The 217,921-nt window shown below is 60.8% G+C and carries 242 protein-coding genes, 4 tRNA genes and 2 pseudogenes (1 of these 248 running past the window's edge); 146 read left to right on the forward strand and 102 right to left on the reverse strand.

Annotation, left to right across the window (positions count from 1 at the left end):
- The 6 genes from DEJ54_RS11395 to recO all read left to right on the forward strand — a co-directional run.
- A protein-coding gene (locus DEJ54_RS11395; protein ID WP_113154667.1) for a DUF2062 domain-containing protein crosses the window boundary here: on the forward strand, positions 1 to 560 show its 3' portion. Its footprint begins 37 nt before the window's first position; 560 of the gene's 597 nt are visible here — the last part of the coding sequence; its start codon lies beyond the left edge, outside the window; the stop codon is at positions 558 to 560.
- The gene (acpS, locus tag DEJ54_RS11400; protein ID WP_113154668.1) at positions 557 to 964 is read left to right on the forward strand and encodes a holo-ACP synthase; all 408 of its coding nucleotides are present in this window, start codon (positions 557 to 559) and stop codon (positions 962 to 964) included. The genes DEJ54_RS11395 and acpS overlap by 4 nt, the downstream gene beginning before the upstream one ends.
- A gap of 90 nt (positions 965 to 1,054) precedes the next feature.
- On the forward strand, positions 1,055 to 1,804 hold the full coding sequence (gene lepB, locus DEJ54_RS11405; RefSeq protein ID WP_113154669.1) for a signal peptidase I: 750 nt from the start codon (positions 1,055 to 1,057) through the stop codon (positions 1,802 to 1,804).
- 15 nt (positions 1,805 to 1,819) lie between these two features.
- Positions 1,820 to 2,539: a ribonuclease III gene (rnc, locus tag DEJ54_RS11410; protein ID WP_113154670.1), complete on the forward strand. Its 720-nt coding sequence runs from the start codon at positions 1,820 to 1,822 to the stop codon at positions 2,537 to 2,539.
- The gene (gene era, locus DEJ54_RS11415) at positions 2,536 to 3,462 is read left to right on the forward strand and encodes a GTPase Era (RefSeq protein WP_113154671.1); all 927 of its coding nucleotides are present in this window, start codon (positions 2,536 to 2,538) and stop codon (positions 3,460 to 3,462) included. Before rnc ends, era begins: the two co-directional genes overlap by 4 nt.
- Before the next feature lie 18 nt (positions 3,463 to 3,480).
- Entirely contained in the window at positions 3,481 to 4,221 is a 741-nt protein-coding gene (gene recO, locus DEJ54_RS11420) for a DNA repair protein RecO (RefSeq protein ID WP_113154672.1), read from the forward strand.
- A 7-nt stretch (positions 4,222 to 4,228) separates the two neighbouring features.
- Here recO and DEJ54_RS11425 read toward each other — a convergent pair whose 3' ends face one another.
- On the reverse strand, positions 4,229 to 5,470 hold the full coding sequence (locus DEJ54_RS11425; protein WP_113154673.1) for an MFS transporter: 1,242 nt from the start codon (positions 5,468 to 5,470) through the stop codon (positions 4,229 to 4,231).
- A 203-nt stretch (positions 5,471 to 5,673) separates the two neighbouring features.
- On the opposite strand from DEJ54_RS11425, the gene DEJ54_RS11430 reads away from it, so the two are divergent.
- Both DEJ54_RS11430 and DEJ54_RS11435 read left to right on the forward strand, forming a co-directional pair.
- A complete protein-coding gene (locus DEJ54_RS11430) occupies positions 5,674 to 6,189 on the forward strand; it encodes a sigma-70 family RNA polymerase sigma factor (protein ID WP_113154674.1) in 516 nt (171 codons plus the stop codon).
- Positions 6,186 to 6,974 (forward strand): anti-sigma factor, encoded by a 789-nt coding sequence (locus DEJ54_RS11435; RefSeq protein WP_245447514.1) that lies wholly within the window; start codon positions 6,186 to 6,188, stop codon positions 6,972 to 6,974. Before DEJ54_RS11430 ends, DEJ54_RS11435 begins: the two co-directional genes overlap by 4 nt.
- A 66-nt stretch (positions 6,975 to 7,040) precedes the next feature.
- Here the strand turns inward: DEJ54_RS11435 and DEJ54_RS11440 are convergent, their stop codons facing one another.
- The 7 genes from DEJ54_RS11440 to DEJ54_RS11470 form a co-directional block, all read right to left on the reverse strand.
- Positions 7,041 to 7,934: a mechanosensitive ion channel family protein gene (locus DEJ54_RS11440; RefSeq protein ID WP_113154675.1), complete on the reverse strand. Its 894-nt coding sequence runs from the start codon at positions 7,932 to 7,934 to the stop codon at positions 7,041 to 7,043.
- A 199-nt stretch (positions 7,935 to 8,133) separates the two neighbouring features.
- On the reverse strand, positions 8,134 to 8,748 hold the full coding sequence (locus DEJ54_RS11445) for a YfbR-like 5'-deoxynucleotidase (protein ID WP_113154676.1): 615 nt from the start codon (positions 8,746 to 8,748) through the stop codon (positions 8,134 to 8,136).
- The gene (locus DEJ54_RS11450) at positions 8,748 to 9,605 is read right to left on the reverse strand and encodes a folate-binding protein YgfZ (RefSeq protein ID WP_113154677.1); all 858 of its coding nucleotides are present in this window, start codon (positions 9,603 to 9,605) and stop codon (positions 8,748 to 8,750) included. The genes DEJ54_RS11445 and DEJ54_RS11450 overlap by 1 nt, the downstream gene beginning before the upstream one ends.
- A gap of 107 nt (positions 9,606 to 9,712) precedes the next feature.
- Entirely contained in the window at positions 9,713 to 10,135 is a 423-nt protein-coding gene (locus DEJ54_RS11455) for a hypothetical protein (protein ID WP_113154678.1), read from the reverse strand.
- A gap of 74 nt (positions 10,136 to 10,209) precedes the next feature.
- On the reverse strand, positions 10,210 to 11,001 hold the full coding sequence (locus DEJ54_RS11460) for a hypothetical protein (RefSeq protein WP_113154679.1): 792 nt from the start codon (positions 10,999 to 11,001) through the stop codon (positions 10,210 to 10,212).
- Positions 11,002 to 11,010: 9 nt separating this feature from the next.
- A complete protein-coding gene (locus DEJ54_RS11465) occupies positions 11,011 to 11,382 on the reverse strand; it encodes a TIGR02301 family protein (protein ID WP_113154680.1) in 372 nt (123 codons plus the stop codon).
- A 110-nt stretch (positions 11,383 to 11,492) separates the two neighbouring features.
- Positions 11,493 to 11,903: an NUDIX hydrolase gene (locus tag DEJ54_RS11470; RefSeq protein WP_245447516.1), complete on the reverse strand. Its 411-nt coding sequence runs from the start codon at positions 11,901 to 11,903 to the stop codon at positions 11,493 to 11,495.
- Positions 11,904 to 11,980: 77 nt separating this feature from the next.
- On the opposite strand from DEJ54_RS11470, the gene DEJ54_RS11475 reads away from it, so the two are divergent.
- Positions 11,981 to 12,550: a DUF2799 domain-containing protein gene (locus DEJ54_RS11475; RefSeq protein WP_245447518.1), complete on the forward strand. Its 570-nt coding sequence runs from the start codon at positions 11,981 to 11,983 to the stop codon at positions 12,548 to 12,550.
- Between the two features lie 18 nt (positions 12,551 to 12,568).
- Entirely contained in the window at positions 12,569 to 13,324 is a 756-nt protein-coding gene (locus DEJ54_RS11480; protein ID WP_113154682.1) for an SOS response-associated peptidase, read from the forward strand.
- A gap of 103 nt (positions 13,325 to 13,427) precedes the next feature.
- Here DEJ54_RS11480 and DEJ54_RS11485 read toward each other — a convergent pair whose 3' ends face one another.
- Complete coding sequence (locus DEJ54_RS11485; protein WP_113154683.1) at positions 13,428 to 14,711, reverse strand: FAD-binding oxidoreductase; 1,284 nt, start codon at positions 14,709 to 14,711, stop codon at positions 13,428 to 13,430.
- A gap of 206 nt (positions 14,712 to 14,917) precedes the next feature.
- The gene (locus tag DEJ54_RS11490; RefSeq protein WP_162742263.1) at positions 14,918 to 15,076 is read right to left on the reverse strand and encodes a transcriptional regulator; all 159 of its coding nucleotides are present in this window, start codon (positions 15,074 to 15,076) and stop codon (positions 14,918 to 14,920) included.
- A gap of 447 nt (positions 15,077 to 15,523) precedes the next feature.
- On the opposite strand from DEJ54_RS11490, the gene cysS reads away from it, so the two are divergent.
- The 6 genes from cysS to rarD all read left to right on the forward strand — a co-directional run bounded on the left by cysS (position 15,524) and on the right by rarD (position 21,516).
- Complete coding sequence (gene cysS, locus DEJ54_RS11495) at positions 15,524 to 16,999, forward strand: cysteine--tRNA ligase (protein WP_113154685.1); 1,476 nt, start codon at positions 15,524 to 15,526, stop codon at positions 16,997 to 16,999.
- Positions 16,996 to 17,379: a VOC family protein gene (locus DEJ54_RS11500; RefSeq protein WP_113154686.1), complete on the forward strand. Its 384-nt coding sequence runs from the start codon at positions 16,996 to 16,998 to the stop codon at positions 17,377 to 17,379. The genes cysS and DEJ54_RS11500 overlap by 4 nt, the downstream gene beginning before the upstream one ends.
- A gap of 24 nt (positions 17,380 to 17,403) precedes the next feature.
- On the forward strand, positions 17,404 to 17,916 hold the full coding sequence (locus DEJ54_RS11505) for a GFA family protein (RefSeq protein WP_113154687.1): 513 nt from the start codon (positions 17,404 to 17,406) through the stop codon (positions 17,914 to 17,916).
- A complete protein-coding gene (gene pip / locus DEJ54_RS11510; RefSeq protein WP_113154688.1) occupies positions 17,909 to 18,862 on the forward strand; it encodes a prolyl aminopeptidase in 954 nt (317 codons plus the stop codon). The genes DEJ54_RS11505 and pip overlap by 8 nt, the downstream gene beginning before the upstream one ends.
- Positions 18,859 to 20,490: a citramalate synthase gene (gene cimA, locus DEJ54_RS11515; protein WP_113154689.1), complete on the forward strand. Its 1,632-nt coding sequence runs from the start codon at positions 18,859 to 18,861 to the stop codon at positions 20,488 to 20,490. Before pip ends, cimA begins: the two co-directional genes overlap by 4 nt.
- A gap of 105 nt (positions 20,491 to 20,595) precedes the next feature.
- Positions 20,596 to 21,516: an EamA family transporter RarD gene (gene rarD, locus DEJ54_RS11520; protein ID WP_113154690.1), complete on the forward strand. Its 921-nt coding sequence runs from the start codon at positions 20,596 to 20,598 to the stop codon at positions 21,514 to 21,516.
- 353 nt (positions 21,517 to 21,869) lie between these two features.
- Here rarD and DEJ54_RS11525 read toward each other — a convergent pair whose 3' ends face one another.
- Positions 21,870 to 22,481, reverse strand: coding sequence for a TIGR00730 family Rossman fold protein (locus DEJ54_RS11525; protein WP_113156238.1), 612 nt, complete (start codon positions 22,479 to 22,481; stop codon positions 21,870 to 21,872).
- Positions 22,482 to 22,591: 110 nt separating this feature from the next.
- Here DEJ54_RS11525 and DEJ54_RS11530 point away from each other — a divergent pair, with 110 nt between their 5' ends.
- The 5 genes from DEJ54_RS11530 to DEJ54_RS11550 all read left to right on the forward strand — a co-directional run bounded on the left by DEJ54_RS11530 (position 22,592) and on the right by DEJ54_RS11550 (position 28,314).
- Positions 22,592 to 24,151: a LysM peptidoglycan-binding domain-containing protein gene (locus DEJ54_RS11530; RefSeq protein WP_113154691.1), complete on the forward strand. Its 1,560-nt coding sequence runs from the start codon at positions 22,592 to 22,594 to the stop codon at positions 24,149 to 24,151.
- Positions 24,152 to 24,230: 79 nt separating this feature from the next.
- Entirely contained in the window at positions 24,231 to 24,590 is a 360-nt protein-coding gene (locus tag DEJ54_RS11535; RefSeq protein WP_113154692.1) for a helix-turn-helix transcriptional regulator, read from the forward strand.
- The gene (locus DEJ54_RS11540) at positions 24,580 to 26,457 is read left to right on the forward strand and encodes an ABC transporter ATP-binding protein/permease (protein ID WP_113154693.1); all 1,878 of its coding nucleotides are present in this window, start codon (positions 24,580 to 24,582) and stop codon (positions 26,455 to 26,457) included. Before DEJ54_RS11535 ends, DEJ54_RS11540 begins: the two co-directional genes overlap by 11 nt.
- 325 nt (positions 26,458 to 26,782) lie before the next feature.
- Entirely contained in the window at positions 26,783 to 27,481 is a 699-nt protein-coding gene (locus DEJ54_RS11545) for a phosphatidylserine decarboxylase (protein WP_113154694.1), read from the forward strand.
- On the forward strand, positions 27,481 to 28,314 hold the full coding sequence (locus DEJ54_RS11550; protein WP_113154695.1) for a phosphatidylcholine/phosphatidylserine synthase: 834 nt from the start codon (positions 27,481 to 27,483) through the stop codon (positions 28,312 to 28,314). The genes DEJ54_RS11545 and DEJ54_RS11550 overlap by 1 nt, the downstream gene beginning before the upstream one ends.
- 234 nt (positions 28,315 to 28,548) lie before the next feature.
- Here DEJ54_RS11550 and DEJ54_RS11555 read toward each other — a convergent pair whose 3' ends face one another.
- The 12 genes from DEJ54_RS11555 to DEJ54_RS11610 form a co-directional block, all read right to left on the reverse strand.
- Positions 28,549 to 29,220, reverse strand: coding sequence for a 1-acyl-sn-glycerol-3-phosphate acyltransferase (locus tag DEJ54_RS11555; RefSeq protein ID WP_113154696.1), 672 nt, complete (start codon positions 29,218 to 29,220; stop codon positions 28,549 to 28,551).
- Positions 29,221 to 29,427: 207 nt separating this feature from the next.
- The gene (locus DEJ54_RS11560) at positions 29,428 to 30,177 is read right to left on the reverse strand and encodes an SDR family NAD(P)-dependent oxidoreductase (RefSeq protein ID WP_113154697.1); all 750 of its coding nucleotides are present in this window, start codon (positions 30,175 to 30,177) and stop codon (positions 29,428 to 29,430) included.
- A complete protein-coding gene (gene purF, locus DEJ54_RS11565) occupies positions 30,174 to 31,649 on the reverse strand; it encodes an amidophosphoribosyltransferase (protein WP_113154698.1) in 1,476 nt (491 codons plus the stop codon). Before purF ends, DEJ54_RS11560 begins: the two co-directional genes overlap by 4 nt.
- A 42-nt stretch (positions 31,650 to 31,691) precedes the next feature.
- Positions 31,692 to 32,231 (reverse strand): CvpA family protein, encoded by a 540-nt coding sequence (locus DEJ54_RS11570; protein WP_113154699.1) that lies wholly within the window; start codon positions 32,229 to 32,231, stop codon positions 31,692 to 31,694.
- Positions 32,232 to 32,330: 99 nt separating this feature from the next.
- The gene (radA, locus tag DEJ54_RS11575) at positions 32,331 to 33,719 is read right to left on the reverse strand and encodes a DNA repair protein RadA (protein WP_113154700.1); all 1,389 of its coding nucleotides are present in this window, start codon (positions 33,717 to 33,719) and stop codon (positions 32,331 to 32,333) included.
- Positions 33,719 to 34,894: an alanine racemase gene (gene alr / locus DEJ54_RS11580; protein ID WP_113154701.1), complete on the reverse strand. Its 1,176-nt coding sequence runs from the start codon at positions 34,892 to 34,894 to the stop codon at positions 33,719 to 33,721. The genes radA and alr overlap by 1 nt, the downstream gene beginning before the upstream one ends.
- Before the next feature lie 7 nt (positions 34,895 to 34,901).
- Entirely contained in the window at positions 34,902 to 36,392 is a 1,491-nt protein-coding gene (locus DEJ54_RS11585; RefSeq protein WP_113154702.1) for a replicative DNA helicase, read from the reverse strand.
- Between the two features lie 249 nt (positions 36,393 to 36,641).
- The gene (locus DEJ54_RS11590; RefSeq protein WP_113154703.1) at positions 36,642 to 37,901 is read right to left on the reverse strand and encodes a cyclopropane-fatty-acyl-phospholipid synthase family protein; all 1,260 of its coding nucleotides are present in this window, start codon (positions 37,899 to 37,901) and stop codon (positions 36,642 to 36,644) included.
- Positions 37,902 to 38,168: 267 nt separating this feature from the next.
- A complete protein-coding gene (gene rplI, locus DEJ54_RS11595) occupies positions 38,169 to 38,792 on the reverse strand; it encodes a 50S ribosomal protein L9 (RefSeq protein WP_113154704.1) in 624 nt (207 codons plus the stop codon).
- Between the two features lie 203 nt (positions 38,793 to 38,995).
- Entirely contained in the window at positions 38,996 to 39,244 is a 249-nt protein-coding gene (rpsR, locus tag DEJ54_RS11600) for a 30S ribosomal protein S18 (RefSeq protein ID WP_002963610.1), read from the reverse strand.
- A complete protein-coding gene (gene rpsF, locus DEJ54_RS11605) occupies positions 39,244 to 39,675 on the reverse strand; it encodes a 30S ribosomal protein S6 (RefSeq protein ID WP_113154705.1) in 432 nt (143 codons plus the stop codon). Before rpsF ends, rpsR begins: the two co-directional genes overlap by 1 nt.
- Before the next feature lie 247 nt (positions 39,676 to 39,922).
- Positions 39,923 to 40,561 (reverse strand): hypothetical protein, encoded by a 639-nt coding sequence (locus DEJ54_RS11610; RefSeq protein ID WP_113154706.1) that lies wholly within the window; start codon positions 40,559 to 40,561, stop codon positions 39,923 to 39,925.
- Between the two features lie 109 nt (positions 40,562 to 40,670).
- Between DEJ54_RS11610 and DEJ54_RS11615 the strand changes: the two genes are divergently transcribed.
- Complete coding sequence (locus DEJ54_RS11615) at positions 40,671 to 41,339, forward strand: YafY family protein (protein WP_113154707.1); 669 nt, start codon at positions 40,671 to 40,673, stop codon at positions 41,337 to 41,339.
- 3 nt (positions 41,340 to 41,342) lie between these two features.
- Here the strand turns inward: DEJ54_RS11615 and DEJ54_RS11620 are convergent, their stop codons facing one another.
- The 3 genes from DEJ54_RS11620 to DEJ54_RS11630 all read right to left on the reverse strand — a co-directional run bounded on the left by DEJ54_RS11620 (position 41,343) and on the right by DEJ54_RS11630 (position 43,449).
- Positions 41,343 to 42,104, reverse strand: a complete 762-nt coding sequence (locus DEJ54_RS11620; protein WP_113154708.1) for an ABC transporter permease — start codon at positions 42,102 to 42,104, stop codon at positions 41,343 to 41,345.
- Positions 42,101 to 43,030, reverse strand: a complete 930-nt coding sequence (locus DEJ54_RS11625; protein ID WP_113154709.1) for an ABC transporter ATP-binding protein — start codon at positions 43,028 to 43,030, stop codon at positions 42,101 to 42,103. The genes DEJ54_RS11620 and DEJ54_RS11625 overlap by 4 nt, the downstream gene beginning before the upstream one ends.
- A gap of 146 nt (positions 43,031 to 43,176) precedes the next feature.
- The gene (locus DEJ54_RS11630) at positions 43,177 to 43,449 is read right to left on the reverse strand and encodes a hypothetical protein (RefSeq protein ID WP_113154710.1); all 273 of its coding nucleotides are present in this window, start codon (positions 43,447 to 43,449) and stop codon (positions 43,177 to 43,179) included.
- Between the two features lie 180 nt (positions 43,450 to 43,629).
- On the opposite strand from DEJ54_RS11630, the gene fabD reads away from it, so the two are divergent.
- The 8 genes from fabD to gmk all read left to right on the forward strand — a co-directional run bounded on the left by fabD (position 43,630) and on the right by gmk (position 50,667).
- Positions 43,630 to 44,571 (forward strand): ACP S-malonyltransferase, encoded by a 942-nt coding sequence (gene fabD / locus DEJ54_RS11635; RefSeq protein WP_113154711.1) that lies wholly within the window; start codon positions 43,630 to 43,632, stop codon positions 44,569 to 44,571.
- A 65-nt stretch (positions 44,572 to 44,636) separates the two neighbouring features.
- Positions 44,637 to 45,374: a 3-oxoacyl-[acyl-carrier-protein] reductase gene (gene fabG / locus DEJ54_RS11640; protein WP_113156239.1), complete on the forward strand. Its 738-nt coding sequence runs from the start codon at positions 44,637 to 44,639 to the stop codon at positions 45,372 to 45,374.
- A 22-nt stretch (positions 45,375 to 45,396) separates the two neighbouring features.
- Complete coding sequence (locus tag DEJ54_RS11645) at positions 45,397 to 45,987, forward strand: GNAT family N-acetyltransferase (RefSeq protein WP_113154712.1); 591 nt, start codon at positions 45,397 to 45,399, stop codon at positions 45,985 to 45,987.
- Between the two features lie 197 nt (positions 45,988 to 46,184).
- Positions 46,185 to 46,421: an acyl carrier protein gene (locus tag DEJ54_RS11650; protein ID WP_113154713.1), complete on the forward strand. Its 237-nt coding sequence runs from the start codon at positions 46,185 to 46,187 to the stop codon at positions 46,419 to 46,421.
- 51 nt (positions 46,422 to 46,472) lie between these two features.
- Entirely contained in the window at positions 46,473 to 47,729 is a 1,257-nt protein-coding gene (gene fabF, locus DEJ54_RS11655) for a beta-ketoacyl-ACP synthase II (RefSeq protein WP_113154714.1), read from the forward strand.
- A gap of 191 nt (positions 47,730 to 47,920) precedes the next feature.
- A complete protein-coding gene (gene mltG, locus DEJ54_RS11660) occupies positions 47,921 to 49,078 on the forward strand; it encodes an endolytic transglycosylase MltG (protein WP_113154715.1) in 1,158 nt (385 codons plus the stop codon).
- Between the two features lie 29 nt (positions 49,079 to 49,107).
- On the forward strand, positions 49,108 to 49,998 hold the full coding sequence (locus tag DEJ54_RS11665) for a YicC/YloC family endoribonuclease (RefSeq protein ID WP_113154716.1): 891 nt from the start codon (positions 49,108 to 49,110) through the stop codon (positions 49,996 to 49,998).
- Positions 49,999 to 50,001: 3 nt separating this feature from the next.
- A complete protein-coding gene (gene gmk, locus DEJ54_RS11670) occupies positions 50,002 to 50,667 on the forward strand; it encodes a guanylate kinase (RefSeq protein WP_113154717.1) in 666 nt (221 codons plus the stop codon).
- Positions 50,668 to 50,721: 54 nt separating this feature from the next.
- On the opposite strand, the gene rsmA is transcribed toward gmk, so the two are convergent.
- The 6 genes from rsmA to lptF all read right to left on the reverse strand — a co-directional run bounded on the left by rsmA (position 50,722) and on the right by lptF (position 58,444).
- On the reverse strand, positions 50,722 to 51,567 hold the full coding sequence (gene rsmA / locus DEJ54_RS11675) for a 16S rRNA (adenine(1518)-N(6)/adenine(1519)-N(6))-dimethyltransferase RsmA (RefSeq protein WP_113154718.1): 846 nt from the start codon (positions 51,565 to 51,567) through the stop codon (positions 50,722 to 50,724).
- Positions 51,564 to 52,574, reverse strand: coding sequence for a 4-hydroxythreonine-4-phosphate dehydrogenase PdxA (gene pdxA, locus DEJ54_RS11680; RefSeq protein WP_113154719.1), 1,011 nt, complete (start codon positions 52,572 to 52,574; stop codon positions 51,564 to 51,566). Before pdxA ends, rsmA begins: the two co-directional genes overlap by 4 nt.
- 67 nt (positions 52,575 to 52,641) lie before the next feature.
- Positions 52,642 to 53,577, reverse strand: a complete 936-nt coding sequence (locus tag DEJ54_RS11685) for a SurA N-terminal domain-containing protein (RefSeq protein ID WP_113154720.1) — start codon at positions 53,575 to 53,577, stop codon at positions 52,642 to 52,644.
- 183 nt (positions 53,578 to 53,760) lie between these two features.
- A complete protein-coding gene (locus tag DEJ54_RS11690) occupies positions 53,761 to 56,130 on the reverse strand; it encodes an LPS-assembly protein LptD (protein WP_245447520.1) in 2,370 nt (789 codons plus the stop codon).
- A 26-nt stretch (positions 56,131 to 56,156) separates the two neighbouring features.
- Entirely contained in the window at positions 56,157 to 57,242 is a 1,086-nt protein-coding gene (gene lptG / locus DEJ54_RS11695; RefSeq protein WP_113154722.1) for an LPS export ABC transporter permease LptG, read from the reverse strand.
- On the reverse strand, positions 57,239 to 58,444 hold the full coding sequence (gene lptF / locus DEJ54_RS11700) for an LPS export ABC transporter permease LptF (RefSeq protein ID WP_113154723.1): 1,206 nt from the start codon (positions 58,442 to 58,444) through the stop codon (positions 57,239 to 57,241). The genes lptG and lptF overlap by 4 nt, the downstream gene beginning before the upstream one ends.
- A gap of 330 nt (positions 58,445 to 58,774) precedes the next feature.
- Between lptF and DEJ54_RS11705 the strand changes: the two genes are divergently transcribed.
- Both DEJ54_RS11705 and DEJ54_RS11710 read left to right on the forward strand, forming a co-directional pair.
- The gene (locus DEJ54_RS11705; RefSeq protein WP_113154724.1) at positions 58,775 to 60,265 is read left to right on the forward strand and encodes a leucyl aminopeptidase; all 1,491 of its coding nucleotides are present in this window, start codon (positions 58,775 to 58,777) and stop codon (positions 60,263 to 60,265) included.
- Between the two features lie 4 nt (positions 60,266 to 60,269).
- On the forward strand, positions 60,270 to 60,716 hold the full coding sequence (locus DEJ54_RS11710; RefSeq protein ID WP_113154725.1) for a DNA polymerase III subunit chi: 447 nt from the start codon (positions 60,270 to 60,272) through the stop codon (positions 60,714 to 60,716).
- Positions 60,717 to 60,798: 82 nt separating this feature from the next.
- Here DEJ54_RS11710 and DEJ54_RS11715 read toward each other — a convergent pair whose 3' ends face one another.
- From DEJ54_RS11715 to DEJ54_RS11730, 4 genes are all read right to left on the reverse strand, one after another.
- Complete coding sequence (locus DEJ54_RS11715) at positions 60,799 to 61,497, reverse strand: HAD family hydrolase (protein WP_204360799.1); 699 nt, start codon at positions 61,495 to 61,497, stop codon at positions 60,799 to 60,801.
- Positions 61,494 to 63,371: an ABC-F family ATP-binding cassette domain-containing protein gene (locus DEJ54_RS11720; protein WP_113154726.1), complete on the reverse strand. Its 1,878-nt coding sequence runs from the start codon at positions 63,369 to 63,371 to the stop codon at positions 61,494 to 61,496. The genes DEJ54_RS11715 and DEJ54_RS11720 overlap by 4 nt, the downstream gene beginning before the upstream one ends.
- Positions 63,372 to 63,538: 167 nt before the next feature.
- Entirely contained in the window at positions 63,539 to 64,174 is a 636-nt protein-coding gene (locus tag DEJ54_RS11725) for a hypothetical protein (protein WP_113154727.1), read from the reverse strand.
- Between the two features lie 160 nt (positions 64,175 to 64,334).
- Positions 64,335 to 64,847, reverse strand: a complete 513-nt coding sequence (locus DEJ54_RS11730) for a DinB family protein (protein ID WP_113154728.1) — start codon at positions 64,845 to 64,847, stop codon at positions 64,335 to 64,337.
- Positions 64,848 to 64,961: 114 nt separating this feature from the next.
- Here DEJ54_RS11730 and DEJ54_RS11735 point away from each other — a divergent pair, with 114 nt between their 5' ends.
- Both DEJ54_RS11735 and ndk read left to right on the forward strand, forming a co-directional pair.
- Positions 64,962 to 65,651: a glutathione S-transferase family protein gene (locus DEJ54_RS11735; protein ID WP_113154729.1), complete on the forward strand. Its 690-nt coding sequence runs from the start codon at positions 64,962 to 64,964 to the stop codon at positions 65,649 to 65,651.
- A 181-nt stretch (positions 65,652 to 65,832) separates the two neighbouring features.
- Positions 65,833 to 66,255, forward strand: a complete 423-nt coding sequence (ndk, locus tag DEJ54_RS11740; protein WP_113154730.1) for a nucleoside-diphosphate kinase — start codon at positions 65,833 to 65,835, stop codon at positions 66,253 to 66,255.
- Positions 66,256 to 66,415: 160 nt separating this feature from the next.
- On the opposite strand, the gene DEJ54_RS11745 is transcribed toward ndk, so the two are convergent.
- The 6 genes from DEJ54_RS11745 to DEJ54_RS11770 all read right to left on the reverse strand — a co-directional run bounded on the left by DEJ54_RS11745 (position 66,416) and on the right by DEJ54_RS11770 (position 73,072).
- Positions 66,416 to 68,668, reverse strand: coding sequence for a bifunctional diguanylate cyclase/phosphodiesterase (locus DEJ54_RS11745; RefSeq protein WP_113154731.1), 2,253 nt, complete (start codon positions 68,666 to 68,668; stop codon positions 66,416 to 66,418).
- A 117-nt stretch (positions 68,669 to 68,785) separates the two neighbouring features.
- The gene (locus tag DEJ54_RS11750; RefSeq protein WP_113154732.1) at positions 68,786 to 69,256 is read right to left on the reverse strand and encodes a molybdenum cofactor biosynthesis protein MoaE; all 471 of its coding nucleotides are present in this window, start codon (positions 69,254 to 69,256) and stop codon (positions 68,786 to 68,788) included.
- 2 nt (positions 69,257 to 69,258) lie between these two features.
- Positions 69,259 to 69,516: a molybdopterin converting factor subunit 1 gene (gene moaD, locus DEJ54_RS11755; protein ID WP_113154733.1), complete on the reverse strand. Its 258-nt coding sequence runs from the start codon at positions 69,514 to 69,516 to the stop codon at positions 69,259 to 69,261.
- A complete protein-coding gene (gene pgsA, locus DEJ54_RS11760; RefSeq protein WP_113154734.1) occupies positions 69,513 to 70,112 on the reverse strand; it encodes a CDP-diacylglycerol--glycerol-3-phosphate 3-phosphatidyltransferase in 600 nt (199 codons plus the stop codon). Before pgsA ends, moaD begins: the two co-directional genes overlap by 4 nt.
- Before the next feature lie 207 nt (positions 70,113 to 70,319).
- On the reverse strand, positions 70,320 to 72,311 hold the full coding sequence (gene uvrC / locus DEJ54_RS11765) for an excinuclease ABC subunit UvrC (protein ID WP_113154735.1): 1,992 nt from the start codon (positions 72,309 to 72,311) through the stop codon (positions 70,320 to 70,322).
- Entirely contained in the window at positions 72,308 to 73,072 is a 765-nt protein-coding gene (locus DEJ54_RS11770; protein ID WP_113156241.1) for an SDR family oxidoreductase, read from the reverse strand. The genes uvrC and DEJ54_RS11770 overlap by 4 nt, the downstream gene beginning before the upstream one ends.
- Positions 73,073 to 73,396: 324 nt before the next feature.
- Here DEJ54_RS11770 and DEJ54_RS11775 point away from each other — a divergent pair, with 324 nt between their 5' ends.
- Positions 73,397 to 74,050, forward strand: a complete 654-nt coding sequence (locus DEJ54_RS11775; RefSeq protein ID WP_113154736.1) for an outer membrane protein — start codon at positions 73,397 to 73,399, stop codon at positions 74,048 to 74,050.
- A gap of 138 nt (positions 74,051 to 74,188) precedes the next feature.
- Here the strand turns inward: DEJ54_RS11775 and DEJ54_RS11780 are convergent, their stop codons facing one another.
- A complete protein-coding gene (locus tag DEJ54_RS11780; protein ID WP_113156242.1) occupies positions 74,189 to 75,130 on the reverse strand; it encodes a calcium/sodium antiporter in 942 nt (313 codons plus the stop codon).
- A 302-nt stretch (positions 75,131 to 75,432) separates the two neighbouring features.
- Here DEJ54_RS11780 and DEJ54_RS11785 point away from each other — a divergent pair, with 302 nt between their 5' ends.
- Positions 75,433 to 76,104 (forward strand): outer membrane protein, encoded by a 672-nt coding sequence (locus tag DEJ54_RS11785; protein WP_113154737.1) that lies wholly within the window; start codon positions 75,433 to 75,435, stop codon positions 76,102 to 76,104.
- 66 nt (positions 76,105 to 76,170) lie between these two features.
- On the opposite strand, the gene DEJ54_RS11790 is transcribed toward DEJ54_RS11785, so the two are convergent.
- From DEJ54_RS11790 to DEJ54_RS11800, 3 genes are all read right to left on the reverse strand, one after another.
- The gene (locus DEJ54_RS11790; RefSeq protein WP_113154738.1) at positions 76,171 to 76,842 is read right to left on the reverse strand and encodes a ribonuclease; all 672 of its coding nucleotides are present in this window, start codon (positions 76,840 to 76,842) and stop codon (positions 76,171 to 76,173) included.
- Between the two features lie 23 nt (positions 76,843 to 76,865).
- Positions 76,866 to 77,303, reverse strand: a complete 438-nt coding sequence (locus DEJ54_RS11795; protein WP_113154739.1) for a hypothetical protein — start codon at positions 77,301 to 77,303, stop codon at positions 76,866 to 76,868.
- A gap of 81 nt (positions 77,304 to 77,384) precedes the next feature.
- Positions 77,385 to 78,233 carry a 23S rRNA (adenine(2030)-N(6))-methyltransferase RlmJ gene (locus DEJ54_RS11800; protein WP_113154740.1) on the reverse strand — a complete coding sequence of 283 codons (849 nt, stop codon included), beginning with the start codon at positions 78,231 to 78,233 and terminating at the stop codon, positions 77,385 to 77,387.
- An 84-nt stretch (positions 78,234 to 78,317) separates the two neighbouring features.
- Between DEJ54_RS11800 and DEJ54_RS11805 the strand changes: the two genes are divergently transcribed.
- Positions 78,318 to 80,420, forward strand: coding sequence for a molybdopterin-dependent oxidoreductase (locus tag DEJ54_RS11805; RefSeq protein WP_113154741.1), 2,103 nt, complete (start codon positions 78,318 to 78,320; stop codon positions 80,418 to 80,420).
- A gap of 314 nt (positions 80,421 to 80,734) precedes the next feature.
- Here DEJ54_RS11805 and DEJ54_RS11810 read toward each other — a convergent pair whose 3' ends face one another.
- From DEJ54_RS11810 to purM, 3 genes are read right to left on the reverse strand one after another with little or no spacing between them, the layout of a single operon-like run.
- Positions 80,735 to 81,157 carry a DUF1801 domain-containing protein gene (locus DEJ54_RS11810; RefSeq protein ID WP_113154742.1) on the reverse strand — a complete coding sequence of 141 codons (423 nt, stop codon included), beginning with the start codon at positions 81,155 to 81,157 and terminating at the stop codon, positions 80,735 to 80,737.
- Between the two features lie 10 nt (positions 81,158 to 81,167).
- Entirely contained in the window at positions 81,168 to 81,842 is a 675-nt protein-coding gene (purN, locus tag DEJ54_RS11815) for a phosphoribosylglycinamide formyltransferase (protein ID WP_113154743.1), read from the reverse strand.
- On the reverse strand, positions 81,839 to 82,906 hold the full coding sequence (purM, locus tag DEJ54_RS11820; protein ID WP_113154744.1) for a phosphoribosylformylglycinamidine cyclo-ligase: 1,068 nt from the start codon (positions 82,904 to 82,906) through the stop codon (positions 81,839 to 81,841). The genes purN and purM overlap by 4 nt, the downstream gene beginning before the upstream one ends.
- A gap of 205 nt (positions 82,907 to 83,111) precedes the next feature.
- Between purM and DEJ54_RS11825 the strand changes: the two genes are divergently transcribed.
- The 4 genes from DEJ54_RS11825 (at position 83,112) to DEJ54_RS11840 (ending at position 85,853) form a co-directional block, all read left to right on the forward strand.
- Positions 83,112 to 83,669: a CDP-alcohol phosphatidyltransferase family protein gene (locus DEJ54_RS11825; protein WP_113154745.1), complete on the forward strand. Its 558-nt coding sequence runs from the start codon at positions 83,112 to 83,114 to the stop codon at positions 83,667 to 83,669.
- A complete protein-coding gene (locus DEJ54_RS11830; RefSeq protein ID WP_328850064.1) occupies positions 83,635 to 84,795 on the forward strand; it encodes an AI-2E family transporter in 1,161 nt (386 codons plus the stop codon). Before DEJ54_RS11825 ends, DEJ54_RS11830 begins: the two co-directional genes overlap by 35 nt.
- 11 nt (positions 84,796 to 84,806) lie before the next feature.
- Positions 84,807 to 85,484, forward strand: coding sequence for a DnaA regulatory inactivator HdaA (gene hdaA / locus DEJ54_RS11835; RefSeq protein WP_113154747.1), 678 nt, complete (start codon positions 84,807 to 84,809; stop codon positions 85,482 to 85,484).
- A gap of 153 nt (positions 85,485 to 85,637) precedes the next feature.
- The gene (locus DEJ54_RS11840) at positions 85,638 to 85,853 is read left to right on the forward strand and encodes a hypothetical protein (RefSeq protein ID WP_113154748.1); all 216 of its coding nucleotides are present in this window, start codon (positions 85,638 to 85,640) and stop codon (positions 85,851 to 85,853) included.
- A gap of 58 nt (positions 85,854 to 85,911) precedes the next feature.
- Here DEJ54_RS11840 and DEJ54_RS11845 read toward each other — a convergent pair whose 3' ends face one another.
- The 11 genes and pseudogenes from DEJ54_RS11845 to DEJ54_RS11895 all read right to left on the reverse strand — a co-directional run bounded on the left by DEJ54_RS11845 (position 85,912) and on the right by DEJ54_RS11895 (position 91,587).
- Positions 85,912 to 86,325, reverse strand: coding sequence for a universal stress protein (locus DEJ54_RS11845; protein ID WP_113154749.1), 414 nt, complete (start codon positions 86,323 to 86,325; stop codon positions 85,912 to 85,914).
- Positions 86,326 to 86,561: 236 nt separating this feature from the next.
- Positions 86,562 to 87,713, reverse strand: a complete 1,152-nt coding sequence (locus DEJ54_RS11850; protein WP_113154750.1) for a site-specific integrase — start codon at positions 87,711 to 87,713, stop codon at positions 86,562 to 86,564.
- A 23-nt stretch (positions 87,714 to 87,736) separates the two neighbouring features.
- Positions 87,737 to 87,892, reverse strand: a pseudogene (locus tag DEJ54_RS23490) (helix-turn-helix domain-containing protein); the annotation flags it as partial.
- Positions 87,893 to 87,935: 43 nt separating this feature from the next.
- Positions 87,936 to 88,223, reverse strand: a complete 288-nt coding sequence (locus DEJ54_RS11860) for a hypothetical protein (RefSeq protein WP_113154752.1) — start codon at positions 88,221 to 88,223, stop codon at positions 87,936 to 87,938.
- The gene (locus DEJ54_RS11865; RefSeq protein WP_113154753.1) at positions 88,220 to 89,263 is read right to left on the reverse strand and encodes a DUF5131 family protein; all 1,044 of its coding nucleotides are present in this window, start codon (positions 89,261 to 89,263) and stop codon (positions 88,220 to 88,222) included. The genes DEJ54_RS11860 and DEJ54_RS11865 overlap by 4 nt, the downstream gene beginning before the upstream one ends.
- Positions 89,256 to 89,501, reverse strand: coding sequence for a hypothetical protein (locus DEJ54_RS11870; RefSeq protein WP_113154754.1), 246 nt, complete (start codon positions 89,499 to 89,501; stop codon positions 89,256 to 89,258). The genes DEJ54_RS11865 and DEJ54_RS11870 overlap by 8 nt, the downstream gene beginning before the upstream one ends.
- A complete protein-coding gene (locus tag DEJ54_RS23610) occupies positions 89,501 to 89,632 on the reverse strand; it encodes a hypothetical protein (protein ID WP_256370526.1) in 132 nt (43 codons plus the stop codon). The genes DEJ54_RS11870 and DEJ54_RS23610 overlap by 1 nt, the downstream gene beginning before the upstream one ends.
- A 120-nt stretch (positions 89,633 to 89,752) precedes the next feature.
- The gene (locus DEJ54_RS11875) at positions 89,753 to 89,977 is read right to left on the reverse strand and encodes a hypothetical protein (protein ID WP_113154755.1); all 225 of its coding nucleotides are present in this window, start codon (positions 89,975 to 89,977) and stop codon (positions 89,753 to 89,755) included.
- Positions 89,978 to 90,176: 199 nt separating this feature from the next.
- Positions 90,177 to 90,461, reverse strand: coding sequence for a hypothetical protein (locus DEJ54_RS11880; RefSeq protein ID WP_113154756.1), 285 nt, complete (start codon positions 90,459 to 90,461; stop codon positions 90,177 to 90,179).
- A complete protein-coding gene (locus DEJ54_RS11885) occupies positions 90,458 to 90,748 on the reverse strand; it encodes a hypothetical protein (RefSeq protein ID WP_113154757.1) in 291 nt (96 codons plus the stop codon). The genes DEJ54_RS11880 and DEJ54_RS11885 overlap by 4 nt, the downstream gene beginning before the upstream one ends.
- Positions 90,749 to 90,951: 203 nt before the next feature.
- On the reverse strand, positions 90,952 to 91,587 hold the full coding sequence (locus DEJ54_RS11895) for an XRE family transcriptional regulator (RefSeq protein ID WP_162742376.1): 636 nt from the start codon (positions 91,585 to 91,587) through the stop codon (positions 90,952 to 90,954).
- 101 nt (positions 91,588 to 91,688) lie between these two features.
- Here DEJ54_RS11895 and DEJ54_RS23730 point away from each other — a divergent pair, with 101 nt between their 5' ends.
- From DEJ54_RS23730 to DEJ54_RS11960, 14 genes are all read left to right on the forward strand, one after another.
- A complete protein-coding gene (locus DEJ54_RS23730; RefSeq protein WP_113154760.1) occupies positions 91,689 to 91,919 on the forward strand; it encodes a helix-turn-helix transcriptional regulator in 231 nt (76 codons plus the stop codon).
- 297 nt (positions 91,920 to 92,216) lie between these two features.
- Positions 92,217 to 92,291, forward strand: a tRNA-Met gene (locus DEJ54_RS11905).
- Positions 92,292 to 92,486: 195 nt separating this feature from the next.
- Positions 92,487 to 92,981 (forward strand): phage regulatory CII family protein, encoded by a 495-nt coding sequence (locus tag DEJ54_RS11910; RefSeq protein WP_113154761.1) that lies wholly within the window; start codon positions 92,487 to 92,489, stop codon positions 92,979 to 92,981.
- On the forward strand, positions 92,978 to 93,238 hold the full coding sequence (locus tag DEJ54_RS11915; RefSeq protein ID WP_113154762.1) for a hypothetical protein: 261 nt from the start codon (positions 92,978 to 92,980) through the stop codon (positions 93,236 to 93,238). The genes DEJ54_RS11910 and DEJ54_RS11915 overlap by 4 nt, the downstream gene beginning before the upstream one ends.
- 94 nt (positions 93,239 to 93,332) lie before the next feature.
- Positions 93,333 to 93,521: a hypothetical protein gene (locus DEJ54_RS23180; RefSeq protein ID WP_162742265.1), complete on the forward strand. Its 189-nt coding sequence runs from the start codon at positions 93,333 to 93,335 to the stop codon at positions 93,519 to 93,521.
- Positions 93,511 to 94,644: a DNA polymerase III subunit beta gene (locus tag DEJ54_RS11920; RefSeq protein ID WP_162742266.1), complete on the forward strand. Its 1,134-nt coding sequence runs from the start codon at positions 93,511 to 93,513 to the stop codon at positions 94,642 to 94,644. The genes DEJ54_RS23180 and DEJ54_RS11920 overlap by 11 nt, the downstream gene beginning before the upstream one ends.
- 56 nt (positions 94,645 to 94,700) lie before the next feature.
- A complete protein-coding gene (locus DEJ54_RS11925) occupies positions 94,701 to 94,967 on the forward strand; it encodes a DUF2312 domain-containing protein (RefSeq protein ID WP_113156243.1) in 267 nt (88 codons plus the stop codon).
- Entirely contained in the window at positions 94,967 to 96,106 is a 1,140-nt protein-coding gene (locus tag DEJ54_RS11930; RefSeq protein WP_113154764.1) for an MT-A70 family methyltransferase, read from the forward strand. Before DEJ54_RS11925 ends, DEJ54_RS11930 begins: the two co-directional genes overlap by 1 nt.
- A complete protein-coding gene (locus DEJ54_RS11935; RefSeq protein WP_113154765.1) occupies positions 96,103 to 96,396 on the forward strand; it encodes a hypothetical protein in 294 nt (97 codons plus the stop codon). Before DEJ54_RS11930 ends, DEJ54_RS11935 begins: the two co-directional genes overlap by 4 nt.
- The gene (locus DEJ54_RS11940; protein WP_113154766.1) at positions 96,393 to 96,680 is read left to right on the forward strand and encodes a hypothetical protein; all 288 of its coding nucleotides are present in this window, start codon (positions 96,393 to 96,395) and stop codon (positions 96,678 to 96,680) included. The genes DEJ54_RS11935 and DEJ54_RS11940 overlap by 4 nt, the downstream gene beginning before the upstream one ends.
- Positions 96,677 to 97,204 (forward strand): hypothetical protein, encoded by a 528-nt coding sequence (locus tag DEJ54_RS11945; protein WP_245447524.1) that lies wholly within the window; start codon positions 96,677 to 96,679, stop codon positions 97,202 to 97,204. The genes DEJ54_RS11940 and DEJ54_RS11945 overlap by 4 nt, the downstream gene beginning before the upstream one ends.
- Positions 97,201 to 99,048 (forward strand): DNA cytosine methyltransferase, encoded by a 1,848-nt coding sequence (locus tag DEJ54_RS11950; protein ID WP_113154768.1) that lies wholly within the window; start codon positions 97,201 to 97,203, stop codon positions 99,046 to 99,048. Before DEJ54_RS11945 ends, DEJ54_RS11950 begins: the two co-directional genes overlap by 4 nt.
- Positions 99,045 to 100,283 (forward strand): helix-turn-helix domain-containing protein, encoded by a 1,239-nt coding sequence (locus DEJ54_RS11955; RefSeq protein WP_245447526.1) that lies wholly within the window; start codon positions 99,045 to 99,047, stop codon positions 100,281 to 100,283. The genes DEJ54_RS11950 and DEJ54_RS11955 overlap by 4 nt, the downstream gene beginning before the upstream one ends.
- Entirely contained in the window at positions 100,252 to 100,917 is a 666-nt protein-coding gene (locus DEJ54_RS11960; protein WP_113154769.1) for a transcription termination/antitermination protein NusG, read from the forward strand. Before DEJ54_RS11955 ends, DEJ54_RS11960 begins: the two co-directional genes overlap by 32 nt.
- Positions 100,918 to 101,077: 160 nt before the next feature.
- On the opposite strand, the gene DEJ54_RS11965 is transcribed toward DEJ54_RS11960, so the two are convergent.
- On the reverse strand, positions 101,078 to 101,296 hold the full coding sequence (locus tag DEJ54_RS11965) for a hypothetical protein (protein WP_113154770.1): 219 nt from the start codon (positions 101,294 to 101,296) through the stop codon (positions 101,078 to 101,080).
- A gap of 98 nt (positions 101,297 to 101,394) precedes the next feature.
- On the opposite strand from DEJ54_RS11965, the gene DEJ54_RS11970 reads away from it, so the two are divergent.
- The 33 genes from DEJ54_RS11970 (at position 101,395) to DEJ54_RS12140 (ending at position 125,379) form a co-directional block, all read left to right on the forward strand.
- Positions 101,395 to 102,159: a hypothetical protein gene (locus DEJ54_RS11970; protein WP_113156245.1), complete on the forward strand. Its 765-nt coding sequence runs from the start codon at positions 101,395 to 101,397 to the stop codon at positions 102,157 to 102,159.
- 148 nt (positions 102,160 to 102,307) lie between these two features.
- Entirely contained in the window at positions 102,308 to 102,928 is a 621-nt protein-coding gene (locus DEJ54_RS11975) for a hypothetical protein (protein WP_113154771.1), read from the forward strand.
- Complete coding sequence (locus DEJ54_RS11980; RefSeq protein ID WP_113154772.1) at positions 102,925 to 104,964, forward strand: phage terminase large subunit family protein; 2,040 nt, start codon at positions 102,925 to 102,927, stop codon at positions 104,962 to 104,964. Before DEJ54_RS11975 ends, DEJ54_RS11980 begins: the two co-directional genes overlap by 4 nt.
- 7 nt (positions 104,965 to 104,971) lie before the next feature.
- Positions 104,972 to 105,205, forward strand: coding sequence for a gpW family head-tail joining protein (gene gpW, locus DEJ54_RS11985; RefSeq protein WP_113154773.1), 234 nt, complete (start codon positions 104,972 to 104,974; stop codon positions 105,203 to 105,205).
- Positions 105,205 to 106,944: a phage portal protein gene (locus DEJ54_RS11990; RefSeq protein WP_245447529.1), complete on the forward strand. Its 1,740-nt coding sequence runs from the start codon at positions 105,205 to 105,207 to the stop codon at positions 106,942 to 106,944. Before gpW ends, DEJ54_RS11990 begins: the two co-directional genes overlap by 1 nt.
- On the forward strand, positions 106,941 to 107,843 hold the full coding sequence (locus tag DEJ54_RS11995) for a S49 family peptidase (RefSeq protein ID WP_113154774.1): 903 nt from the start codon (positions 106,941 to 106,943) through the stop codon (positions 107,841 to 107,843). Before DEJ54_RS11990 ends, DEJ54_RS11995 begins: the two co-directional genes overlap by 4 nt.
- A gap of 23 nt (positions 107,844 to 107,866) precedes the next feature.
- Positions 107,867 to 108,409 carry a hypothetical protein gene (locus DEJ54_RS12000; RefSeq protein ID WP_113154775.1) on the forward strand — a complete coding sequence of 181 codons (543 nt, stop codon included), beginning with the start codon at positions 107,867 to 107,869 and terminating at the stop codon, positions 108,407 to 108,409.
- Positions 108,410 to 108,480: 71 nt separating this feature from the next.
- A complete protein-coding gene (locus tag DEJ54_RS12005; RefSeq protein WP_113154776.1) occupies positions 108,481 to 108,834 on the forward strand; it encodes a head decoration protein in 354 nt (117 codons plus the stop codon).
- Between the two features lie 70 nt (positions 108,835 to 108,904).
- Positions 108,905 to 109,936: a major capsid protein gene (locus DEJ54_RS12010; RefSeq protein WP_113154777.1), complete on the forward strand. Its 1,032-nt coding sequence runs from the start codon at positions 108,905 to 108,907 to the stop codon at positions 109,934 to 109,936.
- Positions 109,937 to 110,028: 92 nt separating this feature from the next.
- Positions 110,029 to 110,400 carry a hypothetical protein gene (locus DEJ54_RS12015; protein WP_113154778.1) on the forward strand — a complete coding sequence of 124 codons (372 nt, stop codon included), beginning with the start codon at positions 110,029 to 110,031 and terminating at the stop codon, positions 110,398 to 110,400.
- Entirely contained in the window at positions 110,384 to 110,578 is a 195-nt protein-coding gene (locus DEJ54_RS12020; protein ID WP_113154779.1) for a hypothetical protein, read from the forward strand. Before DEJ54_RS12015 ends, DEJ54_RS12020 begins: the two co-directional genes overlap by 17 nt.
- A 3-nt stretch (positions 110,579 to 110,581) precedes the next feature.
- Positions 110,582 to 110,911, forward strand: coding sequence for a hypothetical protein (locus DEJ54_RS12025; RefSeq protein WP_113154780.1), 330 nt, complete (start codon positions 110,582 to 110,584; stop codon positions 110,909 to 110,911).
- Complete coding sequence (locus DEJ54_RS12030) at positions 110,911 to 111,315, forward strand: hypothetical protein (protein WP_113154781.1); 405 nt, start codon at positions 110,911 to 110,913, stop codon at positions 111,313 to 111,315. The genes DEJ54_RS12025 and DEJ54_RS12030 overlap by 1 nt, the downstream gene beginning before the upstream one ends.
- A 27-nt stretch (positions 111,316 to 111,342) precedes the next feature.
- Positions 111,343 to 111,771, forward strand: coding sequence for a phage tail tube protein (locus tag DEJ54_RS12035; protein WP_113154782.1), 429 nt, complete (start codon positions 111,343 to 111,345; stop codon positions 111,769 to 111,771).
- Positions 111,771 to 112,190, forward strand: coding sequence for a hypothetical protein (locus tag DEJ54_RS12040; RefSeq protein WP_113154783.1), 420 nt, complete (start codon positions 111,771 to 111,773; stop codon positions 112,188 to 112,190). The genes DEJ54_RS12035 and DEJ54_RS12040 overlap by 1 nt, the downstream gene beginning before the upstream one ends.
- On the forward strand, positions 112,187 to 112,408 hold the full coding sequence (locus DEJ54_RS12045) for a hypothetical protein (RefSeq protein WP_113154784.1): 222 nt from the start codon (positions 112,187 to 112,189) through the stop codon (positions 112,406 to 112,408). Before DEJ54_RS12040 ends, DEJ54_RS12045 begins: the two co-directional genes overlap by 4 nt.
- A gap of 160 nt (positions 112,409 to 112,568) precedes the next feature.
- The gene (locus DEJ54_RS12050) at positions 112,569 to 114,476 is read left to right on the forward strand and encodes a phage tail tape measure protein (protein WP_245447531.1); all 1,908 of its coding nucleotides are present in this window, start codon (positions 112,569 to 112,571) and stop codon (positions 114,474 to 114,476) included.
- Positions 114,476 to 115,135 carry a hypothetical protein gene (locus DEJ54_RS12055; RefSeq protein WP_113154786.1) on the forward strand — a complete coding sequence of 220 codons (660 nt, stop codon included), beginning with the start codon at positions 114,476 to 114,478 and terminating at the stop codon, positions 115,133 to 115,135. Before DEJ54_RS12050 ends, DEJ54_RS12055 begins: the two co-directional genes overlap by 1 nt.
- Positions 115,136 to 115,150: 15 nt before the next feature.
- Positions 115,151 to 115,783, forward strand: a complete 633-nt coding sequence (locus DEJ54_RS12060) for a hypothetical protein (protein ID WP_113154787.1) — start codon at positions 115,151 to 115,153, stop codon at positions 115,781 to 115,783.
- Positions 115,780 to 116,193 carry a hypothetical protein gene (locus DEJ54_RS12065; RefSeq protein WP_113154788.1) on the forward strand — a complete coding sequence of 138 codons (414 nt, stop codon included), beginning with the start codon at positions 115,780 to 115,782 and terminating at the stop codon, positions 116,191 to 116,193. The genes DEJ54_RS12060 and DEJ54_RS12065 overlap by 4 nt, the downstream gene beginning before the upstream one ends.
- A 3-nt stretch (positions 116,194 to 116,196) precedes the next feature.
- Entirely contained in the window at positions 116,197 to 118,866 is a 2,670-nt protein-coding gene (locus DEJ54_RS12070; RefSeq protein ID WP_245447533.1) for a phage tail protein, read from the forward strand.
- Positions 118,866 to 119,282 carry a hypothetical protein gene (locus tag DEJ54_RS12075; protein WP_113154789.1) on the forward strand — a complete coding sequence of 139 codons (417 nt, stop codon included), beginning with the start codon at positions 118,866 to 118,868 and terminating at the stop codon, positions 119,280 to 119,282. The genes DEJ54_RS12070 and DEJ54_RS12075 overlap by 1 nt, the downstream gene beginning before the upstream one ends.
- The gene (locus DEJ54_RS12080) at positions 119,275 to 119,673 is read left to right on the forward strand and encodes a hypothetical protein (protein WP_113154790.1); all 399 of its coding nucleotides are present in this window, start codon (positions 119,275 to 119,277) and stop codon (positions 119,671 to 119,673) included. The genes DEJ54_RS12075 and DEJ54_RS12080 overlap by 8 nt, the downstream gene beginning before the upstream one ends.
- The gene (locus tag DEJ54_RS12085; RefSeq protein ID WP_162742268.1) at positions 119,666 to 120,130 is read left to right on the forward strand and encodes a hypothetical protein; all 465 of its coding nucleotides are present in this window, start codon (positions 119,666 to 119,668) and stop codon (positions 120,128 to 120,130) included. The genes DEJ54_RS12080 and DEJ54_RS12085 overlap by 8 nt, the downstream gene beginning before the upstream one ends.
- On the forward strand, positions 120,130 to 120,630 hold the full coding sequence (locus tag DEJ54_RS12090; protein ID WP_113154792.1) for a hypothetical protein: 501 nt from the start codon (positions 120,130 to 120,132) through the stop codon (positions 120,628 to 120,630). Before DEJ54_RS12085 ends, DEJ54_RS12090 begins: the two co-directional genes overlap by 1 nt.
- Positions 120,614 to 120,904: a hypothetical protein gene (locus DEJ54_RS12095; protein WP_162742269.1), complete on the forward strand. Its 291-nt coding sequence runs from the start codon at positions 120,614 to 120,616 to the stop codon at positions 120,902 to 120,904. Before DEJ54_RS12090 ends, DEJ54_RS12095 begins: the two co-directional genes overlap by 17 nt.
- A gap of 27 nt (positions 120,905 to 120,931) precedes the next feature.
- Positions 120,932 to 121,174 carry a hypothetical protein gene (locus DEJ54_RS12100; protein ID WP_162742270.1) on the forward strand — a complete coding sequence of 81 codons (243 nt, stop codon included), beginning with the start codon at positions 120,932 to 120,934 and terminating at the stop codon, positions 121,172 to 121,174.
- Positions 121,164 to 122,123, forward strand: a complete 960-nt coding sequence (locus DEJ54_RS12105; protein WP_113154795.1) for a hypothetical protein — start codon at positions 121,164 to 121,166, stop codon at positions 122,121 to 122,123. Before DEJ54_RS12100 ends, DEJ54_RS12105 begins: the two co-directional genes overlap by 11 nt.
- Complete coding sequence (locus tag DEJ54_RS12110) at positions 122,123 to 122,437, forward strand: hypothetical protein (RefSeq protein WP_113154796.1); 315 nt, start codon at positions 122,123 to 122,125, stop codon at positions 122,435 to 122,437. Before DEJ54_RS12105 ends, DEJ54_RS12110 begins: the two co-directional genes overlap by 1 nt.
- Entirely contained in the window at positions 122,434 to 122,853 is a 420-nt protein-coding gene (locus DEJ54_RS12115) for a DUF4376 domain-containing protein (RefSeq protein WP_113154797.1), read from the forward strand. The genes DEJ54_RS12110 and DEJ54_RS12115 overlap by 4 nt, the downstream gene beginning before the upstream one ends.
- Before the next feature lie 838 nt (positions 122,854 to 123,691).
- Entirely contained in the window at positions 123,692 to 124,615 is a 924-nt protein-coding gene (locus tag DEJ54_RS23185; protein WP_162742271.1) for a peptidoglycan-binding protein, read from the forward strand.
- The gene (locus DEJ54_RS12135) at positions 124,615 to 124,878 is read left to right on the forward strand and encodes a hypothetical protein (RefSeq protein ID WP_113154798.1); all 264 of its coding nucleotides are present in this window, start codon (positions 124,615 to 124,617) and stop codon (positions 124,876 to 124,878) included. Before DEJ54_RS23185 ends, DEJ54_RS12135 begins: the two co-directional genes overlap by 1 nt.
- A gap of 159 nt (positions 124,879 to 125,037) precedes the next feature.
- Positions 125,038 to 125,379 carry a DUF1515 family protein gene (locus DEJ54_RS12140; protein WP_113154799.1) on the forward strand — a complete coding sequence of 114 codons (342 nt, stop codon included), beginning with the start codon at positions 125,038 to 125,040 and terminating at the stop codon, positions 125,377 to 125,379.
- 136 nt (positions 125,380 to 125,515) lie between these two features.
- Here DEJ54_RS12140 and DEJ54_RS12145 read toward each other — a convergent pair whose 3' ends face one another.
- Complete coding sequence (locus DEJ54_RS12145) at positions 125,516 to 126,766, reverse strand: outer membrane protein (RefSeq protein WP_113154800.1); 1,251 nt, start codon at positions 126,764 to 126,766, stop codon at positions 125,516 to 125,518.
- A gap of 460 nt (positions 126,767 to 127,226) precedes the next feature.
- Between DEJ54_RS12145 and DEJ54_RS23190 the strand changes: the two genes are divergently transcribed.
- Complete coding sequence (locus DEJ54_RS23190; RefSeq protein ID WP_162742272.1) at positions 127,227 to 127,406, forward strand: hypothetical protein; 180 nt, start codon at positions 127,227 to 127,229, stop codon at positions 127,404 to 127,406.
- Between the two features lie 38 nt (positions 127,407 to 127,444).
- On the opposite strand, the gene DEJ54_RS12150 is transcribed toward DEJ54_RS23190, so the two are convergent.
- From DEJ54_RS12150 to DEJ54_RS12160, 3 genes are read right to left on the reverse strand one after another with little or no spacing between them, the layout of a single operon-like run.
- On the reverse strand, positions 127,445 to 128,101 hold the full coding sequence (locus tag DEJ54_RS12150) for an SOS response-associated peptidase (protein WP_113154801.1): 657 nt from the start codon (positions 128,099 to 128,101) through the stop codon (positions 127,445 to 127,447).
- A gap of 9 nt (positions 128,102 to 128,110) precedes the next feature.
- The gene (locus DEJ54_RS12155) at positions 128,111 to 128,377 is read right to left on the reverse strand and encodes a hypothetical protein (protein WP_113154802.1); all 267 of its coding nucleotides are present in this window, start codon (positions 128,375 to 128,377) and stop codon (positions 128,111 to 128,113) included.
- Between the two features lie 43 nt (positions 128,378 to 128,420).
- Complete coding sequence (locus DEJ54_RS12160; protein WP_113154803.1) at positions 128,421 to 128,618, reverse strand: hypothetical protein; 198 nt, start codon at positions 128,616 to 128,618, stop codon at positions 128,421 to 128,423.
- 580 nt (positions 128,619 to 129,198) lie between these two features.
- On the opposite strand from DEJ54_RS12160, the gene DEJ54_RS12170 reads away from it, so the two are divergent.
- Positions 129,199 to 129,663, forward strand: coding sequence for a thermonuclease family protein (locus DEJ54_RS12170; RefSeq protein ID WP_245447535.1), 465 nt, complete (start codon positions 129,199 to 129,201; stop codon positions 129,661 to 129,663).
- A 229-nt stretch (positions 129,664 to 129,892) separates the two neighbouring features.
- A complete protein-coding gene (locus DEJ54_RS12175; protein ID WP_113154805.1) occupies positions 129,893 to 131,875 on the forward strand; it encodes a mechanosensitive ion channel family protein in 1,983 nt (660 codons plus the stop codon).
- 317 nt (positions 131,876 to 132,192) lie between these two features.
- Here the strand turns inward: DEJ54_RS12175 and DEJ54_RS12180 are convergent, their stop codons facing one another.
- Complete coding sequence (locus tag DEJ54_RS12180) at positions 132,193 to 132,921, reverse strand: aspartate/glutamate racemase family protein (protein ID WP_113154806.1); 729 nt, start codon at positions 132,919 to 132,921, stop codon at positions 132,193 to 132,195.
- A 113-nt stretch (positions 132,922 to 133,034) separates the two neighbouring features.
- Here DEJ54_RS12180 and DEJ54_RS12185 point away from each other — a divergent pair, with 113 nt between their 5' ends.
- From DEJ54_RS12185 to DEJ54_RS12205, 5 genes are all read left to right on the forward strand, one after another.
- Positions 133,035 to 133,871, forward strand: a complete 837-nt coding sequence (locus DEJ54_RS12185) for an AraC family transcriptional regulator (RefSeq protein WP_113154807.1) — start codon at positions 133,035 to 133,037, stop codon at positions 133,869 to 133,871.
- Complete coding sequence (locus DEJ54_RS23735) at positions 133,852 to 134,175, forward strand: integrase core domain-containing protein (protein WP_113154808.1); 324 nt, start codon at positions 133,852 to 133,854, stop codon at positions 134,173 to 134,175. The genes DEJ54_RS12185 and DEJ54_RS23735 overlap by 20 nt, the downstream gene beginning before the upstream one ends.
- A gap of 430 nt (positions 134,176 to 134,605) precedes the next feature.
- Positions 134,606 to 134,682: transfer RNA gene (locus DEJ54_RS12195), tRNA-Pro, on the forward strand.
- 76 nt (positions 134,683 to 134,758) lie between these two features.
- Complete coding sequence (locus DEJ54_RS12200; RefSeq protein ID WP_113154809.1) at positions 134,759 to 135,064, forward strand: ETC complex I subunit; 306 nt, start codon at positions 134,759 to 134,761, stop codon at positions 135,062 to 135,064.
- 18 nt (positions 135,065 to 135,082) lie between these two features.
- A tRNA-Arg gene (locus DEJ54_RS12205) sits at positions 135,083 to 135,159 on the forward strand.
- 84 nt (positions 135,160 to 135,243) lie between these two features.
- On the opposite strand, the gene DEJ54_RS12210 is transcribed toward DEJ54_RS12205, so the two are convergent.
- Positions 135,244 to 135,879 carry an HD domain-containing protein gene (locus DEJ54_RS12210; protein WP_113154810.1) on the reverse strand — a complete coding sequence of 212 codons (636 nt, stop codon included), beginning with the start codon at positions 135,877 to 135,879 and terminating at the stop codon, positions 135,244 to 135,246.
- 91 nt (positions 135,880 to 135,970) lie between these two features.
- Here DEJ54_RS12210 and DEJ54_RS12215 point away from each other — a divergent pair, with 91 nt between their 5' ends.
- The 3 genes from DEJ54_RS12215 (at position 135,971) to DEJ54_RS12225 (ending at position 138,488) form a co-directional block, all read left to right on the forward strand.
- Positions 135,971 to 136,960 (forward strand): GlxA family transcriptional regulator, encoded by a 990-nt coding sequence (locus DEJ54_RS12215; RefSeq protein WP_204360800.1) that lies wholly within the window; start codon positions 135,971 to 135,973, stop codon positions 136,958 to 136,960.
- A gap of 287 nt (positions 136,961 to 137,247) precedes the next feature.
- Positions 137,248 to 137,706 (forward strand): hypothetical protein, encoded by a 459-nt coding sequence (locus DEJ54_RS12220; RefSeq protein ID WP_113154812.1) that lies wholly within the window; start codon positions 137,248 to 137,250, stop codon positions 137,704 to 137,706.
- Positions 137,703 to 138,488, forward strand: a complete 786-nt coding sequence (locus DEJ54_RS12225; RefSeq protein WP_113154813.1) for a relaxase/mobilization nuclease domain-containing protein — start codon at positions 137,703 to 137,705, stop codon at positions 138,486 to 138,488. Before DEJ54_RS12220 ends, DEJ54_RS12225 begins: the two co-directional genes overlap by 4 nt.
- Here DEJ54_RS12225 and DEJ54_RS12230 read toward each other — a convergent pair.
- Positions 138,432 to 139,358: a Kiwa anti-phage protein KwaB-like domain-containing protein gene (locus DEJ54_RS12230; protein ID WP_113154814.1), complete on the reverse strand. Its 927-nt coding sequence runs from the start codon at positions 139,356 to 139,358 to the stop codon at positions 138,432 to 138,434. The genes DEJ54_RS12225 and DEJ54_RS12230 overlap by 57 nt on opposite strands.
- Entirely contained in the window at positions 139,358 to 140,050 is a 693-nt protein-coding gene (locus DEJ54_RS23195; RefSeq protein WP_162742274.1) for a hypothetical protein, read from the reverse strand. The genes DEJ54_RS12230 and DEJ54_RS23195 overlap by 1 nt, the downstream gene beginning before the upstream one ends.
- 98 nt (positions 140,051 to 140,148) lie before the next feature.
- On the opposite strand from DEJ54_RS23195, the gene DEJ54_RS12240 reads away from it, so the two are divergent.
- The 4 genes from DEJ54_RS12240 (at position 140,149) to DEJ54_RS12255 (ending at position 147,479) form a co-directional block, all read left to right on the forward strand.
- Entirely contained in the window at positions 140,149 to 141,201 is a 1,053-nt protein-coding gene (locus tag DEJ54_RS12240) for a Fic family protein (RefSeq protein WP_113154816.1), read from the forward strand.
- Between the two features lie 90 nt (positions 141,202 to 141,291).
- On the forward strand, positions 141,292 to 144,792 hold the full coding sequence (locus DEJ54_RS12245; protein WP_113154817.1) for a DEAD/DEAH box helicase: 3,501 nt from the start codon (positions 141,292 to 141,294) through the stop codon (positions 144,790 to 144,792).
- Entirely contained in the window at positions 144,785 to 146,116 is a 1,332-nt protein-coding gene (locus tag DEJ54_RS12250; protein ID WP_113154818.1) for a hypothetical protein, read from the forward strand. Before DEJ54_RS12245 ends, DEJ54_RS12250 begins: the two co-directional genes overlap by 8 nt.
- A 16-nt stretch (positions 146,117 to 146,132) precedes the next feature.
- Complete coding sequence (locus DEJ54_RS12255) at positions 146,133 to 147,479, forward strand: helix-turn-helix domain-containing protein (protein ID WP_113154819.1); 1,347 nt, start codon at positions 146,133 to 146,135, stop codon at positions 147,477 to 147,479.
- A gap of 430 nt (positions 147,480 to 147,909) precedes the next feature.
- On the opposite strand, the gene DEJ54_RS12260 is transcribed toward DEJ54_RS12255, so the two are convergent.
- From DEJ54_RS12260 to DEJ54_RS12280, 4 genes are all read right to left on the reverse strand, one after another.
- A complete protein-coding gene (locus DEJ54_RS12260) occupies positions 147,910 to 149,169 on the reverse strand; it encodes a DUF5677 domain-containing protein (protein ID WP_113154820.1) in 1,260 nt (419 codons plus the stop codon).
- 113 nt (positions 149,170 to 149,282) lie between these two features.
- A complete protein-coding gene (locus DEJ54_RS12265) occupies positions 149,283 to 149,522 on the reverse strand; it encodes a hypothetical protein (RefSeq protein WP_113154821.1) in 240 nt (79 codons plus the stop codon).
- A 519-nt stretch (positions 149,523 to 150,041) separates the two neighbouring features.
- A complete protein-coding gene (locus DEJ54_RS12275) occupies positions 150,042 to 150,425 on the reverse strand; it encodes a hypothetical protein (protein WP_113154823.1) in 384 nt (127 codons plus the stop codon).
- A gap of 46 nt (positions 150,426 to 150,471) precedes the next feature.
- Positions 150,472 to 150,960, reverse strand: a complete 489-nt coding sequence (locus tag DEJ54_RS12280; RefSeq protein WP_113154824.1) for a hypothetical protein — start codon at positions 150,958 to 150,960, stop codon at positions 150,472 to 150,474.
- 334 nt (positions 150,961 to 151,294) lie between these two features.
- On the opposite strand from DEJ54_RS12280, the gene DEJ54_RS12285 reads away from it, so the two are divergent.
- Positions 151,295 to 151,885, forward strand: coding sequence for a recombinase family protein (locus DEJ54_RS12285; protein WP_204360801.1), 591 nt, complete (start codon positions 151,295 to 151,297; stop codon positions 151,883 to 151,885).
- On the opposite strand, the gene DEJ54_RS23200 is transcribed toward DEJ54_RS12285, so the two are convergent.
- Both DEJ54_RS23200 and DEJ54_RS12295 read right to left on the reverse strand, forming a co-directional pair.
- Complete coding sequence (locus DEJ54_RS23200; protein ID WP_162742275.1) at positions 151,860 to 152,237, reverse strand: ankyrin repeat domain-containing protein; 378 nt, start codon at positions 152,235 to 152,237, stop codon at positions 151,860 to 151,862. The genes DEJ54_RS12285 and DEJ54_RS23200 overlap by 26 nt on opposite strands.
- Positions 152,238 to 152,302: 65 nt before the next feature.
- Positions 152,303 to 153,304, reverse strand: a complete 1,002-nt coding sequence (locus DEJ54_RS12295) for a hypothetical protein (protein ID WP_113154826.1) — start codon at positions 153,302 to 153,304, stop codon at positions 152,303 to 152,305.
- A 677-nt stretch (positions 153,305 to 153,981) separates the two neighbouring features.
- Here DEJ54_RS12295 and DEJ54_RS12300 point away from each other — a divergent pair.
- The 4 genes from DEJ54_RS12300 to DEJ54_RS12315 all read left to right on the forward strand — a co-directional run bounded on the left by DEJ54_RS12300 (position 153,982) and on the right by DEJ54_RS12315 (position 156,203).
- Positions 153,982 to 154,191 carry a hypothetical protein gene (locus DEJ54_RS12300; protein ID WP_113154827.1) on the forward strand — a complete coding sequence of 70 codons (210 nt, stop codon included), beginning with the start codon at positions 153,982 to 153,984 and terminating at the stop codon, positions 154,189 to 154,191.
- Complete coding sequence (locus tag DEJ54_RS12305; protein WP_113154828.1) at positions 154,188 to 154,490, forward strand: hypothetical protein; 303 nt, start codon at positions 154,188 to 154,190, stop codon at positions 154,488 to 154,490. Before DEJ54_RS12300 ends, DEJ54_RS12305 begins: the two co-directional genes overlap by 4 nt.
- Before the next feature lie 286 nt (positions 154,491 to 154,776).
- Complete coding sequence (locus tag DEJ54_RS12310; RefSeq protein ID WP_162742276.1) at positions 154,777 to 155,946, forward strand: type IV secretory system conjugative DNA transfer family protein; 1,170 nt, start codon at positions 154,777 to 154,779, stop codon at positions 155,944 to 155,946.
- The gene (locus DEJ54_RS12315) at positions 155,943 to 156,203 is read left to right on the forward strand and encodes a hypothetical protein (RefSeq protein ID WP_113154830.1); all 261 of its coding nucleotides are present in this window, start codon (positions 155,943 to 155,945) and stop codon (positions 156,201 to 156,203) included. Before DEJ54_RS12310 ends, DEJ54_RS12315 begins: the two co-directional genes overlap by 4 nt.
- Here DEJ54_RS12315 and DEJ54_RS12320 read toward each other — a convergent pair.
- Entirely contained in the window at positions 156,200 to 156,412 is a 213-nt protein-coding gene (locus tag DEJ54_RS12320) for a hypothetical protein (RefSeq protein ID WP_162742277.1), read from the reverse strand. The genes DEJ54_RS12315 and DEJ54_RS12320 overlap by 4 nt on opposite strands.
- 89 nt (positions 156,413 to 156,501) lie before the next feature.
- Between DEJ54_RS12320 and DEJ54_RS12325 the strand changes: the two genes are divergently transcribed.
- The 8 genes from DEJ54_RS12325 (at position 156,502) to DEJ54_RS23205 (ending at position 161,631) form a co-directional block, all read left to right on the forward strand.
- Complete coding sequence (locus tag DEJ54_RS12325) at positions 156,502 to 157,014, forward strand: hypothetical protein (RefSeq protein WP_162742278.1); 513 nt, start codon at positions 156,502 to 156,504, stop codon at positions 157,012 to 157,014.
- A gap of 128 nt (positions 157,015 to 157,142) precedes the next feature.
- A complete protein-coding gene (locus tag DEJ54_RS12330) occupies positions 157,143 to 157,385 on the forward strand; it encodes a hypothetical protein (RefSeq protein ID WP_113154833.1) in 243 nt (80 codons plus the stop codon).
- Positions 157,386 to 157,402: 17 nt separating this feature from the next.
- On the forward strand, positions 157,403 to 157,663 hold the full coding sequence (locus tag DEJ54_RS12335) for a hypothetical protein (protein ID WP_162742279.1): 261 nt from the start codon (positions 157,403 to 157,405) through the stop codon (positions 157,661 to 157,663).
- The gene (locus tag DEJ54_RS12340) at positions 157,623 to 158,768 is read left to right on the forward strand and encodes a hypothetical protein (RefSeq protein WP_113154835.1); all 1,146 of its coding nucleotides are present in this window, start codon (positions 157,623 to 157,625) and stop codon (positions 158,766 to 158,768) included. Before DEJ54_RS12335 ends, DEJ54_RS12340 begins: the two co-directional genes overlap by 41 nt.
- A gap of 40 nt (positions 158,769 to 158,808) precedes the next feature.
- Positions 158,809 to 159,054 (forward strand): hypothetical protein, encoded by a 246-nt coding sequence (locus DEJ54_RS12345; RefSeq protein ID WP_113154836.1) that lies wholly within the window; start codon positions 158,809 to 158,811, stop codon positions 159,052 to 159,054.
- Positions 159,044 to 159,955 (forward strand): hypothetical protein, encoded by a 912-nt coding sequence (locus DEJ54_RS12350; protein WP_113154837.1) that lies wholly within the window; start codon positions 159,044 to 159,046, stop codon positions 159,953 to 159,955. Before DEJ54_RS12345 ends, DEJ54_RS12350 begins: the two co-directional genes overlap by 11 nt.
- 369 nt (positions 159,956 to 160,324) lie before the next feature.
- Positions 160,325 to 161,149, forward strand: coding sequence for a TIGR04255 family protein (locus tag DEJ54_RS12355; RefSeq protein WP_113154838.1), 825 nt, complete (start codon positions 160,325 to 160,327; stop codon positions 161,147 to 161,149).
- A complete protein-coding gene (locus DEJ54_RS23205; RefSeq protein ID WP_162742280.1) occupies positions 161,146 to 161,631 on the forward strand; it encodes a hypothetical protein in 486 nt (161 codons plus the stop codon). The genes DEJ54_RS12355 and DEJ54_RS23205 overlap by 4 nt, the downstream gene beginning before the upstream one ends.
- A gap of 800 nt (positions 161,632 to 162,431) precedes the next feature.
- On the opposite strand, the gene DEJ54_RS12365 is transcribed toward DEJ54_RS23205, so the two are convergent.
- Together DEJ54_RS12365 and DEJ54_RS12370 are read right to left on the reverse strand one after the other, a co-directional pair.
- Complete coding sequence (locus DEJ54_RS12365; RefSeq protein ID WP_113154840.1) at positions 162,432 to 163,037, reverse strand: SOS response-associated peptidase; 606 nt, start codon at positions 163,035 to 163,037, stop codon at positions 162,432 to 162,434.
- 397 nt (positions 163,038 to 163,434) lie between these two features.
- Positions 163,435 to 163,791 (reverse strand): hypothetical protein, encoded by a 357-nt coding sequence (locus tag DEJ54_RS12370; protein WP_113154841.1) that lies wholly within the window; start codon positions 163,789 to 163,791, stop codon positions 163,435 to 163,437.
- Between the two features lie 166 nt (positions 163,792 to 163,957).
- Here DEJ54_RS12370 and DEJ54_RS12375 point away from each other — a divergent pair, with 166 nt between their 5' ends.
- The 4 genes from DEJ54_RS12375 to DEJ54_RS12390 all read left to right on the forward strand — a co-directional run bounded on the left by DEJ54_RS12375 (position 163,958) and on the right by DEJ54_RS12390 (position 166,253).
- Positions 163,958 to 164,152 (forward strand): HupE/UreJ family protein, encoded by a 195-nt coding sequence (locus DEJ54_RS12375; protein ID WP_245447539.1) that lies wholly within the window; start codon positions 163,958 to 163,960, stop codon positions 164,150 to 164,152.
- 509 nt (positions 164,153 to 164,661) lie between these two features.
- Entirely contained in the window at positions 164,662 to 164,871 is a 210-nt protein-coding gene (locus DEJ54_RS12380; protein WP_113154842.1) for a cold-shock protein, read from the forward strand.
- A 117-nt stretch (positions 164,872 to 164,988) separates the two neighbouring features.
- Positions 164,989 to 165,231 carry a hypothetical protein gene (locus DEJ54_RS12385; protein ID WP_113154843.1) on the forward strand — a complete coding sequence of 81 codons (243 nt, stop codon included), beginning with the start codon at positions 164,989 to 164,991 and terminating at the stop codon, positions 165,229 to 165,231.
- Positions 165,228 to 166,253: a fatty acid desaturase gene (locus DEJ54_RS12390; protein WP_113154844.1), complete on the forward strand. Its 1,026-nt coding sequence runs from the start codon at positions 165,228 to 165,230 to the stop codon at positions 166,251 to 166,253. The genes DEJ54_RS12385 and DEJ54_RS12390 overlap by 4 nt, the downstream gene beginning before the upstream one ends.
- 44 nt (positions 166,254 to 166,297) lie before the next feature.
- On the opposite strand, the pseudogene DEJ54_RS12395 reads toward DEJ54_RS12390, so the two are convergent.
- Positions 166,298 to 166,474: pseudogene (locus DEJ54_RS12395) on the reverse strand (isocitrate lyase/phosphoenolpyruvate mutase family protein); the annotation flags it as partial.
- A gap of 342 nt (positions 166,475 to 166,816) precedes the next feature.
- Here DEJ54_RS12395 and DEJ54_RS12400 point away from each other — a divergent pair.
- The 3 genes from DEJ54_RS12400 (at position 166,817) to DEJ54_RS12410 (ending at position 167,641) form a co-directional block, all read left to right on the forward strand.
- The gene (locus tag DEJ54_RS12400; protein WP_113156250.1) at positions 166,817 to 167,080 is read left to right on the forward strand and encodes a hypothetical protein; all 264 of its coding nucleotides are present in this window, start codon (positions 166,817 to 166,819) and stop codon (positions 167,078 to 167,080) included.
- Entirely contained in the window at positions 167,077 to 167,310 is a 234-nt protein-coding gene (locus DEJ54_RS12405) for a hypothetical protein (protein WP_113154845.1), read from the forward strand. The genes DEJ54_RS12400 and DEJ54_RS12405 overlap by 4 nt, the downstream gene beginning before the upstream one ends.
- 70 nt (positions 167,311 to 167,380) lie before the next feature.
- Positions 167,381 to 167,641, forward strand: coding sequence for a DUF1488 domain-containing protein (locus DEJ54_RS12410; RefSeq protein ID WP_113154846.1), 261 nt, complete (start codon positions 167,381 to 167,383; stop codon positions 167,639 to 167,641).
- 19 nt (positions 167,642 to 167,660) lie between these two features.
- On the opposite strand, the gene DEJ54_RS23210 is transcribed toward DEJ54_RS12410, so the two are convergent.
- From DEJ54_RS23210 to DEJ54_RS12435, 5 genes are all read right to left on the reverse strand, one after another.
- Positions 167,661 to 168,002, reverse strand: a complete 342-nt coding sequence (locus DEJ54_RS23210; RefSeq protein WP_162742281.1) for a hypothetical protein — start codon at positions 168,000 to 168,002, stop codon at positions 167,661 to 167,663.
- Positions 168,003 to 168,066: 64 nt separating this feature from the next.
- Positions 168,067 to 168,342, reverse strand: a complete 276-nt coding sequence (locus DEJ54_RS12415; RefSeq protein ID WP_162742282.1) for a DUF1344 domain-containing protein — start codon at positions 168,340 to 168,342, stop codon at positions 168,067 to 168,069.
- A gap of 723 nt (positions 168,343 to 169,065) precedes the next feature.
- Complete coding sequence (locus DEJ54_RS23740) at positions 169,066 to 169,239, reverse strand: serine hydrolase (RefSeq protein WP_162742283.1); 174 nt, start codon at positions 169,237 to 169,239, stop codon at positions 169,066 to 169,068.
- A gap of 23 nt (positions 169,240 to 169,262) precedes the next feature.
- Positions 169,263 to 169,892, reverse strand: a complete 630-nt coding sequence (locus DEJ54_RS12430) for a carbonic anhydrase (RefSeq protein WP_245447542.1) — start codon at positions 169,890 to 169,892, stop codon at positions 169,263 to 169,265.
- 287 nt (positions 169,893 to 170,179) lie between these two features.
- On the reverse strand, positions 170,180 to 171,202 hold the full coding sequence (locus DEJ54_RS12435; protein ID WP_113154851.1) for a helix-turn-helix domain-containing protein: 1,023 nt from the start codon (positions 171,200 to 171,202) through the stop codon (positions 170,180 to 170,182).
- 511 nt (positions 171,203 to 171,713) lie between these two features.
- On the opposite strand from DEJ54_RS12435, the gene DEJ54_RS23370 reads away from it, so the two are divergent.
- From DEJ54_RS23370 to DEJ54_RS12450, 3 genes are all read left to right on the forward strand, one after another.
- On the forward strand, positions 171,714 to 172,175 hold the full coding sequence (locus tag DEJ54_RS23370) for a hypothetical protein (protein ID WP_204360802.1): 462 nt from the start codon (positions 171,714 to 171,716) through the stop codon (positions 172,173 to 172,175).
- A gap of 83 nt (positions 172,176 to 172,258) precedes the next feature.
- The gene (locus DEJ54_RS23375) at positions 172,259 to 172,828 is read left to right on the forward strand and encodes a hypothetical protein (protein ID WP_204360803.1); all 570 of its coding nucleotides are present in this window, start codon (positions 172,259 to 172,261) and stop codon (positions 172,826 to 172,828) included.
- Between the two features lie 622 nt (positions 172,829 to 173,450).
- Positions 173,451 to 173,714 (forward strand): hypothetical protein, encoded by a 264-nt coding sequence (locus tag DEJ54_RS12450; RefSeq protein ID WP_162742284.1) that lies wholly within the window; start codon positions 173,451 to 173,453, stop codon positions 173,712 to 173,714.
- Between the two features lie 214 nt (positions 173,715 to 173,928).
- On the opposite strand, the gene DEJ54_RS12455 is transcribed toward DEJ54_RS12450, so the two are convergent.
- Together DEJ54_RS12455 and DEJ54_RS12460 are read right to left on the reverse strand one after the other, a co-directional pair.
- A tRNA-Arg gene (locus DEJ54_RS12455) sits at positions 173,929 to 174,005 on the reverse strand.
- A gap of 303 nt (positions 174,006 to 174,308) precedes the next feature.
- Positions 174,309 to 174,986 (reverse strand): GntR family transcriptional regulator, encoded by a 678-nt coding sequence (locus DEJ54_RS12460; RefSeq protein ID WP_162742285.1) that lies wholly within the window; start codon positions 174,984 to 174,986, stop codon positions 174,309 to 174,311.
- 167 nt (positions 174,987 to 175,153) lie between these two features.
- On the opposite strand from DEJ54_RS12460, the gene dctP reads away from it, so the two are divergent.
- From dctP to DEJ54_RS12485, 5 genes are read left to right on the forward strand one after another with little or no spacing between them, the layout of a single operon-like run.
- On the forward strand, positions 175,154 to 176,143 hold the full coding sequence (gene dctP, locus DEJ54_RS12465) for a TRAP transporter substrate-binding protein DctP (protein WP_113154854.1): 990 nt from the start codon (positions 175,154 to 175,156) through the stop codon (positions 176,141 to 176,143).
- A complete protein-coding gene (locus tag DEJ54_RS12470) occupies positions 176,140 to 176,736 on the forward strand; it encodes a TRAP transporter small permease (protein WP_113154855.1) in 597 nt (198 codons plus the stop codon). Before dctP ends, DEJ54_RS12470 begins: the two co-directional genes overlap by 4 nt.
- Positions 176,736 to 178,064, forward strand: a complete 1,329-nt coding sequence (locus DEJ54_RS12475) for a TRAP transporter large permease (protein ID WP_113154856.1) — start codon at positions 176,736 to 176,738, stop codon at positions 178,062 to 178,064. Before DEJ54_RS12470 ends, DEJ54_RS12475 begins: the two co-directional genes overlap by 1 nt.
- A 2-nt stretch (positions 178,065 to 178,066) precedes the next feature.
- A complete protein-coding gene (locus DEJ54_RS12480) occupies positions 178,067 to 179,245 on the forward strand; it encodes a mandelate racemase/muconate lactonizing enzyme family protein (protein WP_113154857.1) in 1,179 nt (392 codons plus the stop codon).
- Positions 179,246 to 179,249: 4 nt separating this feature from the next.
- Positions 179,250 to 179,963, forward strand: a complete 714-nt coding sequence (locus tag DEJ54_RS12485; RefSeq protein WP_113154858.1) for an aspartate/glutamate racemase family protein — start codon at positions 179,250 to 179,252, stop codon at positions 179,961 to 179,963.
- A gap of 85 nt (positions 179,964 to 180,048) precedes the next feature.
- Here DEJ54_RS12485 and DEJ54_RS12490 read toward each other — a convergent pair whose 3' ends face one another.
- Positions 180,049 to 181,221 carry a cystathionine beta-lyase gene (locus DEJ54_RS12490; protein WP_113154859.1) on the reverse strand — a complete coding sequence of 391 codons (1,173 nt, stop codon included), beginning with the start codon at positions 181,219 to 181,221 and terminating at the stop codon, positions 180,049 to 180,051.
- A gap of 347 nt (positions 181,222 to 181,568) precedes the next feature.
- Here DEJ54_RS12490 and DEJ54_RS12495 point away from each other — a divergent pair, with 347 nt between their 5' ends.
- The 4 genes from DEJ54_RS12495 (at position 181,569) to DEJ54_RS12510 (ending at position 185,960) form a co-directional block, all read left to right on the forward strand.
- Positions 181,569 to 182,597 carry an amino acid ABC transporter substrate-binding protein gene (locus DEJ54_RS12495; protein ID WP_113154860.1) on the forward strand — a complete coding sequence of 343 codons (1,029 nt, stop codon included), beginning with the start codon at positions 181,569 to 181,571 and terminating at the stop codon, positions 182,595 to 182,597.
- 77 nt (positions 182,598 to 182,674) lie between these two features.
- Entirely contained in the window at positions 182,675 to 183,865 is a 1,191-nt protein-coding gene (locus DEJ54_RS12500) for an amino acid ABC transporter permease (protein ID WP_113154861.1), read from the forward strand.
- A gap of 1 nt (position 183,866) precedes the next feature.
- Positions 183,867 to 185,024 (forward strand): amino acid ABC transporter permease, encoded by a 1,158-nt coding sequence (locus DEJ54_RS12505; protein WP_113154862.1) that lies wholly within the window; start codon positions 183,867 to 183,869, stop codon positions 185,022 to 185,024.
- Between the two features lie 132 nt (positions 185,025 to 185,156).
- Positions 185,157 to 185,960, forward strand: coding sequence for an amino acid ABC transporter ATP-binding protein (locus DEJ54_RS12510; protein ID WP_113154863.1), 804 nt, complete (start codon positions 185,157 to 185,159; stop codon positions 185,958 to 185,960).
- 114 nt (positions 185,961 to 186,074) lie between these two features.
- Here the strand turns inward: DEJ54_RS12510 and DEJ54_RS12515 are convergent, their stop codons facing one another.
- Complete coding sequence (locus DEJ54_RS12515; RefSeq protein ID WP_113154864.1) at positions 186,075 to 187,295, reverse strand: FAD-dependent monooxygenase; 1,221 nt, start codon at positions 187,293 to 187,295, stop codon at positions 186,075 to 186,077.
- A gap of 15 nt (positions 187,296 to 187,310) precedes the next feature.
- Positions 187,311 to 187,553, reverse strand: coding sequence for a zinc-finger domain-containing protein (locus tag DEJ54_RS12520; protein ID WP_113156251.1), 243 nt, complete (start codon positions 187,551 to 187,553; stop codon positions 187,311 to 187,313).
- A 168-nt stretch (positions 187,554 to 187,721) separates the two neighbouring features.
- Between DEJ54_RS12520 and DEJ54_RS12525 the strand changes: the two genes are divergently transcribed.
- Positions 187,722 to 189,941 (forward strand): RNA degradosome polyphosphate kinase, encoded by a 2,220-nt coding sequence (locus DEJ54_RS12525; protein ID WP_113154865.1) that lies wholly within the window; start codon positions 187,722 to 187,724, stop codon positions 189,939 to 189,941.
- Positions 189,942 to 189,954: 13 nt separating this feature from the next.
- Positions 189,955 to 191,472, forward strand: a complete 1,518-nt coding sequence (ppx, locus tag DEJ54_RS12530; RefSeq protein WP_113154866.1) for an exopolyphosphatase — start codon at positions 189,955 to 189,957, stop codon at positions 191,470 to 191,472.
- 131 nt (positions 191,473 to 191,603) lie between these two features.
- Here the strand turns inward: ppx and rnd are convergent, their stop codons facing one another.
- From rnd to DEJ54_RS12555, 5 genes are all read right to left on the reverse strand, one after another.
- Positions 191,604 to 192,785 carry a ribonuclease D gene (gene rnd / locus DEJ54_RS12535; RefSeq protein ID WP_113154867.1) on the reverse strand — a complete coding sequence of 394 codons (1,182 nt, stop codon included), beginning with the start codon at positions 192,783 to 192,785 and terminating at the stop codon, positions 191,604 to 191,606.
- A gap of 56 nt (positions 192,786 to 192,841) precedes the next feature.
- The gene (locus DEJ54_RS12540; RefSeq protein ID WP_113156252.1) at positions 192,842 to 194,086 is read right to left on the reverse strand and encodes an MFS transporter; all 1,245 of its coding nucleotides are present in this window, start codon (positions 194,084 to 194,086) and stop codon (positions 192,842 to 192,844) included.
- A 150-nt stretch (positions 194,087 to 194,236) separates the two neighbouring features.
- On the reverse strand, positions 194,237 to 194,923 hold the full coding sequence (locus DEJ54_RS12545) for an ABC transporter ATP-binding protein (RefSeq protein WP_113154868.1): 687 nt from the start codon (positions 194,921 to 194,923) through the stop codon (positions 194,237 to 194,239).
- The gene (locus DEJ54_RS12550; RefSeq protein WP_113154869.1) at positions 194,920 to 196,161 is read right to left on the reverse strand and encodes an ABC transporter permease; all 1,242 of its coding nucleotides are present in this window, start codon (positions 196,159 to 196,161) and stop codon (positions 194,920 to 194,922) included. The genes DEJ54_RS12545 and DEJ54_RS12550 overlap by 4 nt, the downstream gene beginning before the upstream one ends.
- 1 nt (position 196,162) lies before the next feature.
- Positions 196,163 to 197,164 (reverse strand): efflux RND transporter periplasmic adaptor subunit, encoded by a 1,002-nt coding sequence (locus DEJ54_RS12555; RefSeq protein WP_113154870.1) that lies wholly within the window; start codon positions 197,162 to 197,164, stop codon positions 196,163 to 196,165.
- A gap of 217 nt (positions 197,165 to 197,381) precedes the next feature.
- Between DEJ54_RS12555 and DEJ54_RS12560 the strand changes: the two genes are divergently transcribed.
- Positions 197,382 to 197,963 (forward strand): TetR/AcrR family transcriptional regulator, encoded by a 582-nt coding sequence (locus DEJ54_RS12560; RefSeq protein ID WP_224924949.1) that lies wholly within the window; start codon positions 197,382 to 197,384, stop codon positions 197,961 to 197,963.
- Here the strand turns inward: DEJ54_RS12560 and DEJ54_RS12565 are convergent.
- Complete coding sequence (locus DEJ54_RS12565) at positions 197,960 to 198,286, reverse strand: hypothetical protein (protein WP_162742287.1); 327 nt, start codon at positions 198,284 to 198,286, stop codon at positions 197,960 to 197,962. The genes DEJ54_RS12560 and DEJ54_RS12565 overlap by 4 nt on opposite strands.
- A gap of 292 nt (positions 198,287 to 198,578) precedes the next feature.
- Here DEJ54_RS12565 and aspS point away from each other — a divergent pair, with 292 nt between their 5' ends.
- Complete coding sequence (gene aspS / locus DEJ54_RS12570) at positions 198,579 to 200,366, forward strand: aspartate--tRNA ligase (RefSeq protein ID WP_162742288.1); 1,788 nt, start codon at positions 198,579 to 198,581, stop codon at positions 200,364 to 200,366.
- A 169-nt stretch (positions 200,367 to 200,535) separates the two neighbouring features.
- Here the strand turns inward: aspS and DEJ54_RS12575 are convergent, their stop codons facing one another.
- On the reverse strand, positions 200,536 to 201,729 hold the full coding sequence (locus tag DEJ54_RS12575; protein ID WP_113154874.1) for a hypothetical protein: 1,194 nt from the start codon (positions 201,727 to 201,729) through the stop codon (positions 200,536 to 200,538).
- A gap of 175 nt (positions 201,730 to 201,904) precedes the next feature.
- Between DEJ54_RS12575 and DEJ54_RS12580 the strand changes: the two genes are divergently transcribed.
- The 4 genes from DEJ54_RS12580 (at position 201,905) to DEJ54_RS12595 (ending at position 209,299) form a co-directional block, all read left to right on the forward strand.
- Positions 201,905 to 202,771, forward strand: coding sequence for an alpha/beta hydrolase (locus DEJ54_RS12580; RefSeq protein ID WP_113154875.1), 867 nt, complete (start codon positions 201,905 to 201,907; stop codon positions 202,769 to 202,771).
- A 167-nt stretch (positions 202,772 to 202,938) separates the two neighbouring features.
- The gene (gene parC / locus DEJ54_RS12585) at positions 202,939 to 205,197 is read left to right on the forward strand and encodes a DNA topoisomerase IV subunit A (RefSeq protein ID WP_113154876.1); all 2,259 of its coding nucleotides are present in this window, start codon (positions 202,939 to 202,941) and stop codon (positions 205,195 to 205,197) included.
- Positions 205,198 to 205,247: 50 nt separating this feature from the next.
- A complete protein-coding gene (gene ampH / locus DEJ54_RS12590) occupies positions 205,248 to 206,402 on the forward strand; it encodes a D-alanyl-D-alanine-carboxypeptidase/endopeptidase AmpH (RefSeq protein ID WP_113154877.1) in 1,155 nt (384 codons plus the stop codon).
- 557 nt (positions 206,403 to 206,959) lie between these two features.
- Complete coding sequence (locus tag DEJ54_RS12595; protein ID WP_113154878.1) at positions 206,960 to 209,299, forward strand: Tex family protein; 2,340 nt, start codon at positions 206,960 to 206,962, stop codon at positions 209,297 to 209,299.
- Between the two features lie 63 nt (positions 209,300 to 209,362).
- Here the strand turns inward: DEJ54_RS12595 and DEJ54_RS12600 are convergent, their stop codons facing one another.
- The 6 genes from DEJ54_RS12600 to hemB all read right to left on the reverse strand — a co-directional run bounded on the left by DEJ54_RS12600 (position 209,363) and on the right by hemB (position 215,479).
- Positions 209,363 to 210,208 (reverse strand): DMT family transporter, encoded by an 846-nt coding sequence (locus DEJ54_RS12600; protein ID WP_162742377.1) that lies wholly within the window; start codon positions 210,206 to 210,208, stop codon positions 209,363 to 209,365.
- Between the two features lie 130 nt (positions 210,209 to 210,338).
- Positions 210,339 to 211,085: an arginyltransferase gene (locus DEJ54_RS12605; RefSeq protein ID WP_113154880.1), complete on the reverse strand. Its 747-nt coding sequence runs from the start codon at positions 211,083 to 211,085 to the stop codon at positions 210,339 to 210,341.
- 126 nt (positions 211,086 to 211,211) lie between these two features.
- On the reverse strand, positions 211,212 to 213,017 hold the full coding sequence (locus tag DEJ54_RS12610; protein WP_113154881.1) for an SLC13 family permease: 1,806 nt from the start codon (positions 213,015 to 213,017) through the stop codon (positions 211,212 to 211,214).
- A gap of 218 nt (positions 213,018 to 213,235) precedes the next feature.
- The gene (locus DEJ54_RS12615; protein WP_162742289.1) at positions 213,236 to 213,775 is read right to left on the reverse strand and encodes an RDD family protein; all 540 of its coding nucleotides are present in this window, start codon (positions 213,773 to 213,775) and stop codon (positions 213,236 to 213,238) included.
- A gap of 123 nt (positions 213,776 to 213,898) precedes the next feature.
- Positions 213,899 to 214,369 (reverse strand): RDD family protein, encoded by a 471-nt coding sequence (locus tag DEJ54_RS12620; protein WP_113154883.1) that lies wholly within the window; start codon positions 214,367 to 214,369, stop codon positions 213,899 to 213,901.
- A 78-nt stretch (positions 214,370 to 214,447) separates the two neighbouring features.
- Positions 214,448 to 215,479, reverse strand: a complete 1,032-nt coding sequence (gene hemB / locus DEJ54_RS12625; RefSeq protein ID WP_113154884.1) for a porphobilinogen synthase — start codon at positions 215,477 to 215,479, stop codon at positions 214,448 to 214,450.
- Between the two features lie 165 nt (positions 215,480 to 215,644).
- Here hemB and DEJ54_RS12630 point away from each other — a divergent pair, with 165 nt between their 5' ends.
- From DEJ54_RS12630 to ldtR, 3 genes are all read left to right on the forward strand, one after another.
- Positions 215,645 to 216,688: an enoyl-CoA hydratase/isomerase family protein gene (locus DEJ54_RS12630; RefSeq protein ID WP_204360804.1), complete on the forward strand. Its 1,044-nt coding sequence runs from the start codon at positions 215,645 to 215,647 to the stop codon at positions 216,686 to 216,688.
- Positions 216,685 to 217,110: a DUF6163 family protein gene (locus DEJ54_RS12635; protein WP_113154885.1), complete on the forward strand. Its 426-nt coding sequence runs from the start codon at positions 216,685 to 216,687 to the stop codon at positions 217,108 to 217,110. The genes DEJ54_RS12630 and DEJ54_RS12635 overlap by 4 nt, the downstream gene beginning before the upstream one ends.
- 225 nt (positions 217,111 to 217,335) lie before the next feature.
- Positions 217,336 to 217,851 (forward strand): transcriptional regulator LdtR, encoded by a 516-nt coding sequence (gene ldtR, locus DEJ54_RS12640; RefSeq protein ID WP_113154886.1) that lies wholly within the window; start codon positions 217,336 to 217,338, stop codon positions 217,849 to 217,851.
- The last annotated feature ends 70 nt before the right edge of the window (positions 217,852 to 217,921 follow it).

Genomic DNA, 217,921 nt, shown 5'->3' on the forward strand with positions numbered 1-217,921 from the left:
AAAAGACGCGAACACTCGTTTGGCCGCGTCGGTCTTTCTGGCGATCCGCACAATATTTCGTAAAGCGGGCCCTTCGGCTCACGGCAACGCCGCATGCCATCGCAGCCGGTGTTGCGGCAGGCGTTTTTGCGTCCTTCACGCCCTTCATGGGCTTTCACTTTTTCATCGCCGCCGGTCTGGCCTGGTGCCTGGGCGGAAACCTTGTCGCCTCGGCCATCGGCACCGCCATTGGAAATCCGCTGACATTCCCGTTCATCTGGGGCGCGACGCTCGAGACCGGGCGCATGATCCTCTACGGCGGCGATATTCCTCAGGGAGCGCCCATCCATCTGGGCAAGATGCTGAGCCATCTCGAATTCTCGCAGCTCTGGGAACCACTCCTGAAGCCCATGTCCATCGGCGCTCTGCCGCTCGGGATCTCCTTCGCTCTGGTCTTCTATTTTCTGACACGCTGGGCGGTTTTCGGGTTTCGTGAGCAGCGCCGCAAACGCCTTGCCGAGCGCGCACGCCGCAGGGCGAACCAGCAGGCCTTTGGTGCAGGGACGGCAACAAGTTCATGATTATCGGTATCGGAAGCGACCTGATCGACATTCGGCGCGTCGCAAAAACGCTCGACCGCTACGGCGAACGGTTCACGCAGCGTGTGTTCACGGAGGTGGAGCGCGCGAAGTCTGACAAGCGCCGCGAGCGTGCTGCCTCCTACGCCAAGCGCTTCGCAGCCAAGGAAGCCTGCTCCAAGGCGTTGGGCACGGGCATTTCGCGCGGCGTCTTCTGGCGCGAAATGGGCGTCGTGAACCTGCCGGGAGGAAAGCCGACCATGGAGCTTTCCGGACGCGCGCGCGAGCACGCCATGAACATGACGCCGCCTGGAATGAAAGTGCTTGTCCATTTGACCATTACCGACGACTTTCCGCTGGCTCAGGCATTCGTGATTATCGAGGCGGTTCCCGACACGGGAAACTGAGGCTGAAAACTGCGCAAGGGAGCGTTGTCGCATTGCCGCCGCCTTTCTGGCGCGATAAGACCGTGCCGAAACAGTCGAACCGAGGAAGTAATGAGCGTGGCTGACAAGACGAAGAAGAAATCGGGCGGGGCAGGCGAGACGGTGAGCGTGATCGTCCAGGCGCTTATTCTGGCGCTGGTTATCCGCACCTTCTTTTTTCAGCCATTCTCCATTCCATCGGGTTCGATGCGTCCGACCCTGCTAGAAGGCGACTATCTGTTCGTCACCAAGTGGGCTTACGGTTATTCACGCCATTCGCTGCCGTTCTCGCCGCCGCTGTTCTCCGGGCGTATCTGGGCGTCCGAGCCCGAGCGCGGCGATGTGGTGGTGTTCAAGTTCCCGCCGAACCCGTCCATCGATTACATCAAGCGTGTGGTTGGCCTGCCGGGCGACAAGATCCAGATGCGCGATGGTGTTCTCTTCATCAATGATGAGCCGGTGCAGCGCGAGAAGCTTGGCCAGATCACCGATCCCGACATCACGGAGATGGACCGCCCGGTCGATGTCTATCGCGAGACCCTGCCAAATGGCGTTTCCTATGAGACGCTGGACCTGACGGAGACCGGCTTGGGCGACAACACGCGTGAGTTCGTGGTTCCCGAAGGCCATTACTTCATGATGGGCGACAACCGCGACAACTCCGCAGACAGCCGTTTCTCGGTCGGTTTCGTGCCGGCTGAAAATCTGGTGGGTCGCGCCAATGTGATCTTCTTCTCCATCGCAGGCGGTGCAAGTCCGCTTGAGCTGTGGCGCTGGCCGTCGGAAGTGCGCCCGTCGCGCATTCTCAACTGGGTCGACTGAGCCTTGCCAAAAACCATGGCTGTCAAACGTCTGCGCGGACCCCAGCTCGTCGCTGAAGTGTCCCGGCGCACCGGTTTTGCTTACAAGGACGCCGCGCTGGTCGAGGAAGCGATGACGCATTCCAGCGCGCGCGGTCGCGCGGGCGTAGATTATCAGCGTCTCGAATTTCTCGGCGACCGGGTTCTCGGGCTGGCCGTTGCCGAACTGCTCTTCGAGAGCTTTCCCAAAGCGCCGGAAGGCGAACTCTCGGTGCGGCTCAATGCGCTGGTGAATGCCGAGACGCTGGCCGAAGTCGCCGACGAACTGGATATCAGCCCGCTGATCCATATGGGCAGCGACCTGCGTGGCGCTGCGACACGCAAACAGATCAATCTGCGCGCCGATGTGATGGAAGCGCTGATCGCGGTCGTCTTCCTGGAAGCGGGGATCGACGCGGCCCGCACATTCGTTCGCACCCATTGGGGAGCGCGCGCGCGGGCCAAGGGCGCTGACCGACGCGATCCCAAGACAGCGCTGCAGGAATGGGCGCATCAGGTTGCTGGCGTCACGCCAGCCTATAGTGTTGACGATCGGCAGGGACCGGATCACGATCCGGTCTTCTCGGTCGCCGTAAAGATCAAGGGCTATGACCCCGCATTCGGCAAGGGACGCTCCAAGCGCGAAGCCGAGCAGGCGGCGGCCACGACCATGCTGGAGCGCGAAGGCGTCTGGCATAGAAACGAGAACGTATCATGAGTGAAGACATATCGATTGACAGCCCGCAGGATGAAACCCGCTCCGGCTTCGTGGCGCTGATCGGCGCGCCGAATGCCGGCAAATCGACGCTGCTCAATCAGCTCGTGGGCGCAAAAGTGTCCATCGTCACCCATAAGGTGCAGACAACCCGCGCCATCGTGCGCGGCATCGCCACCCATGAGAATGCGCAGATCGTGTTCATCGACACGCCGGGCATCTTCAACCCGCGCCGCACGCTCGACCGCGCCATGGTCACCACCGCCTGGGGTGGGGCCAAGGACGCCGATGTGGTGGCGTTCCTCATTGATGCCGAACGCGGCATCAAGGGAGATGCGGCAGCCATTCTTGAAAAGCTCAAGGACGTCGCTCAGCCCAAGATCCTCATCCTCAACAAGGTCGACCGCGTGAAGCGCGAAACCCTTCTTGAACTGGCGGCAAAGGCCAATGAGGCGGTGGCGTTCGAGCGCACCTTCATGGTCTCGGCGCTGCAGGGCTCGGGCTGCGATGACCTGCTTTCCTATTTCGCTGAAACGCTGCCGGTCGGTCCCTGGTATTACCCGGAAGACCAGATTTCGGATCTGCCGATGCGCCAGCTCGCTGCCGAGATCACGCGCGAGAAGCTGTTTCTGCGGCTGCATCAGGAAGTGCCTTACGCCATCCATGTGGAGACGGAGAAATGGGAGGAGCGCAAGGACGGGTCCGTGCGCATCGACCAGGTCGTCTATGTGGAGCGCGACAGCCAGAAGAAAATCGTGCTCGGCCACAAGGGCTCGGCCATCCGTGCCGTCGGACAGGCCGCGCGTGAGGAAATCGCCGATATTCTCGAGCAGAAGGTTCATCTCTTCCTGTTCGTGAAGGTGCGCGAAGGCTGGGGCAATGACCCAGAGCGCTATCGCGAGATGGGGCTTGAATTCCCGTCCTGACGGGAGGACAGTGGCCGCATGGAATGGCGCGACGAAGGGATCATTCTGGGCGCCAGAAAGTATGGCGAGACGAGCGTCGTCCTTGAAACGATGACGGCGGCGCATGGCCGTCATCTGGGGTTGGTGAAGGGCGGCCGGTCACGCCGCATGCAGCCACTCCTGCAGCCGGGCAATCGTGTTGATCTCGTCTGGCGCGCCCGGCTCGAAGAGCATCTGGGCGCGTTTCAGGTCGAACCTCTCGAGCTCAACGCCGCGCGATTGCTCGCCTCGGCCGTCGCCATTCACGGCATCCAGCTTTTGGCTGCACATCTGCGGCTCATGCCCGAGCGCGACGCGCATGCCGGGCTCTATGAAACACTCAAGGTCATCACGGCGCATCTGGACGAGCCCGAGATTGCCGGGCCTCTGATGGTGCGGTTCGAGCTGGCGCTTCTGGATGAGTTGGGTTTCGGGCTCGATCTTGGAAAATGCGCGCTAACGGGAAGCCGCGAAGGGCTGGCCTATGTCTCTCCCAAATCCGGACGTGCGGTGACGCAGGAGGCCGGAACGCCGTGGCGCGACAAGCTTTTGCCATTGCCGGATTTTCTGACCACGCGGAACACGGCGGAGACGACGCGCGAAGCGCTCGATGACGCCTATCGGCTGACCGGCTTCTTCTTTCATCGCAATGTATACGAGCCGCGCGGCATGGAAGAGCCCGATGCGCGCGGTGGTTTCCTGCTGGCGCTGGCCCGTAGCGCCGAGCGCGCCACGGACTGATCTTCGCTTATTCTGCCGGGGCGAGGGACGGGCGCGTAACAGCTGCTTCCCGGATCGGCATGTGCACCACGGCAGCGAACAGGCCGAGCAGAACGCCAAGCCACCACACGGGATCGTAGCTGCCGAAAATGTCATAGAGATAGCCGCCGAGCCAGACGCCCAGGAAGGAGCCGACCTGGTGGGAGAAGAATACGATCCCGCCCAGAAGCCCCAGATGGCCCGTGCCGAACATGATCGCCACCAGACCGTTTGTCGGGGGCACGGTGGAGAGCCATAAGAGCCCCATGACGATGGCGAAGATGATGACGCTTGTCGGCGTCTGGGGCAGGAGCAGGAAGGCCGTCACCGCGATGGAGCGCGCGATATAGATCAGCGCGAGGAAGCCCGGCTTTGAATAGCGTTGACCGATATAGCCGGATGCCAGAGAGCCGATAATGTTGAAAAAGCCGATCAGCGCCAGCGCGATTACCGCATAGCGCGCATCAATGCCGATGTCGCCGATATAGGCGGGGAAGTGCGCGGTGATGAAGGCGACCTGAAAACCGCAGACGAAGAAGCCCGCAACCAGCAGAAGAAAACTGCGATGGCCGAAAGCCTCACGCAACGCTTCGCCGATGGTCTGCTTGAATATCTCGGCGCTGTTTCTGGCGGTGGCGGCATTGCCGACGAGCGGGATCGCCAGAAGCGGCACCACCAGCATGGCGATGCTCATATAGACGAGCGTGTCCGACCAGCCGAATGCATCAATCAGCCCCTGACTGATCGGCGCGAAGACGAACATGCCGGCCGAGCCGGCGGCTGTCGCCAGGCCGAAGATCAGGCTGCGCTTGTTGGCAGGCGTGCTGCGCGCGAAGGCGGCAAGAATGATTCCGAAGGAGCCGCCCGCAACGCCGAGCCCCACAAGCACGCCACCGCCGATATGCAGCATGGCTTCGCTGGTGGGCATCGACATCATCAGAAGACCGGCAGCGTAAATCACGGCCGAAAGCGCCAGAACGCGCCAGGTTCCGAACCGGTCCGCTATCGCGCCGAAGATCGGCTGACCGACGCCCCAGAGCAGGTTCTGGATCGCCATGGCGAGGCCGAATGTGGTGCGGTCCCAGCCGGTTTCGGCCAGAAGCGGGAGCTGAAAGAAACCCATCGCCGAACGCGGGCCGAAGTTCAGCGCCGCGATCAGGCATCCGCAGACAACCACCAGCCAGGGAAAAGAGGGCTGGCCGGTATCCCGGCTGGTGCTTTGCTGTGTCATGGGAGTTTTCGCCTTGCGCTTCCAGTGTGGGAGGACGTTTCGGCGTGCAACCTAGCCCAGCAGTGCAACTGTTTTAATCGACAAATTGTGCACGAAAGATCAGTTTTTCTCATAATTTAGCTGGCGTCATGGGAATAAACCGGCGGACAGAAGCGTTGATGTAAAAGAAGCATCAGGACCCGTCCGAAAGACGGGCAGGGGGCATGGACGGCAGACGAAAGGCGATTGTCGGCGAGATACCGGGGCTCCGGCGCTATGCGCGCGCGCTCATGCATGATGCCGATGCCGCCGACGATCTGGTGCAGGACTGTCTGGAGCGCGCTTTTCTGCGGCTCGACAACTGGCAGACCGGCACGTCGCCGCGTCGATGGCTCTTCACGCTGATGCACAATCTTTTCGTGGATGGCGTCCGCGCGCGCAAACGGCGTGGCGAGGTGTCCGATCAGGTGGCGTTCGATGCGCCGGATCTGTCGAGCGCGCCGGAACAGAATGGCGTTCTTGATCTGCGCGACGTGCTCGACGCCCTTCAGGACGTGGCGCCCGAGCGGCGCGCCGCCATTCTGCTGGTCGGCGTGGAGGGCATGAGCTACGCCGAGGCTGCACAGGTTCTGGACATCCCGACGGGAACGCTGATGTCGCGCGTGGCGCGCGGGCGGCAGGAACTGCGTGACGTGCTCGATCTTGCGCGGCGGCGGCGCATTCTCAAGGCGGTGGAATGATGACGCAACGCAGCTTTGATGAGAGAGACATCCACCTTGCGCTCGATGGCGAGTTGCCGGCCGAGGACATGGCTGCCTATGAAGCCTGGCTCATGGCGCGACCCGACATGCGGGCGCTCAGCGCGCGCTATGCTTCCGACCGTGCGCTTCTGCGCGAGACGCTCTCGGGGCTTACCGGTGAGGAGCCGCCGCAGCGATTATCTGATGTGGGGCTGGGAGCCGGTCGACGCAAAAGCCCGGCGCGCCGCCGCAGCATGGTTGCAGCGGCCGCCGCTCTGCTTCTGGCAGCGGGGGCGGCTGGTGGATATTGGGCGGGGCGCACGGGGTTCAATGGTGCTGAAACGCTTGCCACGCTTGAAGTCGTGGGGCAGGCGGTTGCGGCGCATCAGGTCTACGCGTCGGAAAAGCTGCATGTGGTCGAGGTTGGGGCGAGCGATCGCAACCATCTGGTCGGCTGGCTTTCAAACCGCGTGGGCACGCAGCTGGTGGCGCCTGATCTGAGGCCGGAGGGTTTCGACCTCATGGGCGGACGGCTTCTGCCTTCGGGCGACAAGACGGCCGCGCAGTTCATGTATGAAGACCCGGAAGGCGAGCGGGTTTCTCTTTATGTCGCGCACTGCCTTCAGGATGAGAAAACAGGCTTCCGCCTGTTCGAGGAGGAGGGTAGCCGCGCCTTCTACTGGCATGAAAACGGGTTTTCCTACACCGTGGCCGGTGCGATCCCGCAAGCGCAGCTGCTGGAGCTGGCGAATGCCACCTATCGCCAGCTGATCGCCGGCAGGTGATGCCGGGTTGGTTTCCCTGAAGAAAAGGCGTTCCACCCATCCTGTGAACGGGTGGAACGGTTTGGTTCAGCCTTTTGCAAGAGCCTTTGTGGCGCCGCCGGAGGCGGGCTTCTTGCTGTCGACCGGCAGGTAATGCACATCGCGCTGCGGGAAGGGAATGGAAATGCCCTTCTCGTCAAAGGCCTGCTTGGCCGCCTTCGTCATGTCGAGGCGCGTCTGCCACCAGTCGGCGGTCGAGGTCCAGTAGCGCAGCGTGACGGCCACGGCGCTGTCGCCAAGTTCGGACACGTAGGTCACCGGTTCCTGATCTTTCAGAATGCGCTCGTCGGCAGCGGCCAGATCCATCATGGTCTGCTGCGCCAGATCGATGTCGTCGCCATAGCCGATGCCAATCACCAGGTCGTTGCGGCGGCGCGAGTTGCGCGAATAATTGGTGACCGAGGTGTTCCACAGCGAGCTGTTGGGCGCGAGAATGTAGAGGCCGTCGACGGTCTTCATTTCCGTGGCGAAGAGGCCAATGGCCTGGATGGTGCCGGAAATGCCGCTGGCTTCCACGAACTCGCCGGCCCGGAAGGGTTTCAGGACCAGCAGCATGATGCCGGCGGCCACATTCTGGAGCGTGCCCTGAAGCGCAAGGCCAATGGCGATGCTGGCGGCGCCCAGCGCTGCGATGATGCTGGCGGTTTGCACGCCAAACTGGGCGAGTACCGTGACGCCGACGAGAACCAGAACCGCATAGCGGGCGACCTGGGACAGGAAACTGGTGAGCGTGGCGTCGAAGGAGCGGAAATGCTCGAGCGTGCGGCGCACCCATTTCTCGACCATGTTTGCGACGATGAAGCCAGCAATGATGAGAATGATGGCGCCGAGAATCGAGAAGGCGTAGGAAACAGCGAATGTGCTGACCTCCGCCCAGGCCGCCTGGGCAGCGGTCGTGATGGTCTCAGTTTTAAATTCCATTGTGGGGGACGTCTCCGTGCCATTGTGGTCGTTTGCGGCGTGCGAGGGCTGGAAGAAACTTGCCCTCCCTTTGTGTGCGGCGCGCCGTGAGCGGCCGACAGGCGCTCGACTGCGAAAGCCGGCGAACACCCGTGTCTAACAAGCCTTGCATCCGGCTGTAAATCCGGCGTGACAGGGAGGAGAATACAAAGCCGGCTGCTTAGCCCTGCCGGCCAAGCTCGATTTCCGCAAAGCGCGCGAGGAAGGCTTCCTGCGCCAGTCTGGGCGGCTGGGGGGCGATTGCGATGCCTTCCGGTGGCATGCCGCGCGGGCGGCCGAAAAACTTCGCCGCTTCGGGAACCTCAAAACCCGCCAGTTGCGTCGCTTCGTAGAAGGCGGCGATCTGGTCGGCGCGTTTGATGGCCTTTTTCAGCTTTTGCGAGAGGTCGGGCGGAAGCGAGAAGCGCAGATGGATGGCTGTCTGAAGCCGCTTCTCGACGGATTTGTAATCATCGCCCAGCGTTGCCTTGAAGGGCGAGATCATGTCGCCGATCACATATTCGGGAGCATCGTGCAGAAGCGCGGCGAGCGCATGGTCCGGCGTTGCGTCGCCCGAAAGCTGGCTGAAGATCTCTTCCACGAGAAGGGAATGCTGCGCGACGGAATAGGCGTGGTCACCCCTTGTCTGCCCGTTCCAGCGCGCGACACGCGCAAGCCCGTGTGCGATGTCGATGATCTCCACATCGAGAGGCGAGGGATCAAGCAGATCGAGGCGGCGGCCGGAAAGCATCCGCTGCCAGGCGCGCATTCCGGTCTTTGCCGTCGGGGCCGCCATCAGCCCGCATCTCCGTCACTGTCCGGAAAGGTGAACGTCGCCCAGGCCGGAATGGCGAGGGTCACTTCGGTTTCGCCTGCGGTGATCGGGTTGCCGGCGTCCATCGCGTCCTTCACCCGGTCGATCCGGGCGATGGCGAGCGCCTGTTTGCCGGACACGGTTCCAAGCGCGCCCAGCGGCTTGCCGCCGGCCCTGATCTCGGTTCCGGCGGCGGGCAGGTCTGCATCGGCCTGAGCGATCAGAAGCCTGCGGCGCGCGGTGCCGCGATGGTGCATGCGCGAGACGACCTCCTGACCGACATAGCAACCCTTCCTGAGGCCGACGCCGCCATTCTGGTCGAAAAGCACATCATGGGGAAAGGCGTCGCCGAGTTCGTAGTCGCTGCCGCTTTCTGCAACGGCATGGGCGATCCGCAGGCGGTCCAGATCCTCGACGCCGGCATCCTGTGCGGGCGCATCTCCATAGTGCCGATAGACCGTGATGGTCTCTGGGAAACGTCGGTCGATTACGGTTGAATCACTGTATGAAGAACCAGAATCACTTTCCCATGAAACAGAGATAACACTCTGTTCAGGCGAGGAAATCTGAGCCTTGGCGCGCAGCCTGTAGAGCGTGAGGCGCTTGACCAGATCTGCTGCAATATCGGCCCGGCATTCGATGCGGAATGCTTCGTCGCCCGCCCTTGAGATCAGGAAATCGAACAGGATCTTGCCCTGCGGCGTCAAAAGCGCCCCGGGGCGACACTCACCGGAGCCAAGCTTTGCGAGGTCCGTGGTGATCACGTTTTGCAGAAAATGTTCGGCCTCGGGGCCCTCAAGCGTGAAGAGCGCGCGATTGTCGAGATGGCAGGTCGGCATGGCTGATCCGGGGAAGATTCTAGATAGGGCCTGCCCTCTAGCTAGGATGCTTTTGCGCTGGCGACAACCCGGCTTCTTTGTCTGGGGCCGTGCCCAGGGTCCTGACCCTAGCGCCCGGTCTTTTCACGCAACCGCGCCGCCGCTTCGGCGAGCGTTCTCGCGCTTTTCGCGCTCAGCCCGCCATCCTGATAATCACGGCGGATCGCATCTTCGATTTCATCGGCGATGCTGTCGAGGGAGGGGCCTCTGTCGGTCCCTTGAGCACTTCGGTGATCGAACAGATTGATCCAGTGGTCCGTGTCGCGGCCAAAGCGCATCAAGCGATCCAGATAGATTTCCGCACTGCCATCGCGCGACAGAAGGCCAAACAGGCCCGCAGCCAGCGAGAGCGGGCTCATGACCACGTCGCGAAGACCATCGGCCATCAGCTTGACCTGAAAGAGAACCACGCGGCGCACGAGCCGCGTTCGTTGGCCCGAGCTTTTGGAAGTTGCAAAAGCACCGGCTCGAGGCTGCGCCATCCCGTTCATGCGTTCCTCCCTGAAACTCAATTGGATATGGGGGCGCAGTGCCCGATTGCAAGAAATGCGGTCTTCGCTTGCAGTCAGTCTCCGGCGACGAAGAAGGACCAGCGCCCCTCAGGCGTGATGCCCACACGATAGAAGATGTAAGCGCCGAAGCTCTTCATGTCTTCATAGTCGCCGGCCGTGACGAGCGTGAAGAGTTCCACACGTTGCTTCTTGTCGAGCGTTTCCAGCGGCAGGGCGAAGAAATAGGGCCAGACATACATTTCCTGCGGCGTGCCCTGATCGAGATGCACATAACCCGCCTGCAGAACCTCCAGCAGGATTGCGAGAATTTCCTGACCTTCCTCGTCGCCCGATAACTCCAGAAGATGCTCAAGCGGGTCGCCCTCCAGAAGGCCCAGCGAGAGGCGCGTTCCGGTTTCGCTGTTGCCGATCAACGGGCGCAGCTGTTCGAGATCGCCGCTCTTGGTCGCTTCAACGATCAGGCCATGCATGCGGCGCACGGGTTCGGGCAGCTGCTCCAGATCGTACTGAACCTGAGGGATATCCTTGCCGATCTCGGTGTCAGGACGCACCGTGTCGCGCAGGGGGGTGTCCTTCAGGGGCGTCGCACCCTCTGCGTCGCCGGGCGTATCGCTGTTTCCGGCAGGCATGCGGATGGGCGGGGGAAGCGGAACACGCTCCACGCTGCCGGTGTCTGCTTCTTCTTCCGCTGCCGGTGCCTCATGCAGTTCGCTCAGCGCCAGCGCCGGGGTGGCGGCCCCCATGGTCAGCAGCAGCGCTACCGGTCCGGCCAGAAGTCGCCATCCGGGCCCGGCCAGCGACAGCGGGGTTGCAAGGCTCTGAACGTTCAGGAGATGCCGCATCATTATCAGGTCTCAGTTTCCGTAGCGCTGCACGATTTCTTCGGACAGGCGCGAACCTTCTTCCATATACCGGTCAATGGCGGCCAGAGCCTGCGCCGTGCATTTCTCATAGGTGCCGGCGAAGGAGCGGTAGCCATGATTGAAGCTGGCGATCAGCTTTTCGCGGCGATCCGGCGTCGGCGTTTCCGTTTCGAGAAGCGCTTCCATCTTCTCGCGCCATGCTCCGGATTTCTCGCCGCACAGGTTGCGCAGATAATGGACGGAGCCGATCACCTCCGCGAGCTGCAAAAGCGGCTTCTCATAGCTGGCGTCATTGGCCTGCGCGGCAGGTGTCGCCATCACGATCACGGCCAGAAGCCCTGTTCTTACCGATCCTCTACGCATGCCGTGTTGTCACCCAGCGAGCCCCAGACTGTCAAACCCCGTGCTTTTCCAGAGTATGGCACATGGCCTTGAAGAAAGTGGCAAGATTGAGAGCATTCTCCGGGCCATGTTCAAGAGGCGGCCAGGTGTTGCAGTTCTTCAATGATTTCGCGCGTGCTGTCGGTCAGCGGCATGGCGGCGAACGCATCGGCGGAAAACCAGCCGGCTTCGCTTGCATCGTCACCGGCAACCGGTTCACCGGTCATGACCGTGGCGCAGAAGACAGTGAGCCGATAGGTCTTTGCGTCGTCCCCGTTCAGCACGATCTCGCGATAGGGGCTGGCGGTCGTCACGGTCAGTCCGGTTTCTTCCAGAAGTTCGCGGGCCAGCGCCTGTTCGGCGGTTTCGCCCGCCTCCACGCGGCCGCCCGGAAAAGCGAAGTAATCCTTCGCCGGGGCGCGTCCCCGGCGCACCAGAAGAAAGCACCCATTCTCTTGTATCGCGGCCGAGACGGCGCGTATTTCCTTTGGTTTAGTCGGCAAAAGCCTTGCATCCTCTCCGTTCATCGCCAAAAGTCCGGCGCTATATTTATGTTCTGATAAGTTGGGGGAACGCAATCATGCAGGCATTGAGGAGCGGAAAACTTGTCGCCGGTCTGGTGGCTGTGCTGTCGCTTTCGGCGTGCGCAACGCTAAACGAGACCCAGTGCGAAACGGTAAACTGGAGCGATCTGGGGCGCAGCGATGGCGCTGCCGGCCGCAGCACCTCCTACATCCAGCGGCACCGCGAGGCCTGCGTGAAGTACAATCTGCCGGTCGATGAGAACGCCTGGCGTTCGGGCTGGGAAGACGGCATTCGCCGCTACTGCACGCCTGAAAACGGTTTGAGCGTTGGGCGCGAAGGCCGCAGCTATGCCAATTCGTGCCCGGCGCGAATCGCTCCCGGTTTTGAAAACGCCTACCGGGTTGGCAAGCGCGTACACGACGCCCAGTCGGACTACGACCGGCTGAAGAGTGACCTTGAGCGGCTCTATGACGATCTGGAAGATGCGGCCAAGGGCGAGGAGCGCCGCAAGGTGCGCAACCGGATTTCGCTGAAAGAGTCGGAGCTGTTCCTCGCCGAGGGCCGCCTGCGCGATGCCCAGCGTCTTTATGATCGCTATCTCTATGAGGAAAGCGGCCGGTACTAGGTCGCCGGTGATACCGGTATGTGTGGTCGCTTTGCCCTGACATCGACGCCCGACGCGGTGCAGTCGCTTCTGGCGGTAACGGATTTCGAGCCGTTTCCGCCGCGCTACAACATTGCGCCCACACAGCCGATCCTCATGGCAATGTCGGGTCCGACGCGCGCGCCGGGCTCCAATCTCCCGGCGCGGCAGACCATGCTCGTGCGCTGGGGGCTTATCCCGTCCTGGGCGAAGAACCCTGCCGATCTTTCCCTGCTGTTCAACGCCCGCTCCGAGACGGCGGCTGAAAAGGCGTCGTTTCGCACGGCAATGCGCCATCGCCGTACGCTGGTGCCTGCCAACGGCTTCTATGAATGGCGGCGCGTCGGCAGCAAGAAGGCCGAGCCTTACTGGATCAGGCCGAAGCACGGCGGGCTGATTGCGTTTGGCGGGCTCATGGAAAGCTGGTCGGAACCGGGCGGAACCGAAATGGACACTGGCGCGATCCTGACAACCGAGGCGAATCAGGATCTGCGCGGCATCCACCACCGCATGCCGGTGGTGATCCAGCCGGAGGATTTCGAGCGCTGGCTCGACTGCCTCAATCAGGAACCGCGCCACGTGGCCGATCTCCTGAAACCGGCCCAGCCGGATTTCTTCGAGGCGGTGCCCGTTTCAGACCGGGTCAACAAGGTGGCCAATGTCGGTCCGGACCTTCAGGAGCGTGTGGAGCGCCGAGAAGAGGCGCGCTCCGCGCCCAAACCCTGCGACGATGGCGGGCAGCTCGATCTTTTTTAGAGCATCGGCCCGGAAATCGGAATCGATTTTCGGAAAGCACGATGCGCAGGTTCAATAGGTTAGAGCGTCCTTTGTGCATCCGAATGGATGGACAAAGGACTCTCTAAAACACCGTGCGCAGAAGGTGCACTGCCTCGGCGCCATAGCGATAGACGCCCTCGCGCACGCCACGGAAGGACTGCGTCGTCACATCGCTGACGGGCAGGGGCAGTTCTTCGGTGGAGAGGCGACCCAGAATCAAGTCTGCCAGAGACTTGCCGAACACGGTTCCGGGGCCGATGCCGCGACCGTTGTAACCGGAAAAGCCGATCACATTGTCGCCTAGGCGGTGGAATTTCGGCAAATGGTCGGCAGTCATGCCGATATGGCCATACCAGCAGTTTTCAAACCGCGTGCCTTTGAGTTCGGGGAAAAGCCGCGCAATGGCACGCTCGGCCCAGGCGCGGTGAATGGCCTGTCCGGTCCCTTTCAGGGCGCCGACACTGCCAAAGACCAGCCGGCCCTCGCGGTCCCAGCGGAAGGAGGTCAGGATCTGCTTCGTGTCCCACGCGCCCTGACGTTCGGGCAGGATCGTGTCGCGCACGGCCTGCGGCAGCGGCGGGGTCGCGAAGTTGAAATAGGGGAGGTGAACGATCTCCTGCCGGATCTGCGGCCAGGGCGAGTTCGTATAGGCATTGGTGGCGACGATGACATGGCGCGCCGTCAGTGCGCCAGTCGAAGTCTCCAGCCGCCAGTCGCTGCCGCTGCGCTCCGCCTTCGTGACGCGGGAACCGGTGTGAAGGCGTGCGCCGGCATTTTGGGCCGCATGGGCAAGCCCGCGCGCATAGGCAAGTGGCTGGATGGTGCCGGCGCGTTCATCGAGAAGCGCGCCGGAAAAAGTCTGGCTGCCAACCTTCGCGCGCGTTTCTTCGCGATCAAGCAGTCTGACCGGCGCACCGCGCGCCTGCCACTGCCGGGCGCGTTCGCCCAGCTGCGCGAGGCCGCTTTCGCCGACAGCGCAATGAAGCGTGCCGACAGGCATCGCCTCGCAGGCCATGCCGTGCTGCGTCGCCAGGTCGAACACCACGCGCGGCGCATCGCCCAGAAGGTCGAGCAGGCGCTCGCCATAGGTTTCGCCGAGAATGCCGGGCAGATCGTCGGGCATCACCCACATGCCGGCATTGACGAGGCCGACATTGCGTCCCGAGCCGCCGAAGCCGATTTCCTCGGCTTCCAGAAGCACCACGTCCGTGCCGGCTTCCGCCAGAAACAGCGCTGCGGACAGCCCGGTGTAACCGCCGCCGACAATGGCGACCTGCGCGCTGGCTTCGCCAGACAGCGTCTCGGTTTGCGGGGCGGGGGGCGCGGTCTTCTCCCACAGGCCGTGGGAAAGCGGGTCGTTCCTCATGATGCGGGCTCATTCAACGCTTGGATTGCCGCGACACTTCACATGCCGATCGCTGGCGATCCAAGCGAAAAATCCGCATCACTTCATGCGAACGTCGCATTGAAGTGGTCAAAACGCGCTACACACCATCCTCACCACCGTTCTCACGGTGTTCGGAGATTGCGCTGCCCCTTGCCACACGCTCCGGCTGTCGCCGGAACAAAACCTCAGTCGGTCTGCGTGTCGTAGGGGTGCTGACGGGGTGCCGGTGCAGGCTTTTCAGACTTGCACTGCAGAGCGGCATTGATCGCTGCCGGACCAACCGCATGATACTGGCTAAGCAGAAGCTTGTCCTGTTCGGCGGTATACTCTGCTGGCTTGTTCATATCGCGGGGCATAACTCTTCCTTGATTCCGCGTTGTCGTCCCTTCCGAGCAGATGGGGACCGAATCCGACAAAATCTTGACAGATCGCCCAGCCGGAAGAAGCATCTTTAAAATTGCCGCATCAGCCTTAACAATTCCTTCACAATGGCCCTGTGCTTGCAATACCTCTTTAGGGCCGCAAAGTCGGCTTTGCTTCTCATCCCCAGCCTTTTGGCTTTCAGCTTTTAGTCTTGACGCATTTGCTGCCGGCGGCGATAAGAACGCCTATGAAAACGCTGTGCGCCATTATCGGCATTTGCATTATCGGCTAGCGCCAAACCGCTGGTCCGGACGTTTTCGCCCTCCTTTCCCGACGAGAAAAACGCCCAGGCCAGACGGCCGGAGTGAGCCGTGCCCGCAGTGCAGAACCGCACCGGCGCGACGATGGGTTGAAAACGGAAGGCGAGGATGACGAACGGTTTCAAGGGCCTCAGGGTCTACAACACGCTGACGCGGGCCAAAGAGGACTTCGTCCCCATCGATGCGGACAGGGTGCGCATGTATGTGTGCGGGCCGACGGTCTATGACTATGCGCATATCGGCAATGCGCGCCCGGCCATTGTCTTCGACATCCTGTTCCGGCTCCTGCGCCATCTCTATGGCGAGGATCACGTCACCTATGTGCGCAACATCACCGACGTGGATGACAAGATCAACGCACGCGCCCGGCGCGACTATCCGGATCTGCCGCTCAATGAGGCGATCCGCGAAGTCACGCAGAAGACGGCCGACCAGTATCACGCCGATGTGGCGGCCCTTGGCTGCCTGAGGCCGACAATCGAGCCGCGGGCAACCGAGTTCGTTCTGCCGCGCGCCGACGGGCTGACGGACATGGCGAGCCTGATTCAAACTCTCATGGATCGCGGCCATGCCTATGAAGCGAATGGGGAAATCCTTTTCGACACGGCCTCCATGCCGGCCTATGGCGGGCTTTCCAAGCGCAAGCTGGAAGACCAGCAAGCCGGCGCGCGTATCGCCGTCGAGGCGCACAAGAGGAACCCGGCCGACTTTGTCCTCTGGAAGCAGTCCTCTGCGGATGAGCCGGGCTGGGACGCGCAGTTCACCATCGGTGGCGCGGCGGTGACGATCCGTGGCCGGCCCGGCTGGCACATCGAGTGCTCGGCCATGTCGGCGGCCTATCTGGGCGAGGAGTTCGACATTCACGGCGGTGGCCTCGACCTGATTTTCCCGCACCATGAAAACGAGATTGCGCAATCATGCTGCGCCCATGGCCGCGATCTCATGGCGCGCTACTGGATGCACAATGGCTTCCTCCAGGTGGAGGGGCGCAAGATGTCCAAGTCGGAAGGCAATTTCGTCACCATCAACCAGCTTCTGGAGACGGAAGTGTTCGGTGGTCGCTCATGGCCGGGCGAAGTGCTGCGGCTTGCCATGCTGATGACCCATTATCGCGAGCCGATCGATTTTTCGGTGCGCAAGCTGGAAGAGGCCGAAGCGGTGCTCGATGGCTGGTACCGCGCCATTGGCGATGTCGCGGCAGGTGATGTTGGATGCGCGGACATGGTGGCCGCGCTCAGCGATGACCTTGGCACGACAGGCGCCATCGCGGCGCTGCACGAATTGCGCAGTGAAGCGGCCAAGGGCAATGATGAGGCGCGGCAGGCGCTCAAGGCGAGCGCCGGCCTTCTCGGACTGCTGGGCCAGACGGAAAGCGAGTGGTTCGCCGCAAAGGTGTCAGACGCGTCCATCGATACGGGCGCTGTGGAGGCCGCCGTCGAGGAGCGGCTGACGCAGTTGCGCGAAAAGAACTTCGCCGAAGCCGACCGCATCCGCGACGAGCTCACGGCGCAGGGCGTGCAGCTGATGGATTACAAGGATCCTGAAAGCGGCGAGCGTCGCACGAAGTGGGAGGTGAAACGGTGATCGATCATATCGGCATACGCACGGCGGATTTTGATCGCGCGAAAGCGTTTTACGACAGGGCGATGGCGCCGCTGGGCGCATCGCTGCTCATGATGGTGCCGCCGGAACACACCGATGGCGTGAAAGTGGGCGGATATGGCCGCGACCGGCCGGTCTACTGGCTCAGCGAAGGCGCGCCGGCGAGCGAGCCAAAACACATCGCCTTCACCGCCAATACGCGCGACGAGGTGGATGCGTTTTACAGGGCGGCGCTGGAAGCCGGCGGACGTGACAATGGCGCTCCGGGCCCCAGACCGCACTACCACCCCGATTATTACGGGGCCTTCGTGTTCGATCCCGACGGCAACAATGTGGAAGCCGTCTGTCATAGGCCAGTATAGGCCGGTAAAGGGGAGGGAGCGGAAATGAGCCTCGACAACAAGCCCGTCTATTCCGGCGGTTGCCAGTGCGGTGCGGTTCGTTTCCATGTCGAAGGCGCGCTGGGCGAAGCATCGGTGTGCCACTGCCGCATGTGCCAGAAGGCCAGCGGAAACATCATGCTCCCACTGGTCTCCGTCACCGGGGCAAAACTGAGCTGGACGCGCGGTGAACCGAAGCGCTTCCAGTCTTCCTCCCATGTCCGGCGCGGCTTCTGCGCTGATTGCGGCACGCCGCTTACCTATGAAGCGCCGCACGGTGTCGCGATCACCATCGCCGCCTTCGACCAGCCCGGGGATATCGCTCCGGTCGTGCAGTGGGGCGTGGAGAACAAGCTGCCATACACGGACGGCATATCGGCGCTGCCGGCATACACATCGGACGATGACGAGGAGGCCGCAGAGCTTCTGCGGGGGCTCGTTTCCCATCAGCATCCCGACCACGACACGGAAGAATGGCCGTTGCCCGCAAACGGGCGGAAAGACAAAGAAAATGACTGAATTGCGCACGCTTTATCCCGAGATCGAGCCCTTCGACAGCGGTATGCTGGATGTGGGCGATGGCCATACGATTTACTGGGAGCGTGTGGGGACGCGGGGCGCGAAGCCGGCGGTCTTCCTGCATGGCGGACCGGGGGGCGGCTGCGGGCCGACGCATCGCCGGGCCTTCGATCCCGAAAAATACGACGTGATGCTTTTTGATCAGCGCGGTTGTGGCCGCTCCCTGCCGCATGCGGAACTCGAGGCCAACACCACCTGGCATCTCGTCTCCGACATTGAGCGGCTGCGCGCCATGATGGGCGTGGAGAAATGGCAGGTGTTTGGCGGTTCGTGGGGCTCGACGCTGGCGCTCGCCTATGCCGAGACACATCCCGAACGGGTGTCGGAACTCATCGTGCGCGGCGTCTACACGCTGACCCGCGCCGAGCTCGAATGGTACTACCAGTTCGGCGTGTCGCAGATGTTCCCCGAGAAGTGGGAGCGCTTCCTTGCGCCGATCCCACAGGCCGAGCGCGGCGACCTGATGGCCGCCTACCGCAAGCGCCTCGTCTCGGAGGATCGTGCTGTCCAGCTTGAAGCGGCCAAGGCCTGGAGCCTGTGGGAAGGGGAGACCATCACCCTTTTGCCCGATCCCTCGCTGACGGAGCAGCATGGCGATGATGATTTCGCCATCGCCTTTGCGCGGATTGAAAACCATTTCTTCGTTCATGGCGGCTGGTTCGAGGAAGGCCAGCTGCTGCGCGACGCGCACAAGCTTGCCGGCATTCCCGGTGTGATCGTTCACGGGCGTTACGACATGCCGTGCCCGGCGCACTATGCCTGGCAGCTCCACAAGGCGTGGCCCGATGCCGAGTTCCACCTGATCGAGGGCGCGGGGCACGCCTTCTCCGAACCGGGCATTCTCGACCGTCTGATCCGGGCAACCGACCAATTCGCAGGCAAATGACCATGGCAGACAAAGAACGCATCTACCTTTTCGACACCACGCTGCGCGATGGTCAGCAGACGCCGGGCGTGGATTTCTCGGTCGAAGACAAGATCGCCGTGGCCAAGCTGCTCGACGATTTCGGCTTCGATTATGTTGAGGGCGGCTATCCGGGCGCAAACCCGACCGACACGGCCTTCTTTTCCAAGAAACGCACCTCGGATGCCGCATTCGTCGCCTTCGGCATGACGAAGCGCGCCGGCGTCTCGGCGTCCAACGATCCGGGCCTTGCAGCGCTTTTGCAGTCGCAGAGCGATGCGATCTGCTTCGTCGCCAAGAGCTGGGATTACCATGTGCGCGTGGCGCTGGGCTGCACCAATGAGGAAAACCTCGAATCGATCACCGCATCGGTCGAGGCCTCCGTCGCCAAAGGCAAGGAAACGCTGCTCGACTGCGAACACTTCTTCGATGGCTACAAGGCCAATCCGGATTATGCGCTTGCCTGCGCCAAAGCCGCTTACGATGCGGGCTGTCGCTGGGTGGTGCTGTGCGACACCAATGGCGGCACGCAGCCGGCTGAGATCCGGGAGATCGTGCAGGCGGTGATCGCGGCCGGCATTCCCGGCGACCATCTGGGCATCCATGCGCATGACGATACGGGCCAGGCGGTGGCGAATTCGCTCGCCGCAGTCGAGGCCGGCGTCAGGCAGGTGCAGGGCACGCTGAACGGCATTGGCGAGCGCTGCGGCAACGCCAATCTGGTGACCATTCTGCCGACGCTTGCGCTCAAGCCTGCCTATGCCGACCGGCTCACCACCGGCATTCCGGCCGAAAAGCTCGCCGATCTTTCGCGGCTGGCGCATGGTTTCGACGAGCTTTTGAACCGCGCGCCTGAGCAACAGGCGCCCTATGTGGGCGCATCGGCCTTCACCACCAAGGCCGGCATTCATGCCTCCGCGGTGCTGAAAGAGCCGGAAACCTATGAACACGTGCCGCCGGAAAGCGTCGGCAACACGCGCCGCGTGATGGTCTCCGATCAGGGCGGGAAATCAAACTTCATCGCCGAGCTGAAGCGGCGGGGCATTGCGGTCGACAAGGCCGATCCGCGCCTCGATACGCTGATCTCGCTGGTCAAGGACCGTGAGGCGCAGGGCTATGCCTATGAGGGCGCAGATGCGAGTTTCGAGCTTCTGGCGCGGCGCACGCTCGGCCGGGTGCCGGAGTTCTTCAAGGTCGATGGTTTCCGCTGCATGGTGGAGCGCCGGTTTGACGCCAATGGCGACCTGAAAACCGTGTCGGAAGCCGTGGTGCGGGTGACCGTGGATGGTGAGACGCTGATGTCGGTTGCCGAAGGGCATGGCCCGGTCAACGCGCTCGATATCGCGCTGCGCAAGGATCTCGGAAAATATCAGAGCGAGATTTCCGATCTGGCGCTGGCCGATTACAAGGTGCGTATTCTAAACGGCGGCACGGAAGCAATCACGCGCGTTCTGATCGAATCCTTCGATGGCAGCGGCGCCCGCTGGTGGACGGTTGGCGTGTCCGACAACATCATCGACGCTTCGTTTCAGGCGCTGATGGACTCCATCATCTACAAGCTGGTCAAGAACCGGGACAGCGATGGAGAGGCGGCTGTCGACGCTGCCTGATTTCTCCTGACGCAAAGCTGGACCAATAAAATGAAATAGCGACGGGCGCGCCTGCTGTGACAGGATGCCCGTCCAGGGCTTCGGCCGTTGTTTCGTGGAACACTGATGTCTGAGATTGCCGGTAAGCCGCTCGATGAGAGCCGCAATGATGCGCTGCGCGGATTTGTTTTCGCGATGTCGGCCTACGCCATGTGGGGCTTTCTACCGCTCTACATGAAGCTGGTCGCGCATATCCCGGCAACGGAAGTGGTTGCGCACCGTGTTCTGTGGTCGCTGCCGGTGGCGGCGGTGATCCTGCTTGTTCTGGGGCGCACCAGCGATGTGCGAGAGGCGCTTCGCTCGCCGCGCACCCTCATGATGGCAGCGCTCACGGCGGCGATCATCTCGTGCAACTGGGGCATTTATGTCTGGGCCATCGCCACCGACCGCGCGGTCGAAACGGCGCTTGGCTATTACATCAATCCGCTGGTCAGCATCGCCATGGCGGCCATCTTTCTCGGCGAGCGGCTGAACCGCCTTCAGATCGCGGCGGTGTGTCTGGCGGCGGTGGCCGTGGTGGTTCTCACCACCGATGCGGGCGGGCTGCCATGGGTTTCGCTCAGCCTGGCCCTGAGCTTCGCGGCCTATGGAATCCTGCGCAAGACGCTGCCGATCGGACCCAGTCAGGGCTTTTTCCTGGAAGTGCTGATCCTCACCCTGCCGGCAATCGGCTATCTGGGGTGGCTCGCCTTTTCCGGCGAAGCGCATTTCGGCCCGGCGAGCCCCACAGACATGCTGCTTCTCATCGGCTGCGGCCCGGTGACGGCCATCCCGCTCATCCTGTTTGCCTCCGGCGCGAAGCTTCTGCGCTATTCCACCATCGGCATCATGCAGTACACGGCGCCGACCATGATTTTCCTGATTGCCGTGTTCGTGTTCAAGGAGCCGTTCGGCGGTGTGAAGGCGATTGCCTTCGCCCTCATCTGGGCAGCCCTCGCGCTCTACAGCTGGTCGATGCTGCGCGAGGCGCGGCAGGCAAAAAAATAGCCGCCCCTGAGGGCGGCAAAAAATCCGATGATGCCGGAAGGGGTGCGGCGGGCATCTTCGGCCAGAGCATCGGACCGAAAGGGGGTACCGGTTTTCGGTTGCCCCGATGCTCCATCAGGAAACCAGGCCACCCTTTGGGCGTTGGGTCGACCTGGGGACGTTTGCGCGGGACAGGACGAACCGGAGAGCGCTTTGCGGGACGACGCTCCGGCGATTGATGCCTGCATCAGCGATGCACCGCGCAGCCTCATGGAAGCAGGCTTGTGTGACAGACGCACTGCAATCCGTTGAACTTCCAGTGACAGTTCGGGCCAGTGACAGTCCGGACGAACAGCGTTGATGATTGTGGACAGTCAGAGCCTGTCGATGGTTGCCGTGTCGCCTTCGTCGCCCGCTGTGCGCGTTGCCGCAGCTTTCAGGATCGCGGGGACGATGTCCTCGGCCCTGTCCACCACAATGGGGCACACGCGATGATCCGAATGCACGAAACCTTCCTGTTTCATGTGTTCGATCAGTGTGAGAAGCGGGTTCCAGAAACCACCGATATTGGCGAAGACCATCGGCTTTTCATGCCGGGCGAGCTGCGCCCAGGTCATGATTTCGACGATCTCCTCCAGCGTGCCGATGCCGCCGGGCAGGGCCACGAAGGCGTCTGCGCGCTCGAACATGCCGTGCTTGCGCTGGTGCATGTCTTCGGTGACGATCAGCTCGTCCAGTTCCGTCAGCTCAACTTCGTTGGCTTCGCGGCGGATCAGGAATTTGGGGATGATCCCGGTGACCTTGCCGCCGGCATCCATGGTTCCACGGGCGACAGCGCCCATGATGCCCTTGGTGCCTGCGCCGTAAACCAGCCGCAGGCCGGCATCTGCCAGCCCCCGTCCCAGCGTTAGGCCTGCCTGGAAATGACTTTCATCGCGCCCATTGCTCGATCCGCAATAAACGCATACCGACTCGATTGTGTTCATGGAAACCATTGCTTGTCTGGGTTACTGTTGTGGTCAAGAGGGCAAGGGCTTTTTCTTGTAGGCGGAGTGAAAAAGCGTTACAGCCTGTCATAAACGGAAAAACGTGCATTATGGGCTTTACACCTTCCAAGGGGCTTCTCTTCGTCTCCGGCGCCGTCATTGCGGGTCTCGGAGCAGCATATGTTCTGGGCGCATTTGATAAGCCGGAGCCGTCGCCGGCTGCCGTTTCAGGGGCTCCCGATGCTGCTGCGCCAGCCACACCATCTGCAAAACCTGATGACGCGAAGGCCGCAGCCGACACCAAGGAAGCGCGTCTTGAGGAAGCTGCGAGCGCAGACAATGCGAAGGCTTCGGACGCGCTGAGCCCGGCGGAAGAGGTCTTGCCGCCGTCCTTCGACATCGTCCGTGTCGAGCCGAATGGCTCCATGGTGATTGCCGGGCGGGCTGCGCCCGATGCGCAGGTCGAGATCATCAATGGGTCTTCCGTTCTCGCCATTGCCACAACAGGCTCTTCAGGGGATTTCGCCGCGGTTCTCGACGAGCCGCTGGAGCCGGGCGACTATCAGATCGTGCTGCGCGCGACGACCGGGGACAATGTGGTCGCGACCTCGCTGGAAACGGCCATCGTGACCGTTCCCGACGACGAGACCGGTCAGGTGCTTGCCCTGGTGGACAAGCCGGGCGCGCCAAGCCGCCTCATCACCGTGCCGGAAGCAAAGGCCCCGCAGGCGGAGACTGCACAGGCGTCCGCTCCCGCAGCAGCGCCCGGGCAGGGGGAAGGCGAGCAGCTTGCCGCTTCTGATGCCGGTGCGCCGGTAGCAAATGCACCGGCACGACAGGATGCGACGCAGCCCGCAGCTGAAACTCGGGCGACGGGCGAAGAGCCGGGCGGGACAGCCAGCGCCCAGGATGCGCAGCCGGCCGCAACAGGTGAGGCTCCGGCCCAGACGCCGAAAGCGCAGAGCGCGACGTCCCTCTTCATCGAGGCGGTTGAAATCGACGGTGGCGAGGTGTTCGTCGCCGGTGCGGCGCGGGCGGGAAGCACGCTGCGCGTCTACGCAAACCAGATCCTGCTCGGCGAGACGGTCGCCACGCCCAACGGGCGCTTCCTGATCGAGGCGACGCGCGAACTGCCGGTCGGGGACTATATCGTCCGGGCCGACATGCTGTCGGATGACGGCCGCACCGTGATCGGGCGCGCAGCCGTGCCTTTCACACGCTCCGAAGGCGAGCAGATCGCAGCGGTCGCGAAGCCGGAGGGGCAGGCCCCGACGCTGAATGATGCAAGCAATGGCAAGGATGCGCGTCTGCCCGAGGGCAATGGTCAGGCGGCAGACGGTGCGGGCGAAAGCACGCCCCAGGGCCAGCAGGCCGTCGCATCTGCCGGCGACAGCGCGTCGGAGAACGGAGCCACCGCTCCGAAGCTCGCGCCTGTCGATGGCTCCGTGATCATTCGTCGTGGCGACACGCTCTGGCACATTTCGCGGCGCGTTTACGGGCAGGGCATCCGCTACACGACGCTTTATCTGGCAAATCAGGATCAGATCGAGGATCCCGACCGCATCTGGCCGGGGCAGGTTTTCGCCGTGCCCGAGACCACGCAGGAAGGCGAGCCGGCCGACATGAAGGCCATCGAAGAGCGCATGGTCACGCCGGAAAATCCGGGTTAGCCAAAAGGAAAATCCGCGTAGCCCTTGAAGAATGGCAGGCTTTCATCGTATATCGCCGATTAACGATGAAAGGTTTGCCATGGCACGCGCCCTGTCGGATGAATGTTGCCCGCACCAGAAGCTGGTGCAGGGCTTCAATGCCCTGTCTCACCCTGCGCGGATCAAGATCCTCAAACACCTGTCGGGGTTTGACGCCTGCTGCTGCAAGGAAGTGGTGCAGCATCTGGATCTCGCCCAGTCCACGGTTTCCCAGCATCTGAAGGTGCTGGTGGAGGCGGGGCTGGTGCAGGTGCGACCGGAGCGTCAGAGCTCCCGCTATGAGGTCGATACCGAAGCGCTTGCCAGCCTTTCCGAAGCTTTGTCGCTGTTGACGCAAACCTGCGTTGACGCGAAAGAAAACAAGAAGTTACGGCTGGAGGCCGAAGCGAATGAGCAATAAGACCGTATCCGCGGAAGGCTCCACCCTCGAGACATTGCGCAATCTCTGGCCCTATATGTGGCCGAGCGACCGGGCGGATCTGAAACGGCGCGTGGTGATCGCGGCCTTCTTCCTGGTGCTGGCGAAGATCATCCTGGTTTTCGTGCCCTATTTCTACAAATGGGCGACCAACACGCTGTCGGGCGAGGGCACGGCGCCGGCTTTCCTGCCGGCCATGCTGGCCGGGCCGATCATGCTGGTCGTTGCCTATAACGTGGTGCGGGTTGTCCAGCTTGGCTTCAACCAGCTGCGCGATGCGCTGTTTGCACGTGTCGGGCAGCATGCTGTCCGGCAGCTTGCCCACCGCACCTTCGTGCACATGCACAATCTCTCGCTGCGCTTTCATCTGGAGCGCCGCACGGGCGGCCTGTCGCGCATCATCGAGCGCGGCACCAAGGGCATCGACACGATTGTCCGCTTCACGATCCTGAACACGATCCCGACGCTCTTGGAATTCCTGCTGGCGGCGGGCATCTTCGCCTTCGCCTATGGCTGGATCTACGTGGCCATCGTCGCTGTCACCGTCTGGCTCTACACCTGGTTCACGGTGAAGGCGAGCGACTGGCGGATCGGCATTCGCCGGCAGATGAACGATTCCGACACGGAAGCCAACACCAAGGCAATCGACTCGCTGCTCAATTTCGAGACCGTCAAATATTTCAACAATGAGGCCATGGAGGCCCGCCGCTTCGACCGTTCCATGGAGCGTTATGAGGATGCGGCGACCCGCACCTGGACCTCGCTTGGCTGGTTGAACTTCGGGCAGGGCGTCATTCTGGGGCTCGGCATGACGGCGGCCATGGGGCTTTCTGCCTATGAGGTGATGCAGGGTACGCAGACCGTGGGCGATTTCGTCTTCATCAACGCCATGCTGATGCAGCTCTCCATCCCGCTCAACTTCATCGGCTTCGTCTATCGCGAAATCCGTCAGGGCCTGACCGACATCGAGCAGATGTTCGACCTGCTGGATGTGAGCGCGGAAGTGACCGACAAGCCGGATGCAAAGCCGCTTGAGGTCGATCAGGGCACGGTCCGTTTCCACGATGTGCGCTTTTCCTACGATCCCGAGCGTCCGATCCTCAAGGGCGTCGATTTCGAGATCCCGGCTGGCAACACCGTTGCCGTTGTCGGGCCTTCGGGCGCTGGCAAATCCACCATCTCGCGCCTTCTCTTCCGCTTCTACGATGCGCAGAGCGGCGAGATCACCATTGATGGTCAGAACGTCAAGGATGTGACGCAGAAGAGCCTGCGAGCGGCCATCGGCATGGTTCCGCAGGACACGGTCCTGTTCAACGACACGATCGCCTACAACATCCGCTATGGCCGGCCAGACGCCACGGATGAAGAGGTGCGCAAGGCCGCCGAGATGGCGCAGATCGGGGCTTTCATCGAAAGCCTGCCGGAAGGCTATGACACGATGGTCGGTGAGCGCGGGCTGAAGCTCTCGGGCGGCGAGAAGCAGCGCGTCGCGATTGCGCGCACCATCCTCAAGGCCCCGCCCATCCTGCTGCTCGATGAGGCGACCTCTGCGCTCGACACGCATACGGAGCAGGAAATTCAGGCCGCGCTCGACACGGTCAGCCGTGGGCGCACCACGCTGGTCATCGCGCACCGCCTGTCCACCGTCATCAATGCCGACGAGATCATCGTGCTCAAGGGCGGCGAAATCGCCGAACGCGGCCGCCATCTCGCACTGCTTGATGCGGGCGGTCTCTATGCCGAGATGTGGAACCGTCAGCGCGAGGCGACGGAAGCCGAAGAGGCTCTGCGCAAGGCGCGCGAAACGGACGAGATGGGCGTGGTCGTGCGCCGCGAGCCTGCCTACTGACGGACCGGTGGATTGTTTCGGGTTCGACTGGATGTCGGACCCGGAAAATCATCCGAAACAAGAACTTGTCGGCGGATATACTGGTTCCGACATTTGCCTTCATTGCCCTCGCATTGCACATGCAGGTGTTGGAAACCAACCGGTGATTAGGTCAGATCGCCGTGCGTCCGTTCGGACGCACAAAGGACGATCTAAATAATGGATGGAGCATCGGATTAACCGAAAACCGGTTTCCACTTTTCGGTCCGATGCTCTAACGCGTTGCGGGACAACCCGGATTCCGTTACGAAGGCCGCTACTTCATTCGATTTGAAAGTGGCCTTTCATGAGCCTTGTTGACACGATCCGCAAAACCTTCGTGCCGATACACCGGGAGGGGTATCCCTTTATCGCAGCCTTTGCCGGCGCCACCATCATTCTCGGCTTTATCTGGGAACCGCTGTTCTGGATCGGCCTGATCCTGACCGCCTGGTGCGTGTATTTCTATCGTGACCCCGAGCGCGTAACGCCCGTCGACGACGACCTGGTCATCGCGCCTGCCGATGGCGTCATTTCCTTTGTCGGCCCCGCCGTTCCGCCCGCCGAACTCGGCATGGGCGAAGGGGAGATGACCCGCATCTCCGTCTTCATGAATGTCTTTTCCTGCCACATCAACCGCGCGCCGGTGCGCGGCCGCATCTCGCTGATCGAGCATCGGCCGGGCCGCTTCCTCAATGCCGAGCTCGACAAGGCCAGCGCCGAGAACGAGCGCAATGGCCTCGTGATCGAAAGCCCGCATGGCCCGATCCCGGTGGTGCAGATTGCCGGTCTCGTGGCGCGGCGCATCGTGTGCTGGGCGGAAGCGCCGGGCGAGATCGCCGTGGGTGAGCGCTTCGGCCTGATCCGCTTCGGGTCACGCGTTGATGTCTATCTGCCGGCAGGCGCCGTTCCGCGCGTCGCCATCGGCCAGACTTCCGTTGGCGGCGAGACCGTTCTTGCAGCGTTCGACAGTGCGCTGAAACAGCCCATCGTGCGGGTTTCCTGATGGCCGGGCCCTTTCCACCATTTGAGCCGCACGGCGGGGGCGGGCCGAAGCTGAGTGAAATTCCCCTGCGCATGCTGGTGCCGAACGTGATTACCGTTCTGGCCATCTGCGCGGGGCTTTCGGGCATCCGGCTCGCCTTTGAGGGGCGGGTCGAGATCGCCGTTGTGATGGTCCTCATCGCCGCGTTTCTGGACGCCGTGGACGGGCGTGTTGCGCGCATGCTCAAGGCGTCGTCCAATTTCGGCGCGCAGATGGATTCGCTGGCCGACATCGTCAATTTCGGTGTTGCGCCGCCGCTGGTGCTTTATGCCTATGTGCTGGATCAGGCGGGCGCGCTGGGCTGGATTGCGGCGCTGCTCTTCGCCATCGCGTGCTGCCTGCGTCTTGCCCGCTTCAACGTGATGCTGGATGATCCGAACCGTCCTGCATGGCACACGGACTATTTCGTCGGCGTGCCGGCTCCGGCCGGGGCGGCACTGGTTCTGTTACCCGTTTATCTGGGCTTTCTCGGCATCGCGCCGGACATGACCATGGCGCTTGCAGCCTCTGCCTACACGGTGCTGATCGGCTTCCTGCTCGTCAGCCGCCTGCCGGTCTATTCGGGAAAAAGCTCCGGCAGCCGCGTCCCGCGTGAATATGTGCTGCCGCTTATTCTGGGACTTGCGCTCTATGTGCTGCTTCTGACGAGCTACACCTGGCTCACGCTGACGGTCTCCGCCGGCTGCTACCTGATCTTCCTCATCTTCAGCATGCGCGCCTATTCGCGTCGTGCCGAGCGGGAAGAGCAGAAGGCTGCGGAAGCCGCTGCCAAGGCAGAAGACAAGGAAGCGTAAGGCCGGCCGGCCTTGCGCTCACCAGACATCCGCTCAGAGTCATTCCAGGAAAAACGGGACCGGTTTGCGTCCGGGACTGCACAAAACAGAAAATTGGAGCGTTTTCGCGATTCGACGAAAAGCGGAAACGCTTCAAGTGCGGAAAGGCGAGGGGGCGAGTGGGGAAGCGTTTCTTGAAGCGCTGAAGCCGCCCCAGACCATTTCACGCTCCTCTGGAGCGTTTTGCGAGGGCGCTCAGCCTTCAGCGTCGGCGGCTGCCGCCGGTGCGCCGCGCACTTCGATCATCCGTTCAAACAGGGCTTCGGAAGCGCGCATGTTCTCGCGCGGCGAACGCGCAATCAGTTCCTCGATTGTCATCGGTTCCAGCGTGCGCACGTGGCGTGCAGGCACAAACCCGCGCCGTTCCATATAGACGGGAACCACCCGGGCCTCGGCCTTCAGCGCGATGCGGGCCACGGCGCGGAACAGCCGGAAGGTCTTGGTGTCAGGATTGACGTCGTTGGGCATGTAGACGGCGAGGCGGCCATTGCCGCGCAGACGGCGCACCAGCCGGCGGCTCACAAACACATGATGTGCGTTGAAGGCAATGGTGCGGGCAAGCGCGCGCCACGGCTCCAGAAACGGAGACTTTGCGGAAAACTCATCCAGAATGTGCAGTGTGTCGTCGGGCAGGAGAGCGAGCATGGCCGCCGGGTCGAGGCTCGACTGGTGCCACACCACATAGATCACCGGAGTATCCGCCTTGCGCGCCGTATCGACCCCGCGGTCACTGATGCGCAGAAGGAGCTTCAGCGGCGCGTGCAGGGCCGCCTGGTGGAAGCTGACGCCGCGTCGATACTGAACGATGGCTGCCATCGCCGCCCACAGGGCAACAATGAGCAGAACAAGCTCTATGATCAGAATCATGCCGCGTCTCCCAATCGCCGGGGCTCAGGCCGATTGGCGAGAGCGCGCCAGCACTATGATCTACGTTCTGGTTGCATCGCCGGTCGTCGGCGGAACCTGCCGTAGCCCCTCGTGGCGCGGCGTCTTCGTCCGCTGCCGCGTTGAAAGGTAACGAAAGGGGCTGGCAGGTCAATCGCGAAGGCCGGCTGCAGGGAACCGGCCCATGTCTCATTCCGGCATCTGGTAGCGCGTAAAGGCGTTTTTCTTTACGTCGAAGATCAGGCCGGTCTCGGTCAGCTCGGGGCTGGCGAGCGGCAGTATCTTTGCCGCGACCTCGGAAGGATGGGGCAGGGTGTCGGGATCTTCGCCCGGCATTGCCTGTGCGCGCATGGCGGTGCGGGTTGCGCCCGGATTCACCGCATTGATGCGCAGCGGCATGTTCTTGGTCTCATCCGCCCAGGAGCGCGCCATGGCCTCCACGGCGGCCTTGGAAGCCGCATAGGGGCCCCAGAACGCGCGTGCGGAGTGTGCCGCACCCGAAGACATGATGATCGCACGGCCCGCGTCAGAGGCGCGCAAAAGCGGGTCAACGGAGCGGATAAGCCGCCAGGTCGCGGTGACGTTGATGTTCATCACCTTTTCGAAGACCTTGGCCTCCACATGGCCGAGCGGGGCGATGACGCCCAGAATGCCGGCATTTGCGACCATGATGTCGAGCTTGCCCCAGCGTTCGTGGATCGCGCCGCCAATGCGGTCGATGCCGGCCATGTCCGTCAGGTCCAGAGGCACGAGCGTGGCTTCGCCGCCCTGCGCCTTGATCTCGTCATCGAGTTCTTCGAGGCCGCCCACGGTGCGGGCCACGGCAATCACATGGGCCCCGCAGGCCGCCATTTCCTTCGCGAGAAAATAGCCGATGCCGCGCGAAGCGCCGGTGACCAGCGCAAGCCGGCCGCTTAAATCAGGTTTCTTGTATGTCATTGACCGCCTGCTGCGAGGAGAGAAAGCGTGCGCACATTGTCCGTGCTGTCGTGATCGGTCAACCGCGTCGGATAGTCCTTGGTGAAGCAGGCGTCGCAATATTGCGGCTGCTCGGCGTTGCGCGCTGCCTCGCCGACGGCGCGGTAAAGCCCGTCAATGGTCAGGAAGGCGAGCGAGTCGACGCGGATGAAGTCGGCCATTTCCTCGACCGACATGCGCGAGGCGAGGAGTTTTGAGGCTTCCGGCGTGTCGACGCCATAGAAGCAGGGCGAGCGCGTGGGCGGGGAGGCGATGCGCATATGCACTTCGGCTGCGCCGGCGTCGCGCACCATCTGCACGATCTTCTGGCTGGTGGTGCCGCGCACGATGGAGTCATCCACCAGCACCACGCGCTTGCCTTCGATGCAGAGGCGGTTCGCGTTGTGCTTCAGCTTCACACCCATATGGCGGATGGAATCGGTCGGCTGGATGAAGGTGCGGCCCACATAGTGGTTGCGGATGATGCCCAGCTCGAACGGCAGATTGGCCGCCTGTGCGTAGCCAATGGCCGCCGGCGTGCCCGAATCGGGAACCGGAACAACGATGTCGGCATCCACCGGCATCTCGCGGGCAAGCTCCGCACCGATTTCCTTGCGCACCTCATAGACATTGCGTCCCTCGACGAGGGAGTCGGGCCGCGCAAAGTAGACGTATTCGAAGATGCAGAAGCGGGGCTTCTCCTTGACCTCGAAGGGGAAGTGGCTTTCCACGCCCTTCTCGGTCACGACAATCATTTCGCCGGGCTTCACGTCGCGCACGAAGCGCGCGCCGATGATGTCGAGCGCACAGGTCTCCGAGGACAGGATATAAGCCCCGTCCAGATCGCCCAGAACCAGCGGGCGGATGCCCAGCGGATCGCGGCAGCCGATCATCTTCTTGGAGGTCAGCGCGACGATGGAGAAGGCGCCCTCGATCTGCTGCACCGCATCGATGAAGCGGGCATTGATGTCCTGCTCCTTGCTGGTGGCGACGAGGTGGAGAACGGTCTCCGTGTCCGATGTGGACGAGAAGATCGAGCCTTCCTTCTGCAGTTTGCGCTGCACCGTCATGGCGTTGGTGATGTTGCCGTTATGAGCGACGGCAAGGCCGCCGTCGGAGAGCTCGGCAAAGAAGGGCTGCACGTTGCGCAGGCCCGAACCGCCGGTCGTCGCGTAACGGGTGTGCCCGATGGCGCGGCTACCATGCAGCCGGTCGATCACGGACTGTTTCGTGAACGTGTCGCCGATCAGGCCGATATGGCGTTCGACGTGGAACTGGGTGCCGTCGAAGGAGACGATGCCCGCCGCCTCCTGACCGCGATGCTGCAAGGCATGCAGGCCAAGCGTGACGATCGCGGCCGCATCACTGCGACCGAAAATGCCGAACACGCCGCATTCGTCGTGAAAATGGTCGTCCGCTTCGCCTGCGAGAGGCAAATTGTCTTCCAATGCCATTTCTGGCCGCCCTTTCATTGTGACACAGACGGCCCGTGACCGTCAGTTAGCGGTTTCACCTTCGCCGGACACACCGTTGGACAGGCGATCGAAAACCGAGTTGTCCGGATCGTCCGGAAGCAGGCTCTGAATCCACTGGCCCACACCGTCCAGCAGGGGACGGGACTTTGCTTCCGTAACCCATTCCGGCGGGTTTGCACCCATCAGCCAGTTGAGGAACAGAAGCGCCACGGCAACCACCAGGATACCGCGTGCGGCGCCATAGAGAAAGCCGAGCGTGCGATCAAGCGCGCCGATGCGCGAATCGATGATGAAGTCCGCGATCTTCATCGTGATGATCGTCACCACGATCAGCGCCACGAAAAACACCGCCGCAGCCGCAACCGCGAGCGCCAGCATCTCGTTGCTGATATAGGGCGCCACATAGGGCAAAACCAGCGGATGCAGGTAGTAAGCCGCGATGGCTGCCGCAACCCAGGAGGCGATGGACAGCACTTCGCGCGAGAAACCGCGCACCATGGCCAGCATGGCCGAAACAAGCGTGAAGCCGACAAGAATTCCGTCAAGCAACGTGATTGGCATTGTCACCCCTACTCCTTTGGCAGTTAGGATGCCCCCGCAAGGTCATGATTGTTGTCTTCCGGGCCACTGTCCGCCAATCGATCCGTTCATACCGTCCCGCTAGGCCGCCTTGGCGCCCGCGATGCGGGCAACCAGTTCGGCAAGCGCTTCGGGCCGCGCCGACCGTGCTGCGATGGCACCCGATCCGTCCTCGTTGCCCGGCGGCATGACCGCTTGGGCGAAACCGAGCTTTTCGGCTTCCTTGAGACGGCTCGCTGCATGCGCAACGGGTCTGACAGCGCCCGAAAGGCTGATTTCGCCGAAATAGACGCAATCGGCTGGCAGGGCAAGCCCGGTGAGGGAGGAGACAAGTGCCGCAGCCACCGCCAGATCGGCCGCCGGCTCCGAAATCCGGTAGCCACCGGCCACATTCAGATAGACATCATGGGTTGCAAAGCGCACCCCGCAATGCGCCTCGAGAACGGCCAAGACCATGGAAAGTCTGGCGGAATCCCATCCCACCACTGCGCGGCGCGGCGTGCCGAGCGGCGAGGGGGCGACAAGCGCCTGGATTTCCACAAGAACCGGTCGCGTGCCCTCCATCCCGGCGAAGACTGCAGCGCCCGGAGCGGCCGCGCTGCGCTCGCCCAGAAAGAGTTCGGACGGGTTGGAGACTTCCCGCAGCCCCTTGTCGCCCATCTCGAACACGCCGATTTCGTCGGTCGGGCCGAAACGGTTCTTCACCGTGCGCAGGATGCGGTAGTGATGGCCGCCTTCGCCCTCGAAATAGAGAACGCCATCCACCATGTGCTCCACCACGCGGGGGCCGGCGATCTGGCCTTCCTTGGTCACGTGCCCGACGAGCACGACAGCTGCGCCGGTGGATTTTGCATAGCGGATCATGGCCTGCGCCGAGGCGCGCACCTGTGTCACGGTGCCGGGGGCTGAATCGGCCATGTCCGTCCACAGGGTCTGGATCGAGTCCAGAATGACGAGATCGGGCCGTTTTCCGTCCTCGATGGTCGCCAGAATGTCTTCCACATTGGTCTCGGCGGCCAGTTCCACGGGCTGCTGCGCCACATGGAGACGCTGCGCACGCAGACGGATCTGCGCCACCGCTTCTTCGCCCGATACGTAGACGATGCGGTGGCCGCGCTCAGCGAGGGCGGCTGCTGCCTGTGTCAGAAGGGTGGATTTGCCGATGCCCGGATCGCCGCCGACCAGCAGCGCCGAGCCGCGCACGAAGCCGCCGCCGGTCACCCGGTCAAGCTCGCCGATGCCGGTGGTGATGCGCGGTGCATCCTCGATGTCGCCGGAAAGCGTGGTGAGCGCCACGGCGCGTCCCTTGCGGGCCTTGCGCGAGGCGGCCTGCGGGCCGGAGCCGATGCCGCTCGACGTGCCTTCCTCGACCAGCGTGTTCCACGCGCCGCATCCGTCGCATTTGCCGGCCCAGCGCGCATGCACCGTGCCGCAGTTCTGGCAGATGAACTGGACGCGTGCGCGGGCCATCAGATGCGGTCCCCGCCATGCACGTAATGCCGCTCATAGCGGCGGCCGAGCGAGGTCAGCAGCTCATAGGAGATCGTGCCGCAGGCCATTGCCACGTCGTCGACGGGCATGTTGTGGCCGATGAGCTCGATGAAGTCGCCCACCTGAAGCGCATCGGGGCCGAGATCGGTCACGTCGAACAGGGTGAGGTCCATGGTGATGCGGCCGATCACCGGCACGCGCTCGCCATCCACGAAACCGCATGCGCCTTCGGGCACCGTGTTGCGCAGCGGCACGCCCGCGCCGGAGCCGGAGCGGTGGTAGCCATCGGCATAGCCGGTTGCGGTGACCGCCAGAAGCGTGTCGCGGGTTACAGGTGTCGCACCGTAGCTGACCGTGCCGCCGGCGGGCACCTGACGCAGTTGCGCGATGCGTGCCTGAACCGTGGCCACGGGCTGCATCGGATTTTCCGTATCGTTTACGGGATTGCTACCGTAAAGCGACACGCCCGGGCGCGTTACATCGCACAGGAATTCCCCGCCCAGAAAGATGCCGGCGGAGTTCGCCAGACTTGATTCTGCATCTGGGAAAAGTGCGCAAAGCGCCTGAAATGATTCCAGTTGTTGCCGGTTCATCGGATGGGCCGGCGTGTCGGCGCAGGCCAGGTGGCTGAGGATCAGCCGCGGCGTCAGCGCGCCGGTCAGGGCGTTCTCCTGCGCCAGAATGCGGGTCCGCTCCGGCGTCAGGCCGAGCCGGTTCATGCCCGTCTCCACATGCAGCGCGCAGGGGCGTGGCGTGTCGCCATCATCCCAGCCATGGGCTTCCCAGATCGCCAGATCCGTCTGCGAGTTGAGCACCGGGATGAGACGCCCTTCGCGGTAGAAGGAGGCTGCCTCGGGGCTGAACAGGCCATTGAAGACATAGATCTCTGCATCGGGCGCGACTGCGCGCACGGCAAGACCCTCTTCGGGCAGGGCGACGAAGAACTTTCGGCAGCCCTCGGCGACCAGCGCCGCGACCACCGGACCGGCGCCCAGGCCATAGGCGTCGGCCTTCACCACGGCGGCTGCTTCCGCCGGGGTCGAGCGTTCGGCCATCTGCCGGTAATTGGCGACCAGAGCATCCAGGTCGACTGTCAGGCGGCCACCGGCAACGCGGGGGTCTGCGCCGCGCATCTGCGGATCGATTGAAGTCATGTCTTTGCTACTCAAAACGTTCTGGCATCCGATCTTCTTCGGCAAGATCGGAGAAGCGGGTGAATTCGCCGTGGAACGCGAGCTGAACCGTGCCTGTCGGACCGTGACGCTGCTTGGCGATGATGACCTCGGCCTTGCCGCGCACCTCGTTCATCTCGGCTTCCCACTGCATGTACTCTTCGGTGCCGGGCTTCGGCTCCTTGTTCTTTAGATAGTACTCGTCACGATAAACGAACAGAACCACGTCGGCGTCCTGCTCGATCGAGCCCGATTCACGAAGGTCGGCGAGCTGCGGGCGCTTGTCGTCACGCGCTTCCACCTGACGGGAGAGCTGTGACAGCGCGATGATCGGCGTCGAAAGCTCCTTGGCCAGCGCTTTCAGGCCGGTGGTGATTTCGGTGATTTCCTGCACGCGGTTCTGCGAGTTCTTGGAAGAACCCTGCATCAGCTGCACATAGTCGATGATGATGATGTCGAGGCCGCGCTGGCGCTTGAGGCGGCGCGCACGGGCAGCAAGCTGGGCGATGGAAATACCACCCGTCTGGTCGATGAAGAGCGGGATCTTCTGCATTGTCTGGGCGCAGGCCACAAGCTTCTCGAAATCGGTCTCGGTGATCTCACCGCGGCGGATCTTGGAGGAGGGGATTTCGGTCTGCTCGGAAATGATACGCGTGGCGAGCTGTTCGGACGACATTTCGAGCGAGAAGAAGCCGACCACGCCGCCATTGGCAGCCGCAAAGGAGCCATCGGCCTGCTGCTCTGGCTCATAGGCCGCAGCAATGTTGAAGGCGATGTTGGTCACAAGCGACGTCTTACCCATGGCAGGACGTCCGGCGAGGATAATAAGGTCAGAGGGCTGCAGTCCGCCCATGCGACCGTCAAGGTCGCGCAGGCCCGTCGAAATGCCCGAAAGGTGGCCGTCACGCATGAAGGCAGCGTTGGCCATGTCCACGGCGGTCTTGGTCGCATCGCCAAAGCTCTCGAAGCCGCCATCGTAGCGGCCGGTCTCGGCCAGTTCGAAGAGGCGTCGCTCGGCGTCCTCGATCTGCTTGTTGGGCGCCATGTCCACCGGCGCGTCATAGGCGATGTTGACCATGTCTTCGCCGACGGTGATCAGCGAACGCCGGACCGCCAGATCGTAGATGGCGCGGCCATAGTCGGAAGCGTTGATGATCGTCACGGCTTCGGCCGCCAGACGCGCAAGATACTGCGCCACGGTCAGTTCGCCGACTTTCTCCTCGGCAGGGAGAAACGTCTTGATGGTGACGGGGTTGGCCGTCTTGCCCATGCGGATCAGATCGCCGGCGACCTCGAAGATATTGCGGTGAAGCGGCTCATAGAAATGCTCCGCTTTCAGAAAGTCCGAGACACGGTAAAGGGCATCATTGTTGACCAGGATTGCGCCCAGCAATGCCTGCTCTGCCTCAATGTTGTTCGGTGCTTCGCGATAAAGCTTTGTTTCCGCTGTTTCGAGCTTGCGGACTGCCGCCTCTGCCATCTGAGCTCTTCCGGTGTTTCAGTGTCACTTGGCCCGGACAGACGCAATGCGAAACGTCCAGACCACCCCAATCATATGTCCTAGACGCTGCAGGCTCTGAGGATAAGACCTTGAAGGCTGTTCCAGCCTTCAAACCCCGCTATCCACCGCCAGCCGCGACATGAAAACCACAGCGTCCAGAAATGCCATCCATATTAGATGATTCGCTTGACAGCCACGCATCTATCTTTGGGACGGGAGAGGCGCTTTTTACTCCGCTGCCTGCTTGAATTTTCCGGGCCGCTTGCCATTGGGGTTCGCAAGCCGCTTCTCCGTCTCCCCGATATAGTCGCGGGTCACCGGCAGCGTTTCCCGTTTTTTGGTCAGCTGGATCTGGAACACCACCATCTCCTGCCACCGGAATGAGGCCTCCGAGCCTGCCAGGTAGAATTCCCACATGCGCGCGAAGCGCTCGTCATAAATCTCCACCGCCCTGGCGCGGTTCTTCTGAAAACGCTCCTGCCAGTGCTTCAGCGTATCCGCATAGTGGATGCGCAGGATCTCCACATCGGTCACGATCAGCCCCGACTTCTCGATCGGGGGGAGCATTTCCGACAGGGCGGGGATGTAGCCGCCCGGGAAGATGTATTTGCGGATGAAGGCATTGGTGATCGAAGGGCCGGTCGAGCGGCCAATCGTGTGCAGAAGCATCACGCCATCATCGGCCAGAAGCCGCGCACACTGGTCGAAATAGGTGCGGTAATGGTTGATGCCCACATGTTCGAACATGCCGACCGAGACAATCCGGTCGAACGGACCCGTCAGCGAGCGATAATCGACGATCTCGAACCGGGCCTTGTCTGAAAGCCCCGCTTCTTGTGCGCGCGCGCTCGAAACCCGGTGCTGTTCTTCTGAAAGCGTCACGCCAAGGAGCTGCGCGTCGAACTGGCGGGCAATGTCGAGCCCGAGACCGCCCCAGCCGGACCCGATGTCCAGAACCCTGTGGCCGGGCTGTAGCGCGAGCTTCGCCATGATGTGGCGCTTCTTGGCGCGCTGCGCCTCTTCCAGGGAAACGTCCGGCGTCTCGAAATAGGCGCAGGAATACTGCATGTCCTCGTCGAGGAAGAGGCGGTAGAGCTCTTCGGAAAGATCGTAGTGTCGCCGCACATTGCGCCGGGAGCGCGTCTGTGTGTTGAATTGATGCAGACGCCGCAACGGGTAGCGAAGCAGCTCGCCCAGCCTGAGCAGAAAAGGCTGGGTCTGCGTCTCATCCATATTGGTGTAGACTATTTGCAGAAAGGTCAGGATATCGCCTTCGACGATATCCACGTCGCCTTCCATGTATCGCTCCGGCACGGCAAGCATGGGGTCGAGCGCCATGGCGCGCTCTGCCGCCGCTGTGCGAATAACGATATGGACGGGACACCCTGTCCCGTCACCGAAGACATGCGTTTTGCCGGCCGCGTCGGTGATTGAAAGCGTGCCTTTGCGGACCAGGCGAAAAACGAATTTCTCAAGCAACCAGTTCATCGCAACACCCCCAAAAGTCTCGGGAGGGTGTGATTATGAAACAATTTTATGAGGATTGAAAAGGGCCAGACCTCATCCTGTCTTTAGCCAGATGATTATTCCTGCCGTCTGTTGACATGAAGCATTCGATTGAGACGAAGCCGACTGATCCCGCAGCATTCGCCGCGAAACAGGCGCTCTGAAACCGGCAAGCAGTCCATCACCGCTTGCAGGCAATAAAAAAGCCGGGCGTTTCCGCCCGGCTTCAGACTGACGAGACGCGTTGACTTACGCGTTCTCTTCTTCGTCGCCTTCGGCTGCTTCTGCGCCGGCTTCCGAAGCTTCATCATCGTACTCGGCTTCCGGATCGAAGAACTCGTCCGGGCGCGCGGTGTCGTTGATGTCGTCGCCGTAAATGGCTTCAGCGGAATCGAGCGTCTCGCCGCGTGCCTGGCGCTCTGCCTCGTCGCTCGAGCGAGCGATGTTCAGCGTCACGGTTGCCTCGACCTCTGCATGCAGGGCGATTGCGACGTTGACCAGGCCGATCGTCTTGATCGGGTGGTTGAGCTCAACCTGGCTGCGGCCGATCTTGAAGCCTTCTTCGGCCAGGAACTCGACGATGTCGCGGGCAGCAACAGAACCGTAAAGCTGACCGGTCTCGGCTGCGGAGCGCACGACCACGAAGGACTTGCCGTCGAGCTGCTCTGCAACGCTCTCGGCTTCCTTCTTCTGCTCGAGGTTGCGGGCTTCGAGCTCAACGCGCTGACCTTCGAACTTCTTGCGGTTGGCAGCGTTGGCGCGCAGAGCCTTGCCGCGCGGCAGCAGGAAGTTGCGTGCGTAACCGTCTTTGACCTTTACCTCGTCGCCCATCTGGCCGAGCTTGGCAATGCGTTCAAGGAGAATGACGTCCATCGTTTCTGTCCTTCTTCATCGGCTTTTGAAGCCGGCAAACAAATCAGGGCAGGTCAGAAACGGAAAATGCCGGTCTGTGCGGCATCAGGGTCGCTGTCCTGCCGGTGGCAGTTAGGGGCAAAGGCCCCAACTCGGGATTTGAAAGAACTCTTCCGCGCCCGCCGCGGAGAGTGGGCGGGCGGATAAACCGCCCGCGCCGAAACTTACTTCACCACGTAGGGGAGAAGGCCCAGGAAACGAGCGCGCTTGATGGCCTTGGCCAGCTCGCGCTGCTTCTTCTGGCTCACCGCGGTGATGCGGGAGGGGACGATCTTGCCGCGCTCGGAAATGTAGCGCTGCAGGAGCTTTACGTCCTTGTAATCGATCTTCGGAGCGTTGGCGCCGGAGAACGGGCAGGTCTTGCGACGACGATGGAACGGGCGCCGCGTCGGGATCTGGTTGATATCGACCATTATTCGGAGCCTTCCTTCTTGTTGTCGCGGTCAAACTCGCGACGGGGACCACGGTCGTCACGGCGCGGGCCGCGCGGGCCACGGTCGTCACGACGCGGGCCACGGTCATCACGGCGCTGCATCATTGCGGACGGGCCTTCCTCGTGTGCTTCGACGCGAACGGTCATGAAGCGGAGGATGTCTTCCGACAGACCCATCTGGCGCTCGACTTCCTTCACGGCTGCGGCCGGGGAATCGATGTCCATGAGCGTGAAATAAGCCTTGCGGTTCTTCTTGATCCGGTAGGCGAGGGACTTCTGTCCCCAGTTCTCGACCCGACCGACGGAGCCGCCACCAGCCTCGATGATGCCCTTGAACTGTTCTACAAGAGCGTCAACCTGCTGCGGCGAGAGATCCTGCCGGGCAAGGAACACGTGTTCGTAAAGTGCCATTGTCTTGCCTTTCTTCCTTTTGTGTCACACCGGATCCCAGCGGCTAAAGCCTCAGCGACACCTCTTTGCGGGCAAGCCCGACGAAGAAAGGCGCTTGGACGAGACGGTCGAGAGCGGAGACACGGGAGGCGGAAGGACTTGCCTTCACAACGCACGCACAGGCGCACGGCCCTCCGTTCAGCCCCCAGCTGAAACCGGCAGACCGCGCGCTTATACAGGTTCTGGGCAAAGATGCAAGGCGATTGCCTCAGGCGAGCACATACCAGAAATCGAGGTCCAGACTGGCCGGATCGCACAGGTCCAGAAGCGGCTGGCAGACCGGGTGCCCGACATAGCCATCGCACAGACGCTTTGTCTTTCCAAGTGAGCGGCCGAAGGTCACTTCGCAGAAGCGATTCTCTCCGCCGTGTCCGATGAAGTGCAGCCGTGTGTTGTCGGACCGGTCGAGATATTCGGTTTCGATCCGTTCCGAGATGGCGAGCAGATCTCTTTCGCCCGCATCCGTGCCCTGGGCAATCTCGAATGTCCCGAACTCAACGCAGGAAAAGTCGCTCGGCGGCGCGGTGACAGGCTTTAGAACGCGGTTGCGCGAAAGCCGGATTGTTCCGGGTGTCAGAAGCTCCATCAGCGCCCCGCTGCTCGGTGCATCCGCGTATGTAGCTCCCATCGCATCGAAGCTCTGGTCATCGCGGGCGAAGATGATGTCGGCAAAGCCGCCTTTCAGATTGCCCAGAAAGGCATGAAAGAGAATGCCTTCCATGGGGCGCAGAAATGTTTCCTGCCAGGTGAGCGCCCTGTCGATCAGGCGTTCGGTCTCCACGTCCTCGCGTTTCTCGTAACGGGCAAAGCCCATCACGCTCAAAGGGCCATCGGGTTTTCTCAACATGGATCGTCTTCCTTTCATACGCGCCAGCCAGCTCCGGTCGGGCTTGCCGGGCCTGTTGCGGAGACGTAGTTACGGTACTGGATTGACAATTTCTGTCAGGGGCGAGCGAATGCGCGCATCACGTCTTTTCGGGCTTCTGGAGCAGCTGCGGATGCACCGTCAGCCGGTGAGCGCCGCCGTGCTTGCCGAAACGCTGGGTGTTTCGGTGCGCACGATCTACCGCGATATCGCGACGCTTCAGTCCATGGGCGCGCCGATCCGGGGTGAGGGTGGTGTCGGTTATCAGATCGAGCGTGGCTATTTTCTGCCGCCTCTGCATTTCGATGCCGATGAGCTGGATGCGATCACGCTCGGCATGCAGCTGATTTCGGCGCGCGGTGACAGTGATATCAAGAAGGCTGCCGCGCGGGTGGCGGCGAAAGTCGACGCGATTGCGCCGGGCGGTGCGAATGGGCGGGTGCGTCAGGGCGACATGATCGCCTATTCGAAGGCGTCGGAGGCACAGCGCCATCTGGCGGCGCTGCGCAGGGCCGTGCGGGAGCGCAGGCGTCTGGAAATCGTCTATCTCGACCTCAAGGACCAGCAGAGCACCCGTCGGGTCCGCCCGCTGGGGCTGACCGCTTTCGACCAGGTCTGGCTATTGACGGCATGGTGCGACGAGCGTGACGATTTCCGCAATTTTCGCGTAGACCGGCTGGCGACCGTGACCGAAACCGGAGCGCGCTTTGCACCGCAGGCGGGCAGGGAATTCAGGGATTACCTGAAGACCCTGCGTTAGCCGTCAGGTCTTCAGGCGGTAGCCGGTTCTGAAGATCCACCAGATCGCGCCGAGGCATATGGCCAGGAAGAACGAGATCATGCCGATGCTCACGCCGATTCCCACATCCGAGGTCTCGTAGAAGCTCCAGCGGAAGCCGCTGATGAGATAGAGAACCGGGTTGGCGAGCGTCACCTTCTGCCAGAATTCCGGCAGCATCTGGATCGAGTAGAACGAGCCACCCAGAAACACGAGCGGCGTGATCACCAGCAGCGGAATGAGCTGCAGTTTCTCGAAATTGTCGGCCCAGATGCCGATGATGAAGCCGAACAGGCTGAAAGTCACCGCCGTCATCACCAGAAAGAAGAGCATCCAGAAGGGGTGCCTGATCTCGATGGGCACGAAGAGATGCGCCGTGGCCAGAATGATCAGGCCCAAAATGATCGATTTGGTGGCCGCAGCCCCCACATAGCCGAGCACGATCTCGAAGAACGAAATCGGCGCCGACAGAACCTCATAGATCGTGCCGATGAATTTGGGGAAATAGATGCCGAAGGACGCGTTGGAGATCGAGTTCTGCAACAGGGTGAGCATCATCAGGCCCGGAACGATGAACGCGCCATACTGCACGCCGTCGATCTCCTCGATGCGCGAGCCGATGGCCGCGCCGAAGACGATGAAATAGAGAGAGGTGGAGAGCACCGGCGAGATCACGCTTTGCAGAAGCGTGCGCTTCATGCGCGCCATCTCGAAGAGATAAATGGATTTGACGGCTTCGAAGTTCACTGCTTTTCCTCCACCACCAGGCTCACGAAGATGTCTTCAAGCGAGCGCTGCTGTGTATCGAGATCCTTGACGATGATGTCGGCTTCGCCCAGCGCCGAGAGAAGCGTGGCGATGCCTGTCCGGTTTGCCTGCGTGTCATAGGAATAGATGATCTGCTGGCCGTCGTCGGTCAGCTTCAGATCAAAATGGGAGAGCGTCTCGGGCAGGCTCTCGAGCGGCTTTTGCAGATCGAGCGTCAGTTGCTTCTGGCCGAGCTTGCGCATCAGTTCGGCCTTGTCCTCGACCAGAAGAAGCTCACCCTTCCGGATGACGCCCACCCGGTCGGCGATTTCTTCCGCCTCCTCGATGTAATGCGTGGTCAGAATGATGGTGACGCCCGTGTCGCGCAGGCGTTTGACCAGCCGCCACATATCCTTGCGCAGCTCCACATCGACGCCGGCAGTCGGTTCGTCCAGGAAGAGGATGCGCGGCTCATGGGCCAGAGCCTTGGCGATCATGACGCGCCGCTTCATGCCGCCCGAAAGCGCGATGATCTGGCTATCCTTCTTTTCATAGAGCGAGAGGTCGCGCAAAATCTGCTCTACCAGAGCCGGGTTCGGCTTCTTGCCGAACAGGCCGCGGCTGTAGCTCACCGTGGCCCACACCGTCTCGAAGGTTTCGGTGTGCAGTTCCTGCGGCACGAGGCCGATCAGCTTTCGCGCCTCGCGGTACTGGCTGACAATGTCACTGCCTTCCACCGTCACCGTGCCGGTCGAGGCTCTCACAAGGCCGCAGATGATGGAGATCATCGTTGTCTTACCGGCGCCATTGGGGCCGAGCAGGGCGAGGATTTCACCGCGTTCGATGTCGAGATCGACCGATTTGAGCGCGGTGACGCCGCCTTTGTAGGTCTTGGATAGATTCTTTATGGAAAGGGCTGTCGTCATGGAAGCGCGTCCGTGAGATCGGAAAAGGGGAGCCGCGCAGATATAGGCAATAAGCCGTCATCATGCCAGCGGACCGCCATGCCCGCTGACAAACCCTGACATCGTCCGGATGGAAAGGTGAGGGGCGAACGCTCCTCAGGACAGACCTAATTGTTTTCCGGGTCCGTCTCCGCCTCAAAGGCGAGCTGTCCGCAGCGCACCATTGCATAAAGCGTCGGCAGGCCGACGATCACTGCAAGCACGATTTCTCCGACCGAGTTGAGGTGGAGAAGACCGGAAAGTCCCCACACGCCCGCAGCTGATGCCACGGCCACTTCGGTGGACACAAAAAGCGTCACCGAAACAAAGCCAAGCATCTGGAGACGTGTGACCTTGCGCGCCGGCGTCTTCACCTGCGGCTGTTCAGTTTCAAAAGACATGTCTGAAAATACCCCTGCACGCCACCGGAATTGGGGCGGAGCCCGGCAACTACTCTCCTCAATTATGGAGTTTTCATGTCAGGGCAGGTGCAAGACCCGAAATGCCCAAAAAGCTTGACGCGCCAGTTGTGTTGCGTCACCAGATGCGCCCGATAACGATGTTATTTTGGAGATTTGGCGATGGGCATCGCTTTCACCTTTCCGGGACAGGGCAGCCAGGCTGTCGGCATGGGACGCGATCTGGCGGATGCGTTTCCGGAAGCACGGGATGTGTTCCACGAGGTCGACGACGCGCTGGAGCAGAAGCTTTCCAGCATCATGTGGGAAGGCCCCGAGGATGAGCTGACGCTCACGGCCAATGCACAGCCGGCGCTGATGGCGGTTTCCATTGCCGCAATGCGTGTCATGGAAAAGGGCGGTCTGTCGCTGAAGGACAAGGTGTCCTGCGTGGCCGGTCATTCGCTCGGCGAATATTCTGCGCTCTGCGCTGCCGGCATGTTCTCGCTGGCCGATACGGCGCGCCTCCTGCGCATTCGCGGCAACGCCATGCAAGCAGCCGTTCCGGTTGGCGAGGGTGCGATGGCGGCGATCATCGGCCTTGAGGCAGCAGACGTCGAAGAGATCTGCAAGGCGGCCGCCGGGAGCGGCGTATGCCAGATCGCCAATGACAATGGCGGCGGACAGCTGGTGATTTCCGGGGCAAAGGCGGCTGTTGAGCAGGCAGCGGCATTTGCCACGGAGAAGGGCGCGAAGCGCGCGATCATGCTGCCGGTGTCCGCACCGTTCCACTCCGCGCTCATGAAGCCGGCCGCAGACGCCATGCGCGAAGCACTGGCCGATGTGAAGAAAAACGCGCCGATCGTGCCTGTCGTGGCCAATGTCACGGTTTCGCCGCTGAGCGATCCCGAAGAGATTGCCGAGCGGCTGGTCGAGCAGGTGACGGGCCGCGTGCGCTGGCGCGAAACGGTTGGCTGGTTCGGCGAGAATGGCGTCGACACGCTTTACGAGATCGGTTCGGGCAAGGTCCTGTCAGGGCTGGCGCGCCGCATCAACCGCGATCTCAAGGCGGTTCCGGTCAACACGCCGGCCGATATCGAAACGGCAATGGCTGCGCTCGTCTGAGCTGCAGCGCCACGATGGGCAATCATGTCCAAACAATGAATCAGGTGACTGAAAAGGACAACGTCATGTTTGATCTGAGCGGCCGCAAGGCACTGGTGACGGGCGCCACCGGCGGCATTGGCGAGGCGATTGCGCGCATTCTGCATGCGCAGGGCGCTATTGTCGGCCTGCATGGCACGCGCGTCGAGAAGCTTGAGGCGCTCGCCGCCGATCTGGGCGACCGCGTAAAGCTTCTGCCGGCGAACCTGTCGGATCGCAGTGAAGTCAAGCAGTTGGCCGAGAAGGCGGAATCTGAACTCGAAGGCGTCGACATTCTGGTCAACAATGCGGGCATCACCCGCGACGGCCTGTTCGTGCGCATGAGCGACGACGACTGGGATTCGGTCCTCGAGATCAATCTCGGCTCGGTCTTCCGTCTGACCCGCGAGCTGACGCACCCGATGATGCGCCGCCGATTCGGCCGCATCATCAACATCACCTCCGTGGTGGGCGTCACCGGCAATCCCGGCCAGGCGAATTACTGCGCCTCCAAGGCGGGTCTGATCGGCTTTTCCAAGTCGCTGGCGCAGGAAATCGCCAGCCGCTCGATCACGGTCAACTGCGTTGCTCCGGGCTTCATCGAATCGGCCATGACCGACAAGCTCAACGACAAGCAGCGTGACGCCATCATGGGTGCTATTCCGATGAAGCGCATGGGCAATGGTGCGGAAGTCGCATCGGCTGTCGCCTATCTCGCATCCAACGAGGCTTCCTACGTGACAGGCCAGACCGTGCACGTGAATGGCGGCATGGCAATGATCTGATCGGTTCACACCGGTCGACACGATGAGCGGGCTCGAAACAAGACGCTTTGTTCTGCGGGATTTCGAGCCCGCCGATGTGGCCGCCCTTGCGGCCTATCAGGCGGATCCGCGTTTCGTTTCCACACGCCGCAAGGCCGGACAGGCCGCAGGCGATCCGGCAGAGCTTGTTGCGCTCTTTCGCCAGTGGGCAGCGGAGAATCCGCGCAAAAACCACCAGTTTGCAGTGATCTGTCGTAAAACCGGCCGCCTTGTCGGCTGTGCGGGGCTGCGCGCGGCGAATTGTCCACAGGACAGTGGCGAACTCGGAATCGAACTCTCTCCCGACCTCTGGGGACGTTATGGCAGCGCTGCCGAGATCGCAGGCGCATTGCTCGATTTCGGCTTCTCAGAGCTCGGCCTGGTGGAAATATTCGGCGACACCACTGCTGAAAATCATCAGGCGGCCCGGCTCGCCTCGTTTCTGGGCGCACAGCCGGAAACCGTCGAAGCAGCCGCAAAGCAAGGTGAGGAAAGCGGTTCGGCGCCTGTCCGATGGTGGTTCTCGCACAAGGCATGGCGGGCACGGGATGGATCGCGTCCGGGGGCTCGTCCAAAGTGGATGTCGGGTGATTAACGCTTGGCTCGCGCAGTTAAATCGTGATATGCGCCCGCCGAAAGCCGTTCCACGAGCCGCGCGTAACCCGTGTATCGAGGACGGAATAACGAAGGCTTCGCGCTGGCCATGTCAGCGGGTTAGTCGTCATTTAGCTTGATTAGCGGCAATCGTGCGGCTAACGAAGATCGGAAATTCAGAAAGTCGAGGGTTCTCTCATGAGCGATACTGCAGAACGCGTTAAGAAAATCGTTGTCGAGCATCTGGGCGTCGAAGGCGACAAGGTGAACGAAGGCGCAAGCTTCATTGATGATCTTGGCGCAGACAGCCTCGACACCGTCGAGCTGGTCATGGCCTTTGAAGAAGAGTTCGGCGTTGAAATCCCGGACGACGCTGCCGAGACGATCCTCACCGTCGGCGACGCAGTGAAGTACATCGACAAGGCGACCGCCTAACGCCTCCGGCGTTATCGCTACAAAAACGTAGTCAAGGCGGATATTCAGCATATGAGACGTGTTGTCGTCACCGGTATGGGGCTTCTTTCACCGTTCGGCCTCGGTGTTGAACATGGGTGGAAGAGCCTGCTTTCGGGCAAGAGTGCGGCCAGCCGCATCGACAGTTTTGAGGTCGATGATCTGCCGTGCAAGATCGCCAATACGATCCCGCGTGAAGGCGAAGGGGCGTTCAACCCCGACGCCTTTCTGGAACCCCGCGAGCAGCGCAAGATCGGTGAGTTCATCACCTACGGCATTGCTGCGGCAGACCAGGCGCTGGAAGATTCCGGCTGGAAGCCGGAAACCGAAGACGACAGATACGCCACCGGCGTTCTGATCGGTTCGGGTATCGGCGGCATCGAAGGCATTGCTGAAAACGCCTTGACGCTGGAGCAGCGCGGTCCGCGCCGCATCAGCCCCTTCTTCATCCCCGGCAACATCATCAACATGGTGTCCGGCCAGGTGTCCATTCGACACGGATTGAAGGGGCCGAACCATGCGGTCGTGACCGCTTGCTCCACCGGCGCGCACGCCATTGGCGATGCTGCGCGCCTCATCATGCTTGGTGACGCCGACGTCATGCTTGCGGGTGGTGCGGAAGCACCGATCACCCGTCTGTCGATCGCCGGCTTCTCCGCATGCAAGGCTCTCTCCACCAGCTTCAACGATACGCCGGAAATTGCTTCCAGGCCCTATGACCGCGACCGCGACGGTTTCGTCATGGGCGAGGGCGCAGGCGTGCTCGTGCTGGAAGAGCTGGAGCATGCAAAGGCGCGTGGCGCCAAGATTTACGCCGAAGTGGTTGGCTATGGCCTGACGGGCGACGCCTATCACATCACGGCGCCGGCGGAAGACGGTGACGGTGCCTATCGCTGCATGAAGACAGCGTTGAAGCGCGCCGGCATGACACCTGCCGATCTGGACTACATCAACGCACATGGCACTTCGACCATGGCGGACACCATCGAGCTTGGAGCCGTGGAGCGCCTTCTGGGCGACGCTGCAGGCGATGTCTCGATGTCGTCCACCAAGTCGGCCATCGGCCATCTGCTTGGTGCCGCGGGTGCAGCAGAAGCGATCTTCTCGGTTCTGGCCATTCGCGACAACATCGTGCCGCCGACCATCAATCTGGACAATCCACAGGTTGAAACGGCCATCGATCTGGTGCCCAACAAGCCGCGTGAACGTCAGGTTGACGTAGCGCTCTCCAACTCCTTTGGCTTTGGCGGCACCAACGCGTCTCTCGTATTCAAGCGTTATGAGGCCTGAACGTTTCCGATAGCGGGCTTGCAGTTTTGCCATTTTCGCAATTCATTCTGTTCTGAACGAATCGAAATGGCGCGCGGCAAGCTCCGGTGACGCAATTTTCGAAACTTGCGTAAACGTTCATAACGCGAACACAGAATAGGACAGGACCGGCGGCAATTGGCGCCGTTCTGAAAGGGAGCGGTCCAAGAAGCATGACAGGGACTTCCGGCGATAATTCCAGCGGCTATGGCCGCCAGCCAGACGAAGAGCGCGGCCGTACGTTCAAACCGGCCAGCCAGACATTACGACCGGAGGCGGGAACCCCGCCGCCGAAGCGCTCCAGGCGCGCGCGCAGCCAGTTCGTGGTGTTCTTCAACTTCGTCTTCTCTTCCATCGTCTTTCTGGTGGTTCTGGCCGGCTTTGCCTTTTATTTCGGCAAGCGCGAATTCCATCAGCCCGGCCCGTCAAGCACGGCCGAGACCGTTCTCATCAAACCGAACACCGGTGTGAACCAGATCGCCAGCCTGCTCGAGCGCGAGGGCGTGATCAGCGATGCGCGCATCTTCTCCATCGGTGTGCGCGCCTATGGCGCCGATTCCGAGCTCAAGGCAGGTGAGTACGCCATCGACGCCCGCGCTTCGATGCATGACGTCATGGAGCTTCTGAAGAGCGGCAAGAGCGTTCTTTACTCGCTCACCATCCCGGAAGGGCGGACCGTCGTCGAGGTGTTCCAGCGTATTCAGGATACCCCGGAACTCTCCGGCAAGCTGCCGGATGAGATGCCGCCGGAAGGCAGTCTTGCAGCCGACACGCTGCGCTTTACGCGCGGCATGGACCGCACGGCGGTCGTCGAGAAGCTCCTTGAGGATCAGCGCGAGCTGGTCGACAGCATCTGGGAGCGCCGCGACGAGGGACTTCCGGTCAAGGACAAGAACGAGTTCGTAACGCTGGCCTCCATCGTGGAGAAGGAAACCGGCATTGCCGACGAGCGCCCGCGCGTTGCAGCCGTCTTCATCAACCGTCTGAACAAGGGCATGCGTCTGCAGTCGGATCCGACCATCATCTATGGTCTGTTTGGCGGCCAGGGCAAACCGGCCGATCGCCCGATCTACCGGTCCGACATCGACAAGAAGACGCCTTACAACACCTATCAGATCGACGGGCTTCCGCCCACACCGATCGCCAATCCGGGCCGTGCGGCGCTTGAGGCCGTGGCAAACCCGTCGCAGACCGACGAACTTTACTTCGTCGCGGACGGTACGGGCGGCCACGCCTTTGCCAAGACGCTCAAAGAGCACAATGAGAACGTCGCACGCTGGCGCAAGCTGGAGCGCGAGCGCCAGACGGAAGACGAGGCCGGCTCCAACTGAGCCGGACCGTCGCGCGAAGAGGGGGACGCATGAGCAGGCTTCAAAGCATGACGGGCTTTGCCCGTGCTTCGCGCGACCATGATGCCGGTGGCATCGCCTGGGAGCTGAAATCGGTAAACGGGCGCAGCCTTGAAACCCGCTTTCGCCTCCCTCCCGGTTTTGAACGGATCGAGCAGGGCGCGCGTCAGCGTCTGCAGAAGCGCTTTTCGCGCGGCAATGTGCAGGCTTCGCTGAATTTTACGCAGAATGGCGCTCTGCGCCGCCCGGTTGTCGATGAAGAGTTCCTGAAAGAGGTCGCAGAACTGGCCGGTCGCCTGCACGAGCAGTTCGGCGCTGCTCCTGCAACGGCAGACGGGCTGCTGGGCCTGCGCGGTGTGCTCGACTATGCCGATCCCGTGGCGGATGAAGAGGTTCGCGCCTCGCTCGATGAAACCATTCTGTCGACCTTCGATGAGGCGCTTGTCAGCCTTGAGAATGCGCGGCGGGATGAGGGTGCGGCTCTCGAACGCATCCTGCTTGATCAGGTGGCGCGCATCGAGACGTTGACCGATCAGGTCGAAAATGATTCCTCCCGCTCGCCCGAGGCCATACGCCAGCGTCTGAGCGAGCAGGTCGCCCGCCTCATGGATGCGACCACCGGCTTCGATGAAGCCCGCCTCCACGCCGAGGCCGCCATCCTTGCAGGCAAGGCGGATATCCGTGAAGAGATCGACCGTTTGCGCGCACATATCGCATCGGCCCGGGCTCTGATCGCCTCCGGCGGCCCCATAGGTCGAAAGCTTGACTTCCTCGGTCAGGAGTTCAACCGCGAATCCAACACGCTTTGCTCAAAGTCCAACGCGACAACCGTCACGGCCATCGGCCTTGAATTAAAGGCCGTCGTCGATCAGTTCCGCGAGCAGGTCCAAAATCTGGAGTAGACCATGTCCTCGCAGACGTCTCCTGCCGTTTCGACCGAAGTCGCGCGCCGCGGCCTTATGCTCGTCCTGTCTTCACCTTCGGGTGCAGGCAAGTCGACCATCGCACGCACGCTTCTGGCCGAGGTGAAGGGGTTTGAGCTTTCGGTAAGCGTTACCACGCGCCCCCGCCGCGCCAGCGAAATTGAAGGGGTGCACTACCACTTCAAGACGCAGCGCGAATTCGAAATCATGCGCGACAATGACGAATTGCTGGAATGGGCCGAGGTTCACGGCAATTTCTACGGTACCCCCCGCGCGCCTGTCGAAAAGGCGCTGACCGAGGGCCGCGACATGCTGTTCGACATCGATTGGCAGGGCGCGGAGCAGCTGCGCGAGAAAATGCGTGGGGATGTGGTCTCCATCTTCATCCTGCCGCCCAGCATGAAGGAGCTGCTTGGCCGTCTCACGCGGCGCGCCGAGGATACGCCCGAGATCATCCAGACGCGTCTGAAGAATGCGCGGACGGAAATCGAGAAATGGCTGGATTACGATTATGTCGTGATCAATGAAGAGCTCGATCACGCCTTTTCGTCGGTGCGCTCCATCGTAGAGGCAGAGCGCCTGCGGCGCGACCGCCGCCCCGGCCTGTTCGATTTCGTTTCGGGCCTGCTCAGCGAGGACGGCAACTGAGCTTCATTTGCATTTCATGGTCGGGCTGCCTTACCCGACCATCTGCAAAATCCGTCAGGATGAACCGCTCTGGGAAGCGTTGGCCAGCGCCACGAATTCGGCCACTGAGAGCGTTTCCGCACGTCGCGTCGCATCGATCCCTGCGCGCGCCAGAAGCGCTTCACCACCCAGCGATTTGACGCTCTGGCGCAGCATCTTGCGGCGCTGGCCAAAGGCTGCTTCCGTGATCTTCGCCAGCCTTTTGGGCTCGACCGCCAGCGGCTCGGCGCGCGGCACGATATGCACCACGGACGACGTCACTTTCGGCGGGGGCGTAAAGGCCTGTGGAGGCAGGTCAAAGGCGATCTTGGAGACGGTGCGCCAGCCGGCCAGAACGCCAAGCCGACCATAGGCCTTGTCGCCGGGTTCGGCGACGATGCGCTGGGCCACCTCGCGCTGGAACATCAGCGTCATCGAGGCGTAGAAGGGCGGCCATGCGTCGGGCGTCAGCCAGCGTACGAAAAGCTCCGTTCCGATATTGTAGGGCAGGTTGGCGACAATCCGCACCTTGCCGTGCGCCTCCGGGGCGAGGGCTGCGAAGTCCGTTTCCATGGCGTCACCATTCACCACGTCGAGCCGGCCCGGATAGTGCGCAGCGATCTCCGCCAGCGCATCGAGACAGCGCTCGTCACGTTCGATGGCGATTACGCGTTCTGCGCCGGCCATCAGCAGGGCGCGCGTCAGACCGCCCGGTCCGGGGCCGACCTCAATCACCGTCGCGCCTTCAAGATCGCCCGCAGCCCGGGCGACCTTGGCCGTCAGGTTCAGATCCAGAAGAAAGTTCTGGCCGAGCGATTTCTTGGCGGCGAGGCCATGCCTGGCGATGACCTCTCTGAGTGGTGGCAGGCCATCGGCCGTCATTTTATGGTGTCCGTATTGTCTGAGAGCTGGCGCGCAAGCCTGATCGCCGCAATCAGGCTGTCGGGCCGCGCAATGCCGCGTCCGGCAATGTCGAATGCCGTGCCATGATCCGGCGATGTGCGGATGAAGGGAAGGCCGAGCGTGACGTTCACCGTCTCGTCAAAGGCAATGGTCTTCACGGGGATCAGCGCCTGATCGTGATACATGCAAAGTGCGGCGTCATAGCCAGCGCGGGCGCGGGCGTGAAACATCGTGTCGGCGGGCAGGGGACCGAATGCGTTGATCCCGTCTTCCTGAAGCGCGTGGATCGCCGGCGCGATGACGTCACGGTCTTCCGTGCCCATGGCCCCGCCTTCGCCGGCATGCGGGTTGAGCCCGGCAATGGCAAGGCGCGGTTCCGCGATGCCGAAGCGCTGACGCAGCTCCCGATGCGTGATCCGCGCGATCTCTTCCACCAGCGCCTGCGTCAGGGTTTCAGGAACCCCTGCCAGCGCCTGATGAACGGTCACCGGAACGGTCCGCAGATCGGGGCCTGCAAGCATCATGACAGGCGTGGCCGGCCTTCCGGTCAGCTCCTCCGCCAGATGGCCCAGAAACTCCGTGTGGCCCGGAAAACGAAAGCCTGCATCATAGAGTGGCTTCTTGGCGATGGGCGCGGTGACCACGGCCGCCGCACGGCTTTCCACCGTATCCGTCACGGCGCGTGATATGGCCTCGATGACACCCGCCGCATTCACCGTCTCGGGCTGGCCTGCGCTGTCGGTCAAACGGTTTTCGAGCGGTGCGACCGGCAGCCGATTGTCAAAAGCGCTCTCCGCGGCCTCGGGCTCAGCCTCGCACAGCGGTACGTCGAGCCCCAGATGGCGCGCGCGTGCGGCCAGAAGGGCAGGGTCGCCGAGAACATAGAAGGGCGACAGCTTATCCTGGTCGCGCCGAAGCCAGGCCTGAAGAATGACCTCCGGGCCGATTCCGGATGGATCGCCAATGCTGAGCGCGAGCGGGCGCAAGAGCCACCTCGTTGGATCTAGGGTCGAAGAAAGATGAGCCCGGCAAGGCCGGGCTCATGAAGAACAATCAGCGCTTGGTGATGCGCGCGTTCTTGCGCAGCTCGGCGAGATATTCCTGCGAGGCCTTTTCCATGTCCTCGCCGCCCGAGCCTTCACTCTGGAACATCATCTGAGCGACACGGTCGTCGGAAACTTCGCGCGTGCTGCAAACGCCGATGAACTCGACACCGCGCTCTGTCGTGCGCACGCCGGTGGCGTTTCCGGGAGACGTCTTCTTGATCTGGTCTTTCCAGTCGCCCGGCAGCTCCGGTTCAAGAATACGGCCAAGGTCACGCACGGTCACGTCGATCAGCCCCTTGGCGAACTCACGGGTCGAATCGCAGCCCCGGAAGCGGCCACGCAGCGCCTGTGCCTCGCGCTGGCGCTTGCCAAGTAACTTCGAGCGCTCGGCAGACGGAACGACGAAGATGACCTGCTGAAGCATGTATTCGGTCGCGCTCGGTTTGTTGCCACCCTGCTGAAGCATCTTGGCGACAACATCCTGCTCGCTCATGCCGCCGGAAGAGCTGTTGCGCGCCTGCATGACGCGGCTCCAGCCGATCTGCGAACGGATGAAATCCTTGAAGTGCGCTGCCGTCACGCCCGACTGCGCCATCACCTGGTTCAACTGGCTGGTGGTCATCCGGTTTCCGCTGGCGAAGCGCTGATAGGCCTGATCCACCATCTCTTTGGGGATGTTGATGTTGCGCCGCTGCATTTCCTGCAGCTTGAGCGTCTGCTCGATCATCTGATCGGTGGCTTTCTGGCGCAGATTGCCACCCTCGCGCTGCAGTCGCAGAAATGCGACGCGCCGGTCGATATCGTAGCTGGTCACCGGAAGATTGTTGACCACATAGCGAATTTCGGTCGCCATGGCACTGGTACCGCCGAGAATGGGCATTGCCGTCGCCACGGCCAACGTCAACACGCTCGCGCGCACAATACGCCTGCAATTGCTAAACATCGTCACATTTCTCACTTTTGCACCCCGCAATTGCGTCTGGGATAACAGCAAATGCACTGGAGCTACAGTCCCTTGGACCGTTTTATCCGCCAGCCTGGGGCAAAATCATGACTTTAGGGGAGGTCATGTCCAAATGAGGCCGGAAGCGAAGCTCCCGGCCTGCCTGTTCAAAGGCTCACAGCCTCAGAAGCTCGAACCGAAGTCGCCGCTGCTGGTGCCGAAGTCGCCGATGGTGCGCAGCGACACGCGGAAGCCGAACGAATGGTCGGTTTCCTTGGTCACGCGGTTTTCGCTGCGCGAATAGGTCATCGAATAGATGAAGCACTCATCGCCATACGAGAACCCGTAGTCGTTCTTGACGACCGTCTCGCTCTCGATGTCGTAAGTGCCCGAAGCAAAACCGCTCCAGTTCTCGTCGAACTTGATCCTCGCGACGCCCGTCACTTCCTGTCGGTCGGTTTCAAACCCGTATAGTGGCTGGGCCTCGATATAGGCGTACTGCAACGAACCGGTTACCGCGCCAACGGTGGCGGCGGTCTTCAGGTCGGTACGGCGTACGTCGAAGGTCTCCTCGTCGAACCGTGCACCGGCGGAGAATGCAAAGCCGCCCGGGCTGGCGAAACCGATCATGCCGACAAAGTCGGAGACGTCCGTCTCAAGGCCGGAATAGGCGCCGACATTGACCAGATCAGGAGCCGCATAGGGGTTCGCGCCGGCAATCTGGTAGGACTGACCGAAGAGGCCCTGAGCCGTCCAGCCATTGGCGAAACTGCCGGAGTAGCGGATGCCGACATTGGCGCGCGTACCACCCTCAATGCGGTCATAGCCGGAGAACTTGTCACGCTCGAACAGCGTTGTCGCGTCGAACACGAGCGACTGCGCGTCTTCGTTCGGAATGCCGAGCTTGTCCTGATAGGGGGCGTCGGGCCGGACGAAGATCTGCGCCACGGGTTCCAGCACGTGGCTGGCGCTCGTGGTCGAGAAAAGGATCGGCCAGCGCGCTTCCAGACCTGCCGTCGCCATGTAGCGATAGTAGGATGAGCGCATATCGCTGCCGACCGGGGTGCCATTCAGCTCGAAGCTGGTGATGCCATTGACCGTGGTGGCGTCGTAATCGGTGTAGATCGCGTCGCCACGGGCCTGCAGAAGCGGGGTCACGACGAGACCGCCCGACGTGACGAAAGAGCGCTTCCACTCGGCTTCGGCCGTCATGCGGCTGGCAAGCCCATCCACACCGTCGATACGCTCATACGCCGATGGCATCCCGGAAACAGTGCGCCCACTCAACTGATCCCGATAGATGTTCTGAACATTGATATCGAGATTGAGTTCGCCGCCACCCACCGACATGTCCGGTGTATAGGAATAGTCAAAGGTCGGCAGAACCCAGGGCTGCTGATCGTCACGCGATCTCGGTGACGAGTCCAGAACGTCTTCCTGAATGTCGAAATGGTAGGCGCGCAGGTCGAAGAAGTTCCGGTCATCAAGGCCGGTCAGATAAAGCTGGGATGTCTGAACCGTGTCCGAGAACCCGCCGATGCCATAGGTGCGCGAGAAGTTCTTGTCGGTCTGCGCAAGCACGTCCCAGCCGAAGGTCCAGCGCGGATTGACGCGGAACTGGCCTTTGGAGCCGATCATGCCGCGGCCGTCTTCGCTGCCATTGACCGTGTTCGGGCGCCAGGCCTCGGGGTCCTGCTGCTTGATGCCGGCAATCTTGACGCTGTACTGGCCGTTGTCGAAACGCTGACGCCACTCGGCTTCGCCAAGGAAGCCCTGATTCGTATAGTAGGTGCCTGTTACCGTAAGGTCATACGTAGGCGAGAGCGCAAGGTAGTAGGGAACGCTGACGCCGAAGCCGAGCTCGTCATTGTATGAAGCGCTCGGAATCAGGAAGCCCGTTTTGCGCTTCACCGTCGGGTCCGCCACCTCGAGATAGGGGAGGTAGGCAATCGGCATGCCGAAGAATTCGAATCGCGAACGCTCAAAACGAACTGTCTTGGATTCACCGTTCCAGATGATCTTCTGTGCCTTGATCTGCCAGATCGGCGGTTTGCCGGGTTTGTCGCGGCAGGGTTCGCACGCGGTGTAGACACCATTGTTGAAGGTGGTCAGCCGACCGCCTGAGCGTTCAGCGCTCTCGGCAGCGAAATAGGTCTTGTCGACAGTCTCGACGCGCAGCGCATTGACGAAGCCGTCGCGGAAGTCATCCGTGACGTCGATCTCGTCTGCATAGATCTTGTTGCCGTCTTTCTCGATGATCTGCACACGGCCGCGCGCAACAACGCGGGACGTTGCCCGGTCATAGACGACCCGGTCTGCAACGAGATTGTTTCCGGCATATTCGATCTGCACACCGCCGGCGGCAGTGATCGTGCTCTGATCGTTGTCGTAAATGAGATTGTCCGCCGTCAGCAGCATCTGTGCGTCTTGCGGAAGGTCCGATACGTCCAGCCCGCCGGTCTGCGCCAGGGCAGTGCCCTGCGGAAGCAATGCATAGGTGCACAAGGTCGCCAACGCGGTCGCGCCCATCAAATGCGCTAACCGTGCGGACATGCCGGCTCTGTTTGCCGAAACCCCCACTAACCGTCCTCCTTGTACAATAGGAAAGTCACCCCATAGAACATCGCCACGACCACAGGCGTCCAGGCAGCTACAACCGGAGGTACAACTCCGGCGCTACCGAACGCCTTGACCAGGACCGAAACCACATAAAGCAGAAAGCCGGCGAGGATTCCACCCAGAATCACCGTTGCTGACTGTCCCATTCGCGTAAATCTCATGGATACCGTAGCGGCAATCAGCGTCATGGCGACGAGCAGGAGGGGTAATACTACAAGTGAATGAAAATGCGTGGCAAAGGCGTTTGCCTTGAGCCCGAAGGAGCGCGCGACTTCGATCTTTCCAGGCAGTGCATAGATGGATGTCGCTTCAGGGCGCGCAAGCTGCTCGCCAACGAATTCTGGCTGGAGATTCGTTTCGATCTGCAGCGTTGCGATACGTTCTGCCGCAGCGGTACCGCGGCGACGTGACACGTCCTGCAATTCCCAGAAACCATCGCGCAGAAATGCGCGTTCGGCGTCGAGTCGCTCATAGATGCGTCCATCGGCATCGATTCGGAAGAAAGTCGGGCGAATCAGGGTCTGCCCGCCGCTGAGGACAGAGGTGGAACCGATGATGGTTTCCTCATTGCCCGTACGCTGTTTGAGCCACTGTTCGGCTTCGGAATTGGTTGTGCTCTTTGCCCCGCGCACCTCGGCCTCGACAAGCTGCGCCTGGGCAAAGCCGTTGGCTGCCAGCGGGTTCAGCGCAGCAACGGCGATCACGCCGAAAACGAAGGAGCCGAATGCGATGGGCGTGAGGAACTGCCAGGCTGAAACGCCCGCCGCACGCGCCACCACAAGCTCATACTTGCGGTTGAGACTGATGAGCGTGGCCATGGCCGCAATCAGACCGATGAAGGGGATTGCCTGCAGAAGGATGATCGGTGTCTGCAGCGCGGCCAGCGAAAAGGCCCATTGCGGCGTGTAGCCCGGCAATCCCGCCGAGCGGCTCGAAACCTCGGCAAAGGTCACGATGAAGATCAGAAGACCGATGCCGAAAAAGTTCCAGGCTGCAATCGAGGCGTAGCGGCGGAAGAAATAGCCGCCAAGTGTCAGGCCGATCATCCGCGACCTCCTTCGGGCGAGCGCTTGCTGGCCAGCTTGATGCGAAGGCGGGTCATTGCCTCGGTCAGTTTCTGTGTCCGTGCGTTGAGCTTCTCAACCCAGTGTGTCGGCAGTTCCATCACACGATTTGTGAAGATGAAGAACGCGCATACGCCAATCATCAAAAGCGGGGCGGCATAGAGCACGAAGGAGAAAACGCGCGAGCTTTCGGCCTCGGTGCCCGAATAGAACCCGACCCACCGCACAAGCAGCGCGATCACCATCGTGGTCACCATCGGGTGCAGCCTGGCTTCGCGGAAGGAGCGCGCATCGCCGGCCACGGCCAGTCCGATCATGGCGAAGACCAGCGGGTAGAGCCATTCGGAGAAGCGCATGTGAAGTTCCGCCCGGAAGATCTGTGGCGACTTCTTGTAGAACTGGTCGTCCGGGTCGGGATTTAGGAGGAAGGCGAGGGAACGGTCCTTGGGGTGCAGGGTGGGTTCACCGCCGCCGCTGCTGGAAAACTGCGAGAGGTCGAAGGCGTAGGAATCAAAGCGGATCGTCGAGACGTCGCCATTCGCCGACTGCCGCTGCACCATGCCGTCCTGCATGACCAGAATGGAGCCACCATCGCGTTCAACGGCAGCACCTGTGCGCGCATGATAAATGAGCTTGGTGTTCTCTTCGCGCGAATCGGCGACGAAAATTCCGCCCAGAAGACCGTTGGGAAGGCGTTCCGAGACCTGAACGAAGAGACCGTCATCCACTTTCTGGAAGCTGCCTTCCTGAAGAACCGTGGTGATCAGGTCGGCGCGGGCATTGGCAAGCAGCGTGCGAAAGGCCTGGCGGGACGCGGGCTCAACCGTGTTGTTGATCAGGAAGGATGCAACGCTGGCGCCGATGGCGATGATCAGGATCGGCCGGATGATGGTGGCGCGCGGCGCGCCCGACGCATTGATGACCACCAGTTCCGAATCGGAATTCATGGTGGCGAGCGTCTGCGCCACGGCAATACCGAGCGCAAAGGGGATCACGATGGGAATAACGGCAGGCAGGACAAGGGCGGCGACCATGAAGAACGTGCCGGCCGACTGGCCGCTATCGGTCACAAGGTCGATGCGGTTCAGGACCTGGGTGGTCCACACCAGCGCGAGCACCCACAGCAACGCGGCTGCGAACAGCGCGAAGGTACGGCGCATGATGTAAAGTTCGATTACCCGCATGGAAATCGACAATCCGTTTTGTTGGAACAGCCCTCAACCGGCGCGCGCGAACCTAACGGCCCGCTTCCACGTGCACAATGCTCAACTGCCGGCTTTGAAGGGCGGCCCACCATTTCTTGTCCCAAGGGTGACAGTGGGCGGGATTGGTTAGAAAAAGCGAAACAAACGCAGTTAACAGATTGCTTACTGCCCAATAGCCGCACCGCAATCAATGATTGCGCGCGCGAAAAAACAGAATGCGCCTCGGCACAGCCCTTGCCAATCTTCATAAAACCTCCAAGATCGCCGGCATCTCTCAAAACGAGAAATCACGCAAATCTGGGAATTATCATGACCGACAGACCGAGCGTCTCTTTCGCCAAGTTCGCAATGCCCGAAAAGGGCACCGCCATTGTCCTGGCTTCGCAGGGTGGCGGACTGGGAGACAATGCGAAGGCCTGCGATCCGGAAGGCGTTCTGGCGCGCGCCTTCGAGGTGTCCGGCTTTTCCGGGAAACTGGCAAAGAGCGTTGAGGTTCTGGCGCCGGCCGGCTCGCAGCTTGACCGGTTGACCGCGATCGGCGCAGGCAAGACGGACGAACTCGGCGAGGAAAGCTGGGTGAAGATCGGGGGTGCCGCCCTTGCCGCCGCGAAATCTGCCGATGCTGTCAGCGTTGTCGCCGATCTCGACGGGGCCGAGGTCAGCGCCGAGGATGCCGCCAATATCGCGCTCGGCATGCTGCTGCGCACCTACAGTTTTGACAAATACAAGACGAAGAGCCGCGAGAACGGCAACGACAAGCCATCGAAGAAGCTCAAGATCACCATTCAGTGCGCTGACCCGTCCGCCGCCAAGAAGGCGTTCGTGCGGGCAGAGGCCGTGGCGAACGGCGTTCTTGTCGCCCGCGATCTCGTCAATGAGCCCGCCAATGTGCTGGGACCGGTCGAGTTCGCAGCGAAGGCCAAGGAACTCGAAAAGCTCGGCGCAAAGGTCGAAATCCTTACCGAAAAAGAGATGAAAAAACTCGGCATGGGCTCGCTGCTCGGTGTTGCGCAGGGTTCGGTGCGTCCGCCGCGTCTGGCGGTCATCGAGTGGAACGGCGGCAAGTCCAAGGACAAGCCGGTCGCCTTCATCGGCAAAGGCGTCGTCTTCGATACGGGCGGCATTTCCATCAAGCCGGCAGGCGGTATGGAAGAGATGAAGGGCGACATGGGCGGTGCGGCTGCCGTTGTCGGCGTCATGCATGCGCTGGCCGCCCGCAAGGCGAAGGTCAACGCTATCGGCATGATCGGCCTCGTGGAAAACATGCCCGACGGCAATGCCCAGCGCCCCGGCGACATCGTCACCTCCATGTCCGGTCAGAGCATCGAGGTCATCAACACGGACGCGGAAGGCCGTCTCGTGCTCGCGGATGTGCTCTGGTACTGCAATGACCGCTACAAGCCGCAGTTCATGATCGATCTCGCCACGCTGACGGGCGCGATCATGGTGGCGCTCGGTCATCACCGCGCGGGTCTCTTCAGCAATGACGACACGCTGGCCGAACGTCTCTCCGCCGCCGGCGAGACGACGGGCGAGAAGGTGTGGCGCATGCCGCTCGGCGAGGAATACGACAAGCTGATCGATTCGAAGAATGCCGACATGAAGAACTCGTCCGGCCGCATGGCCGGCTCGATCACGGCCGCCCAGTTCCTCCAGCGTTTCGTCAAGGACGGCGCATGGGCGCATCTGGATATCGCCGGAACCGCCATGGGCGCGCCGCTCAGCGAGATCAACCGTTCCTGGGGCTCGGGCTACGGCGTGCGTCTGCTCGACCGCCTCGTGGCCGACAGCTACGAATAGGTCGATGGACGTTCTCTTCTATCACCTCACCGAATCGACGCTGGAGGAGGCGCTGCCTCCTCTGGTGGAGAAAAGCCTCGAGAGGGGATGGAGGGTGGCCATCCAGACCGGAAGCCGGGAGCGCTGCGAGGCGCTCGACAACTGGCTTTGGACATGGCGCGAGGAGGCCTTTCTCGCCCATGGCACGGATCGGGATGAGCATCCCGAACACCAGCCGGTGCTTCTGACCGATGTGTCGGCGAACCCAAACGATGCGCAGATCCGCTTTTTCGTGGATGGCGCGGATCCGGGCGCGGTGGATGGTTATGAACGTGCGGTTCTCATGTTCGATGGCCATGATTCCGATCAGCTCAACGCCGCGCGTCAGCACTGGAAGGCGCTGAAATCGGCAGGCCACGCGGTCACTTACTGGCAGCAGGGGCCGGATCGGCGCTGGCAGAAGAAGGCCTGAGGCCTTCCGTCTATTTGCCGAACCAATACAAAAAGGGCTGCCTCGCGCAGCCCTTTTTCTGTTTCAGTATGTTCAGCTGAAACTAAATGATCTCCGCGAGCAATTCTTCCAGTTCGCCCAGATGCGCGATCTCGCGAAAGCGCGGCGCGTCTTCCGGCGCTTCCGCATGCTCGTGCGACCAGGTGAGGTCATGCGGCACGAAAACACCCCACGAACCGGCCTCAATGGCCGGAATCACATCGGACTTCAGCGAATTGCCGATCATCATCGCGTGTTCGGGGCCATCGCCATGGGCCGCAAAAACCCGCTCATAGGTCGTGCGTGATTTGTCGCTGACGATCTCGACCGCGTCGAACCAGTCGCCGAGACCCGAAGCCGCCAGCTTGCGCTCCTGATCGAAGAGGTCGCCCTTGGTGATCAGCACCAGCCGGTGCCGACCGACAAGCCGCTCCAGCGCCTCGCGGGCATGGGGCAGGGTCTCGACCGGGTGGTCGAGCATCTCGCGCCCGGCGTCGAGAATGTTTTGAATGGTCGCCGCCGGCACGCGGCCCCCGGTCACCTCGATCGCGGTTTCGATCATCGACAGGGTGAAGCCCTTGATGCCAAAACCATACTTTCCGAGATTGCGCTTCTCGGCATCGAGAAGCCGCTCCGTCAGATGATCGGGATCGGCAAAGTCGCCAAGCAGTTCGGCGAAGCGCGCTTCGGTCATGCGGAAGAAGCGCTCATTCTGCCAGAGCGTGTCATCCGCATCAAAGCCGATGGTAAGCGCGCGCGTCACGAGGCCATTTCCTCCTCATATTCGGTGGAAAGCGTCAGCCAGCGATCTTCATGCTTTGAAAGCATGTCGGCAAGGTCCGAACGCTCCTTGGCGAGCGAAGAGACCTTTTCCGGTTCCTTGTCGTAGAGGCTTGTATCGGCAAGCCGCGCCTCAATGGCTTCGATCCGCTTGCGCGTTCGGTCGATCAGTCCCTCGGTCGCCTTGATCTCCTTGGACAAGGGCTCGAGAGCGGCACGCTTGCGCGCAGCTTCCTTGCGCTTGTCGGCCTTGGAGGCCTTGTCGCTTTCCCGCTTTTCCCGGTTCCGGCTCGCGCCTCCGGTCATCTGGCTGCGGTAATCGTCCATGTCGCCGTCAAAAGGCGAGACGGTGCCGCCGCCGACGATCCACAGCCGGTCGGCCGTGGCCTCGATCAGGTGCCGGTCATGGCTGATGAGGATCACCGCGCCCTCGAACATGTTCAGCGCCTCGACCAGCGCTTCACGGCTGTCGATGTCCAGATGGTTGGTCGGTTCGTCGAGGATGAGCAGGTGCGGGGCCTCGAATGTGGCAAGCCCCATCAGAAGCCGCGCCTTCTCGCCACCCGAAAGGTCGCGCGCCGGCGTCGACATCTTTTCCGTCGTCAGGCCGAACTGCGCGACCCGCGCCCGCACCTTCGCCTCCGGTGCATCCGGCATCAGTCGGCGCAGATGCTGATAGGCGTCTTCATCGGGACGCAGATCGTCGAGCTGGTGCTGCGCGAAGATCGAAACCTTCAGCCCCGGCGCGACGGTCTTGGTGCCCTTTTCGAGCGTGAGCCGGTCGGCGATCAGTTTGGCGAAGGTCGATTTGCCGTTGCCGTTGGAGCCGAGAAGCGCGATCCGGTCGTCATTGTCGATGCGCAGCGTGAGCCCGCGCAGAACGGGTTTGCCGGGCGTGTAGCCGACCGTTCCGCCATCGAGGGCGATGATCGGGGAGGCGACGGCCTTCTCCGGATTGGGAAAACGGAAGGGCAACACCGTCTCGTTCAGCACGGCGGCCATGGGCGACATGCGCTCCAGCGCCTTCAGGCGCGACTGCGCCTGGCGCGCTTTCGACGCCTTGTAGCGGAAGCGGTCGACAAAGGCCTGCATGTGCTTGCGCTGGGCGTCCTGCTTGACGCGCATCTTCTCCTGCAGCTCCGCCTTCTCGGCATACTGCTTGGCGAACTGGTCGTAGCCGCCGCGCCAGAAGGTGAGCTTCTTGTGTTCCAGATGCACGATGGACGAGACCGCCCGGTTGAGCAGGTCGCGATCATGGCTGATGAGGAGCACGGTATGCGGATAGCGCGAGAGATAGTTCTCGAGCCACAGCGTGCCTTCCAGATCCAGATAGTTGGTCGGTTCGTCGAGCAGCAGAAGATCGGGCTGGGTGAAGAGAACCGCAGCCAGCGCCACGCGCATGCGCCAGCCGCCGGAAAACGACGAGGCCGGGCGCTTCTGCGCTTCGGCGTCGAAACCCAGGCCGGAAAGGATCGCGGCTGCCCGCGCTTCCGCCGAGTGGGCGTCGATATCGGTCAGCCGGGTCTGGATCTCGGCGATGCGATGCGCGTCGGTTGCCGTCTGTGCCTCGGCCAGAAGTGCTTCGCGTTCGGTGTCTGCACGCAGAACGATGTCGATCAGCGGCTCTTCCGTCCCCGGCGCTTCCTGCGCAACCTGGCCGATGCGCATGCCCCTGGGCAGGCTGATCGTGCCGGACTCGGAGGCAAGGTCTCCGGTGATGGCGCGGAAAAGGGTCGTCTTGCCGGTGCCATTGCGGCCGACAATGCCCGCCTTGGTGCCAGCGGGGAGGGAGAGCGATGCCTGGTCGATCAGAAGGCGGCCGGCAATGCGCAGCGAAAGGTTTGAAATCGTCAACATGACGGCGTTTTGACGGTTCGCCGTCGGGCTGGCAAGGCGTCACTTTCAAAGCGGCTGACTTGACGCAACAGAACCGCACCAGTGTTGCCAAAAGCAGACAGGTGTGGCCCATGGAATTTGGACCGCACCCGGAGCCCCTGTTGCAGCCATATTAATGGGTTCTGACCCTAGCGGGCCGCAGCCTGACGAAGCGCCTTGCACATCTGCACCAGCGCATAATCCCAGGCGTTCGGATCACGCAGAATGCTGACGCAGCGTTTGCGATAGACGGCGATCTGCTGATTGCTCATGCCGCTCAGCGCGCGCTGGCCGATATTGTTGCCGCTGCTGAAAATGCCGGTATTGGTGCTGCCCGGTCGTCCCGCGCGGGGTGTTCCTGTGCCGGGCGTTCCCGTGCCGCCCGTGCCAACACCGACGCCAACACCAATCCCGCCACCGCCGCCGCCAATATTGGCGTCGACACCGGCATTCACGCCGCCGCTGCCGCCGAGGGAAGCCGTCGTGCCGGAATCGACCACGCCTCCACTTCCGCCCACGCTCGTGCTGCTGGAGACGCTCGCCGCGCCGCCGACGGAGGCATTGGCGTCAACGCCTGCGACACTGCCACCGCCCACTGACGCGCCCACACCGGCGCTTGTGCCGCCCTGATCCACACCGACGCTGGCGCCAAGGCCGTTATCCGTATCTACCGATGCGGAGATGCCACCGACGCTGACATCAATCGCCTGACTTGGGGTGATCGTGGCCAATGCAATGACCCCGCTGGCCACGCCTGCGAGAATTCCATTCTGCACTTTGTTCATGGTTCTCCTCCTTGATGGCGGTTTTCGTCCATTCAAGGATGGTAGGGGCAATATGAAAAAGTGAAGGGTACTATTGGATTGAGGGTTTAATTGTAGAGTCGAAGTTTGTGAAATATATAATCAAATTTATTGTTTTAAGTCTGTAATGAATGGTCGCGCATCAGGCGAATCTTGCTCCGTCTTTTGTGCGGTGAAAATATATGAGATCCAGTGACGGTGCTTCCACGCCCAGTATCGACAATGCGGCATGCGCCTGACCGCGATGATGCGTCTGGTGATTGAAGAAATGCACAAGTGCGGGCGCAAGCCGCTGTGAAACGGTGCGAACATCCGTAACGGTCACATAGGTAAAACGTCCTGAAAACGCAGCCTCGTCCAGACTATCGATCCATTCCACAATGCGTTTGTCTTCGTCGTCACGGGCAATCCGCAGGGCGGGCAGCGCGCTGTGCAAGATGGTGTCCAGCGCAGCGGGGGATGCGCCTTCGCCGGTGAAGCGCTTCATCCAGATCAGGTCGCCCACCAGAATGTGATTGAGGGTTCTGAGCAGGGATTTGAAGTAGAGGCCGATATCGCGATCAAGCGCGTCGGGGTCCAGCGTCTCGGCTGCATCGTAGATCCGGGCGTTGGCCCAGAGATTGTAGGCGGCCAACATTTGGAATTGCTGTTTCATTGCTTTGTCCGGGAGGCTGGAACAAGAGAATCTCGCCCCAGCGTATTGCATGGCGAACGGATTATGAAATCCTCTCGCATCTGACAGCGCCAATCGCAATCGAGAGGACGAGTTGTGACCATTACACTTTATGAACTTGTGGGCGTGGATGCAGCGCGTCCTTTCAGCCCGCATTGCTGGAAAGTGGCGTTTGCCCTGGCGCATAAGGGGCTCGATTTCACGACCGTACCGGTGCCCTTCACGCAAATCGGCGCAATCGAGGGCGGGGCCACGAAAACGGTTCCGCTGATCCGGGATGGCGAAACGCTGGTCGGCGATTCCTTCGCCATCGCGCTCCATCTGGAAGAAGCCTACCCGGAGCGGCCAAGCCTGTTTGGCGGAGAGGGCGGCGTGGTTCTGTCCCGTTTCATCGAGAAATGGGCCAATGCAACGCTTGTTCCGTTCGTCGGCGCGTCTCTTCTGCCGGAGATACACGCGGCTCTGGAAGAAGATGACCAGGCCTATTTCCGCCAGACCCGCGAGGCGCGCTTCGGTGGCGTGCTCGAGGATGTCGCCCGGGGGCGCGAGGAGCGGCTTGAAGCGTTTCGCAATGCACTCGTCCCGCTGCGCGCCGTGGTCAAGCGGCAACCATTCCTGGGCGGGGAGGGACCGCTCTTCGCCGATTATATCGTGGCCGGCGTCTTCCAGTGGGCGCGCGTCATATCGCCGTTCCCTTTCATCGCGGAGGACGATCCCGTCGCACACTGGTTCGAGCGGTGTCTGGAACTGCATGACGGTCTGGGCCGTCGCGTGCCGGCTGCCTGAGCGACGTCGGCGCCTTTCGATGAAGGAGAGATGACGGATCGGGTGTGAAAACCGCCGCTCAGCGGGCTGAAATCATGCAAGGCGGCGTTGGCCCTTCCCATGTGGGCTCTGGCCGGTTATAGACCGCGCCATCTTCAAACATGGGCCAAGGCCCTAAATCCAGACAATCGAAGGACAGACCATGGCGATCGAACGCACTTTCTCTATGATCAAGCCGGACGCAACGAAGCGCAACCTGACCGGCGCAATCACCAAGAAGCTCGAGGACGCCGGCCTGCGCGTCGTCGCTTCCAAGCGCGTGTGGATGAGCCGCCGTCAGGCAGAAGGCTTCTACGCCGTTCACAAAGAGCGTCCGTTCTTTGACGAACTGTGCGAGTTCATGTCTTCCGGCCCGACCGTCGTTCAGGTTCTCGAAGGCGAGAACGCAATCCTGAAGAACCGCGAAGTTATGGGCGCCACCAACCCGGCAGACGCTGACGAGGGCACCATCCGCAAGGAATTCGCCACTTCGATCGGCGAAAACTCCGTCCACGGTTCCGATGCTCCGGAAACGGCTGCTGAAGAGATCCGTTACTGGTTCTCCGATCTCGAGATCGTCGGCTAAAGCAATTCCAGGAAAAGTGGGAACCGGTTTCCCGTCCGGAATTGCGCAAGAACAATGAATGAGAGCGTTTTCGCGATCCAACGAAAAGCGGCAATGCTCTCATTCTGAAGGTTCTTCACGAACCACCAGTTTGAAAACCGGGGCTCAGGCCCCGGTTTTTTTATGCGCCCTGCCGGGTGGAGCCGGGAAAGCGCAGAATGGAGGTGGGGTTGCGGTCGAGAACGAACCTGGCAAAGTCCTCGCCCGTCATGGCGCGCCCGTAGAGCCAGCCCTGGAAGAAGGCGCAGCCGGATGCTTTCAGAAGCGCTTCCTGCCGGGCCGTCTGGACATGCTCCGCCACGGCCGAAAGGCCGAGCGTGGAGGCCATGTCGAGCATGCTCTGCACCAGTGCGCGGTTGTTTTCGCTCGCTTCGATATCGGCGATGAAGCTGCCATCCACCTTCAATTCGTCGAAGGGCAGTTTCTTCAGATAGGCGATGGAGGAATAGCCGGTTCCGAAATCGTCCAGCGACAGCCGCACGCCAAGCGCCTTCAGTTCGTTCATGCGTCGCTGGATCTGCATCTGGTCGCTGGTCAGCACACGCTCCGTCATCTCCAGTGTGAGAAGCTGCGGATTGAGCCCATGCTCTTCCAGCCGGTCATGCAGGAAGGCGACGAAATCCGGATCGCGCAGCGATTTGAGGCTGATGTTCACCGCCATGCGCAGCCCTTCCAGCCGCGGGTTCTTCTTCCATTCGGCCAGGGTGCGAACACTGGTTTCGATGACACCGCGGCCCAGAAGCTCCGAGAGACCGTGCTGTTCGGCCAGTCCCACGAAATCGCTTGGCGACAGGGCGCCGTGATCGGCGTGGTTCCAGCGCAACAGCGCCTCGGCCCCCACCACATGCCCCACCATGTTCACCTGCGGCTGGTAGTGGAGCTCCAGATTGTTCTCCACCAGCGCGCCGCGCATGTCGCTCAGGAGGCGGAAGCGCTTGCGCTCCTTCTGCAGAACGCGCGGGTCGAACAGCGCAACATTGTTCCGGCCCGAACTCTTGGCCTGATACATGGCCATGTCGGCATTCTTCATCAAAACTTCGGGACCGCGCTCGCTGCCATCGAAAACGAGCACGCCAACGCTTGCGGAGGTGCGATGGGTCATCTGCCCAAGCGTAAACTCCTGGCGGAGGGCGGCAAGCACACGGTTGGCCGCCACAATCGCGTTGCGCGTGGCGCTGGCGGCGGTGGTGTCGCTCAGAGAGAGGACGATGACGAACTCGTCGCCGCCGATACGCCCGACCGTGTCGCCCGGGGCGACGGCTGCCTGCAGGCGCGTGGCGACCTGCTTGAGGAAGATGTCGCCGACATCATGCCCCATCGTGTCATTGAGCGTCTTGAAATTGTCGAGGTCGATGAAGAGGATCGCGCCGCGATTGCCGTTCCTGCTGCATGCCTCCATCTGTTTGCCGACCGCATCGAAAAGGCAGCGGCGGTTGGGTAGTCCCGTCAGCGGATCAAAGAAGGCAAGCCGCTCTATTTCGAGCTCGTTTTTTCTGCGCGCAGACGTGTCGGAAAGGTAGCCGTGCCAGACGATGCCGTCCTCGGTGCTTTCGGGCATCGCGGCGACGCGCAGCCATTTCTCCGAACCATCGACGGCATGCAGGCGGAACTCGCACTCCCAGGCGGAGAGGTTCATGCCCGATTGGCGCAGCGTCTCCAGATACCGTGCGCGGTCTTCAGCATGCACCATGTGGAGGATCGAATTGGGGTCGCCGGGCACCGCATTATACTCATAACCGAGCAGATCACGGAAACCGCGCGAGGTGTAGAGTACGGAAAACCGGCCGCCATTGCGCCGCAGCATCTGGAACAGGCCGCCGGGAAGCTGCGATGTCAGCTTCTCGAACATGTCCTGCAGTCGCAGGCGCTTCACGGTCTCGGTGATCTCGCGCACCGATCCTTCATAATAGAGCGGTTTGCCGGTGCGGCGGTCGCGCACGAGGCGCGCCGATTCACTGATCCAGATGCGCTCGCGCGTCTTGTGGCGATAGACTTCCGAGATGAAATTCTCGACCTTGCCGTTCTTTTCAAGCTCCGCGCGAAACGCGTCGCGCCGGGCCGGGTCCACATACCATTCGCTGCCAATATCCGTGACGCCGGCCAGGAGCTCGGCTTCGCTGTCATAGCCATTGAGGCGCACGAGGGCCGGGTTGGCGCTCAGCTGGCGGCCGTTGGGCAGCGAGCGGTAGATGCCCTCGGAAAGATTGTCGATCAGCTCCTGATGGTTCACCTGCTCGTCACGCACGGCGCGATAGGTTGAGCGCATGCGAAACAGGCAATAGGCCAACGCAAGACAGCCCAGAAGGCCGCCAGCCGCGATCCACCAGGCGAGGCCCGCCTGCGTCGCCAGCATCGTCTGGATATTCTCAGACATTGCTCTCCCACCAAGATAACTCAGGGGAATGCTATAACCTGTAACGGCTTGCCCAAATGTCTAGGAACGGGAGAAAAGCCGGCTATCGTTAGTGAAGGGTAAAGGGAAGAGGTTTGATCAGCGCTGCCAGCGTTTCATGTCTTCCAGATCGCCCGCCCTGGCCTCGACCCAGTCTCCGCTGTTTTTCTCGGAAACATGCTCTTTTTTCCAGAAAGGAGCGCGGGATTTCAGGAAATCCATGAGGAAATCGGCAGATTCGAAGGCAGCCCGGCGGTGCGAGGAGGCAGCGACCACGAGCACGATGTTTTCCCCAGGGGCAATGCGGCCAAACCGGTGGATAACCGTCAGGCCGGTCAGGGGCCAGCGCTCGACCGCCTTGGCAGCGATGCGCGCGATCTCGGCCTCGGCCATGCCCGGATAGTGTTCGAGTTCGAGCGCATCAAGCCGCCCGTTCTCATCGCGGCAAAGCCCGGTGAAGCTCACCACCGCGCCAACGTCGCGGCGGCCTTCGGTCAGGCGGCGGCTTTCGGCGGCAGGGTCGAAATCCTCTGCCTGAACACGCACCAGAGGCTCGCAAGGCGCAGTCATGGTCAGCCCCCGGTCATGGGCGGAAAGAGCGCCACTTCACCGTTCCGGGGCAGGGCGGCCGTGTGCTCGGCATGCTCATGATTGATTGCGACGCGGATCACGTCGGACCGCTCAAGGGCGGTTTCGTAGTTTTCGCCACGGGTTTTCAGCCAGGCGAGCAGGTCCGTCACTGTCTTGACGTCGGCGGGCAGGTCAACGGTCTCTTCCGGCAGGCCGATGCGCTCACGAACCCAGGCGAAATAGACGAGTTTCACGGTCATTCCTCCACAATATGCTTCAGCCCGGCGCGGAAATAGTCATAACCGGTGTAAAGCGTCACGACGGCCGAGATCCAAAGAAGCACAATGCCCATCTCGGTGGTGTAGGGCAGGATCTTGTCACCGGCGGGGCCGGCCAGCAGGAAGGCGATGGCGACCATCTGGATCGTCGTCTTCCATTTGGCGAGCTGCGTCACGGGAACGCTGACCTTGAGTGCTGCGAGATATTCGCGCAGGCCAGAAACGAGAATTTCGCGGCACAGGATGATGATCGCAGCCCACAGTGACCATCCGGCGATGGTGCGGTCGGTATCGGCTGCCAGGAGGAGAAGGCAGGTGGAGACGAGGAGCTTGTCGGCGATGGGATCAAGCATCTTGCCGATATTCGAGGTCTGCTTCCAGATGCGCGCCAGGTAGCCATCGAAGTAATCGGTAATGCTGGCGAGGATGAAGAGCGCCAGCGCCGACCAGCGGGCGAAGTCGCTCGATTGCAGCCGTCCCTCCAGGAAAAAGCACAGCACAATCGCCGGCACCGCAAGAATGCGGCCATAAGTCAGGAGGTTCGGGATGTTGAATGCCGGCGTTCTGCGTCTGGCCATGAAGCGCAATCCTGCTCAGGTCTGCCCCGGAATGTGCGGACACATTCCAACCCATTGATTTTAAAATCACCGCGTCCCAAGCGCGAGGACACGACGAACACACGCCCGTCGGGCTCGACTGGCAAATACCAATCGTTACCTGTCAAATCAGAACCGGGAGCGAACGGCAAGCGCCAACCGGGGTAACCGCGACGAAAGAACGCCGCTTCAGCCGTTTTCGTGGAAATGATTGTAGATCTGGCGGGCAATTGCCTCGGAGATGCCGTCCACGGCGATCAGGTCATCAATGCCGGCGCGGCTGACAGCCTTGGCCGTGCCGAAGTGATGCAGCAATGCGCGCTTGCGGCCGGGGCCGATGCCGCTGATCTCATCAAGCGGGTTCTTCACCATCTCCTTCTTGCGGCGCGCCCTGTGCGAGCCGATGGCGAAACGGTGCGCCTCGTCGCGCAGCCGCTGGATGAAATAAAGCACGGGATCACGCACCGGCAGGGTGAACGAGCTTTTGCCGGCCATGAAGAAGCGCTCGCGTCCGGCATCGCGGTCGACGCCCTTGGCGACGCCGATGGCTGTCACCATTTCCATGATGCCGAGTTCCTCGAGGATCTGCGCGGCGGCCGCCAGCTGTCCCTGACCACCATCGATCAGAATGACATCGGGCCAGGCGGGCATGTCCGCCATCTCGGGAGCGTCGGCCTCGTCATCACCGGTCTTCTGTGCGTCCCCGGCAATCGGGAGGCCGTTCTCCTTGATGAGGCGGGAGAAGCGTCTCTGCATCACCTCGCGCATCATGCCGTAGTCATCGCCGGGGGTGATGTCGGTCGAGCGGATGTTGAACTTGCGATACTGGTTCTTGGCGAAGCCTTCCGCTCCGGCGACGATCATGCCGCCCACCGCGTTGGTGCCCATGATGTGCGAGTTGTCGTAGACCTCGATGCGGCGCGGGGCTTCTTCCAGTCCGAAGGTTTCGGCAAACCCCTCCATCAGGCGCGCCTGCGAAGAGGTTTCCGCCAGTCGCCGTCCAAGCGCCTCGCGGGCGTTTTGAAGCGCGTGGTCGGTCAGGTCCTTCTTCTCGCCACGCTGCGGGCACAGCACCTGAACCTTGCGGCCGGCGCGGGTGGAAAGCGCCTCGGTGAGAAGCTCCTGCTCGTCGACTTCATGCGACAGGAGCACCATGCGCGGGCAGGGCTTGTCGTCATAGAACTGGGCGAGAAACGCGCCGAGCACCTCATTGGCCTCAAGCGCCGGGTCCGCCTTGGGGAAATAGGCGCGGTTGCCCCAGTTCTGCCCGGTGCGGAAGAAGAAGACCTGAATGCAGTTCTGCCCGCCTTCCTGATGGATGGCGAAGACATCGGCTTCCTCAACACCCTGCGGGTTGATGCCCTGATGGCTCTGCACGTGGCTAAGGGCGGAAAGCCGGTCGCGATAGATCGCGGCGCGCTCGAAATCGAGCGCCTCGGAGGCTTCCTGCATGGATTTGGCGATCTCCGCCTTCACCCTGCTGGAGCGACCGGAGAGGAAAGCCTTCGCTTCCGAAACGAGTTCGCCGTAATCGGCTTCGCTGATTTCGCCGGTGCAGGGGCCGGAGCAACGCTTGATCTGATAGAGCAGGCAGGGGCGGGTGCGGCTTTCGAACACGGAATCCGTGCAGGTGCGCAGCAAAAAGGCGCGTTGCAGCGAATTGATGGTGCGGCTGACGGCGCCGGCGGAGGCGAAGGGGCCGAAATAATCGCCCTTCTTGGAGCGCGCGCCGCGATGCTTGAAGATGCCGGGCGCGGAATGGTCGCCGGTCAGAAGGATATAGGGAAACGATTTGTCGTCGCGCAGCAGCACGTTGAAACGCGGGCGCAGACGTTTGATCAGATTGGCTTCCAGAAGCAGCGCTTCGGTTTCCGTTCGCGTGACCACGAACTCCATCGACGCCGTTTCGCGCACCATCCGGCCAATGCGGTTGGTGTGGCCGCGCCCCTGCGCGTAGTTTGTGACGCGCTTCTTCAGGCTGCGGGCCTTGCCCACATAGAGAACATCGCCCTCGGCGTTCATCATCCGGTAGACGCCGGGTGCGTTCGGTAGCCGCTTTACCGCAGACTGGATGACCTCGATGCCGACCACGCCATCGGTGGTCTCGCCGCTGTCCCAGTCGAGGGCGAGGTTTGCCGGTTCCTTGGGGGCAGTCTCCTTGAGGACGGTTTTGGCGTTCACTCGGGCACTCCCGCCACGTCAGGCGTTTCCCAGGCCAGGTGCTGGCCGCCGTCGAGCGCGATCATCTGGCCGGTGATCGAGCGCGTCTCCCAGAGATAGCGCACCGTGCGGCCGAAATCGTCCAGATCCGGCGCGCGCCCCAGAATGAGGCCATCGGTCTGACGGTCGAAATCTTCCTGCTGCTGGCGCTGGTTGGGCAGGGTGGGGCCGGGGCCGATGGCGTTGACGCGGATGTTCGGGCCAAGCGCCTGCGCCATGGTGCGTGTCGCGGTCCAGAGCGCGGATTTGGAAAGCGTGTAGGTGAAGAAGCGCGGGTTCAGTCGCCATACGCGCTGGTCGATCATGTTGACGATCAGGGCCTGCGCATCTTCGGGCAGGGCCTTTGTCAGCGCCTGTGCGATCAGCGCAGGGGCTTTGACGTGAAGGTCGAAATGGGCGTCCCAGCCTTCGTCGGTAAAGTCGGAGACTGCATCATCCTCGAAGATCGAGGCATTGTTGATCACGACGGACGGCAGGCCCAGCGCCTCTTCTGTCTGGCCGATCAGCGCCCGTGTCGCCTTGCCATCACGCAGGTCGGCCTGCAGAACGGCGGCCCGTCCGCCTGCCTCGATGATTTCGGCGGCGAGCCGGTCGGCAGCGTCGCGCGAATGGCTGCAATGGATGGCCACGGAAAAGCCGTGACGGCCCAGATCGCGCGCGATGGCCGCGCCGATGCGTTTTGCGCCGCCGGTAATCAGTGCCGTTCCATTGGTCTGTGCCATGTCACTCCCGTCTGTGTCGGTCAGCCGCGAATCCTGTGCGTCTGAAAGCTGAATTTCCATGATGTCATTTAGGCCGAATGAGGCGCGTCTCCAACCCCGTAGCCGCGACATGCGTATTCTCCTGACAGAGAGGGCAAAGGCCAGGGATTTTGGTTTTGATGACTAAGAATTATAAGGCTGATTTTCTGTTGTTTACGTATTCGTACATGTAACTGAAATTTCCGAAGAGTGCCAAAATTCGGACAAGATTGGAAATGATGGAGGGCTGTCTTCGGGTTAAGAAGATTGTTTACGTATGTTTTGTTTTATAAACGGGAAAATTTCATGAAATCGAGTTTTATCCTTCGCTTGAGCACCATGGTTGCCGTGTTGGCAGTCGCCATGGGCATTGGTCCGGCCCTGGCTGCTGACCTTTCGGGTTCGAATGCAGCACCGGATCCCGTCATTCAGCTTCCCGGTTGGGAAGGCACCTATCTGGGCGCCACGTCCGGCGTGGTTCGCACACGTGGCGATGAGGACGGGGACGCAAAGACGAGCACTGACTATATCGGTGGCGTGTTCGCTGGCTACAATGCCCAGACAGGCAAAGTTGTTTACGGTGTCGAGGGCGAGCTCGGCTATAACGGCCTGAAGGCTTCCAGCCTGGGTGCTGACATCAAGGGCGGTGTCAATGGTGCGGTTCGCGGACGCCTTGGTTACGCGGTCAATGACCGCCTGCTGATCTACACGGCCGCCGGTCTGGCTGCCGGGCGCTACAGCGTAAAGGACGGCAGCGTGTCGGATTCCAGGATGCTCACCGGCTGGACGGCAGGTGTCGGCGCTGACGTGGCGCTGACGGACAAGGTGTTTGCCCGTGGCGAGTATCGCTACACGAATATCGGCAGCATCGGGAGCAACACCTTCGAAACGGCAGGCGGCCCCGCAAAGCTCTCTGGCGGCATGAACGAGTTTCGCATCGGCCTCGGCGTGCGCTTCTGATCACCCGATCAAAGTCAGGCCAGATGTATTGATCTGGTCCTTAAATTGAGATGAAGCCGGCGCGAGGCCGGCTTCATCATTTTCTTTTCGTCGCTGGGCATGCGCGATCCGGAAGGCCGCGATCCGGAAGACCGCGATCTAGAACACGGTGGCGATGTATCCGGCGAACGCCGCCAGCATTGCGCCGCCAACCGCCTTTCCGGCGGGAAGGCGCAGGAAACCCAGAAGCGCCAGCGCAAGGCTCGCGCCCAGCATTACCCACATGTCGACGGAAATGATGCGCGGATCGACGGCGACCGGCGTGATCAGCGCCGTCAGTCCCATGATGCATGCGATGTTGAAGATGTTCGAGCCGACAATGTTGCCCAGCGCCATCGTCGACTGACGCTTGAGCGCTGCGGCCACGCTGGTTGCGAGCTCGGGCAGCGAAGTGCCAATGGCGACAATGGTCAGGCCAATGGCGGCGTCGCTGACGCCGAAGCTCTCAGCAATCCGCACGGCGCCGGCAACAGTCAGCTGCGCGGCGATGGGGAGGCCGACGACGCCGGCAACAAGATAGATGATGACCCGTTTGCGGTCATGCGGTGCTTCCCCGATATCGTCATGGAAGTCATGGTTTTCCGGAGCCCCGCTGCTTCTCGCATCGTAAATCTGCCAGGCGATGAAAGCGCAAAGACCTGCGAAGAGTGCAGCGCCTTCAAGCCGGGTGATGACGCCCCCCGCAAGCATCCACATGAAAACTGCCGTCGTACCCAGCATGGCGACCAGATTGCGGCGCAGCCCCTTCTCATTGGAGATGACGGGGTAGATGAGCGCTGGCACGCCCAGCACCAGAAGCACATTGGCGATGTTGGAGCCAACCACGTTGCCGACGGCAAGGCCAGGCGCGCCGGAAAGCGCAGCCTGAACGGATGTGAAAAGTTCAGGTGCGGAGGTTCCGAACGCCACCACGGTCAAGCCGATGATGAGAGGGGAAATTCCGAGATTCTCGGCAAGGCCGACGGCGCCCTTCACAAAGATGTCGCCTGCGAAGAATAGAAGCGTGACGCCGACTGCCAGTATAAGCAGACTGAAAAGCATGAATGTCCCCATGTGATCCGCGATTTCTCGCGGTATATAGGTGCTCACCTGTCGGCCCCCAAGGCCCGGAAATAATTCTGTTGCCAAATTGCAACGTCAATTTTCCGCCTCATTGGCGCCCCCGAAAGACCTATTTTTGGGGCACGTTCAGCCTCATTTCACGCCCAGATAAGGGCATGCGACGTCGGGATAGCTTCCTCCCAAGGTTCCTGGCCTCGCCAGCGTGGTGCGTTTTACGGGCATGATGCTCAAGAGGGACGACCACAGCTTTGAAAATGCTAGTGGCTTAAGGAGTATGGACCATGAAAGCCCATAAGAACGTCATTCTGTCGACGGCCGCAGCCGTTGGTTTTGTCGCAGTCGCAGGCGTTGCCAATGCAGCCGATGCGGTCATCGAGCAGCCGCCGGCACCGCCCGCAGCGCCGGTGATCTCCACCCCGATCAACAATTGGGAAGGCGGCTACGCCGGTATCGCACTCGGCTACGGCTTCTCTGGCGAAACCTCCGCCAACCAGCCGGTCGTCGGCAACGACATCGGCACCGATGGCTTCGTCGGCAACGGCTTTGCCGGTTGGAACTTCCAGTCCGGTAGCTTTGTCTACGGTGTCGAAGGTGATGTCGGGTACAACGGCATGAAGGGCACCAATGCCGGTGTCGAATCCAAGGGTGGCGTCGACGGTACGCTGCGCGCACGTCTTGGTGTTGCCGCGACCGACAACATCCTGATCTACGGTACGGCCGGTGGTGCTGCAGAGCGCCTGAAGGTTTCCGATGCAGCCGGTTCCGACACCAACACCATGCTCGGCTGGACGGCCGGCGCAGGTGTCGACGCCAAGCTGACCGAGCGCGTCTTCGGTCGCGTCGAGTATCGCTACACGAAGTTCGGCAGCGAGACGTTCAACACCGGTAGCGGTGCACAGGACGTCAGCGACAGCTCCAACAAGGTCATGTTCGGCCTTGGTATGCAGTTCTAATCGAACTGAAGAGCAATCGGGAAAAGCCGGGCCATGCGCCCGGCTTTTTCTTTATTCGCCGCTTCTTTATCTGCCGCGGGCCGGGGGCAGGAGAACGCGCTTGCTGCGGCAATCCTTGCGGTCCACCGCTTCGCAGGCGCGGAATTCCATGTCCTTCGTCATGCAGATGCGCACCTCGCGCAGATAGCGCCTGTCGCAGGTGACCGCGATCGCATCCTTCTCCAGCCCCGGATTGGCGGCAAGGAAAGCCTCCTCCACGGCCTCAGGCGAGACCATCACCGGTTTTTCCAGGTTTCTGAATGCGGGCGGCGTCTCTACGCGCTCACGCGCCTTGCGGGTGAGGGCGAAATAGTCTTCCTGCGCAACGCCCGTGCACATGCCGTGCTTGCGCCACTGGTGCCCCATCAGGCCGGCGGATGGCATGATGTCGCGATAGCGGTCTACCAGCACGTTGGGCACGCGCTGCGGGCGTTTGGAGCGGCAATACTCCGGATAGCCATCTTCATATTGCGGCCACAGACCGTGGACGACGAAGGCATAGGGACGTTCGCGCCCGCATTGCTGCCGGTTCGCGTCTGCGCCTTCAGCGGCGCAGTAGCTGGGCGACCAGCTCAGAGACAAGACGTAGAAGTCGAACACCCCAGTCGGCGCGCCGCGCTCGCCGGCAAGCGCCGGCGCAGCCCCTGACAGAATCAGACAGGCGAAAGCTGCGGCCCGCAGCCGTTTGCCAATGCGCATGGATTGCCCCGGAACTGAATTGCCTATCGCAGAACGCGGCAGCCGCCGTCATAGACGTTCCAGCGGTCGAAGCCGGAAACGCAAAACTCCACATTGTTGCCGAGGCCGGCAAAGCCCTGACCGTATTCGACCAGATACCAGATGGCGCGGTCGCGTCCGTCGGAGAGGCGCGCCGTCGCACGGCAATAGCGCCGCTCAATAGGGCTGTCTGCCGAAGACGGGTTGTAGCGGGTCTGATAGGCGCCGTGGAAATCGACGATGTCGACATTCGGCAGATTCGGTACGTGGGTGACCTGGTAGCGAAAACGCTTCTGGATCGTCGACTGGACGCCTGCATCCGCGCAGACATCACCGGTCGCGCCATAGGCGCCAACCGGATCGGCCGCTTGCGCCTGCATTGGAATGAATGCGGTGGCGAAAATTGCGGCGAGGCTGGCTGCCAGAGCCTTGAAGCGCGCCATGAGACTGTCTCCTGGATGAGTGTTACCGTGTAATGCGTAGAGTTTTGCGCCAGCCCGTCTTCGGGGTCAAGCACGGGCGGGTCATTCTGCCGCCAGCCTTTCGATGCTCCAGCGTCCCTTGCCATTGTCGCCGAGTATGCGGGCAAGCGGCGGCAGGACGGTTTCCATTTCCTTCTGCAGCACGAAGGGCGGGTTGACGATGATCATTCCCGTGCCGTCGAGGCGCGGTTCGGATGAGGGCGCGCGCAGCTCCAGCCGGATGTCTATCACATCGGCGATGCCGCTGTCGGCAAGCGCCTTGCGGAAGGCGTCGACCGCCCTGTGGTCCTTGATCGGGTACCAGATGGCATAGATGCCACCCGGCCAGCGCGCATGTGCTTTCTGAAGCCTGGCCGCGATGCGTGTGAACTCGCCTTCCTGCTCGAAGGGCGGGTCGATGAGGACCAGTCCACGCTTCTCCTTCGGCGGCAGATGCGCGCCGAGCGCCAGCCAGCCGTCTAGCTCGATCACGCGTGTCTGGAAATCGCCGGCGAATTCCTCTTTCAGACGGGCGGCGTCCTGCGGGTGTAACTCGACGGCGGTCAGGCGGTCCTGTTTGCGCAGGAGGTGGCGTGTGACGCGGGGCGAGCCCGGATAGCGCTGGATGCCGCCTTCCTGATTCACTGCGTGAACGGCATCGAGCAAGGGATTCAAAAGGCTGGCGGTTTCAGCATCGAGCGAAGCCTCCATCAGCCGTCCGATGCCGCCCTGCCATTCACCCGTCTTCTGCGCCTCCTCGGAAGAAAGGTCATAGAGGCCGATGCCGGCATGGGTGTCGATGACGCGAAAGGCTTTGTCCTTGCGCTTCAGATATTCGACGATGCGCGCCAGCACTGCGTGTTTGACCACATCCGCAAAGTTTCCGGCGTGATAGACGTGACGATAGTTCATGTTTCCCGCTTCGGTGGCGTTTGCACCTGATTTTCTGAAAACTGGCTCTACGCGTGTGCAGAGAAAATCGCTAGTGTCCCCGCCATGAACACACACGCAAACATCCATATCGGACATTCGGCCTGCCCGCATGACTGCCCCTCGACCTGTGCGCTCGACGTTGAGATGAAGGACGGTCGCATCGGTCGCGTTTACGGCGCGAAGGACAATAGCTACACCGCCGGCGTGATCTGCGCCAAGGTGGCGCGCTATTCGGAGCGTATCCATCACCCGGACCGGCTTTTGAAGCCGCGGGTGCGTTCGGGTGCGAAGGGTGAGGGCAACTGGAAGGAAGCGAGCTGGGATGCCGCGCTCGATCTGGTGGCGGAAGCCTTCCTCAAGGCCGAGGAAAAGCATGGCAGCGAGGCCATCTGGCCTTACTACTATGCCGGCACGATGGGGCTCGTGCAGCGCGATTCCATCGACCGGCTGCGCCACGCCAAGCGCTATTCGGGCTTTTTCGGCACGGTCTGCACCAATGCGGCATGGACGGGTTTCGTGATGGGGGCGGGCGATCTGCGCGGTCCCGATCCGCGCGAGATGGCCAAATCCGACTGCGTGGTGATCTGGGGCACCAACGCGGTTGCCACACAGGTCAATGTGATGACGCACGCGATCCGCGCGCGCAAGGAGCGCGGCGCGAAGATCGTGGTGATCGACGTCTACGACAACGCCACGATGAAACAGGCGGATATCGGCCTCGTCCTTAAGCCGGGAACGGACGCCGCGCTGGCCTGCGCGACGATGCATGTTCTCTTCCGTGAAGGGCTGGCGGACCGGGCATTTCTCGCAAAATACACGGATGACCCCGCCGGGCTCGAGGCGCATCTTGCAACGCGCACGCCCGAATGGGCGTCCGCCATCACCGGCCTTTCGGTGGAGGAGATCGAGACCTTCGCACGGCTGGTAGGCGAGACGAAGCGCACCTTCTTCCGCCTCGGCTACGGCTTTACGCGCAATCGCAACGGCGTGGTGAACATGCACGCTGCCCTGTCTGTCGCCGCCGTCACCGGCTGCTGGCAATATGAGGGTGGTGGCGCGTTTCACTCCAATTCATCGATCTTTCGGCTGGACAAGTCACTGATCGAGGGCGAGGCGCTGCGCGATCCCGCGATCCGCTCTCTCGATCAATCGCAGATCAGTCGCATTCTCACCAATGATGAAGAGGCGCTGCGTGGTGGCCCGCCGGTCACCGCGCTTCTGATCCAGAACACCAATCCGGCCAACATCGCGCCGGAGCAACGGCTGGTGAAACAGGGCTTCCTGCGCGAAGATCTCTTCACCTGTGTGCACGAGCAATTCATGACCGACACGGCGAAGCTTGCCGATGTGGTTCTGCCGGCCACCATGTTCCTGGAGCATGACGACATCTATCGCGGCGGGGGCCACCAGCACATCGTTCTTGGGCCCAAACTGGTCGATGCGCCGGGCGAGGCGCGCGAGAACATCTTTGTCATCGAAGAACTGGCAAAACGCCTCGGCGTTGCCGATCAGCCCGGCTTCGGGCTCTCCGCGCGTGCGCATGTGGACTGGATGCTGGAACGCCGTGGCCTCGGTGACTTCGACAGTCTCAAGGAAGAGCGCTGGGCCGATGTGCAGCCGGATTTCGACACGGCGCATTTCGTCAACGGGTTCGGTCATCCGGATGGCAAGTTCCGTTTCCGCCCGGACTGGACCGGCACGCCCGCGCCCAATCGTCCACCCGCATCCATCGGGCTGCAGGGGCCGCATCAGCGTATGCCGGAATTCCCTGACCATATGGATTTCATCGAGACGGCAGATCCCGAGCATCCCTTCAGGCTCGCCACTTCGCCGGCGCGCACCTTCCTGAATTCGAGCTTTACGGAGACGCCGGGCTCGATCAAACGGGAAGGACGCCCGGAACTGATGCTGCATCCCGACGACGCTGCCGGGCTTGGGCTTTCTGTCGGAGACCGCGTTGAAATCGGCAATCAGCGCGGCGAGGTGGTGCTTCACGTCAAGCTGTTCGATGGCGTGCGGCGCGGCGTGGTGATCGCAGAGGGCATCTGGCCGAACACCGCTCATGAACGCGGTGAGGGCATCAATGTGCTGACCGGAGCCGATTCCATCGCACCTTACGGCGGCGCGGCGTTTCATGACACGAAGGTCTGGGTGCGGGCCGTCTGAAGCGTTTTTCAGACCTGTCAGAAAGGACGAAGCCTCTCAATTCACTGGCTTCGTCCGTGTTTCTGGGTGGCCCGGCGCCCATCCAGACGCCATGCGCACGACATCTCATTGCATGAACGTGGTGCGTGGTTCGACAGGCCCACCATGAGGCAAGTGGTGGCTGGGAGGCAAGTGGTGACTGGGAGGCAAGTGGTGGCTGGCGGAGAGCCTTGAACAAAGGCGTTGCGCCGGGTTTGACAAGCAACGCCCTCCCTCGTTCAACAAGCAACACACTCGCTCATTGTTAGCCTGTCGAACCACGCACAGCTTGAACGTCAGGAGCGCTTCTGGTGATAGGTCAATGCCAAGGCAAGACAATGGCTTAGGGCGTCTTCCGGAATCACTTCGTCAGGCCGGAACAGAAGTGCGCGGTTGCCTTCGAAAGTGAAGCGGTCGGGATAGTGCTCGCGGAATTGCCGGATGAGCGATGTCTGGCAGTGGACGAAAAGCGCCCAGCCATCTGACGGAGATTTGGGAATGCCCAGCCGGATCGTGCTGCCGGATTTGGTCTCCGGCGTCAGATAGGCGGGCTGGCCCCATTTCAGCGTTTCCTCGATCCGGCCAATGCCTGCGGTGCGGCGGGCCGTCTCGAAGATCAGTTCACGGACGCGAAGCAATTGCGGCCGAACGGCATCCGGAAAGGCGGAGAAGACTGCAGCGATGGCAGGCGAAGGGAAGGGCGGTTCGGTTGCGCTCAACCTGCCGCCCTTAGTCCCGGCGCTGGCCGGGTGAAACGATGGCGAGATCGCCGCGTTCTTCGTCGACGCCGGAGAATACGGCTGCGCCGCCGGACATGCGCACCTTGCCTTCAACGAGGTAGCGAAGCGCCAGCGGATAGAGACGGTGCTCCACCTTGAGCACGCGCGCGCCCAGCGTTTCCTCGGTGTCGTTGCTCAGAACCGGCACGGCTGCCTGCGCGATGATCGGTCCCTCATCCATTTCCGGCGTGACGAAATGAACGGTGCAGCCATGAACGCGCACGCCATTTGCCAGCGCGCGGGCATGGGTGTCGAGCCCGCGGAAACTGGGCAGAAGGGCCGGGTGGATGTTGATCATCCGGCCTTTCCACTTCTGAACGAATTCCGGTGTCAGAAGGCGCATGTAACCGGCAAGGCAGACGATTTCGGCCTTCAGTTCGGTCAGCGCCTCGTGGATTGCCGCGTCATGCGCTGCACGACCGTCATACTCGCGCGAAGGCACAACCCTGGTGGGGATGCTGTGGGTCTCGGCGATCTCGAGGCCGCGCGCATCGGCGCGGTTGGAGATGACACCAACGATCTCGGCTGGAAAGGCAGGGTCGATGGCAGCGGCAACCAGCGCCGCCATGTTCGAACCACGGCCTGAGATGAGGATCGCAACCCGTTTGCGCGCGCGCCTGGTCATAGGTCGAGTTCACCGCGATAGGTGACGCCGGCTGCCTGGCGCGGCACGATCTGGCCGAGCATGGTGACGCTCTCGCCCGCTTCCTGAAGCAGTGCTGCGATCTGGGCGGCCTCATCGGCAGCCACGGCAACAACCATGCCGATGCCGCAGTTGAAGGTGGAAAGCATCTCGCGCTCGGCAACGCCACCCGTCCCGGCAAGCCAAGAGAAGACCGGCGGCACGTCGATCGCATCGAGGTCGATCTCCGCTGCCAGATGATCAGGCAGAACGCGCGGCAGGTTTTCAGGGAATCCGCCACCGGTGATATGGGCAAGCGCCTTGATGCCCCAGGCGGCTTTCAGCGTCGCGAGCAGGGATTTGACGTAGATGCGCGTCGGCTCCAGCAGCGCCTCGCCGAGCGTCTGCCCGGGGGCGAAGGGGGCCTTGTCGCTCCATTCGAGCCCGGCGTCGGAAACGATGCGGCGCACAAGCGAGAAACCGTTGGAATGGACGCCGGAGGAGGCGAGGCCGAGCAGAACGTCGCCCTCGGCAATGTCGCCGGTGGGCAGAAGCCTGCCACGCTCGGCCGCACCCACGGCGAAGCCGGCGAGGTCGTAATCATCACCGTGATACATGCCGGGCATTTCCGCCGTTTCGCCGCCGATCAGCGCACAGCCGGCCTGCTTGCAGCCTTCCGCAATGCCTGAAACGATGGCCGCGCCCTGATCGGGATCGAGCTTGCCGGTGGCGAAATAGTCGAGGAAGAAGAGTGGTTCTGCGCCCTGAACGACCAGATCGTTCACGCACATGGCCACAAGGTCGATGCCGACCGTATCGTGCTTGTCCGCCTCGATGGCAATCTTGAGCTTGGTGCCGACGCCATCATTGGCAGCCACCAGCACCGGGTCGGTGAAGCCCGCCGCCTTCAGGTCGAACAGGCCGCCAAAGCCGCCGATCTCGCTGTCAGCGCCCGGACGGCGCGTCGCGCGCACCATGGGCTTGATCTTGTCCACCAGCCGGCTGCCCGCATCGATGTCGACGCCCGCATCCGCGTAGGTAAGGCCGTTCTTGGGTTCCTGAGCCATATCGTTCTCGCCGCCGCGTTTTTCTGGGCTTCTTGCATGAAGGCGGCGCTTCCGCAAGGCGCGAGATATCAACAAGCTGGCCTATTGAAAGCGCGGGGCTCTCCCACAATCTGAGAAAGCCTGCGATAAGTGTGCGCCGAAACGTGGTCTGGCCGCAATGGTCCGATAGGAGGCGCGAGACGGGCGCGAGGCTGGAGTAGGAACCATGACGATACCCAACGTCATAACATTGATGCGCTTTATTCTGGTGCCGGGTGTGGTGTTTGCGCTTCTGACCGGTGACAATGGCTGGGCGTTTGCCGGGTTCCTGATCGCCGGCATTTCCGATGGCGTGGACGGTTTCATTGCGCGCCATTTCAACCAGCGCACGGAACTGGGCGCTTATCTGGACCCGATTGCCGACAAGCTGCTGCTGGTCAGCGTCTTTGTCGTGCTGGGCTACATGATGGAACTGCCCCTGTGGCTGGTGATCGCCGTGGTGTCGCGCGATGCGCTCATCATTGGCGGCGTGCTGTTGGCCAATGTGATGGGGCATCCCGTGGCCATGAAGCCGCTGTTCGTCTCCAAGGCCAACACGCTGGCGCAGATATTGCTGGCGCTTCTCGTGCTGGCCGAACTTGCCTTTGGATATAGTTCCGGTGCCGTGCGACTGTGGCTGATCGTGGCCACCGGCCTCTTGACCGTGGCTTCCGGAGCGGCCTATCTCATCGCCTGGATCAAGCACATGAGTGGATACGCAGAAAGTGACGCCGAAGGACACTGACAGCAACGCTGGGCCTGCGGTCGCCCGCTCGCCCCAACGCCCGCCATTGATACGCAACATTGCCTTCTGGCTGTTGGCGGCGCTGGCGCTTGTGCTGTTCCTCTACGTGTTCAGCTCGATCCTGCTGCCTTTCCTCGCCGGCATGGTTCTGGCCTATTTTCTGGACCCGGTCGCCGACCGGCTGGAGCGCATGGGCCTGTCGCGCACCTCGGCCACGGTGGTGATCCTGATCGGCTTCGTGGTCGTTCTGGCGGTCGGGCTGATGATTGTGGTGCCGGTGCTTGGCAAGCAGCTTGCGGATTTCGCCAGCCGCCTGCCGGAATATCTCACACGCCTTCATGAGCTGATGATCCGGCTGGAGCCGAAATGGGTCGACAGCCTGCTGAACGGCGAGACGGAAGCGCTGCGCGAAAACCTGACCTCCATCCTGGCGCAGGGCACAAGCTTCCTGGGCACGCTGTTCAAATCCGTATGGAGTTCGGGTGTCGCCATCGTCAACGTGGCGAGCCTTTTCGTGGTCACGCCGGTGGTTGCCTTCTACATGCTGCTCGACTGGGACCGCATGGTGGAAAAGGTGGACAGCTGGGTGCCGCGCGACCATGTGGAGACGGTGCGCCAGATCGCCCGCGACATCAATGTGGCGACGGCAGGGTTCGTGCGCGGGCAGGGCACGCTGTGCCTTATCCTCGGCGTCTTCTATGCGGTCGGCCTTTCGCTGGTCGGGCTCAATTTCGGCCTGCTGATCGGTCTGTTCGCCGGCCTTATCAGTTTCATTCCCTATGTCGGCTCGCTGGTTGGCTTCGGCCTGTCCATCGGCATTGCCGTGGTGCAGTTCTGGCCGGAATGGTGGTGGGTGCTGGCGGTGGCCGCAATCTTCTTCTCCGGCCAGTTTCTCGAAGGCAACATCCTGCAGCCCAAACTGGTGGGCAAGAGCGTGGGCCTGCATCCTGTCTGGCTGATGTTCGCGCTGTTCGCCTTTGGTTATCTGTTCGGCTTTGCAGGCCTTCTGATCGCCGTTCCTGCGGCTGCGGCGGTGGCCGTGCTCGTGCGTTTTGCGATCAAGCAATATCTCGCTTCGCCGCTCTATAGCGGGCATCAGAAGCCGGGCAATACGCCCGAATCCTAGGACGACAAGAAATGCCTTCCCGCCAGCTTCCGCTAGACCTGCCTTCCGGAGAAGCGCTGACACGCGATGATCTCGTGGTGACGCCCGCCAATGCGCGCGCGGCGGCGCTGATCGAGAACTGGCCGTCCTGGCCCGCGCCGGTGGTGATCCTTGCAGGCCCCGCCGGCAGCGGAAAATCGCATCTGGCGGCCATCTGGTGCGAGGAGGCGGATGCCGCCGTCATCGCGTCCGATGGCATTGGCGCGGAGGCCATCGAGCTGGCCGGGGAGCGGCCGATCCTGATCGACAACGCCGATCGTGGCCCGGTGGACGAGAACGGTCTTTTTCACCTGATCAATGCGGCGCGCGCCGGCGGACAGCCCATGCTTCTCACTGCGCGCAGCTTTCCCGGCGCGTGGGGCGTGAAGCTGCCGGATCTTCTGTCGCGTTTGAAGGCGGCTGCGACCGTCGAGATCGACGAGCCCGACGACATGCTGCTTGCCGGCGTCATCACCAAGCTCTTCGCCGACCGGCAGGTGGATGTGGAGCCGCATGTGGTGCAGTTTCTGGTGCGCCGCATCGAGCGCTCGCTTTCGAGCGCGATCAGCGCCGTCGACGCCATCGACCGCGCCGCACTGGAGCGCAAGACGCGCATCACAAGGCCGCTGGCAGCCGAGGTGATCAACGCGCTTGAGGCAAAGGCTTCCTGAAGCCGGACCATTTGCGCCCCACGTGGAAACCGGCCTCCTGGTGACAGCGCTATCCCATCAAGGGATTTGCGCGCCGCGCAGCCAGCGTCGGAACCATTTGCGTCTCTGTCGGTTTGTTTCCCCGAAGCGAACCAACACGCGAAGGAGCGCCAGATGGACCATGAACAGAAAGAACGCACGACCGTTGTGACCACCGGAGGCGGCGGTGGCGGCGGGGCAGGCTGGTTTATCGCCGGTGGCCTGATCGTGGCGCTGATTCTGGGCGGTTTCCTCTTCTTCGGCGGCTTTATCGGCGGCGGCGGAAATGGCGGCATCAACATCGATGTGCCCGAAAAGGTGACCATCGAGACGCCCAAGCCTGCCGAATGATGAATTGTGCGCGGGCGGCGCCCGGGGCTTGCCCCGGAGCTGCCCGCTCTCCAGAGGCTCAGCGCACGATAAAGACCGAAACCGGCGTGTGGGAGGCAAGATAACCGGCGTTTGACGCGAATATGTGATCTGCAAATGTCGGCACGTGCGACGCCATCACGACAAGGTCGGCGCCAATTTCTCCCGCGGTGCGCCCCAGAACGTCATCGAGATCGCGCACGGGATCGTGGCTAACCGCTGTCTTGACCTCTATGCCAACGCCATCGTCATTGCTGCGGGCTTCTGCAAATTGGGTGAGCTTGGCCGTGAAATCCGCTTCGCCATGGGCCACCGAGCTGGGCAGCGCGGTCGTCACACCCACATAGCACAGCGACGCGCCGTAGAGTTTTGCGAGGCCGGATGCGGCATCAAGCGCTTTGTCCAGCTTGTCGGCATGTGCGAGGTCGACGGGAACCATGATTCTCTTGAACATCGATTTTCCTCCTCGTTTCAGGGCAAGACGCCCGGTTTCTCCAACACTTCGAATGTCTGAACCCTGACAGTTCGGGGGCAGGGCGCATTGACCTGAGGCAAATTATCGATTTTGCGCCGCACCCCCTTGCTTTCGATATCTGCAGACCCTAATGAAGCCGAACGTTCGGAGCGTAGCGCAGCCTGGTAGCGCATCTGGTTTGGGAGCCGAGGTTCCCGCTCTGAATTTCCCAAATATTACTTGGTCTTGGCAGTGTGCGTATGCGTACCCGTGGGATTTTCCGTGGCAGTTTTCGTCGCGCGGTCAGCATAAGCATTGCTTGATGCTTCCAGCGCGGCGCGCAGATCGTCCTTCGTGATGTGCGCGTAGCGGCTCGTCGTGGCGATCTCGGTGTGGCCGAGCAGCCGCTGGGTGGCTTTCAGGTTTCCTGTGGCGCGCATCAACCTCGTGGCGGTCGTGTGTCGCGTATCGTGGAACCGGAAATCTTCGATGCCCGACTTCTCCCGCGCGCGCCGCCAGGCCGTCTTGAAGCCTTCAATCGTGATCGGATAGCGCTGGCCCTTCTTCTGCCGCTCACGGGGGCGTTTGCAGATATAGGTGAAGACAGCCGTTTTGTGGTCGTCCTTCAGGCTCCAGAGAAGGCGATACATCTCTTCCGTCATCGGAATTGTTCGCGTGCGGTCGCCTTTGCCAAGGACAGAGAACTCACGGTTGAAGAAATCGACGCGTGACCAAGTCAAACCGACGATCTCCGCGCGCCGGCAACCGGACAGAAAAGCAAAGCGAAGGGCAGGGGTATAGTCATCGCGCATGGTCTCGAAGAGCGCTGTCTCTTCCTCCGGTGACGCTTCGCGCACGCGCTCCTGCGCCTCGGGAAGCCAGTGCTCGCTCCATTCTATGTCCTGTACGGACTGCTTCCAGATTTTCTTCGCGCGTCGAAGGATGGCGCGCATCGGCTCGCATACGGCACGGTTAACGGTGGCGCTGCTCGGCAGATGCGGCGGGCTGGTGAGCTTTCCGTCCCTGTTGCGAAACTCCACCGGCTCAGAGCGTCGGCGGGCCACTGCGCGGGCAATGGTGCTGTCGTCGATCAGGGATATGGGGGTCTTCTTACCGATCACTGCCTGAAGCCAGGCGAGATATCGCTCCTGGTCGATGTGGTCGGCTCTGAACTGGGCTTTCTCCTCCCACCAGAGCGAGCTAGCGGTGAGGAAGGTCATCGGGGCGGAGCGCTCGGCGGCTTCCGCCTTTATCTGCCTTTTGAGCCCGTCTTCGAGCTTTTCAGCTTCGCGTTTCGTCGTGCAGTCCGTCGAGCCTGAAAATCGATGCCCACGACAGCGGAAGTCGTAGCTGTAGACCTGTGAGCCGGGGCGCTTATAGACGGACATGCGGTCTTTTTCCTCGCCATGATGAATGCCGCGATATCGATCGGGTCATACCTGCGGGTGGCCCGCTCGCCGCGGCCGATGTTTACAAACGGGATTTCACCATCAGTCGTGAGATCACGCAACTGTCGGCTCGATATGCCGAGTTGCGCTGCGGCTTCGGCCGGTGTCATGAGGGCCATCGGAATGTTCCTCCCGGATCAAATTGAAAGAACAGAGCGAAGGTCACAGCAATCCTCGACAATTGTGCTCTGCTGCCTGCTGACAGTCCGGGCAGATGTGCACGAAGCCCTGTTTGGGCTTGCGGTCGGCGACCTTTGGAACAGTGCCGAAGAGCTCGGCCGTGCCTTCGCCGTTTGCCGGGTCGACCTTAGCCTTCACAATGCGCCAGCCGGCGGTTCGCGCGTCGGCGATCATCACGTCGAAATCGTCGCGGGCGTAGGTGTTGGGGTAGCTGGCCGGGCAGTGGTCGCAGGTGACCTGTGTGCGGCCATCATGGGTTTCGATGGTCATAATGCAGGCACCTCCCATGCCTGGGGCATTTCACCGTGTTCGCAGCCATCAAGCGTGCGACCGGAAGCCTTTTTGCCCATACGGATCATCTGGAAGCCGTCATCAAACACGTGGCCGATATGCTGCGAAGCAGGTGCGCCTGCGGCGGTAGTCCATTCGCCCCATTGCTTGAAGAAGAAAGCAGCGTTGGAAGCTGCGCACTGATCACGAAGCGAGCGCACCCATTCCGGATGCATGGGACGGGCGGCGCTGCCGCTTTCCCCGCCGGCAATCACCCAATCCAGTGTCGGGTGCATGTCGCCCTTGGTCGGGATGGTGTCGAGGTAATACCAGTCGAGGAAAGACTCTTCCCATTCCTCTTCGGTGTCGCGCCAGTTTTCCAGTTCCTCTGCCCATGGTGTGGGATTGAGCGCATCTATTGTTCCTTCGCCGACTTCCATCGATGTCAGGTCTAGTGGCCCGAGCAGCGGTTCGGCGGAGACGAAGCGCACTGCCGCGCGCGCTTGCAGCAGATCGGGTATGCGTTCGACGGCTCTGGTCTGATCCTCAACCGAGACACCCAGCCAGACGTTCGGCAGCGGCAAATGTGGCCAGCGCGTCAGCGCCCTTGGGAGTTTCAGAGACGCTGCGACGATCTGATGCTCGCGAATGTGAAGATACTCCCGCATGCGCCGCGCGCGCTTCGTCAGCACCTGGAATGTGTGCTCCGGGCATAGCGCCATGACGGCAAAGATCTGATCGATCCATTCGTCGGGCACGCTTTCATGAAACAGGTCGCCATGAGCGCACACGAAAACCATGCGCGGCCTTTTCCAGTGCAGCGGCTGTTCAAGCCACTCGCGGTTGAACCGAACCTGCGCATTCCAGACCGGCCCTGCCTTGCTGGGGCTGGTGAGACCTTTCCGGGAAGGAGTGTGTTTCAGGCGGGTGCCGGCGAGCTGCATGGCATAGCAGTTCGTGCAGCCGGGAGAGACGACAGAGCAACCGGTGATCGGGTTCCATGTTGCATCGGTCCATTCAATTTTCGTGCGATCAGCCATGGGCTTCCTCCCGGATCGGCCTGCGGCCTGTTCTGATGTCGTCAATGAAGGATTTCGCGCCGGCCAGATCGGTGATCGCGATGTAGCCGCGGTCGACCATTTCGCCGCCGAGCAAGAACTCGGCCAGTGCATCAGGCCGTGCAGGCGGGGTGTAGCAGTGCGCTACGCGGTTCAGCGCGCCCTGCAGAAAAAGGACGTGGCGCTGACGCCTGGTCAGCGGCGGCGGCTGCGCAGCCATCACATTCCCCAATCGTTCTTGTCTGAAAGGAAATCGTCGGCGCCGGTGTGGCGCTCGCGGCGTTTCAGGGTGATGATCAGCGCTGCGACAAGGCAAAGACCGAACGCTGCGCCGGCGAGGATGGGGGACATGACGCCGCCCTCATCACGTGGTCGCGTAGATGAGCGGCAGGCCGACGCCATAGGCGAAGGCCAGCGCCATCATGGCCGCGCGCTCGATGCGGCGGCGCGCCAGAAAGGCGAGGGCGGCTTTCATGCCGCCCGCCTCTGCGACAGGGCATTGGCGAGGTCGCGGGCCTCGACGCCGTGTTTGTCGATATCAGCTGCGGAAAAGCCCTCAAGGGAAAGGGCGTCGCGGTCAACCGTGCGCCCGCCGCCCTGAATAACCAGCATGGCGTCGGCCATGAGCTTCACGGGGTTGGTCTCGATGTGGGCGGCTTCCGTGGCCGAAATGTCGGCCTTCTGAAACTGGATCATTGCATCTCTCCGTTCGGGTGGCCCCAAGGCGGGCCGTACCGAGCGGAGGGGATCGCTCGATACGGCCTTGGGTGGGGAACGAAGAGGATAATATGCGCAAACGGATATTAATCAAACAAAAAAATGCGCAAACGGATACACTCCTTCGAATTGGCGGATAATTGCGCATAAGGTTGGCCACTCCTCTCTGGGGTGCCTCTTATTCGTCTTCCTCATCCAGGTCATCGATCTCGATCAGGCCAGCGCCTATGCCCCAATCCAGTATGATCGCGTTGACGGCTTCGTCACGGCTCATCTCGTTCGCTTTCGCGAATTCGTCAGCCAGGTCCGCTACTTCTGAAATGAGGGTGATGTCACCGGCTTTGACAAGCTTGCCTTGAAGTCGAAGAGCCGCGCGCCGCAACAATACCTGGATCTCGATAGGCGTGAAGTCGTGCAGCGTGTCGGCTGCTTTCAGCAGTTCGTCAGCGAGCTTGTCAGTCATGGCTCGTCGCCTTCATTATTCAAGTCGTCGATCTCTATGAGCCCCATACTGATTGCCCAGTCGCGGAGAGCCAGATTGGCGGCATCGTCACGCGGTATGTCATGGGTCGCTGCGAACTCATCAATCACCCGAGAAATTTCTCGCTCGAGAATGGTGGTCCCGGATGGTTGGGTGCGATTGCCTATGCGCAATGAGGCACGGCGAAGCAAAGCCTGTATTTCTGAGAGCGCTACGTTTTCGATGTTGTCGGCCGCTTCTAGGAGCTTGGCAGCGAGCTTGTCAGTCATGGGCTCCCGTCTTCCTCCCGAATGCGCTCCCACTCTTCCGGCGTCAGCGCGGCCTTAAGAACGATGTCGACCTCCGGCATGAGGCTTTCCCACATTGGCCGGCCTTCGAACTTCGTGTTCTCTGGCAAGCCACGGGACGTACACAAAGCGCGGGCAGCGCGTTCGCGCGGAGGTTTGGGCTTTCTCATGACAGTTCTGCTATTCTATGCCCTCAGTTTAAGCTGTCCCTGTATGCCGCCTTGGCGCTCAACCTTCCGCGCTGCCGACGGTGGTAGGATTGCGAAAATCTCTCCGATCCATTCGAGATGCACGTCGTACATCTCCTCGGCATTCCATGAGATCAGATTCACGCCGCCGTTGCTGCCGCGTGTGATGGTTTTGATGAACCGTTTCCCATCTGCCGTCCGTACAGCTGCCTGAAGGCCGTAAAATGCCTCGATTGGCTTCTGTTGTTCCCGGTAGACGATGATGATCGTGCCTTCGCGCATATAGGGAAGCATCGAAGTGCCTCTGACAGTAAAGGCGATCAGATCATCAGGGACATGGAACGGCACATGAACTTGGTCGATGCCTTCCGGCGGCACCTGCTCGAAGTCTGGCATTACCTCTGACCCCGCGCCGACGAAGCCCATGACTGGCACTGCCATGCCATCAGCCGAAGGTTTTGGCGCTTCCACTAAGCTGTCGAATGCTGCGTTGATGGCGTCGCGGCGATGCCCTTCGGGTTCGGATCCACTTAGCCATCTGTTCACCGTGGATTGCGACACATCGAAATGCTCTGCCACCTTCTGCTGTTTCCAGCCGGTGGCTTTCATGATTGCTCGTATCTTCTGTTCCATTGTCATGGCTCGGACGTTAGGCAACGGGGCGGATAAAGAAAAATCCGCTTGCGCATAAAAGAAGCTTGATAAATATCCGTTTGCGCATAGTATGCGCCCCTATGAACGCGATCCGGTACATCCGCAAAGAGATATTTGATGCAACCCAGGTGGAGTTTGCTGCGCTCATTGGCGTGACGCAGGCCAGCGTCTCTCGCTGGGAGAGGGATGTGTCGCCTTCGCTTGACGATATGCGAAAGATCAGGCTGGCGGCTGTCCAGAGAGGTATCGATTGGGATGACGGGTGGTTCTTCCAATCGCTGGAAAAGCCGACTCCGGAGGCCGCCGAATGACCGCGCTTCGTCAACACTGTTCCTCCCAAGACCGCGTTTCCGACCTCCTCCCCGGAAATGTGGCACTGGCCGCGCCTGCGGGTTTCGGGGCTCGTTTCCCGGAAGGCGCAGCCTCCAATTCCATTCGCGTTTCGCCGGCCATGATGATCCTGCTCCAGGCGGTTGCCGCCTATGAGAGGTTCGCCAGTGTCGACGCGTTGATTGCCGACATGGCCGCCGAGCGCGCCAGGGCTGCGGGAATTCCGCGCCTTCTGCGCGCCGTGTGCGACCTTGAGGCCGGCGCAGCAAACCAGTTTCAGCAGGGTGGGGAAGCGGTATCCCACTTGGTTCATACTCAAGAGGTCGGCAGTTCGAATCTGCCCCCTGCAACCAGCCATACCCCTGAGAGCGAGAAGGGGCCGGAGGGCGTGCCTCGGGGCGCTCTCCGGTCGCCGCCATAGGCTGATGATTTCGCGGTTGTCTGGTTTCTGTTCCATGCCCGCACCCTGACAGCACCAATCCATTCCCGCCACGGGAAACGACGCCGGGTTTTCCCGGCGCGGGAAAGCTTTTGCCCGGAGAAAACCCATGATCCCGAACGCCAATGCCCGCCACTACCGCATCAAGGCCGCGCAGCGCGACATGATTTCCGCCGCCGGCGGCATCGAACGCGTGGCCGAAATCGTCGGCTACTCGAAATCGACCGTGGGCCGCTGGAACAATGGCGACAGCCCGGACCTGATGCCGCTGGATGCGCTTATTTCGCTCGAGTCCGAAACCGGCATGCCGGTGATGACAACCGCTCTGGCGGAGCTTTCCGGGCGGCGACTCTCCGACCCGAAGGAGGTGGCGGACGCCGAGGCCGACATCATGCGCGGTTATGCGGGCCTTTGCAGCAAGGCGGGCGAGATGATGGCGATGATGGCCGAGGCCATGTCTGACGGGAAAATCACCCCGGCAGAGGCCACGGCCTATGACCGCCGCCTGAGCGAGCTGGAAGACATTCTCTCCGCATGCCGCAGGCAGGCTGCCAGCGTGCGCGGGGCAGGCGGGTTCTCTGTGGTGAGCGGGGGCGCGGGATGATCCGCTCCGTCGAAGACATGGTGCAGGCGCGCAATGCGCCGGAAGCGCCTGCTGGTGTGGCCGGCGGGCGCAGCCTTTTGGAGATCGAAGGGGCTGGCTGTCTCTTTCCCGTGCGGCGTGAGCCGGGCACCACGTTTTTCTGCGCTGCCGCTGTTGAACCCGAGAACTGGGCCGGCGGCAGGCAGCACAGCCGCTATTGCACGTTCCACCGCGACTATCTCGCCCACTGCGAAAGCGTGGCGGAGGAGGCGGCATGACGGCGGCGCGCGCATGGCGGGCAGCGGCTTTTGCCGTGCTCCTGTTCTGTCTCCTGCTGCTCTGGCTCGCCGCCATCACGCCGAGGGCCGGCTGATGCGCAGCCAGGAGAAAAGCCCAAACCTGATCCTGCCCGGAACCGCGCTGGCGAAGCGTGCGCCGGATGACGCCGCGCGCATGGACGTGGAGCGCAATCTGCCTGTGCGTGATGCGCTGCTGCGCATTCAGCGGCGTCTACGTGACACGTATCGGGCCTCAACCGATGGAGAAAGCCATGAGACTTGAGACGACCGCAGGCGCGCTCAAAGGCGCGATGGATTTGATGGCGCGTGTGGTTCCGAAACGGGCAACCACGCCTTTGCTCGAAACCGTGCGCTTTGACGGCGCGACCCTGCGCGCCTCGAATCTGGTGGACTATGCAGAGGTCGACCTGTCCTGTGTCCGGGCCGAGGGCAAGGCGGCGGTTGATTTTCGTCCGCTTGCGGCGCTCGTTCGGCATATCGCGGATGGCGACACGATCCGCCTCGATGCCGGCGCACAGGGCGCGAGCCTTTCGTTCTCCGGCGGTCGGTATGACCTGCCGACCGTCGAACATGGTGAGGTGTCGCTCAACGCAACGTGTGACCGACCTGTCAATATCCGGCCCAAGGCGTTCCTGCGCGGCCTTCATTTTTGCTCGCCGTTCATCAGCACCGAGGCAACCAGATACTACCTGAACGGCGTCTGCATCGATGGAGGCAAGATGCTCGCCACGGATGGGCATCGGCTCGCCGCGTATCAGGTTGGCGATGACGGGGCCGACCATGGCCGGCCGATCATCGGGCGCAGCACGGTAGGTTTGCTCGCTAGCCTTCCCGGATTGAGCGCCATGCTCCTGAACGATGGTGCGACGGCCGCCGAGTTTTCGTTGCCCGGCATGCGGCTGCAAAGCCGGCTGATCGACGGGTCTTTTCCTGACTGGCCGCGTGTCGTGCCCCCGATGGAGCGAACGACGCAAAAGGTCACAGTGGAGCGGAAAGCCTTCCAGCGTGTGCTGACCCGGCTTCAATCGGTGATCTTATATGGTGGTGTCCGCGCTGTGTCGCTGGCTTTCGATGCGGACCGGCTTGCGCTTTGTGGCGTCGGGTCGCCAAACGAGATCGTGGGCCGCGAGTATGTCGACGCTGCCGTAACCTCCGGCGTCTCGGGTGAGTCCGTTGTCGAGTTCAATCCGCGCTATCTGCGTGACATCGTGCGCGCGTTCGATGGCGACGAAATGCTCACGTTTCATGTTGCGGACGAAGACTCGCCCATACGGGTGACAGGTGAGGGGTCGCGTTTCGCCGTGCTGATGCCCTTGCAGCCGTGGATAAAGGAACGCGCCTTAGACGCGCTGCACTCCTGGCCTCGCGAGCAGAGGGCAGCCTGATGGAGCATGATCCGTGGAGCCCGCGCGGGCCGGCACGTGAACGGCCCGGCGCAAAGATGGTCGCTGAATCCGATGAGGCCAGCGGCCCGCAGACCGTTGCCGCTGGCCAGCTGCGTGCGTTCGTCGAGCGGATCGAGCGGGTGCAGGAAGATATCGACGCGCTGAGCGACGACAAGAAAGAGATCTTCGCCGAGGCCAAGTCGATGGGCTTCGACACCAAGGCTCTGCGCAGCATCGTGAAGATGCGGAAACAGGATCCGGCAGAGCGGCAGGAAGCCGAGGCGATGATCGATCTCTACAAGGCCGCACTGGGGATGGAGTGATGAAGTATCAGCTCCTGCCTCCGCTCTCCGACGAAGACTTTGCAGCGCTCGAAGCCTCGATCATCGAACATGGTGTGCTTGTGCCCGTCGAGTATGACGAAGAGGGCAACATTCTCGACGGGCACCATCGTGTGCAGGTCTGTGAGAAGCTGGGCCTGGCCGACTGGCCGCGCTTTGTGCGGCGCGGCCTTGATGAGCTCGAAAAACGGTCTCTGGCGCGCGAACTGAATGTCTCGCGGCGGCACCTCACCAGCGCGCAGAAGCGTGACCTGATCGAAGGACAGCTTCGCGACACGCCTTCGATTTCGTCGCGGGCTGTGGCTGCGATGCTGGGCGTCGACCACAAGACGGTTGGCAAGGTGCGCGGCAGGCTGGAGAAGGCCGGGGAAATTCCCCAGTTCGAAGAGGTCGAGGGGCGCGACGGCAAAAACAGGCCTGCGCGGCGGACGATCAAGACGGCTTTCATGCCGGAGCCGGAAAACCGGCGCGAGCTGGCCAAGGTGGCGAAGCTCTTGCGGGCCGAAGAGCAGAAGACCCGCCATTCGGTGCGCCTTGCGCATATGGAAATGATTGCCGAGCGCGGGGCCAGCACCGCGCCGGAGAAGGTATCCAGGCTGTATCCGGTGATCTACGCGGATCCTGCATGGCGGTATTCGGTTCGCTCCGAAGAGACGGGGCGCGAGAAAAGCGCGGAAAACCATTACCCGACCATGCCAACGGAAGAAATCTGCGGCCTGCTTGCGAAGCTGGGCGGCGTGGCCGCGCGGGACGCGGTGCTCTTTCTATGGGCGACCAATCCCATGTTGCTGGATGGCCTGCGGGTCATCCAGGCATGGGGCTTCACCTATGTTCACCACTGGATCTGGGACAAGGAAGTGGCGGGCACCGGCTACTGGGGCCGTGATCGGCATGAGCTGCTGCTGATCGGCAGGCGCGGTGATGCTGTCGCTCCGCTGCCCGGAACGCAGCCTGAGACCGTTCACCGCGAGCGGAAAGGGCGGCATAGCGCCAAGCCGGAATTCTTCGCTGAGACAATCGAGCGGCTTTACCCGGATATGGCGCGGATAGAGCTGTTCTGTCGGTCGCCGCGAGCGGGCTGGGACGCCTGGGGCTTTGAGGCGGGGGAGGTGGCGGAATGACCGACACCATGCTCCCGATTCTGCGCCAGATGCATGACGCCGAGGATAACCGTGCGCTCGCGCTGCTGCTGCTGGCTGCGCCGGACATGATCGTGAGCAAGTATCAGGGCGTCATCCGGAAGATCTGCCGCAAGCGGCAATTTGAGCCGGGCGAGGCCTATCTCGAACTCCGGCTCAACGCCATGCGCTCGGTGCGGGACGGGCAGGGGCGCTTGAAGCCCGCTGTTGCCGACGCGCTTGCCGAGTTCGGCGCGCAGCTTGGCGCATTTGCTAGCGGGGGTCGGACATGACGGCGCCTATCGACAAAATCGACGGCATCAAGAAGCGGCTGGCCGGTGTGGTCGGCCAAGTGCTCATGGAAGAGGTCGAGAAGCTGCGCGTTCCTGCGCCGCGCGTCGTCGTGCGCAAGGCGGATGAGGAGGTCATGAACGCCTGTCGTCAGGTTGGCAAAGCGTTCGACCGGCTGCAGCAGGCAAAGTTTTCCGGCGGGCCGGAAGTTCGCGCGCGCAGGAACCTCGAAGCGGCGGCGCGGCGGCTGAAAACCGTGATGACCAAGCACGGGAGGTTCCCGTGAGTGAGGAAATGCAACGCCTTCAGACAGCCCGCGACAGGCTTGCGCGGATCCAGCCTGCGCGCTGGCACCGCTCCATGGATGATCATGGCGAGTTTCTGGAAGCGCGGGATGAGCACGGCGAGTTTGTCGAGCTGGCGCGGTTCACGCCGCGCGCGACGTTTGACGAAATCGCCTTCATCGCCGACGCGCCGGAGATGGCCGGTTTCCTGCTCGGGCTGGTGGATCGCGCCATAGAGAAGGCGCGCAGGGGCGCGGCCAAGCGCCAGCAGGCTGAGCCGGCCCGGCAGGACGCGCCGCGCGACTTTGCCGCCGAGGCAACCATGAAATGCGATGAGCCCGCCTTCCGCCGCTTTCTGGCGGAGCAGCACGGGCTGGAACTGCCGCTGACGAAGGACCGCGCGGTGGTGAAGCTGCGCTCGATCCTCGCGATCACCTCGCGGCGCGAACTCAACGGAAATGAACAGGCGGCCGAGCGCTGGAAGGCGCTGAGGGCTGCATTCAAGGCCTGGAGGGCTGTGGGATGAGGCTATTCGATAACGAGATGGCCGGCGCCGGGGGCAGTCTGCCGCCGATGATCGTGGACAGTTTTGCCGGGGGCGGCGGTGCGTCGACCGGCATTGAAATAGCGCTGGGGCGTTCGCCGGATATCGCGATCAACCACAATGAGGCGGCGCTCGCGCTCCATGAGGCGAACCATCCCGAGACGCTGCATGTCAGCCAGAACATCTATCATGTCGATCCGCTGGACTATGTCTATGGCCGACATGTGGGGCTGGCGTGGTTTTCGCCGGACTGCAAGCACTTCTCGAAGGCCAAGGGCGGCAAGCCGGTGGAGCGCAATATCCGTGATCTCGCATGGATTGTCGTTCTGTGGGCGGAGCGGGCGCAGCCTGATGTGATCATCCTCGAAAATGTCGAGGAATTTCAGGACTGGGGGCCGCTGGTGGAGACCGAGCGCGGCCTGATGCCCTGCCCGAAACGGCGGGGCGCGACGTTTGAGAAATGGTGCCGGGCGCTCCAGCGTCAGGGCTACAAGATCCAGCATCGGCAGTTGCGCGCCTGCGATTATGGCGCGCCGACGATCCGCCGCCGGCTCTTTCTCATCGCGCGGCGCGACGGCAAGCCGATTGTGTGGCCGGAGCCGACGCATGGCGCGCCGGATGATCCCGATGTTTTGGCCGGTCGGAAACTGCCATGGCGGACTGCAGCGGATGACGTGATCGACTTTTCGAAGCCTTGCCCGTCGATCTTCGACACGTCGGATGAAATCATGGAGAAGCATGGCCTGCGCGCCGTGCGCCCGCTCAAGCCGGCGACCATGGCCCGCGTGGCGCGCGGCGTGAAACGCTATGTGCTGGAGGCGGAACGACCTTTCCTCGTGAGTGTTGCCCATGGTGACAGCGGCGGGCGGCGGGAATATCCGCTCGACGAACCGTTTGGCGTCGTGACGGCTGGCGGGATCTCGCATGCGCTTGTTGCGCCGACGATGGTCCAGACGGGCTATGGCGAACGCAAGGGGCAGGCACCGCGCGCGCTCGATATCGACGCGCCGCTCGGCACGGTCGTTGCCGGTGGGGTGAAGCATGCGCTTGTGGCGACATTTGTGGCTCATCACAACAATGACCGGCGGCGCGAGGGTGGGGTTAATCCGGGCCGTTCGGCAGCGGAGCCGATCTCTACCATCACCGCTCATCCGCAGCAGGGTGTCATCGCCGCTCACCTCATGAGCCTGAAAGGCAGCAGCCGTAGGGATCGTGGCGTTGATGCGCCGCACCCGGCCGTTCTGGCTGGCGGTGGCCACTCGGCGGTCATCGCGCCGCACATCATGACCATGCGCAATTCGGGCAAGCCCTTCAACGGGGCCGATGAGCCGACGCATACGGTGACTGCGGGCGGGGCCGGGCTGAGCATGGTCGCGCCCTTCATGCAGAAATACTACGGCACTGGGGACGGGCAGCGGGTTGATGAACCGGCGCACACGGTGACCGTGAAAGACCGGTTTGGCTATGTGGAGGCTGGCATGCATGTGCCGCCCTTCACGGAGGCGCAGGCGGAGCGGGCGCGTGAGGTGGCCGGCTTCCTGCGCGCGCATGGCTTCTGGGATGAGCGGGAATTCGTGACGCTCGAGATCGACGGGGCGGAATTCGTCATTGTTGACATCGGCATGCGCATGCTCGGGCCGCGTGAGCTGTTCAACGCGCAGGGCTTTCCCCGCGAATACCGGATCGACATCGACTTCAACGGGCGACCCTTGCCCAAGAATGCGCAGGTTTCGTGCTGCGGCAACAGCGTTTGCCCGCCGCTCGCGGCGGCGCTGGTTGGCGCGAATTGCGCGCATCTGGCCGTGGAAAGGATGGCGGCGGAATGAGTGATCTCAGATTTTCCATCATTCCGGGCTGGATCGTCACCGATCCGCGCCTCAAGGGGCGCGATCTGCAGGTGTTGTGCCTGCTGGGGCGCCATATCGACAAGGCGGGCTGGTGCTTCCGTAGTCAGGTGAAAATGGCGCGGCAGCTCGACTGCGCACGATCTACGGTGCAGTCCTCGCTGGAACGGCTCATGAAGATCGGGGTTGTGGAGCGCCGCACGGGCGACAGCTTTGACGGGCGCGACACGTCCTATCACTACCGGGTCATCTTCGACCGCGAAGTTGCGGCCGCGACGATGAATGCCTGGGAGAAATCGGACGCGGAAACAGGGTGCCGACCAGCCGGCACCCCTGCCGATATATCGGCACCCCCTGCCGACCCAGAGTCGGCACCCCCTGCCGGTCCTGGATCGGCACCCTATAAGAACGACCCCGATTTAACGTCCCCTGCAGAACAGGAGAGAGATGCGCGCGAAGGCGAGCGGGAAGAGGGGGAAAATCATCCAGCCAGTCGCAAGGCCACCGAACGGGCTTTCGAGCGGGCGTTTCAGGCTTGGCCGACCTCGGTCAGCGACAGCAGGCCGGAAGCGTGGAAGGCATGGGCGGATTTGTCGCCGGATGAGCGACAACAGGCCGCCGAGGAGGCGGGGCGCTATGAGGCGGCGGTGAAGGCTGGCGGACGGAAACACCTGTGCAGCCATGCGGTCTACCTGCGCGAAAAGCGCTGGACGCGGCTCGAGCCGCAGGCAAGCGAGGAGCGCCCGGCCGCAGTTCTGGCCAAGCCGTTCGGCAAGCTCTGGCAGGCTGCTCGGATCAAACATCTGCTGGCCGGGGTGACGGGGCCAGCTCCGGTCCTGACGCGGGTTGAGCAGCAGATGGTGGAAGCTGGTCGCTTCACGGCTGAGCAGCTGCTGGCCGACAAGCGGGTGAAGACCGGATTTCCAGCCATCAACGCGATGCACGAAAAGGCCACGCATCGGCAGGGCGTGACGGTTTCGACCGCGCTGCAGCCGCTTGCGGAGATGATGGAGGCGGTGCGGGTTGGCTCTGAGCGGTGGGAGGAATGGCGGCTGGAGCATGAGGTGCGTGGATGGCCATGGGTGCCGGATCCGGGGCGACAGGAATGGGTTTACTTCCCGGCTGGCGGGCCGGGAGGGCTGAAGGAATTCGAGGCGGCAATCAAGTCAGGCGAGGCAAAAGGCAATGATGATGGCGCGCAGCAAGCAGCTGAATGAGGCTCGACCGATTGCACCGGAGCAGCTTTCCGAGGCTGAGGTTGCTGCGCTCCTGATGAGGGCGAATCGTGAGGCAACTGTCAGCCGTCGGGCTCAAGCAATGCTGGCTGGTGCTGGTGAGGAGGTGAGTGGCAGGCGCTGGTATGTGCTGAGGACGGTTCCACGGTTCGACAAAGCTGTGGAAAAGACCTTGCGAGAGGCGAAGGTAGAGCACTGGTTGCCGACCGAAAAGAGGCCATGGAGACGACCGAACTCAAAGAAGATTTGGATACAAGAGCGGTCGGTTATGCCCGGATATGTGTTCGTTCGTGTGCTGTCTTGCGCCCTCATGTGGGCAGGTCTGGCGCGTGTTCGTGGTGCGCTTTCCGTGATTTCCGGTGCTCATGGACCGCTGCCTATTCGGGATGAAAACGTATTGAAACTCAAGGCGATGCTGGAAAATGATAAAGAAGATATCGAGGCGGTGAAAGGGTTATATCGCTCAGGCGATAGGGTCCATATTGATCATGGTCCATTCGCCAGCTTTCCTGCTGTGGTCGATGATGTTGTTGGTATCGACATGGCGCGGATACTTGTGACCATATTCGGTCGGGAAGTACGAACCACGATCCCTCTTGCTGATCTCAGCAAATAGCGTTAGCGATTCTGCCCTAGGATGATCTGGTGAGCCTGAGCGCAGCGTCAGAGGGACCATCGCAGGACTGATGGACGAGTGGGTGAAAGCCCCACGCCGAGCGCCGGCCAGACCCAGGCAAAGCGAACCGAAACGGTTTCAGCTTTGCCGCGATGGGGTTCTATTCTCTAAAATCTGTCACTTCTGAGTGGGGTTTGTTCTGCCATAGAAGGTAGGCCAGAAGCGGCGCAACAAGTGCTGCGATGAGGACCGAGCGTACTAGCGCAGCTCCCATCGAATGATGGTCATCAAAGAACATCACTGTGATCGCCCCAGCGACGTGGGCCAATGCGGCGATTACCAAACCAAGCCAGATAGCGCGCCACGTGGTCTGAATCATTCTGTTTCTCATGTGAAGCAAATGTTCGCTGACCATACTGGTTCCCAAACAAAGCAGAAGTGCCTGTCGTGCGGCATAACCACGCGAGGCCAAGGGACGTGAGAACTTCCGTTTCGTACAATCAGCGTGACTTCGAGCAGCAGCTTGCCCGCGACCTTGGCCGTGATCTGCCGTTTGCAGTCGCTCGGGCAGCGACCTGGACCGCGAAGGACATCCAGAAGAACTCGAAGAAGTGGATGCTCCGGGTCTTTGATCGGCCGACGCGATGGACGCTGAACGCGGCATTCGTGAAGCCGGCGACCAAGAGGCAGATGACCGCCGAGGTCTACTTCAAGGACTTCGCACCGAAGGGAACGCCTGCCGGTAAATACTTGCAGACACAGATCAGGGGCGGGCGGCGTCCACACACTCGGTGGGAGAAGCGTCTCATCCATGCGGGCGTCATGCGGGTGAACGAATACGCGATGCCGGGCAAGGCGCTGAAGCTGAACCGGTATGGCAACGTCCCGCGCGGCGTCTATGCGAAGATCCTTGCGCAGCTGAAGATTGGTGACAGCGGCATCGGCAACGAAAGCCGCAGGAGCAAGGCAGTCCAGAAGCGCCGGGGGGCGGCGCGATACTTCGTGTCTTACGGGAAGGACGCGCCCCGCATCGGTGGTGTGAGGCCAAGCAGTTTGCCCCGGGGTATATGGCAGCGTGATCGCCGGGGTTCGGTTTCGCCGGTCTTCATCTTCGTGGAGCGTGTGCCGGACTATGCCGACGTGTTCGACTGGAAGAACTGGGCTGACGCTACGGCGCGTGCCCGCATGCCGACCAACTTCAAGCGCTCCGCTGACCTGATCCTGCGTCGGCCTAATCGCTGACCCAGCAACCAGCAGGCCGATCCGGCCCCACCCGGCGGCCCATCTGCGCGATGGGTCCTTCCTGAGCAACCCCGACCAGCGAGTAATTCGGACCGCGGGGTTTCGGCAGTCTGAGCCAATTTTGAAAGCCTAAAGTCGAAGCCTAAAGATGAGCGAACCCGCTAAAGTCGAGACGATGGCGAAGGGCGACTTTGCACGCCTGATCGGCGTCTCGCCCGGACGCGTGTCGCAATACATCACCGAGGGCAAGATCTTCGGTGAGGCCATTGACGGCGAGGGCAGGCTTGCCCGCATCCGCCCCGACGTGGCGCGCGCGCAGCTCTACAAATCGCTGGAGCCTTCGCAGCGCCTGGGCGGCAATGGCGCGGCTGTGCGCGAACAGAGCGCCGGCGCTTCGCTCCGCACGGTTCCGGAGCCGGTGCATGATGAGCTGGCCACCGAGCGCCTGAAGCAGCAGCGCATCAAGACGGCGCGGGCCGAACGCGAGGAAGCGCTTGATGTGGGGCGATACATGCTGACGGAGGCCGCGCGGCGTGAGATGGGGCGCGCCGTTGCAGAAGCGTTCAAGGTGATGGAGCAGGGACTGCGCGACATGGCCAATGCCCTTTCTGCCGAGTTCTCGGTCCCTGAACGCGACGCACAGCAGGTGTTGCAAAAGTCGTTCCGGATGGTTCGCGCGAAGGCTGCGGAAAGCTACCGCGCGCAGGCAGAGGCAACGCCCACCATGGTCGAGGACGCCGAGGAACAGGAACTGCGGTCGGCGTCATGACGATGCTGTTCAATCCAGAGCGGCTCAAATACGAAGCGCTCGTCGAAGCCGCCACACCACCGCCGCCGGTCGACTATCTGGCATGGGCCAAGCAGAACATCGTCTTTTCGGAGCGCATCTCTGCGTTCTCGGGTGCCTATAACGAGGCGCTGTTTCCGTTCTTCTCGGAGATCCTGAAGGCGCTCTCGCCCGAAGACCCGTGCAGCATCGTCACGCTTGGCAAGTCTGCGCAGGTGGGCGGCACGGTTCTGGCGAACATTTTTACGCTCGGGACCATGGACATGGACCCGTGCGATTTCCTCTACGTCCATCCGACCGAGGAGAACGCGTCGCGCTGGTCGAAGACCAAGCTGATGCCGCTCGTTCGGGAAACGGACGCAATCCGGGCGCTGTTCTCGGAAACCAGCCGCGATGGCGGCAACTCGATCCTCTACAAGGAGCGGATCGACGGTCGCGGGGCCATCCAGGCAGCAGGCGCGAACTCGCCGGCGGGCCTGTCGATGATCTCGCCGCGCAAGCAGGTTCAGGACGATCTTGCCAAATGGTCGATGAACGAGGCGGGCGACCCGGAAACGCAGGCTGACAGCCGGTCGAAGGCATTCTTCAACCGGAAGGTCTTCAAGATCTCGACGCCGCTGGTGTCGCCCGGCTGCCGGATCACGACGAACTATCACCTGGGGACGCAGGAGAGCTATCACGTCCCGTGCCCGCACTGCGAAGAACTGCAGGAGCTGCGCTGGGAGAACATGCGGGATCACATCGATCCGGAGAAGCCAGAGGATGCGCATTTCGTCTGCATCCATTGCGGCTGCGAGATCCGCGAACACCATCGTACATGGATGGTGGCGCCGGAGAACGGTGCGCGCTGGGTGGCAAAATACCCCGACCGGGCGCGCTTCCACCGTTCGTTCCATATCTGGGTTGCCTATTCGCCGCTGGAGAGCTGGGAAGCGCTGGCGCGCGCCTGGCTGAAGGTGCAGACGGGCGGCCCCGACGACAAGGAGAAGGGCGCGGGGGCCGAGCAGGTCTTCTACAATGACTGGCTTGGGCTGCCCTTCGAGGCGGACAACAAGGCGGTCGACTGGGAAGACCTTCGGGACCGGGGAGAGGAAACCGGCTTTCAGCGGGGCCTGATCCCGTCTGAGGCGCTGGCCCTCGCCATCGGCATGGACGTTCAGGGCGACCGCGTCGAGTGGCAGCTGATCGGCTATGGCCGCAATCGCTTCCGGTGCGTGATTGACCGTGGCGTTGTCGATCACCGCGCCGGAAGCCACCTGCCGGGCTATCGCGTCCATTCCGGCCACATCAGTGAGCCGGAGGTTCGCGCCGCGCTCGACCGGCTGATCAAGCGGACCTGGGCGGACGAATGGGGAAACCAGCGCTCGGCCGACATCGTCGCCATCGACGGCAACGCCTATACCGAGGATGTCTGGGGCTGGGTGCGCAAACATCCGAAGTCGCGCGTCATCATGGTGCGTGGCGACAACCGGGACACTGCGCGGCTCCTGTCGCAGGTGCGCGAGTTTGACCGCAAGGGCAAGCCGAAGAAGCAGAAATGGACGTCGCGATTCTTCAATTTCAACGCCTCGATCATGAAGATCGGGCTCTACCGCGACATGAAGAAGGAAGACCCGGAGCAGGCCGGCTACATCCGGTTCGCGGTGGGGCTTGGTGATGACTTCTATCAGCAGGTCACATCGGAGATCCGGGTCGAGGAGCGGACGCGGTCGGGCCATGCCCGCTATGTCTGGAAACTGCCATCCGGTCAGCGCAACGAAGCGCTCGACATGATGAACCAGGCGCATGCCGGCGCGATCCGGTTGGGCGTCACCTACTGGACAGACGAAGAGTGGGACATGCTCGCCGAGCGTCTGTCGAAGATGGAAAAGCCCGCACAGGGCGACCTTGAGGACCTGATCACTCCTGTCGGGAGCGAGCAGCAGGCCTCATGCCAAAGCAAAGAGGCGGCTTCGAAGGAAGCCCTGATCGCTGCAGCCCTGCAGCGGGCCGAGCGCGCGAAGCGCCGCAACCGATAGGAACACCATGGCTTTGACCGAGGAACGGCGGGCGGCGCTTCAGGCGCAGCTCGATCAGGCCCGTGCGGCCGAGTTCAAGCTCGAGACCGGCAGCCTGCGGGCGAGCGTCTCCTATGAGGGCGAGCAGGTGACGTATTCGGCGGCGAACCGGGCCTCGCTGCGCAGCTTCATCCGCCGACTGGAAGCGCAGCTGGGCCTGCGTCGAAGCGCACGCGCGCGCAGCAGGGGAGTGACGTTCTGATGGAACCGACCGTTTCCAGCCAAGCACCGGTGCTGATGGGCGCAGACGGCGCGCCGCTTCCGGCTGCCGTGCGCAGTGCTGCCCGGGCGAAGATGACCCGCAACCGCATGATGGCGTCCACGGCCTATCAGGGCGCAGGCTATGACAACCCGTCTCTGGCCAAATGGCGTCCGCGCACATGGTCCGGTCATTCGGCGCTGCGCTGGGATCGTGGGCAGCTGGTCGACCGGCTGAACGACATTGCACGCAATGACGGCTGGGCGTCTGCCGGCGTGTCGCGGCTTGTCGACAACATCATCGGTTCGGGCTGGATCCTTTCGTCCAAGCCGAACTACGCATCGCTCAACCTCACCTATGACGAGGCCGAGGAGATCGCCGACCGGATTGAGGCGCTCTGGCGCGATTTTACGCTCGATGTCGACATGTGGTGCGATGCCGAGCGCTCGAAGAACATGACCGGCATTCTGGGGCTCGCGGCGCGTCACCGGTTTGGCGCGGACGGGGAAGCCATGGCGACCCTCATCTGGCGCGAGGACGCACCTGGGTTCCAGACGGCTGTGCAGGTCGTTGATCCGGGCCGCTGCTCAAACCCGCATGGGCGGATGGACAGCGAGACCCTGCGCGACGGTGTGGAGGTTGATGAGCACGGCGCGGCCGTCGCCTATCATTTCCGAAGGGCGCATCCGGGCGATGTGTTCTCCGGTGGCGCGAAACAGTGGCAATGGGATCGCGTCGAACGCGAAACCGAATGGGGCCGCCCCGTCGTGGTGCATGCGTTCGAGCCGTCGCGCGCAGGCATGACGCGCGGGGCTTCCAACTGGGCACCGGTAATCCGCTCCATCAAGCAGGCGACGGACTACGAGGATTTCGAGAGCCAGGCGGCGCTGCTCAATGCGGTGATGGCGGCTTTCATCGAAACGCCCTTTGATCCGGACGAACTGATGGACTCGCTCGGCGTGGACGGCAACTCTGCGGTCGGCAACATGTATGGGGCCATCGCCGAGGCACAGAACGCCTATTACAACGCCGCGCCGATTGATCTGCCGGGCGTCAGGGTAAACACGCTTCAGCCCGGCGAGACAGCGAAGTTCACCAGACCGGAACATCCGAACGTCAATTTCGAGGCGTTCGTGAATGCGGCGCTGCGCAAGGTCGCAAGCGCGGTCGGGCTCTCCTACGAGCAGCTCACCATGGACTGGTCGAAGGTCAATTATTCGTCGGCCCGCGCGGCCCTTCTGGAAGTCTGGAAGGGGCTGACCAGCCGGAAGAACAGTTTTGCCGCCCAGTTCATGGGCCGGATCTACCGCGCGTTTCTCGAAGAGATCTTTGACAAGGGGCTGGTCCAGCTCCCGGCGCATGCCGTGCCCTTTGAGGACAACCCCGCCGCATGGTGTCATGCGGAGTGGATCGGCCCCGGTCGTGGCTGGATCGACCCGCAGCGGGAGGCGGCAGCGGCAGGCCTTCGCATCGCCTCCAACCTCTCGACGCTTCAGCAGGAAGCTGCGGAGCAGGGGCGCGACTGGAAAATGAACGCGCAGCAGAAGAAGCGTGAGCGCGATTACTATCTGAAACTCGGCCTCGACCCTGATGTCGGGCAGCCCGAGACGCGCACGCAGAGCGAGACAATCACTGAAACCAAGGATCCCGACGAGGAAGTCGAGGAAGAGGTGAACGGACCGCGCAAGACGGCGCGGCGTCACCCACTTGGCATCCCCGCAATCCGCAGGAGGGCAGCATGAGCATGGCGGCGCACTATCCCGAAATCGCGGCGCGCATGTTCAACACGCCGCTCATGCTGCACGAGGGCAAGGGCAATGTGATCGCTCGTGCCTTCGGCCCGCGTGTGCTTGGCACGCCAGACATCGACGTTCAGGCGGCGGGCGTCAGCATGGGCATTGTCGGCGACGAGATGGGGCAGTGGCGCGAGTCTGGTGACCGCTGCTATGAGCCGCGTCGCCATGGGCGGATCGCCGTGATCGAGATCGAGGGGGCCTTGATCAACAAGGGCAAGTGGATCGGCAAGTCATCGGGCCAAACCACCTATGAGGGCATCATCACTCAGGTGAATGCCGTGATCGACGACAGTTCGGTGGAAGGCGTCATTCTGGAAATCGACAGCTTCGGTGGCGAGGTGACGGGCGCGTTCGATTGCGCCGAGCGTCTCTACGAACTGTCTCAGGCAAAGCCGACGATTGCGATCCTGACCGACCACGCGCTTTCAGCGGGGTATCTGCTCGCGGCGACCGCCCGCCAGATCGTCATTCCGCAGAATGGCCAGGCCGGCTCCATCGGCGTCATCTCCATGCATGTCGACGCCAGCAAATGGCTCGCCGATCAGGGCCTCTCGGTCACGATCCTGAAGGCGGGCGCGCGCAAGGCCGACTTCAACGCCTACCAGCCGCTCCCACCGGAAGTTCTCGAAGAGGCGCTCACCGACATGGAAGCGATGCGCCGGGACTTCGCGGCAACCGTCGCGCGGTTTCGGGCCGGGCGACTGAGCTTCGACGCCGCCATGGCGACGGAAGCTAAGTGCTTTCGGGGGGAGGCAGCCGTCGAGGCGGGCCTTGCCGATGCGGTTGCGCGGCCAAGCCAGGTGCTCGCCGCTTTCGAAGAAGAGCTCGGCCGCGTGGCCGGCTGAACCCAGCGACAAAGGAGACACTTATGTCGAATCTCACTGCAAGCGTTCTCGCCGCCGTGCGGGGGCGCAACAGGGCTTCGCGCCTTGAGAATGAGCCCGCCGAGGATCTCAAAGACGAGACCACGGAAACCGAGACCGGCGCTGAGGGCGACGAGGAAGAGGTGCCGGCGGCAGAGACCGAAGAAGACGACACCGATGCCGAGGGCGATGAGCGTCCCGAAGACACCGAAGAGGATGAGCCGAAACCACAGGCCTCTTCCGAGCGTGTGCGCCGCGCGGAGCAGGGGCGCATTCATGCGATCCTGACCCATCCCAGGGCCGATGCGAACCCGGGCCTCGCGTCCGAACTCGCCTTTGGCGAGCGCTTCTATTCCGCAAAGGACGCGTCCGCGCTGCTCGAAAATTCCAGTGGCGGAACCGGGAAGCTCGCAGGACGCATGGCGGGCCGTAGCCCGAAGATCGGCAGCGGTGTGTCGGCCAGTCCGGCCAGTGCGCGGCAGTCCTTCATCGCCGATGTGAAGCACACCATTCAGGCCATGCACGGGCGCAAGCCGGACAACGCCTGATCATCGCCCGGCCAAGGCCGGGCCATTCCTGAACCCGGCCCCGCTGGGGCCAGAACCCGAGGAAGACAGTCATGAACACTGCAACCTTTGCGCCCAATGACCTGCTTGTCTCCGACATTCCGGTGGTCACGCGCAACATCACCCTGACCGGCGGTGCCTATGAGCGCGGCACGGTGCTGGGCCGCATCACGGCCTCCGATAAGTATACGATCTCCGAAGCCGGGGCGGCTGACGGTTCGGAGGTGCCGGCACTTGTGCTCGCCTTCGATGCCGATGCGTCGGGCGGTGATGTCGATGCCGCCGCCTATGCCTCTGCCGGCCTTGACGCCAGCAAACTCACCTTCGGCGCCGGCCACGATGCCGACAGTGTCGAAGCGGCGTTCCGGGCCGCAGACGCTTCGCTCTTCGTGCGCAAGCTCGCCTGATCTCATCCACTCATCTGTCTGACGGTTGCGACCGGGCGGACACAGGGCTCGAACCAGAAAGGTCACCCCCATGAGCAGCATTCTTCTCAACACTGCGGAACTGGTCGCCGTTCTTCCGCCGCGCGACCGTCCCGAAGCATTCCTGCGCAGCACCATGTTCACCACCGTGGTGCTCTCCGATCTGGAGGAAATCGTCTTTGACAAGATCCTTCCGGATCGTGAGCTGGCGCCCTTCGTGCACCCCGATGTGCCGGGCAAGGATTCGGCCAATCGCGGCTTCAAGGCCACCAGCTTCACGCCGGCCTATGTGAAGCCGCAGAACACGCTGCGCCCGCGTCAGAACATGATCCGCATCCCGGGCGAACGGATTGCCGGCGATATGACGCCCGAGCAGCGTTACGCCTACAACCTCGCCATGCTGATCGATGATCAGGATCTGCGCATCACGCGCCGCGAAGAGGCGATGTGCAGTCAGGCGCTGCGCAATGGTGCCGTGATTGTCGAGGGCGAGGATTACCCGACCCAGACGGTCGACTTCGGGCGTGATCCTGCATTGACCATTGCGCTTGCCGCTGCCGCCCGCTGGGGTGAGCCCGGTGTCGATCCCTATGACGACATCGAGGCATGGGTGCAGCTTCTGGCCGATACGGACGGGTTTACCGCGCGCACCGTTCTGCTCGGACCGGGCGCGGCTGGTCTCCTGAAGAAGTCCGAGCGCTTCCTCGCTGCCCTCGACAATCGCCGGCAGGACGGCGGAAAGTTCCAGCTCGGCCCGGTCTCGACCGGTGCGGAGGGCGTCTACCACACCGTTCTCGGCACGATTGGCCAGCTCACCTTCGTTCAGTATTCACAGCCCTACACGGTGGGTGGCGTGAAGAACAATTTCTGGCCGGGCTACGGCGTCGGCATCTTCGATCCGTTCGGCTTCAACGGCCATTTCGCCTATGGCGCGATCCTCGACAACGAGGCGCTCCTGGCGATGGAGCGTTTCCCCGACATGTGGCCGGAGAAGAACCCGAGCCGCACCGTGGTGCAGACGCAGGCAGCGCCGCTGCCGATCATGCCTGAACCCAACGCATCCCTGTTCGCGCTGGTGCGCTGATCCGCGTGCCGCCTTCAATCCTTCGCCGCCGCCCATTTGGTGCGGCGGCGGAGGGCTGCGGGAGGTCCGCAACAGAGCCAAGGAGAATCCACATGTCGAAAACCCATCGCTTCAACACCACGGTCAGCCTCGGTGCAAAGACGTTTCCACCCGGTGCGGACGTGCCGCTTGGCGGCAAGAATGGCCTCTCTGCCGAGGAGGTCGCCAAACTGGAAAAGGAGTTCGGTGTCTGGAAAGGCGGCGGGAACGCTGCAAAGCCGGACGGGGAGGCGGCGACCGCGATTGCCGCCCTCGAAAAGGAGACCAAGGCGCTCTCTGACAGGGTCGCGGAGCTTGAGCAGAAGCTTGCCGAGGTCTCGGAAGAGCGGGACACCCTTGCCGAAGACAACCAGTTGCTCGCCGACCGGCTGAAGGAACTGGAAGCGCCGGCCGCCGACGGAGGCGAGAATGGCAAAGAAGGCTGAGACCGTCACCGGTCGCTGGCCCGTCGCCGTGCGTGACCACGAAGGAAAGCGTGTCGCGCCCGGTGAACCGGCCACGGTTCTCAAGGCGCGGGCCGATGAGTTCGACGCGCGCTTTGGCCGCCTGCCTGATCCGGCGCAGCCGGTTGCCAGGCGCGCGGCAGAGCCCAGCCCGGAGTAGGTCATGACGATCCCTGCGCATCCCGTCTTTGCCGAAATGCCGGACGCGTTTCTGGACACGTTCGGCGAGACCGGCGAACTGACCATCGGGGGCGTTCCCCTGCCGCAGCCGGTTCGCGCCATTGTTCGCGGGCCGTTCGGCGGTGTCGTCGATGGCGGCGGGTACGGCGAACCGGGTGTCAACGGCATGTCGCCCAGAGCCTCGTTCGCCGAGGCAGACGTTCCGGGCCTGTCCGATGATGACCGGTTCACCTTCATGGGTGTGACATGGATCATCCGTGAGCCTTCGGCGGATGGCCGGGGCATGGTGCGCTGCGAACTGGAGCGCGCCTGATGCCGCATCCGCGAAAGCTCATCCGCGACAGTGTGCTGTCGATCTTAGCAGGTGCTTCGCCCGCCGGATGGACGGTGCGCAAGGCGGACGGACGGCCGCTTCCCGATATCACGCTTTGCCCCTGCATCACGCCTGCAATCCCCAGTGAGCCGGTTCAACGCGGTGCGCAGCGCAAGCGCCGGGAGCCGCAGCTAACCGTTACCGCCTACATCGCCGCCGGATCGGGCGGGGACGATCTCTGTGACGAAGCGTCCGTGTGGATAGAGGCGGCGCTCGACGCCGATCCGTCGCTTGGCGGTGTCTGCCAGGACTGCACGCATATCGAAACCACCATCACACCGGTCCCCGGCGGGGAACAGACGGTGTGGGAACTTTCGCTCACCTACAATCTGCGGGTCTCCTGATCCCGCCCTTGCCAAGGAGCAATTGCCATGTCGACACAGCTCGGCCGCCTTCTCATCATCCGGCGTCCCACCGGGCAGCCTGCGCCGGATGACTGGGAGAATGTCTGCGGCATCAACACCACGAACTTCCGTCTGCTCAACGACATCGTCGAATCCAAGCGCGCCGTCTGCAACGACCGTGCACGGCCGCCGGTCCGCGTTCGCAAATATGGCGGCAAGGATGTGAACTTCTCCGGTTCCGGCATCTTTGACGATGATGCGTCCGGCAAGCTTCTGGCCGATGCCGCCGTCAACCAGACGGTGCTTGCAGGGTATTGCGTGTACGTGCCCGGCTATGGCGATTTCGTGGGCGACTGGCTGGTCTCGAACTTCGAGTTCTCCGGCGACCTCGACAATGACATGAACTTCTCGACCGAGGTTCAGGCCTCCGGCGAGATCGTCTACACGGCGCTCTGATGGCGGCGCAGAATGCATGGCGGGGCGAGCGGGAACTCGCCCTGCCGGGTGTCGCCCCGGTCAATCTGGCGGCGTCGCTCGATCACATCGCCCGCCTGATGGCCGAGACGAAGTCCGATACGCTGGAAGGCCTGCAGGATGCATTGCAGGCGCGCAAGCCCGAGACGCTGCGCGCGGCTCTCGCTATCCTGATCGGCGAGGAACAGGCGGCAACGCTCTGGCCGCATGTCAATGGTGCGGTGGGGCTTACGCGCGTCTATGCGGCGATCTCGGGGGCCGTGTCCGGACTGACGCCGGAAGAGGAAGACGAAGCAAAAAAAGCCCAGGCCGAAAGCGAAAGGGACCTGCAGGCAATGGCGCTCGGCCTGCTGGCGCGCGCAATCGGCCAATCGAGCGCCTCCCATTCGGAGAGTGGATGAAGTTTGCCGGCGGCGTCCTGCACTGGACGGAGGCGGAGTTCTGGCAGACCGGTTTCGCTTTCTTCCGGGCTGCCTGGGAAGGCTGGGCCATCTCCAGCGGCGTGAAGAAGAACGTGACGCAGCCACCAACACGTGAAGCCTATGAGGCCGCCAAGGAAGCCCTGGCGGCCCGTGATCGCAGACGCCTGAACCAGGGGGACGGCATTGTCCAGAGATGATCTGAGATACAGGGTGGGGGCCGATACATCGGGTATCGACTCTGCCTGGGCCAAGATCAGGCGGGATGCGCAGTCCACAGGCGCGAGCATTAACAACGCGATGGGGCGCGCACGTGCGGGGGTGGAGTCCGTCAAGGCACCGCTGCGTGCAGTACCGGCCTTGTTTGCCGCGGTCGGCGCAACGGCTGCCGTCGCAAAGATCCGCCAAGCGGCTGAGGCGGTTGCGGATATCGGCAGGCAGGCCAAGCAGGCCGGCATCGATGTCGAGTCGTTTCAGGAGCTGAAGTTCGTTGCCGAGCAGAACCGCATCGGCGTGGATATCCTGACCGATGGCATCAAGGAGCTGAACCTGCGCGCTGACGAGTTCATTGCCACGGGTGGCGGCTCGGCGTCGGAGGCCTTCGGGCGACTGGGCTTCTCGTCCGAGGAGCTGTCGCGCAAGCTCAAGAATCCGTCCGCATTGCTGACCGAGATCATCGGAAAGCTCGAACAGTTCGATCAGGCGGCGCGGATCCGCATCGCGGATGAACTGTTCGGCGGCTCTGCGGGCGAGCGGTTTGTGGAACTCATCGATGAGGGCGAGCAGGGCATTCGCGAACAGATCGCAGCGGCGCGCGATCTTGGCCTGGTGATGGATGCGGAGATGATCCGCAAGGCTGAGGATGTTGACCGCAAGTTCAACGTCATCACCTCGACCATTGGCACGTCGATGAAGCGTGCCATCATCGATGCGACCAGCGCATGGTTCACGTTCCTCGACAGCTACAACGCGTTTGAGCAGCAGCAGAGCGACACGCTTTCAATCGGTGCGCGCGAGGATGATCAGCGTCGCCTCGAGCTCGAAAACGAAATTCTGGACCTCAAGCGCCAGCAGGATGAGCTGACGGGGGCGACCGCTCAGCTGGAGCGTCGCCAGCTTCAGACGATCATTGCGGATCGGGAAGAGGAAATTGCGCGTCTGACCGAGCGCAATGAGAAGCGGGAGCGCATTCTCAGCGAGCGGTCAGGCAGTCGCCCGTCGCCTACGGCGGGAAAGACCATCGATACCTCCGTCGACTATATTCGCCAGTTCCGCGACGAACTTGCGCTCTCGAACCGCGAACGCGCCATTGCCGCCGAGACGCAGCGCATTCTGAACGATGCGTCTTCGCAGGGCGCAACGCTCACCGAAGCGCAGGCGCGCGAACTTGCCGAACTGACCATCGCGCGACGGGAGTCGGAGCGTTCTTCCTCCAGCGCTTCGAAGGCAAGCGACAAGGAAGCAGAGGCCATTAGCCGGGTTATCTCTGGGCTCGAGCATGAACTCGACCTGATGGGCAAGAGCGATGTGCAGAAGCGGATCTCGAACGAGCTGCGCAATGCCGGTGCGGATGCAGCGTCCCGCGAGGGAGAGCGCATCAGCGCGCTGGTGACGGCAATCGAAGCGCAGCGGGCAGCCGAGGAGCAGCTGAAGGCCGCGCAGGAAGCCCGCACCCAGTCCATCGAGTATTTGTTTCAGGCGGGCGAAGACGCCTTCCTTGCCATGATCGACAATTCCGGCCGGGCCGAGGATGCGGTCAAGCGCCTCGCCATCCAGCTTGCCTTCGCTGCTGCCCAGGCCGCCCTTCTGGGGACCGGTCCGCTTGCCGGCCTGTTCGGCGGTGGTGGCTTCTTTGGAGGTGGCGGTGTCGATCCTTGGTCTGGATTGCGGAGTGTCACGGGCTTCGACACGGGCGGCTGGACGGGGGATGGCGACCCGAAGAAGGTTGCCGGCCTGGTCCATAACGAAGAATTCGTCGTCCGGTCGGGGCCTGCCGGGCATTATCGCCCGATGCTTGAAGCCATGAATGCGGGCCGCAACATTGGTCTGTTCTCCATGCCCGAGCGCATGGCGTCGTCAGGGCAGGGCCGTGATGGCGTCGTGACGCTCCGGGTGATCGGAGAGGAGGGGCCGATGTTCCGGCCCACCATCCGCGCCGAGAGCGAGAATGTCGCGGTGCAGGTCAGCGAAGAATCGATTGGCCGCTTCAATGCCGGTCTCCCCGACCGGGTTCAGGAAATCAGCAATGATCCGAGGGCTAGAGGCTGATGGCGCTCACCTTTCCATTGTCGCTTGCCGCGTTTCAGGACGCGATCAATGTGGCGACCGCACCGTTTCGGCTGCAGCGCTTCGAAGAGATGTCCGGGCTTGGCAGCGGGCAGTTCCTCACCGACGAGCTGGCCCCGCCGCTGTGGTCTGCAAGCGTACGCCTGAACGCTGCCTTCCATGATGACGGGCTGGAGATCCAGGCGCTGCTCGATACGCTCGACGGTTCGCTGCATTCCTTTTTGTTCTACGATCCGCGCACCGCGTTTCCGAGGCTCGATCCGAAGGGCGCGCTGATCGCCGGCGCCGCACCGGTCGTTCTTTCGATTGAGGCGGACAACAAGTCGTTGCGGCTTGGTGATCTGCCGGCGGGGTATCCGCTTTCGCGCGGCGACATGCTGGCATTCGAATATGGGGCGAACCCCGTGCGGCGCACCCTGCACCGGCTCTCGGAGCCGGTGGTGGCCGACGCGCAGGGAGAGACTGCGCCGTTTGAGGTGAGGCCGCATTTCGGGCCGGGTGCCGCCGCCGGGGGCGCGGTCGAGCTCATCAAACCGGCCGCCTTCATGCGCATCGTTCCCGACAGCCTGTCGGTGAGCGAGGCCGATGACCTCGGCACTGTGGCGATCAGCTTCTCGGTGCTGCAGCGCCTTCACCCCTGACTTTCGGAGATTTTTATGGTGCGCGCTGTCGACGCCGCAACCGCTGCCCTGTTGCAGGAGCGGAACGGTACAATCCACCGTGATCTGGTCTGGATCACCGCCAAGAACCGGGCGACTGGAGCGCTTGAGAGCATTGGCCTGTGGACCGGTCAGGATCACGCCGACATCGCGGTTGTTTCAGGGGAAACCGGCGCGACCGTGACCCGGACCTATTACGGGCTGGGTGGTCTTCTGAATGTGCCGCCGATTCCGCTTGTCTCTGACCTGACGGTGCGCAAGGTCTCCATCAGTTTCAGCCAGCTTGATCCTGCAATTGAGCAGGCCGTGCGGGGCTTCGATCCGAGGAACGGGCCGGTGGAGATCCATAGGCTCTATCTCGACCGCGAGACGCGGCTTCCGATTGCGCCGGCCGTGTCACGCTTCCTCGGCTTCATCAATGCCGCGCCGATTACCACGCCGAAGGCGGGCGCGGAAGGCAGCATCAGGCTCGATCTGGTGTCGCACACGCGCACGCTGACCAAAAAGACGCCCTCGCGGAAATCCGACGAGTATCAGCGGCGGCGGCTCGGTGATCGCTTTTACAGATACACGGATGTCGCCGGGCAGTGGGAAGTTGCCTGGGGCGAGGAATCAGGGCCGATAGGATGAAGCGACGTTCGTTCTGGCGGCCATCGCTCGCCGATTACTTCAGCCAGGTGCAGGGCCGACCCTTTGCATGGGGTTCGTTCGACTGCGCGCTGTTTGCCGCCGGCGCGGTTGAGGCCATGACGGGTGTCGACTTCGCGAAGGGTTATCGCGGAGCATACACCACGCTTGCCGGCGGGCTGCGCCTGCTCCGGACTGAAGGCTTCGAAACCCATGCGGATTTCGCGGCCGCGCATCTTACCGAGATCCATCCCTCGAAGGCGCAGGTGGGGGACATTGCCGCCATCGCCGTTTCTGATGCCGGGCTTTTCGCGCTCGGTGTCGTGCAGGGCGCGCGCATCATCTTCCTGCGACCGGAAGGCGGGCTCGGAACCACAGACCTTCTTCAGGCCGAGCGGGCCTTTCGGGTTTAGACCATGCTTCATCTGATCTTCTGGACCGCCTGGATCATCCTGGCGTCGACGGCGCACGCCCATGCCGGAGCGCTTGCGGGGCTCGTCAGCCTGCTGACATCGACGGCCTTCGGCAAGCTGATCCTGTCGGTGGCGCTGAAAGTCGGAATGTCGCTCCTGCAGCGGCTGATGATGAAGGACGAGGAGCCGTCGCAGCCGGGGATCAAGACGCGGATCGGTCTCGGTGGCGAAAAGCCGATGTCGTTCATCGTCGGCACCTACGCGACGGCGGGGCATCTGGTCTACGCGAACACATGGGGCAAGGTTCGGAAGACCCCGAATGCCGCGCTTGCACAGGTCATCAGTGTTTCTGATCTGCCGGTCTCCGCAATATCGAACGAAGTCTGGATGCGCGGGCGCAAGATCAACCGCAATCCTGGCGTCGGCGATCAGCCCGGATCCTTCGCGTGGTTCGGTGAGGGGAGCTATCCGTTCAGCGAGTTCACCCATGATGACTACGCCGGCATCTACTGGCTCTTCGCAAAGTACAGGACCGGTGGCGCCACCACTGCCGATCCGGAACTGCTCACGATCTTCGGAGGGGCAGGCCCGCGCGCATGGGATGCCGGCATGGTCGGGCGCGGTGTCGCGCATGTGATCCTGACAGCAGAGTTCAACCGTGACCTGTTTCGCGAAAGGCCCCAAGCGATCTGGCAGGTATCCGGCCTGCCGCTTTACGATCCGCGCCGCGACGCTTCCGTCGGTGGTTCAGGAACCCATGTCTGGGGCGATCCGGCCACCTATGAGTTCACCGACAATCCGGCGGTGATCATCTACAACATCCTGCGCGGCATCTTCTTTGAAGGTGAGCTGGTCTTCGGCGGAACAATCCCGGCAAGCCGGCTGCCGCTGTCGTCATGGTTTGCCGCCATGAATGAGTGCGACATGCTGGTGGATGGCGACCGGCAGTTCCGATGCGGTTATGAGATCAAGCCGTTCGAGCAGTCGCCGCTCGCCGTCATCGAGGAGCTGCTCAAATCCTGCAATGGACGCATGGCCGAGATTGGTGGCGTCTACAAGATCCATGTCGGTGCGCCCGCACTTCCCTCCTACTTCTTCAACGACGACAGCGTCGCCATCACGCAGGATCAATCCTTTGATCCGTTCCCGGGGCTTGAACAGACCTACAATGGCGTGAGCGCCACCTATCCCGAGCCGCAGGCGGCATGGGCGATGAAGGATGCGCCACGGCGGATCTCGCAGGCGTTTGTCGATGAGGATGACGGGCGCGAACTCATCGCCTCCATCGAGTTCAACGCGGTGCCGTTCCCGATCCAGGTGCAGCGTCTGCAGAAATCTCTGATGGAGGACAACCGGCGTTTCAGGCGCCATCGCCACACGCTGCCGCCGGAGGCCTGGCTTCTCGAACCGCTCGACACGGTGTCGTGGACAAGCGCGCGCAACGGCTATGCGAACAAGCTGTTCCTGATCTCGTCGATGGATGATCTGGAAAACTCCAACCAGGCCGTGTCGATACAGGAGGTGGATCCGGGTGATTACGTCTGGACGCCGGCAACGGACGAGCTGCCCTATTCGGTCGGGCCGATGGGGCCAATCGAGCCGCAGCCGCAGGTCATGTATGACTGGACGGCTGCGCCCGCGACCGTGCCGGACAATGACGGGCAGCCGCGCCGCCCGGCCATCCTGCTCGGCTGGCATGGCGACATACAGGATACGCAGGGCGTCGAGTTCGAGGTGCGGCTCGCCACTACGGCCGAGATCGTCTATCGCGGTCGCACCGATCAGGTGCTGGTCGGGCAGCTGTTGATCTCGCAGGGGCTGCTGCCCGCCATGGACTACCAGGTGCGCGGCCGTTACCTGCCATACTCCAACCGTCCGAGCCTCTGGTCGGGCTGGCTGGCTGTCCGCACACCTGATGTGAAGTTCGACGTTTATCTCGACATCGATCTCGACGGGCTCAACGAAGCCATCGGCGAGCGCACCGAGTTCGTCGAGTTCAACACGCGCGAGACCATCGAGCGCGCGCTTGAGAATGCCACCGCCGACATGGCCGATTTCGACCAGCAATATGGTCAGATCCAGCGACTGCGGCGCGAGGCATCTGTCAGCTATGCAAACCTGACTTCATCCTACAAGGAAGCAGTCCTGGTTGTTGCTGGCGAGACTAGTGCGCTGTCGCAACGTCTGGAGATACTAGAGGTAACAGTCGATGAGGATATCGCACAGGCAGTCGATCTTCTCACGGCGGAGATCGAACTGGTTGAGGGGCAGATCACCGCCATTTCCGACGCCATTACGCAGGTGAGCACGAAGGTTGACGACGTGTCGGCAAACGGCACGTTCCGTGTTCAGGCAGGCGCGTCGCCGGGCGGTGGCTGGGCGCGAGCCGTCCTGCAGGTGAGCGCCGACGACGGTGTGACCTTTGAGCAGGCGTCGATCTTCCTCGATGCCCGCACCAGCGGTTGGCCGCGCAGCCGCTTGGTTCTTGATGCCGAGAGCGTTTATTTCGGCGATCTGAGCAGCGGCAATATCCTGAATGCGGTGATCTATTCTGCCGGCGAGTGGCGCATGAACGTGGCGAACATCGGCACGGTGAATGCGGGGCTGGTACAGGGCAATGATGGCAAGATGCGCATCGAACTGGACAACAGTCGCCTATTGGTCGCCGACTGATGACGGATCGCGTTCTCATCGGCGCGCATGACAGCACGCATGTGTTTCGTGCGTCGCGCCCCGGATTCGATGTAAAGAGCACTGCCTTGTCGCCGGAACAGCTTGCCTTCGACAGTCGCTGGCCGGAGATCGGCAACATCCTCATGCGGGGAACGTTTCAGATATCCGGAAACGGTAGCAAAGAGGTCTTTTTTGCAACGACCTACGACAGCCCCCCAATGGTGATTGTGCATATGTCGGGGCCGAATAACGACCTGTCCAGTTGGTATCTTGTCGACGGGGCTTGTTGGTACGATTTCAATGTAAGAGTTGATTTGTACAAGTACAAATTCTGGGTTGTGAAAAGAGATAGCAATAATATCGGTAGTTCGCAGCGTACATTTCGATACACCGTATTGAGGAATTTCTATGCCTGATCGTGTGTTGATTGGGGCAAGAGGCGCAGATAGCGGTCTTTTTATCTCTAAGCCCGGTTTCGATGTGACGACGGCGGCAGATGAGCAATTGGTCTTTCGGACGACTGCCGGATTTGAAACGCTTCAAGTCGTGCAGACCGCAAGGGTTTATCTGACAACAGGAAGCCCGGTGACGATAACGGTGCCAAACCTCGGATACTACCCAAAGGTTCTTATTCAGTCTGACTGGAATGCCAATGCGTTCCTCTCTGTTGGGTCGGGCTCCCATATTTTCCACTGGGTGGACTATCTCTCGCTCACGAGCATTCGATTGAACGTCGACAAAAACAACATCCACGACACCAACTATTCTCTCTATGTCGTGTTGAGGGAGGACATCGGCGTTGCCTGACAGGGTATTGATCGACGCATCAGGTGTGCGGGTCTCGAAGAGTGGTTTTGACGTAAAGACGGCCAGTGAAGCGCAACTGATGTTCAATTCGCGCTGGAGCGCGATGAAGCGGCTCGTCTTCGGTCAGTTCGATATTTGGATTCCGCCTGAGGGAGAACTTGCGAACAGCAAGACAATTCTGTTTGGCAAGACGTTCAACTACAGGCCTTTGGTTTTCTCGGCCGTCCTTCTCTACAACGATCACACTGGGCCGGATCGGGATGACCGGTCTGCGCAGCAGCATATCGGAACGGCGGCCTACTTTGTTTTCTACAATCCCAGGCCGCCCATTCGATATGTGGTGAACGTGCAGAATGACAGGTTCATTTATTCCGTAAATTCAAGCTATCGCGGCACAGACGGGGTTTGGACAAAGAACCGTGTCTATTACGCCGTCTGGGATCACGGGTTAGGCTGATGATTGTCGAATATGATCAGGCAGGGCGGATTTTTCACGTGATCAGTGATCCTGTTCCTGAAGGGCTGGCAGAGCTGATGAGAGAGAACGGACAGACCTTTCTCGATCTGCCGCCGGCGCCGCTGCCAGAGGTGCAGAAGCGCGACCCTGATACGGGCCATCTGCTGTTCGATGGCGACGGCGAACCCGTTCTGGAGTCGCCCGGATTGAGCTTTGCTGAATGCGATCTCTCGACGGACCATGTGGTCGAAGGCGAGATCGTGCGCCGACCCTCCTGCGGCTGCGGAGTGAGTGTGTCCGGGCGCGTGGTCACCCTGACCGGTCTGCCTGAAGGATCTGTGCTGTCCATTCTTCTCGATCCCGAAGACATGAGCAGCGTGGCGCAAGCGGAGGCGGCAGGCGAATTTTCTTTCGAGGTTGATGAACCCGGTCCCGTCCGCATCTGCGTCACCCCGCCCTGGCCGCTTCTGGAGGAGGTCTTCAATGTTGAAATTGAGTAGGTCGAAGCTCCACCGGGAGAAGGCTCTGGATCTTATCGACCGGCATTACGCTGCGCGCATCGATGCCGTTCTCGGCCCCATGGCGGCGCTGCACATGCTGAAGCGCATAGTGCCGGCAGGTGAGCTGGTCGCGGATCGGGAAGCCATCCTCCAGCGCGCGAAGGAACAGGATGCAGAGCTGGCGGCAATCGACCGTGAGCGCCGTGACCTGAAGGCAGCGGTGCGGGCTGCCGCTTCGAGCAATGAGATCAAGGCGCTGATCGCGCACCTCTGACACCACCCACACACCACCGGACAATCTATGACTGACCAGCCAAAGAAGCAGGTCAGCCCGATGGCTGCTGCCGTCGAGGCGACCGCGCTCAACGACTATTACCGCAATCGCTGCCTGATGCTTGCCGACGCGCTGGAGCGTGAGCGGCAGGAGAAGGACGCCATGCAGACCGAAATCGACCGGCTGACGAAGATCAACGGGAAGCTGCAGGACGGCGCGGCGCAGGATGCTGCAAAGGCCGAAAAGAAGGACGCGCAGAATGGCGGGTAACCTCTACGAGCAGGGCTACTACGAGACCGGCTCCGCATCCGTTACGCAGGGCCAGACCGTTGTCACGGGGCAGGGCACTGCATGGTCGCAGATCGTGCGGCCGGCGGATGACTTCGGCAAGCATGTCGGCATGCCTATCCCAATTGCGTCGGTGGACAGCGACACGCAGATCACGCTGGCATATCCGTGGCCGGGGCCGACGCAGGCCGCTGCGCCGTATCGGGTGACCTTCACGCCCTATCATGTCGTCTATCGGCAAATGCTGCAGCAAATCATGCAGCTGCTTTCGAGCGGCAACGTTTCGGCTCTGGCGGGAGTTAATCTCGGCGCTGGAAGCTTCCTGCGAGGCACGGGACCGGGTGCGATGGAGGCGGTGGAAGGCAAGAAGTTGGATGCATTCCGCGCGCTGGGGGGCGGTGCTGACAGACTGCCTTACTTCGATGGCGATGACACCATGGCGCAGACGGCGTTGTCAGGGTTCATGCGCACTCTGCTGGATGACACTGACGGCCCAACCGCTTACGGAACGTTGGGAGACGTGCCACACGCCCAAATTCCGGGCGACTTAACATCTGACAAAGCGTTCAGACGCGGGAATGTTCTAGGCACTGTCTCCCAATCAGGCGGCGTCCCGACGGGTGCAGTTATCGAGCGCGGGATCAATGCTAACGGTGAATACGTGCGCTTTGCTGACGGCACGCAAATTTGCACGACTACTAAATCGGTCAGTCTTGCGTCGGCTGCCTACCACGATTTTCTATACCCGGCGACATTCACAGGTGATGTGTTTGGTTCGTGGTCCGCCACCAAGACACAGGCGGGTGCAAACGTCGCGGTGCTGGGATCCTGTTTCTTGGCGACTTTGGGCGTTGAATGGTCTTTCAGGGTGAATATTTCTGGCGGCTCGACTACAGCCATTTATCTTGCCGCAATCGGGAGGTGGTTTTGATGTTCATTTCATTTTCCCCGCAGCGGCGCGATGCGTCTCTGTCTCTCTCGAGATCGGGCGATGTGCTCACCATCAACGGCGAAGCGTTCGACCTTTCCGTTGTTCCGGAAGGCGCAACCCTTCCTCGTGAAGCGATCAGCAGCGACTGGTTTGCCGGTCCCGTCGAGCGCGTTGGTGGGGAATTGCACATCTCAGCAATTCTGCCGCACGGGCCGAACCCCTCGCAGGCTGTGGCTTTCCCACAGCCGATCACCGTCAACGAAGACGGGCCGATTGCAGTGCCGTCAGACGACCTGGGGGAGACAGGCGAATGAACATTGATCTATCCAAGCTTGTCACGGCCGAGATGAAGGCAGCGCAGGGGCAGGCTGATCTAAAGGCCGGCATCGATGCTGAGCGAGACCGCCGCATCAATGGCGGCTTCATCTTCGAGGGCGTCGAATACCAGTCGCGCCCGGAGGATCGTGAGAACATCGCGGGTGCGGCCACGGCGGCGCTGGGCGTAATCATGGCAGGTGCGCAGCCGGGGGATTTGCGATGGCACGGCGGGGCGGAGGACTTCGCATGGATCGCTGCCGACAACACAATGCACACCATGGATGCGCAGACTGTCTACGCCTTCGGTCAGGCTGCCATGGCGCACAAGCAGGCTCACATCTTCGCCGCTCGGACGCTGAAAGATGCTGATCCGAACCCGGATGATTTCGCAGGCGATCAGTGGTGGCCGTGAGCGCCGAGGAGCGAGGGCGTTTTAATCCACGTCTTGAGGCTTGGGGGCCAAGGGCGAAGATCCTCGCTCGCCGGCGGCGGCAACATAGCTGCGCGGCGTTATCGCACCACTGGCGTGATCGCGTAATGCCGACGCTCAGATGTCAGAAAAACCCCCGCCGAATGCTTGTTGAGTTGGGGCTCCATTCGGCGGGGCAGAGTGGGCTGTAACGTACTGGATGCTGGCCGACTATCCGTCTGCGGGGAGCAGTGCAGGAGTAGGCCAGCGGCCGCAACGTAGGCACTGCGCTTGCTCGATTGAATGGTGCTTTAGCACACCTGCGGAAAGGCGTAAAAGGTGCTGGCAGGTGGATAGGGTATAAGCCCCCGCCTATCTCTCAGAAGAGCCCCAGATTCTTCGCCCCGCCAGCTGAACAAATCTACCGGCAAAATCTGAACGAGTGGTTGCTGTTGCTGTGGGTGGCAAAATTGCTTCGGTAAGAACATGCCAGCGCGCGGGGCTTGTTGGGTTAAGCGGGTGGGCTTTATGCCCGAACATGACGCGCGCTGGCGATGTCAGTCTCAGCTCAAATCGTTGCTGACCGGTAAACGCGCGGATGCAGAAAAACCCCCTGCAGGCTGACGTTGGGAAGCGCGTGCCTGCAGGGAGCGGCGGTGCCCCTTGGAGCCCAAGAGGGGTAGCAGTCAACACAGCTTGAGAGAAGCGCATCGAAGGCATCGCGCCTTAATGACGCGGCTCTCTTATCTGAATTCGTCAACAACAGCAAAGCGACGTGTATCGCACCCGTGCCCACCGGCGCGGCGCTTTCGCATGGGCTCATCACCAGAAAGGAAACGACATGACATGGCGTCTCGCGCGCAGCCTCGGACGGCTGCGTGAGCAAATCAACGCGGCTGCTCCGCTTCGTTCCAAGGCCAGCGATGGCACGATTGGTGATGCGGCTCATGCCTCCCGATCCTCCGATCACAATCCGTGGGTGAAGGATGGCGCCACCGGTGTGGTGACGGCGCTCGACATCACGCATGACCCGGCCGCTGGCGTCGATATTCAGAAGCTGGCCGACGCGCTGGTGGCCTCGAAGGATCGCCGTATCAAATACATCATCTGCAATGGCCGGATCGTTTCCGGGTCCGGGCAGAAGCAGCCGGCGTGGAAGTGGCGGGCCTATGGCGGCTCGAACCCACATAGCCGCCATATCCATATTTCCGTGAAGGCGAGCAAGGCGCTCTATGACGACGAACGCGATTGGCGCTTCGACACGGCGGAGATTGCCGAGCTCGCGCCGTCAGAAAGTGTGCTGCGGCACGGCTCACATGGCCCGTTCGTGAAGGAGCTTCAGGAGAACCTCTCTCGCCTTGGATATGTGATCCGGGCAGACGGCCGGTTCGGTGATGAGACCGATCGCGGCGTTCGCATGTTCCAGCGGCAGAAGGGCCTGAAGGTCGATGGTTGGGCTGGGCCGCGTACGCTGGATGCAGTCGGCCGCGCTATTGCCGAATTGGCATCGAAGCCGAAGATCGAGGCCGCGCGCGAAAACGCCAAGGAGCAGGCTGCGGAACAGGTCGAGCGGAAAACCGGATGGTGGCAGAATGTCACCGGCTTCTTCGGTGCGGGCAGCGTGGGTGGCGGGCTGCTTTGGGGCGTCGATTGGCAAACCCTTGTGGTGATCACAGGCGCGGCCATTCTCGTGATGCTGCTGATTGTGCTTTTGCGCAGGCAGATCGTGGCGGCCGTGCGCGATATTCATGAGGGGCTCGCCTGATGTTCGGCTTTGTCCTCAGCTTCCTGCTCTCGCCGCTGGGGAAGGCTCTGGCTGCGGTTCTGGCCGTCTCCGTCATCGCTGGTGGGATTTACCTTTACGGGCACCAGCGGGGCGCTGCGTCGGTTTTGCAGCGCCTTCAATCCGACCGCATCACAATCCTGAAAGATGGAAGGAAGATCGATGAGGAAGCGCTTGGCGCTGACGACACTGGCCTGTGTGCCCTTCTTGGCGGCTGCGAGCTGCCAGACGGCGGCGATCACTGAGCCCTGCGACGTGCTGGTGCCGATCAACCCGGCGCCGGCCACAAACTCTTACCTGGTGGCGAATGACCGCGTGACCGCCGTCGCCATCGCGCAGCATCGTGGCCGGTATCATAAATACCGCTGCGGGAAGTGACCACATGTAGTTGATAGGCAACGCAAATGTCAGAAGCGAGTGTTGAGCGGACCCTTGGTCAAATCCTTGGAGAGCTGAAAGGCATCGATGACCGCTTGATGCGCGCGGACGACAGCCGCGCCGTGGTGCATCGCCGGTTGGATGAAGTCAGCAACCGACTGTCGCATCTCGAAGGTGAGGCGGAGACAACAAAGGCCAAGGTCGATCAAATGCAATCTGTCACCGATGATGTCGTCAGACTGAGGTCGCAGGCTCAAGGCGCGGGCACTGCGGGGCGTTGGTTGATCCGTCTTGGCATCGGCATTGTGGGGTTCGCCGGCTGGCTGGTCGGTATCTACACCTGGCTGACTGGGCGGCCGCCGCCGTAACTAAATTTATCCTCCTCAACTTGCCCCGCTGGCTTCGGCTGGCGGGGGCTTTCTGCTTTCTAAGCCCGAAAAGAGAAAGAGCCCGAACATCAAGTCCGGGCTCTCTCGTCGGTGATATTCGGACGTAGCCGCAGACCTACATCAGCTTGAACTTGAGGCCGGCGCGCACCGCGTGGGAAGACGGATCGACTTTGAACAACCCGGCCGAACCAAAGTCCTCGGAACCAAAGTCGGAGTAGCGATACTCGAGGTTGAGTGTTGTGCGGTCCGTAACGGCCGTTTCAATGCCACCGCCAACTGAGAAGCCGTTCGCGTTCCAGTCGTACAGATTGCCAAGGCCGCTGACATTGACCTCGAAATGCTGGTGGCTATAGCCGGCGAGACCGTAGACAAGCGTACCTGCGCCAACCTTGTAGCCGAGGCGGGCGAGCACGTCGAAGCCGTAGTCGGCATCAATGGAGGCGTTGCCGCCAGGCGCGGAAAGCTCGCTGGAGATCGTGGAATAGCGCGCGTTTGCCATCACGCCTGCGACCCAGTTACCGCTGAACTCCATGTCGTAGCCGATCGAGGCTTCCGCGAAGATGCCCTCAGCGCCGATCCCGTTGAAGCCGAGGCCGAGGCCAGGCACTTTGAGATCATGAACTAGGCCACCGGCACCCACTGCCGCACCGATTGTCAGGCCATTCCAGCTATACGAAGGCGCATCGAAGCCCGCACCGCCGGAGTTCATCCCGAAGCGATAGTTCAGCCCTGCGTGGAATGTGTGCATCGACGGCGTAACCTCGATCACGCCTGCAGAACCGAAATCTTCCGAGCCGAAGTGCGAGTACCGGTACTCCGACTTGAGGGTCCAGTTGCTCGCGATTGCCGTTTCAATGCCGGCACCAACCACGAAGCCACTGCTGTCCCAGCTGTAATCAAGGCCGGCCGGGTTTGAGGAAACGTCGAAATGCTGCCAGCTGTAGCCGCCGAGAACATAGGCCAGCGTCGACGGCGTGAGCAGATAGCCGGCGCGCACGCCCACGTCGAACCCGTAGTCGGCCTTGGCGTCAATGGAGCCGGGGCCCATCGACAGCTTCGCGCCGATATTGCCGATCCGAGCGTCAGCAAACGCACCGATGAGGAAACGCGGCGACATCATGTAGTCGTAGCCGATGGTGAGTTCGCCGAACACACCCTCGCCGCCGATGCCGTTTGCCGAGGCGGCAAGCGGGTTGATGTCCACTTCGCCGACGAGCGCGCCTGCGCCGCCGCCAAAGCCAACATAGACGCCGGACCAGTTGTAGCCTGACTTTGCGTTTTCCGTGAGATCAGCCGCCGTGGCAGACTGCGTGGCAAGCGCCAGTCCGCAGCCTGCGGCAACTAATGCGATAAGACTCGTTTTCATGATTTCCCCCACTCCCTGAAGTGTACTCAGTTGGCTTAATACAGCTGCCACGGAGAGAGTCCATACGGTCGTGTTGTCAAATTGTGAAAACGGATAGGTTGTGTTTTCTATGCAACATTTGAGTTGAACCGCTTTCCTGATTGGCTCTTTTGGTCCGCATAAACCGTGGCCTCACAATGCCTTGAGGGGTCCGCTTGAACACTTGGGTAGAGTGGAGCGGACAATGAAGCTTCACGCAATTATCGAGGATTTTGTCACACGAGATTGATCCAGGTTAATTGTGTTGCGGCTAAATTACGCTAGGGAACCCCGGCTGTTTGGGTGGGGACCCGCATCAAAGAACTCCAAGGTTTCGTTTTTGAGATCTTTCTTTTTACTGCTGTTGATATCCGTTTGAGATGCTTCTGGTCGGTAGCTGGGCCTCTGCTCCTCCTTTAACCGTGTCTGCTTGGGGGGAGACATGATTGACTTTCTTCAGAATTGGAGAGGGCTCGCGGTTCCGATTGCTCTCGTTTTATGTCTGTTGGTGTTTTTAGTGCTGTTGTTTTTTCGTCCGCTCGATTTGCCGGGGCGAGCCAAAGCAAATGTTGGAGTAGATGGCGCTGGCTCGGATGGAGCCGATCCGGACGCTGAGCTTTGACGTAATTGGTCAGACGTTTCTTCGAACCGAGAAGCGTTTCAGTCGGGAACCTCCGGCGCTTCCACGATCATCAGCTTGTCGTCGGGCAGGGGGCGTTGAAGCTTCTTCGCTTCCTCCCATGGCTCTGTAAGCCATGCAGTCATTTCGTCTTCCGTGGTGAGGATGACCGGCATGGCCTTCTTGTGCACTGGCTCGACAACGCCGTTGGGCTCTGTGGTCAGGAAGCCATAGACCTCATGGTCGGCTGGTTCCTCGCGCGCCATGCGCTTGCCGTGCCACGGTGTCCAAAGGCCGGCGAAGACGAACAGGGGGCGATCCTCACTCAGTGCAAACCATGCATTCGGCGTCCGCTTGTCGCCTTCCTTCCGGCTGGTGGGATCGGGCTCGGCGAAGCTCGTGACCGGCACAAGGCAGCGGCTTTCAGGCGAGAGCCATTTGCGCCAGTGGGCGGATGATGTGTTGCGGATGTTCGTAACGCCGCTGTCGTGCTTTCCCTTGATGAACATGGGCGGCGTCGGCATGCCCCAACGGGCACGCACCTTTTCCCGCTCTCCATCCTCTCCCACGCGAATAATCGGCGCATAGCGGTTCGGATAGACCTGCAGTGACGGCTCATTGAAGGCATACTCGCGCGTTGTCTTGATGAAGTCGCGGATCGCCTGGCGCGTCGTCGTCATATTGTAGAGGTTGCACATCGGTCGGGATCACCTCGGCCATTGATTTATGACCATGATGGTATTGCCACGGGCGTTTTGGCAACTCCTGCAGCGCAGGCGCTTTTCCAGATCGATCGCTGTTGCGTCCCGGCCGTAGCGCCGCTCAAGCGCGCGGCGGTCCAGCTCGGATATGGATTTGCAGCGCCGGCATATGGCACCGAGCACATAGTAGGGCTGAATGTCCTTCAGCCGGATCTGGCCGTCGCGTGTGAAGAAAACCACCTCGGACAGGTGGAGTGGTTTGAACTGGCGCATATGGCGGCTCCGCAAAACATGTGCCGCACCGTTGTTTCCTTCATCAGCGCGCCGCCCCGGCGCGCGCAAATCCCCAGCTGACAGACCGCTCCAGCGCTTCTACCCGCCCGGCGAGATAGTCCCGCTCTCCCATGAGCGCAATGACCGCCTCACGCGGATCGCCGCCGCAGGCCTCTATGATCGCCTCGGCCGCTGGCTCATAAGGATCGGGTTCCGTCTGTGGCTTCAGTGCGTGGTCCACGCGCCATCTCCTGCTTGTACGTAGTGAGTATGGCAAATCGTACCGCAGCTGCCCTTGACGAGTCTATAGTTTGTTCCCTAAATGTTCACATTATGGGAAAGAAGTCCTATCGCCTTAGCCGCCTCGGAAACCTGATCGAAGACGGATATCAGGTGCTGATAATCTGCGATGCCCAGACCGGAGGGGAGTGGTGCCGGCACTCCGCCTATCTGGATCTTGACTATCTGAGGCGACGGTTCGGCCTGGAGTTTGAAGTCATGCACCATATGGTGGCGCCGATGCTGCGGTGCTCCAAGTGTGGTGCGAAGGGGTTACCTTGCCGCGGACCGATCAGATTGCAGTTGCGCGTGCCTGAGAAGCCTGTCTATCACAGTTCTGATCCCTGGATGCCTCCGCCGGCTTAGTGAGAAATGCTCCGGGATTTTGCGCCACTTATAGAGCCACATATTGTGCCACAAATAATGTCGGCGCGGCGAAGAAGGCAACAAAATCAGTTCCCCTATTGCGGACGTGAAGCAACCCAACAATTTCCGAATTTGTAACCTTCGTGTTCGATGGTGACTCTGCATGGGGGGTAATTATGCTTGGAAAATCACCTGTACTCACGCTCGGATTCTGTGCGGTGCTTGCTGGAGCAGCGCTCGCTGGATGGAACTTTTCCCCGGCAGAGCGTCAATTCATGACACCAGAGTCTGTCGCTGTCAGTCGGATTGTTGCAATGCCGATTTGCGGTAGTGGTAAGCGTGTGAATTGTGTTGTCGATGGCGACACGATCTGGGTGAATCGAGAGAAGATCCGGCTCGAAGGTTTCAATACTCCGGAGTTAAATGGTGTTTGCGCGCGCGAACGACGATTGGCGGTCCAGGCGCGCGATGAACTGCGGCGTGCGCTGAACGGGCGTCGGTTCTCAATTGAGCGCAACGGACAAGATCGCTATGGCCGCACCCTGGCGACGGTCCGTGTCGATGGAATTGATGTCGGCGAAAACTTGATCCGGAAGGGATTGGCGCACGAATGGCGCGGGTTTAAGGAGAACTGGTGCTAGAAAGTGCGGGGCCTGTGCGCAAATCCCCAATAAATGGAAACGCCCGTTTTATCGAGTTGCGAGTGATTACCGCATTGAACAAAGGAACCCTCCTAAGATAATTTTGGATCGTGACTTCCATTATTCGATTTGAACTTTTGTTAACTTCAGCATCTGGATTTAATGGGAAAAAAATTGAATTTCGACGTATAATTCGATCGATCTAAATAATTTTATATTCGGTGAAAATATGATTAAGTACATTGTGAGAGCGGTTAATTTATTAAATTCGATGACTCGAAATTCTTGTCGATTTAAAATTGCTTTTTATTTTTCCCTATTTTTAGGGGTGGTTTTTTTTGCGATGATTTCTGCGGCGCCGCAAGCCGCTAGGGCGCAAGCGACAGTCGATGAACTGGTCGCGGATGATTTCTGGGCCCAGATTCGTACAGATACTCCGCGCTACACGATGGCTTCCTTCCTCTTCGCTTCGAACGCCTTGGAAAAAAGCGTCTCTAAGTACATGGAAAACCCAAGCCTCGAGCTTCAAGCCGACATCGCGCTACTATCCGATGTTCTTGTGGATCTAATCGATCTGGATAGTGTTCCCGTCGCCACACGCCGTCAAACCGGTATCAGGACGTTTGAATACCTAATGGACATCTTTGGTCGCATAGGTAAGCCAGACACGCTTGCTTTTCCGGATCTGGACACCCTGGCCAGGACCGACGCTGACGGATTTCGTATCCCTCAGACACCCCTTCGGATTGAGCGGGTTAAAGAGGGACCTCGAAAAGGAGAGTTCCTTTTTGCTGATGACACAATTCGTGTCGCGCCGCGTTTCTATGCTGCAGTGAGCCATTTGCCGCTCAAAACAGCATTGGACATTGAAAGTTGGACAAACTTCGGGCCGCAGCAAACTGGACCGCTCGTCCCCCCAGAAGTCATGCAACTCGTGCCGGAAATGCTGCACGACATTTGGTTAGAGACGCCCGCATGGAAGGTTATTTTCCAGATCGTGTTGCTTGCCGCTGTGGTGATCGCGATCTTGGGAATCCATCGGCTGGTGCGCTCGCGCGTCCGCTCAGGGCGAATTTCAATCTTGTTGGCGAAAACCCTCGCGCCAGTCTTGCTGGTCTATTCGACCTCATCGTTGCTACCCTTCATCGCACTTCAGGTACATCTGTCCGGCACGTTCGCCCGATTTTACGATGTGACACTAACTGTCGTCACATATGGCGGGCTTGCGTTCATCTTCTGGCTTGCGGTCAGGGCCCTCGTGGAGGCGATAATACTCTTCCCGCACATCCCGGATGAGAGCCTGGATGCCGATTTGCTTCGTCTCGGTGGAGCAACCTTAGGGGTGTTTGGCGCAGTTTTTATCCTCGCGTTGGCTGGTCAGGCGGTAGGCCTGCCCGTTCTAAGTATGGTTGCCGGGCTAGGCATCGGCGGGCTTGCGGTCGCTTTGGCTGTGCGTCCGACATTTGAAAACCTGATTGGGGGGGTGATCCTGTTCGTCGATAGGCCTGTCCGGGTGGGTGATTTCTGCAGTGTGGGAGACCAGAAGGGGACAGTCGAGGGGATCGGTATTCGGTCGACCAAACTGCGCGGTCTGGATCGTACCGTCATATCAATCCCAAACGCGCAGTTTGCCGATATGCAGATAATCAACTGGGCTCAGTGTGACCAGATGTTGATCAAGGAAACAATTGGTTTGCGCTACGATACCACGGACGACCAACTTCGCTATTTGTTGGTTGAACTCCGGCGCATGCTTCATGCCCATCCACGGATTGATGGCGACACGGTGCGGGTGCGATTTTCAGGCTTCGGTGACAGTTCCCTAAAAGTTGACATCCGGGTCTATGCACAAACACGTGAATGGAATGATTTTTATGCTGTGCGCGAGGATATCGACCTCCGGATATTAAAGGCAGTACGCGAAGCAGGCACGGATTTCGCGTTTCCTTCACAAACTGTCTACATGGCAAAGGACAGTGGGCGTGACAAAGCGCTTAGTAATCGTGCCGAAGCGGCTGTTCGGCGCTGGCGAGAGTCGGGACAGTTACCGTTCCCGCGTCTGACGCGCGCTGAGCTCGATGGATTGGAAGGCACTCTTGACTATCCGCCTTCGGGTAGCCCCGACGCCGGAGAGGAGAAGAAAATAAATCCCGAGGTTGCGGAGCCGTTGTCAAATCCACCTGAGGAGAATTCCGCGGAGTTAAACAAGTAACTCAGGTCCGCTCGACTATGCCTATCACGAGTTCAACCGCAAACCAGCGGCGTCTCTAGGCTACGGAGGGGGGGGGCGGCGCGAGCAATTGAGCAACTCCGTCTGATCTGTATCGAGCTTCAACTTGCCCCCCCCCTGCGCTATGCTGTCCATATCGGTATGGAGCAGTATCTGGTTACAGCAAGCGGCGAGCGGCGGCTTGATGATTTTGAGTTTCTGAACGTGAGCGCTACGTCAATGATCCAGGATCTCATTTGGTGGACGCAGGCACTGATGACCGCGCGTGAAGGAACGCAAAAGGTTCGCGACCGGATAGCTTAGGACAGCGCAAACGACGCGAGGGCTCCGACATGCAGGGCGGTCGTATCGAACACTGGAAAGCCCGGCAGATCGGATTGTCCGATCAGTAGAAAGATTTCCGTGCATCCAAGAATCACGCCCTGCGCGCCCTCAGCCCGCAGGGCGGCGGCAACCCGCAGATACTCCGCTTTGGATGCGGCGCGCAGGTCGCGCCGCACCAGTTCGTCAAAGATGATCCTGTCCACCACTTTCTGATCCGCATCAGACGGTGCAAGGACTTCGATCCCAAATCGCTCTTTGAGGTGGGCGCGCAGTTCGTCAGACTGCATCGTAGCTATCGTGCCCAAGAGGCCCACACGCGTGATCCCGGCTTTCTGGATGACCTCGCCAGTCGAATCGGCGATATGAATGAAGGGTGTCGTGCGGCCCGCCATGATTGGTGCAACGACGCGATGCATTGTGTTTGAAACGCAGCCGATCACATCGGCACCAGCCCGCTCCAATCGGTCAATCTTTTCGGCAAGATAGGCCCGCGCTTCGTCCCACTGGTTCCGACGTACAAAGTATTCTATGTTTCCAAAATTCACTGAAACGATGACAATCTCGCCATTGTCCCAAGCTCCATACTCTTGGTTCAGGCGCTCATTCAACATCCGATAGTATTCGCCCGTTGCTTGATTGCTCATTCCGCCGAGAATCCCAATCACCTTCTGCGACAGGGGCCGCGTTGCACTGCTGTTTTCCATGACAAACCGATGCCTTCATTGTTGCCGATGTGTCATCCCTCACATGCAGCATGTCCGAAGGATTGGACGATCCTGCGCATTGGCGTGTTCGTGGAGAAGGAAGTAGGTAGGAAATGAAGGCGCAGCGACGCGATCGCATGAAGCTATGGCGCGACACCGGATTGCCTGACGGGCTGGAACTACTGCGTGCCTCCTGCTTTGATTATAGCTATCCCGCACATTTTCATGATGAGTTCGTCATCGCGGCTTTCAGCCGAGGCGCGCAACGGCATCGTGTCCTTCGCCGGAACGGGGTCGCAATGGCGGGAACCGTGATGATTATCCATCCGGGCGAAGTTCATGCGGCCGAGGCTGCTGCGCGCGATCATGGTTGGGATTATTGCGCCTTCTATCCATCTTCCGGCTTTCTCGAAACCATCGCGGACGATGTGCTGGGCGGTCATGGTCCGCTTGATTTCGGCAATGACGTGATACGCCATGATGTTGATGCTACGCGGCTCCTTCTTCGCGCCCACGCGGTTATTAGCAATACGCCCGACCGTATCGAAAAGGAGTGTGCCGCATACGATGCTTTCGGCTCAATCATCGCCCGCTATGGGCAACGGACGCGACAGGGACGCTCTCTGAGGCTGGTGAGAGCCGATATACGGCAGTCGATGGAGTATCTTGAAGCCCACTACTGGGAACCTGTCACCGTGGGGGACGTCGCGGCAGTCGCGGGCCTGAGCGACTATCATTTCATGCGTCTGTTCCGGGCGACCACGGGCCTGTCCGTCCACCGCTATCTGACGCAAATACGCCTCAACCAGGCGAAGTCTCTACTTTCCCGCGGCATCTGCGCGGCCGAAACCGCGGTAAGCGTCGGCCTGTTCGATCAAAGTCACCTCATCCGTCATTTTCGTCGGCACTACGGCGTGACGCCAAGTGATTATGCGAAAGCTTGTTGCTAGGTTCAGGACCAATCGATTTGACTTCATAGCTCTATTTTTCGGACGGCCGCTTAGAGGTCTGCTGAACTGTGCCAGACTTGGGCGCGGCTCGCTCCACCAGGCGCGGCGCACCTTCAAATACGAATGCGTCTATCTGCACGCTTGGGAAACTGGATCACAGGCTCGCGCTGGCGTCCGCGACTGGATGGAATTCTACAATCATCGACGCCCTCATTCCGCCCTTGGCGGTAAACCGCCTGCGGTGATCTATTGGCGGCGCATTGAACAAAACCAACCCGACCAGCAGGTGCAACGAGTAGCTTAATTTACGCCGATATCTGTCCAGCGATTGGGGAGTAGCTCATAAACGCGTTACACATCGCTACTGAGATTGGCCACAAATTTGGTGTGGCGTTTCACACAAAGGTCAGTAACTTCAACGCCAAGGCATTCCGGGCGAAAATCGAATATGCGCCCAATGAGCGCGAGTATCGCTTTGCCGGGCTCGTTTTCGAAAGCTACCATTCCGCTCTAGGCCCAAGTCGGCCATGTGATGTGCCTGCAACGAATCGAGATCGATTTGGCGGTGGTATGGGTGGCGATGCTTCTTCTGTGGCAGTGAACGCTACAGGAACAACCGTGGTAGTTTCCGTGGGACTTTTGCGCCCACCAGTGCCACGGGGCGCTGTTTGTTCTGTTTTTGGTTCATTCGCCTATTGCCAAATCAGAACGGAAACTCTAGGGAGAGCGGACTTCGGAGCGTAGCGCAGCCTGGTAGCGCATCTGGTTTGGGACCAGAGGGTCGCAGGTTCGAATCCTGCCGCTCCGACCATCTTATCGCATGCTGCCCCGTGTGGCATGTTGCTTGTTTCGGCGTTTCGACGCCTGCAGGGAACGAGGTTCAAGACGTGTCTGCGCGCATTTTCAGCCCGGCCAAGACGGCCATGCAGTCCGGCAAGGCCAAAACCGGCCGTTGGGTTCTCGAATTCGATCCGGCAGTACCGCGCAAGATCGATCCGCTGATGGGCTACACTTCTTCGTCCGACATGAAGAGCCAGGTTCGCCTGACTTTCGAGAGCCGGGAAGAGGCGGTCGCCTATGCGGAGCGTAACGGCATTCCTTTCCGTGTGGAAGAACCGCATCAGCCCAAGCGCCGTCAGGTTTCCTACTCTGACAATTTCCGCTATGACCGCAAGACCCCGTGGACGCACTGATTTCTGCTTCCACATCGTGGTCCCGTAGCTCAGTTGGATAGAGCACCGGCCTTCTAAGCCGATGGTCGCAGGTTCGAATCCTGCCGGGATCGCCATATTTCCAGTTTTTTAGTGACCCCGGCGCTGGCCCTGCAGGGTGCGGCCTGGCAGTTGAACCACCGGCCGACAGGCCCAAGAGTCTAGCCTTTCCATGGCGAGTTGCGGATGATGCTGCAGAAATTTCCGCAATGGAAGCCGGGCTCCTTGTCCGCCAGAACATCAGCCTTCACATTGCCGAATGTCGTCTCCGGTTTGTGCCTTATGCCTTCGTAAAAGGCCTGAATGATCTCTTCCTTGAAGTGTGCAGGTCGCGGGAAAGCGCCGACGATCTTTTCCCGCTCCGCATCGCTATAGGCTTCATAGCCGATGCCCAGAACATCCATCTCCACGCCGGTAGTGACCAGGGCGATGACAGGATGCATGTGTTCAGGGATGCCGGGTGTGGTGTGCAGGGCAATCGCCGTCCAGACCGTGTCCATATCGTGTTGCGAAATGCCCTGCCGTTGCAGGAAGGCGCGGGCGGCATTTGCTCCGTCGACTTCGAAACGGGCCGTGTCGCTGCGATGTGGCTCGGTCAGCCCCATGTCGTGGAACATGGCGGCGGTGTAGAGCAGCTCGGTGTCATAGGTGAGGCCGCGACGCTCGCCCGCCATTGCGCCGAACAGATAGACGCGACTTGAATGGTTGAACAGGAGCTCGCCCGCGGTGTCGCGGACGATCTCCGTAACCTCGCGCGCCATGCTGCTGTCCGGAATTTTTACTGAGCTGATAGTCATGATTGATGGATCTCCTTCAAAGACAGGGAGAGCCTAGAAAATCTTTGCTATGTCTACTATCGTCGTGAGACGACGAATATGGACAATTGACATGCCTGCAAGACGCCCGGCTCGACCTCTGACGATCGGCATCCTCGCTGTCCCGGGGGTGCAGATGCTTGATGTTGCCGGCCCGCTGGATGTCTTTGCCGAGGCCAACGCCCAGTCGGGCGCTGAGGTCTACAGAACAAGCGTGATCTCCGGCGTGTCAGGGCCGCTTTCGGCGTCTTCCGGGCTTCGAATACTGGCCGATATGGTTTTCGAAACCGAGCGCTGCAGTAGCTTTGACACATTGCTGGTCGCCGGAGCATCGCATATGGGGGAAACGGCGTCCGACTCTGCGATGGTCGACTGGATCAGGAGCAGCGCGCCTGCCTGTCGCCGGTTCGGCTCGGTGTGCAGCGGCGCGCTGCTCTTGGCCGAGACCGGGCTGCTGGAGGGCAGGCGCGTGACCACGCACTGGTCTGTCGCTGCCACGCTTGAGCGGCGATTTCCTGAAATCACAGTCGAGATTGATGCCCTACATGTGCGGGATGGCAGGGTGAGGACGGCCGCCGGCGTGACGGCGGGGCTTGATCTTGCACTGGCGCTTGTGGAGGAGGATCTTGGAAGCGAGGTCGCGAAACGCGTCGCCGCACAGCTGGTCATGTTCTTCAAGCGACCGGGTGGTCAGCTTCAGTTCAGCAGGCGAGGCGAAAGCAGCGTTTCCGGTCGCTCGGCGCTTCAGGAGGTTCAGCGCTGGGTTCTGGCGAACCCTGCACAGGATGCCAAGACCGGAACCCTGGCGTGTCGTGCGGGCCTGAGCCCCCGGCATTTTGTCCGTCTTTTCCAGCACGAGATAGGCCAAACCCCGGCGGCATGGGTCGAGGCGGTTCGTGTCGACATTGCGCGGCGCATGCTGGAAGATGGAGATCGCCCGAAGCAGGTCGCTGCAGCCTGCGGTTTCAGCAATGTGGACACTTTTCGGCGCGTGTTCCAGCGTCATGCGGGCATAAGCCCTGCGGAGTATCGACGGCGTTACGAAACGCCAGGATTTGGCTAGGCCAAGGGCGCGTTTCGGGAAGCCCGGCCGCTGCGAACTGCGAACCGCAAAAAGTATCCGACGATGCCATGAAAGATGGCGCGCCCGGACGGAAAAAGTTCAAACGCGCTTTTCGAGACTTTAGAGAACTGGGAACACATCCTCAAAACAGAAAAAATCAGCTTTCAGACTGATGCCCGCGGCACTATTTCAGAGGCTCCCACCCATCGCGAAAAACCAAGTCAGAAACCGGCTCCGCAGCGCCGGTCACGCAAGCGCTCCGGTCCTCAGTTGCGGGGGCCGTCGCGATGAACCAGGTCCCTCAGAAAATTCAGGCGAATGCACCGCGCATCCGGAATGATTTCGTTTCCGCTGCCAGTGACAATCGCGCCCGGCGGCGAAAGCGACCTTCACCGATCACATGGCGCGTGACGGAAGAAGAACGGAAGCGGCTCAAATCCCTCGCCGAGGGCATGCCGGTCAGCGCGTATATCCGCCAATGCGTTTTCGGGAAGGATGCGGCGCGGCGCAAACGCCGAAGCCATACCCCGGTGCAGGACCAGGAAGCATTGGCCAAGATTCTTGCCATGCTGGGGGCGTCACGCATCGCCAACAATCTGAACCAGCTTGCCTACCACGCGAACACGGGATCGCTGCTTCTGGACGAACACACGCTCGGCCAAATCAATGAAGCCTATGGCCACGTGTGCGCCATGCGCGAACTGCTGATCCAAACGCTTGGCCTGGTTGAAGACGGCAAACAATGATCCTCAAGGCTTCACAGCGCGGCGGCGGCATGCAGCTTGCCCGCCACCTTCTCAATTCCCGCGACAATGATCATGTCGAGGTCCACGAGCTGCGCGGGTTCGTTTCAAGTTCCCTGGAGGGCGCGTTCAAGGAAGCCTACGCGGTGTCGAGGGGCACGAAATGCACACAATTCCTGTTCTCACTGTCTCCTAGTCCGCCAGAAACGCAGCGCGTGCCCATCAATGTTTTCGAAACAGCCATCGCCGACATCGAAAAACGCATCGGCCTGAAAGGACAACCGCGCGCCATCGTCTTTCACGAGAAGGAAGGGCGGCGGCACGCCCATTGTGTATGGTCGCGCATCGATCCGGAGAAAATGAAGGCGATTAACCTGCCGCACTTCAAACTGAAACTGCGTGACATGTCTCGGGAACTTTATCTTGAACATGGCTGGCAGATGCCGCGTGGCCTGGCCACCACGCGATCCGACTACACGGGAGCCGGACCTGTTCCGGCGAATGGAGCGGGCCGGAGGATTTGGCCTATTGGGAAGGCGTTTTGTGTTGATGCAAGCTGGAAAGACAGGTTCGCTGCGCATGGAACAGGCGCAGACTTGTCAAGCGGCGGCACATATGCCGCCTCCGATCATCAATCTGTCAGGGATGGAAGCCGAATGGCCAAGGCCGCCAGCGGGCTTGGTTTACGACAGCCCGCCCGGACAGTAGTCCTGCGACGTAGCATCAGGTCAGACAGCAACCGGGGTGCTGCTGGGCACGTCATAGACCAGTCTCGAGAATGCTGATGAAAGCCGATGATCGAGAAGTGCGGTCATGATTTGAGAGCACGTTTCGGCGGTGGCAATGATCTTTCCATCACCGTTGAACTGGATTTCGAGACCGAATTCAGCCTGATTGTCCCTTAGGCGCTTCATGAAATCCGGGTCTCGGTAGTGGCCTTTCTCCCGGATGGCGGATGCTCGCCTGAGCTGTATCTTGTTTTCGCCAACATGCTCTACAAGCGGAGCAATATCGACGAACACGTCCATAAAATCCTGCTCGGCCTGAAGCGCGGCAAAATCGCCCTTGTGTGCTTCTTTGTACCTGAGCACCGACTCAAAATTTCGCTTGTTTAAACAAAGGATTTGATCGCCAATGATGATGAAGTCAAAGGTCTTGGCAATGTCGAAACGCGGCCTGTTATCAATGCCGAGCTGATCGTCAGAAAAAAGCAGCGTCTGCACGGAACGAGCCTTTTTCGTCCGCCAGTTTGAATCCGTTTTTCTCACTGCGTGCACAACCTGATCGTCATGTACAAACTTCGCCACATAAAATTTTGCGTTCCTGAGATGTCTGACCTGTGATGCCTTCTTTGTGTCGATCTCGGCAGCCGCCTCATCAACAACATATCCCGCGTGCGTCTCATTGGTCGTAATCCGCAGCGCGCTGGATTCATTGTTCTCCGCTAGTAGCCCATATTCCTGGACCTCTTCGATACGCCCCACTTCTGACTGGAACACCTCCTTTAAGACCTCATCGACGCCATCTGTCGTGTCCGCCCAGCGCCCTGTATAGTTGGGATCTTCTGAAGCTGGCCCCGTTGGTCCTTTGAATATCCATAATTGAGCGGAAGCGTCGGCTATGTTGAAATCGCGTAAATCATCTAAGGCTGGCATCAGTCTCCCCCTTTCGCTTTATCGGACTTAATTATCATCACGTCCTGTATCATTGCCTGGTTATAGCGGGTTTCTGGTTGCAGCTTTTCGGTGGAAAGGATGCGCGCGGTACGCGGGGTGGCATCGCCTGGAAACACGTATTTTACTTCGTAGAGTCGCCAGCCGAAGACGACCAGAAGCGGATTAAGGATCAGCTGTCCTGACCGGTATGTTATCGTAAACATCCATCCAAGAAATATAATTAGCCCAATGAATTTTCCCGTCTCCTGGTAATCTAAACTCATGAAGGACACGATATATGGCAGCGTATAATGCATAAGATCGGCGGGAACATAATTCGTTTCCTTAAGGTCGATTGGCGTTTTTGGCTTAATGCTCGCCAATGCAACCAATGAAATAATAAAGCATGCAACACACACGCCGAAAATGGTCAGAGAGTATCCGGCGTTCCGAAGTGGAATTTCGCACGTTGGATTATCGACTGGCCAGCAAGGAGAGGACCAAAGCAAGTCGTAACGGAAATCCTGTGCAAGCAAGATTAGGCTCAATGGTAGATATGAGCCGATGAACAGTATTAACGAAGCGAATAAGCGCGGTTGCAATCTATTCTTTTCCTTTCCAATTGCACCACCTTGCCCCAATGGGTCGCAATTGGCCAGACGTTTCAATCGAACATGGAATGGTCCTTCCATTGCCACGTCGCAGCCAAATCCGGGTATTTATGGGTATAAATTCGGGTATTTCGCCTTAATTCTTGCCTTTATGGGTATTTTTGGGTACTCTTTTGGGTATGAGCCTGATGATCGATTCCCTGGAAATCACTCCCGAAATCCTCGCCCTCATCGCAGAGATCGATGAGTTCAAGGGGGCCTGGCGAGCGCTTGGAACATTGGCGCCCGAGCGCCTTTCGGCGCTGCGCCGCGTCGCCACGATCGAAAGCATCGGATCGTCCACGCGCATCGAAGGCGCGAAGCTCTCGGACAGGGATGTCGAGCGGCTGCTCACCAACATTGAAATCCGGAAATTCGATACACGCGACGAACAGGAAGTCGCGGGCTATGCGGAAGTCATGGAAACGGTGTTCTCGCATTTCGAGGCGATCGACCTTACCGAGAACCATATCAAACAGCTGCACCGCGACCTGCTGGTCTACAGCGCCAAGGACGAGCACCATCGCGGAAACTACAAAACCAATACCAACCATGTCAGCGCGTTTGACGAGAACGGCAAAGAAATCGGCATTGTGTTCGAGACCGCCTCGCCATTCGATACACCGCGCCTCATGGAGGAACTGGTCGGATGGACCCGTGATGCGCTCAGCAATAAAGCGCTTCATCCGCTGCTTGTTATCGGCGTTTTCACGGTCGTCTTTCTTGAAATTCACCCGTTCCAGGACGGCAACGGACGGCTATCGCGCATCCTGACGACGCTGCTGTTGCTGCGTGCCGGGTATGCCTACGTCCCGTATTCCTCACTCGAAAGCATCGTCGAGAACAGCAAGGAGGGGTACTACCGCGCCTTGCGCCAGTCCCAGCGGACGATCCGCAGCGCCAAGCCAAACTGGCAACCCTGGACGGTTTATTTCCTGCGCGCCTTGCAACAACAAAAGCAGCGGCTCGAAAAGAAAATCGAGCGCGAGCGCATCGTCATGGACAAGCTGCCTGAACTGTCGCTTCAGATCATCGAAGCCATCAAAGATCGAGGTCGCATCACTATTGGCGAAATCGTCACGTTGACCGGCGCCAATCGTAATACAGTGAAGAAACATCTGGCATCATTGGTTGCAGCCAACCACATCACTCAGCACGGAACGGGTAAAGGGACGTGGTATGGCGGAAAATAAAGCAAAACTTAAGCCGAAATATTTTCAAGCAATTTATTATGTTGTTGATGAACACGTTTCTTATATATTAAATAATGAGAGCGTTTTCTCATGAAAAAAAGACATTTTTTCAATAAATCGATTGCAGCGCTGGAAGCGACATTTAAGAGCAGCCAGAACGACGCTGCAACGCTGGACCAGCTGCTTTACGAACTTGGATTTCGTTCGACACAGCGTGCATTGGCGCTGAAGGATCAGGTCGAAGCAGCAAACAAAAACAACAAGGCCGCTCCACAGAGCAAAACACCGTCAACCGCGAAAGTTGCCCGGCAGGAGCAACCGAGCCTTCCAATTGACGTCCCGGCAAGCTCTGCTGCGGCCGCTCCCTCTGCGGTCAAGAAAACTCCCAAGCCGGCGGTAACAAATGATCCGGAAAACATTCTTCGGGCGTGGACGGCGTTAGAAGTTTTGTCGCCGCAGGGTTACCGGCGCGAAACGGACCTTGTTGCCGGTGATAGGTCACGGATTGCACGTTTGGAGGACGGACCACTTCCTTGGGAAGTCGGTGAAAAATCGCGTCCCAAGAAACGGCTTTATTACGAATTGATTCTTGGGGCCATAGCGCTGGCTCCGGCTGTTGAATCCCTCTTGAAGCTTTATGCCGACTATCGCCCAGATAGGCCGAGTATGAAGGGCCATAGCCCTATCGCAAGCATCCTGCTGGATAAGGAAGGCCGTCCCCTGGAAGAAGACAACAGCTTCGCAATCTCCAGCTTTGCCTGGGGCGTACCCATTGCCCTCCAGGGCGATTTGAAGACGCTGGCCGACTGGCCTGTTCAGGAAAGATCCCTGATGGCGGACTTCAGAAAGCTGCTGATTAAACGAGATAGGAATGATGAAGTTGTCCCTTTAAATAGGAAACACATTCAGCAGCTATATGACCATCTGATCGATGCGCTAAATCTCAGCGCACAGGAAAAGAAAGCACCGTACTTCGCGCTGCGCCGATATGAGTTTTTTGCCAGCAAGACTCCACCCGAACCAGGGCTTCTAAATTCCTTCTTTCTAGAAGATCTCGCCAGTGCACGCGTTCTTGCGAAAAACGGAACACTACCTCATGCGCTTCAACATTATCTGGGTATCAAGAAACCTTCACGGCGAACCGATTTGCTGGGGGAAGATGCGGGCCTTCAAGACCTGCTGCAGCCTGCTTTAACACCGTTCGGACGATGGCCGGGTAATGGAAGGTTTCCACTTGCCTTGCTGCAACAGGCGGCAGTGAATGCAACAAGCTCGGCCCGTCTGAAAACCGGAATCCTCGCGGTGAACGGCCCGCCAGGTACAGGCAAGACAACGCTTTTACGCGACGTTGTCGCGGCTCGCATTGTCGAACGCGCCGCAGTGATGAGCGAGTATAAAAAGCCGTCCGAAGCGTTCAAGCCGACCAGTCAGACCGTTCAAAGAAGCGGCGCGAAGATCACACTTTACAAACTTGACGAGCGTCTCAAGGGGTTTGAGATGGTCGTCACGTCATCCAACAACAAGGCCGTCGAAAATGTTAGCGCGGAATTACCGGCGCTCGATGCCATTGCCAATGACGCTGCCAGCCTGCGCTATTTCAAGACAATCTCTGACAATGTTCTCGATCGCGACACGTGGGGCATAGTCGCAGCCGTACTTGGCAATTCCTCCAACCGGTTTCTCTTCTCGCAAGGTTTTTGGCGCGATGAGGAGTATGGGCTTTCCACCTATCTCAATCATGCCAGCGGCGTCCCTCAGGTCGTTTCCGAACCGCAGGGCGCTGGCCGTCCTCCGCTAAAAAGAAACCGCGAAATTGTTGACCGGGAACACCCTCCAGCGAATAGCCGCGAGGCGCTGGCACGATGGGAAAAGGCACGCACCGAATTCTTGGACAAGCTACGTGATTTCAAGAATGTTCAGACCAGATTGCAGAAGTTGCATGTTGATCTCGTGAGGTTGCCTGCAATCGCGATTGAAACGGCAGAGCTTGCATCCAGCCTGCCTGCGCTGAACAGCGCCGCACAGGAATTGGAAAGCAACCTCACGACAGCGCTGCAGGCCCTTCAAGCTGCCGAAAGCCAATTGGCTAAAGCGCGCCAGCTAGGTGCCGATCACTTCGCCGGACGGCCAGGGTTTTTCTCGCGACTGTTCAGGACGGCGCGATACCGGCTCTGGTCTGAGCAAAATCAAAATCTGTCGCGGCAGACATATCAGGCGGAACAGAACTTCCACAGCAACAAAGAAACATCCGAGGAACTGCGGTCTGCACTGACGACAAAGAAACAGCAAATCGCAGAAGCGCGGCAAAAGCTCGAAGCTTTGAACGCGGAAAAGTCGGAACTTGAAAACCGGCTGAAACAAGCCAGCGCTGGTTTGGGCGCACCGATGCCCGATGCTACATTTTTTTCGCGCGGCCATGAGGAAATTCAGAAAGCAAATGTGTGGTTTGACAATGCGGCCAACCGATCGCGCGATGACGTGTTCGAAGCGGCTATTGCACTCCACCGAGCTTTCGTTGATTGCGCAGCCGATCCGCTCAGGCAGAACCTATCTGTCTTCGTGGAAACCTTTGGAACCCGCTCTTTAGGAACGCCTCAGAAAGATGCGCTGATCGCGGACCTGTGGGCCACATTTTTTTTGGTCGTGCCGGTGGTCTCGACAACATTTGCATCCGTCAATCGGATGTTTTCAAGGCTGCCGTCAGAAGCACTCGGTTGGCTGCTGGTGGATGAAGCCGGGCAGGCTGTGCCGCAGGCCGCCGTTGGCGCCATGATAAGGACGAAGCGATCTGTCGTCGTTGGCGATCCGCTACAGATCGAACCTGTAGTGACACTGCCGAACAGCCTGACCGAAGAAATATTCGGGTTCTTCGGTGTCGATCCGCTCAAGTACAACGCACCAGAAGCATCCGTCCAAACGGTCGCCGACGCGGCGAGCATGTACTGCGCGCGTTTTCCCATCGGTAGCGGCCACCGCGACGTTGGCGCGCCTCTTCTTGTGCACAGGCGCTGTGACAGCCCCATGTTCGATATCTCCAACGAGATTGCCTATTCCAATCTCATGGTCCAGGCGAAGCAACCCACATCCGGCAATTCCGTTCTGGGCTCGTCTGTCTGGATAAACGTTGTAGGCAAACCAGGGCCGGACAAGTGGTGTGCGGATGAAGCCCGTGTGTTTATCGATATGCTGCGTAGATTGCGCGCAGGCGGCGAAGCAGCTGACCTCTACGTCGTAACGCCGTTTGTGATCGTTCAGGACAATCTCCGTCAGGAGCTGCTGAGATGCGGCGTTCTTGATGGATGGGTCAGCAATCCGAACGCATGGGTCTGGGAACATGTCGGGACGGTGCACACGGTTCAGGGACGGGAGGCCCGGACCGTTTTCTTCGTCCTCGGCGCTCAGATGTCATCGCAGAACGGGGCGCGGGCCTGGGCCGGAGGACGTCCGAATTTGGCCAATGTCGCAGTCACCCGCGCCAAGGCGTCCTTATATGTGATCGGCAACCGAAATCTCTGGAAGTCAGCTGGAGTGTTTTCGGTACTGGACCGATATCTGCCACACGGTTCTCTTGCGGGGGCAATGTATGAGTGAGTTTTGGGCATGGCTCACTGACAATTTCAATAACCGCGAACTGGCCGGTGCCGTCTGGCTAGCAGCCATCCTGATCATTTTCGCGGTCAGGAAGGATATACGGCGCGGTCTGGCAAATGTTGTAGGTGCTGCGCTAAACCACAAGCTCTTGATACTGTTTTCCAGCTTTGCTGCCAACGTGGCAATCCTGTCTTGGCTTGGTACCTTCCCGAAACTGTGGAGCCTCGGGCTGATTACCCCGACCATCGTTTGGTATTTTTTGGGTGGCCTGCCACTACTGGCACGGGCTTTCGATGCAAAGGAAGGCACACAACATTTTCGGGGCTATGCAAAGGACGCCGTAAGCGGCACAGCGCTTCTGGAATTCATCTTTGTCGCGAAAACCTTCAGCTTGCCAGTCGAACTGATCTTAACGCCTCTTATCACCGTTATCGCCATGATGGTGGTGGTTTCCGAACGAAACCCTGCGCATGCTGCCGTCAACAAGCTTCTGACCTGGGTAATATCCATCATTGCTGTGGTCATTCTCTGGAATTCCATCGCGCAGATATGGGCTGAACCCGGAGATTTCTTCACCACCAATACGTTCAGAAGCTTTATCCTGCCGGTCTATCTGACAATCGGGTCCATTCCCTTTTTCTATGCGATGCACTGCTATTCCCATATTGAGGGCGCGCGTATCCAGATCGATCAGAAAACATTCCAGTCGGACGAACTAAAGAGGTATGCGAAAAAGCGCTTTATCCTGACATTCATGGCCCGGCCGTGGCTACTGAGACGTGCGACGCGGCAATTTCACATTATGCCTGCCAGGGCATCACAGGATGTCGACAAAATCATCCACGACATTCTCGATTATGAACGGGAAGCGCAGAACCCTCCCGGTGTAGATCAAAACGAGGGATGGAGTCCCCATTCGGCCAGGGAATTTCTCGCTGATGAAGGGCTGCGAACAGGCGACTACCACGCGGGCTATGACGGCGAGGAATGGTGGTCAGGGGTCGCATCTAAGGAACTCGATAACAGTCTACTCCCAAGTCATGTCAATTATTCGTTTGCCGGCGTCAAAGGTCTCGTAAAGCGCTTGAAGCTGAAAGGCCATTTTATCGAAGAGTTTACAACCGACGACGCGCTGGCGGAATTCAGCCGGCTTGCGGTCAGGCTGGTTGAGAAAACAGTAGCTAACGACACCGATGAAATTGCTGATCGGCTGCGGAACCGTGAAGAGTTCGCAGCTTCGATAGGAGCAAACCGCATTCAGTTCAAAAACGAACGGTTTCCTAATGAACGGGGGTATGAGCTGATCCTGGAGATCGAGAGATAGTTGCGGATATGAGAAAATGACCATCGACCTTACTGATCTTGTCGACAGTCCTCGCGAGGCGCTTGATATCGAGCTAAAGAGTTGGCTGGACTTAAGCGAGGGGGTGAACAAGGCCAACTTAGCACGCCACATCGCCGCCTTGTGCAATCACGGCGGCGGCTATCTGGTCTTCGGCTTTCAGGATGATTTCTCGGTCGCTCCCGACCGTCCTGCATCGCTGGATGCGTATAACCACGATGTGTTTAATGCCATCATCAAGCGCTACCTGCTCCCCACCTTTGAATGTCATGTGCTGAAAGTCGAAAGCAGCGCTGGGCAGGAATATCCGATCATCCACATTCCCGGTCATGAGGCCACACCTGTTTGCGCAGTTCGTGACGGCCCGCAGGATGGAAACGGCAGGCCTCAAGGACTGCGTTCGGGGACGTATTACATCCGCGCGCCGGGGCCAGAGAGCACCCCGATAACGTCGCCACAGCAATGGTCCGCGCTCATTCGCCGCTGCATACTGAACGACCGGGAAACTCTGCTGCGTGAGATGTCGCATGTCCTCCAGGACAAACAGACAGGCGTTCCTGGCATCGAAGAACGTCTATCGGCCTGGGACAAGGCGAACGGAGAGCGATTTGATTCACTTCTTAACGCGGCGCAGAATTTTAGCTGGCCCGTGCCGCTTGCCGACAACCACTACCGGCTAAGCTACCTCATTCGCCATGAAGACCAGCATATCCCCATCAATCAACTGCGGGCGCTTCTCGAAGAAGTCAACAATGAGGTGCGCGATACAGTCTGGACCGGCTGGAGTATGTTCTATCCGTTCACCCGGCCCGAGATTGCTGCAACCGTCCACCCGGAAAATCCCGATGGAACCGGGGGTGATCTGCTGGAAACAAACCTGATCGGAAACGGGCAATTTGATACCAGCATGCCGGATTTCTGGCGCGTTGCTCCTGATGGCCGCGCTACCTTGGTTCGCGGGTACCGCGAAGATGCAAGGCTGGAAGACCCTGGACAATGGCTTTCGCCAGAAACCGTATTGAGGGAGACGGCGGAACTGATCCGGCATGCACGGGCTTTTGCGCGCCATTTTCCGACTGCTTCGACAGTCAGCTTTCGGTGCACATGGACGGGGCTGAACGGGAGACAGATCAGGGATATAGACCCGTCGATATACTGGTCGCCGGGCAGGATCGCCACCGCAACAAAGCGGATAACGGGCGGTGAATGGCCGGTCGTCAAACTCAACACGGACTGGCATCAAATCGTTGCCGAACTTGGCTGTCCCATTCTCACGTTGTTCGGCATAGATTTCTGCTCAAAAGAGATGGTCGCTGGGATGGCCCCCCGATTTGTCAAACTGTAGGAACAACAGGCGGATCTTTGGCCCAGCACAGGATGAGCCAGCGGCATCCAATCGGTAGCAGTTGGTACATCCGAATGCGGCTGGGTTCGAAGGGGCAGGCACGCCCCTCGCCATGGGGTGTCGGGGGCCTGGAAGCGCCCTGACTGGTGGTGCAGCGGCCAGACGTCTGCGAGTGGGTTCAGGGCGGCGCGATAGCCCCCTGATCGCATGGGTGCAGGGAGAGCGAAATCTCCCTGCGAGTGGTCAATCGGCGATACGTTTGGATGGCGGGAAGAGGCTCGATGCCGGGTCCCGCCACGGCGTGAGGGATGCAACGGGAGAGCGCCAGCGTCTCCCTTGCCAAGATGGTGTGGTATTACCGCACACATCTTGCGGTCTGCGAAATCAAACCCACTCCGGGTCAAATGAACCGAAATCGGTTGGGCCTGTATTATGCATCTTTTGAGCCCTCTGAAGATCCACGGATTAGGGCATTTTCATCGCGCTTCAGTTGCCTGCTGATTTTGATGAACGATTCGACTGCCTTCTCCTGGAGTTTAAGGAAAACCTTTATCATTATGATATCGTCAAACTTCCAGTTCGGGCCAAACAAAAGCACTGTTATCTGTACGAGAGAGATAGCCGCGTTTTGTCCCGGTTCTTCAAGACCGGCGTTGCTGGGCCCGGCAAGAACCATGTCCCGACTGTCAATCAGCCCAAGTTGATCCATGATCCCTTTCGTACCCGCATGAACGTTTTGGCTCGCAAACTTGTAGTGGGAGCGCATGTGGGAACGTTGAGCCGCCTTCTCCAGGTCAGAAAACCATTTTCCGTTGATTTTGAGATGGTGCGCGGCCCAGCCGTAGGGTTCGCAAAATGGCTTTCCGAACCGTTCCTTGACGGCATCAAATGCTCGTCTCGTGTTCGCGGCCTCGCGTTTTGAAGGTGGGCGGTAGCCAAGATCGGCGTAATTTTTCTCGTACGCATCAAGGGCGCGCTTTGCCTCGACAACCTCGTGTAGGAGATATCGTTCGGCCAGTTCGTCGTCATATTCAGAAATCAACGTCGCAACAGTGGTGATCTCGTAGAGCGTCCGCCACCGCGCCATTGCTCCATCGGCGAAACCCGCCTTCAGCAGAACAAGGATTTCTTCAGCCACACGGCAGGCACGTGCGTGCAACCGCGAAAGCGCTGCTCGCTTGTGCCTGTTTCGTTTGGCGCGAGACTTTTGGAATTTGCGGTGATATTCCTCACCCTTTTCCCGTGCGGCAGTAAGTAGCATTCGATAGTAATCAAAAGCCTGTCCCCATCGGAATTCGAGATTAATCTCGAATGGTGCCCTTTCCCCGTCTTGCCACGTTTTTTGCGCTGGCCAATTCTTCTTCAGTGTCTTGAAGATTTCATGCGCGGTTTCGCTTGCGGCGTTAGTAACCACCTCGGGCAACTGATTGCTGCAAAAGTCCTCAATCGATTCCGTCAGTTCTGCAATATCTTCGTCGCTGAATGCGATTGTGACATCAAGGTCCGGTACTTCATCATCCAGCGTGAAATGCTCTTCTCCGGCCATGATAGCATCCGCAACGCGGTCAACTCGTGCTGGCTTAGGTTCAATATTCGCCTCTTTCAATTTGTACTCGATTTTGGTCTTTAGAAACTGACGCGGCAGATCTTTTAGCATTTCGTCCAATGCTGTTTGTAGTTCTCCTTTCATCTCCTGCTCCTACCTCGAATCGATATTTAAAAATCCAATAGTAGCAAATGGACACGTCTGCATGGGCGCGCCCGCCCGATTGGGCGAGCGCAGGTTCGATGAACGATGGCGGCTCATGCGAACCCCCGATCTTCCTGTTCGACGGGAACAAGAAACAGGACGCCGTTCCGATTGACGAGATCCGTCGGGATGATGTCGAGGCTGACGATCGCACCCTTCTTGTCGCCTTTGCGTGCCCAGGCTGCGCCGATTTCCCGTGGGCGAGAGAGGATGTCCTGTCCCTTGTCATCCGTCCCGGTGATGCGGGAGAAGGTAACGCGGTAAAGTGGTCGTTCGTTTTTAGTCGTAGTCATGGTTTTTTCCTTTCGTTGTCCGACTGGACCATCCAGCCGATGCGCGGAAAAAACCGGACCGGAAAGCGTGCGTGACAATGGCCAACACGGGAGCGAAGCGAATGGATCGGGCAGCGCCATTGCACGGCGGAGCGTACACGCGCCGTGTTCGGTAAACGCGTCGTCAAGGCTGGCTGGATTGGTCAGTCGGCAGGAAAAATTCTGCCGCGAGAAACGGACTTCTCTTACTCGTTCGCACCATACCAGAGAGATTGCGGACGCGGGCGGCAGGGCGTCGGCGTCTTTGGAGGCTCGACGGCGCTCCACACGACAAAGGGACCCTCGGGGTCATTCCCTGTGCCGCCGCATTCCTCGCACGGCTTCATCGGCATCGTGCCATGAACGTCGTACTCCCCCGCTCCGTCACATACGAAGCAGGGGGTGATGCGCTTCTCATGAAGCCGTCCGTCAATGATCTTTCGCTCTGCCATGGCGTTTCAACGATGCCTGAAATGATGGCAGCAGCCAACGTTCAGCGGATCAACCACCATTGAGCGAAGGGATGGGCTGGAAGTAGCTCTTCAATGCTTTCTGGCTTTGCTCGCGCTCTTTCCCCTCCGACCACGGCAGAGCGACGAGATCACAGGCACCGCCCCTATTGGTCAAAACGGCGTCGCTCGCCGACGGGACAAACAGGACCCCAAATCCCTTTACGACATCAGGCTTGGCAGCGTAGGGCGGGCTCCATCCTTCGGTTGCGCACAGTTTATAGCCGCGCACATCCTCGCCGTTTTCGATGGCGTTCAAAATGCTCTCATGTGGCGTGAAATACCGAAACTCCGGTTCCTGTGCCCCGGCGTAAACCGGGATAAGAGAGACTGAGGCCACGAATGCGACCACGAGTGCTCGTTTCAGCGAGGACATGCTGCTTTCTCCTATGAGATTTTAGGGTGATGTGAAACCGGTGGCGCTACCTGACGAACAACAGATAGATCAGGCCGAAGAAGGCGGCAGCGAAGGTGGCAGCCATCGCAGCCTGCAGAAGCCAGTCGATGGCGTAGATGAGTCCTGCCAGCGCAACGTGACCGGCGAAAAAGCCGCCAATGGCCGCCGCCGGAAAGGCGAGCCACGCCAGCCAGCCCGCATTGAACGCGAGAATGTCAGTGGCGATCGCGGGGAAACCGATATGGACCGCCGCCATCGCGATAATCGCTCCAAGGCAGGAGAACAGGAGGATGACGCCTCCCGGCATGTTCTCGATCAGCTTTTCGGTCGTGCGAAACGGCCTGTAGCCCGAGCCAAGCGGATGGGGCTCCTCAGCCGCAGTCGCCGGTCTTTTTCGTTCTCCCTTCAGGCGCCGTTGCCTTTCGTACTCGGCGCGGCCCAGCTGCCCCAGGCCTGACGTGGCATAGGGATCGCCGTTCAGTCCCCGTAGTAAATCCAGGTGATCGTTAGACATATCCGGTGACCTCCCATTTTCTGATACGTCGAGAGCAACCGGCTTGGGAGATGCGAGAGTCTATTGTTTCTGCGTCAATCAATTCATTGGACTACAAGATAACAATAGGGGTCCCTTTTGATATATTGCCATAAGCCAAGTTTTCGTGTTGATTTTAACTCGTTTCCCTGATTCGATAGGCGAAACGACCGGTCAGGGCGGCTTTCCGCCGGATGCTCAAAAGGGACCCCTTTTGATAGCGACCAGCCGGAGCGTTTGCCATGCACCAACTATCTGAAATTACGACGTTTTATTTCCTGTTGCGGCCCGCACCCGGCCCACGCACAATCTTCCCATGAGGATTGGCTATGTGCGGGTGTCCGATGATGATCAAACCGAAGCGCTGCAAATGGATGCTTTGCAGGCCAGTGGCTGCGACCTGATTTATGGCGACCACGGCATTTCCGGCGCGTGTGTCTACCGCAAGGGTCTGGACCAGGTTCTGGACGGCTTACGGTCTGGCGATACACTGGTCGTCTGGAAACTCGATCGTCTTGGTCGGTCCACCGTGCACCTGCTTCAGCTGCTGGACGATCTGAGAGAGCGGCAGGTGGATTTCATATCCGTGACGCAGGGCATCGACACCACGACCTCTGTCGGACGGATGGTCTATGGCCAGCTTGCCGTCTTTGCGGAATTCGAGCGCGAGCAAATCCGCGAGCGGACAAAGGCGGGTATGGCTGCCGCCAGGCGGCGCGGCAAACATATCGGAAGGCCGCGTAAGCTGACAGCTGTTCAGATTGGCCTCGCGGCCAAGCGGCTGGAAAACCAGACCGATACGATTATAGGTATGGCGAGAGATTTCGGAGTAGCGCCTGTTACGCTCAGTAGGGCATTAAACGCGCGGCGAAATGCGGAGGTCAGTCGGGTACAGGACCTAACCTAGGTTCCTTCCATTTCATGTTTGGGTGCCTGGAAGACATTATGCTTCCGACGATGTTCGGGAAATGGCGACCATGTTCCATCGCCGTCTTGCCAAATCCGTCCCGAATCTCAGTGTCGATGCCCGGCTTGGAAAGCAGGTGATCGACCATTGCAGACAGACCGCCTCCCGCAGCCGCCATCAGTGCGGTAATACCAGTTCGCGGACGCTGGCTGTTAATCGCGCGCGGATTGTCGGCCAATATCTCATCGACCCCTTCGAAATCATTTTCGAGAGCGCGCGCAATAATATCGTAATCCGGTTTTACAGGTCGCAAATCTATATAAAATTTATGATTTATTTTTTGACTAGACATTTCTAGCCCTCACAAAATATATTATCACAATATCGATATATATAGGAAATAAATTCCCTATTTATTTATAAATTATCTTCGATATTAAATCTTAAAAGAGGGACATCGTGAATTATATACTTCGGAACGAATATACTTTTGAAATGAAGCTCTCTTGTATTTTTGCTGTCTAAATCGGTTGATTTTGTTCGATCTACAGGAAAGACATTCTCCCGGATAGATCTCTGGCTGTACGGTCCGAAGCCCTCCTCCCCGTAGCTCGCTGAAAGCTGAATAGAACTTGTGTAGCTTGTGTACTCGACGACATCCCGCATCATACAAGTGAGGTTTGGCTCACCTGACTTTATAGCATTCGGAAAACAGATGCCGTCATACGTAATAATTCTACTGTTGTTATATTCTGCCCAGTTTACATTTTCAGCCTTACTCTTAGCAGAAGCGATGCATATTTCTTCTGTCGGGAAATATAATTTCTTAATTTTTGCATAAAAGGGGCTTTCAGAGTTCTTTATAATATATGCGGATATATGCGTGTCTTTATAAATCTTATTCCAAGAAACGGATTCCCGTACGTAAACGCCCTCAAGCTGGTCGTGAATGATCAGCGAATTAGAATAGCTGCTGCCATCTCCATCGATGTTAGCCTGTCCATAAAACATTGTGGCAACTTTGCCTAATGACTCCAGCAAACCATCGTCTGCGAATGCGCGCGCTACAACGGGATATTTTGTTTTAAAAAAGACATCAATGACCGCGAACTTGAAATGATGGATATTCCGCGACGGCCCAAGGGGTCGCTGATGCTCTTTTCCGAGAAAGCCATACAAATCATCACGCGTTAACTCGTCCAGGTTGATGGGGGCGCCATTGGGATGGACGAATTTTACACCTCCACTTTTCCAATCCCTGAAGCTCCGCATCATATGTGAATAATAAGCTCGATATCCCACTTTCAGCAGCGAAATATCGTCAACCAGAGCTTGCCAAAGCCTGAAGCGGTATTCTGGCGAGTAGTTGGACTCGGCCGTAATGGTCCTAAACGGATTTTGCGAATTCATGAGGTTCATCCTCCGAATTCTCCGGCGAAGCGCATACCTGGTCAAGTTAGCAACGTAGCTTTCAGCGCTTTTTCAGCGCGCTTCAGCGCTTCCTCAGCGCGACAGCCCGTCTTGAAATCATAGAGAATGCATCCTGGGTACCCGCCAAAACTGGCGCGCATACATGGAAGCGATCCAGTGGGTAGCCAAGTCAAAGAAAGGAGAAATAACGATGACCACGGCAAATGCAGAGCAAGGCCGCAGGGATGCCGGAAACGGCCTGCGCCCGAACCCCAATGGTAACGCGGCTTACCAGTCCGCTTTCAATAAGGCTAGCAAGTAAGGAAGCAACCCGCCGTCCGGGCTTTGCAGAGCCCGGACGGCATCTGCCCGGCTCTGTCAAGCCGGATGCCACACAGGATCAATTGGAGACTGATCGATGCGTGACCCCTCCATCATTAGCGGCGATCCGTTCTGGACGCCACATCTCGAATGCCCTTTCTGCGGAAGGCCGTGGGATAGGTTCGCGTTTGCAAAGCCACTTAAGCGGTGCCGGTGCGCTCCGCTCGGCCCGGTATACCTGGCCTGAGTGCCGCGGCGATCATTAGCGCCGCCTGAGAATCCAAACCTTTGTCACTTCCTGCAACGTCCCGGCCCTTCGCCGGGGCGAACGGGAAAGGTGCGTCCAAAACCGAGGAACCATTGTCATGAAGAAGCTGATCTCGATTCTGAGCAAAGCTGCCACGCTCGTTTTAGCCGTCTTTATCGGCGTCGTTGCCACCCTTGCACTCCTGACCACCAATGAACCGATCATGGCGGTCTTCGCAGCGATGGCGGATGATATTCCTGCCCGCTTCATTGTGAGCTGCCAGCCGGATTCTTCGGGTGAGGTCTTGTGCCGGAAGGTGTCGCCATGACGCCGTTCCATCGTTCCACCGGTGCCATCGCCATGATCAACCTGAAGTTCGCCTATGGGATTTGCTTTGGGTTCATCGCCTGGCTGATCTGGCCGACCGGCATGAATTATTGGGGCTTCGGCCTGCTGAGCATCATGATCGCGCTTTCGGCGCTTGCCGTAACGGGTGGGGCCATTGTCACGCTTATCAAACTGCTCGCCATCGAAAGCGCCATCCGGAATTTCTCCAGGCGTGGCCGTCAGCCCAAATCCGCAAAGCTTGCCGGTGACGATGACCTCGAACAGGCGGGGATGTTGTGATGCGCCGGTTGTTCGAACGATATCTCCGGCGCACTGCTCACAATCGCAAGCAGCGCAGGAAGATACAAAGTCATATCAGACGGGTTATCGGGCTGAGCCTCAAACTCGGCAAGCCGATATTCGAACCCGACAGCACGACCTCCTGGATCGTTTACGCCGCTTCGGGTGGCGGCAAGACAACCTGTGTTGCGGTGCCCGCAGTCCAGGCCATGCTTGCTGATCATCGCCGGGCCATCGTCATCAATGATGTGAAGTCAGGCGAGATCGCATTCCAGATCGCCGATATGTGCGTCAAATACGGACGCAAGTCCGCGGTCATCGACGACAGTTTCGTCATGGGGAGGATTGCGCCTACCGGATCAGCATCAATCCGCTCGGCAACCTTATCGACGCCTATGAGCGAAGGGCTCCGGACCTTGCCCTGGAAGTCGAAACCGCCTCGCACACCTTTATCAAGGAACCGGAGGGAGGCGAGGACAAGAATTACTACTTCCGGCAGACGCCGCGCGAGATCATCGAACTCGCCATCCTGACCCTTCTTTCGCACAACTCGCGACTATGCACGCCCGGCGGCCTTGCGGCGTTTCTTGGCGACCCGGACGTATGGAATCCTGCCGTCGATATTGAGGCCGAAGAAGGCGACGAACTGACCCGCTCGCGCGCCAAGCAGGTCCGGGAACTGCGCGACAACGACCCCGAGCATTACAGCCAGCACTATTTGGCCGCGCTCTCCGCCCTGCGCATTTTTCAGGTCGGTGGACCGATGCATGAGGCCGGGCGCGATGCCGATATCACGCACGCCGAACTGCTTCGCGAGAGCTACATCGTTTGCCTCGTACAGAACCAGAAAAATGCCGCGCGGCTCGGCACCTATTACGGCCTTCACTTCAATGCGTTTCTGAGCGCCCAGCTCTCAGAGACATGCGGGCGTACGGATATCATTCTCGATGAAGCCGCGAACACGCCCGCCAGGGATCTGATCGAAAAAGTCACGATCTTCCGCGCTTACAAATTGCGCGTCATCTATATCGCCCAGTCGCGCGCCGACATGCAGCGTCAAAACGGCGAGAAGCTGATCGCGACGCTGGAAGACAATTGCAACAAACAGTTTCTGAAGCTGGCGAATTTCGAGGAGGCCGAACGGCTGTCGAAGGCGCTGGGTGAAGTCGACAATGTCAATTTCACGCAGGCCGAAAGCTCCGAGAAGCTCGACCTGACGCGAACCCACCAGACCGGCCGGGAGCGGATGTTCACTCCCGACGAACTGCTCGCGCTCCCGAACGACCAGCAAATTTTGCACATCTCCGGCATTGGCTTCGTCCATTGCCGCAAGGTCCGTCAGAACATGCTGGCTCCGACCTGCTTCGATCTCGCGGACAATCCGCTTGAAGGCGGCAGGCTTGAACCCGATCCCGTCATCACCCTGCCAACCTGCCCAGCGGAGGACCAATCATGATCGCTCTATTCCGCAGCCTGCGCTTCTTCGTGTGGATTGTCGTGCCGGTCGCCGCATTCCTGTTCTACCAGTTCATCGGCCTGCCGCACGTTATTTGGTCCTATTCGTTCCGCGACAATGGAAGCCCGTACGATCTGTCGGTGCCGCGCTATTACACGCGCTGCACGTTTGTCGGCCCTTACGGCGTTATCAACTCCCTCCCCAAGAACGGGAAGTGCGAATGGGTCCGCTTCTTCCGGAAAGAGGATGCGGGCTAATGGTCAGAGACAACTTTCAGCCACGGCGTCACCGGCCTCCATTTCAACCCGTGGCGCTCCCTCAGTTCAACGCGCGCCATGTGCTTCAGCACGGTCAGCACGGTGTCTTCATCGACTTCGCCGGAACGGATTTGCGCATCGCAATGCGCGCGATCCTGCAGGACCAGATTGAAGGGCGCTATCGCGGTCCAGAACTCAAGGTAGCTCATTGGCTCCAGCCAGGATTCGACATCATCGATGTATCTGAAATTTTTCACGCATCGATTTTAGCGGGCGCGGTTCGGCGGCTGCAAATTTCATGCGGAAAACGAGGCCAGCCATGACTTCCCGGCCCCCCAACCTTTCCGATCAGATTCGTCAAACCTTCAGGCTGGCGAACCTGCGCCATGAAGCTGCAAAAAGCCTGCGCGGCGAAGATCAGGTCGCCTACACCAAGGTGGTGACCGCCTATGCGGAGCAGCGAAAGGCGGAAATCCAGGCCTATCAGAGCGAATATCAGACGCGTGTCGAAGCCGAACGCAAAAGGCTGATCGACAAGGCGGGAGAGAAAAACAAGAGCTACCAGCATCGCGGGATGGGAGCCGACAAGTTCGACGGCGACGCCATCACGCGCCAGGCCGAACGCAACGTCCGGCAGGATCACGAACGGACGCTCACCCGCCTCGACCAACAGGAAACCGAAATCGTGGGCGGCATCCTGGAGCGCGCCGCGCATCGCCAAGAACAGCGCGAAACCCCCAAACGCCATTTCCAGAAAGCCGTCGACCGCCGCAGCGGCCAGGAACGCAGAACCACGCGAAGTCGAGAGTGACGGGGGATTAGATATGTAAAGAGCGTGAAAACCCAAAGATTATTTTCGATTTTTACTTGAAATATATAGGAATTAATTCATAGTATGTTCCCTGTTTGTTCTAATTAACTGAAGAAAGGAGACGAAAAATGGAACACTACTACAATAATAATGAGAAGGAACGGGTCGTCAGTGCCCGCGAAAGCTTCTCAGGCCGATTGCTCACCGATGCGCAGTTCGGCGAAGGGTCGCAGCTCCATGAGTGGGGCAAGGAACTGGATGAACAGTTCTATCGTCCGCAGGTCGAAGCGGAGAAATCCCAACGCGAACAGACGTCGCAAGCGCGGCGGCAAAACCGCACGAGAACGCGCCAGCGCGCGCCAAGCCGATAACAGGGCGGGAACGGATGATGACAGACCACAAAGTCAAAGAAGACAAAGCGATCCCTGACGAGCCGCGTTGGCCCGCTCGCCCGACGCTCACGCTCGATGTCGCGCTGTACCAGGAGTATCTGGACGACGCCGAACTGAGCGCGGAGCAGAAACAGGAATTCATCGAGACGCTCTGGAACATCATCGTCGCGTTTGTCGATCTTGGCTTTGGAATCGACTCCGTTCAGACTGTTCTCGATGAAGCTGAACAACCAGCCAAACACAGACACTGCGGTTGATTATGAGGCCGTAGGCGAGTTCGTGAATGATGCTTCCGAATGGCTGAACTACAACACGCGCGAAGAGATCGAGCGTGGTCTGGACAATGCCACGAAGGACATGGCTGATTTCGATCAGCAGTATGGCAATGTTCAGCGGTTGCGACGTGAGGCGGCGGTTACAGCCAACGACATCACGGCTTCCTACCAGGAGGCCATTCTGGTGGCGGTCGGTCCGGGCTCGGCCATTGCGCAGCGAATTGAGGCGCTGGAAGTCACCATTGACGAAGACATTGCGCAAGCCGTCGATCTGCTGACCACCGAAATTAATGAAGTCGATGGGCGCGTCACAGCGAATGCCAACGCGATCACGGCAGTCACAGCCACCGTGGATGATCTTTCGGCGGAGGGCAACTTCCGCATGGAAGTGTCAGCCGGCCCTTCCGGGTACTCATCCCGCATTGGTGCGCAAGCGCGCGTCGGCGGGGCCGGTGCGTGGCGCTCTGCCTCGTGGTTCTTGGATGTCCCCTCGAATGAGCTTGATCCGACGCGGTTTGCGGCGCTGGCTGACCAGTTCGTGTTCACAGATGGATCTGACAACTTCAGGCCAGTCGTCATTCAGAATGGCGCTCTCTACGCAGATCAGCTCTATGTCGATTGGGCGAAGATCACCAACGTTTCCATTGGAACAGCCCAGATTGCCGACGCATCGATCACCAGTGCCAAGATTGCCAACCTGTCAGTTGATACGCTCAAGCTTGCAGGCGATGCGATTAACGTCACAAATAGCGCCTATACGGCGGGTGGTCTGTTTGTTTCCTTTGTGCAGACCGACGTTCAGTCTGTGACACTGACGGTTCCGTCTGATGCGCTGTTCGTTCGCTGCATATTCACAGCTCAGACGGACAATCTGAATTTTGTTCCGGTCTTCAATTTCTACGTTGATGGGAGTTTCCTTCTATCTGACAAAACCGAACGCTCACCGTTTCAGCGTGAATTCGTTTGGATGACGCCCACTCCTGGGACGCACACTTTTCTCGTAAAGATGTACGCACAAGGTGCTGGGGCTAATCAGGGCTGGACCGTGTCACAACGTAGGCTCCATGTAGCCGCACAGCGACGCTGATCGCGCACCTCTGAGACCATCACACACCACCGGATATCCAATGACTGACCAGCCCAAGAAGCAGGTCAGCCCGATGGCTGTTGCCGTCGAGGCGACTGCGCTCAACGACTTTTACCGTAACCGAAACCTGATGCTTGCCGACGCGCTAGAGCGTGAGCGGCAGGAGAAGGACGCCATGCAGGCGGAAATCGACCGGCTGACGAAAATCAACGGCAAGCTGCGGGACGCGGCAGCGCAGGACGGCGCGGCCAAGGCTGAAAAGAAGGGCGCGCAGAATGGCGGGTAACCTCTACGATCAGGGCTATTACGAAAGCGGCACGGCATCCATCACGCAGGGCCAGACCGTTGTGACAGGGCAGGGCACTGCCTGGTCGCAGATCGTGCGGCCGGCGGATGATTTCGGCAAGCACGTCGGCAGACCGATCCCGATTGCGTCGGTGGACAGCGATACGCAAATCACACTGGCCTATCCGTGGCCGGGACCTACGCAGGCCGCTGCGCCGTATCGCGTGACCTTTACGCCCTATCATGTGGCCTACCGGCAGGCGTTGCAGGAAATCGGGCAGCTCCTATCGAGTGGCAACGTGTCGGCTCTGGCGGGACTGGTTGGCGCTGCAGGCGCAGTGCCAATGTTCACGGGGCCAGGTGTGCTGGATCTCGTCGAACTCGGAGCCGGCGCATTCCACGATGTGACGGCGAGCCCGGAAGACGTCACTGTTGATAGACTTCTGAAGGTTGGCGACAATATCAACTTCCATAGGCTGCGCGATTCTGGTGCTTATTACGGGCCGACTGCCGGACGGAATATTGACACGGTCCCGGTGGGGGATGTCGGTCTGTACTCGACAGGGAACCCGGGGGCGTGGCCTTCCGGTTCAACTTTCTTTTGGGTTTCGACCCAGCGCACCTACGTCACCGATGCGAAGTTACAGGTGGCGATTGCCTACCATTCGTCAGGTGCTCAAGAGCCTGCCCAATGGCTTCGCACAGCATCCGGTGAGGCAGATGCACGCCGCCTCGACAATCATGAGCTGCGTCTTGGCAATGTCGAAAAGCAGGCGAGCGATGCGGCCGCAGCAATGCGCGCCGTCGAAGGCACGCTGAACGGGCTGGCCGCAGACATGCGGGTTACCCGCGAGATCCTCCAGCGGCTTGAGGCCGCGCAGCGAGGGCGAGAGCCTCAATAGCAAGTAATGCTGATTTGCCTCCCGTTTCCACCGGAGGCTCCGAAGGGCAAACTTCGGAACAACGGGCGATGGTTGGCGCCATCCCGTTCGGCACACCGCGAGGATCAATGCCGCACCCGTGGCCCTTTCGGGCGAAAGGAACAGGAGGTGTAATCCAGAAAAAATGATCGTCTTGCGGCGTGTCTGGTTTCGATCATCAAGCTTTAGATATCCCAGTTCCGCATTGCCGGATGTCAGCCCAATTTAGGTAGCAACTTAACTATCCTTTGCTGTTATTGGCTATTCATAATCGATTTGCAGAACGAGAAAGGTATGGTAGTCGGAGGAGCGCAAGATCGCAGTCACATACGCCGTATCAAGGGGTAAGACGTGCAGCAATATCCTGGTCGGCCAGAGCAGTTGCCGGACTTTGAGTCGCCACCAATCAACGAAGTTGTCTTGGGTGTCCAGTTTGAACCCATCCCAGGATACCATCTCGCGCATTTGACCGAGATTTGGAACCTTTTTCGCAAGCGCTACTCCAAGGTGGAATATCAACCGCCTTTACCACCGGTTTTTGAAGCGTTTGGCGCGCGCCCGGCGCAACCGGGGGGCGTTTCCTTCCAGTTTGGCCCACCCTTCGATCATCCCAGGTGTTGGTTCATTTCAGAAGACTGGCACGAGCTAATTCAATTTCAGCCGACCCGCTTTCTATTTAATTGGCGTCAGGTCGATGGCAGGGGAGGGGAGTATCCTAGATACGAATCGGTGAGGGGAAGTTTTTCTAAGGAGTTTCAAGAGCTTGACAAGTACTGTCGATCCACATTTGGTAGTGGGTTGCAGGTGAACCAGTGCGAGATCACTTACATCAATCGCATTTATGGAGCGAGTCCCAAGGAATTGCCCAACGCGCACGAATGGCTGAGTTTTTTGCGATTTGATGATAAGAAAATCGAGGGTTACGGCGGCGGATTTACTGAAGTCCTGCGGGACGAGAGTGGAGCGCATGCCCGCCTTTTCACTAGCGTGAATAGCGCAGCTGACAATCGCGGGCACCCAATGATCGTAGTTGATCTGACTGTGCGTGGGCTTCCTAAAGGTGAGGGGCTTGATCAAACTCTTGAATTCATGGATCAAGGGCGCAATATAATAGTCGAATCTTTTACAAAGATTACGACTAGCTATGCGCATAAGCGGTGGGGGAGAGTAAAATGACTGACTTCAGTATGCGGGCAGCATCTCCAGTATCTCGTTCCTCGAACATCGCACAATGGCCGGGTACAAAGTGTCGGACTATTGTAGATCATCCTGCAGACGATTGGCATCGCAAGGTTAGCGAACGCATTCAGGAGCTGATCCGTCTGCCTGTAGGATGGGACGGATACGCAGGGACACCGGTAAAGTTTGAAACGGGAATGTTCACGTGCACTATGCTTCAAGCTCTGTGGCGGTGGGATACGCCTGTCCCACAGATCGTGCCCGGGCCGTCAGGTGATCTCCAAGTTGAATGGCATATGGCGGATAACACAGTGGAGTTACATGTCATATCGCCAAACAGGGTTTCAGCATGGCGCAGCATGAGCGGTGAAGACCCCGATGGCCAAGAGATCATCCTTTCTAATGATTTCGCGCCAATTGAGGAATGGATTGAACGACTGACGGGGCCGAATTTTGCCGTTGAAGCAACCGCCTTATGATGCCGATGGCAAAGTGCAGCCGCACGACCATGATGAAATTGGTTCTACCCACGGCGTAATTCGAAGAGTGTCCGAACAGTTTGTGGTGACCGAGTCTGATGGCATCAGAAGGTTGTCTACAATGGCATTTCAGGCCTCAAGTGGCACAGGTGAGGGGATGTCTGTCGATCTACAGTGCGCTATTGAAGGCGCAGGGGGGGATCCTAGAGTCCATGTTACGAGCCCAGTTTGGATCGGGTCAGTTCGTTTCTCTGCCCAGCAACTAAGGGGGGAAGAGTTGCAAGTAGGTTTTGACCCTGTCCCGGATAATCCATTTCACGGACAGGTCTGGGGTAATTTCACTAAGAGTAAGCGCAAACGTCTGAAAGCGATGTGTGAGTGGTTTGTATCAATTCCTGATGTTGAATTAGGGTAGTAGTTATTACTTCGTCCTTTTGTGTCTTAGACGTTTAGTTCGGTGCATGCCGGATGCGAATTTGCGCGGCAGCTGATTGTTGAGACATCACTCTTAGGGTTTTAGCTTTGCCAGATAATTAATCCTGGCTGTACCGGCGAGTTAGTCGGTGGCCTGAATTACTTGTTCGTTTGCCCTGAACCATCTAGATCGCGGCTAGCATCTGTTCTGCGATCTCGTTGGTGCATTCCCGTCAATGACAGGCACAGCATTTTGAATTCGACCTCGCTTTCACTCCAAACTGCACCTATTGTGCACCGGGCTACGTCCTGAAACTCTACCTCAAGCGCAGCCTGGCAATCCGTGGAGCGGCTTGGGTATTCCTCACTGCGGCGCGGCAGTTCGATCATTCGGGAATGTTCGGCGCATCCACGATCATCAGCTTCTCGTCGGGCAGGGGGCGTTGAAGCTTCTTCGCTTCCTCCCATGGCTCTGAAAGCCAAGCGGTCATTTCGTCTTCCGTGGTGAGGATGACCGGCATCGCCTTCTTATGAATGGGCTCGACCACGCTGTTGGGCTCTGTGGTCAGGAAGCCAAAGACCTCATGGTCGGCTGGTTCCTCGCGCGCCATGCGCTTGCCGTGCCATGGCGTCCAGAGGCCGGCGAAGACGAACAGCGGCCGATCCTCATTTAATGCGAACCATGCGTTCGGTGTGCGCTTGTCGCCTTCCTTCCGGCTGGCAGGGTCAGGTTCGGCAAAGCTTGTGACCGGCACAAGGCAGCGGCTTTCCGGTGAAAGCCATTTGCGCCAGTGGGAGGATGAGGTGTTGCGGATGTTCGTGACGCCGCTGTCGTGCTTTCCCTTGATGAACATGGGTGGCGTCGGCATGCCCCAGCGGGCGCGCACCATCTCCCGCTCCCCATCCTCTCCCACGCGAATGATCGGCGCATAGCGGTTCGGATAGACCTGCAGGGTCGGCTCGTTGAATGCGTATTCCCGCGTCGTCTTGATGAAGTCTCGGCCTTCGAAGAGCCGTCTGCGCCGTGGTTCGTAAGATCGCCGTTCTCATGCATTCGATGTGGAAGAACGGCTCGACCTATGTCTTTGGCAAAGAGGCACAGTCGGCGTGATGGGCAATCAAATCTGATACCAATCTGATAGCCGACCAGTTGTCCCGCGAGGGCGAGGGCGGGAAGACTGCGCTGCAACCTTTGTGCCTGCTTAGAGCTCGCCTGTAGATAGCAGCTCCCGATCTTCGGACCACCATCTTGAGGCGACTATGCGTCGACCTCGTAGACAAGAGCGAACCTCGCGTGGATACACAGGGAGAATGATCAGCCGCCGCAGCTGCGGCCGGATAGGGCACGCTTGACCGTCAGCTATGCGGACAGAGCGGACACTGGCGCGGTCAGCTATAGCTTCTAACGACGGCGACGCAGTTGGCCTTGGTATTTGTAAAGTCGAACACATGGCAGAAGCGTCGAGTATGCCCGTTCGCGAACGTCACCTCTCCGCTCGCAGAACCGATCTTGCCGTGCGAAATCGCGTGCTGGACAGAGACAGAGCTTGGTGTCGGCCGATTTCTAAGATGCTTAAGAACCGCACTCTTTCCCGAGATTGGCTCTGTTGAGGTATTCTCCCAGATCACGTCTTCGCTGAACGCGCTCGGCTCAGCTTCACCGCATTCCAGAGCGACCGCCACATCCTGAGCGAACTTGTTCTTCGGGGAATTGCCACAGTCCTTGCTGCCTTGCACTTGGGTCAACGTCGCCTCCCTGCTTCGTTCACTCTCAGCATACGACCAACTTTCTGAGGGTCAAAGCGGGCTTCAACCGGACATGCGGCGGTGCAGCAGATTAGCGTCTGGTTGAAAGCCAACCTTCGCCGCTCACGGCCCTAACCGGTCATTCACTCGCTGATAAGCTGCTGCGATGCGGTCCTCCGAGAGCTATCCATGGATTGTGGTATTTGCGTTTGGACTGCTGCATGGTTTCGGTTTTGCCGGCGTGCTGAAAGAGATTGGTTTGCCGCAATCTGAAGCGCCGCTCAGCTTTCTGACATTCAATTTGGGTATCGAGGCCGGACAGATGAATTTTGTCGCGGTGGCGCTGATTTTTCTTGGGTAGTAGGTTTGCTGAGCACAATATTGAGTGCAGCAACGCCCGCACATGGCGTCTGTCCGGTGCCTACATGATTGGGACAGCCTCAATGTTCTGGCTAAACTCGCTAATCGCCGGATTGGCCGCGTGAATATAGCTATTGTCAGTGCAGCGCTACCCCTTCCTTGCCGCGAGTTTATTAGCGACCGCACTCAGCGGCCTGTATCCAATCGGCAATGCCAGCGTCAGACGATGCCACGTATGAAGCACTTAGGCCCATTGATCCGCTCGCCCCGATATCACAAACGGCTCCGTTGCTGCGGAGCCCAAGCTTGACTGGCTAGATGGTTGGCCGTGTGATGGTGCCTTGTCTTGCGGGTCGACGAGCCTTATATGCTGTGGATCGATCTTGTTTGTCGAACTTTGTTTCCGCGCCCCAGGCGCCCTGATGATCTTCCCTCTCAATGTCGAACTGCATTGTTCTCCGTGCTCCCGCGTGGAGGGCTTTTCCTATGGCCTATTGAGAGGAAAACCTCATGAATACTGGAACCGTAAAATTCTTCAACGCAGCCAAAGGCTTCGGCTTTATACAGCCTGACGATGGTGCTTCAGACGTTTTCGTCCATATCTCCGCAGTCGAACGTGCCGGCATGCGCACAATTGTGGAAGGCCAGAAGCTGAGCTTCGAGGTCGTTCAGGAAAGTCGTTCTGGCAAAAGCTCGGCTGACAACCTGCGCGCTGCATGAGCTTTCGTTTTTGAGACGTGACTACAGATGTACTGGCACGGATCGTAGGGACGGAAGGAGAGGTCGGGCTTCTGTCCGGCCTTTTTGCTTTGAACTGGTCGGAAGGAGACCGATGACATGACTGATGCAATCACAAGGGACAATCTGTTTCGACAGGTTCCAAAAAAGCCACAGAGCAAGGCGGAGCTGACAGACAGCACGTCGCGCGCGATCACTCAGGCGGAAACAGACAGCCGCCAAGCCAAGACCCAGAGGCTGCGGCAGGCCCGCTTGCAAATGGAAGCGCGGCAACCGCAGCCCGTGCCGACCAAGGGGCGCGCCAAAAAAGCCGGACGTACATCCAGGCTGGCAGCCTCGTGAAGGGGACGAATGCCGGCTGCACGGCCGTCAAGCCCGAGGGCGGTTCCTGGACTGCGGTTCTTGCACAGTACCGGAAACCGAACACGATCCGCAGCACGGTCGAGATAGCCGCGACAGCGGTTCCCTTTGTCGCACTGTGGACATTAACCGCAGTCGCTGTTGCAAATGGATATTGGTTGGGCCTGCTACTCACCGTCCCTGCAGCCGGCTTCCTGGTCCGTCTGTTCATCCTGCAGCATGATTGCGGCCACGGCGCACTGTTCGCACGGCGCGGGATCAACGATTGGACTGGACGCGTGATCGGCGTCTTCACGCTCACTCCCTACGACTATTGGCGCCGCACCCATGCGGTCCATCACGCTACGGCAGGTAACCTGGATAAGCGCGGGATCGGGGACGTCAGTACGCTTACGGTCAGTGAATTTCGCGCGCTGTCCAGATGGGGCCGTATTGGCTATCGGCTCTATCGCCATCCAGCGGTTATGTTCGGAATCGGTCCTGCTTGGCTCTTCGTCTGTCAGTATAGATTGCCAGTCGGCCTGATGTGGGCAGGTTATAAGCCATGGGTGTCGACGGTTGCCACCAATATCGGCGCGGCCGTTCCTGTGGTTGGCCTGATGTGGCTTCTGGGAATTGGTCCATTCCTCATGGTGCAAGTGCCTATCACGCTGATAGCGGCAACTGTGGGCGTCTGGCTTTTCTTCATCCAGCACCAGTTCGAGCAGACCCATTGGTCGGACAACAAGGACTGGAAGTTTCAGGATGCTGCGCTGTACGGTAGCTCGCACTACGACCTTCCATTCCCCCTGCGCTGGATCACGGGCAATATCGGCATCCACCACGTCCATCATATGGCCGCAAAGGTGCCCTTCTACCGTCTGCCCGAGGTGCTGCGAGATTATCCTGATTTGCGGCACATCGGCCGCATAACGCTTTTTCAGAGCTTCAGTTGCGTCAAGCTCGTATTGTGGGATGAACAAGCGAAGCGCCTCGTATCGTTTCGAGAAGCACTGCAAAATTAGCGGACACGGGTCTCCGAACAGTGATCTGGTGACATGAGGCACGCCATGACCACATCCACAGGCTTGTCGACTTCTCGGCACACCGTTCGGATGGCGTCTATGTTCGGCAAGCCAGGAGCATAAAGCACGTCTGCACCAGCATCTGAGAACGCTTGCAGCCGTGCGATCGTATCCTTGAGGTGCGGTCGGCCCCAAAGGTGGTTTTCCGCGCGGGCGGTGAGATTGCCCTGCTATCTTATTAAGTGGCGGGGCTTTTTGCGGTGGTCTAACTCACCAATTTGGAGCTTCACAACTTCGCTAGGTGGGGTATTGGAATGGTGCTATACTCTTCGGTAGTGGTCGTTGCCGTGCCGCGATGACAACTCAATGGAGGCGGACGATCACTCTTAGATGTTCGCTGGCGTCAATCGATTTTGAAATAGCCTTCCGAATATAATGACAGTCAGCACACTCAGGCATGGTCTGGTGACGAAAGGCGATCTGTCTCCGAATTGATGTCTGTTCGTTTTATCAAGTGAAAAACGGTTGAGCAGGAAGGCGCTTCTCTCGTGGAGTATGCAGCCATGCTTACACGCACCATCAGGTACACGGTTCGATTTCACGAAACCTTTCTTCTCCATGGGTTCGACCGGCCAATGCCGGCCGGCGAGTATCGGGTAGAAAGAGACGAAGAGGTCATAGAGGGCTTGTCCTGGATCGCCTGGCGAGGAGTGTCGACTTTCATTCATCTGCCGGCTGTCGGAACCGAAACGATGAAAACGCAGATGATGCAAATCGACCCTGCAGAACTCGAAGATGCGTTGGACAAAGATCGGAAACTCTCATGACGCGCAGGTCCGAAATAGTTTCCCAGCCGGACTACCTGGATGTCTGGGAAAACGAAGGCGGGATGGTCCTGCCTGAAGAGGCTGCTACCAGGTTTGTTCGCAGGATCGAGGCGGACGGATCCTGGACAATCTACAAGGTTCTCGGTCGTGCGGCCATAAGCAGAGAGTTTCTCACTGGCATGGATCGTCAGCAAAGCGCGATCTGGCTTGCAGCCCTCAACTCGCGCTGACTGCCTGGTCTGCCTCGATATATGTCCTGATCCGGCGTGATCCACGCACGACAATACGAAAGACGGGAAGATGGGACTGGATTTTCCGAATAAAGCCAGAAGCTATGACAGGAGCAGACGCTGTGTCCGCTTCCTGGGTTATGATGGCTTGTTCGAAGTCCCATTTTTCCTTCAGGCGGATGCTCTGGTTTCGACACGCGGTGGGGTGGTGGAAGCGGAGTTGCTTGATGCCTTTGATGCGGCGCGGGTAAGGGTCTATGACGTGGCGCAGAAAGTATACGCGCGTGGCCGCCAAACCGGTTACGTTCTCACCGCAAAAGACTTTCGTTAGCTGGGGGGCTTCTTGCGCATCAATGCCCGGCAGGTCTTGCCTTCCAGTTTTTCCATGCAGCAATGCTCATTGAGCGTGATCTGCGCCACATGGAAATTTGCGCTGATTTCACAATTATCCCAGCGGGCCTCTTCTGCATTTGGTTGTTGAGCAGCATGCGTGATGTTGCGTCAGCATGTGACAAGCCAGCCATGGGAATGCCAGCCCGCTGGACAGGGATTCCTGTGAAGACATGGTAGACAGTCCAGGAGCCATCGATCTCAATTCGTCGTCCATATTGCTGAGCCTTCATCGTTTCATCGCTGTCGCTTGCTGTCAGCGGGATCGGAGAGGTTTGGTCAGCTTTATCAATGGGTAGCATGAGAAGACATCCCTTCGTTCGAAAACCAAAAGCGACGGCTGTCGCCGCCGCCTTAGCTGCTGTCTCAAGATTCGCCGCTGTTGGATTGGGGGACCTTGACCAGTTTAGAAACAATGCTGTTGGCACCATCGCTGGCCCAGGTGACAACCACCTGGTCGCCTGCCGAGAAGCCATAGACCATGTCCCATGAAGGCAGCGAAAACAGTTTGCCGCTGTTCATGGTGATGGTTTGGGAACCACGATCGAAGTGATTGATGGTTCCGCCCGTCGTTTCTGCCATCGCGGTGGATGCCAGGATTGAGAAAAGTGAAGCTGATAGAAGTGTTGTGAGTGCGCGCATTGTCGTCACTCCAAAAAACAGATCAAATTGACCTTGGTGAATGGAAACCGTCGTAAAGATGTCGGGTCACGAGTTCCTTTGGAACTCGTCGGCAACTTCCAGTTTCCGGCTGCTTTATGCGCTCATTTGGTAATGTTCGCAAATCACTTACTATATCGTGGGCCGGCAGATATGCATGACTAGGCGGATATCGCCTTCATGTCCGCAGCCGGCTTGGTAACTCCGGCGACTTACCAAGTGATGCTGGTCAAAACGATATATGCGAACCATCCGCACGCTGAAATCATAGCGAGAATTGCCAGGAACCAGGTGGTCTCAGATATGATGAGGTTGATTGTTTTCATATGTCACGGTGCGCCTGTTTCGCGCAAAAGTCGAGCGCGAATGATTATTTTCTTGCTATCCGATAGGAAAGCGTCCATAAGCTCCCAATCAGACGCTGAACTGGCGCGGAACGTCCTGCAAGATATGTGGTGAGGCTCCCGGGAACGGCTCTGGATTTGACCTGAGAGACCGCGTGGTGACCATGAAGGTACCGGCACTCGTGTAGTCGCAGGAACGAAGGGAAGCGGGCTTTGGCCCGCTTTTTTGTTTTCTAGATTCTCTCGTCGGTTGTCCTTTGTCAGATTGTCACGGCAATCCGCTGGCGTGGGTGACGAGGTCGATCAGGCGGATCTCGCGCCTCTCACGCTCAGACAAAGCCTTGATGATCCCGACATGCGGTCAGACGGGATCGGTCAAAGCGGTACTGCCGGTGGCGACCTTAAGGGCAAGCGCGAGGCCGGTGAAGGTCTTGCTGATAGAGCCGACGCGGATCTGTGTGTCGCCGTCCGGTTCACGACCGCTGACTATACCGACCTCGCCGAAGCCGAAGAGCGCATACTCACCGTCCCGCACTGCGGCGATGCCATAAGAGCAACCTAGAGCATGGTCACCCTACCAGTGGCTATTTCATAGATTCCGGCCACGGCGTTGAGTGTGCCGGCGGTATAGGCTTCCGACAGGATCGGACCTTCTGTCTTTGCCAGTTCGGCGTTGCGCCTGGCGTTTTGGGCCGTCGAAGCTGCCAGCAGGTCATCGGGTGCGCTGTCCATCACCTCATAGACGGCCGGTCGGATCGCGTTGACCAGACTGGGCAGGTGGCCTGGGGGGAGTTCACGGTCGTTGATTGAAGCGATCGTAGCCTCAACTGCGCCACACGCTGTATGGCCAAGAACCACGATGGTCTTAATGCCCAGTACAGCCACGCCGTATTCGAGTGTTGCCAGACCCTCTTCGCTGATGAAATTGCCCGCCACGCGAATTACGAACAGCTCTCCTGGCCCCTGATCAAAAATCAGTTCTGGCGCCACGCGGGAATCCGAGCAAGTGACAATGGCTGCGAAAGGCTGCTGCCCTTGGGCGCGGGCCGCACGTGTGACGGAATGATCCGTATTGACCGCCGCATTAGCGACATATCGCGCATTGCCATCCATCAGGCGCTGCAACGCCGCCTCAGGTGAGACAGGCGCGGCCTCGACGCTCTCCTGAGCGGCGGCCGATACAGCCAAGGGCGACGCCAAGGTGAGAGCGAGCCCCCCGGCGATGAGGCCGCGCCGGCTAACTGTTCCCGTCGTGCAATCCTGGCACATGCGTATTCTCCCAAAAAGTGTTTTCTGTCTGCCGCTGTTTGCAGTCCGACGTTTACAGCGCGGCCGGCTCGGTAATTGCCGCTTCGAGCAAAGGGAACGGGCCCCTTCTAAGGGTCACGTTCTCGCCGTTGGGAGAAATTAAACGCGAAGAGTCGCCCCTGGCTATCCGATATCCGCAAACATTGAATATTGCCCGCCCAAAGGAGCTACGAGCGCCGCGCGAGTGTTACCTTGGGCGTTTCTTCGAAGACTTGCCTGTAGTCGCCAGCAAATCGGCTGAGGTGCAGAAAACCCATTTGCATGGCGGCGTGCGTCACCGTCGTAGTCGTCGGATTTCCCGCGAGCAATGTTGTGCGGACGTGGTTTAGGCGACAGAGACGCAGATAGGCTTGGGGGGACATGCCGACATATGAGTGGAATGCATAGAGAAGCGCCCGCTCGGAAACCGAGAGCGACACGCAGATGTCCACGATGGTGGGCATCTCATGCGATGCTAAACGCTCGTCAACATATTCCCGGGCCATGCGGCAAATCTTGACAGCGCGGGACCTCGCGGACAACGGGGGTAAAATGGTTTCGTCGCTTGCGCTGGCTGTCAAAACCCGCAGCACGGTCTCAAGGATAATTGCGCGCAGCACGTCAGGGGCCAGTAGGTGCCCTGCGCTCGCAGCCGTTTCCGCGGTGCAAAGCCAATGAGCCAAGGCTGCTTTTAGCTCCCCAAGTTGTGCACATTGGAGTTGAGAAACTTGTCTCGACGGCAAGTCCCACGCCGCAGGATTAAGCGCTCGCGCAGCCTCAAGGAACTCCCGTTCTGAGAAGCCTATATAGGCTGTCTGAGTGCCTGCGGGCACGTAGATGTCAAAATCGGTTCGCTCAGGCATAAAGAATATGCTTCCTGTACAGCTAGCCGCGTGGTCGGAAAAACGGAACGCCATACTCGGCGTAGAGTATGAAATTGTGCAAAAATCCGCAGGAGTGGAGCCTAGCTTCTGTACGGCTGCAAACTGGTGCTCCTGTACGATCCGCTGGTTTCCCAGGTCCAGAGTATGCATCTGCGACACCCGGCCACCGCGACTGAGTTGATAGCACTCCATAGCGACCCAAGGCTGCATGGTCGCCTGTGCGGCGGCGTCCTCGATTGTCTTCGCGCGCAACTCGTTGCCAAAGGCAGCGTGGTCTTGCGCCGCTGGGGAAGCGTCAATCGTGACTATCATGAAAGTTTGTTCCATATGAAGCGGTGACCGTCCTGTCAGCCTATTCTGCGGCAGCCGATATAGCGAGCATCAAGATGACCTCTTCCCGACGGGCGGAATGTCCGCTTCCAGACCGTGACGGCCCACAAGCGGACTAACGGCTCCCGGCCCCTCTTCGGTCATTCGTGTCGACCTGAATGACATCTGCCTAGCCCAAACCGGACGTTGGCCCAAGGGGCGCGATGCTGCGGTGTGGCCGGTCAGACCGGACGTTCGTCGTCGGCAAAAAACCCTTAGGGAGTTGAAGGTCTGCAACGCGCCTCGTGCCGACATTGGGCGTCATGCCGTGCGATGTAAGAAGGGCGACTTGGCGCTGAAGGCTGTCGCACTTCGTCGCTGTGAGCCGCTTATCCGACGGTGACACCGCGGCCCCAAGCCTCATTCCATTCGCTTGACTGTTTAAAATCTGGCGGGCGTAGAATTCTTGGAAGTGGAGAAATGAGCCCTATATGCACCTGGCTAAATAAGACACCAAGGAAGCTCTTGCATGGCCACCACCGGGAAACAGCTATTCACCACCCTTGAGGCCGACGGCACATTGACCGTCGCTCTTGAAAATGTGTCATTTGCTGACCCTGCCCAAAATCAGGTGCTGGTGCGGATGGAAGCTGCACCGATCAACCCCTCAGATCTCGCCATTCTCGTCGGTGGCGCCGACATGGAAAACGCAGACTACTCGCCGGGCAAGTTCGTGGCCCGAATGCCCGAAGCGGTGAATTCCGCGTCAAAGGCGCGCCATGGATTGAGACTGCCCGCTGGCAACGAGGGCGCAGGCACGGTCATCGCCGCCGGCGACAGTGAGGCCGCGCAGGCGCTGATGGGGGGCAGCGCGTCTCCTGCGTCCCGGGTAACGCCTACAGCCAATACTGCCTCGCCGACGCGGACATGTGCCTCCCGCTGGGCGACCATACCGCCGAAGAAGGGGCTAGCGCCTTCGTTAATCCGATGACCGCGCTCGGCTTCGTGGAGACTGCCAAGGCCGGAGGACAGAACGCCATCTTGCACACAGTCGGCGCTTCGAACCTGGGCCAGATGCTGACACGCATTTGTGCAGAGGACGGCATCGATCTGGTGAACATCGTGCGAAAGAGCGATCAGGTGGAGTTGCTGAAGGCGCTTGGCTCCGACCATGTGGTCAACTCCTCCGAAGACGATTTCATGGACCAGCTGACCGATGCCATTCGTACAACGCGTGCCTTCTGCGGTTTCGATCCCGTGGGGGGCGGCATGCTGGTCGACACCGCATTCCGGGCAATGGAGCGGGTCGCACAGGAGCAGATGGCCGAATATTCGCGCTATGGTTCCAACCAGCCCAAACGCATGTTCATCTACGGACGCCTCGACACCAGTCCTACTATCCTGACACCCAGCTACGGGTTCGGCTGGACTCTGTCGGGTTGGCTGCTGTTCCCGTTCCTTCAGTCGGTCGGGCGCGAGACCATGGGGCGGATGCGTCAGCGCGTGCGTGACAATCTGACCAGTACCTTTGCCAGCAGTTACAAGTGCCGGGTCACACTGGAGGACATGCTGACCAAGGATGCCGTGCTTGACTACCGTTCCATGCGGACGGGTGAAAAATACCTCGTCACGCCCTGGGCTTGATCCGACTACAGAAAAGCGCCGCCCGGTGAAAGGGCGGTGCCAGATGAAGACGCAAAAGGGCGAGAACCGTTTTAGCCGCAGCCTCCGACGACGCCGGGTTCTGCCCGGTCACCAGACGGCCATCTGCCGCAGCGTGAGGCTGTCAGTCGTCGGCGCTCTCGACGTCGGCTCCGAGCTCTCGCAGCGTCGTTTCCAACAGGAACGGCACCGCTTCCACCAGACCCGCGGCCTTTTCCTCGCTGCCCGTGAAGCCGTGACCTCATGGCCTTTCACGATAGGATCGCGGTACGCATCCATGACCTCCGAAAAGGCCGCTCGGCCGTGACAGACCGAAGCGACGATCTTGCCACTATCCCGGGCGTAGCCGGTGCCCTTGGCCGCAAGGTCGAACATCGCACCATGGCTGCCCGACTAGGGTTGCGATTGAGCCTATGTTGACGCCATAGGCGATGCCGAAGAGCGGAAAGACGACCAGCGGCAGGAGCTAGGTTGCCGGGATTGGAACCGCCGTCGCCATCGCGCAGCGTCGTGGCCGGGATCAGAAATACCGTTGCGAGAAGTGACCCACCCCTCAGGCAATGCATTGGAACAGGAGCGGGGCGCGACCGAAATGGCACCAGACATGGATCATAAGATCAGAGCTGGCGTTGGCACGCTCGAGCATTCAACCGCGGGCAAGGAACGACGATTATCTGAGCCGGAGGCGTGGAAAGCTCAGCGGGAGATCGAGAGCGCGCGGCACGATGAAAAGTGGAACGCGATGGAAGCTCGGATCGATACCCGTTTTTCCGGTCTGGAGATCTCGGTGGGAGACAGCAAGAAAACCCTGTCGCATATCAGCTGGCTGATCATGGGAGGATCATCACTCGTGTGGTGGCGTTCTTGATCAAAGGCGGTTTCGCACCCTGATCTTTCCGCATCCTCCCCAACTCGCCCCGCTGGCTTCGGCTGGCGGTGCTCTTTTTTGCGTTTGGGGATGGCGGATGGGTACGGCGCGACTACCCGGGTCAACGATTGAAGCAAATGTTACCGTTGGTGACAGTGGAGTGACACCGGTGGTTTCTGGCTAGTGAAGATTGCACTTAAGTGTCTGAATTTATTGGCGCACCCGACAGGATTCGAACCTGTGACCTCTGCCTTCGGAGGGCAGCGCTCTATCCAGCTGAGCTACGGGTGCTGGCCGTGGCGGAGGCGGCGAAGCGCCAGCGCGTCGCTTTCATAGCCGAAGCATTCGCATGCATCAACGATGAAATGAATGTTCCGACAATCCGATTGAAAAGTCGGGGCAGGGCGCGTGGATTTTCTCAATCCGCTTGGGACGGGCTGACCGACTGTCGTTTCCTCGATGCAGGAAGCAGTGTCAGCATTCCTGTTCGGGCGTTTGAGCGTTGACCAAGATATGGAAGCCGGTTTTCGGGCATTCCGGTGTCCGGTTGATCGTTCAACTTGCCCTTGGCGCGGCCAAACGGACGGTGGCGATCTAGCGCTCGGCCTGTTCCATCATCATGAAGTCAACCAGCCGGTCGGGGTCGCAGATGTGGCGGCGCATTTCGGCGGCTGCGCGGGCGCCGTCGCCGGCCTCGATTGCTTCGAGGATCACCGCATGCTCGTTATGCGACTGGCGCATGCGGTCGAGACGGCGCAGAAGCCAGCGGCGGTAGGGGGCGAGCTTGGTGCGAAGCCCCTCCAGCTGCTCCAGTAGATAGGGATTGCCCGCGCCGCGATAGATCGCCTGGTGGAACTGGAAGTTCAGCCGGTCGAAACCATCCCGGTCGCCGGTATCCACGATGGCCGCCGTTTCTTCGTGAATGGAGCGCAGCTGCTCGATCTGCTGCTGGTTCATGCGCCGCGCCGCGCATTCGACGGCGAAGGATTCCAGCCCGGACAAAACCTCGAACATCTGCGCCAGGTTCTGCGCCGTCAGCGAGCGCACGATGGCGCTGCGGCGCGGGCGAAGCTCGATCAGACGCTCCACGCCAAGCCTGCGCAGCGCTTCGCGGATCGGCGTGCGCGACACGCCAAAACGCTCCGCAAGCCGGCGCTCGTCCAGCTCGTCGCCCGGCCTGATAACGCCGTCGATGATTTCCTGTTCAAGTTGCCGCGCCAGCCCCTCGGCCAGCGGCTTGTCGTCGGAAACAGTCCTGTGCCTTGCCGTCACCTTGCACCCGCCACCTTGCACCCACATCCATACCCGGTTTCGAATCTCTTGGCCCTTCTTCCGGCTATTGACAAGCCGGAGCGCCCCAAACTACGTTTTGGTATACCAGATTTAATATCTGGTGTTCAAATGGGAGCGAGAGCCGGGAAACCGGCGGGAGGAGATTTATGAACAGATTCATGGCGGCAGCGCTTGCCTGCGCCGCTTCGGTCATCGCCGTGGAGGCGGCGTCGGCCGAAACCGTTCTGCGGCTCAGCCATTCCTACACCGATGGCGACACACGCGATCTGTGGGCCGATCGAATCGCTGAAATCGTGGCCGAGAAGACCGGTGGCGAGGTGAAGGTCGAGGTCTATCCCAACCAGCAACTCGGCAAGGCGCGGGCGCAGGCCGATTTCGTGGCGCGCGACCGGATCGATATGGCGATCTACCCGCTGCCCTGGCTCTCGGGAAAAGTGCCGATGGCGGAAATCGGCGCACTTCCGGGCCTCGTCGCTTCCCCGCAGGATGGGCTGGTGTGGCGCGAGCGGGCGATCTGGCCGATGCTGGAGGAGGCAGTGTCGGAAGCAGGTCTGGTGTTCGCCGGCGGTGGCTGGGCCATGGGCACGATTGGCAACAAGGGCGAGGCAATCGTCCTGCCCGAGGATCTGAAGGGCCACAAGGTGAGGGGGCTTGGCAAGGCCACCGAGATCATGATGAACGGCTATGGCGCGACGATTACATCGCTGCCCGCGTCCGAAATCTACCAGTCGCTGCAGACCGGTGTTCTGAGCGGGGTGCTGACGATCTATGCGTCCTTTGAAGGGTACAATCTGCAGGAGGTGATCGATCACCTGATGGTCGGGCCGGGTTTTGTGGGCGCGATGCATTCGGTGCTTCTGTCGCCGGGCGTGGAAGAAAAGATCGGCGAGACGCATTACGCAGCCCTTCTTGAGGCGATTGCCGAATCCGAGGCCTGGTTCGCCGACCAGACAATCGCGGACAATAAGCAGATTGCCGATGCCTTCCGGGAGGCCGGTGTCAGCGTGCACGAGCTCACGGAAGAGCAGGTGGCGCAGTGGCATGATGCGGCGCGTGAGCACGCCTGGGCCTATTTCCGGGAAAGCGTGCCCGATGGCGATGCCGTTCTGAAGGCGGTGGACCAGCCGCGGCAATGAACGCGCTCGATGAAGCAAAGTCAGATTATGGCGGTGCGCCCGAAGGGGCGCCCGCAGCGCAGTCGCCGTTCCTGAAGCTGCTTTTCAGGGTGCGTGCAGTGCTGCAGCGCGTGTCGGCCGCCGCAGCCATGGTGTCGGCGGTCGGCGTCGTGGTGGCGTCCGTGGTCATTACCTGGGCCGTGTTTGCGCGCGGTCTGGTTGGCGTCAACACGATCTGGGAGCTGGAATTCAGCGTCTACCTCCTGATCTATGCGGCCTTCCTGTCGGCCGCCTTTACCGATCGCAGCGGCGGTCAGATCAGCGTCCAGATTCTTGCCGGATATCTGAAGGGCCGCGCCGCGCGGGCGCATACCGCCCTGCTTGAGTTCCTGGCGCTCTGTCTTTTCGTGCTGGTCACCTATTCCGGCTGGAACATGTTTCTCCATTCCTGGGAAACCGGCTGGCGCTCGGAAACCCTGTGGGGGCCGCCGCTCTGGGTGCCGCATCTGGCGATCCCGCTCGGCGGAACGCTTCTGGTCCTGTCGCTTGCAGTGGATCTGACGATCCGGCTGTGCGGCGGGCGGCTTGATGTGCCGCAGGGAGGGCATCACTGATGGATCCGGTCACGCTTGCCTTCGTATCGGTTGGCATTCTTCTTCTTCTCATTCTGGCAGGGCTGCCCATCGGCTATGCGCTGCTGGGCGCGATGGTGGCCTCTTCCGTTATGGTGGGGGAGCCGCGCGAACTGCTCTACATCGCGGAAACCGCCTTCCAGTCGCTCGATTCCATCGAGCTGGTGGCATTGCCCATGTTCATCTTCATGGGCGCGGTGGTGGCGGTCAGTCCGGCCGGCGCGGATATCTATTCCGCCCTGAGCAGGCTTCTGCCCGTGCCGGGCGGTCTCGGCATGTCGACCATTGCCGGCTGCGCCATGTTCTCGGCCATTTCCGGGTCGTCACCGGCCACGGTGGCGGCAATGGGCTCGTCGGGCGTGCCGGAAATGCTGGCGCGGCGCTATCCGCCGGGGCTCGCCTGCGGCATCGTCGTCGGTGGTGGAACGCTGGGCATCCTCATCCCGCCATCCATCGTGCTTCTGCTTTATGGCGTGGTGACGAAAACCTCCATTGGTCAGCTCTTTCTTGCCGGCATTCTGCCGGGGCTGATGCTGGTGGCGCTGTTCTCGCTCTACACCTGGTTCGTCATGTGGCGGCACCTGAAGCGGCTGACGCCCGGGCAGCGCGCAGAATTCGAAGCACTGGGCGCAGAGCGCGCGGCGAATGGCGGGAATGGCAGCTTTGGGCGTGTCGTTCCGTTCTTCGCGCTGATGGCCGGCATCATGCTGGCGCTCTATGGCGGCTGGGCCACGCCTTCCGAAATCGCCGCCGTGGGGGCCACCGCCTCCATCCTCCTGGTTCTGGCGATCTACCGCATCACGAGCTGGTCGGTATGGCGCGAGCTGTTGCTCAAGACGGTGCAGGACACGTCGATGATCCTCATCATCGCCGCCTTCGCCTACACGTTCTCGCAGTTTCTCGCCTTCCATGATGTCGTTTCCGCGATCACCAGCCTGCTGGTCGATGCGTTCGACAATCGCTGGGTGACGCTGTTTGCCCTGTGGTGCGTGATGCTGGTTCTGGGCTGCTTCCTGCCGCCCTTTGCCATCGTCGTGATCGTGGCGCCCATGTTCCTGCCCTTCGTGCTCAGTGCCGGTTTCGACCCGGTCTGGTTCGGCGTCTTCGTGACCCTGAACATGGAGATGGGCTGCATCACACCGCCTCTGGGCATCAATCTGTTCGTGGTCAAGGCCATCGCCCGCAAGGTCGACATGCGCGAGATCATGATGGGTTCGCTGCCCTTCCTGGCGATCCTGGGCATCGGCACGCTGCTGATCACCCTGTTTCCAGAGATCGTCCTTTTCCTACCTTCGCAGATGATGAGATAACCATGTTGCAGTCGCCTTCGGCACAAGCGCGCGCCATCACGCGCATCCAGAGCTACGCTCTCAACATACCAGCCGAGATCACGGCGGCGGGCGTGACCCGCAGTCTCGATCTCTCCGCCGTGGTCTGCACGGTGGAAACCGCCGATGGCCATGTGGGGCACGGATTTACCGCCATCACCGAGGAACGCACCGTCGCCGAGGCCATTCGCGAAGTGGCGGCGCCCGCGCTGGAGGGTATGGACCCACTGGCGACGGAGGCGATCTGGGAAAAGCTCTTCTGGCTCATGAGCCCGCGCGGCCAGACGGGCTATGCAGCGCATGCGATCTCCGCCGTCGACACGGCGCTGTGGGATCTGAAGGGAAAGATCCTCGGCCAGCCGGTGTGGCGGCTTCTGGGCGGCGCGCGCCGGGACGTGCCGGTCTATGTGACCTGCGGCTTCAATTTCCTCAGCATCGACCAGCTGGTGCAATCGGCGCAGTTCTGGGTGGATGCCGGCTTCAAGCGTCTCAAGATGACGGTGGCGCCCGAGGCGACCCGCCGCCGCGATGTGATCGACGTTGCCGAAATGATTGCGGAGGATGCGCGCCGGGTGGCCGCAGTGCGCGAAGCGGTCGGGCCGGAGGTGCAGCTCTTCATCGACGCAAACTGCAATCTCGATCCGCACAGCGCGTTCAAACTGGCGCAGGCGGTTGCGCCCTACAGGGTCGACTTCTTCGAGGAGCCGCTTTTGAAGAACGACATCGGCTGGCTTGCGGATCTGCGCCGGCGCTGCCCGGTGCCGCTGGCAGGGGGGCAGAATGAAGGGCTTTCCTACCGTTTCCGCGATCTGCTGGTCGAGAAATGCGTCGATGTCTTGCAGCCGAATGTGGTGATCGGCGGTGGTTTTACGCAGGCCCAGAAAATCGCGGCGATGGCCGACGCCTTCGCAACGCCCATCGCCAATGGCGGCGGCTGGCCGTTCCACAATGCGCATCTGCACGCCGGTGTGTCGAATGGCGGGCTGGTCGAGTATCACGTGCCGGCGGTCAATGTGTGCGAGAAAATCTTCACCGGGCTGCAGAAGCCGGAACGCGGCAGGATGAGCCTTTCGGAACGCCCGGGCCTCGGCTTCGATCTGAACATGGAAGCGGTCGAGGCGTTCGCCGCGAGACCGTCGGCTGCCGGTCATGGCAAGGGGTGAGGGGATGGGCGGCAAACCGGTAATCGGCATGATCGTTCCACCGGCGGCGGGCGCTGTGCCGCCGGAACCTCTGGCGCTTTATGCGGGACGGGCTGAATTCATCGCCGAGGGGCTGGCGCTGAAGGCGCTCTCGCCGGAAGGCTATGATGCGGTGATCGAGCGGGTGGAGGAATTGTCCGCGCGTCTGGCGGACCGGGGTGCGCAGGCAATTTCGCTGATGGGCACATCGCTGAGCTTTTATCGTGGCGCTGCATTCAATGCGGAGCTGATCGCGACGATGGAGAAAGCGTCGGGATTGCCCGCAACAACGATGACCGACAGCGTGCTTGAAGCGTTTGCGGCCCTTGGCGTGCGCCGGCTCGCGGTGGCGACTGCCTATCGCAGCGCCGTCAATGACCGCCTGAGGGCCTATCTGGAGGCCGCCGGATTCGAGGTGACGGTTCTGTGCTCACTCGACATCGAGGATGTGGACGCGATTGCATCCGTGACCAGCGAAACGCTGATCGATCTGGGAGCGGAAACCTGCCGGGCGGCGAAAGACGCAGAGGCGCTCTTCATTTCATGTGGCGGTCTGAAAACGCTTCCGGTGACGGAGCCGATCGAGCAGCGTTGTGGCCTGCCGGTCGTCTCGAGCGCTCTGGCCGGGGCCTGGGGCGCGATGGGGCTTCTTGGCCTTGACCGGCGCGCCGACGGGGCCGGGCGGCTGTTTCAGGTCTAGTTTTTGCTGAAACGAAAACCGCCCGCGAGGCTCGACCACGCGGGCGGTTTTCAGTCTGAAAAGGCCAGTGCCCAGGGTCCTGACCTTAGAGTGCGTTCATCGCTTCAAGGGCGCGGGCGAGGTCGGCCTGCAGGTCCTCGACATCCTCGAGCCCGATTTGCAGGCGCATGACCGGGCCTTCCTTGGGCGCATGCGCCACGGTGCGGTCGTTGAGCTGCACATGCACGGCAAGGCTCTCATAGCCGCCCCAGGAATAACCGAGACCGAAATATTGCAGCGCGTCGAGGAAGGCATGGGCTTCCTTCTCGCCCCCGCCATCGAGCACGATGGAGAACAGGCCGCTCGCGCCGGTGAAGTCGCGCTTCCAGATTTCATGGCCCGGATGCGATTCGAGGCCCGGATGCAGCACGCGCGCCACGCCTTTCTGGCCTTCCAGCCAGCGGGCGAGCGTGAGCGCGCTCTTCTGGTGGCGTTCAAGGCGCACGCCCATGGTGCGCAGGCCGCGCAGCACCTGATAGACATCGTCGGGCGCAGCACACATGCCGAGCGCCCCATGCGTGTCCAGAAGCTGCTCCCAGCAGGCTTCATTGGCCGAAACCGTGCCGAGCAGAATGTCCGAATGGCCGCCCGGATATTTGGTCGCTGCCTGGATCGAGATGTCGACGCCGTGATCGAGCGGACGGAAGAAGAGGGGGGTGGCCCAGGTGTTGTCCATCATGACGATGGCGCCACCCCTGTGCGCAGCCTCGACGATTGCCGGGATGTCCTGCATCTCGAACGTGCCGGAGCCGGGCGCTTCCGTCAGAACCACCTTGGTGTTCGACTGCATGACCGAAGTGATGTCGGCCCCCAGATGCGGATCGTAATAGGTGACCTCCACGCCAAGCCGCGCCAGCATCGTGTCGGCGAAATAGCGGGTCGGGTGATAGACCGAATCGACAATCAGCACATGGTCGCCCGCCGAAAGGAAGGCGAGCATGGGCACCGTTACGGCCGCAAGCCCCGTGGGCACGATGACGGTTCCGGCAGATCCTTCAAGCTCGTTCATGGCCGCTGCAAGCGCGTCGCTCGTCGGGGTGCCGCGGGTTCCATAGGTGTATTTCTGATTCCGCGTCGCCATGGTGTGTGCGTCGGGGAAGAGCACGGTGGAGGCGTGCACCACCGGCGGATTGACGAAGCCGTGGAAGTCGCGCGGATTGTTGCCCATATGGGCAAGACGCGTGTTGTCTCCGACTTTAGTATTAGTCTTGTCGTTCATGGAACCCTGTCGCTTGATTGTCTGCGGCGCTTGCCGGAAGGCCAGGAGCGTTGAAATGCGCCGGAAAAGGCGGCCGGATGGAACGCGATTGTGCGCTGCGCGTCAACCGCAAACGGGCGTCTCCTTTGCTTCTGGAACAAGCCTCTTTCACACTTGACCCAAAAGAATTTATCGCATTCGATGGCTGCAGTGCGTGGGAGAGGAAGCGCGTGTCCGTTCGCCTTTTGGGTATTGAAGCTCCACTTCTGGAGTATGCTGCCCGAAGAGCCCGGTGTTCGGCATTCGCCTGCTTCCGCACTGGAAAGTGTCAGGGGATAAGCCCAAAAACAGAAAAAGGGTTCTGAATCATGAAGAAATTAGTCAAAGCGTTGCTCGGCTCTGCCGTGGTCGCAGTCATGGCCGCGCCGGCTTCTGCCGCTACGCTCGACGATGTAAAGGCGAAGGGCCATGTGCAGTGCGGTGTGAACACCGGTCTGATCGGCTTCAGCGCGCCCGATGATGATGGCAACTGGACCGGCCTCGATGTCGATTTCTGCCGTGCGCTGGCTGCGGCCATCTTCGACGATCCGGACGCCGTTCAGTTCTCGCCGCTCTCCGCAAAGGACCGTTTCACCGCGCTCCAGTCGGGTGAGGTGGACGTTCTTTCGCGCAACACGACCTGGACCATCAGCCGCGACACCGCGCTGGGTCTCAACTTTGCCGGCGTCACCTATTATGACGGTCAGGGTTTCATGGTGAACGCCAAGAACCTGCCCGACATCAAGTCCGCGCTGCAGCTTTCCGGCGCGACGGTCTGCGTGCAGGCCGGCACCACGACGGAGCTGAACCTCGCCGACTACTTCAAGGCCAACAACATGGAATACAATCCTGTTGTGTTCGAGAAGTTCGAGGAGGTGAATTCAGCCTATGACGCAGGGCGCTGCGACGTCTACACGACCGACCAGTCCGGCCTCTATGCCGTGCGCCTGAACCTCGCCAGCCCGGGCGATCACATCGTGCTTCCGGAGATCATCTCCAAGGAGCCGCTTGGCCCGGCAGTGCGCCATGGCGACGACCAGTGGCTCGACATCGTCAAATGGACCTATTACGCGCTCGTCAATGCTGAAGAACTGGGCGTGAACAAGGACAATCTTGAAGAGAAGATGCAGTCCGACAATCCAGAACTGCGTCGTCTTCTGGGCACTGAAGAAGGTGGCAAGCTCGGCACGGATCTCGGCCTGACGAACGACTTCGCTGTCCGGATCGTCAAGCATGTCGGCAACTATGGCGACATCTTCGAGCGCAATGTTGGTGCGGAAAGCCCGCTCAAGATTTCGCGCGGCATCAACGCCCTTTGGACGAAGGGTGGCCTCCAGTACGGCATGCCGATCCGCTGATCGCAGATCGGATTCCGTCAACATAATGCGTGAAAGGCGGTACGCACCGCCTTTCACCATTCCTGGTGAGGATAGCCATGGCCACCCAGCACTCAACTGCGGAGGGCGCGGCGCCTCGTGTGCCGCTGCTCTATGATCCGCGCGTTCGAGGAATTGCCTATCAAGTCCTGGTGTTCGTCGGCCTGTTTGCCCTGGTCTACTGGATCGTCGGCAACACGACAGCCAATCTTCAACGCGCCAACATCGCTTCCGGTTTCGATTTCCTCAAGGGACGCGCCGGCTTCGATATCGGCGACAGCCTGATCGAGTATTCATCCGATTCCACTTATGGCCGCGCGCTGTTCGTCGGCTTTCTCAACACGCTGCGTGTTGCGATTGTGGGCATCATTACAGCGACCGTGATCGGTTTCATCATCGGTATCGGACGTCTTTCGAATAACTGGCTGATCAACCGGATCTGCCTCGTCTATGTCGAGGTTTTCCGCAACATTCCGCCGCTTCTCGTCATCTTCTTCTGGTATTTTGGCGTTCTTTCGGTGCTGCCGCTGCCGCGTGAGAGCATCGACCTGCCGCTCGGATCCTACATCAACGCACGTGGTCTCTTCGTGCCTGCCTTCCAGTGGGGGCCGGGCGCATGGCTCGTTCTTGTGGCTTTTGCGGTGGCGCTTGTCTTCGTCTTCTTCGTGCGTCGCTGGGCACACAAGAAGCAGATGGCGACCGGCGAACAGTTTCCGGTGTTCTGGACGAGTGTCGGCCTGATCATCGGGCTTCCGGCACTGGCCTTTATCGTCACCGGTTTCCCGCTGAGCTTCGAGTTCCCCCAGCTTTCGACCTTCAATCTGCGTGGCGGCATGCAGATAAGGCCTGAGTTCCTGTCACTCTATCTGGCGCTGTCGTTCTACACCGCGGCTTTCATCGCGGAGATCGTGCGCGCCGGCGTGGTCGGCGTGAACCGGGGGCAAAGCGAGGCGTCGCATGCGCTGGGCCTGCGCTCCGGCCAGACAATGCGGCTGGTCATCATTCCGCAGGCGCTGAGGATCATCATCCCGCCGCTCACCAGCCAGTATCTCAACCTGACGAAGAACTCTTCGCTGGCGGTGGCCATCGGCTATCCGGATCTGGTTGCAACGGGCGGCACCACGCTCAACCAGACAGGTCAGGCCATCGAGGTCGTCGCGATCTGGCTGATTGTCTATCTCGGGCTCAGTCTGGGAACGGCAGGTCTGATGAACTGGTACAATGCGCGCATGGCGCTGGTGGAGCGGTAAGATGCAAGAACACGATCTTTCCTTCGTCCGCTCCGAAATGGTTGCGAACCAGCCACCCCCCGCCTCCAATCAGGGGGTGGGCTCGTGGCTGCGCAAGAACCTGTTCGCCAACGCCACGGACACGATTTTCACGATCATCGGCATCGCCCTGGTCGTGATGATCGTGCCACCGATCATCCAGTGGGCGTTCATCAACGCACAATGGACCGGCTCGGACCGTTCCGTCTGCGCCACGGTGGCGCAGGGCGGCGTCCAGCCGGATGGCTGGAAGGGGGCCTGCTGGGCGTTTGTCGACGCCAAGTTCAAGCAGTTCATGTTCGGCCGCTATCCGGTGGATGAACGCTGGCGCGTCTATCTGACGGGCGCGATCTTCATCTCGCTCCTGACGCCATTGCTGATCCCCAGCGTGCCGCGCAAGGGGCTGAATGCGCTGCTGCTTTTCGTGGCGTTCCCGATTGTGGGCTTCTTCCTGCTTTCGGGCGGCATCTTCGGGCTGACGCCCGTGCCGACGCCGCTGTGGGGCGGGCTTCTGGTGACGCTGGTGCTGGCCTATGTGGGCATCGCCGTTTCCTTCCCGCTCGGCATTCTGCTGGCGCTCGGGCGACGGTCGAAAATGCCGGTTGTGAAGCTTGTCTGCGTGGTCTTCATCGAGACCATTCGCGGCGTGCCGCTGATCACCATCCTGTTCATGGCGAGTGTCATGCTGCCGCTCTTCCTGCCGCCGGGCACCTCGTTCGACAAGCTGCTTCGCGCACTGGTCGGCGTGGCGCTGTTTGCTTCCGCCTATATGGCCGAGGTGATCCGCGGTGGCCTGCAGGCAATCCCGAAAGGGCAGTATGAAGGTGCGGATGCGCTGGGTCTCAGCTTCTGGAAGAAGATGAACCTCGTCGTTCTTCCACAGGCGATCAAGCTGGTCATTCCCGGCATCGTCAACACGTTCATCGGCCTGTTCAAGGATACGAGCCTGGTCTACATCATCGGCATGTTCGACCTTTTGGGGGCGGTGCGTCAGAACTTCTCGGATGCGAACTGGGCGTCGCCCCAGACGCCGATTACCGGTCTGGTATTTGCCGGTTTCGTGTTCTGGCTGTTCTGCTTCGGCATGTCGCGCTACTCTATCTTTATGGAACGCCGGCTCGATACCGGTCACAAACGCTAGAGAGCAATTCCGGGAAAAGCGGGAACCGGTTTCCCGTCCGGAATTGCGCAAGGACCAATAAATTGGAGCGTTTTCGCGATTCAATAAAAAGCGGAAACGCTCTGGGCCGAGAGCCAAGGGGAATTGAACAAAATGGCATCAGAAAACGCCGTTAAAGCAGACGAGCTCCATGCTGACCGGAGCAAGATGCAGATCTCCGATACCGACGTCGCAATCGATATTGTGGGCATGCACAAATGGTATGGCGATTTCCACGTTCTCAAGGACATCAATCTGCGCGTCATGCGCGGTGAGCGCATCGTCGTGTGCGGTCCTTCGGGTTCTGGCAAGTCGACCATGATCCGCTGCATCAACCGTCTGGAGGAGCATCAGAAGGGCAAGATCGTCGTGGACGGTATCGAGCTCACCAACGATCTGAAAAAGATCGATGAGGTGCGGCGCGAAGTCGGCATGGTGTTCCAGCACTTCAACCTGTTTCCGCATCTGACCATTCTGGAAAACTGCACGCTCGCCCCGATCTGGGTGCGCAAGACGCCCAAAAAAGAGGCCGAGGCGACCGCGATGCACTTTCTGGAGCGGGTCAAGATCCCGGAACAGGCGAACAAGTATCCGGGCCAGCTTTCGGGCGGCCAGCAGCAGCGCGTGGCGATTGCCCGCGCGCTGTGCATGAACCCGCGCATCATGCTGTTCGATGAGCCGACCTCAGCACTTGATCCCGAGATGATCAAGGAGGTGCTCGACACCATGGTCGATCTCGCCGAAGAAGGCATGACGATGATCTGCGTGACCCACGAAATGGGCTTTGCCCGTCAGGTGGCGAACCGCGTGATCTTCATGGATCAGGGGCAGATCGTCGAGCAGAACACCCCGGCGGAGTTCTTCGACAACCCGCAGCACGAGCGCACAAAACTGTTCCTGTCGCAGATCCTGCACTGACTGCAGGCGCTCCGGCGCAGACACCAAACGCCGCGTTTCCTCACGGGGGCGCGGCGTTTTGCATTTGGGGGATGAACCGGGAAGAGAGCGGCGGGCAGGGGCTGTCAGCCCGCCTCAGCTTTCAGAAGCCGCTTCTGCGTCGAAACCGTAGAGCCAGTCGAAATCCGCCATCAGCGCTTCCTGGCTGCGTGTCTTGAGCACGGCATCGCGCACAAGCGCCACGGGACCGCTGGCGTGCCAGGTGAAGCGGTTGAACGCGCCGCGTCGGGCGACGCGGCTCACACGCGGTTTGCGCTGCGCCTCATAGGCCGCAAGCGCCACAGAAGGCGCATCGCGGTGCTTCGCGACAAGATTGGCAAGCACGGTCGCATCTTCAATCGCCATCCCGGCGCCCTGCGCCGCAAAGGGCGGCACCGCATGGGCGGCATCACCGATCAACGCGAGACCTTCGGGCTTTGTCCAGGCGTCGGCCGGGTCCACCTGATGGATGGGCCAGACGGTCCAGGAGGCATGTCTGCTGGCGGCCAGCCGGGCAAGGGCGGGATTGGCGCTGGCGAGCGTCTTTTTCAGCGGCGCGTCGTCAGCATCCTGCGCCCAGGCGTTGAGCGGCACTTCGCCCGGCACAATCGCAACCAGATTGATCGCCTTGCCACCACTGATCGGATAGGCGACCAGATGGAATTTGGGGTGCATGAAGGCCGTCACCCGGTCGGGCTGGATCGCACCGTCGCCGGCAGCCAGCGCCTCTTCGACGGGGACTGTCGCGCGCCAGGCGACGTAACCGGTAAAGCGGCTGCGCACGGCGGTGCGGGCGAGGCGACGCAGATGCGACCAGACCCCGTCTGCCGCGATCAGGAGGGGCGTGTGCACCTCTTCGCTTTCGCCGTCCCGCAGGATCTGAAGGCGTGGACGACCGGCGTGGAAATCGGCTTTCTCGGCCAGCGCGCTGGTGACGATCTCGATCAGCGGTTGCTGGCGCGCACGGTTCAGAAGGGCTGCCTGCAGATCGGCGCGGTGCACCACAAGATAAGGTGCGCCCCAGCGGGCCTGTGCGGCCGCACCGAGCGGAACATGGGTGAGGGGGGCGAGTGTCGCAGCCTTCTTGAGAACGACGGCCTGCGGCTCCACGGCCGAAGCGCGCAGTTCCTCAAGCACGCCCAGCCTGTCGAGCAGGCGGGTTGCGTTGGGCGAAAGCTGAAGGCCGGCCCCCACTTCGTGGAGTTCCGGCGCACGCTCATAGATGCGCGAGGCAAGACCATGCCGCGCCAGGGCAAGTGCTGCCGTCAGCCCGGCAACGCCTGCGCCGACGATGATTGCTGCTGGTTCGTCCGTCATCGGCCTGCGGGCCGATCAGGCCGCTTCGTCGTAAATGCAGCCCTCGGGCTTCGTGTCCGTCGCCTTCAGCGCCGGATTGTAGCGGTAAAGCGTCGAGCAATAGGGGCAGACCCGCTCGTTCTCATCGCCCATGTCGATGAACACATGCGGATGATCGAAGGGCGGATTCGCACCGACGCACATGAATTCCTTCACGCCGATTTCGATTGCCTGGTGTCCGTTGGTGTTCTGGAAATGGGGAATGGCTGATCCGGCCATCATCTTCTCCCGCTTGGAATGCGTTGGAAAGTCGCTTGCGTTTGTAGCATAAACTGCGTCTTTGCAAGCCTCTGATATGAAACTGTCATAAAACCATGTCACGAGGTACACTGGGCCACCAGTAGACAACGGCCCGTGCTGTGGAAATCAAGGGGCGCAGGCAGGATCATGAACCAGTTGAAGCCGGTCACGAAAGAATTCTCCGTTGATGGCGGACCGACTGGGCAGATCGCCGCCGTGGGGCCGGACCGTTTCGTCAATCGCGAATTCTCCTGGCTACAGTTCAATCGCCGTGTTCTCGGCGAGGCGCAGAACGAAAACCATCCGCTGCTTGAGCGGCTGCGTTTCCTGTCGATCTCGGCCGACAATCTCGATGAGTTCTTCATGGTGCGCGTCGCCGGTCTTGCCGGTCAGGTGCGTGAGCACATCGCCACGCGCAGCGCCGATGGCCGCACGCCGGAAGAGCAGCTTGAGCATGTGCTGCGTGAGGTGGCCGGGCTGCAGAACGACCAGCACGCAAGCCTGAATGCACTGCTTGACCTTCTGCGCAAGGAAGGGATTGAGCTGGTGCGCGGCGATGCGCTGAACCCAGTCGACATGCAATGGCTGGAAGATCACTTCATGGAAGCGATTTTCCCGGTTCTGACACCGCTTTCCATCGACCCGGCGCACCCGTTCCCGTTCATTCCGAATCTCGGCTTCTCCATCGCGCTCGAACTGCAGCATGAGGGTGAGCTGGAGCCGATGACGGCGCTTCTGCGCCTGCCGGTGGCGCTCAAGCGCTTCATCCAGCTTCCGGTGCACAATGGAACGGTGCGGTTCATCACGCTGGAAGATGTCGTCAACCTGTTCATCGGCAAGCTGTTCCCGCGTTACAAGGTCATCGGTTCGGGCACGTTCCGCCTCATTCGCGACAGCGATATCGAGGTGGAGGAAGAGGCCGAGGATCTGGTGCGCCTCTTCGAATCGGCGCTCAAGCGCCGCCGCCGCGGCTCGGTGATCCGCATTGAGTTCGATGACGAAATGCCCGAAGGCCTGCGCGACTTCGTCGCCAGCGAGCTGGGCGTTGCCGAAAACCGCATCACGGTTCTGGAGCGGCCGCTGGCGATCAACCAGATTTCCGAGATCGTGAAAGTGCCGCGCGAAGACCTGCTCTTCTCGCCTTACAATCCGCGTTTCCCGGAGCGCATTCGCGAGCATAATGGCGACTGTTTCGCCGCCATCCGCGAGAAGGACCTTATCGTCCACCACCCGTATGAATCCTTCGATGTCGTGGTGCAGTTCCTGCGTCAGGCGTCGCTGGACCCGGAAGTGGTGGCCATCAAGCAGACGCTTTACCGCACCTCCAATGACAGCCCCATCGTGCGGGCGCTCATCGAGGCATCGGAGGCCGGCAAGTCGGTCACGGCGCTGGTGGAGCTGAAAGCCCGCTTCGACGAGGAAGCAAACATCCGCTGGGCGCGCGATCTGGAGCGCGCCGGCGTGCAGGTTGTGTTCGGCTTCCTCGAACTCAAGACCCACGCCAAGATGTCGCTCGTGGTGCGCCGCGAGGAAGGCAAGCTGCGCAATTACTGCCATCTGGGCACCGGCAACTACCACCCGATCACCGCGCGCATCTATACGGATCTGTCCTATTTCACGGATGATCCGGAAATCGCGCGCGACGTGGCGCAGGTGTTCAATTTTATCACCGGCTACGCCGAGCCCGATGGCGAAATGCGCATTGCCGTGTCGCCATTCTCGCTGCGCAACCGATTACTGGACCACATTCAGGCAGAGATCGAGCATGCCCGGTCGGGCCGTCCGGCGCAGATCTGGATGAAGATGAACTCGCTGGTTGATCCGCTGGTGATCGATGCGCTCTATGAAGCAGGGCAGGCGGGTGTTGAGGTGGATCTCGTGGTGCGCGGCATTTGCTGCCTGCGCCCGCAGGTGCCGGGGCTGTCCGAGCGCATTCGCGTGAAATCCATTGTCGGCCGCTTTCTGGAGCACAGCCGGATCTACTGTTTCGGCAATGGCCACGGCCTGCCGTCGGACGAGGCGATCGTCTACATCTCGTCCGCCGACATCATGCCGCGCAATCTGGATCGGCGGGTAGAAACCATGGTGCCGATCACCAACCCCACCGTGCATGAGCAGGTCATCGGGCAAATTATGCTCGGAAACATCATGGACAATCAGCAAAGCTTTGAAGTATTGCCGGATGGAACTTCGCGGCGCATTATGCCCGACGAGGGAGAAGAACCGTTCAACGCTCAGGAATATTTCATGACGAATCCGAGCCTATCCGGTCGCGGCAATGCCTTGAAGTCCCATGCGCCGAAGCGGATCACCGCTTTCAGAAAGCGCAGGAAAGCGGACGTCGGGCCCGGTTCACCAACGGACTGACGAGCGCTTACTCTTGGGCATAGCTAATTCTCAGGGCCGGCTTCAGGACCGGCGTCCCGTTTCGGTCATCGATATCGGGTCAAACTCGATTCGCCTCGTGATCTATGAGGGAATCGCGCGCTCTCCGAGTGTGTTGTTCAACGAAAAAATGCTTGCCGGCCTCGGCAAGAGCATCGTCACGACCGGGGAACTGGATCCCGAAGGCGTGACAAGGGCTGTTGGCGAATTCCGCCGCTTTCGCGCGCTGTCCGAGCAGGCCGGCGCGCAGTCTCTCCATGTGCTCGCCACCGCGGCTGCGCGTGAGGCGAAGAACGGTCCGGACTTCATTCATCGGGCCGAAGAAATCCTGGGCACGGACATTCGCGTGCTCACGGGCCGCGAAGAGGCGAAATACTCCGCCTACGGCATCATGTCTGGCTTCCACAAGCCAAGCGGCATTGTCGGCGATCTGGGTGGCGGCAGTCTCGAACTGGTGGATGTCGAGGGCTATGACCTGGAAGACGGCATCACATTGCCGCTGGGCGGCCTCCGGCTCAAGGAGATGTCCGACAACTCCGTCGCCAAAGCGGCGCGCATCGCCCGCGATGAACTGGCCCGCGCCCCGTGGATGAAAGACGGGGCCGGGCGACCCTTCTACTGCGTGGGCGGCACCTGGCGAAATCTCGCCCGCCTGCACATGCTGGAGACCGGCTATCCGCTCGAGGTGATGCACCACTACGAGATGGACATCGAGCAGTCGGTCGATTTCCTCAAACGCGTTGCCGGCGGTGTGGACCGTTTTGCCGGCATCAGCCACATCTCCAAAAACCGCCGCGCGCTTCTGCCTTATGGCGCAACGGTGTTGCAGGAGATCATCCGGTCCTCAGAGCCTTCCAAAATCGTTTTCTCCGCGCTCGGCGTGCGCGAGGGGTATCTCTATTCGCTGCTCGAAAAGGAAGACCGCAAGCGCGATCCGCTGCTTTCGGCGGCCGAGGAGCTGGCGGTGCTGCGCTCGCGCTCGGTCACCCATGCACGGGAACTGGCGGAGTGGAGCGGACCGGCGATGAAGGCGCTCGGCATCGAAGAGACCGAGGAAGAGGCGCGCTACCGCAGGGCGGCCTGTCTTCTGGCCGATATTGGCTGGCGCGCGCATCCCGAATATCGCGGCACCCAGTCTCTGAACATCATCGCGCACGGCTCCTTCATCGGCATCGATCATCCGGGCCGGGCCTTCATCGCGCTCGCCAATCTGTTCCGTCATGAGGGGCTGTTCGATGATGCGCTGTCACCGCGTATGCGCCAGCTTGCAACGCCGCTTTATGTGGAGCGTGCGCGCATTCTGGGCGGCCTGCTGCGGGTGGTCTATCTGCTTACGGCCTCGATGCCGGGCATCATGCCCAAGCTGAAATGGGAAAAGCGCGATGATGGAACGACCGTGCTTCTCATCCCGCATTCGCACAGGGCCCTGATGGGCGAACGCCCGGTCGGCCGCATGGCGCATCTGGCCAAGGTGACGGGCCTCAAGCTCGCGCTGGAAGTGGCCGAAAGCTAGAGTTTTTGCAGTCAGACGGTTTTGCCTGAAACCTGCATAAATCCGGAAAATCAAAAAGATAGAGCGGAGAGCTGAATCAACTCTCCGCTCTCAATATTGCTTGAAACAGTTCGTTCGTTGGCGCGCCGGGCTTATTCAGCCGGTTCGCGCTGAGCGCCCGCCACAGGCTCGAAGATCTCGATCTTGCGCCTGTTGAAGCGCAGGGCGAGTTCGCCGCGCACCAGTTTCAGTGCTTCATCGCCGAACACTTCGCGCCGCCAGCCGGACATGGCCGGAACGTCGGCATCCTCGCCATCGGCCGCAATGCGGTCGATATCGTCGCTGGAGGCCAGCATCTTGGCGGCAACGCCTTGACGGTCGGCGACAAGCTTCAGGAAGACTTTCAGGAGCTCTGCTGCGGCTGCGGCCCCTTCCGGGGCCTGTGGCGGGCGCGGCAGGCGGGGAAGGTCTTCCTTCGGCAGCGCCATGGCCTTGGCGACCGCGCCCAGAAGACCGGCGGCAGCGCCCGAGCGCTCCCAGCCTCTGGGGATCGTGCGAAGCCGGCCGAGCGCTTCCGCATCACGCGGCTGCTGCTGTGCCACTTCGTAGAGCGCATCGTCCTTCACGACACGGCCGCGCGGCACATTGCGTTCGCGCGCTTCGCGTTCGCGCCAGGCCGCAACGTGCTGGAGAATGGCCAGCTCGATGGGTTTCTTGACGCGCAGCTTCAGGCGACGCCAGGCGTCGTCCGGATGCGGATCATAGGTCTCGCGGGCGGTCAATACGGCCATCTCCTCATTGAGCCAGTGGGCGCGGCCCTCGCGCTCCAGCTGCCCCTTGAGGTGCTGATAGACATCAATCAGATGCGTGACGTCGGCCAGCGCATAGCTGAGCTGCTTGTCGGAGAGGGGGCGTCTACGCCAGTCGGTGAAGCGCGACGACTTGTCGATGCGCGCACCGGTGATCTTGGCGACGAGCTGATCGTAGGAAACGCTGTCGCCGAAACCGCAGACGGATGCCGCCACCTGCGTGTCGAACAGCGGGTGCGGGATCAGCTTGCCCAGATGGTAGACGATCTCCACATCCTGACGCGCGGCGTGGAACACCTTGACGATGTTCTCGTCGGCCATCAACTCGAAGAAGGGTTTCAGATCCAGCCCGTCGGCAAGCGGATCCACCAGCGCCGTGACACCGGGTGCGGCCATCTGGATCAGGCAAAGCTCTGGCCAGAAAGTCGATTCGCGAATGAATTCGGTGTCGACGGTGACGAAATCGGACTGCTTGAGCGCGGTGATCGCGGCTTCGAGGTCTTTTTGCGTAGTAATCAGCTGCATTCTGCTTCTTTAGGTCATGCGGAGGAAAAAGGAAAGAAAACGCTGTGCAACACGGCTTATCCGTCGTTCGCAGGGCGGGAGTTCCGGCTGCGCCGGGCCATGCGCATGAACACGGGCGAGGTGCGCAGGAGCGCTGCAAAGCGCGGGCGATGCGCCCTCGGCACGGCCGGGCGGGCGCGCATCCGGTAGATCGTAACGGCGATGAGAACCGCATAGATGAGGGCGGTATAGGCAAACAATGCATGCGGGCCGAAACGCTGCATGAGAAGCGAGGCGAGCAGCGGGCCTGCCATGGCGCCGACCGAATAGAAGAAGAGCAGTCCGGCCGCCAGCTGCACGAACTGGTCCTTCTTGGCGTGATCGTTGGCATGGGCCGCGGACAGCGAATAGAGCGACATGGCGAACGCGCCGAACAGGAAGACGAGCAGCATGTTCGCCGTGCGGTCATCGCCCGCAAACCAGACGATGATGAGCGCGGAGATCAGCGCGCCAATGGTGGTGCCCAGCAGGATCTGCCGCCGGTCGCGCCGGTCTGAGAGCGCGCCCAGCGGATATTGCATCACCGCGCCGCCGATGATGCCCGCGCTCATGAAAGTGGCGATCTCCGACACGCTCAGGCCAATGGACTGGCCGTAGATCGGGCCGACGATGCGGAAGGCGCTGTTGGTGAGACCGACGGAAAGGCAGCCAAAGGCGGCAAGGGGCGAGATGCGCCAGACGGCCGGCAGGTTCAGGCTGAACTCGGCTGGGGGCTTGGGGTTGGAGCGGTCGGCCATGGAGACCGGCACCAGCGAAAGGGTGATCATCATGGCCATCACCGCGAAGACCGTGAACCCCTCGATGCCGAGCGCGGGAAGCATGTATTGCGAGCCGGTCACAGCACCGATGTCGATGATGCGATAGACGGCCAGAAGGCGGGCGCGGTTGCTGTTGCTCGCAGCCGAGTTGAGCCAGCTCTCGATGGTGGTGAAAAGGCTCGAAAAGCAGATCCCCGAGAGAAAGCGTATGGCGATCCACGCGATGGGATCGACGAACAGAATGAGAAGCAGGGAGCCTGCCGCTCCCATCGCCGCGAGCGCCGCAAAGGCGCGGATATGGCCGACGGCCCGCAACAGGCGCGGCACGCACAGGCAGCCAATCAGGAAACCGGCGAAATAGGCGCTGCCCATAAGGCCGATCAGCGTTTCGGAAAAGCCTTCTTCCGCTCCGCGCAGCGCGATCAAAGTGCCCTGAAGCCCGTTGCCCGCCAGCAGGATGCCTGCAGCGATGAGAAGCGGGATCAGCGGGCGAAGGCTGGACATGGCGGAAGGCCCGGTATTGGCGGCGCGGCCGGTCGCGCCCTTCATGATCGAGCTATAGGCCGGGCTGTACCAATTCTCTTGAGCCAGGCGGGTGGGCCGATCATCCCAGCCGCCTCATTCGCGTCAAACGTCGCCGTGCGTCGTCGGGCGTCAGTCGTCGTCGGCGTCTGCCAGCATGCCGTCCACCAGATGGATGCGCCGGTCCATGCGCGCCGCCATGTCCAGATCGTGTGTCACAGCCACGACCGTCTTGCCGCGCTCGGAAACGAGGTCGCGCAGGGTCTGGAACACCTGTTCGGAGCTTTTCGAATCGAGGCTGCCTGTCGGTTCGTCGGCGAAAACCATGGGCGGGTCATTGGCGAGCGCCCGGGCGACGGCGACACGCTGCCGCTGGCCGCCGGAGAGCTGGTAGGGTTTCTTGTCGCAATGATCGGCGAGGCCGAGCATGGCAAGCAGATCGCCGGCGCGGTCGCGCATCTGCCGCCGCGAGAGCCTGCCGAGCTTGCGCATCGGGATCTCGACATTCTGACGGGCGGTGAACTCGGGCAGAAGGAAGTGGAACTGGAAGACGAAACCGAGCATCTCCAGCCGTGTACGGGCAAGCTCGGCATCGTTCATGGGACCGGTGTCGCGGCCCTCGATGGTGAGCGTGCCGCTGGTTGGCCGGTCGAGCAGGCCAAGCAGATAGAGAAGCGAGGATTTGCCGGAGCCGGAGGGACCGGTAATGGCCACGAATTCGCGCTCGGCAACGGTTAGCGAGACATCCCTGACCAGTGTGACCGGGATGGTTTCCGGCAGGATGCGGGTCAGATTGCGGGCTTCCAGAAGCGCGGTCATGAGGCCCCCCGAATGATGTCGACCGGATGAAGCCTTGCCGCCTTGCGCGCTGGCAGATAGCCGGCAATCGCAGCCGAGCCCAGCGCGAAGGCCGAGGCGATGGCATAGTGCAGGGCGCTCCAGGCTATCGGCAGTTCGGTCATCTCCTGGCCGCCGGCATCGAGTTCGAAACGGATTGAGGAGAGGGCGTAGGTGAGGGCAAAGCCCAGAACCCAGCCCAGAATGGAGCCGGCAGCGCCAATGGCGATGCCCTCGATCACGAACATGCGCTGCATGTCGCTGCGGCTGAAGCCGAGGGATTTCATGATGGCGATGTCGCGCGCCTTCTCATGGGTGATGGTGGAGACGATGTTGAAGATGCCGAAACCGGCCACCAGCAGGATTGCCGCCACCACCGCATACATGATGACATTGCGCACCACGAAAGCCTCCATGATGGCCTCGTTCGCCTCCTGCCAGGAAACGGCCTTGTAGCCGAGTTCCGCCTCAATGCGCTGGGCGGCTGTCGTTGCGGCGTAGGGATCGCGCAGTTTGATGCGAATGTCGTTGATGGCGTTGGTCCGCTCGGAAAGGATCTGCGCATTCTTCAGGAGGAGATAGGCCTCGCCCTCGTCGCGGGCCGTGGTGCCGGTGTGAAACAGGCCGGTGATGCGGAAATTGCGCGTCAGGCCCGAAGACGAAACCGCCGTGACCGTGTCGCCGAGATCCGCCCCCAGCTTTTCGGCCATGCGGTCGCCCATGACGATGTTGTTGCCGCCTTCGGACAGGGTGGCGAAGCTGCCACGGGTGAAATCCTCGACAATGGGCGAGATGGTGCGTTCCGTTTCCGGTTCGACCCCGACAAGGGCGGCACCCGCCTCGCGGCCCTGATAGCGCACCACGCCCTGTGTTCTGAGGCTCTGCGCGATATTGCCGGGCACCCAGCCTTCCAGCCAGGCCAGCGCCGCAGTGGGGTTGATGATGCCGCGCCGGTCGTCGGGTGGACGCAGGCCGGATATCGCGGCCGCATCGAACGCATCTTCGGCCGGCTGGCGGCGGGCGGTGCGGCGCTCGTCGGTGATCTGCACATGCGGCATGGTGTCGATGAGCTGTTCGACGAAATCGTCCTGGCCACCCTGCATGAGCGCCGCCATGGCGATGGAAAAACCGACACCGACCGCCACGCCGATCACCGCCACGAGCGTCTGTCGCCCGCGACCGACGATGTGGGTCATCGCGATGTCGAGGATGAGGCGCATGTTATTCGGCCTCTATGGCGACGGGCGTTCCGTCTTCCAGCGTATCGGGGTAGGGGGTGATGATCTGCGCCCCGGCATCGAGGCCGGAGAGGATCTCGATCCGCTCGGTCCCGCGAATGCCGGTCTCGACCGTCACCCGCTTCGCTGCGTCATTCTCGACGATGAAAAGGTCATTGCCATGGAGCGTCAGCGCCGGCACGAGAAGCGTGTCCTTCACCACGCGGGTGATGATGTTGGCGTCGACGGACATGCCGATCATGAGCGGCGTGTCGTCCGGCAGGGCGAGGCGCACGCGATAGGTGCGGGTAACGGGATCGCCCTTGGGGGTAATGCTGTCGACTATCGCTTCCAGTTCGCGGCCCGGAAAGGCGTCCGAGCGGATCAGCACGTCCTGATCGGGCTCGATGCTCGGAATATCCTCCTCATTGACCTCGGCCACCACAATGCGCGGCGTGAGCCGTCCGACCCAGAACAGGACATGGCCGGGCTCGGCAATCTCGCCGATTTCCACGTCCTGACGCAGAACCATGCCGTTGCTTGGTGCGCGCAGCGTGTAGTCCTCAAGACGCGCGGTCTGGCCGGCGATCAGCGCTTCCACCTGACTTACTTCTGCGCTGGCGCGTTCCAGCGCCGTCACGCTGGTGACATTGCGTTCCACAAGCAGGGTCAGCCGGTCGCGCTCATCCACCGCCAGCTTGTAGCGGGCCTTCAGTTCGGTGAGGATGGCTTCGGCCTCGGTGGCGTCGAGCCGCGCCAGAATGTAGCCGGTCTCAACGCGCTCGCCCTCGCAATTGCAGACTTCGACGATGCGTTCGCGCACCAGCGAGGTTACCTTGGCCCAGTTGCGCGGCTCCACCACCCCGGAAGCGAACACGATGTCGGCGGCGCTGCCCCTTTCAGCACCGGTCACTGCGACAGGGGCGGGCTGGTTGTGATACCAGAAAGCCGCACCGGCAGCCGCGGCAAGCAGAATGGCTGCTAGAAAGAGGCGGAGGAATGTCACGTCGTTCTCCCTGACAGCCGCAGGAGGCGGCAAAATAAATACGATGCATATCTGTATCGAAATTATTTCGGTCGTACAATTGCCTTTCTCATGCTGAGAGAGGCTTCGCTTTGATCTGACGCAACGATGGAGAAGAACCCTGTCCGGCGACACGCAAAATTCGCAGGGTAAGGCACGCGGCCCGGGACGCCCCCGCGATCCGCAGACCGACGCGGCCATACTCGATGCCGCGCTCGGGCTTTTCGTGGCCAACGGGCTCGATGGCGCGAGTTTTGAGAAGATCGCGCGCGAGGCCGGTGTAACCCGCGCCACCATCTATCGGCGCTGGTCGACGCGCGAAACGCTGATTGCCGATGCGCTGGGGCGGCTGAAGGAAAATGCCGAGCAGGATTTTGGCGAATGGCGGGCGCTGCCACTCGAGACGCTGGTCGGCATGATGATCGATCACGGGCCGAAGGGGTGGGTGGAGCACGATGCGCGTCGGCTTCTCGCCCGCATCATCGGTTCCGTGCCGGATGCGCCCGACCTGCTCGGCGTCTTCTGGGAGGTTTATCTCGCGCCACGCCGCGCCGCCTTCAATGTGATCGTGGAGCGCGCACGTGCCGAAGGCGCGCTGCCGGCCGACACGGATGTGGACATGTTTCAGGACATGTTCAGCGGCGCACTGATGTATGAGCTTCTCTTGAAGCCCGGGGCGAAGACGGAGGAGGGGCTGCGAAGCTACTTCATCCGCCTTCTCAATGAACTCGGCCTGGGCGATGCGGTCGCCCGCCATCTGGCGAACGCACAAAGTGCTTAAAGCGCACCCTCATTCACCATCGACATGACCTCGGAGACGATGCCGCGCGACACCAGACAGTGCCATGGCGCGCGATTGGGGCCGACGCCGACCATGACCAGCGTGTTCGCTTCGGAGAATTCCGAGCTCAGCACCGTCACCGTGTTGTTGGTCTGTTGAGCCACGGCGGCGAGGCAGGCCTGCTCGTCCTGCGGGCTGCCGGTGCGCATGGCCGCAGCCGTGCTGCCCGACATTGATGTGCTTTCGGATTGTGTCGTCTGGTTGCATCCGGCGAGCCCGGCAGCCAGTGCTGCGAGCGCGGCTACTCTGTAGAGTGCATGCATTGTCCCGGTCCCTTCATCGCTTGTTGTTGAAGTCTCTCCTCAAGGACACGGGGGCAAGTGTCGCATGGGGGCAGGGGACCGGCAATTCCTGCATTCGTAGGATGCTGGCTCCGGCGGGGAAGCGGAATGGCGCGGGCGGCAGAGGTTTTACGGGCGGGTTTTTGGCCGGCGCAGTGCCCGCGCGGGCGCGACACCTTGACAAATCGCACCTCCCATGCGCTTTTCCCGCCGACCTTCTGGCCCTTTTTCCACGGGGCCTGAGCAAGAATTCCAAGACACGGATGATATGACCATGCATCGCTACCGCAGCCATTCCTGCGCCCAACTGAGAAAATCCGATGTCGGCGCCAATGTGCGCCTGTCCGGCTGGGTCCATCGTGTGCGCGACCATGGCGGCCTGCTGTTCATCGACCTGCGCGACCATTACGGCATCACCCAGATCGTCGCCGATCCCGATTCTCCGTCTTTCCAGGTGGCCGAGACCGTGCGTGGCGAGTGGGTCATTCGCGTCGATGGCGAGGTAAAGGCCCGCACGGACGAGACCATCAACGCGAATCTGCCCACCGGTGAAGTCGAAATCTTCGCCCGTGAGATCGAGATTCTGTCTTCGGCCAAGGAACTGCCGCTGCCGGTGTTCGGCGAGCCGGACTATCCGGAAGATATCCGCCTCAAATACCGCTTCCTCGACCTGCGTCGCGAAACGCTGCACAGGAACATCGTGCAGCGCACGAAGATTATCGCCGAGATGCGTCGCGCCATGGGCGAGGTCGGCTTCACCGAATATTCGACGCCAATCCTGACGGCATCCTCGCCGGAAGGCGCGCGCGACTTCCTCGTGCCGTCGCGTCTGCATGAGGGCCAGTTCTACGCGCTGCCGCAGGCGCCGCAGCAGTACAAGCAGCTCATCATGATGTCGGGCTTCGACCGCTACTTCCAGATCGCGCCGTGCTTCCGCGATGAGGACCCGCGCGCCGACCGTCTGCCGGGCGAGTTCTACCAGCTCGACCTGGAAATGAGCTTCGTCGAGCAGGAAGATGTGTTCCAGACGATGGAGCCCGTCATGCGCGGCATCTTCGAGACGTTTGCCAATGGCAAGCCGGTCACGGATGTCTTCCCGCGCATTCCCTACGACGAGGCCATGCGCAAATATGGTTCCGACAAGCCGGACCTGCGCAACCCCATCGAGATGGAAGACGTTTCCGAGCATTTCCGCGGATCGGGCTTCAAGGTGTTCGCCAACATTCTGGCCAATGACGAAAAGGCCGAAGTTTGGGCCATTCCGGCCAAGACCGGCGGCAGCCGCGCTTTCTGCGACCGCATGAACTCCTGGGCGCAGGGCGAGGGCCAGCCGGGTCTGGGCTACATCTTCTGGCGCAAGGAAGGCGAGGGCCTTGAAGGCGCTGGTCCGATTGCCAAGAACATCGGCCCGGAGCGCACCGAGGCGATCCGCACCCAGCTTGGTCTGGAAGACGGTGACGCCTGCTTCTTCGCCGCTGGCGATCCGCGCAAGTTCGCCGGCTTTGCCGGCGCAGCCCGCACGCGCGCCGGTGAGGAACTTGATCTGGTCGACCGCGAACGTTTCGCCCTTGCATGGATCGTGGATTTCCCCTTCTACGAATGGAACGAAGACGAGGACAAGCTCGATTTCGGCCACAACCCCTTCACCATGCCGCAGGGCGGCCTTGAAGGGCTGGAAGGCGATGACCCGCTGTCGCTCAAGGCCTGGCAGTACGACCTCGTCTGCAACGGCTTCGAGATCGCATCGGGCGGCATCCGCAACCATCTGCCGGAAGTCATGGTCAAGGCGTTCGAGAAGGTCGGTTTCGATCAGCAGGAAGTGGAGGAGCGCTTTGGCGGTCTCTACCGCGCGTTCCAGTATGGCGCACCGCCCCATGGCGGCATGGCCGCCGGCATCGACCGCATCGTGATGCTGCTTCTTGGCGCGAAGAACCTGCGTGAGATCACCATGTTTCCGATGAACCAGCAGGCGCAGGATCTCCTGATGGGCGCGCCTTCCGAGGCAACGCCGGCGCAGCTGCGCGAGCTGAACCTGCGTCTCGCTCCGGTCAAGAAGGACTGACCCGCAGGGCGCAAAGCCGCGCCATCCAGACATTTTGAGAACGGCCTCGCCTGAACGGGCGGGGCCGTTTTCGTTTCCGCCCTGCTTCGGCTGAAGGGGAAAAAAAAACCAGGCAGCTTGCGCTGCCTGGCCCGTTAGAGCGCCGATGCGCTTGGCGATGAGACGCCTTTTACTGGTTTGCCAGAACCTGCAGGCCAACCTGCTTGGCGAGTGCTTCCGGTGAGCCCATGGCGGTGCCCATCAGAACGGCGAACGGCATCGGCTCTTCCGGCGCGATGCTGATCGTGAGGTTGCGCGGGTCATCAAGATAGGTGGTGACCGCTTTCGCGAGGCTCTGGGTCAGGTCCGGGCCGAGATACTGGCCGGCCATGAGCGGCACTATGGCCTTTGCCTGATTGGCCACGTCCTCCGGCTTGACACCCTGCTGCGCGGCCACATAGGCGATCAGCTTGCCGGTCAGCGATGCATCGGAAAAGCGGATGGACGCGCCATGCAGGTTGAGCTGCTGCATGAGGCCGAGCATTGCGAGGCCCTGTGCCTGCTGCTGCTCTTCCGTGCCGTTCTCCATCTTCTCCTGCATTTCCTGCAGTGTGCGCAGGAATTCCGGCGTGTAGCCGCTGATGTCGGCGGTGATGGCCAGTGTGCCGGCATTGTCGAGCTTCAGGTCGTAGCGGCTGACCTGCATGCGGCCGTCGTCCAGCGTCCAGCTGCCAGCCATGTCGACGCGGCCGGAAAGCTGTTCGTAGCCATATTCCTTGAGCTGCTCGTGGGCTTCCCTGCTGTCGGTGAGTTTCGACAGATCAAGCGAGAAGCTTTCTGCCGAGCCCTCGAACGACATTTTGTTGGCGCCGTCGCCGAGATCCGTGTCGGCCACCAGATTGCCGAGCGTGAAGATCGGTTCATCGCCATTCTTGCCCACGCGGGCGCTTTCCAGCGCGAAGCGGCGATACTGCATCAGGCCGCCATAGGGAGCGTCTTCCGCTTCCTTGGGCAGAATCAGCCCCTCGATGGACACGCCCTTCAGAGCGATGTCGAAATCATCCTCGGACTGCTGGAAATTATCAACGGCGACGCGGCCGATCTCATAGACGCTGTCGGTTTCGCTGACGTCTTCAAGAACCAGATCGCCAAGGTTCGCCTTTTTGTCGACGTCGGCGACACCGAACGACGCGCCCTCAAGCACAATCGAATCGCCGTCCTTGCGTGCGGCGGTCCATTCCGCCTCGACGCCCTGATCGCCGAGCAGCGTCTTGTAGCGCGCGGCAACCTCATCCGCTTCCCAGGCCTGGGCGGACTGCAGCGCCGTGGCCGAAAGCAGGGCGGCGAGCGAGAGGGTCTTCAGCTTGGTTGCATGGCTGAGCATGGGCAATTTCCTTAAAGTAACGTAAGATAACGGTTATCTGCTGGCATGGAGGCCGAGAATTACGGTCGGAGGATGGCCTTTGGGTAAACCTGTGTCAATTTTCACAGGCCAGTATTGCGTGTTATCCATGACGCTATGGTTGCTGAACCCTTGGAAAACGGGAGAGACGTCGGGAATGCGGGCATTCGGGCATTTTGGGGCGAGCGCCTTTCTTTTGATTCTCTTCTCGTTCGCAGCGCAGGCGGTGGAGCTGCATGAAGGCATCACCTACCGCAGTGGTCTGAAACTCGACATTCACGCACCCGACACACCCGGCCGGACCTCCCAGGCCGGCGTGGTGCGCATGAACCTGTTCTCCTTCGGCAGCCCCAAGGTTCCCGTGGTGATCTACGCCCATGGCGGCGGCTGGGTGAAGGGATCGCGCAAGAAGGTCTATTCGCTTCCCGAATGGCTCACCCAGCGCGGCTACATGCTGGTCGCCATCGATTATCGAAAAGTGCCGCAGACCACCATTGACGGACAGGTCAACGATCTGTCGGCGGCCATCTCCTGGGTGCGCTCCAACATCTCACGCTATGGCGGCGATCCATCGCGCATCGTGCTCATGGGCCATTCGGCCGGCGCGCATCTGGTGGCGATGGCGGCGGCGCGCAATGTCGCCGGCGATGTGCGCGGTGTGATTCCCAACGACGTGCAGGCCTATGACATGGTGGCCTATGCCGGCATGCGCGGTTCGCTCGGCTATCCCTATATCAATGCCTTCGGCTCGGACCCGAATGACTGGGTGCGCTGGTCTCCGGTCACCTATGCGCGCCGCGGCTCGGGCTTTCCACCGCATCTCTTCCTTCACTCGGGTTCCAATGGTGAAAGACGCAGGGCGCTGACCAATGGGTACGCCAATCTGCTCAAGGCGCGCGGGGCGCGGGCGGCGGTTTTCGACGGCGGGCGTTACACGCACGGGTCGATTGCGCGCAAGCTTGGCGGTCAGGGCGATCCGGCGACGGTGACGATCGAACGCTTTCTGGCACAGGTCACGCGCTGACATACACGTGAAGCAGGTCGCCGTGCATGCATAAGGAAGACCTGCACCTTTAGTGGAGCACCGGAACAGACCGAAAACCGGTTTCCACTTTTCTGTCCTGTGGTCTAGCCACAGCCCTTTTGCCATAAAGGCTTGCCGCGAATCACCCGCTGGTCTAACCGGAAACCATGGGAAAAGATATGCTTCCGCCCGGTGGCGACGGTGGTGATGCCGTAGAGCCGGTCGATCTGAAAAAAGCGCTCGAAGAGCGCTACCTCGCCTATGCGCTGTCGACGATCATGCATCGTGCGCTGCCGGATGTGCGCGACGGGCTGAAGCCCGTGCATAGGCGCATCGTCCACACCATGCGTCTTCTGCGCCTCAGTCCCGATCAGGGTTTTGCCAAATGCGCCCGCATCGTCGGCGACGTGATGGGCAAGTTCCATCCGCATGGCGACCAGTCGATCTACGACGCGCTGGTGCGTCTCGCGCAGCCTTTCGCCATGCGTTATCCGCTGGTCGACGGGCAGGGCAATTTCGGCAATATCGACGGCGATAACGCGGCTGCCATGCGCTACACCGAAGCGCGCATGACCGAGGTTGCCTCGGAGATCCTGACGGGCATCACCGAGGATGCCGTCGATTTCCGTCTGACCTACAATGAGGAAGACGAGGAGCCCATCGTGCTCCCCGGCGCGTTCCCGAACCTGCTCTGCAATGGTTCTTCGGGCATCGCCGTGGGCATGGCGACCTCGATCCCGCCGCACAATGCGGCAGAAGTCTGCGATGCGGCGCTCGCCATCATCGACAATCCGGATGTCGATCCCGAGCGTCTGCTCGATTTCGTCAAGGGGCCGGATTTCCCGACCGGCGGCATCATCGTCGAGGGGCCGGATTCCATCCGCGAGGCCTATGCGACCGGACGCGGCGGTTTCCGCGTTCGCGCCCGCTGGCACAAGGAAGAACAGAGCCGCGGCGCATGGACGGCCGTGGTCACCGAAATTCCCTATGGCGTGCAGAAATCGCGGCTGATCGAGAAGATCGCCGAACTGATCATCTCGCGCCGCCTGCCGCTGCTGGAAGACATTCGCGACGAAAGCGCGGAGGATGTCCGCGTCGTTCTGGTGCCCAAGAGCCGCGCCGTCGCGCCGGAACTGCTGATGGAATCGGTCTTCAAGCTGACCGATCTGGAGAGCCGTTTCCCGCTCAACATGAACGTGCTGTCGCGCGGCAAGGTGCCGGGCGTCCTGTCGCTCAAGCAGGTTCTGCGCGAATGGCTCGACCATCGCCGCGATGTGCTCCTGCGCCGCTCGCGCCACCGGCTGGCGGAAATCGAGAAGCGGTTGGAAATCCTTGCCGGCTATCTCGTCGCCTATCTGAACATCGACGAGGTCATCCGCATCATCCGCGAGGAGGATGAGCCGAAGAAGGTGATGATCGCGCGCTTCAAGCTGACGGACACGCAGGCCGAGGCGATCCTCAACATGCGGCTGCGCGCCCTGCGCAAGCTCGAGGAATTTGAGATCCGCAAGGAGTTCGACAAGCTTTCCGAGGAAAAGGAAGGCATCGAAGCGCTGCTCGCCTCCACCGAGCGCCAGTGGAAGACCGTGCGCTGGGAAGTCGCCAAGGTGCGCCAGACCTTCGATCCGGAGAAGAACCCGGGTCTTGGCGCGCGCCGCACCACCTTTGCCGAAGCGCCAGAGCACGATCTGGAAGACGTCCACGAGGCGCTGATCGAGCGCGAGCCCATCACGGTGGTCTTGTCCGAAAAGGGCTGGCTGCGCGCCATGAAGGGGCATCTGGCCGACTTCTCCTCGCTCTCCTTCAAGGAGGGGGACAGCCTCAAGATCGCCTTCCACGCCCAGACGACCGACAAGATCCTGCTCTTCACCACGGGGGGCAAGGTCTTCACGCTTGGCGCGGACCGTCTGCCCGGCGGGCGCGGTCATGGCGAGCCGGTGCGCATCATGGTCGACATGGACAATGATCAGGCCATCGTCACCGCCTTCGCGCATGATCCCGAGCGCAGGCTTCTGGTCGCATCGCATGCGGGCAACGGCTTCGTGGTCGCCGAGAAGGAAATCATCGCCAACACCCGCAAGGGCAAGCAGGTGATGAATGTGAAGGCTCCGGACGAGATGAAGCTCTGCCTGCCGGTTTCGGGCGATCACGTGGCCGTGGTCGGCCAGAACCGCAAGCTGCTCGTCTTCCCGCTTTCCGAAGTGCCGGAGATGACACGCGGCAAGGGCGTGCGCCTGCAGCGCTACAAGGATGGCGGCGTTTCCGACATCAAGACCTTCGCCATGGAGGAGGGGCTTTCGTGGAAGGATTCCGCCGATCGCACCTTCGTCAAGTCGCGCGAAGAGCTGCTTGAATGGATAGGCAACCGGGCGGCTGCGGGTCGCATGGCGCCGAAAGGATTTCCACGCACCGGAAAATTTGGGTAAGCGCCGCAACACAGGCGCGAAGGCCAGGGTGCAAGCAGAGGAGGGGTGATATGCTGCACTGGAATGGGAAGGGCCTTCGGGCCGCAACGCTGGCGCTGGCCGGACTTGTCGGACTGGCGCAGCCGTCTTCGGCCGAAGACCGGCTGTTGAGCGACGCGGTCGAGTTTTCCGGTCAGATCCTCTATTTGCAGACCGATGTGCCCGGTCTTGTGATCGGCGCGGTGCGCAATGGCGAGACCGCCGTTTTCGGCTTTGGTGAAACCGCCAGGGGAAGCGGCAAGACGCCGGACGGCGACACGCTGATGCGGGTCGGCTCCGTGACCAAGGTGTTCACCGGCGCGGTTCTGGCGAGCCTCGTCGCCGATGGCTCGGTGAAGTTCACAGATCATTTGCAGGAGCGCATTGGCTGGGATGTGACCGTTCCGGCGCTGGACGGCAAGCCAATCCGGCTGATTGACCTCGCCACACACACGTCCGGTCTGCCGCGGGAGGTCGACCGCGAGCCCGGCCCGGAGAATGATCCGTTCTCCACGCTCACGAAAGAGACCTACGCGAAGGCCTTCACCAGCGATGTGCAGCTCTTCCCGGCGGGCACGGGCGGGCTCTACTCCAATTTCGGCTTCGACATGCTGGCCGTTGCGCTGGGCTCTGCCGCGGGCAAACCCTATGACGCACTGCTTGCCGAGCGGGTTCTTGAACCCATTGGCCTCAAGGACACGACCTTTGCGCCGGCCGAGGCCGACCGCGACCGGCTGATGCAGGGCCACAGTTTCGACGGATCGCCGCTGCCGGACGTGCCCAACACGCCGGTCATGTCGGGCGCGAGCGGGCTTTATTCCACCGCCAACGACATGGTGACCTGGCTGCAATGGCATCTTGACCGCTTCTCGCCGGACATGGCCGAGATGCGGCTCCTCGACCACGCCTCCTATGTGCAGCGCGATGCGCTCGATCCCACTTATGGCTTTGACGAATCCGGTCATATGGATTCCATGGGGCTTGGCTGGATCGTCATGCAGCCCGAGGGTGACCGGCCGCTGATCCTGCAGAAGGCCGGCGGCCTGCAGGGCATGTTCGTCTACCACGCCTTTGCCCCGACACGCGGCGTTGGCGTGTTCGTCGCCATCAACGAGTTCGATTTCTCGGCTTCCATGCTGATGGCCGAAGTGGTGAACGGCCTGATCTCCGACCTCGCTCCGCGTTAAGGGGCGAGGGGGGCTGTCGGTGTAGGGTGCGCGCTGCATTTGCCCCTTGGTCTTGTGCGGCGCGCGGGAGCGCTGTGCGTCCTTCGACAAGCTCAGGATGAGGGGTGTTAGGCTCAGGATGAGGGATGTTGAGAATGACGGGAAGGGCACGCAGAGTTGTGCTCGCTCTCCTCGGCCTTGAAGGGGTGGTTGTAGGATTTTTGCCTGCTTCGCTGAGATCTGCGCGCATCTCCCCACTCTGAGAAGCTGCCTTCCTTGCAGTGAGCGCATGTGCGTTCTCCCGAGCACCCAGACCCTCTATCCCATACGCCTGACCCGAAATCCGGCTACCCACCTCCCTCATCCTGAGCTTGTCGAAGGACGCACCACGTCTCAACTGCCCGAGCGCCACGCCCCTCATCCTGAGCCTCTTGAGCTTGCCGAAAGGCGAATGACGAACCACCTCTCATCCGCCAATCCCCGCCTCACGCCCGCGACTGTGGAAAAGCCACTCTTGTGAGCGGCAGGGGGCGGCGAATGACACTATCTTCGCCGGGTTCACAGATTCAGGAATTCGCATGTCAGCTGACGTCAAACGCATCGCCGCCCTTATTGCCACCGAGATCACCGCCCGGCCGGAGCAGGCTCAGGCGGCCATTGGTCTTCTGGATGAAGGGGCGACCGTTCCGTTCATCGCGCGCTACCGCAAGGAAGTCACCGGCGGCCTCGATGACACGCAGTTGCGCACGCTCGCCGAGCGGCTCTCTTATCTGCGCGAGCTCGATCAGCGCCGTGACACGATCCTCGGTTCGATCCGCGAGCAGGGCAAGCTCACGCCGGATCTGGAAACCAAGATCGTCACCGCCGCCACCAAGGCGGAGCTGGAAGACATCTACCTGCCATACAAGCCCAAGCGGCGCACCAAGGCGCAGATCGCCCGTGAGCGCGGGCTCGGGCCGCTGGCCGAGGCCATTCTGGCGGATCGCTCCAAAGTGCCGGCCGATCTGGCGAAGGATTATCTCGGCGAAGAAGTCGCAGACGAGAAGGCCGCGCTCGACGGCGCGCGCGACATTCTTGCCGAGCAGTTCGCCGAAAACGCCGATCTGGTCGGGAAGCTGCGCAATCACATGAAGGAACGCGCCGTGCTGCGCGCCCGCGTGGTCGAGGGCAAGGAGGAGGCGGGCGCGAAGTTCTCCGACTATTTCGACCACTCCGAGCAGTGGTCGGGCGTTCCAAGCCATCGCGCGCTTGCCATGCTGCGCGGCCGCAACGAGGACGTGCTGGCGCTCGACCTGGAAGTGGATGCGGACGACACCAGCCCGCTCAAGCCTGCGGTGCGCATGATCGCGGCTGCCTATGAGATCGGCGGCCAGCGTCCCGGCGATAAGTGGCTGATGGAGGTTGCCGGCTGGACATGGCGCGTAAAGCTCTTCCTGCACCTCAATCTGGACCTGATGCGCGATCTGCGCGAGCGGGCCGAGGAAGAAGCGATCAATGTGTTCGCGCGCAATCTGAAGGATCTGCTTCTGGCGGCACCCGCCGGCACGCGGGCAACGCTCGGGCTCGATCCGGGCATTCGCACCGGCGTCAAGGTGGCCGTGGTCGACGCCACGGGCAAACTGCTCGACACATCAACGGTGTATCCGTTCCCGCCGCGCAACGATCTGCGTGGCAGCCAGGCCGAGCTGTCGGCGCTGATCCGCAAGCACGGCGTCGAGCTGATCGCCATCGGCAACGGCACGGGAAGCCGCGAGACCGAAAAGCTCGTGGCCGACATGCTGTCGGATATGCCGGCGCCCAAGCCGCTCAAGGTCGTGGTTTCCGAGGCCGGCGCATCGGTTTATTCGGCGTCGCCCACGGCGGCGGCCGAATTCCCCAATCTTGACGTCTCGCTGCGCGGGGCCGTCTCCATCGCGCGCCGCCTGCAGGACCCGCTGGCGGAGCTGGTGAAGATCGAGCCGAAGTCCATCGGCGTCGGCCAGTATCAGCATGATGTGGATCAATACCGTCTGGCAAAGGCGCTCGACGCCGTGGTGGAAGACGCGGTGAACGCGGTCGGCGTGGACCTGAACACGGCATCCTCCTCGCTTCTGGCGCGGGTGTCGGGCCTTGGCGCGTCGATTGCCGAGGCCATCGTGGCGCATCGCGACGCCAATGGCGCGTTCTCCAGCCGCAAGCAGCTTCTGGACGTGGCGCGGCTTGGCCAGCGCACCTTCGAGCAGTGCGCCGGCTTCCTGCGCATCCCGAACGGTACGGAGCCGCTGGACGCGTCGTCAGTTCATCCGGAGGCCTATGGCGTGGCGCGCAAGATCGTCTCGTCCTGCGGGCGCGATGTGCGCTCGCTTATGGGCGACGCCGGCGCGCTCAAGGCGCTCGACCCGCGCGTCTTCGTGGATGAGCGTTTTGGTCTGCCCACGGTGCGCGACATCATTGCCGAACTTGAAAAGCCGGGTCGCGACCCGCGCCCGGCTTTCCGCACGGCCACCTTTGCCGAGGGCATCGACGATATCAAGGATCTGAAGCCCGGCATGAGCCTTGAAGGCACGGTGACCAATGTCGCGGCCTTCGGCGCGTTCGTGGATATCGGTGTTCATCAGGACGGGCTGGTGCATGTCTCGCAGCTTGCCGACCGCTTCGTGAAGGACGCGCATGAGGTGGTGAAGGCCGGCGATGTGGTGAAGGTGCGGGTGCTTGAGGTCGACATCAAGCGCAAGCGCATCAGCCTCTCCATGCGCAAGGATGCCGGCGGAGCCAGCGGTGGCGCAGATGCCGGTGCGGGCGCTGGCCGTCCACGCGATGGCGGCAAGCCGTTCCGTGGCGGGCAGCAGCGCAATGGCGGTGGCAAGCCGGGCGGGCGCAGCAGCGAACCGCAGGGCGCACTCGCTGCCGCGCTGGCTCAGGCCATGAAGAAGAAATAGGCGCGTTCCTTACCCAGCCCTCATGGTGAGCCCCTGAGCTTGACGAAGGGCGAACCACGAGGGCTACACCGGATGGCGCATTGCGGCCTGCGCGCGCCGCCGCCTGCGCCCGGAATGAAGCTGCCAGAGCGAGTGGGCGACCAGCGTGACGATCAGGATCGTGCCGCCGATCAGCGTTGCGCGGCTCGGCACTTCCGAGAAAATCAGCCATACCCAGACGGGCGCAAGAACGGTTTCCAGAAGATAGAACATCGCCACCTCCGGGCCTGAAATGTATTTCGGGCCGTTGGACAGGCAGAAGAACGAGATCGGCATGACCACCGCGCCATTGAGGATGATCCACCAGGGAGCCTCGATGCGGTAGCCGGTCTTGGCGGTCATGATCACGGCCACGATGAAGGGTAATATGACGGCGACCAGTGCCGTAAAGCCCATGTCGCGCCCGCTGCCGCGTGTGATGGTGATGGCGGTCGCCAGCAGGAAGGCCGCGCTCAGCGCCATCACGTCTCCGAACAGATTGCCGGCCCCGATGCCGCCACCGACAATGATCAGCACGCCGATCAGCATCACCCCCATGGCAATCAGTGTGGCCGGTTTCGGTCGCTCCTTCAGGAACAGCCAGGAGAGCAGCGCTGCGAACATGGAATTGAAGGCGAGGATGAACACCAGATTGGCCGTCGAAGTGTTGTAGACGGCGGTGATGAAACAAAGCGCGGAAAGCGCGTAGAGCGCCGCCACGACGATGCCGACACGACCGGGCATGAGCGGTGGCACATTGCGTGAGAAGAGACGCCAGACGAACCAGACGGCAAGCGCCACGGCGACCGTCAGCGCGCTGCGCACCATCAGGATCGGCCAGGGATCGCCATCGGCCAGCCGGATTAAAGGAATGTCGATGGTCAGCGCCATGCCGCCAAAGGCGGTCAGTGCGAGGCCTTTTGCATGCGAGGAGGAGGCTGGGTCGGACACTGGCGGCAATCCTCTGAGAAAGGGGAGTGAAGATGTGCCGTCTTGGCAGACCCTGTCCGGGTGGCGCGCGCTAGTCCACGCGCTCCCACCCCTGCGGGCCGAGATGTTCCTGCGGCTTGAAGCGTACCTTATAGGCCATTTTGCGCGATCCATTGACCCAGTAGCCCAGATAGACATGCGGCAGACCGGCAGCCACGGCGCGGTTGATGTGGTCGAGAATCATGAATGTGCCGAGCGAGCGCTCGGTCAGCGCGGGATTGAAGAAGGAATAAACCATCGACAGCCCGTCACCCATCAGGTCGGTCAGGGCCACGGCCATGAGCTCGCCTTCGCCCTTGCCTGTGATGAAACTGTCCGGCCCGCGGCGGCGATACTCGATCACCTGGGTGCCCACATGGGTGTCCTCAACCATCATCGCATAGTCGAGCACGGTCATGTCCGACATGCCGCCCTTCTTGTGGCGGGCGTCCAGATAGCTGCGGAACAGCGTGTATTGCTCGGTGGAGGGCTCGGCCGCCTGGGCGGTGCCGATCAGGTCCGCATTCTGCCTCAGAATGCGTTTCATGTTCTTCGTCGGCTGAAACTCCTGCGCCAGAATGCGCACGGAAACACAGGCCCGGCAGGTTTCGCAGGCAGGCCGATAGGCGATGTTCTGAGAGCGGCGGAAACCGCCCTGGGTCAGCAAATCGTTCAGTTCGGGCGCCTTGTCCCCGACCAGATGGGTGAAGACCTTACGCTCGAACTGCCCTTCCAGATAAGGGCAGGCCGAAGGCGCGGTCAGAAAGAACTGCGGCGATTGGGCGGGTTGCTGCGTCATGTCGGTAGGGCGTCACTCCTGTCCTGAAGCATCGGATCGAAAAGTGGAATCCGGTTTTCGGGATAGTCCGATGCTCCATCAATAATTCAGATCGTCCTTTTTGCGTCAGAATGGGCGCACAGTGATCTAAAGCCCATAATACCATGGCCCGACAAACGAAAACGTCAACCAAATTATCGCCACCAGCGGCATGCCGGCCTTCATGAAGTCGCGGAAGGAATAGTGACCCGGCCCCATGACCATCAGGTTGGTCTGGTAGCCGATGGGGGTGGCGAAAGAGCAGTTAGCGGCGAAGATCGTGGCCGCGATGAAGGCTTCCGCCGGCGCGCCGATGGCGGCCGCGATGCCAAGCCCGATGGGTGTGAACAGCACCGCCGTCGCATTGTTGGACAGGAAATTGGTCAGCACGGCCACGACGGCGAAATAGCCCGACAGAATGATGGCGGGGCTCTGACCGTCGAGGAGCGCGACCGCGCTGTCGGCGATCAGGTTTGCGCCGCCCGTGCGTTCCAGCGCCGTGGCGGCGGCAATGGCCGAGCCCACCAGAAGGAATATCTGCCGGTCGAAGGCGCGGCCGGCCTGCGCCAGCGTCAGGCAGCCGGTCGCGATCATGGCGAAGGCGCCGGCGATTGCGGTGGCGACGATCGGCGCGATGTCCAGAGCGGCGGTCACCACGATGCCGGCAAAGATGACGAAGGAGATCCAGGCCTTGCGACGCTGCGGCACGGGTTCTGCCGACCATTCGAGAACGAGCAGGTCGTGGCTTTCGCGCAGATCCTCGAAGGCGCGGTCGGTGCCGCCGACAAGGATCGTATCGCCGGGCTCCAGCCGGATGTCGGAGACCGGTGTGCGGCCCATGCGGCTCTTGCGCTGGACGCCGAGCATGTGAACGCCGTGCTCGGTCTCAATGCCGGCATTGCGGATGGTGCGTCCTGCATGGCGCGAACCCGGCGGGATCACCGCCTCTGCGATATGATAGTCCGGGCCGACCCGCGCCGCCTCGGTCTGCCCCTCGGCCATGTGGCCGGCCGCCCCATGCGAAAGCGCCTGGGTGAAGGCGCGGCGGGTGGCCGTCACCATCAGCCGGTCGCCTTCGGAAAGCACCACATTCTCGAACGGGGGATGAAAGCTCATGCCGCGCCGTATGATGAGGCGCGGGGTCAGATCGCCGAGCCCCTGAAAGAGACCGGCTTTCGATTCCTTGCCGATGAAGGGGTGGCCGGGCACGATGCGGATTTCACCGATGAACTGCGTGCCCGACTGCACTTGCCGGAAGGTCTTCTCATTGCTCGAATCGCGCAGGATGCGCGGCATGAGAAAGAAGACATAAAGCGCGCCGGCTGCGGCCAGCATAAAGCCCGGCAGGGTGATGTCGAAGAATCCGATTCCGATGCCCGCCTTGGCGGCAACACCGGCAACCAAAAGGTTGGTGGACGAGCCGATCAGCGTTGTCATGCCCCCCAGAATGGTCATGAAGGAAAGCGGCATCAGCGCCTTGGAAACCGGGAAATTGCGCTGCGCGGCAAAGACGATCAGCACCGGAATGAAGATCACCACCACCGGCGTGTTGTTCAAAATGGCGCTGAGCAGGGCTGCTGTCACAAGCGTGATGATGATCGTGCGGGTGCTCGACCCGCCGGCCGATCTGGCGAGAATGCGCGCGGGCTTGTCCAGAGCATCGGTGGCAAACAGGCCCTGACCGACGATCAGGAGCGCGAGAACCGTCGCGAGCGCCGGGTTGGCGAAGCCTGAAAGAAGTTCTTCGGGCGGCAGGCCGCCGGATGCGTTCTCGTAGGGAATGAAGGCGAAAAGCGCGAGGAACGCCACGAGGCTGCCAAGGGCGACAAGCTCGAGCGTGAAGCGTTCGCTGATATAGGCGGCGACCGTGGCGAAAATGATCGCGTAGGTCGCCCAGAGATGGAAATCGGCCATTCAGCTCCCGCCGCTTGAAACTGTCCCCGCAGGCCATACCCAATGCCTGCCTGCAAGGTCAGGAGAATAAGCACGAGCGGTCGCGCCGCAAGCATGGATTTGCCGATGCCGGCAAAAGGCGGGCAAAGGAAAGGCTTTCGCGTCTTCCGACGGGAAAGGAATTTGCTTGTCGCAGGAGGGCCGAAGCGCGGCAGGCGCCGCGTTTCAAAAAGCCGTCGTCAGTCGGTTCTCACCATCACCGTATCGAGCAGCCGGTCATGCACGGTCTGTCTGTGCGACAGAAAGAATGCGGCCAGCAGAATCAGCGGGCTGAAGAGCGTGCAGAGAGCGACTGCTAGCAGGGTATGTGCGGTTGCGTAGCGGGGTGTGATCTCGACACTGTCGAGCCGTTCCAGTCGCAGACTGAACAGGCGCATGCCGAGGGTCGCCTGGTAGCGCCCGCCGAGTGTCGCCCTGATGTAGAGAATGACGGCGACCAGCGTTGCCATTCCGGCCGCGGCCTTGGAAAGCGTATAAAGAGCAGTCGGTATGTCTCCCGGCGTCCGGTCGGGCGCAATCCAGTGCAACACGACATACTCCATGAGCATTGTTGCCAGAACGGACAGAATAACGGCCAGCAATGCATACAGGGCGTAATCCAACAGGAAGGCCAGGCATCGCCGCAAATGCAGCCACGTGCCCTGTCGCACGATGAAATCTGGTTGCCGGTCTCCGGGCGGTGCGGTCAGCTGGGGGCTAAGATCAAATGTATTGGTCATCAAAGTCGCTCGCATAATCAATCAAGGGTTCGAAAACGCCTCACGATAGCGAGCGATCTTGTTTTGATAAATCAGAAGTATATGGCGTCGTTAAAGATGCAACTTTTGCGATAATTTCGATTATCAGCTCGTTCGCACCACAACCGTGCCCAGAAGCAGATCATGGACGGTGCGCTTGTAATCGAGGAACAGGCTTGCGAGCAGGATCAGCGGTGTCAGAACCGCATTGCCGGCCCAGAACAGAACCGTGTGAACCACGGCCAGCATGGAATCGACGCGCCCGCCGTCGAGCCGGACAAGCCTGATGTCCATGAATTGCATGCCGAGCGTCGCCTGTCTGCGACCGCCAAGGGTCATCGCGACGTAGAGAAGGGCGGTCAGTGGGGCGAGGATGCCGAACAGAAGCCAGCCAAGTCCCAAAGTCATTACGCCCAGAAGGGCAACGATGATTGCGACGGGAACCATCATCAGCCCGATCAACAGGTAGTCGATGCAGAACGCGAAGATGCGCCGCGTGCGAACGCCGCGATAAAGATGCCAGTCATCCCGTGCGGGATCGATGATTTCGCCGTCGAGGGGCCTTGTGGCCGTCATGAACGTTCCTTCATTGGTTTGTCGAACAAATGAAAAATGGGTGCGTTCACACGGCGCTTCAAGATTTTCCGAGCAAAATCAGAGCAATTCAGCAACTTCGGCGGCAAAATAGGTGAGAATTCCGTCGCAGCCCGCGCGCTTGAAGGAAAGCAGGCTTTCCAGCATGGCGCGCTCGCCGTCGATCCAGCCATTGGCGGCTGCCGCGCGGATCATCGCGTATTCGCCGGACACCTGATAGGCAAAGGTCGGCACAGAGAACGTGTCCTTCAGCTGGCGGACAATGTCGATATAGGGAAGGCCGGGCTTCACGATCAGCATGTCCGCACCTTCCTGAAGATCCTGCTCGGCTTCGCGCAGCGCTTCGTCGGAATTGGCCGGATCGATGTAATAGGTCTTCTTGTCGCCCTTCAGCAGACCGCCCGTGCCGATGGCCTCGCGATAGGGGCCATAGAAGGCCGAGGCGAATTTCGTCGCATAGGACATGATCGCCACGTCCTGGAAGCCGTTCTGGTCGAGCGCGTCGCGAATGGCGCCGATGCGCCCGTCCATCATGTCGGAGGGGGCGATGATGTCCGCGCCGGCTTCGGCCTGGCCGACGGCCGCAGCCGCGATCTGAGCGACCGTTTCATCATTGATGATCTCGCCATCGCGCAGGATGCCGTCATGACCATGGCTGGTGAAGGGGTCGAGCGCCACATCCGTGATGATGCCGATCTCCGGCACCGCTTCCTTGATGGCGCGGGTGGCGCGGTTGATCAGATTGTCCGGGTCGAGGCTGTGGGAGCCGGTCTCGTCGCGGCGCGCGGGATCGATATTGGGAAAGGTGGCGATGGCCGGAATGCCGAGCTTTGCGGCGTATTCGGCCTGCCGGACCGCATGGTCGACCGTATGGCGCATGACACCGGGCATGGCGGAAAGCGGTTCCTGCCGGTTCTCGCCCTCCATGAGGAACAGCGGCCAGATCAGATCGTCCACCGTCAGATGGTTCTCGCGCACGAGGCGGCGCGACCAGTCGGCCTTGCGCGTGCGGCGCAGGCGGCGGCTGCCGGTGATCTCATCGACGGTGCGGCGTGTGGCGGGGCTGTTCATGGTGCGGGAAAACTTGTTCACGGCTTCGACTCCAGTGTGGCGCCTCTCTATCATGCAGGCCCTGTGGGTCCAAGTGCGGGTCCGGTGTCCTGTGGTCGCAGTTCCTTATAGCATTGACGGGGCGAAAAGCGGCTAATAATCAGCTAGAAAGGCCTGCGCGTGGTTGCAACGTTCTGGGGGGTGGCTGTGAAAGTCGATTTCGGTGGCGCTGAGGAAATCCTGTTCGAACAGGTCGGATGTGCCGGGATCGTGACGCTCAACCGGCCTTCTTCCCTCAATGCGGTCAATCACGGCATGGTTCGGGCGCTCGCCCGCGCGCTTTCCGCCTGGGAGACGGACGACACGGTCAAGCTCGTGATCATTCGCGGGGAGGGGCGCGCCTTCTCCGCCGGCGGCGACATTCTCGATGTTTACAAAGCCGGGCTTGCCGGCGAGGCAAAGCCGGATTTCTTTGCAGACGAGTATCGGCTCAATGCGGCAATTGCCCGTTTCCCCAAACCCTATGTGGCGCTGATCGACGGCATCGTCATGGGCGGCGGCGTTGGCGTCTCCTTCCATGGTTCGCATCGCGTGATGACGGAAAACGCCATCTTCGCCATGCCCGAAGTCGGTATCGGCTTTTTCCCCGATGTCGGCGGCAGTTTCCTGCTTTCGCGCCTGCCGGGCGAATTCGGCATGTATCTGGCGCTCACCGGAAACCGCATTCGCAGGGGTGACGCCTGCGCCACGGGCCTTGCCACGCACGCGGTCGATGCGGCGGAACTGCCGGCATTGACCCAGGCCCTGTGCGAGGGCGGTGATGTGGATGCGACGCTGGCAGCATGTGCCGGAACTGCGGAACGCGAAATGGATGACGGCGCGCTGCATGCGATTGCCAGCCATTTTTCTTTCGGCACGCTTGCGGAGGTCCTGCAGTCGCTTGGCGAGGATCAGGACGAATGGGTGCAGAAGACGGCTGCGACCATCGCCAGGCGCTCGCCCACCAGTCTTCACGTCGCGTTTCGTCAGGTCCGCGCCGGCGCGATGCTGACCATGGACGAGTGCATGCATATGGAATTCCGCATCCTGAACCGCATGCTCACCGGGCACGACTTCTATGAAGGCATCCGCGCGGTTCTGGTGGAGAAGGGGAGCACGCCCCACTGGAAGCCCGATACGCTCGACGGCGTGAAGGATGAGGACATTGACGCCTATTTCGCGCCCCTGCCGGGCAAGGAGCTGGCGCTGTGAAAGTTGAAACGCTCTCGGGTCTGCCTTCGGCGCGGCCCTCCCAGCTTGAAGCAGCCTATTACGCGTTCCACCGTATTGTCGCGCTCGTCTGCCTCGTCATGGGGCTTGTGTACTGGGTGCGGCTGCTCGGTTTTTATCCCGGGCTCATGTGGCGGTTCGACCTGATGCCGATCCATTGGCAGGTGGCGAGCATCGTTCTGGCCGTGCTTTATCCGTTTGCGTCCGTCGGTCTCTGGCTGGTCGCGCCATGGGGAGCGGTCATCTGGTTTCTGTGCGCCGGCACGGAAGTGGCCATGTACGGCTTCATGCCAGAGATGTTCGGGCACAATTATCCGCTGTTGGGTTTTCACCTTCTCGTGGCGATTACCTATGCCGGTTTGCGCATTGCGCGCTACCGCCGCAAGCGGCAGGCGATGCTTTAGGGGCAGGCTCGGTTTCAGGCCACAAGCCGCATCCCCTTAATCTCTAAAGCTTTCATCGAATGTCCACAGGCGGGTTTACTGCCTGTTAGCCGTATTAGCAGCGTTGGCTTTTGTAAGGCGTTGTTAAGGCTAGTGTTTAAGTCGAATTTTAGATGCCTTCGCTAGGTTCGGGTCAAGGTGAGACAAAAAACAAAAATCACCGGCGTCAAACGAGAGGCTTTAGTTATGAATACTTCGCGACCCGCGGCGAAACCTGCCGCTTCGAATGAAGAACGCTCGGATGCACTGCGTTCTCTTTATCTTGAATCCCTTCAGCTTGTGGAGCGCCTGCACCGCCGTCTGCTCGACGTCATCAAGGACGAGTTCGAGCGCAACGGCCGCAGCGACATCAACGCCATTCAGGCGCTGCTGCTCTTCAACATCGGTGACACGGAACTGACGGCAGGCGAGCTGCGCTCGCGCGGCTACTATCTCGGCTCCAATGTTTCCTACAACCTCAAGAAGCTGGTCGATCTCGGCTTCGTCAACCATCAGCGCTCGCGCGTCGACCGTCGTTCGGTGCGCATCAGCCTGACGCCGAAGGGTGTCCAGGTGGCAAAGGTTGTCGAAGGTCTCTACAACCGTCACATCGGCTCCATCGAGCAGGTCGGCGGCATCAGCGCCGATGAGTTCAGCCAGATGAATCGTGCCCTCCAGCGCCTTGATCGCTTCTGGAACGATTCCATCGCCTACCGTATGTAGTCTCGCCTTGATCACCTGACTGCGCGCCGGTGTGCAGTCATTCGAAGGCCGGCGTGGCGGGACGCCGGCC

This window comes from Nitratireductor sp. OM-1, assembly GCF_003296175.1.
Taxonomy (GTDB): domain Bacteria; phylum Pseudomonadota; class Alphaproteobacteria; order Rhizobiales; family Rhizobiaceae; genus Nitratireductor; species Nitratireductor aquimarinus.

Excerpts from the sequence above, each read along its gene's own strand:
- DEJ54_RS12255 (WP_113154819.1), top strand. The coding sequence starts at position 146,133 with ATGACCATCGACCTTACTGATCTTGTCGACAGTCCTCGCGAGGCGCTT.
- DEJ54_RS11925 (WP_113156243.1), top strand. The coding sequence starts at position 94,701 with ATGGTCGCTGAATCCGATGAGGCCAGCGGCCCGCAGACCGTTGCCGCT.
- fabG (WP_113156239.1), top strand. The coding sequence starts at position 44,637 with ATGTTTGATCTGAGCGGCCGCAAGGCACTGGTGACGGGCGCCACCGGC.
- DEJ54_RS12015 (WP_113154778.1), top strand. The coding sequence starts at position 110,029 with ATGTCGAAAACCCATCGCTTCAACACCACGGTCAGCCTCGGTGCAAAG.
- DEJ54_RS11915 (WP_113154762.1), top strand. The coding sequence starts at position 92,978 with ATGATCCGCTCCGTCGAAGACATGGTGCAGGCGCGCAATGCGCCGGAA.
- DEJ54_RS11425 (WP_113154673.1), bottom strand. The coding sequence starts at position 5,470 with ATGACACAGCAAAGCACCAGCCGGGATACCGGCCAGCCCTCTTTTCCC.
- DEJ54_RS11545 (WP_113154694.1), top strand. The coding sequence starts at position 26,783 with ATGAGCCTTGTTGACACGATCCGCAAAACCTTCGTGCCGATACACCGG.
- DEJ54_RS12045 (WP_113154784.1), top strand. The coding sequence starts at position 112,187 with ATGAAGTTTGCCGGCGGCGTCCTGCACTGGACGGAGGCGGAGTTCTGG.
- DEJ54_RS11710 (WP_113154725.1), top strand. The coding sequence starts at position 60,270 with ATGGACGTTCTCTTCTATCACCTCACCGAATCGACGCTGGAGGAGGCG.
- DEJ54_RS12480 (WP_113154857.1), top strand. The coding sequence starts at position 178,067 with ATGTTGCAGTCGCCTTCGGCACAAGCGCGCGCCATCACGCGCATCCAG.
- DEJ54_RS12020 (WP_113154779.1), top strand. The coding sequence starts at position 110,384 with ATGGCAAAGAAGGCTGAGACCGTCACCGGTCGCTGGCCCGTCGCCGTG.
- DEJ54_RS11435 (WP_245447514.1), top strand. The coding sequence starts at position 6,186 with ATGATGACGCAACGCAGCTTTGATGAGAGAGACATCCACCTTGCGCTC.
- DEJ54_RS12075 (WP_113154789.1), top strand. The coding sequence starts at position 118,866 with ATGACGGATCGCGTTCTCATCGGCGCGCATGACAGCACGCATGTGTTT.
- DEJ54_RS12510 (WP_113154863.1), top strand. The coding sequence starts at position 185,157 with ATGGCATCAGAAAACGCCGTTAAAGCAGACGAGCTCCATGCTGACCGG.
- DEJ54_RS11850 (WP_113154750.1), bottom strand. The coding sequence starts at position 87,713 with ATGTCCGTCTATAAGCGCCCCGGCTCACAGGTCTACAGCTACGACTTC.
- DEJ54_RS12100 (WP_162742270.1), top strand. The coding sequence starts at position 120,932 with ATGACTGACCAGCCAAAGAAGCAGGTCAGCCCGATGGCTGCTGCCGTC.
- DEJ54_RS12540 (WP_113156252.1), bottom strand. The coding sequence starts at position 194,086 with ATGTCCAGCCTTCGCCCGCTGATCCCGCTTCTCATCGCTGCAGGCATC.
- DEJ54_RS11530 (WP_113154691.1), top strand. The coding sequence starts at position 22,592 with ATGGGCTTTACACCTTCCAAGGGGCTTCTCTTCGTCTCCGGCGCCGTC.
- DEJ54_RS11995 (WP_113154774.1), top strand. The coding sequence starts at position 106,941 with ATGAGCATGGCGGCGCACTATCCCGAAATCGCGGCGCGCATGTTCAAC.
- DEJ54_RS12565 (WP_162742287.1), bottom strand. The coding sequence starts at position 198,286 with ATGCATGCACTCTACAGAGTAGCCGCGCTCGCAGCACTGGCTGCCGGG.
- DEJ54_RS12580 (WP_113154875.1), top strand. The coding sequence starts at position 201,905 with ATGCGGGCATTCGGGCATTTTGGGGCGAGCGCCTTTCTTTTGATTCTC.
- DEJ54_RS11960 (WP_113154769.1), top strand. The coding sequence starts at position 100,252 with ATGATGATGGCGCGCAGCAAGCAGCTGAATGAGGCTCGACCGATTGCA.
- DEJ54_RS12245 (WP_113154817.1), top strand. The coding sequence starts at position 141,292 with ATGAAAAAAAGACATTTTTTCAATAAATCGATTGCAGCGCTGGAAGCG.
- rplI (WP_113154704.1), bottom strand. The coding sequence starts at position 38,792 with ATGGACGTCATTCTCCTTGAACGCATTGCCAAGCTCGGCCAGATGGGC.
- DEJ54_RS23195 (WP_162742274.1), bottom strand. The coding sequence starts at position 140,050 with ATGGAAGGACCATTCCATGTTCGATTGAAACGTCTGGCCAATTGCGAC.
- DEJ54_RS12275 (WP_113154823.1), bottom strand. The coding sequence starts at position 150,425 with ATGTCCTCGCTGAAACGAGCACTCGTGGTCGCATTCGTGGCCTCAGTC.
- DEJ54_RS11920 (WP_162742266.1), top strand. The coding sequence starts at position 93,511 with ATGAGACTTGAGACGACCGCAGGCGCGCTCAAAGGCGCGATGGATTTG.
- DEJ54_RS11940 (WP_113154766.1), top strand. The coding sequence starts at position 96,393 with ATGACGGCGCCTATCGACAAAATCGACGGCATCAAGAAGCGGCTGGCC.
- DEJ54_RS11450 (WP_113154677.1), bottom strand. The coding sequence starts at position 9,605 with ATGCCGACCTGCCATCTCGACAATCGCGCGCTCTTCACGCTTGAGGGC.
- ndk (WP_113154730.1), top strand. The coding sequence starts at position 65,833 with ATGGCGATCGAACGCACTTTCTCTATGATCAAGCCGGACGCAACGAAG.
- DEJ54_RS12110 (WP_113154796.1), top strand. The coding sequence starts at position 122,123 with ATGTTCATTTCATTTTCCCCGCAGCGGCGCGATGCGTCTCTGTCTCTC.
- DEJ54_RS12060 (WP_113154787.1), top strand. The coding sequence starts at position 115,151 with ATGGTGCGCGCTGTCGACGCCGCAACCGCTGCCCTGTTGCAGGAGCGG.
- lptG (WP_113154722.1), bottom strand. The coding sequence starts at position 57,242 with ATGATCGGCCTGACACTTGGCGGCTATTTCTTCCGCCGCTACGCCTCG.
- DEJ54_RS11935 (WP_113154765.1), top strand. The coding sequence starts at position 96,103 with ATGACCGACACCATGCTCCCGATTCTGCGCCAGATGCATGACGCCGAG.
- DEJ54_RS12605 (WP_113154880.1), bottom strand. The coding sequence starts at position 211,085 with ATGACGCAGCAACCCGCCCAATCGCCGCAGTTCTTTCTGACCGCGCCT.
- DEJ54_RS11990 (WP_245447529.1), top strand. The coding sequence starts at position 105,205 with ATGGAACCGACCGTTTCCAGCCAAGCACCGGTGCTGATGGGCGCAGAC.
- DEJ54_RS12600 (WP_162742377.1), bottom strand. The coding sequence starts at position 210,208 with ATGGCGCTGACCATCGACATTCCTTTAATCCGGCTGGCCGATGGCGAT.
- rpsR (WP_002963610.1), bottom strand. The coding sequence starts at position 39,244 with ATGGTCGATATCAACCAGATCCCGACGCGGCGCCCGTTCCATCGTCGT.
- aspS (WP_162742288.1), top strand. The coding sequence starts at position 198,579 with ATGCATCGCTACCGCAGCCATTCCTGCGCCCAACTGAGAAAATCCGAT.
- DEJ54_RS12230 (WP_113154814.1), bottom strand. The coding sequence starts at position 139,358 with ATGCCAGCCTTAGATGATTTACGCGATTTCAACATAGCCGACGCTTCC.
- DEJ54_RS12475 (WP_113154856.1), top strand. The coding sequence starts at position 176,736 with ATGGATCCGGTCACGCTTGCCTTCGTATCGGTTGGCATTCTTCTTCTT.
- DEJ54_RS11860 (WP_113154752.1), bottom strand. The coding sequence starts at position 88,223 with ATGACCATCGAAACCCATGATGGCCGCACACAGGTCACCTGCGACCAC.
- DEJ54_RS12035 (WP_113154782.1), top strand. The coding sequence starts at position 111,343 with ATGTCGACACAGCTCGGCCGCCTTCTCATCATCCGGCGTCCCACCGGG.
- DEJ54_RS12495 (WP_113154860.1), top strand. The coding sequence starts at position 181,569 with ATGAAGAAATTAGTCAAAGCGTTGCTCGGCTCTGCCGTGGTCGCAGTC.
- DEJ54_RS11750 (WP_113154732.1), bottom strand. The coding sequence starts at position 69,256 with ATGACTGCGCCTTGCGAGCCTCTGGTGCGTGTTCAGGCAGAGGATTTC.
- fabD (WP_113154711.1), top strand. The coding sequence starts at position 43,630 with ATGGGCATCGCTTTCACCTTTCCGGGACAGGGCAGCCAGGCTGTCGGC.
- DEJ54_RS11725 (WP_113154727.1), bottom strand. The coding sequence starts at position 64,174 with ATGAACAAAGTGCAGAATGGAATTCTCGCAGGCGTGGCCAGCGGGGTC.
- purM (WP_113154744.1), bottom strand. The coding sequence starts at position 82,906 with ATGGCTCAGGAACCCAAGAACGGCCTTACCTACGCGGATGCGGGCGTC.
- DEJ54_RS11610 (WP_113154706.1), bottom strand. The coding sequence starts at position 40,561 with ATGTTGAGAAAACCCGATGGCCCTTTGAGCGTGATGGGCTTTGCCCGT.
- rnc (WP_113154670.1), top strand. The coding sequence starts at position 1,820 with ATGGCTGTCAAACGTCTGCGCGGACCCCAGCTCGTCGCTGAAGTGTCC.
- radA (WP_113154700.1), bottom strand. The coding sequence starts at position 33,719 with ATGGCCCGCGCACGCGTCCAGTTCATCTGCCAGAACTGCGGCACGGTG.
- DEJ54_RS11685 (WP_113154720.1), bottom strand. The coding sequence starts at position 53,577 with ATGTTTAGCAATTGCAGGCGTATTGTGCGCGCGAGCGTGTTGACGTTG.
- DEJ54_RS12090 (WP_113154792.1), top strand. The coding sequence starts at position 120,130 with ATGATTGTCGAATATGATCAGGCAGGGCGGATTTTTCACGTGATCAGT.
- DEJ54_RS12340 (WP_113154835.1), top strand. The coding sequence starts at position 157,623 with ATGAAGCTGAACAACCAGCCAAACACAGACACTGCGGTTGATTATGAG.
- DEJ54_RS11770 (WP_113156241.1), bottom strand. The coding sequence starts at position 73,072 with ATGGCACAGACCAATGGAACGGCACTGATTACCGGCGGCGCAAAACGC.
- DEJ54_RS12345 (WP_113154836.1), top strand. The coding sequence starts at position 158,809 with ATGACTGACCAGCCCAAGAAGCAGGTCAGCCCGATGGCTGTTGCCGTC.
- DEJ54_RS12285 (WP_204360801.1), top strand. The coding sequence starts at position 151,295 with ATGAGGATTGGCTATGTGCGGGTGTCCGATGATGATCAAACCGAAGCG.
- rnd (WP_113154867.1), bottom strand. The coding sequence starts at position 192,785 with ATGCAGCTGATTACTACGCAAAAAGACCTCGAAGCCGCGATCACCGCG.
- hdaA (WP_113154747.1), top strand. The coding sequence starts at position 84,807 with ATGCCTTCCCGCCAGCTTCCGCTAGACCTGCCTTCCGGAGAAGCGCTG.
- pgsA (WP_113154734.1), bottom strand. The coding sequence starts at position 70,112 with ATGGCCAGACGCAGAACGCCGGCATTCAACATCCCGAACCTCCTGACT.
- dctP (WP_113154854.1), top strand. The coding sequence starts at position 175,154 with ATGAACAGATTCATGGCGGCAGCGCTTGCCTGCGCCGCTTCGGTCATC.
- cysS (WP_113154685.1), top strand. The coding sequence starts at position 15,524 with ATGACGAACGGTTTCAAGGGCCTCAGGGTCTACAACACGCTGACGCGG.
- DEJ54_RS11490 (WP_162742263.1), bottom strand. The coding sequence starts at position 15,076 with ATGAACAAGCCAGCAGAGTATACCGCCGAACAGGACAAGCTTCTGCTT.
- DEJ54_RS12470 (WP_113154855.1), top strand. The coding sequence starts at position 176,140 with ATGAACGCGCTCGATGAAGCAAAGTCAGATTATGGCGGTGCGCCCGAA.
- DEJ54_RS23205 (WP_162742280.1), top strand. The coding sequence starts at position 161,146 with ATGACTGACTTCAGTATGCGGGCAGCATCTCCAGTATCTCGTTCCTCG.
- alr (WP_113154701.1), bottom strand. The coding sequence starts at position 34,894 with ATGACTTCAATCGATCCGCAGATGCGCGGCGCAGACCCCCGCGTTGCC.
- DEJ54_RS11570 (WP_113154699.1), bottom strand. The coding sequence starts at position 32,231 with ATGCCAATCACGTTGCTTGACGGAATTCTTGTCGGCTTCACGCTTGTT.
- DEJ54_RS23210 (WP_162742281.1), bottom strand. The coding sequence starts at position 168,002 with ATGCTACCCATTGATAAAGCTGACCAAACCTCTCCGATCCCGCTGACA.
- DEJ54_RS12335 (WP_162742279.1), top strand. The coding sequence starts at position 157,403 with ATGACAGACCACAAAGTCAAAGAAGACAAAGCGATCCCTGACGAGCCG.
- pip (WP_113154688.1), top strand. The coding sequence starts at position 17,909 with ATGACTGAATTGCGCACGCTTTATCCCGAGATCGAGCCCTTCGACAGC.
- DEJ54_RS11555 (WP_113154696.1), bottom strand. The coding sequence starts at position 29,220 with ATGATTCTGATCATAGAGCTTGTTCTGCTCATTGTTGCCCTGTGGGCG.
- DEJ54_RS12550 (WP_113154869.1), bottom strand. The coding sequence starts at position 196,161 with ATGCGCCTCATCCTCGACATCGCGATGACCCACATCGTCGGTCGCGGG.
- DEJ54_RS11980 (WP_113154772.1), top strand. The coding sequence starts at position 102,925 with ATGACGATGCTGTTCAATCCAGAGCGGCTCAAATACGAAGCGCTCGTC.
- DEJ54_RS11840 (WP_113154748.1), top strand. The coding sequence starts at position 85,638 with ATGGACCATGAACAGAAAGAACGCACGACCGTTGTGACCACCGGAGGC.
- DEJ54_RS12105 (WP_113154795.1), top strand. The coding sequence starts at position 121,164 with ATGGCGGGTAACCTCTACGAGCAGGGCTACTACGAGACCGGCTCCGCA.
- DEJ54_RS11615 (WP_113154707.1), top strand. The coding sequence starts at position 40,671 with ATGCGCGCATCACGTCTTTTCGGGCTTCTGGAGCAGCTGCGGATGCAC.
- DEJ54_RS11525 (WP_113156238.1), bottom strand. The coding sequence starts at position 22,481 with ATGAACACAATCGAGTCGGTATGCGTTTATTGCGGATCGAGCAATGGG.
- DEJ54_RS11910 (WP_113154761.1), top strand. The coding sequence starts at position 92,487 with ATGATCCCGAACGCCAATGCCCGCCACTACCGCATCAAGGCCGCGCAG.
- DEJ54_RS23200 (WP_162742275.1), bottom strand. The coding sequence starts at position 152,237 with ATGTCTAGTCAAAAAATAAATCATAAATTTTATATAGATTTGCGACCT.
- lepB (WP_113154669.1), top strand. The coding sequence starts at position 1,055 with ATGAGCGTGGCTGACAAGACGAAGAAGAAATCGGGCGGGGCAGGCGAG.
- DEJ54_RS12525 (WP_113154865.1), top strand. The coding sequence starts at position 187,722 with ATGAACCAGTTGAAGCCGGTCACGAAAGAATTCTCCGTTGATGGCGGA.
- DEJ54_RS12170 (WP_245447535.1), top strand. The coding sequence starts at position 129,199 with ATGCTTGGAAAATCACCTGTACTCACGCTCGGATTCTGTGCGGTGCTT.
- DEJ54_RS11785 (WP_113154737.1), top strand. The coding sequence starts at position 75,433 with ATGAAAGCCCATAAGAACGTCATTCTGTCGACGGCCGCAGCCGTTGGT.
- DEJ54_RS12610 (WP_113154881.1), bottom strand. The coding sequence starts at position 213,017 with ATGGCCGATTTCCATCTCTGGGCGACCTACGCGATCATTTTCGCCACG.
- DEJ54_RS12435 (WP_113154851.1), bottom strand. The coding sequence starts at position 171,202 with ATGGAACAAACTTTCATGATAGTCACGATTGACGCTTCCCCAGCGGCG.
- DEJ54_RS11800 (WP_113154740.1), bottom strand. The coding sequence starts at position 78,233 with ATGAACTATCGTCACGTCTATCACGCCGGAAACTTTGCGGATGTGGTC.
- DEJ54_RS11505 (WP_113154687.1), top strand. The coding sequence starts at position 17,404 with ATGAGCCTCGACAACAAGCCCGTCTATTCCGGCGGTTGCCAGTGCGGT.
- purF (WP_113154698.1), bottom strand. The coding sequence starts at position 31,649 with ATGGCATTGGAAGACAATTTGCCTCTCGCAGGCGAAGCGGACGACCAT.
- DEJ54_RS11485 (WP_113154683.1), bottom strand. The coding sequence starts at position 14,711 with ATGAGGAACGACCCGCTTTCCCACGGCCTGTGGGAGAAGACCGCGCCC.
- DEJ54_RS12030 (WP_113154781.1), top strand. The coding sequence starts at position 110,911 with ATGCCGCATCCGCGAAAGCTCATCCGCGACAGTGTGCTGTCGATCTTA.
- DEJ54_RS12505 (WP_113154862.1), top strand. The coding sequence starts at position 183,867 with ATGCAAGAACACGATCTTTCCTTCGTCCGCTCCGAAATGGTTGCGAAC.
- era (WP_113154671.1), top strand. The coding sequence starts at position 2,536 with ATGAGTGAAGACATATCGATTGACAGCCCGCAGGATGAAACCCGCTCC.
- DEJ54_RS12175 (WP_113154805.1), top strand. The coding sequence starts at position 129,893 with ATGATTAAGTACATTGTGAGAGCGGTTAATTTATTAAATTCGATGACT.
- DEJ54_RS11795 (WP_113154739.1), bottom strand. The coding sequence starts at position 77,303 with ATGGCGCGCTTCAAGGCTCTGGCAGCCAGCCTCGCCGCAATTTTCGCC.
- DEJ54_RS12155 (WP_113154802.1), bottom strand. The coding sequence starts at position 128,377 with ATGCGCCAGTTCAAACCACTCCACCTGTCCGAGGTGGTTTTCTTCACA.
- DEJ54_RS12620 (WP_113154883.1), bottom strand. The coding sequence starts at position 214,369 with ATGACGGCCACAAGGCCCCTCGACGGCGAAATCATCGATCCCGCACGG.
- DEJ54_RS11645 (WP_113154712.1), top strand. The coding sequence starts at position 45,397 with ATGAGCGGGCTCGAAACAAGACGCTTTGTTCTGCGGGATTTCGAGCCC.
- DEJ54_RS11690 (WP_245447520.1), bottom strand. The coding sequence starts at position 56,130 with ATGTCCGCACGGTTAGCGCATTTGATGGGCGCGACCGCGTTGGCGACC.
- ldtR (WP_113154886.1), top strand. The coding sequence starts at position 217,336 with ATGAATACTTCGCGACCCGCGGCGAAACCTGCCGCTTCGAATGAAGAA.
- DEJ54_RS12515 (WP_113154864.1), bottom strand. The coding sequence starts at position 187,295 with ATGACGGACGAACCAGCAGCAATCATCGTCGGCGCAGGCGTTGCCGGG.
- gmk (WP_113154717.1), top strand. The coding sequence starts at position 50,002 with ATGTCCTCGCAGACGTCTCCTGCCGTTTCGACCGAAGTCGCGCGCCGC.
- DEJ54_RS12415 (WP_162742282.1), bottom strand. The coding sequence starts at position 168,342 with ATGCGCGCACTCACAACACTTCTATCAGCTTCACTTTTCTCAATCCTG.
- DEJ54_RS11875 (WP_113154755.1), bottom strand. The coding sequence starts at position 89,977 with ATGATCCAGTTTCAGAAGGCCGACATTTCGGCCACGGAAGCCGCCCAC.
- DEJ54_RS11535 (WP_113154692.1), top strand. The coding sequence starts at position 24,231 with ATGGCACGCGCCCTGTCGGATGAATGTTGCCCGCACCAGAAGCTGGTG.
- DEJ54_RS12615 (WP_162742289.1), bottom strand. The coding sequence starts at position 213,775 with ATGACCAATACATTTGATCTTAGCCCCCAGCTGACCGCACCGCCCGGA.
- DEJ54_RS23370 (WP_204360802.1), top strand. The coding sequence starts at position 171,714 with ATGGCCACCACCGGGAAACAGCTATTCACCACCCTTGAGGCCGACGGC.
- rpsF (WP_113154705.1), bottom strand. The coding sequence starts at position 39,675 with ATGGCACTTTACGAACACGTGTTCCTTGCCCGGCAGGATCTCTCGCCG.
- DEJ54_RS11965 (WP_113154770.1), bottom strand. The coding sequence starts at position 101,296 with ATGATTCAGACCACGTGGCGCGCTATCTGGCTTGGTTTGGTAATCGCC.
- DEJ54_RS12180 (WP_113154806.1), bottom strand. The coding sequence starts at position 132,921 with ATGGAAAACAGCAGTGCAACGCGGCCCCTGTCGCAGAAGGTGATTGGG.
- DEJ54_RS12490 (WP_113154859.1), bottom strand. The coding sequence starts at position 181,221 with ATGAACGACAAGACTAATACTAAAGTCGGAGACAACACGCGTCTTGCC.
- ampH (WP_113154877.1), top strand. The coding sequence starts at position 205,248 with ATGCTGCACTGGAATGGGAAGGGCCTTCGGGCCGCAACGCTGGCGCTG.
- DEJ54_RS12280 (WP_113154824.1), bottom strand. The coding sequence starts at position 150,960 with ATGTCTAACGATCACCTGGATTTACTACGGGGACTGAACGGCGATCCC.
- DEJ54_RS11585 (WP_113154702.1), bottom strand. The coding sequence starts at position 36,392 with ATGGCAGAGGCGGCAGTCCGCAAGCTCGAAACAGCGGAAACAAAGCTT.
- DEJ54_RS11560 (WP_113154697.1), bottom strand. The coding sequence starts at position 30,177 with ATGACATACAAGAAACCTGATTTAAGCGGCCGGCTTGCGCTGGTCACC.
- DEJ54_RS11440 (WP_113154675.1), bottom strand. The coding sequence starts at position 7,934 with ATGGAATTTAAAACTGAGACCATCACGACCGCTGCCCAGGCGGCCTGG.
- DEJ54_RS11895 (WP_162742376.1), bottom strand. The coding sequence starts at position 91,587 with ATGGAACAGAAGATACGAGCAATCATGAAAGCCACCGGCTGGAAACAG.
- DEJ54_RS11790 (WP_113154738.1), bottom strand. The coding sequence starts at position 76,842 with ATGCGCATTGGCAAACGGCTGCGGGCCGCAGCTTTCGCCTGTCTGATT.
- DEJ54_RS12520 (WP_113156251.1), bottom strand. The coding sequence starts at position 187,553 with ATGGCCGGATCAGCCATTCCCCATTTCCAGAACACCAACGGACACCAG.
- DEJ54_RS12040 (WP_113154783.1), top strand. The coding sequence starts at position 111,771 with ATGGCGGCGCAGAATGCATGGCGGGGCGAGCGGGAACTCGCCCTGCCG.
- DEJ54_RS11780 (WP_113156242.1), bottom strand. The coding sequence starts at position 75,130 with ATGCTTTTCAGTCTGCTTATACTGGCAGTCGGCGTCACGCTTCTATTC.
- DEJ54_RS12135 (WP_113154798.1), top strand. The coding sequence starts at position 124,615 with ATGTTCGGCTTTGTCCTCAGCTTCCTGCTCTCGCCGCTGGGGAAGGCT.
- parC (WP_113154876.1), top strand. The coding sequence starts at position 202,939 with ATGGGAAAAGATATGCTTCCGCCCGGTGGCGACGGTGGTGATGCCGTA.
- rsmA (WP_113154718.1), bottom strand. The coding sequence starts at position 51,567 with ATGACGGCCGATGGCCTGCCACCACTCAGAGAGGTCATCGCCAGGCAT.
- DEJ54_RS12005 (WP_113154776.1), top strand. The coding sequence starts at position 108,481 with ATGAACACTGCAACCTTTGCGCCCAATGACCTGCTTGTCTCCGACATT.
- DEJ54_RS12225 (WP_113154813.1), top strand. The coding sequence starts at position 137,703 with ATGATCCTCAAGGCTTCACAGCGCGGCGGCGGCATGCAGCTTGCCCGC.
- moaD (WP_113154733.1), bottom strand. The coding sequence starts at position 69,516 with ATGACCGTGAAACTCGTCTATTTCGCCTGGGTTCGTGAGCGCATCGGC.
- DEJ54_RS11705 (WP_113154724.1), top strand. The coding sequence starts at position 58,775 with ATGACCGACAGACCGAGCGTCTCTTTCGCCAAGTTCGCAATGCCCGAA.
- DEJ54_RS12385 (WP_113154843.1), top strand. The coding sequence starts at position 164,989 with ATGACTGATGCAATCACAAGGGACAATCTGTTTCGACAGGTTCCAAAA.
- DEJ54_RS23610 (WP_256370526.1), bottom strand. The coding sequence starts at position 89,632 with ATGTCCCCCATCCTCGCCGGCGCAGCGTTCGGTCTTTGCCTTGTCGCA.
- DEJ54_RS11825 (WP_113154745.1), top strand. The coding sequence starts at position 83,112 with ATGACGATACCCAACGTCATAACATTGATGCGCTTTATTCTGGTGCCG.
- mltG (WP_113154715.1), top strand. The coding sequence starts at position 47,921 with ATGACAGGGACTTCCGGCGATAATTCCAGCGGCTATGGCCGCCAGCCA.
- DEJ54_RS12320 (WP_162742277.1), bottom strand. The coding sequence starts at position 156,412 with ATGAGCTACCTTGAGTTCTGGACCGCGATAGCGCCCTTCAATCTGGTC.
- gpW (WP_113154773.1), top strand. The coding sequence starts at position 104,972 with ATGGCTTTGACCGAGGAACGGCGGGCGGCGCTTCAGGCGCAGCTCGAT.
- cimA (WP_113154689.1), top strand. The coding sequence starts at position 18,859 with ATGACCATGGCAGACAAAGAACGCATCTACCTTTTCGACACCACGCTG.
- DEJ54_RS12215 (WP_204360800.1), top strand. The coding sequence starts at position 135,971 with ATGCCTGCAAGACGCCCGGCTCGACCTCTGACGATCGGCATCCTCGCT.
- DEJ54_RS12545 (WP_113154868.1), bottom strand. The coding sequence starts at position 194,923 with ATGACCGCGCTTCTGGAAGCCCGCAATCTGACCCGCATCCTGCCGGAA.
- DEJ54_RS12140 (WP_113154799.1), top strand. The coding sequence starts at position 125,038 with ATGTCAGAAGCGAGTGTTGAGCGGACCCTTGGTCAAATCCTTGGAGAG.
- DEJ54_RS11775 (WP_113154736.1), top strand. The coding sequence starts at position 73,397 with ATGAAATCGAGTTTTATCCTTCGCTTGAGCACCATGGTTGCCGTGTTG.
- DEJ54_RS23180 (WP_162742265.1), top strand. The coding sequence starts at position 93,333 with ATGCGCAGCCAGGAGAAAAGCCCAAACCTGATCCTGCCCGGAACCGCG.
- DEJ54_RS11845 (WP_113154749.1), bottom strand. The coding sequence starts at position 86,325 with ATGTTCAAGAGAATCATGGTTCCCGTCGACCTCGCACATGCCGACAAG.
- DEJ54_RS11460 (WP_113154679.1), bottom strand. The coding sequence starts at position 11,001 with ATGATGCGGCATCTCCTGAACGTTCAGAGCCTTGCAACCCCGCTGTCG.
- DEJ54_RS23735 (WP_113154808.1), top strand. The coding sequence starts at position 133,852 with ATGCGAAAGCTTGTTGCTAGGTTCAGGACCAATCGATTTGACTTCATA.
- DEJ54_RS11730 (WP_113154728.1), bottom strand. The coding sequence starts at position 64,847 with ATGAAACAGCAATTCCAAATGTTGGCCGCCTACAATCTCTGGGCCAAC.
- DEJ54_RS12485 (WP_113154858.1), top strand. The coding sequence starts at position 179,250 with ATGGGCGGCAAACCGGTAATCGGCATGATCGTTCCACCGGCGGCGGGC.
- DEJ54_RS11975 (WP_113154771.1), top strand. The coding sequence starts at position 102,308 with ATGAGCGAACCCGCTAAAGTCGAGACGATGGCGAAGGGCGACTTTGCA.
- recO (WP_113154672.1), top strand. The coding sequence starts at position 3,481 with ATGGAATGGCGCGACGAAGGGATCATTCTGGGCGCCAGAAAGTATGGC.
- DEJ54_RS11590 (WP_113154703.1), bottom strand. The coding sequence starts at position 37,901 with ATGAACTGGTTGCTTGAGAAATTCGTTTTTCGCCTGGTCCGCAAAGGC.
- DEJ54_RS12295 (WP_113154826.1), bottom strand. The coding sequence starts at position 153,304 with ATGAACCTCATGAATTCGCAAAATCCGTTTAGGACCATTACGGCCGAG.
- DEJ54_RS11950 (WP_113154768.1), top strand. The coding sequence starts at position 97,201 with ATGAGGCTATTCGATAACGAGATGGCCGGCGCCGGGGGCAGTCTGCCG.
- DEJ54_RS11445 (WP_113154676.1), bottom strand. The coding sequence starts at position 8,748 with ATGGCGGCCCCGACGGCAAAGACCGGAATGCGCGCCTGGCAGCGGATG.
- DEJ54_RS12000 (WP_113154775.1), top strand. The coding sequence starts at position 107,867 with ATGTCGAATCTCACTGCAAGCGTTCTCGCCGCCGTGCGGGGGCGCAAC.
- DEJ54_RS12375 (WP_245447539.1), top strand. The coding sequence starts at position 163,958 with ATGCGGTCCTCCGAGAGCTATCCATGGATTGTGGTATTTGCGTTTGGA.
- DEJ54_RS11540 (WP_113154693.1), top strand. The coding sequence starts at position 24,580 with ATGAGCAATAAGACCGTATCCGCGGAAGGCTCCACCCTCGAGACATTG.
- acpS (WP_113154668.1), top strand. The coding sequence starts at position 557 with ATGATTATCGGTATCGGAAGCGACCTGATCGACATTCGGCGCGTCGCA.
- DEJ54_RS12400 (WP_113156250.1), top strand. The coding sequence starts at position 166,817 with ATGCTTACACGCACCATCAGGTACACGGTTCGATTTCACGAAACCTTT.
- DEJ54_RS11650 (WP_113154713.1), top strand. The coding sequence starts at position 46,185 with ATGAGCGATACTGCAGAACGCGTTAAGAAAATCGTTGTCGAGCATCTG.
- DEJ54_RS11475 (WP_245447518.1), top strand. The coding sequence starts at position 11,981 with ATGCAGGCATTGAGGAGCGGAAAACTTGTCGCCGGTCTGGTGGCTGTG.
- rarD (WP_113154690.1), top strand. The coding sequence starts at position 20,596 with ATGTCTGAGATTGCCGGTAAGCCGCTCGATGAGAGCCGCAATGATGCG.
- DEJ54_RS12025 (WP_113154780.1), top strand. The coding sequence starts at position 110,582 with ATGACGATCCCTGCGCATCCCGTCTTTGCCGAAATGCCGGACGCGTTT.
- DEJ54_RS12410 (WP_113154846.1), top strand. The coding sequence starts at position 167,381 with ATGGGACTGGATTTTCCGAATAAAGCCAGAAGCTATGACAGGAGCAGA.
- DEJ54_RS12240 (WP_113154816.1), top strand. The coding sequence starts at position 140,149 with ATGAGCCTGATGATCGATTCCCTGGAAATCACTCCCGAAATCCTCGCC.
- DEJ54_RS23375 (WP_204360803.1), top strand. The coding sequence starts at position 172,259 with ATGCTGACACGCATTTGTGCAGAGGACGGCATCGATCTGGTGAACATC.
- DEJ54_RS12055 (WP_113154786.1), top strand. The coding sequence starts at position 114,476 with ATGGCGCTCACCTTTCCATTGTCGCTTGCCGCGTTTCAGGACGCGATC.
- purN (WP_113154743.1), bottom strand. The coding sequence starts at position 81,842 with ATGACCAGGCGCGCGCGCAAACGGGTTGCGATCCTCATCTCAGGCCGT.
- DEJ54_RS11480 (WP_113154682.1), top strand. The coding sequence starts at position 12,569 with ATGTGTGGTCGCTTTGCCCTGACATCGACGCCCGACGCGGTGCAGTCG.
- DEJ54_RS12330 (WP_113154833.1), top strand. The coding sequence starts at position 157,143 with ATGGAACACTACTACAATAATAATGAGAAGGAACGGGTCGTCAGTGCC.
- DEJ54_RS11885 (WP_113154757.1), bottom strand. The coding sequence starts at position 90,748 with ATGACTGACAAGCTCGCTGCCAAGCTCCTAGAAGCGGCCGACAACATC.
- DEJ54_RS11805 (WP_113154741.1), top strand. The coding sequence starts at position 78,318 with ATGAACACACACGCAAACATCCATATCGGACATTCGGCCTGCCCGCAT.
- DEJ54_RS12380 (WP_113154842.1), top strand. The coding sequence starts at position 164,662 with ATGAATACTGGAACCGTAAAATTCTTCAACGCAGCCAAAGGCTTCGGC.
- DEJ54_RS11870 (WP_113154754.1), bottom strand. The coding sequence starts at position 89,501 with ATGGCTGCGCAGCCGCCGCCGCTGACCAGGCGTCAGCGCCACGTCCTT.
- DEJ54_RS11865 (WP_113154753.1), bottom strand. The coding sequence starts at position 89,263 with ATGGCTGATCGCACGAAAATTGAATGGACCGATGCAACATGGAACCCG.
- DEJ54_RS12080 (WP_113154790.1), top strand. The coding sequence starts at position 119,275 with ATGCCTGATCGTGTGTTGATTGGGGCAAGAGGCGCAGATAGCGGTCTT.
- DEJ54_RS12260 (WP_113154820.1), bottom strand. The coding sequence starts at position 149,169 with ATGAAAGGAGAACTACAAACAGCATTGGACGAAATGCTAAAAGATCTG.
- DEJ54_RS12115 (WP_113154797.1), top strand. The coding sequence starts at position 122,434 with ATGAACATTGATCTATCCAAGCTTGTCACGGCCGAGATGAAGGCAGCG.
- DEJ54_RS12185 (WP_113154807.1), top strand. The coding sequence starts at position 133,035 with ATGAAGGCGCAGCGACGCGATCGCATGAAGCTATGGCGCGACACCGGA.
- DEJ54_RS12500 (WP_113154861.1), top strand. The coding sequence starts at position 182,675 with ATGGCCACCCAGCACTCAACTGCGGAGGGCGCGGCGCCTCGTGTGCCG.
- DEJ54_RS12305 (WP_113154828.1), top strand. The coding sequence starts at position 154,188 with ATGACGCCGTTCCATCGTTCCACCGGTGCCATCGCCATGATCAACCTG.
- DEJ54_RS11720 (WP_113154726.1), bottom strand. The coding sequence starts at position 63,371 with ATGTTGACGATTTCAAACCTTTCGCTGCGCATTGCCGGCCGCCTTCTG.
- DEJ54_RS12450 (WP_162742284.1), top strand. The coding sequence starts at position 173,451 with ATGGATCATAAGATCAGAGCTGGCGTTGGCACGCTCGAGCATTCAACC.
- DEJ54_RS11665 (WP_113154716.1), top strand. The coding sequence starts at position 49,108 with ATGAGCAGGCTTCAAAGCATGACGGGCTTTGCCCGTGCTTCGCGCGAC.
- DEJ54_RS12595 (WP_113154878.1), top strand. The coding sequence starts at position 206,960 with ATGTCAGCTGACGTCAAACGCATCGCCGCCCTTATTGCCACCGAGATC.
- lptF (WP_113154723.1), bottom strand. The coding sequence starts at position 58,444 with ATGCGGGTAATCGAACTTTACATCATGCGCCGTACCTTCGCGCTGTTC.
- DEJ54_RS11625 (WP_113154709.1), bottom strand. The coding sequence starts at position 43,030 with ATGACGACAGCCCTTTCCATAAAGAATCTATCCAAGACCTACAAAGGC.
- DEJ54_RS23730 (WP_113154760.1), top strand. The coding sequence starts at position 91,689 with ATGAACGCGATCCGGTACATCCGCAAAGAGATATTTGATGCAACCCAG.
- DEJ54_RS11745 (WP_113154731.1), bottom strand. The coding sequence starts at position 68,668 with ATGTCTGAGAATATCCAGACGATGCTGGCGACGCAGGCGGGCCTCGCC.
- DEJ54_RS12575 (WP_113154874.1), bottom strand. The coding sequence starts at position 201,729 with ATGCTCAGCCATGCAACCAAGCTGAAGACCCTCTCGCTCGCCGCCCTG.
- DEJ54_RS11430 (WP_113154674.1), top strand. The coding sequence starts at position 5,674 with ATGGACGGCAGACGAAAGGCGATTGTCGGCGAGATACCGGGGCTCCGG.
- DEJ54_RS12145 (WP_113154800.1), bottom strand. The coding sequence starts at position 126,766 with ATGAAAACGAGTCTTATCGCATTAGTTGCCGCAGGCTGCGGACTGGCG.
- DEJ54_RS12095 (WP_162742269.1), top strand. The coding sequence starts at position 120,614 with ATGTTGAAATTGAGTAGGTCGAAGCTCCACCGGGAGAAGGCTCTGGAT.
- DEJ54_RS11930 (WP_113154764.1), top strand. The coding sequence starts at position 94,967 with ATGAAGTATCAGCTCCTGCCTCCGCTCTCCGACGAAGACTTTGCAGCG.
- DEJ54_RS11880 (WP_113154756.1), bottom strand. The coding sequence starts at position 90,461 with ATGACTGACAAGCTCGCTGACGAACTGCTGAAAGCAGCCGACACGCTG.
- DEJ54_RS11465 (WP_113154680.1), bottom strand. The coding sequence starts at position 11,382 with ATGCGTAGAGGATCGGTAAGAACAGGGCTTCTGGCCGTGATCGTGATG.
- DEJ54_RS12325 (WP_162742278.1), top strand. The coding sequence starts at position 156,502 with ATGCGGAAAACGAGGCCAGCCATGACTTCCCGGCCCCCCAACCTTTCC.
- DEJ54_RS12250 (WP_113154818.1), top strand. The coding sequence starts at position 144,785 with ATGAGTGAGTTTTGGGCATGGCTCACTGACAATTTCAATAACCGCGAA.
- DEJ54_RS11550 (WP_113154695.1), top strand. The coding sequence starts at position 27,481 with ATGGCCGGGCCCTTTCCACCATTTGAGCCGCACGGCGGGGGCGGGCCG.
- DEJ54_RS12220 (WP_113154812.1), top strand. The coding sequence starts at position 137,248 with ATGAACCAGGTCCCTCAGAAAATTCAGGCGAATGCACCGCGCATCCGG.
- DEJ54_RS12210 (WP_113154810.1), bottom strand. The coding sequence starts at position 135,879 with ATGACTATCAGCTCAGTAAAAATTCCGGACAGCAGCATGGCGCGCGAG.
- DEJ54_RS23185 (WP_162742271.1), top strand. The coding sequence starts at position 123,692 with ATGACATGGCGTCTCGCGCGCAGCCTCGGACGGCTGCGTGAGCAAATC.
- DEJ54_RS11455 (WP_113154678.1), bottom strand. The coding sequence starts at position 10,135 with ATGAACGGGATGGCGCAGCCTCGAGCCGGTGCTTTTGCAACTTCCAAA.
- DEJ54_RS23190 (WP_162742272.1), top strand. The coding sequence starts at position 127,227 with ATGATTGACTTTCTTCAGAATTGGAGAGGGCTCGCGGTTCCGATTGCT.
- DEJ54_RS12010 (WP_113154777.1), top strand. The coding sequence starts at position 108,905 with ATGAGCAGCATTCTTCTCAACACTGCGGAACTGGTCGCCGTTCTTCCG.
- DEJ54_RS12315 (WP_113154830.1), top strand. The coding sequence starts at position 155,943 with ATGATCGCTCTATTCCGCAGCCTGCGCTTCTTCGTGTGGATTGTCGTG.
- DEJ54_RS12150 (WP_113154801.1), bottom strand. The coding sequence starts at position 128,101 with ATGTGCAACCTCTACAATATGACGACGACGCGCCAGGCGATCCGCGAC.
- DEJ54_RS12265 (WP_113154821.1), bottom strand. The coding sequence starts at position 149,522 with ATGACTACGACTAAAAACGAACGACCACTTTACCGCGTTACCTTCTCC.
- DEJ54_RS12350 (WP_113154837.1), top strand. The coding sequence starts at position 159,044 with ATGGCGGGTAACCTCTACGATCAGGGCTATTACGAAAGCGGCACGGCA.
- DEJ54_RS12300 (WP_113154827.1), top strand. The coding sequence starts at position 153,982 with ATGAAGAAGCTGATCTCGATTCTGAGCAAAGCTGCCACGCTCGTTTTA.
- DEJ54_RS12065 (WP_113154788.1), top strand. The coding sequence starts at position 115,780 with ATGAAGCGACGTTCGTTCTGGCGGCCATCGCTCGCCGATTACTTCAGC.
- DEJ54_RS11630 (WP_113154710.1), bottom strand. The coding sequence starts at position 43,449 with ATGTCTTTTGAAACTGAACAGCCGCAGGTGAAGACGCCGGCGCGCAAG.
- DEJ54_RS12405 (WP_113154845.1), top strand. The coding sequence starts at position 167,077 with ATGACGCGCAGGTCCGAAATAGTTTCCCAGCCGGACTACCTGGATGTC.
- DEJ54_RS12070 (WP_245447533.1), top strand. The coding sequence starts at position 116,197 with ATGCTTCATCTGATCTTCTGGACCGCCTGGATCATCCTGGCGTCGACG.
- fabF (WP_113154714.1), top strand. The coding sequence starts at position 46,473 with ATGAGACGTGTTGTCGTCACCGGTATGGGGCTTCTTTCACCGTTCGGC.
- DEJ54_RS11955 (WP_245447526.1), top strand. The coding sequence starts at position 99,045 with ATGAGTGATCTCAGATTTTCCATCATTCCGGGCTGGATCGTCACCGAT.